Here is a 169656-nt window from a genome sequence, read left to right on the forward strand (position 1 = left end):
CCCCCCGGGAGGGGGGCGGGTTATTGCAGGGCCTGGGTGAACAGCACGTCGTTTTCCAGCTGGATGTGCTCCAGCAAGTCGTCGCGAAACTCCTGCAGGCCGCTGTACAGGGTGCGCCAGGTGTTGCAGGCGGCCTCTGGGGTGGTGATCTGCCCCGTCAGTTGCATCAACCGTTCCAGGGCTTCGCCGTGCTGGTCGTGCTCCAGGCGCATCACGTGGATCGGCGCGCCGGCCTGGCGGCCCATGCCCCGTTGCAGCATCGGGAACAGCACCTGTTCCTCCTTGAGCATGTGGCTTTCCAGTTCCTGTTGCATGTCCTGCAAGTGATCGGCCAGGCCTTCGGGGCAGTGGCTGTCGCCGGCATGCACCTGTTCCACCCGGCGGGCCAGGCGGATCAGTTCCGGCAGTTGCTCGCGGTGGCGGTCGTGAAAGCGCGACAGGATGTGCTCGATAAGTTCGCTTTGGGACAGTGTCTGGTTCATCAGGAGATTCCTGGGGGGTGTGGGTCTTGCCTGGTGATTGCATCGCCCATGCCAGCTTTGATTGCCCGGAATCAATGGCCGTTTACTGGACTATGGTGAAATCCACCGCGATTTCCCTGGGTAGATATGACCATAGAGGGTGAGGACCACCATGTTGCGAGAAAGCCTGGCCGCCGACCTGATCGTCGAGTTGCCCAATGCCGTGCGGTTGCAACGACTGGTGCAGACCCTGCGCGAATACTTTCGTTGCGGTGCGGTCGGCCTGTTGCGCCTGGAGGACGACAGCCTGCGGCCGCTGGCCACCGTCGGCCTGGTGCACGAGGCCCTCGGGCGGCGCTTCGTGATTGCCCAGCACCCGCGGCTGGCGGCGATCATGGCCTCGCGCGAGCCGACCTGGTTCGAGCCCGACAGCCGCTTGCCGGACCCTTACGACGGCCTGCTCGATACCGCCGTCAGCGAACCCTTGGCCGTGCACGACTGCATGGGCGTGAGCCTGTACATCGAAGGCCGGATCTGGGGCGCGATCACCCTCGATGCCTTGCAGGCCGGCACCTTCGACGATGACGCCCGGGACGAGCTCAAGCGCTGCACCTTGCAGATCGAGGCGGCCGTGCGCGTCACCCGCCTGGAGCAGGAGAACCGCAGCCTGCGCCTGTCCCGCAGCGAACCTGTGGATGTGCGGCGGCCCGTGGAGGAGGGCGAGATCCTCGGCCAGAGCGATGTGTTGCACCAGTTGCTCAATGAGCTGGACGTGCTGGCCGACTCCGAGCTGCCGGTGTTGCTGTTGGGCGAGACCGGGGTTGGCAAGGAGCTGTTCGCCCGGCGCCTGCATCGTCTGTCGCGGCGCAGCCACAAGCCTCTGGTGCAGGTCAACTGCGCGGCCTTGCCTGAATCCCTGGCCGAGAGCGAGCTGTTCGGCCATGTCAAAGGGGCGTTCTCCGGTGCCACCAGCGATCGCGCCGGGCGCTTCGACGCGGCCAACGGCGGCACGCTGTTCCTCGACGAGGTGGGCGAGTTGCCCCTGAGCGTCCAGGCCAAGCTGCTGCGCACCTTGCAAAATGGCGAGATCCAGCGGCTGGGGGCGGACAAGCCGCTGCACGTCAATGTGCGCATCATCGCCGCCACCAACCGGCACTTGCCCGACAGCATCCGCGATGGCCTGTTTCGCGCCGACCTCTATCATCGCTTGTCGGTGTACCCGGTGCCGATCCCGCCGCTGCGCGAGCGCGGCCACGATGTCCTGCTGATCGCCGGGCACTTTCTCGAACTCAACCGCACTCGCCTGGGCTTGCGCGGGCTGCGCCTGTCGGCGGCGGCCGAGCGGGCGCTGCTGGGCTACCGCTGGCCGGGCAACGTGCGCGAACTGGAACACGTGATCGGCCGGGCTGCGCTCAAGCAGCTCAGCCGCGACGGCAGCCGCAGCCTGATCATCACCCTGGAGCCCGAGGCCCTGGACCTGGACAGCACCCCGGCAGCGCCACCGGTGCCCGAGCAGCCGGCGGCCCCGGGTGTGCCCTTGACCTCCCTGGGGGATGCGGTGGATGCCTGCCAGCGCCAGTGCATCGTCCAGGCCTTGCGCCTGAGCGGCGACAACTGGGCCGCTGCGGCGCGGCTGCTGGCAGTGGACCCGAGCAACCTGCACAAGCTGGCCAGGCGCTTGCGGCTCAAGTAGCGCCAGCGGCGTTGATGGCGGTCAAGGTGCGCAGGTGGCGCTGCTTACAGACTGCGCGGCACTTACCAGGAGATCACCGCCATGCCGCTGTCCCTTGCCCAGATGCGCCGTAACTACACCCTAGGTGGCCTGCACGAAGAGCAGGCGCCGGACGATCCGCTGCTGCTGTTCGGCCAGTGGCTGGAGCAGGCGCGGGAAACCGAGAGCGCTCCCGTGGAGGCCAACAGCATGCATCTGGCGACGGTGGACAGCCAGGGCCGGCCCCATGGCCGGGTGTTGCTGCTCAAGGGGGTGAGCGCTGAAGGGTTCACCTTCTTCGGCAATTACCAGAGTGCCAAGGGCCTGGAGCTGGCGGCCAACCCCCAGGCCGCCATGACCTTCTTCTGGCCGGCCCTGGAGCGCCAGGTGCGGATCGAGGGCCCGGTGGCGCGCCTGGCGGATGAGCTGTCCGACGCCTATTTCGATTCCCGGCCCCTGGCCAGCCGCCTCGGCGCCTGGGCCTCGCCCCAGAGCCGGCCGCTGGCCGATCGCGATGAACTGCAGGCGCTGCTGGCCCAGACCATCCGCCGCTTCGTCGAAGAACCCCTGCGCCGGCCCGCGCACTGGGGTGGCTATTGCCTGCAACCCGAGCGCCTGGAGTTCTGGCAAGGGCGGGCCGACCGCCTGCACGACCGTCTCGACTATCGGCGCCAGGGCGGCCAGTGGCGGCGTCAGCGCCTGGCGCCCTGAGCCGCACCCCCCGGAGGTACCTCCAAGGAGGAATGGGCCCGCCGGGGCTTTGGGTCCAGGCTTGGGCCCAAAGCCGATTCCCCAGCTACAGGACACCCAGGCCATGGCCCATTTGTCGCAACGCACCTTTGTATCCTTGAACATCGCCGTGTTGACCATCAGCGATACCCGCACCTTCGAGACCGACAGTTCCGGACAGACCCTGGTCGACCTGTTGCAGGCCGCCGGCCATGCGCTGGTGGACCGCGAGCTGGTCCGGGACGATATCTACCAGATCCGCGCCACGCTCTCGCGCTGGATCGCCGACCCGGCGGTGCAGGTGGTGCTGACCACCGGCGGTACTGGCTTCACTGCGCGGGACAACACGCCCCAGGCGGTGCTGCCGCTACTGGACAAGCACGTGGAAGGCTTCGGCGAATTGTTCCGCCAGGTCTCCCTGGCGGAGATCGGCATGTCGACCCTGCAATCCCGCGCCCTGGCCGGAATGAGCAACGGCGTGCTGGTGTGCTGCGTACCGGGCTCGCCTGGGGCCTGCCGCACCGCCTGGACGCAGATCCTGTACAACCAGCTGGACAGCCGTACCGGCCCGTGCAACTTCGCCCCGCATCTGAAGCCGCAACCCGGCGCGGTCATCGCCGCCTGCGAGGCACGACCATGAGCGTCGGGCCTTGCGACAGCGGCACGCTGCTGCCGGTGGACCTGGCCATCGGCCATTTGCTCGAACGCGCGCCACGCCCGCCGCAACTGCATTGCCTGGCCCTGGAACAGGCCCTGGGCCGGGTCCTCGGGACCGATGTCCACGCCCCGCGTGCCTTGCCAGGCTGGGACAACAGCGCCATGGACGGCTATGCCTTGCGCGCTGCCGACCTGCCGGCCGCGGGTGGCTGCCTGGTCCTGGCCGGGCGGGTCGCTGCGGGCCAGGCGGCGACCACGGCGTTGCTGGCCGGGCAAGCGGTGCGGATCTTCACCGGCGCGCCGCTGCCGCCGGGCGCCGATACGGTGGTGCCCCAGGAGCTGTGCCGGGTCGAGGGCCAGCAACTGTGGTTGCCGGCGGTCAGCGTTGGCCAGCACGTGCGCAAGGCCGGCGAAGAGGTCCGTGAAGGGCATCTGCTGTTGCCCGCCGGCAAGCGCCTGCGGGCCCAGGAGCTGGGCCTGCTGGCGGCTTGCGGGGTCAGTTGGGTCGAGGTCTACCGGCCGCTGCGGGTTGGCCTGCTGAGCAGTGGCGACGAGCTGCGCGACCCCGGCCAGCCCCTGGCGCCGGGGCAGATCTACAACAGCAACCGCTATTGCCTGTCGGCGCTGCTGAAGGGGTGGGGCGTCGAAGTCCACGACTACGGCGCGATGGCCGATGAACTACAGGCCAGCAAGCAGACCCTGCACCTGGCCGCCCAGGAATGCGACCTGTTGCTCAGCTCCGGCGGGGTCTCGGTGGGCGAGGAGGATCACCTCAAGCAGGCGATCCGCGAACTGGGCCAGGTGGACTTCTGGCGCCTGGCCATCCAGCCGGGCAAGCCCCTGGCCTTTGGCACCGTGGCGGGCAAGCCCTGGCTCGGCCTGCCGGGCAACCCGGCGGCGGCGTTGATCACCGCGCTGGTGGTGTTGCGCCCGTTCCTGCTGCGCAGCCAGGGCCTGCGCGATGTCGTGCCGCAACCGGTGGCATTGCCGGCCGGCTTCGACTGGCTGCAAGCCAATCGCCGGCGCCAGTACCTGCGCGCCCGGCTGGTGCCGGGGGATAACGGCCAGTGCCGCGTGCAACTGCATCCCCAGCAGAGTTCGGCGATGCTCAGTGCCGCCTGCTGGGCCGATGGCCTGGCGCTGGTGGAGTGCCAGCAGCAACTGCGCCAGGACGATCCGGTGCAGTTCCTCTCGTTCGCCGAGCTGATGCAGTGAGCGCTCTTGATTATCGTCAAGGTCCTGGCGGGTGCGCTGGCTAGACTGGCAGCGCTTTTTTCCAGCGCTCCGGGCCTGCTGGCGGTCTGCACGAAAGGTGGGTGGAGCAGGTTCTTTGAAGAGGAATGCCCATGCAACTGGTCTGCCCGGCAGGCAACCTGCCTGCACTCAAGGCCGCGGTACGCCAAGGCGCCGACGCGGTCTACGTCGGTTTTCGCGATGACACCAATGCCCGCAGCTTCGCCGGGCTGAACATGGACGACAAGCAGTTCGACGCCGCCGTCGCCCATATCCGCCAACACCAGCGCCAGCTCTATGTGGCGGTCAACACCTACCCCCAGCCCCAGGGCTGGGAGCGCTGGCAACGGGCGGTGGACCGCGCCGCCGACCATGGCGTGGATGCCTTGATCGCCGCCGATCCCGGGGTCCTGGGCTATGCCACCGAGCGCCATCCGCACCTGAGCCTGCACCTGTCGGTGCAAGGCTCGGCCACCAACGCCAGTGCCCTGGCGTTCTACTCCCAGCACTACAACATCCGTCGCGCGGTGTTGCCCCGGGTGCTGTCCCTGGCCCAGGTGCGCCAGGTGGCGGTCAACAGCGCGGTGCCCATCGAGGTGTTCGCCTTCGGCAGCCTGTGCATCATGGCCGAGGGCCGTTGCCACCTGTCGTCCTACATCACCGGCGAATCGCCGAACCTGTGCGGGGTCTGCTCGCCGGCCAAGGCGGTGCGCTGGAGCGAGGATGCCGAGGGCTTGAGCGCCCGCCTGAGCGAAGTGCTAATCGACCGCTATGGGCCCGACGAGCCGGCCGGCTACCCGACCCTGTGCAAGGGTCGGTTCATGGTCGGCGGCAAGCGCTTCCATGCCCTGGAGGAGCCCACCAGCCTCGACACCCTCGACCTGCTGCCGGAGTTGGCGGCGATCGGCGTGCAGGCGGTGAAGATCGAAGGGCGCCAGCGCAGCCCGGCCTATGTCGAGCAAGTCACCCGGGTCTGGCGCGCGGCGCTGGATGCCCATCGCCTGGCGCCCGAGCGTTTTGCGGTCAAGGACCAGTGGCGGCATGTGCTGGCCGGGCTTTCCGAAGGCAGCCAGACCACGCTGGGCGCCTACCACCGTTCATGGCAATGAGGGATTACCGATGAAGCTCAGCCTGGGACCCGTCCTCTACTACTGGGACAAGGAGCGCTTGGCGCGATTCTACGAACAGATGGCCAGCCTGGCGCTGGATGTGATCTACCTGGGGGAAACCGTGTGCTCCAAGCGCCGGGTGTTCAACCTGGACCAGTGGCTGGGCCTGGGCCGCGAGCTGCAGCAGGCCGGTGCGGCGCAGATCGTGCTGTCGGGCCTGACCCTGATCGAGGCCGCCTCCGAGCTGTCGAGCCTGCGCCGGCTGTGTGACAACGGCCAGTTCCTGGTGGAGGCCAACGACATGGGCGCGGTGCAGTTCCTGGCCGAGCGCCAACTGCCGTTCGTGGCCGGCCCGGCGCTGAACCTGTACAACGGCCATGCCCTGGCCAAGCTGCAGGACTGCGGGATGATCCGCTGGGTGCCACCGGTGGAGTGCTCCGCGGCGCTGGTGCGCGCCGTGCTCGAGCAAGTTGCCGGGCTGGGCCGGGCCTTGCCCGAGGTCGAGGTGTTCGCCTACGGCCACCTGCCGCTGGCCTACTCGGCGCGTTGCTTCACCGCCCGTGCGGAAAACCGCCCCAAGGACGATTGCCAGTTCTGCTGCATCAACTACCCCGATGGGCTGGCCCTGAGCAGCCAGGAAGGCCAGGCGCTGTTCACCCTCAATGGCATCCAGACCATGTCGGCCGAGGTCACCAACCTGCTGGCCGATTACCCGGGGCTGGTGGCCTGTGGCGCCGACCTGTTGCGCCTGAGCCCCCGGGCAGAAGGCATGGTCCAGGTAGTGGAGGCCTTCGCCCGGGTCTGCCAGGGCGAGGCGCCACCGCTGTGTGTGGATGGCTGCAATGGTTACTGGCATGGCCAGGCGGGCATGTTGCGGGTCGAGGAGGCGGGACTGTGCTGAAACCTACGCAATGGCTGCTCAAGGGCGTCGCTAAAAACGTGGGCGAGGCCGCCAGCGCAAGGCAAAAACCGGCGAAAAAGCGCAGTTCACTTGAAGTGAATGAGCATTTTGAGCCGGTTTTTAACGCAGCGATGGCAACGCAGGTATTTTTTAGAGGTGCCCTCAAGAGCGCCGACCGGATTTTGCCGTTGCTGCGCCGGGTGCCGTTCGGCCTCCAGCGCCTGGCCCTGGAGCAGGCGCTCAACCGCTGCCTGGCCGAGCCCCTGGCCGATGGCGAGTTCGACCTGTTGCGCGGGCGCTGGTTGTGCCTGCGCATCAGCGACCTGGACCTGACCTGGTACCTGACGCGCCAGCGCGATGGCCTGCACATCGCCCGGCGGGCCCGGGCCGATGTCAGCATCCGCGGCAACTGGCGCGAGTTCCTGCTGCTGGCCAGCCGCCAGGAAGACCCGGATACCTTGTTCTTCCGCCGGCGCCTGGTGATCGAGGGCGATACCGAGCTGGGCCTGACCCTGAAGAACCTGATCGACAGCCTTGACCCGCAGGTGCTGCCGGGGTGGTTGTGGCGCAACCTGGAACGGGCCGGCCAGGGCCTGGCCGGCACCATTGGGCCCGGCGCTCAGCCGGGGTAGTCGGCCAGGCGGTCGAGGGCGAGGATCTGGATGCTGCGCCGCTGCATGCTGATCAAGCCCTCATCCACCAACCGGTGCAGGGTCCGCGAGAAGGTCTCCGGCTGGATGCCGAGCTTGGAGGCCACCAGGCGCTTGGAAACCTGCAACTCGACCCGGCCATCGCTGGGGTCGCATTCCTGGAGCAGGAAGTTGATCACCCGGCGGCTGGCATTGGGCAGGATCAGGGTGTCGATGTCCCGCAGGCGCTGGTGCAGGTGCTGGCTCATGCTGGCCATGACTGCCAGGCACACCTGCGGCTGGTCCTGCAGGGCGTGGCGATAGTGCGCGCCGTCGATGCTCACCAGCACGCAATCCTTGAGGGCACCGGCGCTCACCGGAAAGCTGTGGGCCTGGCTGAACTGCAAGGCCTCGGCGAAGGTCTGGCCGGGCTGGATGATCTCCACCAGGTGCTCCTGGCCCTCGACATTGAGCCGGTACAGCTTGATCTGGCCGCTGACCAGCAGGAAGAAGCGCTTGGCCGGTTCGCCCTGGCGCACCAGGATGTCGTGGCAGGCCAGGCGCTTGAGGGTGGCCAGGGCGCACACGTCCTCGAAGACCTGGCCCGGCAGCTTGGCGAACAGATAGTGGCGACGCAACAGCAGGACGGTGGATGGGTGATTGAGCATGGCGTACCTCCGCTGCCGCCCATGGTAGGGCGGCGGACGCCAGTGGCCCATGCCTCCACCGGCCTACCTCCAAGGGAGCAGTCAGGAGACCTGGCGCAGGTGCTCCATGGCCCACACGGCGGCTTCGACCCGCGAGCGCAGGCCCAGCTTGTGCAGCAGGTTCTTCACATGCACCTTGACCGTGCCCTCGGTGATACCCAGCTTGTGGCCGATGACCTTGTTGCTGTAGCCGCTGGCGATGCTGCGCAGGACCTGGCGCTCGCGCTCGGTGAGCTCGACCTCGTTCTGCCGTGGTGGCGAGCGCAGGGCCTGGGCCATGACCCGGGTCAGTCCCGGGCTGATCACCAGGACGCCGTCCATGGCGTCGCGGATGTACTGGATCAGCAGCTCCGGTTCCATGTCCTTGAGCAGGTAGCCATCGGCGTCCAGGCGCAGGGCATCGCGAATGTCGTCCTCGGCATCGGATACGGTGAACAGCAGGACCTTGCCGGCAAAATCCTGCGTGCGCAGGTGACGCAGGGTTTCCAGGCCGTTCATCTGCGGCATGTTGTTGTCCAGCAGGATCAGGTCCGGTTGCAGCGAGTCCAGCAGGGCCAGGGCCTCGGCACCGTGGTTGGCTTCGCCGACGATGATGAAGTCGTCTTCGAGCTCGAGCATCTGGCGGATGCCGCGACGCATCATCGGATGGTCGTCCACCAGCAGGATGCGGTGGCGCGGGGAGGGGTTCATGAGGGATTACCTTCTGTCAGGCGCCCGAGGAATTCCGGGCGAAACTCCATCTTGACCAGGGTGCCCTGGGGCTCCCGGGAAAAAATCTGCAATTGGCCGCGCAGGCTGCGGGCCCGCTCGTCCATGATGTTCAAGCCGTGGTGCTCGCGCAGGTCGTGGCTCCCGCTGAAGCCACGGCCATCGTCCTCGATCGACAGGCACAGCCGTTCGCCGTGCTGGCGCAGTTGCAGCCAGGCGTTTTGCGCGTGGGCATGGCGCAGGCAGTTGGACAGGGCCTCGCGGGTGATCTGCAGGATGTGGATCTGTTCGCTGGCCGACAGCTCGAAGGCCAGGCTGTCGATGTGCAGGTGGACCTGGAACTCGCCCCGGCGGGAAAACTCGCCGGCAGTGTCCTTGAGTTCCTGCACTAGCCCGGCGTCCTGGATCCGCAGGCGGAAGGTGGTCAGCAACTCGCGCAATTGGCGGTAGGCGGTGTTCAGGCCTTCACGCAGCTCGCTGGTGACGTTCTCCAGGGTCGCCACCGGCTCGCCCCGGCGCATCAGGGTCTGCATGCGGCTGACCTGCAGCTTCATGTAGGACAGTGCCTGGGCCAGGGAGTCGTGCAGTTCGCGGGCGATGATCGCGCGTTCCTCCAGCAGTACCAGGCGGTGATCCTGCTCGCGCTGGCGCTTGAGCTGCAACGAGGTGCCGATCAGGTTGGCCAGGGCCTGGATCAGTTCGATTTCCCAGGGCTGGGGTTCCAGGCCGTTGTGAAAGTGCGCCTTGAGTTCACCGAAGGCGCCGCCCTGGTGGCTGATGTCGAAGGCCAGGCTGTCGCTGCGCTGGCGGCAGCTGGCGCAGTCGCTGCTGGCGCAGATCTGCCGGTTGTCGCTGCCATGCAGGGCCAGCAATTGCTTGGCCTGGGCCTGGCCTTGCAGGCACAACGACAGGCGCAGGCCCGGCAGGCGTTCCTGGAAGCGCCGGATCAGCTCGTCCAGGCCTTCGGCATTGGCCTGGCGGGTGGCCAGGTTGCGACTGCTCTGGTACAGCAGCTCCAGCGCGGCGTTGGCCTGTTGCAGGTGCAGGGTCTTCTGCCGGACCTGGGTTTCCAGGGTGCGATGGGACTGCTCGATGGTCTCGGCCATGGCGTTGAAACTGGTGGCCAGCTGGCCCAGCTCGTCCTCGGACTGGTGGTTGACCCGGGCCCGGAAATCGCCGCAGCGAAAGCGCTGGGTGGCGTCCACCAGCTCCTTGAGCGGACTGATCACGTTGGATTGCAGTTCGTACAGGCCGAACAGCAGGACGATCATGGTGGTGAACAAGGCCGCGCCCTGGATCAGTTGCTGCCAGCCTTGCTTGTGCTCGTTCTCGTGCTGCAACAGGCTGACGAACTGGTTGAGCCGCTCGACGAAGGGCTGGGTGCTGGCCTGGAACAGCCTGGCATCGCCGCGTTGCAGCGCCGGTTGCAGGATCTGCTGCCAGTCGTCCTGCAACTGCCGGTAGCTGAGTTGCAGGTCGAGGTCGTTGCCGTCCTCCAGCACGGTCTTGAGCGCCGGGCTGTTGAGGCGTTGTTGCAGGCTCTGGCTGATGCGCTCGAGCTCGTCGGCCCCGGCGCCGGCGGCCAATTTCCAGCTCAGGTGGTAGGTCTCCATGCGCACCGAACCTGCGGTATTGATCGCCGCCGCGTCGCCCTGGCTGAACCAGGCGATCAGGCCGGCGCTGAGGGAGCTGGCCAGGGCCAGCACGCTGATCAGGATCACCGCCAGGCCGGCGCGGGCCGGTAGCGAACTGCGCAACCAGGCGATCATCGGCGATCACCGAAAGCGGGCAGCAGAGAAGGGGGCATGTAGCGCTCCGGGATGGCAAAAGGTTGTTTCGCAGCCTGTCCCTGGCGCTCTACCTCCAAAGAGTTGTTCAGCCAAGGTTGCCTCGCGCGGCTCCTGGGGAAACCGGCAAGACCCTGATAAACAAAGGGTTCAGAGGTTTTTCGGCGCTACCTCCTTGGAGGTAGGCGGCGCAAGCATAGACATGCAGGCGCCTGGGCTTCCTTGATCGGTGTCAAGTTTTATCGGGGTTGGCCTCCCTAGTCTGCAGCCATGGATCAATGGCTGGAGACTCCAAGATGACTCAACCACGATTACGCCAAGGCCTGGTGCTGGGCATGAGCACCCTGGCCTTCACCGTCTGCTTCATGGTCTGGATGATGTTTGCCGTGCTCGGCGTGCCGATCAAGGAGCTGTTGCAGCTCAACGAAACCCAGTTCGGCCTGCTGACCGCCACCCCGGTGCTGACCGGTTCCCTGGTGCGCCTGCCGCTGGGCATGCTCACCGACCGCTTCGGCGGACGCAGCGTGTTCTGCCTGCTGATGCTGGCCTGCGTGTTGCCGCTGTACCTGGTCAGCCATGCCACCACCTATTGGCAGTTCCTGGTGCTGGGCTTGTTCGTCGGCTTGGCCGGGGGCTCGTTCTCGGTGGGCATCGCCTATGTCGCCAAGTGGTTCGACCAGGACAACCAGGGCCTGGCCATGGGCATCTTCGGTGCGGGCAATGCAGGCTCGGCGGTCACCAAGTTCCTCGCCCCGGCGCTGATCGCCGCCGGCAGCTGGCAACTGGTACCCAAGGTGTTCAGCGCCATCCTGTTCCTCACCGCGCTGTTGTTCTGGTTCTTCAGCGCCGACAACAAGGCCCATCGCCGGGTGTCCACGGTCGGCTTGGGCGAACAGCTCAAGGCCCTGGCCGAGCCTGCCGTGTGGCGCTACTGCCAGTACTACTCGATCGTCTTCGGCGGGTATGTGGCCCTGGCCCTGTGGATGACCAAGTACTACGTGCAGGAGTACGGCTTCAGCCTGCAGAGCGCCGCGCTGTTGGCCGCCTGTTTCTCCCTGCCGGGCGGGGTGCTACGCGCCGTCGGCGGCTGGATGTCGGACCGCTGGGGCGCCCAGAGCGTGACCTGGTGGGTGCTGTGGGTGAGCTGGATCTGCCTGTTCCTGCTGTCCTACCCGCAGACCCAGTTGCAGGTGCAGACCGTCGACGGCCCGCTGGACTTCCATATCGGTCTGAACCCTGCGCTGTTCACCGTGCTGCTGTTCGTCATGGGCATCGCCTTCGCCTTCGGCAAGGCCTCGGTCTTCAAGTACATCGCCAACGACTACCCGCAGAACATGGGCGCGGTGTCCGGCATCGTCGGCCTGGCCGGCGGCCTGGGCGGGTTCATCCTGCCGATCCTGTTCGGCGCCCTGGTGGACCTCACCGGCGTGCGCTCTTCCTGCTTCATGTTGATGTACGGCGTGGTCTGGGTGTCGCTGATCTGGATGTACCTCAGCGAGATCCGCCGGCGCCCGCTACTGGGCAAGCACCCATCCGCCATCCAGGCACCGTTTTCGAGCATTTCCCAAGGAGAAGAACATGTCGGTTCTTAATACGCCCGGCACTGGCCCGGTGATCCACGACTGGCGCCCGGAGGACCCGGCCTTCTGGGGCCAGGGCGGCAAGCGCACGGCCACCCGCAACCTGTGGATCTCGATTCCCGCGCTGTTGCTGGCTTTCGCCGTGTGGATGGTCTGGAGCACGGTGATCGTGCGCCTCAACGCCATCGGCTTCAGCTTCAGCACCGACCAGCTGTTTTGGCTGGCGGCCCTGCCGGGACTCTCGGGAGCGGCGCTGCGAGTGTTCTACTCGTTCATGGTGCCGATCTTCGGTGGCCGGCGCTGGACCGCCCTGAGCACAGCCTCGCTGCTGGCGCCGTCGCTGTGGATGGGCTTTGCCGTGCAGGACCCGGCCACGCCCTACAGCGTGTTCGTGATGATCGCGCTGCTGTGCGGTTTTGGCGGCGGCAACTTCGCCTCGAGCATGGCCAACATCAGCTTCTTCTACCCCAAGTCGCAGCAGGGCACGGCCCTGGGCTTGAACGCCGGGCTGGGCAACCTCGGGGTGTCGGTGATGCAGTTCTGCGTACCGCTGGTGATCACCTTCGGCCTGTTCGGGGTGCTGGGCGGCCAACCCCAGGTGCTGGCCGACGGTGGCCGGTTGTGGTTGCAGAATGCCGGTTTCATCTGGGTGCCGTTCATCCTGCTGGTGACCCTGGCGGCCTGGTTCGGCATGAACGACCTGTCCAGCGCCAGGGCCTCGTTCAGCGAGCAGGCGGTGATCTTCAAGCGCAAGCACAACTGGCTGATGTGCTGGTTGTACCTGGCCACCTTCGGCTCGTTCATCGGCTTCTCGGCCGCGTTCCCGCTGCTGATCAAGACTGCCTTTCCCCAGGTCAACGCCCTGACGTTCGCCTTCCTCGGCCCGCTGGTGGGCGCCCTGGTCCGGCCACTGGGCGGCTGGCTGGCGGACAAGCTGGGCGGCGCGCGGGTGACCCTGTGGAACTTCGTACTGATGATCCTGATGGTCTTCGGCGTGCTGGCGTTCATTCCGCAGCCGGGGGAGAGCGGCAACTTCTACGGCTTCCTCGGCCTGTTCATGCTGCTGTTCATCACCACCGGCATCGGCAACGGTTCGACCTTCCGCATGATCCCGGTGATCTTTCGCACCCTGCATGAGTGCGCCGCCAGCGGCAAGGGCAGTGCCGCCCGCGAGCAGGCCCTCAAGGACGCCGGCAAGGAGTCGGCCGCGGTGCTGGGCTTCAGCTCGGCCATGGGGGCTTTCGGCGCCTTCTTCATTCCCAAGACCTTCGGCACCTCGATGAGCCTGACCGGCAGCCCGGCGCTGGCCTTCTACATGTTCGTGGTGTTCTACCTGAGCTGCATCGTCGTGACCTGGTGGTGGTACGCCCGCAAGGGCGCCCAGACCCCTTGCTGACATGCCCCCGTATCCAACCTTTGCCGAGTCGGGGCGCAGAACCCCGCAGCACGCCTGAGAGGACAGCATCATGAGTCACTTGCTGGATCAACTGCGGTTTTTCAACCGCAAGCAAGGCGAGTTTTCCGCCGGTCACGGGGAAACTCGCAAGGAATCGCGCGACTGGGAGAACGTCTACCGTTCGCGCTGGCAGTACGACAAGATCGTGCGCTCCACCCACGGGGTGAACTGCACCGGATCGTGTTCGTGGAAGATCTACGTGAAGAACGGCCTGATCACCTGGGAAACCCAGCAGACCGACTACCCGCGCACCCGCACCGACCTGCCCAACCACGAGCCCCGTGGTTGCCCCCGGGGCGCCAGCTACAGCTGGTACATCTACAGTGCCAACCGCCTGAAGTACCCCAAGGTACGCAAGGCGCTGCTCAAGCTGTGGCGCGAGGCGCGCCAGACCCTGCCACCCGTGGAGGCCTGGGCCAGCATCGTCGAGGACCGGGCCAAGGCCGACTCCTACAAGAGCAAGCGCGGCATGGGCGGCTTCATCCGTTCCAGCTGGGACGAGGTGACCCAGATCATCGCCGCCGCCAACGTCTACACCGTGAAGCAGTACGGCCCGGACCGGGTGGTGGGCTTCTCGCCGATCCCGGCCATGTCGATGATCAGCTACGCCGCCGGCGCCCGTTACCTGTCGCTGATCGGCGGCACCTGCCTGAGCTTCTACGACTGGTACTGCGACCTGCCTCCCGCCTCGCCGATGGTCTGGGGCGAGCAGACCGACGTGCCGGAGTCGGCCGACTGGTACAACTCCAACTACATCATCGCCTGGGGTTCCAACGTCCCGCAGACCCGTACCCCCGATGCGCACTTCTTCACCGAGGTGCGCTACAAGGGCACCAAGACCGTGGCCATCACCCCGGACTATTCGGAGGTGGCCAAGCTCACCGACCTGTGGCTCAACCCCAAGCAGGGCACCGACGCGGCCCTGGCCCAGGCCTTCAACCATGTGATCTTCAAGGAATTCCACCTGGAGCGGCCCAGCGCCTATTTCACCGAATACGCCAAGCGCTACACCGACCTGCCGGTGCTGGTGCTGCTCAAGCCGATGCTCGGCACCGCACCGGGCGCCGGCTACCAGCCAGACCGCTTCCTGCGCGCCTCGGACCTGGCCGACAACCTGGGCCAGGACAACAACCCCGAGTGGAAGACCATCGCCCTGGATGCCGATGACCAGCTGGTCTCGCCCCAAGGCTCGATCGGCTATCGCTGGGGCGAGCAGGGCAAGTGGAACATCCTGCCCCGCGAGGGCGCCGCCGGGCGCGAGATCGACCTGCGCCTGAGCCTGATCGGCGGCGACGTCGCCGAGGTGGCGTTCCCCTACTTCGCCGGTTCCGGCCACGAGCACTTCGAGCATGTGGCGGGCGATGCCGTGCAGTTTCGCCGGGTGCCGGTGCGCAGCCTGACCCTGGCCGACGGCAGCCAGGTCAAGGTGGCCACGGTGTTCGACCTGTCGGCGGCCAACCTGGCCATCGACCGCGGCCTGGGCGGCGCCAACGTCGCTCGCGACTACGACGACGCCAACATACCGGGGACCCCGGCCTGGCAGGAGCAGATCACCGGCGTCAGCCGCGAGAAGGCGATCCAGATCGCCCGGGAGTTCGCCGACAACGCCGACAAGACCCGTGGCCGCTCGATGATCATCCTCGGCGCGGCGCTCAACCACTGGTACCACATGGACATGAGCTACCGCGGGCTGATCAACATGCTCATGCTCTGCGGCTGCATCGGCCAGACCGGTGGCGGCTGGGCCCACTACGTCGGCCAGGAGAAACTGCGCCCGCAGTGCGGCTGGCTGCCCCTGACCTTCGGCCTGGACTGGAGCCGGCCACCCCGGCAGATGAACGGCACCAGTTTCTTCTATGCCCACAGCTCGCAGTGGCGCCACGAGAAGATGAACATGCACGACGTGCTCTCGCCCCTGGCCGACAAGAGCCAGTTCCCCGAGCACGCCCTGGACTACAACATCCGCGCCGAGCGCGCCGGCTGGCTGCCCAGCTCGCCGCAGTTCAGCAGCAACCCGCTGCACATCTGCCGCGACGCCGCCGCGGCCGGCATGGCGCCCAAGGACTACGTGGTCAAGGCCTGGCAGGACGGCAGCCTGCGCTTCGCCTGCGAGCAGCCGGACGATCCGGCCAACTTCCCGCGCAACATGTTCATCTGGCGTTCCAACCTGCTGGGCTCCTCCGGCAAGGGCCACGAGTACATGCTCAAGTACCTGCTGGGCACCCGCAACGGCGTGATGAACGAGGACATCGGCCAGTCCGGCGACTGCAAGCCGCAGGAAGCCGAATGGGTCGAGCAGGGCCCGACCGGCAAGCTGGACCTGGTCACCACCCTGGATTTCCGCATGTCCTCGACCTGCGTGTATTCCGACATCGTCCTGCCGACCGCGACCTGGTACGAGAAGGACGACATGAACACCTCGGACATGCACCCCTTCATCCACCCGCTGTCGGCGGCCATCGACCCGGCCTGGGAGTCGCGCACCGACTGGGAGATCTACAAGAGCATCGCCAAGGCCTTCTCCGAGATGAGCGCAGGGCACCTGGGGGTCGAGCAAGACCTGGTCACCGTGCCGCTGCTGCATGACAGCGTCGGCGAGCTGGCCCAACCCTTCGGCGGCAGCGACTGGAAGACCGCCGGAGTGGCGCCGCAGCCAGGCAAGAACGCGCCGAACCTGCAAGTGGTGGAGCGCAACTACCCGAACATCTACAAACAGTTCACTTCCCTGGGCCCGTTGCTGGAAAAACTCGGCAACGGCGGCAAGGGCATCAACTGGAATACCGAGGAGGAAGTCCAACTGCTCGGCGAGTTGAACTACCGCGAGCAGGAGGCGGGCATCAGCCAGGGCCGGCCGAAGATCGACACCGCCATCGACGCCGCCGAAGTGGTGCTGTCCCTGGCCCCGGAAACCAACGGTCGCGTGGCGCTCAAGGCCTGGGAAGCCCTGTCGCGGTTTACCGGTATCGACCACAGCCACCTGGCGCAATCCAAGGCCCATGAGGCGATCCGCTTCCGCGATATCCAGGCCCAGCCGCGCAAGATCATCTCCAGCCCGACCTGGTCCGGCCTGGAAGACGACCACGTGAGCTACAACGCCGGCTACACCAACGTCCACGAGAACATCCCGTGGCGCACCATCACCGGGCGCCAGCAGTTCTACCAGGACCACCCATGGATGCAGGCCTTCGGCGAGCAGTTGATGAACTACCGGCCACCGGTGGACACCCGGACCATCGAAGCGGTGAAGGGCAAGCGCGCCAACGGCAACCCGGAGATTGTCCTCAACTGGATCACCCCGCACCAGAAGTGGGGGATCCACAGCACCTACAGCGACAACCTGCTGATGCTCACCCTGAGCCGTGGCGGGCCGATCGTCTGGCTCTCGGAGATCGACGCCAAGCGCGCCGGTATCCAGGACAACGACTGGATCGAATGCTTCAACGCCAACGGCGCGGCGACCGCCCGGGCGGTGGTCAGCCAGCGGGTCAAGGAGGGCATGGTGATGATGTACCACGCCCAGGAACGGATCGTGAACGTGCCCGGTTCCGAGACCACCGGCACCCGTGGCGGCCACCACAACTCGGTGACCCGGGTGGTGCTCAAGCCCACCCACATGATCGGCGGCTATGCCCAGCAGGCCTACGGTTTCAACTATTACGGCACGGTCGGTTGCAACCGCGACGAGTTCGTCGTGGTGCGCAAGATGGCCGAGGTCGACTGGCTCGACGGTTCCCGTGGCGACGAGCTGCCACAGCCGTTGCCCACCGAGATGGAATGAGGAATGCAGTCATGAAGATCCGTTCGCAAATCGGCATGGTCCTGAACCTGGACAAATGCATTGGCTGCCACACCTGCTCGGTCACCTGCAAGAACGTCTGGACCAGCCGTGAGGGTATGGAATACGCCTGGTTCAACAACGTCGAGACCAAGCCCGGGATCGGCTACCCCAAGGAGTGGGAGAACCAGGACAAGTGGAAGGGCGGTTGGGTGCGCAACGCCAATGGCTCGATCAACCCGCGCATCGGCGGCAAGTTCCGGGTGTTGGCCAATATCTTCGCCAACCCCGAGCTGCCAGGCCTCGACGACTACTACGAGCCCTTCGACTTCGACTACCAGCACCTGCACACCGCGCCTTCGGGCAACCACCAGCCCACCGCGCGACCACGCTCGGTGGTGTCGGGCAAGCGCATGGAGAAGATCGAGTGGGGGCCCAACTGGGAGGAGATCCTGGGCAGTGAGTTCGCCAAGCGCCGCAAGGATCGCAACTTCGACCAGATCCAGGCGGACATCTACGGTGAGTACGAAAACACCTTCATGATGTACCTGCCGCGCCTGTGCGAGCACTGCTTGAACCCGGCCTGCGCGGCGTCCTGCCCGAGCGGGGCGATCTACAAGCGCGAGGAAGACGGCATCGTCCTGATCGACCAGGAGAAGTGCCGTGGCTGGCGCATGTGCATCAGCGGCTGCCCGTACAAGAAGATCTATTTCAACTGGAAGAGCGGCAAGTCCGAGAAGTGCATCTTCTGCTACCCACGGATCGAGGCCGGCATGCCCACCGTGTGCGCCGAGACCTGCGTCGGGCGCATTCGCTACCTCGGCGTGCTGCTCTACGATGCCGACCGCATCAGCGAGGTGGCCAGCACCGCCGACGAGCAGGACCTGTACCAGAAACAGCTGGAGATCTTCCTCGACCCCCACGATCCGGCGGTGATCCGCCAGGCCTTGGCCGATGGCGTGCCGCAGTCGGTGATCGACGCCGCGCAGCGCTCGCCGGTGTACAAGATGGCCGTGGACTGGCAACTGGCACTGCCGCTACACCCGGAATACCGGACCTTGCCGATGGTCTGGTACGTGCCGCCGCTGTCGCCGATCCAGAACGCCGCCGCGGCCGGCACTGTGGGCATGAGCGGGGTGATCCCGGATGTCGACAGCCTGCGTATCCCGTTGCGCTACCTGGCCAACCTGCTGACCGCCGGTGACGAGCAACCGGTCCGGCGCGCGCTCAAGCGCCTGCTGGCGATGCGCGCCTACAAACGCTCGGAACAGGTGGACGGTACGCCGGACCTGCAAGTCCTGGCTGACGTCGGCCTGAGCGTGGCCCAGGTCGAGGAGATGTACCGCTACCTGGCCATCGCCAACTACGAAGATCGCTACGTGGTGCCCAGCGCCCATCGCGAAGAGGCCATGAGCGATGCCTTCGCCGAGCGTTCGGGCTGCGGCTTCAGCTTCGGCAGCGGCTGCAGCGGCAGTTCCGACACCAATCTGTTCGGCGCGAAGAAGGCCAACCGCCGCGACATCATCAAGACCGTCCAGCTGTGGGAGGACTGACCATGCGCATTCTCAAGGTGATTTCACTGCTGCTCGACTACCCGACCCAGGAACTGGTCGCGGGCCGCGACGAACTGGAGCAGGCGATCATCCAGGCCCGGGAGATCAGCCCGCGCCAGCGCGGGGCGCTGTTCGAACTGCTGGAACTGATCTGCAACAACGACCTGATGGACCGCCAGGAACACTACGGGGCGCTGTTCGGCCGGGGCCGCTCGCTGTCGCTGCTGCTGTTCGAGCACGTGCACGGCGAGTCCCGCGATCGCGGCCAGGCCATGGTCGACCTGCTGGCCCAGTACGAGGCGGCGGGTTTCGCCCTGGGCGTCAAGGAGCTGCCGGACTACATCCCGCTGTACCTGGAGTACCTGTCGACTCGCGATGAGCTGGAGGCGCGCGAGGGCCTGGCCGATGTCGCGCACCTGCTGGCGCTGCTCGCCGCCCGCCTGGAGGAGCGCGAGAGCTTCTATGCCGGCTGCTTCCGCGCCTTGTTGCAGATCGCCGGGGCCGAGCCGCACCAGGCCGTGGCCGATGTGCGTGAGCAGGTGGCGGCGGAGCAGCGCGACGACTCCCTGGAGGCCCTGGACAAGATCTGGGAGGAGGAGGCGGTGGACTTCCTCCAGGCCCAGCAGCAGGACCGTTGCGCCGGACAGGCCAGTGCGCCGGGCAAGCCCCGGGAGGAAAGCGCGGTGCCGCTGCACTGGGTGGATTTTCAGGATCAAGGGCTGGCCCGCAAGCCGGCCGGGGAGGTGGGTAATGTCTAAGTGGAACCTGTTGTTGTTCGGGGTGTATCCCTATGTGGCCCTGGCGATCTGCCTGCTGGGCAGCTGGGCGCGGTTCGACCTGTCCCAGTACACCTGGAAGGCCGGCTCCAGCCAGATGCTCTCCAGCCGTGGCATGCGGCTGGCGAGCAACCTGTTTCACATTGGCGTGCTGTTCGTCCTGGCCGGGCATTTCGTCGGCTTGCTGACCCCGGCCTCGGTCTATCACCACGTGATCAGCACCGAGCACAAGCAACTGCTGGCCATGGTTTCCGGTGGCTTTTTCGGCCTCCTGTGCCTGCTGGGCCTGGTGCTGCTGATCAAGCGGCGCCTGACCGACCCTCGGGTACGGGCGACCTCCAGCACTTCGGACATCCTGATCCTGCTGGTGCTGCTGGCCCAGTTGCTGCTGGGCTTGCTGACCATCGTCGCCTCCACCGGGCACATGGACGGTTCGGTGATGGTGATGCTCGCCGACTGGGCGCAGTACACCGTGCTGTTGCGGCCGGTGGATGCGGCGGCGGCCATCGCTCCGGTGGCCCTGGTGTACAAGCTGCATGTGCTGCTGGGCCTGAGCCTGTTCGTGCTGTTTCCCTTTACCCGCCTGGTGCACATCGTCAGTGCCCCGGTGTGGTACCTGGGCCGGCGTTATCAAATCGTGCGGCACAAAGCCTGAGGAGGCGACCATGACCAGTGGATGCGGATGTGGCGGTAATGGGGGTGGCAATGGCGGCTGCTCCTCCTCGGCAGTGCACCCGCCCCAGGCGGTGGAACAGGGGCCGGAGCTGGCGGTGGAGGTAACGCCGCAGCTGATTGCCAGCAGTGAGCAGGAATGGCCGGTGGTCAGTGTCAACGGCACCCTGATCGAGCCCCAGGCCATGGCCCAGGAGCTGCAATACCATCCAGCGGCCGATCGCCAGGAGGCGGTGTTCCTGGCCGCCAGGGCGCTGGTGATCCGCGAGCTGTTGCAGCAACGGATCGCCGAGATGGGCCTTGCGGCCCGGCTAGGGGCCGGGGAGAACCAGGAGGAGGCGGCCACCCGCTTGCTCCTGGAACATGAGGTGCAGGTGCCCGAATGCGATGAGGCCAGCTGCCAGCGCTACTACGCCAGCAACCGCGGGCGCTTCCACAGCGCGCCGCTGCTGGCGGTGCGGCATATCCTGCTCGAGTGCGCCCCGGACGATGCCCAGGCGCGGGCCCAGGCCTTCACCCAGGCGCAGATTCTCTGCGAGCGGCTGGTGCAGTTCCCCGGGCAGTTCGCCGAGCTGGCGCGCAAGTACTCGGCCTGTCCGTCCAAGGAGCAGGGCGGCGAGTTGGGGCAGATCAGCAAGGGCCAGACCGTGCCGGAGCTGGAGCGCCAGTTGTTCACCCAGGGCCAGGGCCTGGTGGCCAAGCCTTTGGAGAGTCGTTATGGCTGGCACGTGCTGAGCGTCGACCAGCGGATCGAGGGCCAGCCCTTGCCCTACGAGGCGGTGGCCACGGCGATCCGTACCCAGCTGCAGCAGGGGGTATGGCAGAAGGCGGTGGTGCAATACCTGCAGACCCTGGTGGGCGCCGCGGACATCCGCGGGATCCGCCTGCAGGGTGCCGATTCGCCGCTGGTGCAATAGGAGCAGGAGCATGGGCAAGCTGATGCAGGATGGCTTCGGGCGGCAGATCGACTACCTGCGCCTGTCGGTGACCGATCGCTGCGATTTGCGTTGTGTCTATTGCATGGCCAGCGACATGACGTTCCTGCCGCGCCAGCAGGTGCTGACTCTGGAGGAATTGCTGCGCCTGGCCACGCTGTTCGTCGGCCAGGGCGTGCGCAAGATCCGCCTGACCGGCGGCGAACCGCTGGTGCGTCCAGGGATTGTCGAGCTGTGCCGGCAGATCGCGGCCTTGCCGGGCCTGCGGGAGTTGGTGATGACCACCAACGGCACGCAGTTGCAGCGCCTGGCCCGGCCCCTGGCCGACGCCGGGGTGCGCCGGCTGAACATCAGCCTGGACAGCCTGGACGGCCAGCGCTTCCGGGCCATCACCCGCAACGGTGACCTGGACCAGGTGCTGCGCGGTATCGAGGCCGCGCGGCAGGCCGGTTTCGAAGGCATCAAGCTCAACTGCGTGGTGATGCAGGGGCGCAATTTCGACGAGGTGCCGGCGCTGCTGCAATACGCTATCGACCAGGGCATCGATATCACCTTCATCGAGGAAATGCCCCTGGGGGAGGTGGGGCGCTCGCGGGGCGAGGCGTTCTGTGCCAGCGACCAGGTGCGGCGGCTGATCGCCAGCCGCCATGCCTTGCTCGACAGCGCCGAGAACAGCGGCGGCCCGGCGCGCTACATGCGCCTGGTGGAGCATCCGCGAACCCGCGTCGGTTTCATTTCACCCAACAGCCACAACTTCTGCGCCACCTGCAACCGGGTGCGCCTGACCGTCGAAGGCAAGCTGTTGCTGTGCCTGGGCCAGGAAGATTCCCTGGACTTGCGCGGCCTGCTGCGCCGCTATCCGCTGGACGATGCGCCGCTGATCGACGCCCTGCAACAGGCGTTGCGGCGCAAGCCGCTGCGCCATGACTTCGATCCCCAAGGCGCGGTGCAACTGGTGCGCTTCATGAACATGAGCGGGGGTTGACGCGCCACTTGCCGCCAACCCTTCCATCCCGCAGAACCTTGCGAAACGTGTTGCCTGCCCGGCGAGTCCTGCGGCCTCGTACGCAACCTCGCGCCGCTCGGCGGCGGTTACGGGCTTAGGCGTCGGGCATTCGCCGGGGAGCGGGAAAATACTTGATCACGATCAATGGCAATCAATCTCATGCTCCGTAATATCCCTGCATCTTGTGTTTTGAATCTTCAAAACACCTATATGTAGTGTCAGGAGGGTGAATGCACAGCACACTGATCGAAGCGGGGCACAACCGGCTGCACAAGCGCGATGGCAGCCTGGTGGCCTTTGACGCGGACAAGATCCGCCAGGCGCTGATCGCTGCCGGCAAGGCCACTGGCGAGTACGCCGAAGCCGAAAGCGAAGGCCTTTTGGCGGCGGTCCTGGCCCACCTGCAAGGGTGTCCGCAGCTGCATGTGGAGCAGATCCAGGATCGGGTCGAACGGGTGCTGATGGATGCCGGGCACTTCCTCTCGCTACGCGCCTACATCGTCTACCGCGAACAGCACGGGCGCCTGCGCCGCGACCGCAAGACCCTGGTGGAGGTGGCGGCCTCGATGAACGAGTACCTGGACCGCCAGGACTGGCGGGTCCAGGCCAACGCCAACCAGGGTTATTCCCTGGGCGGGCTGATCCTCAACGTATCCGGCAAGGTCACCGCCAACTACTGGCTCGACGAGGTCTACAGCGAAGCCATCGGCCGCGCCCACCGCGAGGCCGACCTGCACATCCACGATCTGGACATGCTCGCCGGCTATTGCGCCGGCTGGTCCCTGCGCACCCTGCTGCACGAGGGCCTCAACGGCGTGCCGGGGCGGGTCGAGGCAGCGCCGCCCAAGCACCTGGGCAGCGCCCTGGGGCAGATGGTCAACTTCCTTGGCACCTTGCAGAACGAATGGGCCGGGGCCCAGGCCTTCAGTTCCTTCGATACCTATCTTGCGCCCTATGTGCGCAAGGACCGGCTGGGTTTCGAAGAGGTGCTCCAGGCCATCCAGGAGTTCATCTACAACCTCAACGTACCGTCGCGCTGGGGAACCCAGACCCCCTTCACCAACCTGACCTTCGACTGGGTATGCCCGCAGGATCTGCGCGAGCAGATCCCGGTGATCGGCGGGGAGGAAATGCCTTTCGCCTATGGCGAGCTGCAAGAGGAAATGGACCTGATCAACCGCGCCTATATCGAGGTCATGCAGGCCGGCGACGCCAAGGGCCGGGTGTTCACCTTCCCGATTCCCACCTACAACATCACCCATGACTTTCCCTGGGACAGCGACAACGCCGAGCGGCTGTTCCAGATGACCGCCCGCTATGGCTTGCCGTACTTCCAGAACTTCCTCAACTCGGACATGCAACCAAACCAGGTGCGCTCCATGTGCTGCCGCCTGCAACTGGACGTGCGCGAACTGCTCAAGCGCGGCGGCGGGCTGTTCGGCTCGGCGGAGCAGACCGGCTCCCTGGGCGTGGTGACCCTCAACTGCGCGCGCCTGGGCTACCTGTACAAGGGCGATGCCAGCGGCTTGCTGCGGCGCCTGGACCTGCTGATGGAACTGGCCATGGAGAGCCTGGAGGTCAAGCGCAAGGTGATCCAGCACCACATGGACGCCGGCCTGTATCCCTACACCAAGCGCTACCTGGGCACCTTGCGCAATCACTTCTCCACCATCGGCGTCAACGGCCTGCACGAGATGCTGCGCAACTTCAGCGACGACCAGATGGGCCTGCATACCGCCCAGGGCCGGCGCTTCGCCCTGAACCTGCTGGACCATGTGCGCGCCACCCTGGTGCGCTTCCAGGAAGAGACCGGGCATTTGTACAACCTCGAAGCCACGCCGGCCGAGGGCACCACCTACCGTTTCGCCAAGGAGGATCGCAAGCGCTTCCCCGGCATCCTCCAGGCCGGCTGCCATGAGGCGCCGTACTACACCAACTCCTCGCAGCTGCCGGTGGGCTACACCGACGATCCGTTCGAGGCCCTGGAACTGCAGGACGAGCTGCAATGCAAGTACACCGGCGGCACGGTGCTGCACCTGTACATGGCCGAGCGGATTTCCTCGGCCCAGGCCTGCAAGCAACTGGTGCGCCGGGCGCTGGAGCGGTTCCGCCTGCCATACCTGACGATAACCCCGACCTTCTCCATCTGCCCGGTACACGGCTACCTGGATGGCGAACACGAGTTCTGCCCGAAATGCGACGAGGCCCTGTTGCTGGCGCAGCGCCAGGGCAGCCTGCACTGAGCCACTTTCCCTGAAGACCAAGGAGTTTCTCCCATGACTGCACAAGCCAACCTGCCTACCGCCCAACGCCAGCGCTGCGAAGTCTGGACCCGGGTGATGGGCTACCACCGCCCGGTCGCCGCGTTCAATCCCGGCAAACAGTCCGAGCATCGCGAGCGCCTGCACTTCAACGAACGCGCGGCCACGGCCGCTCACCCTTGAACCGAGCACTACGGGTCGGGGGCCTGGTGCCCCTGACCACCCTCGACTACCCGGGGCGGCTGGCCTGCGTGCTGTTCTGCCAGGGCTGCGCCTGGCGCTGCCGCTACTGCCACAACCCGCAACTGATCCCGCCCCGAGGCCTCGATGAGCGTCCCTGGGAGCAGGTCCTGGAGTTCCTCCGGCGCCGCCAGGGGCTGCTGGAAGCGGTGGTGTTCAGTGGTGGCGAACCGACCTTGCAGGAGGGGTTGCCGGACGCCATGGCCCAGGTCCGGGAGCTGGGCTTCGTCGTGGGCCTGCACAGCGCCGGGATCAAGCCCGAAGCCCTGGCCCGGGCCTTGCCATTGGCCGATTGGGTGGGTTTCGACGTCAAGTCCCTGGCCGAGGATTGCCAGGCCATCACCGGCGTGCGTGGCAGTGGTGCGGCCAACTGGCGCAGCCTGGAATACCTGCTGCAAAGTGGCGTGGACTACGAATGCCGGACCACGGTGCACTGGCACCTGGCGGACCCTGCGCGGTTGCTGGCGCTGGGGCGGCGCTTGCAGGCCTACGGCGTGCAACGCTTCGTGGTGCAACTGGTGCGCACGGCGCGCATGCTCGATGCCGACCTGCCTGCGGCAGCGCCCCAGCAGGGGTTGCCTGGATTGTGGCAGGAGCTGGGCGAACTCTTCGCCGATTTCCAACTGCGCAGCTGAGGGCCAGGCTGGCCGGCCGTGGCGGATCGACTAGGCTGCCAGGAGGCTCGCGGCGCAGAGTCAAAAAACTGTGGTGCAGGGTCAAGCAGGGACCGGGCGGCCTGCCCAGGATGGGCGCAGGCCGGCGGCGGACCTGCACGGCGAGCGCGGCCTATCGAACCTCCAACAAGAACAGGACATCGCGCAATGAATGCCTACCTGACCGCCTTGGCCCATGCCCAGGCCGATCCCGTCGACTTCTGGCACCAGCAGGCCCGCTTGCTGGACTGGATGCGCTTTCCCCGGCAGATCTTCCAGCAGCAGGATCCCCAGACCTACCAATGGTTCGCCGATGGGCAGCTCAATACCTGCCAACTGGCCCTGGACCGGCACGTCGAGGCCGGGCATGGCGAGCGCCTGGCATTGATCTACGACTCCCCGGTCACCGGCCAGCAACGACGCCTGAGCTACGCGCAGCTGCTGGAACAGGTGGCGCGCTGCGCCGGCATGCTGCGTGGGTTGGGGGTAGAGCAGGGCGACCGGGTGGTGCTGTACATGCCGATGATCCCCGAGGCGGTGATCGGCATGCTGGCCTGCGCCCGGCTGGGGGCGGTGCATTCGGTGGTGTTCGGCGGTTTCTCGGCGGCGGAGCTGGCGGTGCGCATCGACGATGCCCGGCCCAAGGTTCTGCTGACCGCCAGTTGCGGCATCGAGTACGAACGCGTGGTGCCCTACAAGCCGCTGGTGGACAAGGCCCTGGAACTGGTGGCACAGCCGCCGGAGCGGGTGGTGGTCGTGGCCCGGCCCCAGGCCGGCGCCGAACTGCGCCAAGGCCGGGATGTCGACTGGGCGGCGCTGATGACCGATGCCGAGGCAGTGCCGGCGGTGCCATTGCTGGCCGGCGAACCGTTGTACGTGCTGCATACCTCGGGCACCACGGGCAAGCCCAAGGGTGTGCTGCGCGACAATGGCGGCCATGCGGTGGCCCTGAACTACAGCATGCAGGCGGTCTACGACGCCCAGCCAGGCGAGGTGTTCTGGGCTGCCTCGGACATCGGTTGGGTGGTGGGGCATTCGTACATCGTCTATGGGCCCCTGATCCGTGGTTGCACCACCTTGCTCTACGAGGGCAAACCGGTGCGCACCCCCGATGCCGGGGCATTCTGGCGGGTGATCGCCGAGCACCGGGTGAATGTGTTCTTCACCGCGCCCACCGCCTTTCGTGCCATCAAGCGCGAGGACCCCCATGGCCGGCTACGCCAGGAACACGATCTGTCCTGCCTGAAGGCGGTGTACGTGGCCGGCGAGCGCCTGGACCCTGCCACCTACGACTGGCTGCGCGAGTCGTTGCCATGCCCGGTGATCGATCACTGGTGGCAGACCGAGACCGGCTGGCCGGTGGTCAGCACGCCGCGTGCAACCGGTGGTTACCCGGTCAAGGCCGGTTCGGCCGGGCTACCGGTGCCCGGCTACCAGCTGGCGGTGCTCGATGACCAGGGCGAGCCGGTGCCCTGTGGCGAACCGGGCAACATCGTGCTGCGCCTGCCTTTGCCGCCCGGGGTGCTCAATACCTTGTGGCAGGACCGCCAGCGTTTTCTCGACAGCTACCTGGGGACCTTTCCCGGCTACTACCTGAGCGGCGACGGTGGCTATGTGGATGCCCAGGGTTATGTGTTCGTCATGGGGCGCATCGACGATGTGATCAACGTGGCCGGCCATCGCCTGTCCAGCGGTAGCCTGGAACAGGCCCTGGGCGAGCACCCGGCGGTGGCCGAATGCGCCGTGGTGGCCCTGGACGATGCCCTCAAGGGCGAGGTGCCGGTGGGCTTCGTGGTGCTCAAGCAGGACGCCCGGGTGGACCCCGGGCAACTGGAGCAGGAACTGGTGCAACGGGTACGCGAGCAGGTCGGGGCCCTGGCTTCGCTGCGTCGGGTACTGGTGCTCAAGCGCCTGCCCAAGACCCGCTCGGGGAAGATCCTGCGCAAGACCATGCGCAGCCTGGCCCGGGGGCCGGAAGTGGCGGTGCCGGCGACCATCGAGGACGTCCAGGTGCTCGATGAGCTGCGCCAGCTGTTCGCCGAGCAGGGCTTTTATGGAGCAGGACCGGGCTAGGTTGTTTAAGGCGATTGTAGAAGCGAGCGGGCGGCGCTCCGGCTTGCCCGCGATGGACTTCGGAACGCTGGGTTGAGCCAGTCAAAACGCGCTGGCGTTAACGATTATCGCGAGCAAGCTTCGCTCCTGCAGGTTGACTGGCTGGCGGGTTTTTCAACGCGGGCCTGGCCCTTGCAGGGCGTCTCTAAAAACGTAGGCGAGGCAGCCAGCGCAAGGCAAAACCGGCAAAAAAGCGCAGTTTACAAGGGGTAAATGAGCATTTTGACCGGGCTGGCGCACCAGCCGGTTTTTAACGCAGCGATGGCAATGCAGGTAGTTTTTAGCGGTGCCCTTACAGGCGTCGCAGGACTCGCTCCAGGGCGTCGAGGAACTGCCCGGCCTGATCCTGGCTGAAGCACAGCGGCGGGCGGATCTTCAGGGTGCTGTTGGCCGCTCCGGCAACGCCGATCAACATGCCTTCGTCACGCAACTGGTTGACCAGGCGCCGGGCGGTCTCCGGGTCCAGCGTGCCGCTGTCCGGCTGGCGGATATCGACGCCCAGGAACAAACCGGCGCCACGCACCTCGGCCAGCACCGGATGATCCGCCGCCAGGCTCTGCAGGCCCTGCATGAGCAGGCCGCCCACTTGCAAGGCATTGGCTTGCAGGCCTTCTTCCTCGATCACCTGCAGCACCGCCAGGCCCACCGCGGCCGACACCGGGTTGCCGCCGAAGGTGTTGAAGTAGCTGGCGTGCTGGCCGAAGCGCTGGACGATATGCGGGCGTACCGCCAAGCCCGCCAGCGGGTGGCCGTTGCCCATCGGTTTGCCCATGGTCACCAGGTCCGGTACCAGGCCGTGGCGCTCGAAGCCCCACATGTGGCTGCCGGTGCGGGCGAACCCCGGTTGTACTTCGTCGGCGATGAACAGGCCGCCAGCCTCGCGGATGGCTTGCACCGCCGGGGCGAGGAAGCCCGGCGGGTCGGCGAACACCCCGTCGCTGGTGAACAGGGTGTCCACCAGCAACGCCGCCGGACGGATGCCATGGCGCTGCATATCGGCGATGGCCGCGCGCACCTGGTTGGCGAAGACCTGGCCCACCCGTTCCGGGTGCAGTGGGTCATGCAGGGGCGCATCGATCACCCGGCAGTCCCGGGACAGCGGCACGTAGTCGCCCACCGAGGGCGACAGCTCGGCAATCGCCAGGGTCATGCCGTGGTAGGCGTAGCGGGTGACGATCACCCCGGTGCCGCCGCTGTAGTCCCGGGCGATGCGCAGGGCCAGGTCGTTGGCCTCGCTACCGGTGCAGGTGAACATCGCCTGGCCCAGTTCCACGGGCAGGGTGGCCAGGAGTTTTTCGGCGTAGTCCAGCACGCCCTCGTGCAGGTAGCGGGTATGGGTATTGAGTTGTGCGGCTTGCCCGGCCAGGGCCTGGACCACCCGGGGATGGCAATGGCCGACCGAGGCGACGTTGTTGTACAGGTCCAGGTAGCGCCGCCCGGCGCGGTCCTGCAGCCAGGCGCCGCTGCCGCTGACCAGGTGCAGGGGTTGTTCGTAGAACAGCTGGTAGGCCGGTCCCAGCAAGCGTTGCCGGCGCTCGATCATGGCGCGCTGGGCGCTGTCCAGGGCCTCGGCGTGTTCGGCTTGGAAGGCGTTGACTTTCAACATGGCGAGGCTCCTCAGGGCTCTTGGCGCTCATCGTCCATGACGATGCTGCCGATGATGTGGTACTTGCGTCGGTCGAAATGCCGGAAGTACAGGGCGATGGCCGCACCCAGGGCGAAGCTGGCGGCGACGATCCAGGGGATCAGCTTGAACAGCAGCGATTGCGCGGCGCTGCCGGCGGCGAAGCTGAGATTGGCGAATAGCAGGTAGACCACGTACAGCATGCCCAGCCCGCCCAGCAAGGGTGCGAGGAAGGTCTTGAACCAATGGCGCTGGGCCACATGGCGGGTGCCCAGGTGGAAGTAGCAGACCACCGCGAAGGCACAGAGCGCCTGGACGATCAGGATGCCCATGGTGCCGAGGATCGCCAGCAACGCGTAGAGATCGGCGTAGGGGTCCTTGCCGGCAGCCAGGAAGGCCAGGACGATGGCCGTGGCGATCAGGCTCTGCACGGTGGAGGCCACATGGGGCGAGCCGTGGCGCGGGTGGGTGCGGCCGACGCTGCGGCCGAGGCAGTCGAACAGGTTCTCCCGGCCCAGGGCATAGATGTAGCGCGAGGCGCAGTTGTGGAAGGCCATGCCGCAGGCGAACGAGCCGGTCACCACCAGCAGCTTGAACAGGCTCACCGCCCACTCGCCCAGGTACAGCCGGGTAGGGCCGTAGAACACCTCGGCGGCCTGGGCCGGGTCCTGGGCCAGGCGGATGGCTTCGCTGGGGCCGGAGCCGGCGATGGCCATCCACGACACGAAGACGTAGAACACGCCGATACCGATCACCGCCAGCAGCGTGGCCAGGGGAATGATCTTCTTCGGATTGCGCGATTCCTCGCCATACATGGCCGAGGACTCGAAGCCGACCCAGGACCAGAAGGCGAAGAACAGGCCGATGCCGGCATTGGCGCCGATCACTCCCTGGGCCGGGGTGAAGGCCTTGAGCGGATTGATCGACTCTGGCGCCAGGCCCTGGGGGCCGCCACCGTGCCAGAGCACGGCGCCGGCCATCAGTGCCAGCATCAGGATCTCCAGCACCAGGCAGATGCCCAGCACCTTGGCGGTCAGGGAAATGTCGAAGTAGCTGAGGATGCCGTTGGCCGCCAGCATGGCCAGGGCGAACAGGATCCAGGGCGCCTGGAGCCCGCTGGCACTGGCCAGTAGGTCGACGCAGAAGAAGGCGAAGATGCCCACCAGGGCCGCTTCGAAGACGATGTAGGTCAGGGTCACGGCGATGCCGGCGGCCATGCCCACCACCCGCCCGAGCCCGTGGGAAATGAACCCGTAGAAGGCCCCCGTGGCGGTGATGTACTTGGCCATCTGCGCGTAGCCGATGGCGAACAGCGCCAGGATCACCGTCGCCACCAGGTAGCCGGCGGGCGCGTACTGGCCGTTGCCGCTGCCGATGGCGATCGGCACGTTGCCGAGCATGGCGGTGATCGGCGCCGCCGTGGCCACCGTCATGAACAGTACCCCCATCAAGCCCACGGCGTTCCTGCGCAAGCGCTGGACTTCCTGGGGCCGGGCCGGGTCATCGAGTTGCTGGGACAGCTTGTCCGTGTAGATCTCGCTCATGGGGGCACTCCGTCAGAGAGGTAAATCCTCTAGGCAAGGGCCTGGAGGGATTCGGGCAGGATCTGGCCGCCGTCGACGACCAGGCTCTGCCCGGTGATGTAGCCGGCTTCGCGGGAGGCGAAGAACAGCGCGGCGCTGGCGATGTCCTCGACGCTGCCCAGGCGCCGCAGCGGCACCGAGGCGGCCATGCTGTCCTGGTACTCCTGGCCCATGTCCTGCAGGCCTTCGGTGAGGATGTTGCCCGGCAGCACGGCGTTGATGGTGATGCCATCGCGGGCCAGCTCGATCGCCGCGGTACGCATGAAGCCCAGTTGCGCGGCCTTGCTGGCGCCGTAGTGGGCCCAGCCGGGGAAGCCGGTCACGGGGCCGGTGATCGACGAGGTGAGGATCACCCGCCCGTACTCGGCCTGGCGCAGGTAGGGCAGGGCCGCCTGGACACAGAGGAAGTTGCCCTTGGCGTTGGTGGCCAGCACCCCGTCCCAGTCGGCTTCGCTCATCTGTTCGAGGCTGGCCGAGGGGAACACCCCGGCATTGCAGCACAGCACGTCCAGCCCGCCGTGGCTGCCGGCGACGTCGGCCAGCAGTTGGCGGACCGCGGCGCCCTGGGCCACATCGGCCACGAACCCCTCGACCTGCAGGCCTTCGTCACGCATGCGCCGGGCAACGCCCTGGACCTTGTCGGCGTGGCGGGCGCTGATGGCGACCCGCGCGCCCTGGCGAGCGAAGCCATAGGCGATGCCCAGGCCGATGCCGCTGGTGGCGCCGGTGACCAGGACGCTTTTGCCTTGAAGTGAAGTGAGCATGGATAAGTCCTTTTGCGTGGATTGACCTGGATGGTGGAGCGCGGACGCTGGGTCGCACTTGACCGCGCGGCACAACTTTTACCCTGAAATATCAAATCTGTGGCGACGGCCGCGTGCCTTGTGTCCTGGAGTCAAGATTTCGCCCCGGGCGGTCAAGCGATGCGCGCCGGCCGCCTCGCATCCTGTGGTGGCCTATCTACCCTGGAGCGCGCTGATGATGACTGCCTCGAACCCCGCCAACGACCTGGATGCCGTTGCCCCCCTGGCCAGCCAGGCCATCCTGCGCTATGCCCCGGCGCTGCACGGTGAGCTGCGCCTGCTCAGCCATTCGGAGAACGCCACCTACTTGTTGCACAACAGCCGCCGGCGTTCGGTGATGCGGGTGCATCGCCAGGCCTATCACTCGTACCAGGAGATCGCCAGCGAGCTGGCCTGGCTGGCGGCGCTGCGCGAGGAGGGGCTGCAAGTGCCCGACGCCATCGCCGGCCTGGATGGCCAGTTGATCCAGCAAGTCGAGCTGGCCGGGCTGGGCAGCCGGTATGTGGTGCTGTTCGACTGGATCGAGGGCAGCGAGCCTTCGTCCCACGGCCTCGATGCTTCGTTTCGCCGCCTGGGGGCGATCAATGCGCGCCTGCACCAACAGGCCCGGCGCTGGCACCAGCCCCGGGACTTCACGCGCATGACCTGGAACCACGCGAGCATGCTCGGTCCCGAAGGGCATTGGGGCCCCTGGCAGCAGGCACCCTACCTGGACGAGGGGGCTCGGGCGCTGATCGGAGAGGTGGTCGGTGTCCTCGGCCAGCGCCTGGCCGACTATGGCCAGGGGCCCGAGCGTTTCGGCCTGATCCATGCCGACCTGCGCCTGGCCAACCTGCTGGTGCAGGGCGAGCACACGCGCATCATCGACTTCGACGATTGCGGGCTGGGCTGGTACCTGCACGACCTGGCCGCGGCCTTGAGTTTCTTCGAGCATCACCCTGAGCTGGCGCAATGGATCGACAATTGGCTGCAGGGCTACTGCAGCCAGCTGGCGCTTGCGGCCGAGGACCTGGCCATGCTGCCGACCCTGATCATGCAGCGGCGCCTGCAATTGCTGGCCTGGACCGGAACCCACCGGGGGACGGCGCAGGTCGAGTGCCTGGGGCGCGAGTGGGTGCAGCAGACCCTGGGGTTATGCCGGCGCTATCTGGATGACGGCTTGCGGGGTGTCCTGGCGCACGGGGGGTACTGAATCGATGTTACAAACCGCTACGCCCTGCACCGGTGCACTGTCGCCCGGCACCGAGCAACGCCTAGCGCCGACAGTGCCGGGCTTGAGACCACGGAGCCCGGCGCCGCGGGGCCAGGCGGGGATCTGGAATGGAACTTGCGTAGTCCAGCCCCCCGTCCATGGTGATTGCGCAAGGAGGTTCCCGGTGCCCCTCATCACCACGTCCACGAGCCGTCCCCATGAAAGCCAGGTCGGCGTCCTGGCCTCGGCCGCCAGCGGCCTGAGCGATTTCATCCAGATGCACGGCGGTAATCCCGAACGCATCCTGGGCATGGCCGGCATCGATCCCGAGCAACTGCTGCACCCGACCCTGAGTCTGGACCTGAACCAGTATTGCTCGGTGTTCGAGGAGGCGGCACGGCAGACCGGCAACCATAATTTCGGCCTGCGCTATGGCCAGCAGTTCCGTCCGGACTCCCTGGGCCTGCTGGGTTATGTGGGGATGTGCTCGGCGACCCTTGGCGAGGGCCTGCGCAACGTCGCCCGGGCCTTTCCGGCGCACCAGCAGGGCAGCCTGCTGCGATTGGTGGAGGACGGCGAGCTGTGTCGCTTCGACTACCAGGTGCAATACGGCGCCATCTTGCGCAAGCGCCAGGATGCCGAGCTGTCCCTGGGCATGTTCGCCAACCTGATACGCCATGCCCTGGGCCAGAACTGGGCGCCGGAGCGGGTGCATTTCGAGCATCCGCAGCCCGAGGCCTGGCATGAGCACTGCAAGGTGTTCGATGCCCCGGTACTGTTCGGCCAACCCTGCAACGCCCTGGTGTTTCGCCGCAGCGTGCTGCAGCGGCCGATGCCCGGGCACGACCCGAAACTGCTGGCGATCCTCCTGGAGAGCCTGCACAAGCTCGCGGTGGCCGGCGGCGACCAGGCCCGTCCGGACATGGTCGCCGAGGTGCGGGCCCAGGTGCGCGACCTGCTCGGCGAGGGTTACCCGTGCCTGGAGCAAGTGGCCCATAACCTGCGCATGCCCAGCTGGACCATCCAGCGCCGCCTGGGGGAAAGCGGCCTGACCTTCTCGAGCCTGGTGGACACCGTGCGCCAGGAACTGGCGCTGTACTACCTGCAGCAATCGACCCTGCCGATCTCCGAGCTGGCCCTGGCCCTGGGCTATTCGGAAATCAGCGCGTTTTCCCGGGCCTTTCGCCGCTGGTACGGCGTCAGCCCGATCCAGTGGCGCCAGGCCCATCGCGGCTTGGAACCAGGGTCGGCCTGAAGGCGAGCGGGGTCCTCAGGCCGGTCGGCGCCAGGCTTCGAAACCATCCAGCAGCAGGCCCAGGCCAGCCTCGAAGGTGGAGCCGCTGTTGACCTGGACAAAGTGGGTGCCGAGGAAGGCCGCTCCCGGATAGTCGCCGGCGGACCTGGCCAGGTAGCCGCTGATGAAGTCGCCGTGGGCTTGTGGCGCCTGGTGGTTTTCCTTTTCCGCGGCGATCACCGAGATGAACAGCAGCAACAGGTGATAGGCCATGGCGGCGAAGGGCTGGGGCAGGGCGGCCTGTTCGAGGATCCGGCCGATGTGATCGAAGTAGGCCAGGCCATAGTCGATCTCGCCCGGCTGCACGCGCTGGAACAGGCGGAACTTGTTCTCGGTGAGGATGTAGGTCGCCAGGCCCGGCCAGCGTTCGAGGATCGCCAGCGACGAGTGGGCGAAGGCCTCGATGTCCTGGCGCCAGTGGCCGGTGATCGGCGGCAGTTGCTGCAGGCGCTCCTTGAACGCGGCGTTGATCACCGCGCTGATCAGTTCGTCGCGGTTGCCCAGGTGATAGTGGACCATGCCGGCGGCGACCCCCAGTTCCTTGCCGATCCTGACCATGCTGACCTCCGCCAGGGATTCGCCCTGGGCGATGCCGATGGCGCAGTTGATCATGGCCTCGCGCGAGACGTCCTGGTCGCCTTTGGGACGACGTCCCGAACGTTTGCGAGGGGCGGCCTTGGCGGTGACGGGGGAGGCGGGTTTCTCAGACATCCAGATGTCCCATAGGCTAATTGACAGGCTCTCAGATTAGCATCTAGCTTTTGCCGGGTTCAAATTAAGGGCCTGTCAATTATGCCATCCACTTCCCTCGACCCCTGCCTGCTGCGCAGCCTGGACCTCAACGCCCTGGTGGCCTTCGTCGCGGTCTACCGCGAGCGCAACGTCTCCCATGCGGCGCACTGCCTGGGCCTGACCCAGCCCGCGGTGAGCAATGTGCTGGGCAAGTTGCGCCGGCGCTTCAACGATCCGCTGTTCCTGCGCACAGGCCGACAACTGGCGCCCACCCCCTTCGCCATCCGCCTGGCCGAGGACCTGCAACCGGCCCTCGGGGCGCTGGAGGTGGTGTTGGCCGGCTATCCACAAGCGCCTTCGGGCGAGGGCGGGAAATTTTTTCAGGACTATAATTGACACTATCTCAATTGTTGTTCTAGTCTGGCTTCAGGTTTAATTGAGTGCATCTCAATTATTGCTTGTAAGCGATCCTTCGGGATCTGGCAGGAGGGCCCGTCGTGGCTAATCCCAACAACAAGAAAGTCGCAGTGACCGCCGGTCTGCGTGGTGCATCCTGGAGTGCCCAGCGCATGCTCGAGCCGTATCGATCCACCCCGTACCCGTTGCTGACCGAAGACGGCCAAGGCGCCCTGGGCATGCTGTTTTCCCGGGGTGGCGAGCGCAAGGTGCTGTTCATCATGCATCCTCGCGAGCTGGTGCTGACCCACTACCTGGTGCCCGATGCCCTGGATGCGGGCTGGGCTTGCTGGGTCCAGGGCGCGCGCTCGATCGGCAACGACCTGCGCCTGGAGCACGAGTTCGCGCTTTACGATGTCGCCGCCGGCATGCGTCACCTGCGGGCGCAGGGTTTCGAGACCATCGTGCTGCTGGGCAATTCGGGGGGCGCCGGGCTGTTCGCCTTCTACAACCAGCAGGCCCTGTGCGCTCCCGAACAGCGCATCAGCCATACCCCCGCCGGGCGTCCCACCCGTTTCGCCAGTGCCGACCTGCCCGCGGCGGACGGCATCGCCCTGGTGTCGCCGCATCCGGGCCAGGGCATCTTGCTGATGAACGCCCTGGACCCCTCGGTCACCGATGAGCTGGACCCGTTCTCGGTGGATCCGCGGCTCGATCCGTTCAGCGCCGCCAATGGCTTTTGCGCACCGCCGGACAGCTCGCGCTACAGCGCCGAGTTCATCGAGCGTTATCGCGCCGCGCAGCGCCAGCGGGTCGCTCGCATCGATACCTTCGCCCGGCACCTGGTCGAACAACGCCAGGCCGCGCGCGAGCGCCTCAAGAGCGGTGGCTCGCGCCAGGACAAGGCCGTGGCCAGCCATGGCCCGATCTTCCAGGTGTGGCGCACCGATGCCGACCTGCGCTGCTGGGACACCAGCCTCGACCCGTCCGACCGCTATGTCGGCTCCCTGTGGGGCAGCGACCCGTTCATTTCCAACCTGGGCAGCGTCAGCTTCGCCCGCACGGTAACCCCGGAGTCGTGGCTGTCGACCTGGTCCGGGTTGTCCTCGAACGCCTCCCTGGCCAAGTGCGCCGGGGCCATGGAGCAGCCCCTGCTGCTGATCGAGTACAGCGGCGACAACTGCGTATTCCCCGGTGACGCCGACGCCATCTACGACGCCATTCCAGCATCCAGCAAGGAGCGCCAGCGGGTGCGCGGCAACCATCACGGCCAGGCCCTGGAGGAGGGCGAGACCAGCGGCCAGATTCTCGCCGGCAGGCATTTGCAACGGTGGCTCCAAGACCACTTCTAGACGACCAAGAGCCTGAACGGCCAAGCATCCTAACGATCAAGAGCGTGCAGTCATGACAATTACAACAACTCAAGCCTCTTCCGCCACTGCCTCGGATACCCGCGGCGAACCCCTGCGCCACGTCGCCGCGCCGATTCCCGGGGTGGTCTATCCGCCCCAGGGCGAGCTCGAGCGCTACCTGCGTGAAGGGGTGCTCGGTTTCCAGACCCTGGTCGATGGTTTTGCCGCCATCGTCCGCCAGTACCCGGACAACGTCGCGCTGCTCGGCCCCGGGCTGCGCATCACCTATCGCGAGCTGGACCAGCGCTCCACCCGCCTGGCGGGGGCCTTCCTGCAGCAGGGCCTGCAACCGCTGGACCCGGTGGTGTTCCAGCTGCGCGACAGCGAGCAACTGGTGATCGCCTTCCTCGCCTGCCTCAAGGCCGGGTTGATCCCGATCTGCACCCTGGCGGCGCACCGCGAGCGCGAGATCGGCTACCTGGCCAACCTGGCCGAGGCCAGGCTGCATATCGTCCAGGGCGATGACGCCAAGTTCGACAGCATCGGTTTCGCCCGCAAGATGCGCGAAGCCACGCCGTCGTTGCAGTTGATCATGCAGGTCCGGGGCCCGGCCCAGGACGGCGTGCTGCACCAGGATGCGCTGGTGGACGGCATCGACCTGGCCAGTGCCGAAGCGCTGTTGCAAGGCGTGCGCCTGGACCCGTTCCAGGTGGCGGTCTACCAGCTGTCCGGCGGCACCACCGGGGTGCCGAAGATCATCCCGCGCTTTCACAACGAGTACCTGTACAACATGCGCGCCGTGGCCCAGTGGCTCGATTACCGGGCTGACGACGTGCTGTTCATGCCGCAACCGATGGTGCACAACCTCAACATGGGTTGCTGCTTCGGACCATTCCTGATGACCGGCGGCACCATCACCGTGACCCCCGACCTGCAGCCGGAAACCCTGATTGCGCTGATCGCCTCGACCAGGCCGACCTGGCTGATGCTTGGTGGACCGATCATCGCCCGCCTGGAATCGGCGATCCAGGATGGCCGGGTCGACCTGGGCAATGCCCGGGGCGTGCTGGTGGCCAACAGCGCCGCCAAGTTGCAGAAGCTGCTGGGGGTGCGGACCCACAATGTGTTCGGCATCACCGAAGGCGTGATCATGTTCGGCCACCGCGAAGACGGGGCCGAGGCCCACGACACTACCAATGGCCGGCCAGTCTCGGCCTTCGACGACATCCGCATCCTGGTGCCCGGCACCGAGCAGGACGCCCAGCCCGGCGAGATCGGCGAACCGGCGTTCAAGGGGCCGTACACCATCCACGGCTATTTCCGTGCCGAGGAGCGCAACCGCGAAACCTTCACCCGCGACGGTTACTACCGCTCCGGCGACCTGATGTACACCAAGGTCCTGGACGGCAAGACCTACTTCGTGTTCTGCGGCCGCCTGAAGGACCTGGTCAGCCGCGGTGGCGAAAAGATCAATTGCGAGGAAGTCGAACTGGCGGTCGCCGGGCATCCGGCCGTCGCCGCGGTGGCGGCCGTGGGTTACCCATGCCCGGTATTCGATGAGCGCCTGTGCGCCGCCCTGGTGCTGCGCGACGGTTTTGCGGCGCCCACGGTCGCCGAGCTGGGCGCCTTCCTCGAGGACTACGGCCTGGCCAAGTTCAAGTGGCCGGAGCGCATCGAAGTGCTGGAGGCCTTCCCGCTGACCGCCTCCGGCAAGCTCAGCAAGGAAAAACTGCGCGAGCAGGTCAAGGCCAACGTGCTGCATGAAAAGGCCAAGCAAGCGAACTGACAGACCGTTCAAAGGAGTACCGAAAATGGCAAACCAGCCCGTTCTCAAAGGCGTCCACCACAGTGCCAGGCCCACCTGGAAACTGCGTGAGACCGTGGAGTTCTACCGCGACAAATTGGGGCTGCCGCTGGTTCATGCGATCTCGGCCCGTGGTTGGGGACCGTCCAACCACCCCGATTTCCTGCACTTTTTCTTCGACAGCGGCCAGCACAGCACCATCGCGTTCTTCTACTACATCAACACCGAGCAGCCGGACTACACCCAGCCTGTGGCGGACTACCGCTACGAGGCCACCCACACCGCCTGGCGCGTCGACAGCCGCGAGGAGTTGCTGGCCTGGCGCGAGCGCCTGGAGAGCCAGGGCATCGCGTTGATCTTCCAGATCCGCCACGAGCTGATCGAGTCGATCTACTTCAACGACCCGAACGGCTACTACCTGGAGATCACCATCCAGGAGCGGCCGATGGACGCCCTGGACGCCGAGGATGCCACCCGCACCCTGGAAGCGGCCATGGCCCTGGAAGACGGCCTGCAGGCCGGTGACGACGCATTCACCAGCATCGACCAGGTATGGCGGGCCAAGGCCAGGGCCATCGATCCCGGGGCCGACGACGAGCTGGCCTTGTACGTGCTCGATGCGCCGGAGTTCTCGCCGTTGGTGCAAGCGGCGCAGCAAGCCAGCGGCGTGCACCTGGAAAAGCTCGGCAACGGCTACTGGAAGATCACCACCGAAGACGCCCTGGTGTTCGAGCGCAAGCAGCTGGGCTTCGTGCCGGCCTTGTGGAACGCCGCGTTGACCGGTGGTTTCGTCGGCCAGGTGAGTGAATTCGACCGTTATCGGTTGCAGATCAGCCGGGGAGAGCAGTGATGAAGATCGCGATTGTCGGTGGCGGCCCTTCGGGGCTTTACCTGGGCTTGCTGCTCAAGCGCGGCGCGCCGGACTGGCAAGTGGAAGTGGTGGAGCAGAACGCGGCGGACGCGACCTTCGGTTTTGGCGTGGTGCTGGCCGACAGCGGGCTGCAGCAACTGCGCGAGGCTGACGAGGCGTCCTATGACGCCCTGTGTGCCGCCACCAAGCAGCACGAGCACCAGGTGATCGTGCAGGCGGAAACCGCCATCGATATCCGCCTGCCGGTCAAGGGCGGGGCCATTCCACGCCTGACCCTGTTGCAGATCCTCGAGCAGCAAGCCGAAGCCGCGGGAGTGCGAGTGCATTACCGCGAACGCCTGGAAAGCCTCGCCGACCTGGCCCGCCTGGGGCTGGACGACGCCGATGTGGTGGTGGGCGCCGACGGTATCAACTCGGTGGTGCGCCGGGCCTTCGAAGACGGTTTCGGCACCACCGGCAGCACCCTTGGCAACCACTTCGCCTGGTACGGCACGCCCAAGGTGTTCGACGCCTCGGCGCTGGTGTTCCGCAAGTATGGCGGCGGGCATTTCGTGGCCCATTACTACGCCTACAGCGACACCATGAGCACCTTCGTCGCCGAGTGCGACGACGCTACCTGGCAGCGCCTGGACCTGGGCAGCCTCAGCGACGGCCAGCGCCAGGCGCTGATGGAAAAGATCTTCGCCCCCGAGTTGCAAGGCGCGCCGTTGCTCGACGGTGGCGCCCGGGTGGTCTGGCGCCAGTTCCCGGTGATCCGCAATGCCCACTGGACCCATGGCCGCCACGTGCTGGTGGGCGATGCCCTGGCCAGCGCGCATTTCTCCATCGGTTCGGGCACGCGCATCGCCATGAACGACTCCATTGCCCTGGCCCGGGCGCTGCTTCATTGCAACGGCGATGCCCTGGCTGGCCTCGCGGCCTACGAGCAGGGCCACAAGCCCAGCAAGCAGAAGCTGATCCGCGCCTCGGAGCGCTCCTACCTGTGGTACGAGGACATGGCGCGCTGGATGGACGACTACAGCGCCGAGCAATTCGTCTACCAGTTCATGACCCGCACCGGCCGCGTGGATGACCAGCGCCTGCGCCGCGAATACCCGGAACTGATGGCGCGCCTGGGTCGTGTCGGGAGCCCGGCATGAACGAGAGTGTCGAGATGGTCGTCGACCATCAGCCGTTCACGGTGCGGCGCACGGTGCGCTGGATCGATTGCGACCCGGCGGGAGTGGCCTTCACGGGGCGTTTCAGCGAGTACCTGATCGGTGCCGTCATGCACTTCTACCGGCATATCGGCTGGGGCCCGGGGGCCAAGGGCGAGGCCAATGTCGGCCTGCCTTGCAAGCACATGGCGCTGACCTTCCACGTGAGCCTGCCGCCGGAAACCACGGTGGACATCATGATCCGGGTCGGGGCGATTCGCGAGCGCAGCTTCGACCTCTTGGCCCATGCCTGGCTGGCGGACGGGCACCTGGCTTTCGAAGGCGTGTTCGCGCCGATCTGCATCGAGCCACGGGAGCGCCGTGGGGTGCCGATCCCGCCTGCCCTGCGAGACATCCTGCAGTTCCACCACATCACTGATGAAGGGGGCCGCCCATGAATGCGACCTATCGAATTGGCCAGATCGTGCCCAGCTCCAACACCACGATGGAAACCGAGATCCCGGCCATGCTCCATGCCCGGCACCTGATCCGTCCGCAACGTTTCACCTTCCACTCCAGCCGCATGCGCATGCACAAGGTGACCCGCGAGGAGCTGGAGGCGATGAACCGCGAAGCCCTGCGTTGCGCGGCCGAGCTGGCGGACGCCCGGGTCGACGTGATGAGCACTGCCTGCCTGGTGGCGATCATGGCCATGGGCAACGGCTACCACCGCAAGGTCCAGGAGGAGCTGACGGCCATCGCCCGGGCCAACCAGTGCCAGGCGCCGGTGATGACTTCGGCCGGGGCCTTGGTCGAAGGCCTGAAGATCATGGGTGCCAAGCGCATCTCCTTGCTGGCGCCGTACATGCGCAGCTTGTGCGATCGGGTGGTGGAATACATCGAGAGCGAAGGCATCGAGGTGGTCGATTCGATCGCCTTCGAGATCCCCGACAACCTCGAGGTGGGCAAGCGTGATCCGGCGTTGTTGCTCGAGGATGTGCGGCGCCTGGATACCCGGGGCGTGGACGTGGTGGTGCTGTCGGCCTGCGTGCAGATGCAGTCGCTGCCGTCGATCCAGGCGGCCGAGGATGCCCTGGGCATTCCGGTGACTTCCACTGCGGTGTGCACGGTACGCCGCATGCTCGACCACCTGGGCCTGGAGCCTGTGGTGCCCGGTGCCGGCGCGTTGCTCTCGGGGCGGTATCCGATGGTGAAGGAGGGGGCCAATGCGTGAGGCACTGATCGTCTCCACCGCGCGCACGCCGATCGGCAAGGCCGGGCGTGGCGCGCTGAACCACATCAAGTCACCGACGCTGATGGGCCATGCCCTGCGCCATGCCGTCGAGCGCGCGGGGGTCGAGCCCGGGGCCATCGACGATGTGGTCATCGGCACGGTGCTGGCCGCCGGGACTGCTGGCTCCAACCTGGGGCGCAATGCGGTGTTCGCCGCCGGGTTGCCGGTCTCGGTGAGCGCGCAGACCCTGGATCGCCAGTGTTCCTCGGGGTTGATGGCGATCGCCACGGCGGCCAAGCAGATCATCGTCGATGGCATGGACGTGGTGGCCGCGGGCGGCCAGGACAATATCTCCGCGGTGCAGCAGCGCTATTTTCAGTGGGTCGCCGACGAGCAGGATGACGCGGTGATCCAGGCGGTGCCCCATGCCTACATGCCGATGCTGCAAACGGCGGAGGTGGTGGCGCGCAAGTACGGCATCAGCCGCGAACAGCAGGATGAGTTCGCCTATGTCTCGCAGTTGCGTACCGCCCGGGCCCAGGCCCAGGGACTGTTTGCCGATGAGATCGTGCCTATCGAGGTCCGGCAGCAGATCGTCGACAAGCTCACCGGGGTTTCCCGCTTGCAGGCGCTGACCCTGCACCAGGATGAGGGCAACCGGCCCGAGACCACGCTGGATGGCCTGGCGCGCCTGGCGCCGGTGCTCGATGGCGGAAGCATCACCGCCGGCAATGCCAGCCAGCTGTCCGACGGCGCCAGTGCCTGCGTGCTGGTGGACCGGCGCCTGGCCGAGCGGCGGGGCTACAGCGCGCTGGGCCTGTATCGCGGCATGGCGGTGGCTGGGCTGGCGCCGCAGGAGATGGGGCTCGGTCCGCTGCTGGCCATTCCCAAGCTGCTCAAGCAGCACGGCCTGCTGGTCCGGGACATCGACCTGTGGGAGCTCAACGAGGCGTTCGCCTGCCAGGCCCTGTATTGCCAGCGCCAGCTGGATATCGACCCCGAATGCTGCAACGTCAACGGTGGCGCCATCGCCATCGGCCACCCCTACGGCATGACCGGCGCACGCCAGGTGGGGCACGCGCTGCTCGAAGGCAAGCGGCGCAAGGCGCGCTACGTGGTGGTGTCGATGTGCGTCGGCGGCGGCATGGGCGCAGCGGGGTTGTTCGAGATCGCTTGACGGTGGCGGCCCGCGCCATGGCCCTGCCTGGGGCCGGGGCCGCCACCCACCAGACAACAAACCAGAGGTAGTACGCAAAATGACCGTAGAACAAGAACAATATGCACTGAACGAACTGACCCGCGGCCTGTACTTCGGTGAAAGCCCGCGCTGGCGTGACGGCACCCTGTATGTCTCGGACATGCTGGGCAAGAAGGTCTATGCCATCGATGCCGCCGGCAATCGCCGGGTCATCGCCGAAATGCCCCACAAGCCCAACGGCATGGGGTTCTTGCCCAATGGCGAGCTGATCCTCAGCTCCATGCACGAAGCCCGGCTGTACCGCTGGACCCCCCAGGGCCCGGAACTCTATGCCGACCTGTCCGCTGTGTTCACCGGTTATGTCGGCGACATGGTGATCGACCAGCAGGGCCGGATCTATGTCGACGATGTCGGGGCCCGGGTCTTCGAGGGTGAACCGCTCAAGCCGGGGCGCATCGTGATCGTCGAGCCCAACGGCGAGATCTCGGTGGGGGTGGAGGACTGCAACTTCCCCAACGGCATCGTCATCACCCCGGACCAGAAGACCCTGGTATTCGTCGAGACCTTCGCCGAGCGCCTCAGCGCGGTGGACATCGTCGACGGCCAGCTGGTCAACCGCCGCGTGCTGCTGGACCTGGCGCTGCTGTTCCCTTCGCCAGAAGACCGTGCCCGCAAGCGTGGTTGCGTCGATGGGATCTCCATCGATGCCGAAGGCGGCATCTGGCTGAGCATGCTGCGCGCCGAGCAGTTCATGCGCATCAGCCCCCAGGGCGAAGTCACCCACCGCATCCCGATGCCGGGCTACGAATGCGTGGCCAGCACCTTTGGCGGCGAGGACGGCAAGACCCTGTTCCTGGTGGCGACCAAGGTCGAGGGCGACAACATCTTCGAGGCCATGGTCAACCTGCGCACCGAAACCACGATCTTCACCACCCGCGTTGCCATCGGCAAAGGTGCGGGCCGCCCCTAGCCCCCGGGGCTGAGTGACAGCGGGCGCCTGGGCGCCCGCGCTTGCCTTGTGTACCTATCGACGGTGCCTGCCCGCCAGCAAGCGCCCCGGGCGACGCTGTGCCCGGCGCAGGACCGCCAACCATTGACCTGATCACAACAACTACAAGGAACCAGGGTCATGAACAGATTTTCCCGATTGCTGCTCGCCAGTCCGCTGCTGGTCGCGACCACCGCGGGCGCTTCCAACGGACCGCAGTACGCCGGCTACGGTGCCCAGGCCATGGGCATGGGCGGCGCCGCCATCGCCAACCCCACCGACGCGGTGGCGGCGGTCAACAACCCCGCCGGCATGGGCCTGGTCGGCACCCGGATCGATGGCAGCCTGACCGCCACCACCGGGCAGTTGCGCTCGAACGTGCAGGGCGCGAAGAACAGCGATGACGTGCTGGTGTTCGTACCGGGGTTCGGCGCCAACTACCAGTACCGTCCGGACATCACTGTCGGCGTCGCGGTATCCGGCTATGGCGCCGGTATCGGCTACGGCAAGTCGGTGCCGGCCTTCGGCTCCTCGAAGGTCAAGTCCGAGCTGGCGCAGATGCTGGTGGCGCCCACGGCCACCTACGAGTTCCAGCCGGGGCACTACCTCGGCCTGTCGCTCAAGCTGGGATACGAGACCTTGATGCTCCACGGACTGGAGAACTTCGGCGCGAGCAACGACCGTGACCATGCCCTGGGCGCGGGCCTGGGCATCGGCTACCTGGGGACCATCGCCCCCGGGCTGCGCCTGGGTCTGACCTACTCGAGCCCGGTGTGGTTCCAGAAACTCGATGCCCACGAGGACATCATCCCCAATGGCCGCCTGAACATGCCGCAGCAGGCGGGCCTCGGCCTGGCCTATGACTCGGGGCCCTGGACCTTCGCCTTCGACTACCTGTGGATCGACTGGAGCAGCGAGAAGGCCCTGGCCAATTCACTGACCCAGGGCGGGCCACCGGGAGCCGGCAACGGGACGGGGTTCGGCTGGCGCGACCAGCAGGTGTTCCGCTTCGGGGTCAACTACCACTACAGCGAGCGCCTGCAGTTGCGTACCGGTGTGTCCCTGGCCAATCACCAGGTGCCGGATCGCGAGGCCACGCTGGTCTCCATCGCCCCCTGCAACCAGCCCAAGAGCCTGCACCTGGGGCTGACCTACCAGGTCTCGGACCAGTTGGAGGTGACGGGCGCCTACATGTACGACTTGCGGCACATCACCAAGGGCGAGGGCGCCAGCGAAGGTGTCGAGGCCGGTGGCGAGCTGCACATGCTGACGGTGGGCCTGGGCTACCGCTTCTAGTCCTCAAGGGTTCCAGGCAGGGAAGCCTGGGCAGGGCCGGCGCTCCCCAGGCCGGTCGCTGTCCGTCCGCCAGGAGGGCATGGTGCGGCCCGGTGCCCACGATCACCGGGCCGTGCCGCTTTCAAATCACGTTCTTGCGCACCCTGAACTGCGCCCCCGGTCTTCAAAAAGGCCAGGGTGATGGGCTTGTGGTGAGTGACGCCGCAGGCCTCAGGCGGGCCAGGCGCGAGGGCAGGGCATTGCCCTGGTTGATCGGTATGTGTTCGGCCGGTGCGAGCCGGGATGGGGCGGGCAATAAAAAAGACCAGCCATGCAGTGGGGAACTGCATGAACTGGCCAAGCGGGAAGAAACCCGTGGTGTCACCTGGTCCTGGGTGTTCAGCCGAGTGGGGCGTGGCCGCTCGCCTGAACGCCCGCTCAACTACGGGTTGCCGCCTGAGCCTTGGGTGGCCAGGGCCAGGGGCTCGTGGCCGTCCCAGCCACCGCCCAGGGCCTTGAACAGCTTCACTTCGCTGCTGAGCTGGTTCAGCCGATCGCGGATCAGCTGTTGTTGCGCGCCGAACAGTTCACGCTGGGCGTCGAGTACCGCCAGGTAGCTGTCGACGCCTTCGTCGTAACGCTGGTTGGCCAGTGCGTAGTACGCCTGGTCGTTGCTCACCAGGTCGCGCTGGGCCTGTAGCTGCTCGCCGAAGGTACCCCGGGCCGCGAGGCCGTCGGCCACTTCGCGAAACGCGGTCTGGATGCTTTGCTCGTAGGCCGCGACGTTGACGTCCTTGAGCACCTTGCGGTAGTCGAGGTTGCCGCGCAGGCGCCCGGCCGTGAAGATCGGCAGGTTGATCTGCGGTGCGAAGCTCCACAGTCCCGACCCTCCCTCGAACAGGCCATCCAGCTCGCGGCTGGTGGTGCCGGCCGCGGCGGTCAGGCTGATGCTCGGGAAGAACGCCGCGCGCGCCGCGCCGATGTCGGCATTGGCGGCCAGCAGGCGATGCTCGGCGGCGCGGATATCCGGGCGCCGTAGCAGCAGGTCGGCCGGCAGGCCCGGGGTTGGCGCGGCCAGCGGTTGCTCGAAGGCCGTGGTCCGCGACAAGCCGGCGGGCAACGCGGTGCCGAGCAGCAACTGCAAGGCATTGACGTCCTGGGCGACCTGGCGCGTGTACAGCGCTTGCTGCACTCGCGCGGTTTCCACCAGGCTGCGGGCCTGGCGCACATCGAGCGCCGACGCGGTGCCGACTTCGTGACTCGACTGGATCAGCTCCAGGCTCTGCCGGTAGCTGGCCAGGGTCGAGCGTGCCAGTTCCAGTTGTTCCTGGTCGCTGCGCCAGGTCAGGTAGGCGATGGTCACATCGCCCACCAGGGCGATCTGCACGCCACGCTGCGCCTCGGCACTGGCCAGGTATTGCTCCAGCGCCGCCCGTTCCAGGCTGCGCAAGCGACCGAACAGGTCGACTTCATAGGACAACCCCAGGGCCACGCTGTACTGGCTCTGGATTCCGGCTTTGCCGCTGGGCGACAGGTCGGCGGGCTGGCGTTGGCGGCTGCCGCCGGCGCTGGCATCGACGTTGGGGAACAGCGCCGAACGCTCGATCCGGTGCAGGGCACGGTAGGCCTCGACATTCAAGGCGGCCTGGCGCAGGTCGCGGTTGTTGTCCAGGGCCGTGGCCACCAGCGTGCGCAGCGACGGATCGCGCAAGAACAGCCGCCAGTCCAGGACCGTATCGCCGGTCTCGGGCTGGGCCTGGTTGGCGGTGGTCGCCTGGTCATAGGCCGCGCCCTGGGGCCAGGCCGCTTGCACGGGGGCAGTGGGGCGCTGGTACTCGGGGATCAGGCTGCAACCGCCCAGGGCTAGCGCCAGGGCGATCGAGAGGCCGGTGCGCTTCATGCCGTTTCTCCTTCAGCGGCTACCGCTGGCTTGTTGCGTTCGAACACTTTCACCACCACTACGTAGAACAGGGGCACGAAGAACACCGCAAGCACCGTGGCGGTGATCATCCCGCCGACCACGCCGGTGGCGATGGAGTGCTGGCTGCCGGCGCCGGCACCCGAGGCGATGGCCATGGGCAGCACGCCGAAGGTGAAGGCCAGGGAGGTCATGATGATCGGGCGCAAGCGCAGCTTGGCGGCCTCGATGGCGGCCTTGGCCAGGGGCAGGCCTTCCTTCTCGTAGAGTTCCTTGGCGAACTCGATGATCAGGATCGCGTTCTTCGCCGACAGGCCGACCGTGGTCATCAGGCCGATCTGGAAGTACACATCGGCCTCCAGCCCGCGCCACAGGGTGGCCAGCACCGCACCGAGAATACCCAGCGGCACCACCAGCATCACCGACACCGGCACCGACCAGCTCTCGTACAGCGCCGCCAGGCACAGGAACACGATCAGCACGGTCAGGGCGTAGAGCATGGGCGCCTGGTCGCCGGTCTGGATCTCCTCGTAGGACAGGCCGTTGTAGCTCAGGCCGATGCCCGCCGGCAGCTGCTGCATGATCTGGGCGATGGCCAGCATCGCGTCGCCGGTGCTGTAGCCGGGCGCCGGTTCACCGAGGATCTGCACCGCGGGAATGCCACCGTAGCGTTCCAGCTTGGGCGAGCCGTAGATCCACTCGCCGGTGGCGAACGCGGAAAACGGCACCATCTGCCCCAGGCTGTTGCGCACGTACCATTTGTCGAAGTCTTCCGGGGATATCCGCGAGCTGTCCACGCCTTGCAGGTAGACCCGCTTGACCCGGCCCAGGTCGATGAAATCGTTGACGTACATCGAGCCCCAGGCCGCGCTCATGGTTTCGTTGATCGCCGCGATGCTGACCTGCAGGGCGCGGGCCTTCTCGTCGTCGATGCGCACCTGGAACTGCGGTTCGTCGTCCTTGCCGTTGGGGCGTACCGAGCGCAGCTTGGGGTTCTGCGCCGCCAGGGCGAGGAACTGGTTGCGCGCGGCCATCAGCGCCTCGTGCCCGAGGCCGGAGTTGTCCTGCAGGAAAAGGTCGAACCCCATGGCGTTGCCCATCTCCAGGATCGCCGGCGGCACGAAGGCCATCACCGTGGCGTCCTTGATCTTGGCGAAGCGCTGGTTGGCGCGGCGGGCGACGCTGAACACGTCCTCACCTGCGGCCTTGCGCACGGCCCAGTCCTTGAGTACCACCAGCACCAGCCCGGAGTTCTGCCCGCGGCCGGCGAAGTTGAAGCCGTTGACGGTCATGACGTGCTCGACGCGCTCGCCTTCCTCGTTGACCAGGTAGTCCTTGACCTCCTGGAGTACCGCTTCGGTGCGTTCGGCCGTGGCGTTGAGCGGCATGCGCACCTCGGCCATCATCAGGCCCTGGTCTTCGTTGGGCAGGAACGCCTTGGGAATCTGGGTGAACAGGAAACCCGTGCCGCCGGTGATCAGCACGAAGGCCAGCAGGTAGCGCCCACGATGCTTGAGCATGCCGCCCACGCCGCGCTCGAAGCGCTGGGTGCTGCGGTCGAAGGTGCGATTGAACCAGCCGAAGAAGCCTTTCTTCTCGTGGTGCGCATCGCCCTTGGGGGCCTTGAGGATGGTGGCGCACAGGGCCGGGGTGAAGATCAGCGCCACCAGCACCGACAGGCCCATGCAGACCACGATGGTCACCGCGAACTGCTTGTAGATGATGCCGGCCGAGCCGCCGAAGAAGGCCATGGGCACGAATACCGCCGACAGCACCATGCCGATGCCCATCAGCGCACCGGAGATCTGCTGCATCGACTTGCGTGTCGCCTCCAGCGGCGACAGGCCCTCCTCATGCATCAAGCGTTCGACGTTCTCCACCACCACGATGGCATCGTCCACCAGCAGGCCGATCGCCAGGACCATGGCGTACATGGTCAGCACGTTGATGCTCAGGCCGAACAGGGGCAGCAGGGCGAAGGCCGCCAGCAGCACCACCGGCACCGCCAGGGTCGGGATCAGGGTGGCGCGGATGCTCTGCAAGAACAGCAGCATCACCAGGAACACCAGGGCCACGGCTTCGAAGATGGTGTGGATCACCGAATGGATCGACGCTTGCACCACTGGGGTGGTGTCGTAGGGGTAGATGACCTCCACGCCCTCGGGCAGGTAGGCCTTCTGCTTCTCCAGCACCGCCTTGACCGCCTTGACCGTCTCCAGCAGGTTGCCGCCGCTGGCCAGGCGCAGGGCCAGGCCGGCCGATTCCTTGCCCTTGTACTTGGAGGAGATCGCGAAGTTGTCCGAGGACAGGCTGACGTTGCCCAGGTCCTTGACCCGCACTTGCGAGCCGTCGGCCTTGACCTTGACCAGGATCTCCTCGAAATCGGCGACGCTGGTCATGCGCGTCTTGCCCAGCACGGTGGCGTTGAGCTGCACGCCGGAACGGGTCGGCAGGCCGCCGAGCTGGCCGGCGGAGACCTGCACGTTCTGCTCGCGAATGGCCTGGGCCACGTCGCCCGGGGTCAGCTGGTAGCTGTTGAGCTTGCCGGGGTCGAGCCAGATGCGCATGGCATAGGGCGAGCCGAACAGCTGGAAGTCGCCAACGCCGTTGATCCGCGAGATCGGGTCTTGCAACTGCGAGGCGATCAGGTTGCCGAGGTCGAAGTTGTCCAGCTTGCCGGTGTTGTCCACCAGGCCGACGATGAGGAAGAAGTTCATCTGGTACTTCACCACGCGCAGGCCCTGGCGCTGGACCTCCTCGGGCAGGCGCGGGGTGGCCAGTTGCAGCTTGTTCTGCACCTGGACCTGGGCGATGTCGGGGTTGGTGCCCTGCTCGAAGGTGACGATGATGTTCATGCTGCCATCGGCGTTGCTTTCGGCGGACATGTAGCGAAAGCCGTCAAGCCCGGCCAGTTGCTGTTCGATGACCTGGACCACGGTGTCTTGCACGGTCTTGGCCGAGGCGCCGGGGTAGCTGACCTGGATCGAGACCGCGGGTGCGGCGATGTTGGGGTACTGGCTGACGGGCATCTTCAGCAGCGACAGGGCGCCGGCGAGCATCGCGACGATGGCCAGCACCCAGGCGAAGATCGGCCGGTCGATGAAGAAACGGGACATGGATCAGTGACTCCTCAATGGGCCTGGGGGCCAGCGGCGGCACCGAACTCGGCCACCAGCTTGACGTTGCCGGCCGCCACCGGCTTGACGGTCAGGCCACTGCGCACGCGCTGCACGCCTTCGGTGACCACCCGCTCGCCGTCGGCGATGCCGGCGCCGATCAGCCAGGCGTTGCCCACGGTGCGCAGGGTCTGCAGTTCACGTTGCTCGACGGTGTCGTCGGCCTTGACCACCCAGGCGGTGGGTACGCCGCGGGCATCCCGGCCGACCGCTTGTTGCGGGATCAGGATGGCGGCCTGTTGCTCGCCTTCCTTGAGCTGGGCATGGACGAACATGCCCGGCAGCAGCTTGCGGTCGGGGTTGGGGAACTCGGCGCGCAGGGTCACCGAACCGGTGGTGGGATCGACGCTGACCTCGGAGAACTTCAAGGTGCCCTTGAGCGGGTAGGGGGTGCCGTCGTCCAGGGTCAGGCTGACTTGCGCCTGGTCCGGGCCGCTGGCCTGCAAACGCCCGGACTCCAGGGCCTGCTTGAGGCCCAGCAGCTTGGTGATGGGCTGGTTGACGTCGACATAGATCGGATCGAGCTGGGTCACGGTGGCCAGGGCCTGTTCCTGGCCGTTGGTCACCAGTGCGCCCTCGGTGACGGCCGAACGCCCGATACGTCCGGAAATCGGTGCCAGGACCTTGGTGTATTGCACGTCGATACGGGCCATCTGTGCGTCCGCCTGGGCTTGTTTCCAGGTGGCCAGGGCATCGTCGTACTGCTGCTGGCTGACGGCGTTGGTCTTGAGCAGGCGCTCGTAGCGCTGGGCCAGGTTCTGCGCGGTGAGCAGGCTGGCCTCGGCCCGGGCCAGGCGGGCCTGGTAGGTGCGCGGATCGATCTGGTACAGCTGCTGGCCGTCCTTGACCTCGGCGCCTTCGGCGAACAGCCGGCGCTGGAGGATCCCGGACACCTGGGGCCGGACTTCCGAGACGCGATAGGCCGAGGTCCGGCCCGGCAGGTCGGTGGTCAGGGTCAGTGCCTGGGCCTTGGCGATATAGACGCCGACCTCCGGCGCGGGGGCGGCAGCCATTTCCGTCTCCTTGGCGCCGCAACCGGCCAGTAGGCACAAGGCCGCCAGGGGAATGAAAGGCCGCGCACACAAAGCTTGCTTGAGTCTCACGCTCGTCTCCTGTTGTGGGGCTGAATAGTCAAAAATTACGACTTGTGGTCCGTATTGCGATACAGTGTACCACCATGAGATTCAGCGAATGCAAGCTCGGATTTGCTCGGCTGGCCTGATCGGCCGCTTGCCACTAGAGTGGCGGCCAATCCACAGAACCCGGCACGACGGCCTCGCGGCCAGCCCCAAGGAGTCGTATGAATGATTCGGAAGAAAGCAGCGCCAAGCACGGCGGGATACAGGTCATCGCGCGGGCCGCGTCGGTCATGCGGGCCTTGGGCAGCAACCCCCAGGGCTTGAGCCTGGGGGCCATCGCCCAGGTGGTGGAACTGCCGCGCTCGACGGTGCAGCGCATCATCAATGCCCTGTGCGTGGAGCATCTGGTCGAGACCCTGGGCCCGGCTGGTGGCTTTCGCCTGGGCCCGGCCTTCGGCCAACTGGTGACCCAGGCCCAGGTCGATATCATTTCCCTGGTCAGGCCGTACCTGAGCGCCCTGTCCGAGGAAGTGCAGGAATCGACCTGCCTGGCGTCGCTGTCTGGCGACAAGGTCTATGTGCTGGATCGCATCGTCGCCGAGCGTGAGTTGCGCGTGGTGTTCCCCATCGGCATCCATGTGCCGGCCACGGCCACTTCTGGCGGCAAGGTGCTACTGGCGCAGTTGTCGAGCGAAGCCCAGCAGGCGCTGCTGCCCGATCCGTTGCCCGTGTGCACCCCCAAGAGCCTGGGGCGTGCGGCCCTGCTGGAACAGTTGCGGGCCATCAAGGACCGTGGCGCGGCCAATGACCAGGATGAGTACATCGAGGGCCTGTGTTCCTACGCAGTGCTGCTGGACACCTACCTTGGCCATTACTCGATCTCCATCGTCGCCCCCAATTCACGGGCGGCGGCCAGGGGCGAGGCGTTCCAGCAGGCCTTGCAGGCGTGCAAGCAGACGATCGAGGAGATGATCGGCCGGACTCCCCGCGTGGTCCAGGACTAGCCCCGGCCATGGCCAGGAAGACCGCAGCCGAGGCCGCGCGCACCCGTCGCCGGATCCTGGAGGCAGCCAGCGAATTGTTCTCCCGGGAAGGGGTGTCCAGCACCACCCTGGAACAGATCGCCCGGCAGGCCGGGGTCACTCGGGGGGCGATCTACTGGCATTTCAAGGGCAAGCAGCACCTGCTCGATGCGCTGTTCAGCGAACAGACCCTGCCCCTGGAGAACGACCGGCCGCAAGCCGTGGATTTCCACCGCGGCTGGCAACGGCTGCACGACGACCTGGTGGCCACCGTCAGTGGCGAGGGGCCGCGCCGTCTTTCGGAAATCATGTTGTACCAGGGCGCCTGCGGCAGCGACCCCAGCACCCATCAGCGGCGGTTGGACTGGGTCAGGGGGCTGCTCCAGCATCACCTGCGGCGGCTGCTGGAAAGCGCCGTGTCGCGCCAGGAACTGCCGCCCAGCCTCGATGTGCCGGGGGTGCTGGAGTTCTGTTGCATCGCCATTACCGGCCTGTTGTATGAATGCCTGCATGACAACCCGCACCCGCAGGAGGCGATCTCCGCGACCCTGGCGGTGCTGCAGCATGTGGCCAAGGCCCCGCCCCGGCACCTGTTGCTGGAGGGTTAGGGGCCGTGCCGGGAGGCGGGAAACCCCGGGACGTGGCGCAAGCGCTGCTGGACGCTAGGCTCAAAGCGTCCGCTGCTGGAGGTTCGCCGCTTCTCGTTCCTCGTCCATGACCGTGGCTTCCTTGAGCGGCACCTCACCCACCCCCAAAGCGCGTTCGATCAGCAGTTCGCCGCCGCTGTCCTTGAGCAGCGCTTGCAGGCGCTGGAATTCGTTGCACCAGATCGTCTCGATATCCCGATCGCGCCCCTTGTCCCGCTGTGGGTCGAGGGCCACCGCGCGCACCTGCAGGCGGCCGTTGTCGGCCTTGCCACCGACTTCGACGCCGTAACCTGGGGTGGCGCTCTTGCGCAGTACCACCTTGCCGGACTCGGCCCAGGCGGTGGCCATGCCTTCGCGAACCTCGTAGCCGAGCCGCGCCAGCCCCTCGAGCATGGCCTGGCGCCGGGCCAGCGCAGCCTGGGCCTGTAGCACAGCGGTGAGCGCGGCCTCGCATTCGGACTTCAGCGCTTGCAGCAGCGCCAGGTCGCTGTGCTCGTGGCACTCGGCGACCTGGCGCAGCAGGGCCGCGTGATCGATCGTGGCATGGGTATGGAGTTCGCTGGCCAGGTCCTGAACCTGGCCAAGCAGCTCGCGGCGCTGCTGGAAGTCGCGCGTGGCCTCGGCCAGTTCGATCACCAGGCTGTCGAGCAACAGGTTGCGCTGCTGCGCCTGCTCCTGGGCTTCGGCCCGGGCCAGCCGTTGCAGGAACGGGGTCGCGGCTGGCGCGCCCTGGAGCAGTTGCAGTTCGGCGATATGCCGGTCGATGCGTTGCAGGCGCGGATCACGCTCGGCTGGCTGTTGCGCGGCGATCCACTGTTCGAGGCTGGCTTGGGGTGTCTCTTCGCGCAGTTGCCGGGCCAGTTCGCGTTGGCGCTCGCTCAAGCTGTCCGTCTCGTCGACCCTGGCCAGCTGGCTGAAGCCCTGGGCCAGGACCTGCTGCGCATGGGCGAGGTCGGTGCCTTCGGCCAGGCGCGCCACGTCTTGCAACAGCTCGGGCGCAACCGCTGCCTGTGCGGCGCGCAGGGCGCCGAGCAGGGTCGCGGCATTTTCTTGCTGGCGGCGCTGGCGCTGGCGTTGTTCGGTCGCACGCAGCACCGCGCGTTCCTCGCGTTCTGTCTGGTCGCGGCGCAGGTACTCGATCTCGATCGGCACGGCTCTCTGCAATCGGGCGAACTGTTCCTGGCCGAGCAGGGCGCGCAGGCGCTCAGCGCGGGCGCGGGTGGCATTGCGTTGTTCCTCGTTCAATTCGCCAAGCCTGGCGGCCTGGGCTTCCCAGCGGGCCATGGCCTGTTCCAGGCGCTGCAGGTGCCCCTCGCACAGGGCGATGATTTCTTCGCGGGTGACGATCCGCACAACCTTGGGACCACTCATGGGCAGATCTCCGTATCGCTGGAAGGGGCCGTGACCGGACCTGGCTGGGCGGACGGCAGTGCCCGTTCGATGGCCTCGCGCAGACGGGCGCGTTCGTTGTCGCCGTCGTGGTACCAGGCCTGGGACGACACCCGGTGGATATGCGGGATCGCCCGGCGCAGGACCGACGGGCGCCAGATCTCCCGTGCGCGGGCGCGTTCCAGCAGGGCGTGGCTGGGGGCGTCGCATTCGATGCCGATGGCGTAGGTGCCGGTACCGGGGTTTTCGATGGCGAAGTCCAGGCCGAAGGCGTCGCCCTCGCTGGCCGGCGCGGCCTGCCAGCCCTGGGCCTGGAGGTATTGGCCGACGATCCTGGCGAAGCCGTCGCGATCCTGGCCCTGGTCGCGTTGCAGGTCGCTGCGGTCGGTCTGCAGCCGGTCGAGCAGCTTGCCGGTGTAGGCGAACTCCCCGGCGCACAGCGCCCGGGCGTATTCCAGGTAGCCTTGCAGGTAGTCCCTGGGGCTGGCCGGCGCACGGTGGGTATTGAGCATGTCGGAGATGTCGCCGATGGGCATCGAGGTGATCATCACCACCTTGTGCCGTGCGCGGGTGACCGCCACGTTCAGGCGCCGTTCGCCGCCGGTCTGGCCAAGTACGCCGAAGCTGCGGCGGAAGGTGCCCTGGCTGTTGCGGCCGAAGGTCGAGGAGAAGACGATCACGTCGCGCTCGTCACCCTGGACGTTCTCCACGTTCTTGACGAATACCGACATGTCCTCGCCGTCCTCGCTGCGTTCGCGCTCCTGGGCGTAGGCGCTGCGGAACATCTCGTCCTGGGCGGCGTGGGCCTCCAGATGTTCCTCGATCAGCTCGGCCTGCTTGCGGTTGAAGGTCACCACGCCGACCGAGGGGCGCTCTTCGTAGGGTTGGCGCCACAGCTCGGCCAGGTACTGCACGACACGCTCGGCTTCCTGGGCGTTGCTCTGGTTCTGGTACAGGCCTTCGACCTGGATCAGCTCCAGCGGCTTGACCCGCTCGATGCTGGCTTGTGGATGGCGCACGGGCACATTCAGGCGGTTGCCATAGAACGAGGCATTGGAGAAGCCGATCAGCTCGCGGTAGGCGGAGCGATAGTGGATCTGCAACGTGGTGCTGGGCAGGGCATTGCGCGCCAGTTGCAGCAGGTCGGGGCAGTCCTTGATCTCCCGGCGGTTCCAGTTGTCTTCGAAGGCCTCGCGTTGCTCCTGGTCGGCTTCTGCGTCGGGTTCGTCGCCGTCGAACAGTTCGGCTTCGTCGCTTTCCACCCGGCTGGAGAAGAACGCCGTCGGCGGCATCTGCTTCTCGTCGCCGCTGACCACCGTGACCTGCCCGCGAAACAGGGTCGGCAGGGCGAACTCCACCGGCATCTGCGAGGCTTCGTCGTAGATCACGGTATCGAACAGGCCGGCCTTGAGCGGCAGCACGCGACTGGCCACGTCCGGGTTCATCAGCCACACCGGGCGCAGGTTCATCAGCCCCAGCGGAGCACCCAGCTCGATGAATTCGCGCAGGCGCCGCGAGCGCTTGCCGGTGAGCCGGGTCACGTCTTCCCATTGCTTGCGATTGCCCAGGCGTGAGGGGTCGATGCCTTTGGCCAGCAGCTCGCGGTTGAGTTCGCGCATGCGGGTATCGGCCTGGGCCAGGCTGGCGACCTTGGCCTGGGTTTCGTCCTGGCCGTACAGCAACTCGGGGTTGGCTTGCTCGATGCGGTGCTTCCAGCCCAGCCGCGCCTCGCGGTTCAGCAGGCGGCGCACGGCGGCTTCCAGTTGCTCGGGCGCCAGGGCGTCCAATTGCGCCTGGCGTTGGCGTAGCAGGGCCAGCAGCTCCAGCTCCTCTGGGCCCAGCAGGCTGGCTCGGCCACGGAACGCCTGGTAGGCGCCGAGGCAGGGCAGGGCTTGTTGCAGGCGGGCCAGGGGCAACTCGTTGCTCTGGTTGTGCTCGATAGCCTGTTGCAGTTGCCCAAGCAGTTCGGCGCCCAGCCAGTGGCCGAGCAGCTTGAGCTGGTCGAGGCTGGTCTGGCGTACGCCCTGGCGAATCAGCGAGGCGTCCAGGTCACCGAGCAACGCTTCGAAATCGCGCTTGTCGCCGCTGAGCACCGCAGCGTCGGCCTGGCGGGCGCGGGGCGATTGGGCCAGGGCCTGGGCCAGGACCTGGATCTCCAGCAGCTGGCGGATGTCGTGGGTGACTGTCGCGCTCAGCTCCAGGCCGGCTTCGGGGGCCGGGGCGTCCAGTCCCAGCTCCCGTTGCAGGGCCGTGAGTTCGGCGCGCAGCGGGCGCCATTGGCGCTCCAGGTCGATGGCCGCGTGCAGTGCGGGCAGGACTTCCTCGACCCGGTTTTCACCCCGTTCCTGCAGGAACTCGCGCAGCCGGCCACGGCGCAGCAGGTGCAAGGGGTTGATCCGCGACCACCAGGAACGGGCGGCCATGACCTTGGCGCAATCCTGGCCCAGGCTGCCGAGGCGCTTGTGGTCGATCAGCCCCAGGGCGGGCGACAGCGCCGCCTGGTAGCGATCTTCCGGCAACTGGCGCAGTTGCTGCTGCAATTGCCGCAGCTCGTCGAGGATCGCCTCGCCACGGGGCAGCGGTTCATGCTCGCGCAGGCGGAACAGCGGTAGCCAGCGGGCCAGGCGCAGCCGCTGCTGCGGCTCCAGGGCGAGCAAGGTGGCGACGTGTGCCGCCATCCATGCGCGGTAGGGCGCGGGGTCGTCGATCTCGAAACTGGCCGGATGCGCTTGCAGCGTGGCCTGGCGATCGGCCTCGGCCTGGGCGAAGTCCCGCAGGTTGTCGTCGAAGGCTTGCAGGGTCGGGCGATCGGCGGCGAAGGCTTGCAGCTGCGCCAGGGGGCTGCCTTCGTAGCGTGCCGGCAACCACAGGCGAACCAGCGGCGCGCAGCGCTCTTCCAGGCGGGTCAGGCTGGCGGGGTCCAGGGGCGCCAGGTGCTGGCGCAGGGCCGGGAACTCCAGGGGCGCGGGGCCATCTTCCAGTTCGATCAGCTCGCCCAACAGGCGGCGATAGCTCAGGCCGCTGGCCGGGTCCGGGTGATGCAGGCTCTGGTGGTAGCGATCGAGCTCGCCCTCGAGGGCCTCGATGCGCGCCGCTGTCTGTTCACGCTGGCGCAACCAGCCCTGGCTGTCGCCGCCAGCGACGAACAGGGCCTCCAGCTGCTCGCGGATACTGCGGATGATCGGCTCGCGGTCGCGGTTGACGTCGTTGAGCATGACGATGCGCTGGCCAAGCCCTTCGGCCACCAGGCGTTTATGCACCACCTCCAGCGCCGCATGTTTCTGGCAGACGATGAGCAGGCTGCGCTGGCGGCCGATGGCGTCGGCCACCATGTTGACGATGGTCTGGCTCTTGCCCGTGCCGGGAGGCCCCTCCACCAGCAGGCCGGGGCCTTGCCGGGCCTGGAGCACCGCCGCTTCCTGGGACGGGTCGCTGGCCACGGTGAAATAGCGCTGCAGCTCCCCGGGATCGGCCGGTGGCTGTTCGTCCTCGCCATTCCTGAGGCGCAAGGCGGTCTCGAGGCCCGTGCCGTTGGGTGACAGCGACTTGAGCTGGCGCAGGTCCTCGCCAATGGCCTGGCCCATGAAGGTGACGTGGAACAGCACCGCCGCGCAGGCCAGTTCGTCCTGGTAGGGCGCGACCTCCACCGTGCCGGCCGGTAGGCTGGCGAAGGTGCGCGAGCGTACGCCGGCGAGCATGCCGAAGGCATCCATCACGTCGCTGGTGCGGATGGACGAACGGCCGAGCAATTCATCGGCGGTCTTGCGCCAGAGTTTGCAGGTCTCGGCGCCGAGCACGCTGTCCAGCGCGGGGTTCAGGCGCACCTCTTCGCGTTCGCCGTCGAAGGCCAGCCGCGCGTTGCCGCGCTGGCCCAGCTCCAGCAGCAGTTTCACCGGCCACAGCAGCAACGGGATGATCCGCGGGCGGGCGTTGCCGCGCGGATCGCGGCTGAGCAAGAAGGGGAAGCCCAGGTAGAGACCGTCGATGCCGGTATCGCGCTTGTACAACGCGCTCTGGCGGTACAGCGCATGCAGTCGGGCCTCGATCCGCGGATCGGCCTGGAAGCATTCCGGGTCGAGGTTCACCGCGCGCTCGTTGCGTTGCAGCAGGTGGTCGAGCAGGGCGGCGGCGGGGCGGCGTTCGCTGTGCAATTCGGCCAGGTCGACGCGGGCGGTGGTCTTGCCGATGTTCATGCGCACCAGCGGGCCGCGCATCACCGCGGTGACCACCTTCTTTTCGAAGAAGTCGAGGATCTGCGATACGTAGTGCTGCTTTTGCGGCTCCAGCCACTGGCTCTCGGGAATGGCCAGCAGCACCAGGACCTTGGCCAGGGGCATGCGCCGTTCCAGGCGAAACTGCTCGGCCCACTCATCCACCGCCGGCACGCCACTGCGGGCAAAACCACGGATGCGTTCGTCGACGCTGCGGTACAGTTCCTGGCGCGGGTGCTCAAGCAGTGCGCTTGCTTGCTCGCTGTCGAACCAGCCGACCTCGGTGCGCTGGGCCAGCTCGGTGGCTTCCTGGATGATCGAGTCGGCCGAGCGGAATTGCTCGATGGCGGCGCTGAGCAGCACGATCAGGTCTTCTTCGGCGATCACTCGCCGTTCCGACAGGTAGGCCAGGCCAGGATGCTCGGTATCCGGCAGCAGGCGCTGGCGCTCCTGCCACTGGGTGGCGAGCCTGGCGCGAGAGGTCGACAGCAGGTAGATGCGCAGGGTCTCTTCCACCAGTTCGACCTGCTGGTGCAGGGCGCGCTGGCGCACCTGCTCGGCGCGCAGCTTGAGGCGTGACAGCCAGTTGTCGGTCTGCAGCTGCTCCAGCAGATCGGGAACCGAACCGCTGATCAGCCGGTAGCCTTCCAACGGGTGTTCGAGCAACCAGCCTGGGGTGACGATGTCGCCGCGATGGATCAGCGGCACTTGCGGATTGAGCAGCTTGAGCGCCAGCATCAGGCGCAAGTCGTCTTCCAGGCCGTCATGCTGGACCACCTGGCGCAGGCCGGCGAGCAGCGAGGAGGGCAGGCCGAGCTGTTCGGCCCAGGTCACGATCACCCCGCGCAGCAGGTGGTCCAGGGCCTGGGCCCAGTGTTCGGCCTGGGCCGCGGCCAGGGCGAACACCCGGGGTTTGTGGTAGTGGCGCTGGCCCAACTGCAAGGTGGCGCCTTCGCCGTCGTCGCGCTCCTGGAACGACGAGGCCGGCGCCGCGACCGGATGGCCATCGAGCCAGGCCTCGACCTCGGGCCACTGCCAGCGCTGGTGCCGGTCCCGGGCCAGCAGCCCGCGCAGCAACAGGTCGAGCCCCGGGTCCAGGTCATCGGGGATCGGCACCCCGTTGGCCAGTACATGAATAAGGAAGGCATTGGCATGGATGCCTTCGAAACAGGCGCCCTGGGTCAACTGCTCGAGCAGGATCATCCCCAGGCTCCACCAGTCCGAGGCCGCGGCTACCCCGCCGGCGATGGCTTCCGGGGCCATGTAGCGGCTGGTTTCCAGGGGCGACACGATATCCAGGTCGAACTCCGACAGGCGCGCCGAGCCGAAGCCGCTGATCACCAGGTCCAGCGGCTCGCGGGCGCGTACCAGCAGGCTGGCCGGGCGCAGGTCGCGATGGCGCAGCCCGGCTTCGTTGAAGGCATGCAGCGCCTGGCCCAGTTCCCGGACCACATGGCGCACGCTGTCGGCGTCGCGAATGATGCTGCCCAGGTCCGCCAGGGTGCCGCCGCTGAGCTCTTCGATGACCTCGTAGGCCCGGCCGTCCCAGCGTCCGGTGGCGATGATCTCGGGCACATGCGCACGGGGCAGGCGGCGGATCACGTCGTAGATCGCCGGGTCGGGTTCGGCGCCGGGGCGGTAGAGCGTCAACACCGCCTGGAGTAGCGTTGCCTGGTGGCTGGCCAGGTAGCGTTCGCGCACGCCGTCGGTGCTGCTGATCTGGCGGATCAACGCCCAGCCGTCGATCAGGGTCTGGCTGGGGCTGGCCGGGTCGACCTCGGCATCAGGAAGTGCCGGCCCAGGCGTCGCGTTGCCAGGGACCTGGTCCAGGGCCTGGTCCTGGGCCGGGGACGCGTCGCACTCCAGGCACATCAAGTCGCCTGGTTCCATGGCATGGCCGTTGCTGCAAACCAGGCCTGGCGCGGTGGTCTCGGGCTGGGCCGGGGCATCTGGCGGCGGGCTGTCCTGGCCTGGACTACCCTGGCCTGGGCCGTGCCGGTGCATGGGATCTTGGGGCAGGGCGTCTTGAGTGACGATGAGCTGGGGCCGCCAGCCGTCGGCGCGCAGCGGTTCGCCGGCCAGGTCCCAGTTGCAAGGGTGCTGGTCGACGGTGCCTTCGCAGAACAGCTCCTGGAGCGGGCGTTCGGTCTGGCAATTGGGGCAGAAGCGAATCATCGGGAGAATTCCATTCAGTGGCGGTGCGCACTGGTCTGTATTTGGTGGCCTTGCTCCTGCAGCAGGTCGCGCAGGTGCAGCAGGTCGTCACGTCGGGGGATGCCGGCCATCCAGACACTGCCATTGGCGTCGAACATCAGGTCCAGGGCCTTGTCGGCGGCTTCCAGTGGACGCTCGTAGGACGCCAGGCGCGCATGGCCGAGGGGCGTGAGCAGGGTCAGGCGCTGGTTGTCGCTGCCGCGCAGCGCCAGGGATTGTTCGAGGCGTTCCTCGTAGGGGTCGCTGATCAGCCCGTCGATCAGGCCCTGGGCCTTGCGTAGCTGGGGTTGCAGGCGCTCCAGCGGATAGCCGCTGTAGACCAGGATGTCCACCGGACTTTGGCGGCGCAGCCCTTGGAGTAAAAGCAGCAGGGCCTCGAACTGATCGAAGGGCTCGCCGCCGGACAGGGTGATGCCGTCGGCTTCGCGCAGCCAGGGCACCAGTTGCGTGAGCAGCTGGTCGATGTCCAGGCGCCGCTGGCCCGGTCCCCAGGTATCGGCGGAAATGCACCCGGGGCAGCGGATGCTGCAACCCTGGAACCAGATGCCCAGGCGCCGCCCGGGGCCCAGGGTGGTGACCGGGAAATGCACCCGCGACAGGCTCAGTTGCATCTTCAGCGGCGTTCCATGAGCAGCCCGCCGACGTCCAGCGCGGTGATCGAGAAACGCTCGCCCGGCTGCGCATCCTGGTCGAACAGGGCCCGGGACAATGGATTGAGCAGGCGCGCCTCGAGCTGGTTGCGAATGCCCCGGCCGCCATTGGACAGGTCATGCAGGCACAGCGTGCGCAGGCCTTGGCGGGCCTGGGGGCTCAATTCGATGAACAACGCCTGTTGCTGTTGCAGGTCCTTGAAGGTGGTGTCGACCATCTGCTCGAAGATCTGGATCGCCACATCCTCGCGGATGAAGTCGAAGACGATGATGTTCTCGCCAATGCGGTTGAGGATCTCCGGGCGGTTCAGCACCAGCTTGAAGTAGCGGTCGATCTCGTTGTGGACCTTCTCCTGCATCTGTTCGAAGGGTTCGCCGGGCAGCACATTGGCAACGCGCTCGCCGTTGTCGCCCTGGCGATAGATGCCCAGGTTGGAGGTGAACACGATCAGCGCCTCGGAGAAATACACCCGGTCGCCGCGCCCGGAGGTGAGCACGCCGTCGTCGAGGATCTGCAGGAATTTATCGAGGATGCGCGGGTGGGCCTTCTCGATTTCGTCGAACAGCACGACGCTGAAGGGTTTTTCACGGATGGCGTTGGTCAGCTCGCCGCCCACGTCGTAGCCGACATAACCGGGCGGCGCGCCGATCAGGCGCTGGTCGGCGTGCTCGGCACTGAACTCCGACATGTCGAAGCGGATATAGGCGCTTTCATCGCCGAACAGCAAGCTGGTGATGGTCTTGGCCAGTTCGGTCTTGCCCACGCCCGTGGGACCGGCGAGGAAGGCCACGCCCCGGGGCCGGTTGCCCTTGCGGCTGGCGCCGACCCCGGTCATCGCCCGCTTGACGATGTCCAGCATGTGGGTCACCGCATGATCCTGGCCCTTGACCCGCTGGTGCACTCGTTCATCGGCCTGGCGGATCTGCTGGCGGTCGATGCGCAGCCAGGGATCTTCGGTGACCCCGATCTTGTAGCGGCGCACGGCATCGGCGATCTGCTCCATGGCCACGCCCTCGACCCGTGCCAGTTGGGCGATGGCGCTCAGATCGAGCAGCAGCAGGCCTTCGGTATTCTGCACGAAGGCATCCACCGCCTCGCGCGTGCTGTCCTCGCTGGCTTCCTGGCTGCCGGCCAGGCTCTTGAGCAGGGCCGGGGCCAGGGCGCGGCGGGTCAGCTGGTCGGGCCGGGATACCGGAATGTGCCGCAGCCGCGGGTTGTCCACCAGCAGCCAGTCGGGCAGGTCGCCTTCCTTTTCCACCAGCCACAGCAGGGTATTGAAGAAGGGTTTGCGCAGCTCCGGCAGCGGCCGGCTGCGGGCCTGGTGGGAGTGCACCAGGGCCTGGGTGAACAGCTGGTGTTCGGCGGCGCTGAGGGAATCGTTGCGCACCACCAGGCGCGAAGCGAAGTCGATGACCAGGGCAATCGGCGGGCCGGCGCGATTCACCAGGCGCTGCACGGTGGCGGCCAAGAGATCGGGGCCTGCCGGGGCGGCGCCATCCACCGGGGTCAGGCCCAGCTCCTTGAGCAGGGTCTGGCCCGCCGCCGGATCGCTGTCCGGCTTGCCGATGGCGCGCATGCCGGTCACCGGGTCCCACGTCAGTACATGGGCGTAGCCGGCCGCGAGCAGGGTGTCGCAAAGGGTCTGGTTGAAGCTCAGGGCCGTGACCGTGCCGGGGGCCACCTCGCTGGCCTGCAAGTCGCGGATATTGCCGGACAGGACAAACTGGCTCTTGAGTGGCAGGAAGCGGACCAGGTCACGCATCCAACGTGGGCTTTCAAACGGTGTATTCCCTGACATGTTTCAGCTCGTAACCTTGGGCGGTGGTGGCAGGGTATTGCCCCATGCTCAGGTTTTCCAGCTTCGGGTTAGGAAATTTCCTGCTTATTGATGGTGCCGGTCGATACTGGCGGGGATCTGGTCAGCGAGCCTGCAGATCGATGGAAAGTCCCGGGCGTGGCCTTAGAGGCTGTCAGGGGCGCCACAGAGCATTTGTACATGGCTCTATTACGGGTTTTTTGGTTAGCAGAAGTAGAAATGTACCCCCAGAAATACCCATCGATACCCCCAGCAGGATGTGCGATCGAGCGATTTCTGACAGCTATCGAGGTGACGCACACTGGGTTTCCTTGTACCGCCATGGCCGTACGGCCGGGCGGACAAACTTGTTTAAGGATTGGAGTCGACTGCAACGGATTATCAAGGTGGCAAAGGGTTTTTCTGATATTTGCAAAAAAAACGGAGCGTGTGGGCTCCATTAAAGATCTGACTTGGAGTGCTGGCGCTCCGATATCATTTGAAATGGCATATGGCCATGCTTATCCTCCCGTCATCGCAATGTGGAGAAGATCAGCATGGACAGTCATCTACCCGCCGCCCCTACCAAGACTTTGGGGCATTACTTCAGCGAAAACCTCAACGCAGTGCTCGCCGTCGGCGGGAAGCAACGCGAGAGCGGAAGACCCGGTCCGATAACAGCCAGCTGCATTCAACGTCAAACTGGTATCGCACGCAGCACACTGCGAGCGTTGAAATCGCCACAGGATCATGTCGCTCCCAATCCGGACCTTCACACTTTGGCCCGTATCGCCAAAGTCTTGGGTGTGCCACCGGCCTTCCTACTCATGCGCCCGCAGGACTGGCTGGCCCTGGGACAGGCCGTAGGGGGTAGCAGTGACTATTTGGCTGCTGCGGTGAAACTTCAGAGCGAAGACAAGTTAGCCCTGAGCAATCCGATAGAAAAAATATTGCGCGAATGCAAGGTTCATCCTGATGTTCGTCCTATTGGCGTAGGCGCTTCGCCTGAGGTCGGCCGCGTCAACGCTCGTGATGAGTGGCGCCGGCGCAATTGCCTGAAGCTAGACGCACTGATGCTGCGTCAAGTGCGTGCTGCTCAGCCCAGGGCCTGGCTCGCGGCCATCGCCGGTGCGTTGGTTAGCGATAGCACCCCGCATACCCCGACCAATATCGACTGAACAACAGAGGAAGTACCCCATGTCCATGATCCAGGACCCTGATCTGGTAGACGTTCTGACCCATGCGAGCAGCGACGATATCGGATTGCTGATCGACGTCATCACCGACAGCGGCAAAGGGCGCATTTCGTTGTCGTCTTCAACATGTCGGCAACTGAGTGCAGCCAAGGATCGCGAGATTACCGAGTACGAGCGCGGTCTGGTTGCCGAGGAACTCACCCGCTTTGGTGGTAACTCGCTGATGAACGTCTTCCGTGGCGGCAATGGCGTGCCCTACAAGGAATTGTTAAATGACGTGGCTTCGCATGTTGGGGTAGCCAAGAGCGGCCTGGGCAACTGTGAAATTATGGAAATGTCCATTATTTCCAAAGTGGTCGAGCAGTCGGTTGGGCGTATGAGCGAGGCTGACAAGGTGACTTTCTTTGAGTCGATCGGGTCGAGCTATCGCCCAGGTATGGGCCCAGGTGCTTTGGCTGCACTGCTCACCAGCCTGAGCGCCTCAAACGCCTACAGCATGGCAGCGGTGGTTGCCAGTGCAACCATGAGCAGCTTGGTTGGGCGTGGCGTGGTGATGGCCGGTAGCGCGGGTTTGGGCCGGGGGCTGGCTGTGCTCGCCGGCCCGGTCGGCTGGGCCATCACTGGCCTGTGGACTGCTTTCGATCTGGCCAGCCCAGCATACCGAGTGACCGTGCCATGCGTCATTCAGATCGGTCATATGCGCCAGAAGATGCTGCTGGCCAAGGTGTGTCCAGCCTGTGCGAAACCGGTCGATGCCGTTAGCCGCTTTTGCGGCAATTGCGGCGTACGCCTGGAGCAGAGGAGCCTGACATGAACACAACGATTTCTCCGCTGGAGTTTCTGTTAACCAACGCCATTTGTTTTGCCGCCGGTGCCGCCGCAGTTGTGGCGTTGCAGTGGGCAGGTCGCGCGGCTTTTCGCGCAGGGCAGCGGAACGCTAACAGCGATGCCTAAGCATCGCCTTTGACTGAAAGGACTGATCATGTACAGCAATGAGCACGCGGCTCGCCTCGCCGCACTGACCCAGAAGGCCGGCTCGATCAACCAGGATATCCAAAGGCTCCAGGGCGATACGCAGTGGTATGGCTCATTTGATTGCGAGCAGGCCAGTAGCCAACTGGCCCACCGCAAACGGATCACCACTGAGATCAAGCAGCGGCTTGGCAAGCTCACCTCGACCATCGAGTCGACTCGCCAGCTCAAATTGACCCATGAGGGCATGGCGGGAGGTTGGCTGGCAATGCTGTGGCGATCCCCTGAGCAAAAGGTTGCCCTTCATCAAGCCACTGAACTGGAAAAACGACTCGCACTGCTGTCTCAATCGCGCAGCGAGGCCCATGCCGAACTGGCCCGCCATGAACCTGAAGAGCAGCGTCTGGCTGCCGACCTCAGGCGCTTTCGTAGCTTCGATCCACTGGAAACCAGTGCCACCATTACAGGCCTGAACGAGGAGCTGATGCACCTGCGCCAGTTGATGGAGGTTACCCGCAGTGCCAGCGAAAAATGGGAAGCTATGGCGGGAGAGGTGGCGCGCGAATGGCAACGCCTCCAGCGGCAATTGGAACAGATTGATAATGACATCGCCAAGGCACGCGGCTTCGAATGGGAACTGTCGAATGCTGACAGCGCAAAGGCGCGGGCAATGGTCCACCAGGCCTGTGAAAGCTTCTTTGAAAACAGCAAACCCAAAGCGGTGCTCAGTGAGCTGAACGTCAAGCGGCGTAAGCTCGAGCGTCACGTGGAGAAGTTGCAGGAGCGCTTGCAGGACATCATGCGACTGCTGGAAAAGCACATCGAGACGCTGGTGATCGATGGCAACAACCTGTGCTACCTACCTTCGGAAAACGGCAAAGGGACTTTCATCGGGCTTAAAGCGCTGACTGCGTTGGTGCCGCACCTCTGCGAGAGCTACAAGGTGAGGCTGATATTCGACCCTGGCATCTGTGCCCGTTTGTCTACCGACGAAGCCCAGCTTCGGGCGCTGTTCCCTCAGGCCAATGTCATGGTGATGGGCAACGATGCCAAGGCGGACGAAGGCCTGCTCGCCGCAGCCGCTTACGATCAGGGCGCCTACATCGTCAGCAATGACCGCTTTGCGGACTATCCAGAGCAGCCGGCGATCAAGCAGCGCCGTTTGTTGACCCACATCATCCATCCCCACTCAGTACAGATCCAGCAGTTGCAGGTCAACATCCCTTACTGAACACACGGCGGCAGCCCACTACAGCTAGCAAGCGTGGCTGCGGCAACCCGCGCCCGTTAGAAACCACTTTGCTTCGACTCAGAGTCAAGCTCATAGGACATTGGACATGGAACTTCAAGGCCATTTGCTGTACATCGACATCACTCAGATCTGTGGCATTGGCTGCGCATTCTGTATGTACGCTGACAAGCATAAGGCGGGCATGAGCATGGAACTGTCAACACTGGCGCGGGAGAACCTCTCAGTGTTGATCAACGAACCTTCGGTCAAGCGCATCTCCATCAGCGGCGAAGGCGAGCCGCTTAACAATGCAAAGGTGTTCCACGAAATACTTGGTCTCTCGAATGGAGGCAAGCGCTTCGAGTTCATCACCAGCGGGTTCTTCCCACACGCCAGGATGGCAGAGTTCTACGATGAGACCGATCGCATCGTGACTGCCAATGGCGACACCTGCAACATCCGCCTCAGTGCCGATAGCCACCACATCGAGAAAGTCAAATGGCGTGCTCATGGATTCAGTCTTGACTACCTAAACCAGCGTCAGCCGTCGGGGCTGAGCTTCTCGTTCCGCTCCATCGATACCGACAGGAACTTCACGCGTCAGTATCTCGTCCAGGAACTGCAGCATTGGGGGCTCGAGGCGGACTTCATCGAGGTCGGGCCGCTGGAGGACGTGCTTGTGGTAGGACAGCAGCGTTTTGGCATCGATTACAAAAACTTGGTGCATCCTGCCGCAGGTACATCCAAGGGCTATCTCAATATGCATAGCTACATTGCTGCCATCGAAGCCAAGGTCAACAAGCACTTCACCTTCGGCAGCCTGAATCAGGCGCCCCAGGCCAACGGAATGGATGTGACCATCAAGCCCAATGGCGATGTGTACCTGTACGGTATCGAAACCCAACGCCTGGGCAACATGCATTTCGACGATTTGGATTGGCCAAGGTTGGAGGCCCGCCTGTTGCACAACCCGCTGGCCCGAGCACTCTACACCCAGCCACTGACGGAGCTGCTGAGACAGCTGGAGCAGCCCGACCTTGTGAGCTCGATCATCGCCCGGGTGAACAATCCTTACTGGCTGGTCAAAGAGCTGGCTAACCACGACGGCTTGCTCCAGGCATGGGAGGCAGCATGATTGACTCTCACAGCCACACTGTTTACTCCAAGCATGCCACTGGTTCCGTCGATGAGCTGGTGCGTGCCTCCATCGCAGCTGGTGTGCGCACCCTCACCATCACTGATCATGCGCCGTTCCCGGTGGATACGAACAACCGACTCTTGGCGAGCGAGCTTGATCGCTATTTTGCCGACATCGAGCGAACGCGGACGGCGTACCAGGGACAGATTACGCTCCTGCAGGGGCTGGAGTTCGACTATATGCCAGGGACCGAAGCTTTCACCCGTGATCTAATGGCGCGCTACCCGCTGGACTTCGCGATCGGCTCGGTGCACTACGTGGATGTGCCGGGAGAAGCTATGGTCAAAGTCTGGGAGTTGCCACGGCTGGCCGCTGAGGCTTTTCTCGATCGCTATTTCGACTACCTTGAAGGCCTTGTGGTTTGCGGCTTGTTCGACGCTATTGGGCATGCCGACACCCTGCTGCGCGGTTTGCCAGAGGACGTCTTCTTGCGTCGCTTCGAGCGCTTGTTGAAGCCGCTAGCGCGCAGCGCAATGGCATTCGAGCTGAATGCCTCCGGGTTACGCAAGTCGAGCTTGTCTCCACTGACAAGGCAGGAAGTGCAGGGGCTATGGTCGTACCCATCGCAACGTCTATTGCCCCAACTCATCGCCCACGATGTGCCGTTCACCATCGGGTCTGACACCCATGCGCCTGAGGACGCAGGCGCGGGCGTGGCTGAACTGATGTCCGCGCTGAGGCCGCTAGGGCTATCGCGCATCAGTTATTACAAGGATCGCAGGAGAGTCGATGTCGACATCGATACTCTGCTGGCTGTGGGCACGACCGTTACATTGAACCAAGGGGCTGCACGGACATGACTCTGCTTTCCTCCATTGCTGCGCGTTCGTGGTCCGAAGTTCTGCAGGCGCCGGACGAAGTTCAAATTTCCCTGTTCCATCAGGCGTTAGCGCATCCTTGCGGCGATGATGTAAAGAATGGATTCAGGGCATTTGCTGCCGATATGCTCAGGCGTGGTCTGATCGAGATGGGCGAGTACGTCACGATCCTAGGCGGCACTGCACTGTACTGCCTGGAGCCGGGCCCACAGGGCCATTTTTATGACATGCGTACCGGTCAGGAAGCCAGTGAACTTGCAGCGATCTACAGTCGGGCGAAATATGGTGGGGTTGACGACATTAGTTACCTAGCTCGCAGGTTGGTCGATTACCTGTATGCCGAACTGGATGACCCATGCTCGCAATGGACAGCAATGTTTCGTGATGCCAAAGCCAGTGGTGACTGCGTGGTGATGATGACCACGGGATGGCGCAACGTACCGTCCACGGCCAACGTTCTCTATGACATGGTGGTCGAGGCAGTGAACCTCAAGCTGGCACATCTGGCTTTACCCACCATCATCAATGTCAAACTGCCCAGATTGGCGCCACCCTGTGAGAACTATGCAAGCCTGAGTCTGGAGGAACGTGAGCAGGTAAACCGCGTGCAGGATCATGTCATTCCTGCCGAAAACTTCTACCGCTGGAGCGGAGTGCATGTGATCTTTGGCGATGACGTACTTGTCACTGGCTCTACTGCTGACAAGGTGTTGTACGAGTCCCTGTGCAATGGTGCAAAGTCATTCAGAGCGCTTTATCCGGTAGCGATTGATCCGAGGGTGGCGTTGACCGATGCCATGATTGAGGACCGTTTGAATGGTGTGGCAATCGCTCAGCGGTTGGATGATCCCCTGGCACAATTACTGTCAGCTCCGGGCTACCGGCCTATCCTGCGCACGCTACGTCTGGTGTTTGGAGAGGGCAACCAGAATGCGCTCGAGGCATTTCTGCCAAAGGTACCGGCGCTCACATGGCTTGACCTGTACAAATCCGCTCTGGGCAACGAGTTTTTGGCCCAAGCCCAATGCATGCCGTCGCTGCTATTGCTCCGGTCTTACCTGACCAACCTCGGTTTGCTTGATGGTGTCGGCAGGGCGGACCTGTGATGAGGGATGTCAACGTTCCGTACGTCACATACTGGGAGCATGCGCCAGGGCAACCCATACCGTCCTATGTCGCATTGGCCCTGGTATCGATGCGCAGGGCGCTGGGAGATCGACTGCTGCTGCTCACCCCGCGCACGGTCGAGAATTACCTTGGACCGGACATACTCGAAAGACACTGGGCCTTCGAGCCGTTGGCGTTCAGCTTGGCCGCAGGAGTCGAGGACATCATTGCTAAGAGTGACTTCATCCGCATGGCCTTCGTACACCGTTATGGTGGTGCCTGGGTGGATGCCGATACCCTGTTTCTACGCGACCCGAGCAAGGTGGTTTTTCCTCAGGGCATAAGCGCCAAACTGCACTGGTACAGCGAGTGTCTTTTCGCGTCACAACCAGGCAACCCCTTGCTCGCACAGGCGTTACAACAAGGCTTGAGTGCCCGTGCACATACTTGGGGCAACCCGGGCCGAATCAAGGATATCGTCGCCTGCAGAGACGATGGCCTTGTGATTATCCCGGACGAGGTCGTCGACCCTGGCTACCATCCGCGCTACAACTTCGCCAATTGCGAAGTCATGCGACGTCGGGATGTCGGCGTCGCCGATTTTTTGCAGCGGGATGTGGCTCTGCTCAAGCTCTATAACACGTACTTCAGGCGTACCTCTGTACGTTCTGAGACGGTTGCAGAGTTCCTGGCTGGCGGAACGCTGCTGGCCAACCTGTTCCTGCATTTGGAGACGAATCTCGACTACTGGCTGGCGCAAGTTGAGGAGCTGATGGCCGAGATTGGCTGATCGGTGGTTGGCAGTGTCACTGCATCCGCGCGTATGTGCAGTCGGCAGCGACGTATGTCAGTCAGATCCAGGGTGGGAGCGATTAGCTCATGCACCGTCGGCGTATCGCGGTGCGGTGAGCCATGCGCGACATACAACCAAGCCGGGATACGGGCTGGGGATGAGCCCAGCTCAAGTTCTACACGCAGCAGGTCGAACACTTCAGTGGTTCTTCCGCTGGGTGTCCAAGTCAGGGGGGCCGTACGATGGTCTGGCTTTGTCAGTAGCAAAGGTCGATCGAGCGTGACGTTGATAGTCCCTGGGTGACAGGCCGCAACTTCAGGGAAGTGCTCACTGATAAGTGGCAACTGACGAGCCAGAGTTCCCCTAGCCACGCCTAGGCCTGCCACGATTTTGGCTTCCAGTTGCAGGACGTCCGATGCTGACAGCAGGTACTCGAGCGCATTGATTACCATGTGGTTCGGAAATGCGTTCATGTTTCTGCCGGTGCGTCCCGTCGACTGTTGGCTGTAGATCACGCGGGTTCTTGCGCTAGGCGGGGGCAGCCAAGGGTTGAATGCTTCTTCTAGTGCAGGATAGATGGCCACCAGGGCGGTGCCAAGGCCAACCGCCATATGCACGATCGCTGTGTCGACGCTGACGATGACCTGCGCGTGGGAAAGGTAGCCGGCGACATCCCTTGGCGATGCCAACCCGTCCACCACTTTGACGTTAGCACGTGCCACCTTGGCTTCCAACTGTTGGGCATCGGCCAGGGTGGCGGGGCTGCTGAGAATACCGATGGTGCGTGACGCAAAGGTCTCGGCGACTGCCTGCAATAAGGTAGTCGAGCGCTCAGCGGCCAGGCTCTTTTCGGCACGGCTCGCGTAGGGATTGAAAAGAATGTGGGGCGCCACTTCAGGGGCGGGCAACTGCGCAGGCAACGGTACGATGTACTCGCCTCGTACCTGTGCAGCACCCAAGTCTACGAGTACCTGGCGATACCGAGCAGCCGTGTCCAGTCCCCAGGATGCTGCGCCGAACTTGCGATTGACGCAGCGCAGGCTGTCATCGAGCGAGTAGATCAGGGCAGGGTTGAGCAATCGAAGGAATACGATTTCAGCAGGCTGGATTGTACCGACCAGGTGTACCACGGCATCGACTCTGTTCAGCTTCCGAGCCAGCCGCCAAAGTTCGAGAGGGCCGGGCGCTGCATGCGTGATCATCACCTCATCCGCTGCAAAGTCCAAGGCATGCAACTCGGCGAGTTCGGCAACGGTGATCACGGTGACCCGGACGTTAAGCTTGCGGGCTTCGCGGTAAAAGAAGGACGACACGATGGCGTCGCCCAGCTTTGCATCCCAGCGCAACACCACGATATGAGGATTAACATTAGCAGCAGTTGCTTTCAGCGATCGGTCGGCCAGCAGGCGGGCCAACCGACGTGCACAACTTTTCAAGCATGAGTTCCAACGAGTCATAGATATGTAGTGCATGAGCGTTTAAAAAATCACCTAGGGTCATCGGCTCAAAGTCTACTTTCATTGAGTCAAAGCTGTCGTTGGCGCTTTCTGAGTCGCGGACGAAAAGCTTTAGAAGATTTTGAGACCTGACTATCCGAGCAGGGCGTCGCACAGGGCCTGGTTGAAACTCTGGGCCGTGATTGTGCCTGGGGCGACCTCGTAGGCCTGGAGGTCGCGGATATTGCCTGACAGGACGAATTGGCTTTTCAGTGGCAGGAAGCGGACGAGGTCACGCATCCAGCGCGGGGTCTGAAACGAAGCAATCCCTGACAGATCAACTTGTCTAGGGTGTATCCTTGGCAGGGTATTGTTCCTTGCGCGTATTTTCCAGTATTGCTGTCTGAAAGTTCAGCGAGTTGGATGGTGGCCTTTCAGGGGGCCTCGATGCTTTCCGCCTACCTGGTAAATTAAGCACGCGAATGACGCATCAGCCGAAGGGAGCCAGGTCCTACCATGGAAGCCGCGGTTGTCCAAAGAAGTTTGGTGAGGCAGGCATGTTGAATGCGGCGATTCTTTAAAGGGTTTTAACGGTCTCCGCCATGAGGGCGCGTATCCACCGGAGGCCTGGCATCCGCACTCGGAGGGGCGATTACATGTGCAGGATATTTTTGACCAGCTAACAAGCATGCGCGAAGCCTCTAAAGACTGTCAGGGTCGCCGAAGAACATTTGGATATGGCTCTAGACCGCTACTTACGACTCAAAAATACAGAAATATACCCGCAAAAATACCCTCGATACCCTTGGATGGATGTGCGATATAGAACGGCGATTTCTGAAGGCTGCCGAGTTGGAGCCAGATGGAACTCAGTGTACCTCCGTGGTGAGGGCGGTGGTACCGAGATAACCAGTTCGCATTGGATCGCAGGCGAAGGGCAACTCAACGCAGGCAATTATCCATAGCAACGTTTTCACTGCGGGGGAAGTTGCTCAGATGGGGAAGTGTTTGTGGGGCCCTGTGCCGGCTGATCCGCACGCCGTCCTCCAGTGCTGCAGCGAGCGGTTCTAGCGTTTCCCGAATCCGAGCAGATCACAGCGATGGCTGAGAAGCTGTGTGACTTTTCGCGACTTATCATTGTTCAGTGATGCTTTCCCAGGCTTCAGTCTTGCTCCAGCCATTCAGCAAGTTTCTCCACCTCATCGATCGCGGCATCAAGCGCATCGCGGGTTACATGAACAGTTGGCGCCATCATCCAGCTGCCGCCTCTGCTAGCCAAAAGACTCTTCTCGTAGCTACTGACAAATAGAGGGCTTAGGTGCTTCCGAAGGGCTCTTTCATTGTGGATTGCCCGCGTGGACGTTATAGACGTTGCATGCTGACTAGCATTCCTAGCGAGCACCACCTGCTCCAGAATGGAGAAGTCCACAGGGCACTGGTTCCAGTCAACGCCATGCTTAGCGAAACAGGTTCGATAGCCTTTGATAAACCCTTTGCTGAAAATTTTTTCTCCGCACGATTTTTCGCAGTCCAAGCCAACAATTTTTTCATGGGTGACGAAAAAAATTTTCAAGGATTCTGAGAGCATAGACACGCAGGTCTGCCCCACAACCTGAAGTCCGGTCTGCGCGCGCAGCCACTCCTCCTGGAAAGCAGGCTCTGCTGGCATGGTTTCAGGATCGAAGTATGGCGGTTCAAACGGTGGCTCTTCCGCGTCGATCTTGCGCATGGTTTCGATGAAGGGGGCTGAAGCCTCATCAAAGTAGTGTTTGATGAATGCAGTGCGCTCCTTGAGGAAAAAATCTACGTCCAATGTGCCTACCTCATCAAAAGTCCGGAGGGGCTGATGGCCCTCGCTGAAGGAACCCAGTTATTGACCCGTGCAGTCCTGCGCCTCGAACGCATGAGGGGTGTATTTCGGGTAGATGATTTCCCGCCAGCTAACAGGAGCAGCAGGATCAAACTGCAGCTTGCGCAGAGTGGCAAGCTGGGGGGAATTCCTCCTTGACTGAGATCAACGCTGCGTGTGACGGGCATAACGCTGGAGGTGGAGAGGTGGGAGTAGCCCATCGGCTGACTCCCTCAGGCAGCTAGCGATGTTGCGTACCAGGCGCTGTTCAATGCTGTCCAAGGTGTGCGGGCCATTTCGCCAGATCGCTGCCCAGCGTGCGATACGCCACTGCAAGGGGTTCCTCATGTGCATACCGACCCTTACCAGAAGGCTGCGCAAGGCCTGGAGCGGATGCGTGAGCTGACGGCGCTGCAGCAGAGATATCACACAGCTGTAGGGCAACGTAGAGCCGCATCGGATGCACTGAGCGCTTACATGGCACACTTCGCTCAGCGTGCAACCCCAAGGACGGAGCGCGAAAGCACGGTATCACGCTACCTGGCGGCCCCAGGTGTGGTCGTAGACACCGCATGGTGGAAGCTCGGCTACAGCCAAATTGAGGGCGCTCCATCAGTTGCACAGCAAGCGGTGGATTGGGCTGGAGCATTGGAGCAGGAAGATGCCGTCACTCAGCAGAATCTTGCACACAGGCAGAATCAGGTTGCTGAGCGAGATCGACTGAACGGCGTTCGAATTGCACTGGCCGAACATGCTGCTAGAAGACAGCAAGTCCAGGTGCTTGTCGATGCTGCAAGACAACGCATCGGTGAGTTCGAGGTGCAGAACGCCGATCTAATAGCACAGGCTGCTGCTGAGCGCGACCTGATTGCCGCCGAGACGCGAATCCAAGTGGCTTATGCTGAGTTTTTGGCCCTGTTGCGAAGGCATCGATCCGAGTTACCCGGCACGCTGATGGCTGGCTTGAATGCGCCGGCGTTGGCACTCTACAACGAGTTCAATGTGCGAGATGCAGAGGAAGACAAGCTCGCCGAGCTGCACTTGCCATTAACCGGTGAAGGCCGAATCGAACTGTGCTTCTGTGGTGCACCAGGACGTCGCGTCGATGCCCTCCAGGTGCTCAGTGAGGGCCATGTCCGATGCCTGGGGCTTGCAATCCTGCTGGCCAAGGCATCGAGCATCCAGGCACCTGCTGTGATCTTTGACGATGCCATCAATGCGATCGACCACGAGCATCGGCAAGGGATCCGTGAGGCTCTATTCGAGAGCGAACGCTTCGCGAATACCCAGATCATCGTCACGTGCCACAGCAACGAATTCATCAAGGACATTCAGAATCACGTCGATCAGAATCAATGGTTGGCCTATGCCTTCATGCACCACCAGGGGAATTATCACCCGAGGGTGATCCGCAACGTCCCACCACAGGCCTACCTTTTGTTGGCCAGGGCTGCAGTGAATCGTGGCGATCATCGAGCCGCACTCCAGTTCTCCCGGCAGGCATTGGAAATGCTCACGCTGAAAATCTGGAAGTGGTTGGGAAGATGCAGTCAGGGGGTCTTAACCGTCCAGCTTGCTCGAGATGGAGATCAACCTGGCCTGAGTAACCTCTGCGGCTCGATTTGTTCAAAGCTGCGAGGAGCCAACACGTTTGAGCACGCAGATAAGCAGCCGTTAATCGATGCACTGGTTCGGATCCTCGGTATTGGCGAGCAGACATTGGTCTGGAGATACCTGAACAAAGGCACCCATGAAGAAGCTGACCGAGAGGATTTTGATGCGGGTGTGGTTGAGGACGTCGTGCAGTTGCTGGAGACCATGAATGCCTTGCGACTGCGAGCACCGTAGTCGAGGCTAGGTCGAGTAGGCTCTGGCTGGAACTTCCAGCCAGTCCTACGTTGTCCGATACTCCTTCAGCAGGGGATCGTTGATGTCCAGATGCCGGATCAGCATTCCATGGCTCATGATTGCCCATGATGTAAAGCGCTTTGGTCGTAGGACTCTGGAAATTCTGGCAGTATCCATTGGGCTCAATTGAGGATCTTCAGGAAAGGCTGCTTGTTGATGATCGCGGCATGAGACTTTGTCTTCAAAAAGTCCACCAGATCACCTTGGCGCTGCAGGAGCATGACGATCTCCTCCAGTGAACACAGGAACGTCGTTCTGTGGTTCAGAAAGTCCGCGCATTGCGTGATGGCCGGTTGGGTGAATTCACTATTGGAAATGAAGATGCCTGAGGCATCTGCTCGACCCATCACTCTCACAAGATGGGGCCCGAAGTCCGACACCCCCACAGGATCCTTCAGCCACTTCATCTCCACCAAATGGATCTTGCCACCCAATTCGATCACTCCGTCGATCTGTTCCAGTACGGTGGCACCATCCAGCGGCTTGCGAACGAAGTTTTCTCTGACGTGGATGCCATAGGCTCGGAAAAGATCATTGAGGACGCTCTCAAGGAGCTTTCCACGCTCCTGCGGTTTGTCACTCATCGAAAACAGGCCAAATAGCCGGGACTTGATGTCCTCAATTTCGTTGCGTTTTTTTACCGCCTGCTGCTGCTCCTCACGATGGCGTGCTTGAGTCTGTTCACGTTCGAAATCCCGCTCCTGTCTCATCCGGGTGAAAGCGTCTTTTGCATTGACCGCCTCACGGACGCTTGCCACCAACCCTTTGGCTTTGAGCCTTTCGTTCTCCCAGCAGGATTCAAAACTCTCGAACTGGGTCACTCGCTTGATGATTTCGCGCCGAGCCGCAAGTCCGCTGTCACCTCGCCGGTTTAAGCGGGTCAGCACGTCACGGGCAATCTCAAATTTGTTGATGGACTGAGGGGCTCTGGAGAGCGTGGTGCGGGCGTCACGGAAGTCTGCTTCATCTACGCCTGCACCTTCGAAAAACAGGATGACGTCCTTCTTGGATTTGACTAGGCGAGGAATGGTCTCCACCAGGAGCTCTAAGATGTCGTGAGGGTAGTGGAACTGCTCAGCCATGATATATCCCCTTATCCGTAACCTCTGAGAGCTTGCCAGTAGCTCTTTGGGATCATCATGACGGGGGGGGCATGGCAAGGTAAATCCCCATGAAAGGATGTCTTCAGCATGTCCGCTGAAGGGAGAGGAGTGGCTTGCGTTAATTAAGTTCGCTTGCTAGATTTGCGTTGCGCTGGGTAGGCGCATCTCACCCGTCATGAAAGCTGGAAACGGTACTACCTGTTGTTTTTTTTTGCTGAAGGCCCCTTTTTCGAGGCCCCAATGCAGCGTAGGCGGGTGGCGTTGCGGTAGGGCGGAGAAAAAAACATGAGCACTACCCTCGACGTACGCGCGTCCACCCTTCCTGGGATCAAGCGTAAGGCCAAATCCCTTGGCCGCGATCATAACCTTCCTCACCGTGCGGCCCTGGATGCTTCTGCCAGGCTGTCTGGCTTCGATAGCTTCCAACATGCTCAGAAAGTGCTTCAGCGCGATCAACGTGCGCATCGGATGCACAGCATCTTCCTGTCTGCTTACTGGCGTGATTCAACTGCAAGGCCGTCATCGGGCCTCGAAATTCTTGAACTGAAGTTGCCCAGGCCGTTGGCAGAATTCCTGAGCAGGTATCAGTGTGGGTTTGCGCAGAATCTGCAGGGTTTCTTCTTCGAATATTCCGACCACGTTGAAATGCGTAGTAATGCTGACAGCCAGGCGCGGGCGAAAGATTTGCTGACTCGCGCGGCATTGGCGTTGCAGTTCTTGGAAGCAGCTCGGATTCGGCCAGCCACGACAAAGTCCCAACGCAAAGCTATGGAACACGCCGAGCAACTTCCTGATTGCGATCATGTGTCGCGGTGGATCTGCGAGGGGAGTGGGGATTGGCTCATGCTGGACGAGCCCTACGATCATGTGGCGAGGCAGAGCGAAACTCAGGTGCGTGATGCATGGGTGCGCTCCTGCGGCCTGCATTGGGCCAAGCCGGAATGGGATGGGTTGTATTACCCGGGCCATGCGGTACCGTACTTTGTGGCCAAAGACTCGGAGCTGCTCCGCAGAATAGTTGCGACCGTTGAGCGGCTGGCAGAGCAAAATCGTGCCGGCATCGCTGTTTGGGCCTTCAGTTCCCAGCCCTACAACGGCCAATTCGTCAGTCCTGCTCGCGAGCGGGATGGCAAAAAACGTAAGCCGCGCCCAGGTACTACATACGGCTTCAGCAAAAACGCTGTTGAGTACAGTTGGCAGGAAGGGTATGCATCGCGTTGGCGCCCAGCGCAGCAAATGAGTATGCAGAACCACCTGGAGATGGGGCTCACGCTCAAGCGCCTCTATGCCTCAAACACTCCGCTTCAGGCCCATACCAAGCTCCAGGAGATACAGTCTGAGCTTGAGAACTGGATGTTCGCCGAGTACCGGTTGGAGGATCGTGACGATGTCGACGTTGATGTCTACTACGGAGGCCACGACCTTAAGAGTTATTCGGGCGTAGAGGCCATGGTCTCAGCGGTTGACCATCTGCGTTCAATCTTGACAGGAACGTATCTGGACTCGAAGCCGTTGAGGGATTACCTCAAGAGGCTCGACTCGGCTCGGCAGTTGATCCTGGCGGCAGCTGGCTGAAAACTCAATAGCCGGTGCGGTAGCGCGCCGGCTTTCTTTGAGGTCATCTGAGAGATCAGGGTCGGCGTTGAGGCATCGTTTCCATCATTGGCTGGTTCTTCGCTATGGATGGAGCGGCCTACCAATGGAGTGAGAGGGCAACCCCTCACTCCCTGATCGGTGCGGAGCGATGTACGCCTCAATCCGTCAGTGCGTCACCTCCCCCTTGAGTGGCCAACCCTCAGGTACCAATGCTGGAGGTTTGCTCCAGGGCGCCTCTACCAGAGATTTCTGGAACCAGTCATCCCGGAGATTGGCATGCTCGGTGATGATGATCTGGAACCCTGGCACGTCCTCGACTGTGAACTGGTACAACAGATTGAACAGCTTGCGTACCGAGTCCATGTCGGCATCGGATTGCTCGGTGTTCGAAACCGTGCCGTCGACCGCTTTATAGGACTCCTCTGAGGGGAAATACACTTGGGTCGGCTGATCGATCACCAAGAACTGCGGCATGGGCCGATTGCTCTTGACGCAGTACCAATGCAGGGCGAGCAGAGCAGAGAGGTGGTACGCCAGGTAGTTTTCGCCACCACCTGTCCGAGCCATGGGCACAGAGCGCTCTGGGCGATCGAAAATGATGGTCAGCTTCTTAAGGTCGAATCGAGCCGGGTAGGCACTGAATTCAGACTCGAAGCGCTTGTTGTACAGATTGAACTGTGCCGAGATGCTGTTCAGGATCGACGCCAAACGTTCGTCGACATCGACATCGGCCAGTGCCTTTTCAAGCTCCTGGACGCGCATTTCTCGACGACGATAGTCTGCCTCTTGCTGTTTCAGCGAATTGTCGGGGACGAAGCCTTCAAGGAAAAAGCTGATGCGCCCCACGACATGCTTGGCAGCGTCGCTTTGCTTTTGTGCGTTGGCCAGCACCGTATTGGCGGCGATTGCGGCTGTTAGCTCAGCCTCTTTCTCGGTAATCGACTTGCTCGTGTCCTGAAGGCGTTGGTTTTCCTCTGCCAGGTAGCCCTGAATCTGCGGACGTTGGCCCATCACCGTCTGCATCTCTGCTTCCAGGGAAGCCAGTTCGCCGATGAGCGCTTGGGCTATGGGAGTTTCCATGGCCAAGTTCTTTTCGGCGAAGGGCCACTGCCATTCACCTGTTGTTGCATTCTTCGGAAGCGACTTGATGGATAAGAGGCGGTCGATGTGCTCCGAAGCCTCGCTTTGGAAGCCGCCGGCACGCCGTTCGAAGATTTGGCCCGCCTCAATTTTGGATTTGATTTCGCGCTTAGTTTTTCTCAGCCTAGCCAGCTCAGCCTCCAACTTGGGTACCTTGTCCTCAGGCTGGGCATGCGGTTTAGCGGGCGTCCACTGCGCTGCTGATTTGAGGGCAGCAATGATTTCTTCGACCTCCCCGATGGAGGACTCTTGAGGGAGAATTCCTACCGCCTTGGCTTCAGTCAGCAGGGCGATGGCCTGGTTTCTATTGTTGCCCACCGCCTGCTTTGCTTGCTCCAGCAGTTTTGCCTGGGCTCTCAAATCTCGCTGAGCTGTCCGAAGCTTGGTCTGCAGCTCGTATCGCTCGTTAGTGGAGGCACCCAGCAGAATGGGAAGCGTATCTTTGATCGCCTGAGGCTGGAACGGCTCGTTCTGGCGATAGAAAAGCTGATCCTTGTTGGTGACCAGGCCCTGCCGTTGGAACAGGTAGTAATACGAATGCTTGATGGAGGCTTCGTAGCTATTACGCGTATGCTCCTCCGCCACCTCTGTGCGGTTTTCCGGAATGCCCAGTTGACGTGACAGCAAAGAGGTGACGGCGATGTCGTCCGTGTTGACCACAAGCTCGGAAAACTCTGGAGGCTGCACGAATTCCCCGGTGCGCGTCATGGCCAGGCTGCAGCTCGCGCCGCCTGAGCGTGGGGCTGGTTTCGCGACCATGACCTGCACGTCCGGAAATTGAAAGATCACTGCGAACCAGGACACTTTGTCCTGGATAACGCCATCCGAAACGTTGAAGTTGGATTGGCCCATGCAGTATTCGATGATGTCCGAAAGGGCGGATTTACCCGTCGACGAGCGTCCCGTGATGATGTTGAGTCCATCGACTTCGAAGTTGACGTCGCGGCGCTGGCCGTCGTGGCTGTATACATGGATGGAGCTGATTTTCATGGTCGAATTCCAAAAGCGGTGTACACCGTAACCCTGTCTGCAATTTTGGCGAACTCTCTCCCCAGCAGAGCCGCTGCGCGTTGGCATGCCACTGATTCTTCGGTGCCCTCAACGTCTGGTTTGACCCTCCTGGCTTTCGGAAGGAGTCGTCCCTGCGGGGTGACTTCGAAGCAATCGGTGTAGTGCGCCAACGCAAATGCCTCGAACGTGAACGGCAGCATCTCGGTTACCCGCTCGGACAGCCCGATTTGCATCTGGGGGTATGTTTCCACCGTCTTGAGCAGATAGCCCTTGTAGTGCTTGAGCAGTGCACTGCGAGACTCGTGATGGAGGCTCAGCGGCAATATCAGCAGTGACATCGAAAAGGGCATGCCCTTGGGGTCTACCACCAAATAGGCCTTGAGCGCACGCATCAGGACTACTGCGCAGAAGGCAGGGTTGAACAGATTTTTGGTCTCAAACGGACGCTCATCCCAGCGAATCATTCAGTTTCTCCAGCAGCCTTGGATAGGCGATCCAGAAGCTGCGGATGCCAGTAAACGGTAGGGTAGGGGCGTTTGTTGGCGAGAATCTGGTAGCTGCCGCGAAGTACGTAAGGCTCAGTCACGCGTGCCCGGATTTTCAGGTGAGCAAGCTTCTGTGCTTCCGTCTCGGCCCAGGTATAGAGCTTCTTTCCGACGGCAACCAGTTCCGGATCAGAGCAGCCCTCGATCGGCGCATCGAGCTCGTCATCGATCAGGACGTCCTTGGTGCGCTCCCATTCATCCGTCAGCCGCCTTTCATAGCGGATGATCTCTTCGGAGCCCACCAGGCGCTGCCTTGCCCAGGCAGAGCGCTGCTCAAATGCCCTGTAGTAGTCCAGAATCGCATTGCGGATGCGGCTGGGGCTCAGTTTCAAATCACGCAATTGACTCACGAACAGCCGGGTATCGGTACTCGCATCGATGGGAGCTGTAGGCGTCGCGTCCTCAAAGGTGATGGGAAGATTGTCATCCTTATACTCCTCACTTAAGGTGAACAGCTTCTCCGAAACGTCTCGGCCATAAACGGGCTCGCTCTGAGGGTCACAAAGCATCTGGATGATAAGGTCATTCCACCATCCCTCTAGCCGCTCAAAGACTGCATCCCGATGCTCGGGGCGTATGGGCCTCATTTTCTGGGCCTTGATAAGCGCGGGGAGGTCGCCGATCCGAGGAGTGCTATCAATAATCGTGATTCTCGATACGAAATCCTCTTTCTCCAGCGCTGTGAGCTTCGAGAGCAAGTCCTTGACCTTGGTGAACGATTTCGACGTACTGGTGGAGAGCGTGCTCTCTGTCAGTTCCCACAGGCTTGGCTTTGCCTGGCTTACATCGGCGCCGTACAGGAAGAAGTTCAAGAATGAACCTGGTGTAACGGACGATGTTGTGAACAGAAAAAACTGGTAGTCGGACTCAACCCGCCCGTTGTCATGGTAACGGGTTAGCCAAATATTGACCGATTTCCAGAAGTCGACAGACAGGTCATTCAGACGTTCCCCCGCCGCTTTGTGCTTGAGTGAGGCCAGCGTCTTCTTACCGGAGGACTCCAGGAAATCCAGGTCATCCTCCATTTCGATGAGAATCGCGGTGTCCTCAGGAAGCTCTAATGCCTGATACAGCGCAAAGCGGGGCTGGAAGATGTAGCCCAACCCCTGTTCTCTGGCGCTATAGGGATCGTTGTCTTTCTTTTTGCCTGCGGAGTCATTGGTTGCTACAGCACTCATAATTCAGCCCATGGTCCAAGGTCGTTCATTCGAGGCTTTCTGGGCCCGGAATGGGGGCGAGCCGAGTAGCTCGACGCCTTCTGCTGCGGTTTCGCATGCCGCAAGCAACGCCTGATGTGTGGTGGTTGATTACTGTCTGAGTGGCGGTGGGCATTGAAGCGAGAGATTGCCCACGAAGCCACCACGTCTTGCGAGTGAAAAGCTGGATGGTGCCCGGTGAGCGCGTTGAAACGACGCCGGCACAGGAGGAGGTCTGGGTAGGATCCGAGATCGCCCAACAGTCAGGGCAGCGGCCCCGCACGGATAACATGTTCTGGCTATCGGTACTTTTTGGCAGAGCGATCACCCCCGTGCAGGGTGAGGCAAGCTTCGGTGCCTGATCCACAACGGACACGCGTTGGGTCTGGATCTTCCCAGCGCATAAGGCACGTAATGGCATCCTTTCTATGATCGACATGACCTGACCAAATCTCCTTTTGGCGTATTCTGATTTGGATGATGGCATATGGCAATCATTGGCGAGTCTCTGGTTTAGCACTCTGCAGAGATTCATCCAGTCAGAATCGCGATGGCCACGTACCTACCAGGCCTGCTGATCGTCGCTGAGTCGCTGTTCTGTCACAATCAGAGGTCTGTCGTTTTCAACCAGGTGACCTAAGTTCTGTACGAAATCCCGAGAAATCCAATCGGCCCTTCAGAAGTTGAGATTCTGTACGATTCCCGGCCTTCTACGGAAAGGAATTTTGTGATGGCAAAGCGTTACGCAATCTCTGATGAGGCCTGGGGTGTGGTCGCCGATCTCTTCATCGAACTCATGGTCGAGGGCGACCGCGCCTGAGCGATGGTCTTATGCTCGATAGCGTGCTCTGGGTACTCTGCTCGGGGGCTGCATGGGAGATATGCCGGAGCGCTTCGGCCCAATGGTCAATGGTGTATCAACGGTTTCGCGGCTGGCGAAATCAGGGGGCATTCGATCAGATGTTCAAACGCTTGCACCTGAGTCTGAGTGAGCAAGGCCTAATCGGTCTGCAAACCTGGATGATCGACTCAACTGCTGTACGCGCAACCCGAGCTGCTTCTGGCGCTCGGAAAAAAGGGGGCTGAAGAGCCTGCCTATCACGCTCTAGGGCGAGTTCGCGGTGGCCTGATAACCGAAATCCGCATGCTCTGCGATACCGGCGGGACACCGTTGCGCTTCCTCCTCTCTGGTGCTCAAGGCAGTGACATCAGCTATGCCCAGCCATTGCTGAACGACTTCAGCATTCCATTAAGCCAACGTGGCCGCGCGCGGAAACGCTGCAAATGGTTGTTTGCTGACAAGGGCTACGACGCTGAAGCGCTACACCGCTACTGCGACCAATATCGAATTAGACTGGGGGCATCCTTTTCAAACCATCCAAAACATGCCCTCAAATATGCCCACAATGTAGCAACTAGCTGGAAGTAAATGGCTATTCGAGACTAGAAAAACGCAGAAATGATCAGCTAACAAGCATGCGCGAAGCCCCTAAAGACTATCAGGGTCGCCAAAAAACATCTGGATCCGCGAGCGCAGCCAGCGCTCTCCGGGGTCGTTGTCCTGGGAGCCGCGCCAGGCCATGTGCATTTCGAAGCTGCGCACCGGCAGGGGCGGGTCTTCGGCACGTACGCCACCGGCGGCGGTGAGGGCTTCGGCGGTGTAGTCGGGGACGGTGGCGAGGATATCGGTGCCGGCCAGCAGGGTGCTCAGGCCGTTGAATTGCGGCACCGCCAGCACGACATGGCGCTTGCGCCCGAGCTTTTCCAGTTCTTCATCGATGAAGCCGCTCAGGTCGCCGGCGAACGACACCAGGGCGTGGGGGCGGGCGCAAAAGTCGTCCAGGCCCAGGGGACCGGGCACGGTGTCGGCGCGCAGCAGCTTGGGCATGCTGCGGCGCAGAACCTTGCGCTTGGCGTTGGCCGGCAGGTCGGTGGTGTAGCTGACGCCGATGGAGATTTCCCCGGAAGCCAGCAGCGAAGGCATCAGCAGGTAGTTGGTCCGGCGCACCACTAGCACGATGCCTGGGGCTTCGGCGCGCAGGCGCTTGAGCAGCATCGGCAGCAGTGCGAACTCGACGTCGTCGGACAGGCCGATGCGAAATACCGCATTGCTGGTGGCCGGGTCGAACTCGGCAGCGCGGCTCACGGCGGTGGAGATCGAGTCCAGGGCCGGGGACAGCAGGGCAAAGATCTCCGTCGCCCGGGCGGTAGGCTCCATGCTACGGCCGGTACGCACGAACAGCGGGTCGTCGAACAGGTTGCGCAGGCGCGACAAGGCCGCGCTGATGGCGGGCTGGCCAAGGAACAGTTTCTCGGCGGCGCGGGTCACACTGCGTTCGTGCATCAATGTTTCGAACACGATCAACAGATTCAGGTCGACACGACGCAGGTCATTACGATTCATCTGGAGTCCTGGCAGATTCAGCGAGCTTGACTGGAGCGGCCATATCGAAACAATGGCCGGCGTGAATCTTACGGGTAAAGGCTGCTACTCTGCACCGGCTAATTGCCTGGCAGGCGGCTCGCAGCCCGCCCAGCCCCGATTTTCAAGGGCACGGAATCGATGACAGACATGTCGACTATTAATAGGCACTGATAGTCTTGCTTTCAAAGCCCGGATAAAGTCCGCGGCATTAGAGGTTATTTTTTGACGAGGTTTGCGATGTCCCGCACGATTCGTTTTCACAAGTTTGGAGCGGCCGAGGTGCTCAAATGCGAAGAGCATGCGGCCTCGTTGCCTGCGCCAGGCGAAGTGCAGGTACGAGTCGAAGCCATCGGTATCAGCTGGTATGACGTGCTCTGGCGGCAGAACCTGGCTTCCTCCCATGCCCGCCTGCCTTCCGGCCTGGGCCATGAGATGGCCGGTGTGGTCACCGCCGTGGGCGAGGGGATCGAGGACCTGGCGGTCGGCGACAAGGTCGCCAGCTTCCCCGCCGAGAGCCCCAACGACTACCCGGTGTATGGCGAGCAGATCGTCTTGCCGCGCTCGGCCCTGACCCGTTATCCGGAGGTCTTGAGCCCGATCGAGGCGGCGGTGCACTACACGCCGTTGCTGATCGCCTACTTCGCCTACGCCGACCTGGCCCGGGTCAAGCCCGGGCAGTTCGCCCTGGTCACCGATGCCAGCCACTGCGCCGGACCGGCCTTCGTGCAGCTGGGCAAGGCCTTGGGCGTAAGGGTGATCGCGGTCACCAAGAATGCCGACGAGCGTGAATACCTGCTGTCCCTGGGGGCGGAAAAAGTCATAGTCACCGAGGAGCAGGACCTGCTGATGCAGGTCAACAAGCTCACCGACAGCCGTGGGGTCGACGTGGTCTTCGATGGCCTCGGCGGGCCGCAGATGTCGATGCTCGGCGATGTCCTGGCGCCCCGTGGCAGCCTGGTGCTGTACGGCTTGCAGGGTGGCAACCAGACACCGTTCCCGGCTTGCGCGGCGTTCCAGAAGAACATCCAGTTCTTCGTGCACTGCATCGGCAACTTCACCGGCAAGCCCGAGCTGGGCATCAGCCAGGACCAGGTGGCGCTGCAGCGCGCCCTGCGCGACATCAACCAGTTGACCGCCGACCGGGTATTGCTGCCGCTCAAGACCCGGGTGTTCCCGTTCAACGAGTTCGTCCAGGCGCACCGCTACATGGACGAATGCCCATGCCGCGAACGAGTCGCCTTGCAGGTCGAGCCGGCCTGACCCGATCCCAGGCCCCCAGTCGCGGGGCCTGGTGCTTTTTCCTTCCTTCCTTCTTTCCTTCCTTGCTCCCTGCTACCGCCCATGGCCGGTATTGCGGGCGTATATCCGTCGATAAATCTTGCTGTCGATTCCGGGATAGATTCCGTCGCGCGATGGTCGAACTGCCAGTAAACTGCGCGGCATTTCCGAACCATCCTTTTTTTGAGGTTTTGCATGACTCTCAGTCCTTTTGCGGGCAAACCGGCACCAACGCAGTTGTTGGTCGACATCCCGCGACTGGTTACGGCGTACTACACCGGTCAGCCTGATGCATCGGTTCCTACCCAGCGCGTGGCCTTCGGTACCTCCGGGCACCGTGGCAGCTCGTTCGACCTGAGTTTCAATGAATGGCACGTCCTGGCCATCAGCCAGGCCATCTGCCTGTACCGCGAAGCCCAGGGCATCGATGGCCCGCTGTTCCTCGGTATCGATACCCACGCCCTGTCCACCCCGGCCGGGGCCAGCGCCCTGGAAGTGCTGGCCGCCAACGGCGTGACCGTGATGATCGCCGAAGGCGACGAGTACACGCCGACGCCGGCGGTGTCCCACGCCATCCTCTGCTACAACCGCGGTCGTACCTCGGGCCTGGCGGACGGCATCGTCATCACGCCGTCGCACAACCCGCCACAAAGCGGTGGCTTCAAGTACAACCCCACCAACGGCGGCCCGGCCGATACCCATATCACCAAGTGGATCGAGGCCAAGGCCAACGAACTGCTGGCGGCCCGGCTCGCCGGGGTCAAGCGCATCAGCCATGAACAGGCGCTGAAGGCCGACACTACCCATCGCCACGACTACCTCAATAGCTATGTCGCCGACCTGATCAACGTCATCGACCTGGATGCCATCCGCAACGCCAAGCTGCGTCTGGGTGTGGATCCGCTGGGCGGAGCAGGGGTGCGCTACTGGTCGGCGATCGCCGAGCACTACAAGCTGGACCTGGACGTGGTGAACCGTGAAGTCGATGCGACTTTCCGCTTCATGTCGGTGGACTGGGACGGGCAGATCCGCATGGACCCATCCTCCAGCCACGCCATGCAGGGCCTGATCGGCCTGAAGGAGCGCTTCGACGTGGCCTTCGCCTGCGACCCGGATCACGACCGCCACGGCATCGTCACCCCCAGCGGTGGCCTGCTGGCACCGAACAACTACCTGGCGGTGTCCATCGACTACCTGTTCCAGAACCGTCCGCACTGGCGTGCCGATGCCGCGGTAGGCAAGACCGTGGTCAGCAGCGGTTTGATCGACCGCGTGGCGGCCCGCCTGGGCCGGCGCTTGTATGAAGTGCCGGTGGGCTTCAAGTGGTTTGCCGACGGCTTGTTCGATGGCTCCCTGGGCTTTGGCGGCGAAGAAAGTGCGGGTGCTTCGTTCCTGCGTCGGGATGGCGGTGTGTGGTGCACCGACAAGGACGGCCTGATCCCGGCGTTGCTGGCGGCGGAAATGACCGCCCGTACGGGGCGCGATCCGAGCCAGGCCTATCGTGCATTGTGCGATGAGCTGGGCGAGCCATTCTCGGTACGGGTCGATGCCAAGGCCAACCCGCAACAGAAGGCGTTGCTCAGCAAGCTGTCGCCACAGCAGGTGACCTCCACTGAGCTGGCTGGCGAGCCGATCCAGCAGATCCTCAGCCACGCTCCGGGCAACGACCAGGCCATTGGCGGCTTGAAGGTGATGACCGAGAACGGCTGGTTCGCCGCTCGGCCGTCGGGCACCGAGGACATCTACAAGATCTACGCCGAAAGCTTCATCGGCGACGATCACCTCAAGCAATTGGTAGAGCAAGCCCAGGCCCTGGTGGATGGCGCCATCAGCGGTAACTGATCAGGCGATTGCCGGCAATGAAAAAGGGGCGACCATCTCGGTCGCCCCTTTTTTATTTGCCGCTGTATCGCGCCTAGTCTCAGGCCAGGTCCACCAGGACGATCTCGCTGTCCTGTACGGCGGTTACCCGCAGCACCTGTTCATCCTGCACGGCGACGCCGTCTCGAGCTTCGGCGCGCAAGCCATTGATCTCGATGATCCCGGTGGCCGGCACCAGGTAGGCCCGGCGCCCGGCGTCCAGGCGATACTCGGCGCTTTCACCGGCCTTGAGGTTGGCTGCCACCAACCGCGCATCGGCACGGATGCGCAGGCTCTGTGCGTCGCCATCCTTGCCGCTGGCCAGGGTCACGAAGCCTTCACGTTGCCCCTTGGGAAACGGTTTGGCACCCCAGGAAGGTGCAGAGCCGGCCTGGTTGGGGATGATCCAGATCTGGAAGATCTTGGTTGGCGTGTCTTCAAGGTTGTACTCGCTGTGGGCGATGCCGGTACCGGCACTCATCACCTGCACGTCGCCAGCCTCGGTACGCCCCTTGTTGCCCAGGTTGTCCTGGTGGCTGATGGCGCCTTCGCGCACATAGGTGATGATCTCCATATCCCGGTGCGGATGCTGCGGGAAGCCGGTGCCAGGGGCGATCACATCGTCGTTCCAGACCCGCAGGTTGCCCCAGTGCATGCGCTCGGGATCGTAGTACTCGGCAAAGGAAAAGTGGTGATGGGCATCCAGCCAGCCGTGGTTGGCGCCGCCCAGGGAACTGAAGGGTCTGAGTTCAAGCATGATCGTCTCCTGATCAAGGCTCGTCATGGCATGTTGCACCTGGCCAAGGACGATAGCCGTGGGTTGATGGCGTGCATCTTCTATCAGTCATTGATCGATAAAAAGCGCAAAAAATGCCTTTATCCAATCGATAAATTAGATGCTTTATCGGGCCGAAAGCTGGTGTCAAACCTTCGCTTCATCGCTTAAGTTGATGACCTGCAAGCAATTCGCTGGATGCTCCGAGAAAATCCAGCGACCATTACCGCTCAAGCACCACACCCTGGAGTCCGCGTGTCGCAACACACCCCCGATCTGCCCCCCGAGCTCATGCCCCTGGCCCAGATGTCGTTGTTCAAGCGCCTGGCGGCGCGTTTCTTCGGCCACGGCCTGACCCGCCTGCGAGCCCAGCATCGGGCTTCCTGGCTGCACGGCCAGGCCGATGGCTTTCGCAGTGGCCATACCGCGGGCGTGGAGTACGGCTACCGCGAGGGGCGACTCGAAGGCTTGGAGGAAGGCCGCCAGGTGTTGCTGATCCGCGACAGCCGCGATACCGAGCACAGGCCCCCTGGCGTGGATGACCGGTTGTTCGACGATTGGCGCCTGCCCCTGGACGCCGAGCTGAAGAAGCGCTTCAAGGCCGATGTCGCGCGCCTATTGGCGCCCGAGGCCCAGCCCAGCGCCGCGCAATGGAAAATGATCTTCAGCGACACTCCAGCCACCGCGGTGATCGCTGGCGCCGGGGCCGGCAAGTCGACCTCGCTGGTGCTGCGTCTGCTGTTGCTCCATCACTACCTGGGGTTCGAGCTGGACTCCATGACCGTGGTGACCTTCACCCGGGAGTCGCGCAAGGATTTCATCGCCAAGCTGATCCAGGTGTTCGCCCTGTGGGGCCGGCAACTGGATGCCCGGCAGGCCCGGGACCTGGTGCGCACCTTCCATTCACGGATCCTGCCCATGGTCCGCAGCCTGCCGGGGTTCGAACGGCTGCAGGCGTTCGAGAACCTCAACGAGCGGCAGCCGGGCCTCGACGCCGAGGTGGACAGCAACCCCTTCGACCTGCGCATCAACGATGCCCAGCGCCAGCACCTCAACGCCTGCTACCAGGGGCTGTATAACAGCGACGAGCGCTTTCGCCTGGCCTTGAAACCGCTGTTGCGCCATGCCCTGCAGCTCAAGGAGCTGGAGCGTGATCATCCGGATGTGCAAAAGCGCATGGCCGTCACCGAGCTGGCGGCCAAGCGCGACGAGGAACTGTGCGACGCGGTGGAGGACATGTGGTTCAGGGCCGGGGCCTGGCCGATCAAGGGCATCGAACCCACGCGTCAACGCTTCGAGATCAACGGCGCACCGTTCCACTGCCATGGCTACTGCGCCGAACTCGATGCCTGGGTGGTGCTGGGCTTCGACCCGCGGGAAAACCCGCAGATCACCCGGCCCGGGGCCAAGCTGAGTGTCCGTGCGGAGTGGGCGGTAAAGCGCACCCTGTTTCAAGCTTTCTGTCGTAAACCATTGATTTGGCTTGATAGTTACGAAGATTCAAAGCGCGCGCTCGGCGCTTTTTCGGCCCAGGCCAGCGCCGGCCCTGGCTTCGATTACCGGGTCAAGGGCGAGCTGGCTTCGGCGCCGTTGCTGGACTGTTTCGTCGCCGCCGCCGGGTTCATCGAGAACCTGGGGCTGGAGGTGGGCGACGCCGTGGGCCGCATGAGCTTTGCCCAGGACGACCCGGATCGGTACTTCTTCGAGGCACTGAGCCTGTTCTGGCGCGCCCTGGAGGACCATCTGCTGGACCAGTCGCCACCGATCATGACCTACAACCGCATGTTCGCCCTGTTCAGCGAGCGTTCGCCGGAGAACTTCAAGCTGTTGGCCGACGCCTGCCTGAGGCCGATGTCGCACCTGATGATCGACGAGTTCCAGGATGTCTCACCGCAGATCGTCTCCTGGATCAAGGCCAGCCTCGGCGAGATCCGCCGCCGTGGCGCAGCCCTGCACCTGGGGCGGGGGGCACAGCATTCCTCGCTGTTGTGCGTGGGTGACGACTGGCAGTCGATCTATGGCTGGCGTGGTAGCTCACCGCGCTACTTCATCGAGTTCAACAAGGAGTTCGTTTCGCCGAGCACCACCCGGGTCATGCTCAGCGAGAACTACCGCAGTCATCAGCATGTGATCGATGCCGCCGAGCACATTGTCCGTGCGGCCCCGACGATTGCCGGCAAGAAAGCCAAGGCCAGCGGCGAGGCCCGCGAGCCATGGCCGGTGCAAGTGCTGGATCGGGACGACGAGGGCTTGGCCCAGCGTTTGACGGAGCACTATCGGCAGGGCGATTCGATCTTGATGTTGTTTCGAAAAATAAGCGATAAGTTATTGATTGAAAACGAAATATCACAAATAGTTAATGTTGATTCTAGCTTGCCGCCAGCGGCCAGGCGACTCAAGCAGTTGACCTTTCACAGCGCCAAGGGCTTACAGGCGGACGTGGTGTTCCTGCTGGGCGATTGCCAGCACCTGAGCAGCTCACCCTACAAGAACCAGGTGTATCGCATGGCCAGGCTGGGCAAGGACGGCGACGCCACGCCCTACGACAGCGCCCAGAAAGACGAGATCCTGCGCCTGGCCTATGTGGGTATCACCCGTGCGGTCAAGCATTGCTACTGGTATGTCGAGCGCCGGGACTCCAGTGCGGGCAATGCTCCGAGGGCCTCGGACCGGGTGCCGAAGGACAAGCCGTACTTCCAGGATCTGCGACAACGGCCATGAAAAAGCCCGCCGGTTGGGCGGGCCTGGGTGAAGGGGGATCAGGCCTTGAGGGCCAGGGAGGGCGAGAAGGCTTCCAGCTCATCCTCCACCGCCTCGATTATTCGTTCGACGTCTGCGGCGCTCATCACCGTTGCGCAGGGAATACCGGCGATGGCGATCATGGTTTCGCCGCTGGCGCGGTCGAAGAGCCGGGCGATCATGCTGCCAGGCGCATCCATGCTGGCTTCGAAACCCATGGGATGAAAATGCCAGCGCATCAGCTGGCAGGCGTTGGGAAAGGTGACTTTGCTGGCCCAGACTGTGTTCATCGATGGCCCACCTTGATTCATTGAGCGCTTCCTTGTGCTCGCGGTAGGAACGAGGGCTCGTCGCTGAGCCGCTCGGTTGAGGCTCTAAAAATAGCACCGGGTCATGGGCGCTTGCAGTTTTTTTGGCCACCGTCCGGCGGTTCGTTCATGAAAGTTTGATGCCAGTCACGCCTGCATTGGATGACCGAGCGTGTTGTTTGTCCCGGTTATCGGGGTAGTGATTGCCGCTTGTCGGCAAGTTCGGCAAGCTGCACTTTTTTCTTCTCGGAAAATCTATGGCTGCCGCTGATGATGGGCCCCTGCAAGCCGCCATCACCGGCGATACGGTGATGCGCTACCACCTGTGCTGGAAACTGCGCGATCTCGAAGGGGTGATGGCGCTGTATCACCCGCAGATCCAATACAACGACTTCTTCCAGAACCGCACGCTGGCCCTGGCCGAGCTGCGCGAATACGTGCAGGCCAGCATGCCGCGGGCCCCGGACGAGACCCTGGAGCACTGCGATCGCATCCGCCTGGATGGCGACACGGCCTTCATCCAGTACCAGGTGACCCTGAGGGGCGGCCAGGGGCTGGTGTCGTTCCGGGCCAGCGAAGCGATCACCGTACGCGACGGCCTGATCTGGCGGGTCAACGAATATGCGGCCCTGGTGCGCGAAGGGTCTTCGGCCCAGCCTGCCGGCGGCCCGCGTCCGGCAGCCAGCCGTCTGGGGTTGTCGCCGCGCCAGCTGGGACGCATGGCCGACGACCTGGAGCAGTATTTCCAGCGTCAGCAACCCTATCTGGACCCGGAGCTGGACCTGCAACGGGTGGCCGGCGAATCCGGCTACAGCCGCAACCAGATTTCCTACCTGCTCAACCAGGTGTTGGGCCAGAGCTTCTACCGCTACGTGAACCAGGCGCGCCTGCAACATGTGCTGGCGGCTCTGGAGCAGGCTGTGCCGCCGCTGCGGATCGATGAGCTGGCCTTCGCCGCGGGCTTCAATTCACTGTCGGCGTTCTACAACTGCTTTCGCCAGCACACCGGCCAGACCCCCAAGGCCTATGCCCGGGAAATTTCCTTGCGTGCACGGGCACAAGACAGCGCCTGAAGCCGGGCACTAGCATCGGCCCATCGAAAGTTCGGTTGGCGGAGTGTTGGCATGCCTGCTTGGCGCAATATCAGTTTGTGGATGGATCAGCTCGACGAGCCGCTGCCCCCCCGGCCAGCCCTGGAACGGGACCTGGACCTGGACGTGGCGATCATCGGCGCCGGCTACACCGGCCTGTGGACCGCCTATTACCTCAAGCGCCTGGAGCCGGGGTTGAAGATCGCCGTATTCGAGGCGCAGATCGCCGGTTTCGGTGCCTCCGGGCGCAATGGCGGCTGGCTGATGGGCAACCTGCTGGGCGAGGACCGCCTGCTGGCGCCGCTACCGGTCGAGCAGCGCCGGGCCTCCTATGAACTGCTGCATGGCATACCCGATGAGGTGGCCAACGTCATCGAACGTGAAGGCATCGACTGCGACTACCGCAAGGGCGGCGTGCTGTATTGCGCGGCCCGTTATCCGGAGCAGCACGCCAGCCTGCGCCAGTACCTGGCGCATCTGCATGACCAGGGCCTGGGCGAGGCCGACTACCGGTGGCTGACTCCTGAGCAACTGGCTGGGCAACTGCGCGTGGCCAATGCCTATGGGGCGATCCAGGCTGCCCATTGCGCCACCATCCAGCCGGCCAAGCTGGTGCGCGGTCTGGCCCGGGCGGTGGAGCGCCTGGGGGTGGCGCTCTACGAGAACAGCCTGGTGACCCATTGGCAGTCCGGCAGCCTGCAGACTCCACGGGCGGCGGTGCGCAGCCGCTGGATAGTACCGGCGGTGGAGGGCTATTCGGTGACCCTGGCACCCCTGGGGCGCTACCAACTGCCGGTGCAGAGCCTGCTGGTGGCCACCGAGCCGCTGCCCCAGTCCACCTGGGACGAGATCGGCCTGAGCCAGGGCCAGGCCTTCAGCGAGGGCAGTCGCCAGGTCACCTACGGCCAGCGCACCCTGGACGACCGCCTGGTGTTCGGCGCCCGGGGTGGCTATCAGTTCGCCGGCAAGCTGCGCCACGACTTCAACCTGAGCGAGGACGAAGTGCAATTGCGCCGCTACCTGTTCGGCGAGTTGTTTCCACAACTCAAGAACGTGCGCATCACCCATGCCTGGGGCGGCAACCTGGGCATGTCGCGCCAGTTCCATCCGCACATGCTCTGCGACCGCCGCAAGGGCATCGCCCTGGCCGGTGGCTACGGTGGTGAAGGAGTGGGGGCCAGCAACCTGGGCGGCCGGACGCTGGCCGAGCTGATTCTGCAGCGTGACAGCCCCTTGGTACGCCAGCCCTGGGTCCTGCCCGAAGGCGGCCTGGAGCGACTGCGGGCCTGGGAGCCCGAGCCGTGCCGCTGGCTGGGCTACAACGCGATCATTCAAAGCTTCGTTCACGAAGACCAGACTCTGGCCAATCCGGCCACGGCTCCCTGGCGGCGCAGGATGGCCAGCCGGATCGCCGGGTTCATGGAAGGCTTCATGCACTGACCCGGCTTCACCTGCCGGGCGCTATGCGCTCGGCGCTTCCGCCTGAGGTAGCACCATGAGCATCACGCAATTGAAGAACACCGCCACGGCCATCCTCGAGCAATCGGCTCCGGTCGCCGTACCCCTGGGAGAGCCGTTGGCCGTGACCTCGGTCACCGCCGTGGAGCGCAGCGACGGGGTCGAGACCGGCATCTGGGAGTGCACGCCAGGACGCTGGCGACGGCAGATCGTCGCCCAGGAGTTCTGCCACTTCATCCAGGGCCGCTGCACCTTCACCCCCGACAACGGCGCAACCGTGCACATCCAGGCCGGCGATGCCTTGATGTTGCCGGCCAACAGCACCGGGACCTGGGACATCCTCGAGACTGTGCGCAAGACCTACGTCCTGATCTTCTGATCGCCAACTGCCTGCCAATAACAAAACCAACCACAGGTATCGCTCCATGACCCGCAAGACTCGCGCTTTGCTGCTGAGCCCGTTGTGCCTGGCCGCCGCCCTGGCCCAGGCCGCCGATACGGTGAAGATCTACAACTGGTCCGACTACATTGCACCGGACACCAACCGCCAGTTCCAGAAGGCAACCGGGATCGGTTTCACCTACGACGTCTATGACAGCAACGAAACCCTGGACGGAAAGTTGATGACCGGAAAATCCGGTTACGACGTGGTCTTTCCTTCCAACCACTTCATGGCCCGGCAGATCCAGAGCGGGGCCCTGAAGAAGCTCGACAAGACCCAATTACCCAACTGGCAGAACCTCAACCCGGTGCTGCTCAAGGCCCTTGAGGTCAATGACCCGGGCAACCAGTACGGCTTCCCCTACCTCTGGGGCACCACGGGCATCGGCTACAACGTGGCCAAGGTCAAGGCAGTGCTCGGGGACGATGCACCATTGGATTCCTGGGACCTGATCTTCAAGCCCGAGTACATGCAGAAGTTGCAGAAGTGCGGGGTGGCGATCCTGGATAACGGCCCGGAACTGATACCGGCGGCCCTGAACTACCTGGGGTTGGCGCACCACAGCAAGAATCCGGCGGACTACAAAAAGGCCGAAGCCTTGCTGATGAAGGTCCGGCCTTATGTGAGCTATTTCCATTCCTCGAAGTACACCAGCGACCTGGCCAACGGCAACATCTGCGTGGCAGTGGGCTTTTCCGGAGACATCCTGCAGGCCGAAAGCCGCGCCAAGGAGGCCGGCAACGGTATCCAGATCGGTTACTCGATTCCCCGGGAGGGCTCGCCGCTGTGGTTCGACATGGTGGCCATGCCGGTGGATGCCCCGGATGAGAAGGCCGGCTACGCCTACATGGACTACCTGCTGCGTCCCGAGGTGATGGCCGAAGTCAGCAACCACGTGCATTACGCCAATGGCAACCAGCAAGCCGACAGCCGGGTGGATCCGGCGATCAAGGGCGACCCCAAGATCTACCCGAGCCCGGCGATGATGGACAAGCTGTTCGCCTTGCAGGCCATGCCGCTGGATATCGACCGGCTCCGCACCCGTTTGTGGAACAAGATCCGCAGCGGCAACTGACAGCCCAAGCCGCTAACAGGCCGTTGAAAAAACTAGGCGAGGCAGCCAGCGCAAGGCAAAAACAGGCGAAAAAGCGCAGTTTACGCGTGCTGAATGAGCATTTTGACCGGGCTGGCGCACCAGCTTGTTTTAACGCCGCGATGGCAACGCAGGTAGTTTTCAACGTCCTGTTAGATCTGGGTGTTCTCCGGAAGCAAGGCGCCGCCATCCACCACCAGGGTCTGCCCGGTGATGTAACCAGCCTGCCGGGAGGCCAGGAAGGCCATGGCCCAGGCGATGTCCTGGGGCACGCCCAGGCGTTTGAGCGGAATGTGCCCGGCCAGGGCACCGGCATCCCCCAGGTTGTCGGTGGCCTGGGTGGCGATCAACCCCGGCTCGACGCCATTGACCGTGATCCCGTATTCCGCTAGCTCCAGCGCCGCAGCGCGGATGAACCCGTTGACCCCGGCCTTGGACGCCGCGTAGTGGGCCAGCCCGGGTATCGCCGTGCGCGGCCCGGTGACCGAGGAGGTCACGACGATCCGCGGGTCCTGGGCTCGGCGCAGCGCCGGCAGGGCGGCCCGGGCCAGCCAGAAGCAGCTCTTGAGATTGACCGCCAGGGTGCTGTCCAGGGTCGCGTCCTCCAGTTCGGCGAGCCGCTGCATGGGGAAGATCCCTGCGTTGTGCAGCAGCAGGTCGAGGCCGCCGAAGGCCTGTTCGGTAGCGGCCACGGCCTGCTCGGCGGCGGCCCGGGTACCCAGGTCGATGGCCAGCAGCTCGGCGCAGCCGCCGGCCTCGCGGATCAGGCGCAGGGTCTCGGCGCCGGCGGCGGCGCTGCGGGTGGCCAGCATCACCTTGGCACCCTGGGCGGCGAACAGCTGGGCGATGGCCCGGCCGATGCCCTGGCCGGAGCCGGTGACCAGGGCGATGCGTCCTGCCTGTGCGCCGCTCATGAAGCTGCTCCCGGCAGCACCTGGGCCAGGCACTGATCCAGCAGGCGGTTGTGCAGGTCCACCTGCTCCTCGCTGGCGCTGGGGCACAGCAGGGCCATGTTGTGGAACGGCGTCAGCAGCACCCCGCGATTGAGCAGGTACAGGTGCAGGTAGGCCTCGATCAGCCCGTGCCGCGCATGGTGGGCTTCGCCGCCGTTGCGCGGGGCATGGGGCATGAACAGGTACTCGACCCGGGCGCCGATGCGGGTCACGTGCCAGGGCAGGCGGTGGCGCTGGATGATCGCCTCGACCCCGGCCCGCAGGCGTTCGGCCAGCTGGAACATACGTTGGTAGTTGGCCTCGTTCATCACCTCGCTGAAGGTGGCGCGCATGGCGGCCATCTGCAGGGCGTTGCCGGCCAGGGTGCCGCCGAAGCCGAAATGGTTGATCGCCTGGCCCGGCGTAAAGTGCGGCAGGACCTGCCAGATCCGCTCGGCCATGGCTTGGCTGGCGCCCCAGACCGCGGTGGGAATGCCCCCGGCGATGCACTTGCCGAGGACGAAGAAGTCCGGTTCCAGGCCATGCTCGCCGCAGTAGCCGCCAGGGCCACAGGACAGGGTATGGGTTTCGTCGATGATCAGCGGCACGTCGTAGCGCCGGGTCAGTTGCCGCAGGCCATCATGGAATCCCGGCGCCGGCGGCACCATGCCGACGTTGGTCATGAAGGGTTCGGTCAGTACCGCGGCCACGTCGCCATGGGCCAGGGCCGCTTCCAGGGCCGGCAGGTCGTTGAACTCCACCAGGCGGGTGGTGGCCTGGTGATGCAGGCCGTTGGCATGCACGCCTTCGCGGGGAATCATCTGGCCGCCGGCGTCGAACTCCACCTGGGACTCGTCGACGCTGCCGTGGTAGTTGCAATTGAACACCAGCACTTTCTGCCGGCCGGTGATCATCCGGCACAGGCGCAAGACGAAGCGATTGGCATCGGTGGCCGAGGTGGTGACCTGCCAATAGGGCAGCTTGAAGCGCCGGCTCAGCTCCTGGCCGACCCACAGGCTGTCGGCGGTGGGCAGCATCAGGGTCGAGCCATGCCGCGCTTGCTCGGCGATGGCTGCTGCCACCACCGGTTGGGCGTGGCCGAACATGGCCCCGGTGTCGCCCAGGGCGAAGTCGACGTACTGCCGGCCATCGCAGTCGGTCAGGGTCGCACCCTGGGCATCGGCCACCATGATCGGGTATGAGCCGGGCCACTGCTGCATCCAGTGCAGCGGGGCACCGTAGAGCCAATGCTCGAGGTTCTGGCGGTAGAAGGCGCCGGAGCGTGGATGGCGCTCGGCAAACAGTTGCAGTTCGCTCTGGTAGCAGTCGGCGACGCGTTGCAGGTCGAGTCCCAGGGTCATGGCAAGGTCCTGTGAAAAATGTGCGGTGGCAAAGGCTCAGGAATGGCTGGTGCGATTGAGCACCCGGGCCAGGGCGCCCACCGGGAAGTTGGCGAAACTTTCGAAGTCCGCGCCCTGGTAGCCGAAGATCTTGCCGTCGCTGCGCCCGGCTGCGAGGTCGATCAGCACCAGGCCCAGGGTCGGGACGATCTTTTCCCGCCAGACGAACAGGTACAGCTGCTCGGCGACCTTGTAGTAGTGGCAGCGGTCGGTGTCCGCCAACCCTTGCTCGACGCCCTTGAGGCACTGCCAGCTGTAGAAGTCGGCATTGAGGTAGACGTGTTCGTAGGCTTCGCTGGCGCTGTAGACGTACTGGTTGCGCAGGCCGATCAGTTCCTCTGTGGGGGCGTGCCGTGGCGTGTCGGCGGTGCATGGCCGGTCGATGGCACCGTGCAGGAACTGCGCCTTGACGCTGGTCAGCTCGCCGCCGGCCAGGGCCCGACTGAACAGATCGGTCCGGGTTTCGTCACGGCTGGGCATCTGCCCGAGGACGGCGGTGAAGCACTGGCGCTCCAGGTCCAGGACCAGGCTCACCGAATGGGTGGCGCCCTGGTCCTGCTTGAGAAAATCCACCAGGTACAGGCCGGGGCGCAGCGAGGTGGCGCGGTAGGCCAAATCCTCGCCGGCGCTTTCGCCAATGTTGTTCCAGCTCAGGGTGGCGGCGCCGAAGCGATGCTCGATCTGCCAGCCGTTGTCGAAGTGCAGGGTCAGGTGGCGCCCGGCCAAGTCGTCGCGGGCGGGGAGGATGTGGTTGTCGCCGGCAAACCCGTCGGCCAGGGCGCCGACGGTGATCCATTCAGGTTGCTGGTTCATGGCAAGGCTCTTGTGCGTTGTCGTAGAGCTGCATGTTCGGGCCTGGTGCGGCGCCTGCCCATCAACCGGATGGTTGAGTCCTGAGGAACAGCGTGCTTACCAGTTCGGTGCGGTTGCCCGCGCCGACCTTGCGGAACAGGTTGATCAGGTGGGTCTTGACCGTGGGCAGGCCCAGGTCCAGGCGCCGAGCGATGGTCTTGTTGTCCGCGCCGTCGCGCAGCAGCCAGGCGATTTCCCGTTCACGGGGCGTCAGCCCGGCCAAGCGCGGGTCGGCCTCGGGGCACGGGGCCCGGGCGGCGATTTCCAGCAGCCCCTGCAAGGCTTGCAGGGTGGTCAGCTCATCGTTGCTGAAGCGCCCGAGGCTGGCGTCGCGTAGCAGCGAAAGCCCGGCGATGGGGCGCTGTTTGTCGCAGGCCAGGATCTCCACCACATCCAGCACTCCGTGGCGCTGCAGGAAGCCCTGGTACACCAGGGTGTCGTGACGATCCTGGCGGGCCATGCCCATGTGCAGCGACAGCACCGGGCGCCCGGCGGCCGCGCACAGCTGTGGTTGCAGCGGGTCGTAGCGCCGATAGCGTTGCAGGTAGGCCTGGTGCATTTGCTCGGGCATGCGGTACAGCGCGAAGTCTTGGGCTTGCAGCTGTGGGTCGATGCGGTAGAAGGCGCAGAGGCTGGCGGGTACTACCTGGGTGAAGGCGGCGATGCAGCGTTGGCCCAGTTCATGGGGCATGGCGACTGCGTGCATGGAAGACTCCTGGCTGCCCGCTGGGCAGGGGCTCGGGGCTGGCGCAGGTAGCGGGCCGCGCGATGGCGGCCGGCCATTGGAGAGTGCCGGGGGGGGGGCGGGTAGGGCCGGTGGGCCGGTCAGCGCCGGGCCTGGCTCAGGCCCTGGGCGAGGGCGTCGACGATGACATCCACCTGCGCCGGCTGGATCACCAGAGGCGGCGAGAGAATGATCTTGGTGCCCACCGGGCGCACCATGACCCCGTGTTCCCGGGCGATCTGCGCCACTTGGTTGGCGTAGCCGCTGGTGGGGTCGATGGGCTCGCGGGTGCTCTTGTCGGCCACCAGGTCCAGGGCCACCATCAGGCCCTGGCCACGCACTTCGCCAACGCTGTCGAAGCGCTCGACGAACGGCTGCAGCTTGGCCAGCAGGTAGTCGCCCATCTTCGCCGCGTTGGCCGGCAGGTCTTCCTTGACCACGATGTCCAGGCAGGCCAGGGCCGCGGCGCAGGCCACCGGATGCCCGGCGTAGGTGTAGCCGTGCATGATGGCGCCGGTGAAGTTGCCGTTCTTCTCGAAAGCTTCCTCGATCCGCCGGTTGACCACGGTGGCGCCCAGGGGGATGTAGCCCGAGGTGATGCCCTTGGCCAGGCACATGATGTCCGGCTTGACCCCCCACAGGCGGCTGCCGAACATCGAGCCGCTGCGGCCGAAGCCGGTGACCACTTCGTCGGCGATCAACAGCACGCCGTACTTGTCGCAAACCTCGCGGATCAATGGCCAGTAGTTGGCCGGCGGCACGATGACCCCGCCCGCGCCCTGGATCGGTTCGGCGATGAAGGCCGCCACGGTGTCCGGGCTCTGGAACTGGATTTCCCGCTCCAGCAGGTCGGCGCAGATCTTGCCCAGCTCCTCCGGGTCCTGGCTGTAGGGGTTGCGGTACAGCCACGGGGTGTCGATGTGGTAGCAACCGGGCAGCAGCGGCTCGTAGTTGCGCCGGAACACCGTGTTGCCGTTGACCGAGGCGCCACCGAAGTGGGTGCCATGGTAGCCCTGGCGCAGGGAAATGAACTTGGTGCGATCGGCCTGGCCCTCGAGCTTCCAGTACTGGCGAGCCAGCTTCAGGGCGCTTTCGATAGCGTCCGAGCCGCCCGAGCTGAAGGCTACGCGGCGCATGTCTTCAGGCTCCAGCAGGTTCATCAAGACCCGCGACAGCTCCTCGGCGCGGGGATGGCTGACCCCGTCGAACAGCTGGAAGTACTCCAGCTCATCGAGCTGGGCGGTGATGGCCGCCTTCACTTCCTTGCGGTTGTGGCCAACGTTGACGTTCCACAACCCGGCCACGCCATCCACCAGTTGACGGCCCTGGTCGTCGTACACATAGCAGCCATCGCCGCGCACGATGCGGATCGGCTCGCGTTGCTTCATCTCGTTGGGGTGCAGCATGGGATGCCAGAAATGGCTTGTTTGGCTCACGTTGGATCTCCTGATAGGGCTCGAACAGCTTGGGGCCATTAGGGCGCGATTGGCCGACGTGTTGCTTGCCTCTGTGTGCCAGGGCATTTGATCCAGGCTGCCAGGTGTTTGTCGAGCCTGTCGGGCTTGGCAGCCAGCGCCAAGTTTTGCGGCAGCCAGGATCAAGACGGCATCGGGCTTTGGGCTCAGAGTCTCGGTCAACAGGTACAACCAAGAGGATTGACGATGAGCGTTGCCATCGACCCACGTGTCGCCGCATTCATAGACAGCCAGCACGGCCTGCTGATCGACGGCCATAGCCGCCCGGCGCTCTCCGGGGCGCGGATGCCGGTCCATAACCCGGCCACCGGCGAGCAATTGACCGAAGTGGCCATGGCCGCCCAGGCCGACATCGACCTGGCGGTGGGCGCTGCCCGGCGCGCCTTCGAAGGTAGCTGGAAAGCCCAGCGCCCGGCCGATCGCGAACGCCTGTTGCTGAAACTGGCGGATTTGCTCGAGGCCAATGGCGAGGAGCTGGCGCAACTGGAAACCCTCAACAACGGCCAGTCGATCCACCTGGCCCGGGCCCTGGAAGTGGGCGCGGCGGCGGAGTTCACCCGCTACATGGCCGGCTGGGCGACCAAGATCGAGGGCAAGAGCCTGGATGTGTCCATCGCCGCAGTGCCCGGCGCGCAGTACCGGGCCTACACGGTGCCGGAGCCGGTGGGCGTGGTGGGGGCCATCGTGCCGTGGAACTTCCCGCTGCTGATGGCCATCTGGAAGATCGTTCCGGCCCTGGCCTGCGGTTGCACCGTGGTGCTCAAGCCGGCGGACGAGACCCCGCTCACCGCGCTGCGCCTGGGCCAGTTGTGCCTGGAGGCGGGCATCGCCCCTGGGGTGGTCAACGTGGTGACCGGCACTGGTGCAGGGGCCGGGGCGGCGCTGGCGGCCCATCCGGGCATCGACAAGCTGGCCTTCACCGGCTCGACCCAGGTGGGCAAGCTGATCGGCCATGCGGCGGTGGACAACATGACTCGATTTTCCCTGGAACTGGGTGGCAAATCGCCGGTGATCGTGCTCGATGACTGCGATCCGGACACCGCTGCCGCTGGCGCCAGTGCGGCGATCTTCTTCAACCAGGGCCAGGTTTGTACCGCTGGTTCGCGGCTGTACATCCAGCGCGGCATCTATCAGCAGGTGCTCGACCGGTTGGTGGCCATTGCCGGCTCGCTGAGCATCGGCCCGGGCCTGGACGAACAGGCGCAGATCAACCCGCTGATCTCGGCCAAGCAGCAGCGCCGGGTACTGCAGATGGTCGAGCGCGGAGTCGAGGAGGGCGCGCGGGTGCTGTGTGGTGGTACGCCCTTTGGCGAGCGCGGCTTCTATGTCAGGCCCACGGTGGTGGCCGATGTGCAGGCCGGGCAGCAGCTGGTGCGCGAGGAAATCTTCGGCCCGGTGGTGGTCGCCATGCCTTTCGACACCCTGGAAGAGGTCGTGGCGCTGGCCAACGACAACCAGTACGGCCTGGGCGCGAGCATCTGGTCCAACGACCTGGGGCAGGTCATGGGACTGATCCCGCAGATCAAGGCTGGTACGGTCTGGGTCAACACCCACAACATGCTCGACCCCTCGATGCCCTTCGGTGGCTACAAGCAGTCCGGTATCGGTCGCGAGATGGGCCATGCGGCCATCGAGGCCTATACCGAGAACAAGTCGGTGTGCATCGCCTATCAGGCCGTTGAAAAACTACCTGTGTTGCCATCGCTGCGTTGAAAACAGGCTCAAAATGCTCATTTACCACTCGTAAACTGCGCTTTTTCGCCTGTTTTCGCCTTGCGCTGGTTGCCTCGCCTACGTTTTTCAACGGCCTGCTATTGAGCCAGACCTCGCAGGCCAGCCCTGCGGGACGACTCCAGGCTGCGCCAGACAGCCGAGCATGGCGGCCGCGCGTGCCCTTGAAATGCCTAGAACAATAATCATCAACCCATGCTTTCGAGGTTTACCAGCATGTCGCTCAACGACAGACTCAACCGGCACCTGCACCAGGGTGTCGTCGGTTTTCCCACGGCCCTGGCCAGTGCCGTGGGCCTGATCATGGCCAGCCCGGTGATCCTCACCGCCACCACCGGTTTCGGCATCGGCGGCGGGGCCTTCGCCGCGGCCATGGTGATCGCCCTGCTGATGATGCTGGCGCAGTCCACCACCTTCGCCGAAGCGGCCTGCCTGTTGCCCACCAACGGTTCGGTCTATGACTACCTGGCCTGCGGCCTGGGGCGTTTCTTCGCCATCACCGGCACCCTGTCGGCCTACCTGATCGTCCACGTGTTCGCCGGCACCGCGGAAACCATCCTCAGCGGGGTCATGGCCCTGGTCAATTTCGAGTCCCTCAATACCCTGCTGGAGCAGAGCGGCAGCGCCTGGCTGGTGGGGGTGGGGCTGGTGTTGTTCTTCGGCCTGCTCAACGCGGTGGGGATCACGGCCTTCAGCCGCGCCGAGGTGATCCTGACATTCGGCATGTGGAGCACCCTGATCATCTTCGGCGTGATGGGCGTCCTCAAGGCCCCGGCGGTGCAGCTCGATGGCTGGTTCGGCGCTTCCACGGTGGGCACCGACCTGCCCACCATCCTGTCCCTGGTAGGCATGGCGATGTTCATGTTCGTCGGCTGCGAGTTCGTCACGCCCCTGACCCCGGACGTACGCAAGGCCGCGCGGACCATTCCCCGGGCCATGGCCCTGGGATTGGTGGGGGTGGCGGTGTGCATGTTCATCTATGGCGCGGCGATGAAGCGCCAGGTGGCCAACGTCGCCCTGAGCGAGGACGGCAGCGTGCACCTGCTGGAGACACCCATGGCCATCCCGCATTTCGCCGAGCAGATCATGGGGCCGTTCGGGCGTATCTGGCTGGGGATCGGCCTGCTGTTCGCCGGTGCCGCTACCATCAATACGCTGATGGCCGGGTTGCCGCGCATCCTCTATGGCATGGCCCAGGACGGCGCCTTGCCGAAGGTATTCACCTACCTGCATCCGCGCTTCAAGACGCCATTGCTGTGCATCGCCGTGGCGGTGCTGATTCCTTGCCTGCACGCCTGGTGGCTGGGCGGCAGCACCGACAGCATCATGCACCTGGTGCTGGCGGCGGTTTGTGCCTGGAGCACGGCGTATCTGCTGGTCACGCTGTCGGTGGTGATGCTGCGCATTCGCCGGCCGGACCTGCCACGGCCCTACAAGTCGCCGTGGTTCCCACTGCCGCAGATCCTTTCTTCGGTGGGCATCCTGCTGGGCATGTGGTTCATCACTCCACCGGGGATGAACCCGAGGGACATCTACTTGCCGTTCGGCAGCATGCTGGGCCTGACCGCGGCGTATGCGCTGCTCTGGACCCTGGTGGTGCAGAAGGTCAATCCGTTTCGCCCGGTACCGGTGGAAGAGGTGCTGGAACAGGCCCTGGGCCTGGCCCCGGAAGATCTCCCGAACCCTCGGCAGGAGGTGGCCGATGAACCTTTCAAGCTGGCGACAAAACCTCTTTGAACTGTGGCACCGGCCACCCTCGGGTTATCGCCCGGGGCTGACCCTGGGCCAGTTGCGCCGGGATTTGGCGGGGCTCGACTATGTTAGCCAGGGCGCAGCCCAGGGGCGCTTTCGTTGCCCTCGGCGCGGCCTGGAGTTCGAAGTGGCGGAGTGCCCCCAGGCGCAGTTCCTGATGCATATCGTGGTGTGCCAATGGCAGATGCGGGTGCCCGCTGCCGGCCCGGGTCGGGCGCGCATCAGCTTGCGCCATACCGGGGCAATTCGCCGCCAGGGGCTTGCCGCTCGCGTGCGTGACGGCGAGCAGGCCGGCTGGGCGCCCCTTCTCCAGCGCCTGTGCCAGGACCCACAGCTGCTGGCCGAGTTGCTGCCCCTGGATTTCAAGCGCCTGGAGCTGCACCGCGATGACCAGGGTTGGCAGGTGCGCCTGGAGCACTTCGGCGCCAGCGAGGTGGTCAATCGCCTGCCAGGCATGCGCCGCTATATCCGTTTGAATGCTGTGCAACGAGAGGCGCTGCTGGGCAGCCTCGGTCACCTGCAGCGCTTGCTGGCGGATTACTGAAGCGTCCATTGGCACGACCCCTGCTTGAGCCGTGACAGGTTATTCCTGCTGCCGGGCGCCTTGCCTGGCAAATAGATAACATGTTAATGATATCGCCATAAAAACAATGGCGGCCCGAACCGGCTCCTGGAGGTGCACAGTGCTTGCTTCCCAAAGTTTCAGTTCCTGGCTGGGCGCCCTGCAGGGCGTCTGCGGTCGTTTCGATGCCCGCCCGGCGCACAACCCCGCGCTGTTCATCGGCGAAGTGGGCTTGCAGGACTATGCCGGGCTGGAGGTGGCGCAGATCCGCACCAATGCCGGGCTGATTTCCCGGCAAGGCACCCGGGCCGACCAGGCCGACGATCGGCACTGTTTCCTGATCGTCCAGCGCAGCGGCCATGCGCGCCTGAGCCAGGATGGCGAGAGCGTGGAACTGGCGCCTGGCGACATGGCCTTGCTGGATTCCGCCGGCGCTTGCGAAATCGTGCCCCATGGCTTGATCGAGCATGCCTCGTTCCATTTGTGCCGGGAGGAGGTCTACCGGCACCTGCCGGCCCAACAACGCAAGTTCGGCAAGTTGTCGCAGAATTGCGCCAGTGGCCGGCTGATGCGCCTGCTGGTGGAGCAGATCTGCGCCGGCGACCTGCATGGCTGTGCGGCGCAACAGGAGGGCCAGGCCTTGCAGGAGGCGCTGATCGCCTTGCTCGGCCCGACCCTGCGCCAGACCGCCGACAGCCTTGCCGGTCACGATGAAACCCTGCATGGCCAGTGCCTGCGCGAGCAGGCCCGGCAACTGATCCAGCAATCGCTCAACGAGCCGGGGCTGACCCCGGTGGCCCTGGCCGGCCAGCTGAACATCTCGGTGCGCCAGTTGTACCGACTGTTCGAGGAGCAGGGCGACAGTGTCTGTCGCTTCATCCAGCGTTCGCGGCTCAAGCGCAGTGCGGCGGACCTGAGCAATCCGCACCTGCGCAACGAATCGATCACCGATATAGCCTTCAAGTGGGGCTTCACCGATTCGGCGCATTTCAGCCGCACCTTCAAGAAACACTTCGAGCAGTCGCCCCGGGACTATCGCGCGCGTTCATTGAATGCCTGAGGGCGTTTTGCCGCCGGCGTCCGTGGGACGAGGCGATCCCCAGAAGGCCCTGTGGGCCTTGTCGCAGCTTCGCAGGCTCAGCAGCGGCTACAGTTCGTGCTGCGTGTAGCCGCTGCCGCAGGCTGCGCACGGGTGCGCAGCGGCCGCGGGCTCAGGGGTTTTCCAGGTCGTGGCCCAGGGACTGGATGAACAACGAGAACAGCTCCGGTTGGCTGGAGATGTCCAGCTTGGCGTAGAGGTGCCGGCGGTGGACCTTGACGGTGTCCGGGGAGATCTTCAAGCGTTCGGCCATGGCCTTGGAGGAAAAACCGCGCAGGATCAGCCGGGCGATCTCCAGTTCCCGCTCCGACAGCACGCCACTGCCGAAATGGCTCAGGGCATCGCGGATCTGGCTGGCCATTTCCTCGGCGGCCGGCAGTTGCGGGCGGGCCTGGCTGTGCTGCCAGTGCTGTTCCATGAGGGGCAACACCCAGGCGGCGAAGGTGGTGAGCTGGCCGATGGCTTCGCTGCTGAACAACCGCTGGCTGCCCAGTGACAGCGACAGGGTGCCGGCCCCAGGCAGTTGCAGGATGAACTGCACTTCGTCCTCCAGCACGTTGTCGTGAAAGTAGTTGAGAAAGTACTCGCTCTGGCGAAAGTGGTCCGGCGCCACCTCTTCGAGACGGTACAGGCCGCTGGGGTAGCCCTCGCGACAGGCCTGGAAAAACGGATCCAGCAGATACAGGCCATTGAGGTAGGTGAGCATCGACGCCGGCTTGCTGCTGGGTTCGGCGTCGTACTCCTCCAGCGCCCGGGGCGGGCCGTCCACCGGGTAGAAGATCGCCAGGGCGTTGTCGAACGGCGTGGCCTGGTGCAACAGCAGGATCAACTGCTTCCACAGGCGTGGGTGGCCGATCAGCGAGAGGGTACGCCCCAGGCTGGCGTGCAGGCCGACTTCCCTGAACAGGTTACTCAAAGGTTTTACTCCAAGGTCTATTGCAAGTGTCCTGGCAGGGTTTCGTCGATTTGCCGGATGCCGTCAAGGGGGAGTACTCCAATAGGGGAATTTCTCGCCATCGCGCCACTGCCTAGAGTAGCTGCGGTCAAGTGCGACCCAGAGCGCACCCGCCCGATGAATCTCGTTCCTGCCTCAGACCAACAATAAGCACGAGGATAACGATATGAGCTCTCCCTCCGCGCCCGATGGCGCGCTGAAACCCACCTTGAGCGTGTTCGATGTGGTGGCCATCACCGTGTCTGGCGTGACCCCCGCCAGCTCGGTGTTCGTGATCGCCCCCTTCGCCATCCACCAAGCCGGCAGCGGGGTGTTCCTGGCCTTCGTCATGGCCGGGTTGCTGGCGCTGATGTTCGCCTTCTGCTACGCCGAGCTGGGCCGGGCCCACAACAGCGCCGGCGGCGAGTATGTGTATGCCAAGCGGGTGTTCGGCGGACTGGCCGGCTACGCGACCTTCCTCACGGTGCTGGTGATGTTGCTGTTCATCCCGCCGGTACTGGCCACGGGTGCCGCCACTTACCTGAACAATGCCCTGGGCACCCAGTACGATTCCCAGACCGTGGCGCTGGTGATCGTCACCTGCAGCTACCTGCTGGGGATTCTCAACATCAAGCTCAATGCCTGGATCACCGGCACCTGCCTGTTGCTGGAAGTGGCGGCGTTGCTGGTGATCGTCTGGCTGGGGTTCGGCAACGCCAGCCAGCCGGTGAGCATCCTGCTGCAGCCGCAGATCGTCGACCATGGGGTGCTGCAACTGGCGCCCTGGGCCCTGGTGATCGGCGCGGTGGGTATCGGCCTGTTCTCCTATAACGGCTACGGTCCGGCGGTGTTGCTGGCCGAAGACATGAAGTGCGGCGGGCGCGGGGTGCACAAGGCGGTGCTCTGGTCCCTGGTATTGGTGGTGATCATCGAGCTGGTGCCGCTCACCGCGCTGTTCATCGGCGCGCCTTCGCTGAGCCAGATGCTCGCCAGCCCCGATCCCATCGGCTACCTGCTCACCAGCCACGGCAACGAAACCCTGGCCCGGGTGGTCAGCGCCGGGATCTTCCTCTCGGTGTTCAACGCCATCGTCGCCATCGTCATCCAGATCGGCCGGGTGGTGTTCAGCAGCGGTCGCGATGCCCTGTGGACGCCAGGCATCAATCGCCTGTTCACCCGCATCCATCCGCGCTGGGATTCGCCCTGGCTGGCCACGCTGTTCCTGGCGATTCCCTCGGCGGTGCTCAGCTTCAGCTCGAACCTGGCGGACCTGACGTCCTTCAGCGTGCTGTTGATCATGCTGGTGTACCTGGTGGTGGCCCTCAGTGCATTGATGAGCCGGGTCCTGCTACGCGATCGCGAGCATCCCTATCGCATGCCGCTGTGGCCGTTGCCGGCCCTGCTGGCGGTGATCGGTGCCGGGTACCTGCTGGTCAACCTGTTTCTCGATGCGTCCCTGCGCGACATCATGGTGATCATCGGCCTGCTGGCGCTGTCGGTGATCCTCTATGGCACCAATGGCCGGTACAGCCCGGCGTTCCAGAAACTGTAAGGAGTGGTTATGCGAGCACGTCAAGCGGGCATCAGCCTGGGGCTGGGAACACCTGGCCCGTTCAATGCGATCACCGATGTTCCGGGGGTGCGGGTCGGCCACAGCACCCTCAAGACCGAGATCGACGGCAAGCAGGTGCGCACCGGCGTCACGCTGATCCAGCCGCGCGCCGGGCATGCGCGCCTGCAGCCGTGTTTCGCCGGTTGCCATGTACTCAATGGCAATGGTGATGCCACGGGCCTGGAATGGATCCGCGAGGCGGGCACCCTGACCACGCCGATCGCCATCACCAACACCCATAGCGTGGGCGTGGTGCGCGATGCGCTGATCGCCCTGGAGCGCGAGGAACTGGCCGATCCTTCGGTGTACTGGTGCATGCCGGTGGTGATGGAAACCTTCGACGGCCTGCTGAACGATATCTGGGGCCAGCATGTGGGGCCGCAGCAGGTGCGCGAAGCGTCGGCCCTGGCCGAATCCGGGCCGGTGGACGAGGGTGCGGTGGGCGGTGGCACGGGGATGATCTGCCATGAGTTCAAGGGCGGGATCGGCACCGCGTCCCGGCGCCTGGCGCCGGAGCAGGGCGGCTACACCGTCGGCGCGCTGGTCCAGGCCAACCATGGCAAGCGCGAGGAGCTGCGGGTCGATGGTTATCCAGTAGGGCGCCAACTGCGCGATATCGTCTCGCCCTTCGCCGAGCGCGGAACCCCGGGCATGGGCTCGATCGTGGTGATCCTGGCCACCGATGCGCCGCTGTTGCCGCACCAGTGCCAACGGCTGGCCCAGAGAGCGTCCGTCGGTATCGCACGTACCGGCGGCGGTACCGAGGATTCCAGCGGCGATATCTTCCTGGCCTTTGCCACGGGAAACCGGGACCTGCCGGCGGCGGACTATGCGCGCAAGGATCTGGGCTTCACTTCACCGCTGGCAATGCTCAACAACGACCATATTTCGCCGCTGTTCAGCGCTGCCGCCGAAGCGGTGGAAGAGGCGATCATCAATGCCTTGCTGGCCGGCGAGCCGATGACCAGCGAGGACGGCGTGCAAGTACCGGCCCTGACCCCACAAATATTGAGGAATGCACTGCAACTCCGTGGTTGGAACAATAAGCAAGTACCAGAAAATTGAGACACAGTCGGCATAATTCAACAGGAGCGATATTTAATAATTAAATTGTAGATTGTCAGACAATGAGTGCTGTCCAGCAATTGAAAAGGGAATATTTTGACTGGGCAGTCATTGTTTGCTGGAGTTTTGCGGAACAGTGGAATTTGACGTCAAAAAAGTAGTGGACGCCCGATTTCAAATTGTGTCAGTTTCCTTGCGCCTACTTAGGGCGAGTGATAGGACGATCTCGCCAGGGATTGTCGCTATCGGACAAAAACTGTTCCATTGATTACAAGGAAGTGTGTTTATGTCGAAAGTAAAAGTGAATGACGCTATTGATGCAGCTGAACAACAACTGGTGCCACTGGCAGCAGCAAGTTCGGCTTATAACCAGGTCAATAGCTTCAGCCACCAGTACGATCGTGGCGGCAATCTCACGGTCAATGGCAAACCTTCGTTCTCGGTCGACCAGGCTGCCACGCAGATCCTGCGTGATGGTGCTTCCTACAAGGACCTGAACGGCAATGGCAAGATCGATCTGACCTATACCTTCCTGACCTCGGCGACCCAGGCCACCATGAACAAGCATGGTATCTCCGGGTTCAGCCAGTTCAACGCCCAGCAGAAAGCCCAGGCCGTGCTGGCCATGCAATCCTGGGCCGATGTGGCCAACGTTGTCTTCACCGAGAAGGCCTCCGGTGGTGACGGCCACATGACCTTCGGCAACTACAGCGGCGGCCAGGATGGCGCAGCGGCATTTGCCTACCTGCCGGGCACTGGCGCGGGTTATGACGGTACTTCGTGGTACCTGATCAACAGCAGCTATACCCCGAACAAGACCCCGGACCTGAACAACTATGGCCGTCAGACCCTGACCCACGAGATCGGCCACACCCTGGGCCTGGCCCACCCTGGCGACTACAACGCCGGGAACGGCAACCCGACCTACAAGGATGCGACCTACGGGCAGGACACCCGCGGCTACAGCATCATGAGCTACTGGAGTGAAAGCAATACCAGCCAGAACTTCAGCAAGGGCGGGGTAGAAGCCTATGCATCCGGTCCGCTGATCGATGACATCGCGGCGATCCAGAAGCTCTACGGAGCCAACTACGCCACCCGTGCCGGTGACACCACCTACGGCTTCAACTCCAACACCGGGCGCGATTTCTACAGCGCGAGCTCGTCGGCCGACAAGCTGGTGTTCTCGGTGTGGGACGGTGGTGGCAATGACACCCTGGATTTCTCCGGTTTTACCCAGAATCAGAAAATCAACCTCAATGAGACTTCGTTCTCCGACGTTGGTGGCCTGATCGGCAACGTTTCCATTGCCAAGGGTGTGACCGTGGAGAACGCCATCGGTGGTTCGGGCAACGACCTGCTGATCGGTAACAACGTCGCCAACGAACTCAAGGGTGGTGCCGGCAACGACATCATCTACGGTGGCGGCGGTGCCGATAAGCTGTGGGGCGGTTCCGGTTCGGACACCTTCGTGTTCGGTGCCAGCACCGACTCCAAGCCGGGTGCGGCCGACCAGATCATGGATTTCGTCAGTGGCCAGGACAAGATCGATCTGACCGGTATCACCAAGGGCGCCGGCCTGCACTTCGTCAACGCCTTCACCGGCGCGGCGGGTGATGCCATCCTCACCACCTCCGGTGGTGTCAGCACCCTGTCGGTGGACTTCTCCGGGCACGGCGTGGCGGACTTCCTGGTCACCACCGTCGGCCAGGCAGCAGTCAGCGACATCGTCGCCTGAGTGAAGTAGGCGGAAGGCGACGCACATGCGTCGCCTTCCTTTGTTGTATCGGCCCTGGGGCTGAGCGATTCTACTGCGCTGACGGAGTACCCTATGACCCCACACACCTTGAGTTGCAAGGCGGCCTTGCGGCTGCTGGCGACGCTGACGATGTTTTATGGAGCGATGACCATGGCAAGCAGCCTGCGTTTGGCGGACCCCTCGGAGCTGGTTGGACACTGGCAATTGCAGCAGGCGGCCCAGCCGGGCGAGTCCTGCACGCTGGACTTGCTGCAGGGCTCGGCCCTGGGCGATGGCGCTGAATGCCTGTCCAGATGGATCGGTGAAGCCGCCGTGGGCTGGTTCCCCGAACCCGACGGCATCTCCATCACCGGGCGCGAAGGTTCCAGGGTGATCTTTTTCAGTCGCCAGCAGGAAGGCCTGTACGAGGCGCGCCTGAAAAGTGACGGTCTGATAGTCCTGCAGCGCGCCGCTAATTAACGGCTGGTGATGTTCGTCTAGTATTCGACGGCCACTAGATTGTCTTTCGCTTGACCGACAGGAGTATGTTCGGGCTGCTGTTGCAAACAGCTGTCCGAATTGTCTGTGTCCGCAGGCTTTATGAACTAAGAAGAGCACTTTGTTAGTTATGTACTACATTGTCTCCTCGCAATCGAACGCGGATTAACAGCTCAGGGATATGGTTAAAAAATGGTGAAGAACACTCATCCCGCACCACTGTTCAAGGCACTGGGCGAATATAAAGGCATCCTGATCAGCGTTGGCTGTTTTACCGCGCTGATAAACTTGCTTATGCTGGTTCCTTCTATCTATATGCTGCAAGTCTATGACCGGGTGCTGTCTTCGCAGAACGAGACCACCCTGGCGATGCTGTCGCTGATGGTGGTGGGCTTCTTCGTCTTCATCGGCCTGCTGGAAGTGCTGCGCAGCTTCATCGTCATCCGCATCGGCAGCCAACTGGAGCGGCGCTTCAACCTGCGGGTCTACCAGGCCGCGTTCGAACGCAACCTCGCCCGCGGCGAGGGGTATGCCGGACAGTCCCTGGGCGACTTGACCCAGATCCGCCAGTTCCTCACCGGGCCGGCGCTGTTCGCATTCTTCGACGCTCCCTGGTTCCCCATCTACCTGCTGGTGATCTTCGCCTTCAACGTCTGGCTCGGAGTCATGGCCACCGCGGGCGCAGCCCTGCTGATCGCCCTGGCATTCCTCAACGAGGCCATGACCAAGAAGCCCTTGAGCGAGGCCAGCGGGTATTCGCAGCAGTCCACGCAATTGGCCACCAGCCACTTGCACAACGCCGAGACCATCCAGGCCATGGGCATGCTCGGCTCCTTGCGCAAGCGCTGGTTCGGCGTGCACTCGCGGTTTCTCGGCCTGCAGAACCAGGCCAGCGACACTGGCGCGGTCATCAGTTCCCTGAGCAAGACCTTGCGCCTGTGCCTGCAATCCCTGGTGCTGGGGCTGGGCGCCTGGCTGGTGATCAAGGGCGACATGACCGCCGGGATGATGATCGCCGGCTCGATCCTCATGGGCCGGGCCCTGAGTCCCATCGACCAGCTGATCGCGGTGTGGAAACAGTGGAGCGCCGCCAAGCTGGCCTACAACCGGCTGGATTCACTGCTGCGCGAGTTTCCTCCGGGTGACAGCGCCATGTCGCTGCCCGCGCCCAAGGGCCAGGTGAGCTTCGAACAGGTCAGCGCCGGCCCGCCCGGGCGGCGCATGGCGACCCTGCAGCAGGTGAACTTCAGCATCAATGCCGGTGAAGTACTGGGGGTGCTGGGTGCTTCCGGCTCCGGCAAGTCGACCCTGGCCCGAGTGCTGGTGGGCGTGTGGCCGACCCTGGCCGGTACGGTGCGCCTGGATGGCGCCGATATCCACCGCTGGAACCGCGATGAACTGGGCCCCTACATCGGCTACTTGCCCCAGGACATCGAACTGTTCACCGGCAGCGTCGCCGAGAACATCGCGCGGTTTCGCCAGGCCGATCCGGAGCAGGTGGTCCAGGCCGCGCAGATGGCCGGGGTGCATGAGCTGATCCTGCGTCTGCCCCAGGGGTACGACACGATCCTGGGCGATGACGGCAGCGGCCTGTCCGGCGGCCAGAAGCAGCGGGTGGCCCTGGCCCGGGCGCTGTATGGCAGCCCGAGCCTGGTGGTGCTCGACGAACCCAACTCCAACCTCGACACCGTGGGCGAAAGCGCCCTGGCGGCGGCGATCGCCCAGCTCAAGGCCCGGGGTACCAGCGTGGTGCTGGTGACCCACAGGTCTTCGGTGCTGGCCCTGGCCGACAAGCTGCTGGTGCTCAATGAAGGACGCCTGCAAGCCTTCGGCCCCAGCCAGGAAGTGCTCAAGGCCCTGGCCGGCGCACAGCAAGCCCAGGCCCCGGAAGCACCTCGGGAGCGACCTGCCGCAGCGGCTCCCGGCGGCTTGAGCATGAGCCGCCAGTACCAGGCCCCGACGCGGAATCAAGGCGCATGAGCAAGGACAGCAACATGATGATCGAACAGGACTACGTGCCCGAACGGGTCGAACGCGACGCCGGTTTCTTCGCCCGCCTGGGCTGGTTCCTGGCGCTGGCCGGCGCCGGCAGCTTCTTCCTCTGGGCCGCCCTGGCTCCCCTGGACCAGGGGATCCCGGTGCAGGGCACGGTGGTGGTGTCCGGCAAGCGCAAGGCCGTGCAATCCATGAGCAGCGGTGTGGTCAGCCGGATCCTGGTGCGTGAAGGCGAAAGCGTGAAGCAGGGCCAACCGCTGTTCCGCCTGGACCAGACCCAGGTGGCGGCGGACGTGCAGTCGTTGCAGGCCCAGTACCGCATGGCCATGGCCAGCCTGGCGCGCTGGCGCAGCGAACGCGACAACCTCAAGCAGGTGGACTTCCCGGCACAACTGACCAGCAGCGACGACCCACGCCTGGCCCTGGTGCTCGAGGGCCAGCGGCAGCTGTTCAGCAGTCGACGCGAGGCCTTCATGCGTGAACAGGCGGGGATCCGCGCCAATATCGAAGGCGCCACCGCGCAACTGGCGGGCATGCGTCGGGCCCGCAACGACCTGGGCAACCAGGCCGATTCTCTGCGCCAGCAGCTGGCTAACCTGCAACCCTTGGCCGACAACGGCTATATACCGCGCAACCGCTTGCTGGAGTATCAGCGCCAGTTGTCCCAGGTCCAGCAGGAGCTGGCGCAGAACACCGGGGAAAGTGGCCGGGTGGAGCAGGGCATCCTCGAGTCCCGGCTCAAGCTGCAGCAGCACGGCGAGGAGTACCAGAAGGAGGTGCGCAGCCAGTTGGCCGAGGCCCAGCTCAAGACCCAGACCCTGGAGCAGCAGCTGACATCCGCCGGGTTCGACCTGCAGCACAGCGAGATCATCGCCACCGCCGACGGCATCGCGGTCAACCTTGGGGTGCATACCGAGGGCGCGGTGGTACGCCAGGGCGACACCTTGCTGGAAATCGTGCCCCAGGGCACCCACCTGGAAGTGGAAGGGCGGCTGCCGGTGAACCTGGTGGACAAGGTCGGCACCCAGCTGCCGGTGGACATCCTGTTCACGGCCTTCAACCAGAGCCGCACCCCCCGGGTCTCCGGCGAGGTCAGCCTGGTCTCGGCCGACCAGATGATCGATGAGCGCACCGGCATGCCGTACTACGTGCTGCGCAGCAGTGTCAGCGACCAGGCCATGGAAAAACTCGACGGCCTGGTGATCAAGCCCGGGATGCCGGCCGAGATGTTCGTGCGTACCGGCGAGCGCTCGCTGCTCAACTACCTGTTCAAGCCCCTGATCGACCGGGCTGGTTCCGCCCTGACCGAAGAATAAGGATGTCGCGTCGCATGAGTAAGTTTTCCATCCTCGCTGCAACCTTGTCCTTGCTGGTGTGCCAGGGAGCCCAGGCCATGGGGCCGTTCCAGGTCTACGAACTGGCGCTGCGCAACGACCCGGTGTTCCTTGGCGCCATCAAGGAACGCGACGCCGGCCTCGAGAACCGCATCATCGGTCGGGCCGGGTTGCTGCCCAAGTTGAGCTACAGCTACAACAAGGGCCACAACAATTCCAAGGCCACCTATCCGGACCCCCGGGGCGGTAGCCAGACCGATAAACGCAACTACGACAGCTATGGCTCGTCCCTGACCCTGCAGCAACCCTTGCTGGACTACGAGGCCTACGCCAACTACCGCAAGGGCGTGGCCCAGGCGCTGTTCGCCGACGAGAACTTTCGCAGCAAGAGCCAGGAACTGCTGGTGCGGGTCCTGGATTACTACACCAAGGCCTTGTTCGCCCAGGACCAGATCGACATCGCCCTGGCCAAGAAGAAGGCCTTCGACCAGCAATTCCAGCAGAACCGCCATCTGTTCGAGCAGGGCGAGGGCACCCGTACCGACATCCTCGAGGCCGAGTCGCGCTACGAGCTGGCCACCGCCGAGGAGATCCAGGCCCGGGACGAGCAAGACGCGGCCCTGCGCGAGCTGGCGGCGCTGATTGGCGAACCGGCCATCGACGTGCGTGACCTGGATCCGCTGCAGGAGGGCTTCCAGTCGTTCGCCTTGAGCCCGGCCAACTACGACAGCTGGCACGAAATGGCCCTGAGCAACAACCCGATGCTGGCTTCCCAGCGCCAGCGGGTGGAGGTGGCCCGCTACGAAGTGGAACGCAACCGCGCCGGACACCTGCCCAGGCTCAGCGCCTACGCGATGTCGCGCAAGAACGAATCGGAGAGCGGCAACACCTATAACCAGCGCTACGACACCAACACCATCGGTATCGAGATCAGCATGCCCTTGTATGCCGGTGGCGGCGTCTCGGCCTCGACGCGCCAGGCCAGTCGCAACATGGAGCAGGCCGAGTACGAGCTGGACGGCAGGACCCGGGAAACCCTGATTGAACTGCGCCGGCAATTCAGTGCCTGTCTATCAGGGGTGAACAAGCTGCGTGCCTATCAGAAGGCCCTGACCTCGGCCGAGGCGCTGGTGGTCTCCACCAAGCAGAGCATCCAGGGGGGCGAGCGGGTCAACCTCGACGCGCTGAACGCCGAGCAGCAGCTGTACACCACCCGACGCGACCTGGCCCAGGCCCGCTACGACTACCTGATGGCCTGGACCAAATTGCACTACTACGCAGGAACCCTGCGTGAAGCTGACCTGGCCCGGGTCGACGAGGCCTTCGGTCAACGCGCGGTGCCCTAGGCCTTTGCCGAAGGACGCGGGCACAGGGATGAAAAAGGAGAAAGCAGATGAGCATCTTCGATTACAAGAACGCCCTTGGCAGTGCCGGTAAAGCCCAGTACAGCGACGCCATCAACCTGGCCCTGTACGCCTCGTCCCCCACGGGGCAGCCCTTGCCGGGCACTTCCTGGCGGCCGATCAGCGCGACACAGCTGGGCTATGAGGGCAACGTCAGCGCCCAGGGCACCATTTGCGGCGAGCAAGCCTCGGTCAGCGATGCCCAGGTGGAGATCCTCGGCAAGTACGACGCCAGTGGGCAGTTGCTGTCCATCGGCATCAGCTTTCGCGGCACCGACAGCCTGGCCGATGCGGTGAACGACCTGCAGGCGGCGTTTTCCCCGGGCTTTGCCGACAACTACAGCCGCCTGGCCTTCGACAACCTGCTGGGCAAGGTCGCTGCCTTCGCCGCTGCCCAGGGCCTGGCCGGCAAGGACGTGCTGGTCACCGGGCATAGCTTGGGCGGGCTGGGGGTCAACAGCCTGGCGGCCATGAGCGGCGAGCACTGGGGCGGTTTTTTCAAGGATGCCAACTATGTGGCCTTCGCCTCGCCGACCCAGAGCGCCGACAGTCATCAGGTGCTGAACATCGGTTATGAGAACGATCCGGTATTCCGGGTGTTGGACGGTACCCATTTCAACGGCTCATCCCTGGGCACCCATGACCGGCCCCAGGAGTCGGCGACCAACAACATCGTCAGCTTCACCGATCACTATTCGTCGCTGCTGGGCAAGCTGGTGCCCCAGAGCATCCTCAACCCCGCGTCCTGGTCGGCCCATAGTGCGGTGGACTACGCCGCGGGCCTGAATCGCCTGATCGCCTCGGATTTCTATGACCTGACCAGTCGCGATTCCACGGTGGTGATCTCCAACCTGTCCGAGGGCAAGCGCGACCAGGTCTGGGTCAAGGACCTCAACCTCTACTCTGAGCAGCACAGCGGCAGCACCTTCATCATCGGCACCGAAGGCAACGACCTGCTGCGCGGCGGCAAGGGCAACGACTACCTGGATGGCGGCGCCGGCGATGATCGGTTCCGCGATGACGGCGGCTACAACATCATCCACGGTGGCCAGGGCCATAACGTGCTGGAGCTGCGCCAACCCTTGCAGAACTTCTCCATCGCCAACGACGGCGACGGCACCTTGTACATCCGCGATGCCTACGGCGGTATCAGCATGACCCGCGATATCGGCGCGCTGGTCAGCCACGAGCAGGGCAGCTTCTGGCAGTGGAGCGGTCGGGACGTCACCTACAGCCTCAGCGCCGACGGCATGTTCGACGGCCATGCGTGGTACGCCTACAACCATTCCCTCAATGGCGATGGCTATGGCAACACCCTGCTGGCCGGGGTCGATGGCGACTGGTTGTTCGGCCATGATGGCAACGACTTCCTGGGTAGCGACAGACCCAACGTGACCTTCGTCGGTGGCAGCGGTAACGACGTGATGCAGTCCGGCGGTGGCGGAGTGAACACCTTTTTGTTCAGCGGCAACTTCGGCGATGACCTGATCCACGGTTACCAGGCCAGCGACAAGCTGGTGTTCATGGGAGTGCCGGGGGTCGATGGCCATTTCGACTACAGCCAGCACCTGTCCCAGAGCGGTGGCGACACCTTGCTCAAGGTGGGCGACTACTCGGTGACGCTGCTGGGTGTCGGCATGGAGGGAGTCAACGGCTCGAGCTTCGTTTTCGCCTGAAGTCCAAGTAACAGGCCAGGGGCGGGCGACCGCCTCCGGCTCGATAGGGCCGCGGGCTTGCGGCCAGGCAATGCAGCGACACACTGATCGACCCGGAATGGGCGGTCCGACAACAAAAACAAGAGAAGTCATCGACATGGATGTGAGATGTGATCAGCTCAAGACGCTGACAGGCACCCTGTGCCTGGCGTTCGCCACCGGGTTGCCGCTGTCGGCTGCGGCGGCCTATCAAGAGTCCGGCCGCCTGGGCGACCCCGCCAGTTGGCGTTCGGCCGAATACCAGCAGGATTGGGGCCTGGAGCGCATGCAGGCGAACCAGGCCTACGCCGCCGGGATCACCGGCGCCGGGGTCAGCATCGGTGCCCTGGACTCGGGGTTCGATGCCGCCCACCCCGAGGCCAGTCCCGGACGTTTTCACTCGGTTACCGCCACCGGCCAGTTCCTGGACGGCACCCCGTTCAGCGTGTCCGGGATACTCAATGGCGCCAACGACAGCCATGGCACCCACGTCACCGGCACCATGGGCGCGGCCCGGGATGGCGTGGGCATGCATGGCGTGGCCTTCAATGCCCAGGTGTATGTGGGCAACACCAACAAGAACGACAAGTTGCTATTCGGCACCGACCCCGATCCGCGCTATTTCAAGGCGGTCTACGGCGCCCTGGTGGATGCCGGGGTGCGGGCCATCAACAACAGCTGGGGCAGCCAGCCCAAGGACGTCAGCTACCAGACCCTGGGTGATTTGCGCGCGGCCTATGCCCAGCATTTCCAGCAGGACACCTGGCTCGACGCCGCCGGCGACGTGGCGCGCCGCGGTGTGATCAACGTGTTCAGCGCCGGCAACAGTGGTTATGCCAATGCCAGTGTGCGTTCGGCGCTGCCGTACTTCCAGCCGGAGCTGGAAGGCCACTGGCTGGCGGTGTCGGGCCTGGACAAGAACAACCAGCAGAAATACAACCAGTGCGGCATCGCCAAGTACTGGTGCCTGGCCACCCCGGGCGCGGCGATCACCAGTACCGTGCCGGGTGGCGGTTATGCCACCTACAACGGCACCTCGATGGCCGCACCCCATGCCACCGGGGCCCTGGCCCTGGTGATGGAGCGTTATCCCTACCTGAACAACCAGCAGGCCCTGCAAGTGCTGCTGACCACCTCGCGCCAGCTCGATGGCTCGCCGACCCAGGGGCCAAGCAACCTGGTGGGCTGGGGTGTGCCGGACCTGGATCGGGCGTTGCACGGCCCCGGGCAGTTGCTGGGGGAATTCGATGTCAACCTGGGACGTGGGCAGGGCGATATCTGGAGCAACGGGATCTCCGACCAGGCCCTGGTGCAGCGCCAAGCCGAGGATGCCGCGGAACGCCAAGCCTGGCAGCAGACCCTCAAGGACCGCGGTTGGGAAAATGGCCTGGCAGCGGGAGCCAGCCAGCAGGATCGCACTGACTACGCCCTGGGCATGGCCCGGGACGCGGCCGCCGCGCAACGGGTCTACCAGGGCAGCCTGGTCAAGTCCGGCGCCGGTTGGCTGGTGCTTGCGGGGGACAGCAGCTACCGCGGCCCGACCCGGGTCGATGGCGGGTTGCTGGCGGTCAATGGCAACCTTCAGTCGGCGGTGACGGTCAACGCCGGCGGCACCCTGGGCGGCAACGGCCGGATCGCTGCCCTGACTGCCAGCGCCGGGGGCGTGGTGGCCCCGGGTAATTCCATCGGTACCTTGAATGTCGCCGGCAACCTGGATTTGCAGCCGGGCTCGACCTATCGGGTGGAGTTGTCGCCCACGGCCAGCGACCGGCTTGTGGTTGGCGGCCAGGCCAGTATCGCTGGCGCCAATCTCAGCCTGGCGCCCGAGGCCCAGCAGAACCTGCTGGCCGGCGGCCCGGTGGCCAGCCTGGTGGGGCGCCAGTTCGACATCCTGCAGGCCGCGGGCGGAGTCAACGGGCGCTTCGCCCAGGTCCAGCCCGGCTACCTGTTCCTCGGGACCTTGCTCGACTATTCGGCCAACGGCGTGCAGCTGGACGTGACCCGCAGCGCCGCGACCTTCGACAGTGTCGGGGCCACGGCCAACCAGCGCGCCAGCGGCGGCGCCGTGGAGCGGTTGGGACCGGGCAACCCCGTGTATGAAAGCCTGTTGCTCTCGACCTCGGCGGACCAGGCCCGGGATGGCCTGCGGCAGTTGGCCGGGGAGATCTACCCGGCGCTGGACTCGATGCTGCTCAGCCAGGGCGCGGTGGTACGCGATGCGCTGGGCGAGCGTGCGCAAGGTGGGGCCCCGCAGACCAACGCCACTGGCACCACATCGGGCGAGCCGGGTGCCCAGCTCTGGCTCAAGAGCCTGGGCAGCTGGGGGCGGATCGAGGGCGTGCAGGGCAGCGAATCCTACAGCAGTTCCCTGGGCGGCCTGCTGCTGGGCCTGGACCGTGACTTCGACGAGCAGACCCGGGCCGGCCTTGCCGCCGGCTACAGCGACAGCTCCCTGGGCATGGGCGGCAGCCACTCCCGGGCCACGGTCGACAGCTACCACCTTGGCGCCTATGCCCGTCACGACCTGGACCAGTGGCGCTTGAGCCTGGGCGGCAGCTACAGCTGGCACCGCGCCGAGGTCCGGCGTGACCTGGACTATGGCCAGGTGTCCGGCCGCCAGCGCGCACGGCTCGATGCCCGCAGCCAGCAGCTGTTCACCGAGGCGGCCTATCGCCTGGCGTTGTCGGCGGTGCAGTTGGAACCCTTCGCCAACCTGACCTACCAGCACCTGGATCGCGATGCCTTCCACGAGAAGGGCGACGCTGCGGCATTGCATGCCGGTGACGAGCAGCGTGATGCCTGGCTCAGCACCCTGGGCTTGCGTGGGCGCCAGCAATGGCAACTGGGCCCGCAACAGGACCTGCAACTGGCGGCGAGCCTGGGCTGGCAGCACCGCCTGAGCGGGACCCAGGATCGCGAGCACCTGGCCTTTGCCGGTAGCGACTTGCCGTTCCGGGTGCAAGCCGCGCCGGCCTTGCGCGACGCCGCGCTGGTGGGCCTGCAGGCCCGGGTCGGGCTGACCCGTGACCTGGATCTGAGCCTGGACTACCAGGGACGCCTGGCCAGTCGTGAGCAACAGCATGGAGCAGGGCTCAACCTGCAGTGGCGTTTCTGAAGCGCCGTGGCACTGGCGAGCCCATGGGCTTGCCAGCCAGGCGTCGCAATACGGAGTTTGACCAACGCAGTTTTTCATCAATGCAGCTAAGGAAGGTCGTAGTGAAGCAAGTCAGAAAGGATGACCGCGCGCTCGGGCAGGGCTGGTCCCTGGCCCCACTGGGGCGAGTGCTGGTGGGTTGGGCAGCGTTAGTGGGCACGGCCCAGGCCGCGCCCTACGTCGAGACTGGAAGGCTGGGCGATGCCAGCAGCTGGCGCAGCAGTGAATTCAAGGCCGACTGGGGGTTGGGGGCGATCAACGCCGACAGCGCCTATGCCGCCGGCTACAGCGGCAAGGACGTCAAGCTGGGGATCTTCGACCAACCGGTGTATGCCAAGCACCCGGAGTTCGCCGGCAAGGACAAGATCGTGACCCTCATCACCAGTGGCACCCGCCAGTACACCGACCCCTACATCCCGGTGAAGGCCGGCGATGCCTTCCGCTATGACGGCAGCCCGTCGGTGGGTTCGGACGGCAAGCTGGGTTCCCACGGCACCCACGTCGGCGGCATCGCCGCTGGCAACCGTGATGGCGTAGAGATGCATGGCGTAGCCTATGACGCGCAGATCATCAGCGCCGACAACGGCGACCCCGGCCCCGAGGACGGCATCGTCCTGGGCAACGATGGCGCGGTGTACAAGGCCGGCTGGGACAGCCTGGTGGCCAGTGGCGCACGGATCATCAACAACAGCTGGGGCATCGGCATCACCGATCGCTTCGCCAAGGGTGGGCGCAATCCGGACTTCCCGCATTTCACCGTGGACGACGCCCGTGCGCAGTTCGCGCAGATCCAGCCGTTGCTGGGCACCTTGCCCGGCGGAGCCTATGACGGCGCCATCGCTGCGGCCCGTAGCGGAGTCCTGACCATCTTCGCCGCCGGCAACGACTACAACCTGAACAACCCCGATGCGATTGCCGGACTGGGCTATTTCGTCCCGCAAATCGCTCCCAACTGGATGACCGTGGCGGCATTGCAGCAGAACCCCGACACCAGCAGCGCCAATCCGTACGTGATCAGTACGTTCTCGTCCCGCTGCGGCTATACCGCGAGCTTCTGCGTATCGGCCCCAGGTACCCGGATCTACAGCGCGGTGATTGGCGGTACCAGCCTGGAAGACCTGACCCTGGGCTACGCCAACAAGAACGGCACGTCCATGGCCGCGCCCCATGCCGCAGGAGCGGCGGCGGTGCTGATGGAGCGCTTCCCCTACATGAGCGGCGCGCAGATCGCCAGCGTGCTGCGTACCACTGCCACCGACCTGGGCGCGCCGGGCATCGATGCCCTGTACGGCTGGGGCATGATCAACCTGGACAAGGGCATCCGTGGCCCGGGCATGTTGGTTACCGAGCAGGATATTCCCGAGGAGTTCCGCATCGCCGGCGGCTACGGCCCGAGCCAGTTCGTGGTCGACCTGCCGGGAGTCGGCGCCCTGGTGGATGCCGGCAAGCCGACCCAGCGGCGTTGCAACGACCTGAGCTGCATGCTGGACCTGTGGAGCAACGATATCTCCGGCCACGGCGGCCTGACCAAGCAGGGCATCGGCACCCTGGTGCTTACCGGCAACAACAGCTATTCCGGACCGACCCTGGTCAACCAGGGACGCCTGGCGGTCAATGGTTCGCTGCAATCGACGGTGACGGTCAACGACGGCGGCGTGCTGGGCGGCAATGGCCGGATCGGCGCGCTGGTGGCCAATGCCGGCGGCGTGGTGGCCCCGGGCAATTCCATCGGCACCCTGCACGTCAGTTCCGACGTGACCTTCCAGCCGGGCTCGACCTATGCCGTGGAGGTGGACGCCGCAGGCAGCGACCGCCTGGCCAGCGATGGCAAGGTCAGCCTGGGCGGTGCCAACCTCGCCCTGGATCTGCAGAACCCCGGGGTTTCGTTGCAGTCCCGGCAAGCCACGAGCCTGGTGGGACGGCAATTCGACATCCTGGATGCCGCAGGTGGGGTACAGGGTGGTTTCGCCAATGTGCAGTCCAATTCGCTGTTTCTCGGGGGTGGCCTGGCCTATACCGGCAGCGGGGTCCAACTGGCCGTGCAGCGCAACGCCACGTCCTTCGCCAGTGTCGGCTTGACCGCCAACCAGCGTTCGGTGGCCGCGGCTGCCGATCAGCTTGGCGCGGGCAATCCGGTCTACGAGAGCCTGCTGTTGTCGGCCAATGCCAGCAGCGCGCAGCAGGCTTTCGATCAACTGTCCGGGGAAATCCACCCGGCGGTGGGTAACCTGCTGCTCAACGACAGCCGCCAACTGCGCGATGCCGTGGGCGAGCGTACCCGTCAGCAGGACATCGCCGCCGCTCCGGCAGCGCAAGGCCAGGGCAACGGCCTGTGGGTCAAGGCCCTGGGAGCCTGGGGCAAGGCCGACGGTGACTCCGGACATGCGCGCTATAGCAGTTCGATTGGCGGCATGTTGCTGGGTATCGACGGGCAGATGAGCGAGGACACCCGCGTCGGGGTCTTCACCGGCTACAGCGACAGCTCGCTGAGCATGGGCGATGACCGTCACTCTTCGGCCAGTGTCGACAGCTACCATCTGGGCGCCTATGCCGGCAAGGAGCTGGAGCAGGTGCGCCTGAGCCTGGGCGGCAGCCACAGCTGGCACCGCATCGAGACCAAGCGCGAGCTGCAGTACAACGAGGTCTCCGATCGCCAGAAGAGCAAGCGCGATGCCCAGAGCACCCAGGTGTTCGGCGAGGCCGCGTGGAAGGTCGCGCTGCCGAGCATGGCGCTGGAGCCGTTCGCCAACCTGGCCTATGTGCATATCGCCAGCGACAGCTTCAAGGAACATGGCGGCGCCGCCGCGCTCAAGGGAGGGCAGGACAATCGCGATGCCTGGCTCTCGACCCTGGGCATGCGTGCCGGCAAGCAACTGCAGTTGTCCGGCGGCCAGGCGCTGGAGTTGTCCGCCACCCTGGGCTGGCAGCACAACCTGAGTTCCACCGGGTCCGACCAGCACCTGGCCTTCGCTGGCCAGGGCGATACCTACAAGGTCCAGGCGCTGTCCCTGGATCGCGATGCGGCCGTGGTCGGCGCACGGGCGGGAATCGCCCTGGGCCGCCAGGCCCGGGTCAACCTGGACTACAACGCACTGCTGGGTAGTCGCGACAAGAGCCACGGGGTCGGCCTGACCCTGGATTGGGCGTTCTGAGGCCCCGGCAACGGATATGCAAGGTGTTGTACCAGCCCCGCGAACCTGGCAACGGGTTCGCGGGGCACGAGCTATCTCTGAAAACTCCAACAAAAGAGAGGCAATACCATGGGTGTCTATGACTACAAAAACCTCAGTACGGCTGAATCCAAGGCGCTGTTCACCGATGCCATGGCCATCACGCTGTATTCCTACCACAACCTCGACAACGGCTTTGCCGTGGGCTACCAGCACAATGGCTTCGGCCTCGGCCTGCCGGCGACCCTGATCACCGCGCTGATCGGCAGTAGCGATTCGCAGGGGGTGATCCCCGGCATCCCCTGGAACCCGGATTCGGAAAAGGCCGCCAAGGAGGCGCTGAACAAGGCGGGCTGGTCCACCATCAGCGCCCAGCAACTGGGCTATACCGGCAAGGTCGATGCCCGGGGGACTTTCTTCGGGGAAAAGAACGGCTATGAGACGGCCCAGGTGGAGATCCTCGGCAAGTACGATGCACAAGGGCACCTGAGTTCCATCGGCATCGCCTTTCGCGGTACCAGTGGGCCGCGGGAGTCGTTGATCAGCGACTCTATCGGCGACCTGATCAGCGACCTGCTGGCAGCGCTGGGGCCCAAGGACTACGCCAAGAACTACGCCGGCGAGGCCTTCGGCAAGCTGCTGGGGGATGTCGCGGCCTTCGCCCAGGCCAATGGCCTGTCCGGCAAGGACATCCTGGTCAGTGGCCACAGCCTCGGCGGCCTGGCGGTCAACAGCCTGGCGGACCTGAGTGGTGGACGCTGGTCGGGCTTCTTCAAGGACGCCAACTACATCGCCTATGCCTCGCCGACCCAGAGTGCCAGCGACAAGGTGCTGAACATCGGTTATGAGAACGACCCGGTGTTCCGCGCCCTCGACGGCTCGAGCTTCAACCTGGCCTCGGTGGGCATCCACGATACCCATCAGGCGTCGGCCACCAACAACATCGTCAACTTCAACGACCACTACGCCTCGACCCTATGGAACGTGGTGCCGTTCTCGATCCTCAAGATCTCCACCTGGATCTCCCACCTGCCCACCGGCTATGGCGATGGCCTGACCCGGGTGCTGGATTCGAAGTTCTATGAGTACACCAGCAAGGACTCCACCATCGTGGTGGCCAACCTGTCGGACCCGGCCCGGGCCAGCACCTGGGTCCAGGACCTGAACCGCAATGCCGAGACCCACAAGGGCAGCACCTTCATCATCGGCACCGACGGCAACGACCTGATCCAGGGTGGCAGCGGCAACGATTACCTGGAGGGTCGCGATGGCAACGATACCTTCCGTGACGCCGGCGGCTACAACATCATCCTCGGCGGCAAGGGCAGCAACGTCCTCGACCTGCAGCACTCGGTGAGCGACTACAGCTTCGCCAGCGACGGTGCCGGCACCCTGTATGTACGCGACGCCAACGGCGGGATCAGCATCACCCGCGACATTGGCGCGATCCAGAGCAAGGAGCCGGGGTTCCTCTGGGGCTTGCTCAAGGACGACGTGGTGCACCAGGTCACCGACCAGGGCCTGAAGGTTGGTGGCGAACTGACCCGCTACGCCTCGTCGGTGCGGGGCGATGCCGGCGACAACGTGCTCAAGGCCCATGCCGGCGGCGACTGGCTGTTCGGCCTGGATGGCAACGACCACCTGATCGGTGGCCAGGGCAACGATGTATTCGTCGGCGGGGCCGGCAACGACCTGATGGAGTCGGGGGGCGGCAACAATACCTTCCTGTTCACCGGCCACTTCGGCCAGGACCGTATCGTCGGTTACCAAGGCGGCGACAAGCTGGTGTTCATGGGCGTCAGCGGAGTCCTGCCGGAACAGGACTACCGGGCCCATGCCAGCAGTAGCGGCAACGATACGGTACTGACCTTCGGCCAGGACTCGGTGACGCTGGTGGGCGTCAGCCTCACGCAGCTCAACGGTTCCGGCATCACCATCGCCTGACAGGCGAGCAGCGCGACTTCGACAGGACTCGCGCTGTTTTTAGGCAATCAAGTGACCATATGGTCAGCCAGTGACTCCAATATTCTTAAAGTGTCGTGGCGCCGATGCGTTACTTCAGGCACATGACGCGCGGTGCAATCGATTCAAGGTATTGGAGAGTTTTGACAGTGAGTAGCAGCAAGAGGTATGCGAGCGGCCTGGTGCTGGCCCTGTGGGCCACGTTGGCATCGGCCGGGGAGCTGCCTCCCAGTTCGATCCTGAAACGCTACGGGATCAGCCCGGACCAACTGCCGGCGGGACAGCCGGTACCAGCAGACAGCCAACCGACCACCAGTAGCCGCTTCCGGCTGGAGCCCGAGCAGCCAGTGGTGAACCTGCGCCTGGGCGACAACAAGGCACCGGACGCTACCGGCAATATCAGCATCGACAATGCCAACGCCCGGGAGCGTCAGCGCTGCCGACAGGTAAGGGATGAACTGGTCAAGCGTGGCAAGGCTGCCGGGGTGTTCTGTGAACCGGGGCAGGGCGGTTTGCCCTGGTCACCCTGGTCGCCCTGAGCCGGGCGGGTCATTTTTCCTTGCGGACGGTGGCGACATCGTCGGCCTTGACCCGGATGGTCTTGCCGGAGATGTCCTGGAACTCATAGAAACCGTCGGCGGTCTTGGTCTTGGGTTGGTCGCGGGTCAGGTACTGGGTACCGTTCTGCAGGGTTACCACGGTGGGGGTGGAGCAGCCTGCCAGGGCCAGGGTGGCGAGGATGGCCAGGGGCAGGCCCAGGTTCTTCAGGTTCATACAGACCTCGATATCGATGGGGTATCCGCATTGCGCGGGCACTATAAGTCCTGGCCCTTGGTGTAGTGAAGACGACGAAAGTTCGCTGGTCCATGGAAAAAAACTTCTCTCCACCATTTATCCAATAACGTTTGCCAGGCAGGGGCAGCGGCTGTTATCTGTACGCATAACCAGTATAGACCTGCCGTGGCGCCTTTCTCCCGTGACTTCCAACCCCCTCGAGAACCCTCTTTACTACCTGCATAACTTCCAGCAAGTGCTGGGCTGGCTGGAGCAACGCTATACCGATGTGCTGAGCGGCGAAGAGCAGCGCTTCATCGCCGATTTCGCCTCGCTTGGACAGCCGGCACAGGCACTGCTGGTGCGCATGGTGATGCGCAAGGGGCGGCATTTTCGCCTGGCCCGGCTGAGCTATCCGGAGATCGGCGATACGGCCCGGGCCCTGGCGCCATTGCTCGACCTGGGCTGGATCGACGACCAGGCGCCACTGCCCCTGGAAGAACTGTTCGGCCTGCTGGCCAAGCCCGAGATCCAGTTGTGCTTCAAGGACCAGGACTTGCCGGCCAAGGCCAGGAAGGAGCAGTGGCTGCAAGTGCTGCAGGAGGCCTATCCCCAGGCCCGGGCATTCGGCCAGTGGTGCCCGCAGCTGGAGGATCGGTTGCTGAGCCTGACGGTCATGGACCTGTGCGATCGCCTGCGCCTGATGTTCTTCGGCAACCTCTACCAGGACTGGTCGGAGTTCGTCCTGGCGGATCTTGGGGTCTACAGCTACGAGACCGTGCAGATCAGCGCCGATGCCCGGGGCTTGCGCAGCCGTGCCGATGTGGATGGCTTCATCTACCTGCATCAGTGCCAGGAAGCGTTCGAGGCCGGCGCACAGCTGCCTGGGCTGCTGGCTCGCATCAGCGCCTTCGACAGCGCCAACCCCTGGCTGCACAAGCGCCGCGACAAGCTGCTGTTCATGCTGGGCCAGCACTGCGAGCGCCTGGCGGATTGGGAGCAGGCGAGGCTGATCTACCAGCGCTGCCCCTATCCCGGGGCCCGTTTGCGCCTGATCCGGGTCCTGGAGCGCAGCGCCGACTATCCTGGCGCCCTGGCACTGGCCGAGCAGGCCGCTTCGGCGCCGCAAAGCGCTGCCGAGGCCCAGCAGTTGCTGCGCATGCTGCCGCGCCTGCGACGCAAGCTGGGTGGGCCGCCGGTGGCCCGGGTGGCGAGCCGTGAGGTATCGCGCCTGGAGCTGTGCCTGCCGCGCGATGGCGAGGGCCTGGCGGTGGAGCAGGTGGTCCAGGCTCACCTGCACCAACCCCTGGCCCCGGTGCACTATGTGGAGAACAGCCTGGTCAATTCATTGTTCGGATTGCTCTGCTGGCCGGCGATCTTCGCACCGTTGCCAGGCGCGTTCTTCCACCCGTTCCAGCGCGGTCCGGTGGATTTGCTGAGCGAGGACTTCCATGAGCGCCGCCGCGAGCTGTTCCAGGCCTGCCTGGAAGAGTTGGACGATGGTCGTTACCGCGACAGCATCCGCCAGCGTTTCGTGGCCAAGTGGGGCCTGCAATCGCCCTTCGTCTTCTGGGGAGCCTTGAGCGAGGAACTGCTGGAGTTGGCCCTGGACTGCCTGCCGGCTGCGCACCTCAAGCACTGGTTCGAACGCCTGCTGCTGGATATCAAGGCCAACCGCGCCGGCATGCCGGACCTGATCCAGTTCTGGCCCGAGGACAAGAGCTACCGCATGATCGAGGTCAAGGGCCCGGGCGACCGCTTGCAGGACAACCAGTTGCGCTGGCTGGACTTCTGCCAGGAGCACGGCATGCCGGTGGCGGTGTGCTACGTGCAATGGCAGGACGCCCCGGCGTGAGTTATCGCATCGCGGTGCGTGCCTTGTGCGAGTTCAGCGCCAAGCACGGGGACCTGGACCTGCGCTTCACTCCATCGCCCACCGCCCAGGAGGGTATGCAGGGGCATCGCACGGTGGCCGCCCGGCGCAATCCCGAGTACCAGAGCGAAGTATCCCTGGAGGGCCAGCATGGCCCGTTGCTGGTCAAGGGCCGGGCCGATGGCTACGACCCCCGGCAGAACCTGCTGGAGGAGATCAAGACCTTTCGCGGCGACTTGTCGCGCATGCCCGACAACCATCGGCAACTGCACTGGGCCCAAGCCAAGGTCTATGGCTGGCTGCTGTGCCAGAGCCGGCAGTTGCCGGGCATCCGCGTGGCACTGGTGTATTTCGACATCCATAGCGAAAAGGAAACCGCCCTGGTACAGGAGTACAGCGCCGGGCAGTTGCAGGCGTTCTTCGAGCAGCAATGCGCGATCTTCCTGGATTGGGCGCAACAGCAGTTGCAGCACCGCGCAGAGCGGGACCGGGCCTGTCGCGAGCTGGCTTTCCCCCATGGGCAGTTCCGCCCCGGCCAGCGCCACTTGGCCGAGTCGGTGTACAAGGCGGTCAGTACCGGTCGCTGCTTGTTGGCCCAGGCTCCCACCGGTATCGGCAAGACCCTGGGCACGTTGTTCCCCATGCTCAAGGCCATGGCCCCGCAGCAACTGGACAAGGTACTGTTCCTCACCGCCAAGACCCCGGGCCGACAATTGGCCCTGGATGCCGCCAGGGTGCTGTTCGCCGAGCATGCCGGGTTGCCGCTGCGGGTTCTGGAGCTGGTGGCCCGGGACAAGGCCTGCGAGTACCCGGACAACGCCTGTCATGGCGAGTCCTGCCCATTGGCCAAGGGTTTCTACCAGCGTCTGCCGGCGGCCCGCCAGGCAGCCAGCCAGGTGCCATTGCTGGATCGCCAGGCGTTGCGCCAGCTGGCCCTGGAACATCAGGTCTGCCCCTATTACCTGAGCCAGGAAATGGCCCGCTGGAGCGACCTGGTGGTGGCCGACTACAACTACTACTTCGATTTCACGGCCTTGTTGTTCGGCCTGGCCCAGGCCGACCAGTGGCGACTGGCGGTGTTGGTGGACGAAGCCCACAACCTGGTGGAGCGCGGTCGCGGCATGTACAGCGCCAGCCTCGACCAGCAGCAACTGGCCCAGGTGCGCAAGAATGCGCCGCAGGCCCTGAAGAGCCCCTTGCAGCGCCTGAATCGCGAGTGGAATGCCCTGCACAAGGACCAGGTTGCGCCGTACCAGGCCCATGGGTGCTTGCCCGGCGCCTGGCTCAAGGCCCTGGGGTTGTGCGTGGCGGCCATCGGCGACTACTTCAATGAACACCCCCAGGGCCTGGACGCGGCTGTGCAGGGGTTGTATTTCGAGCTACTGCAGTTTGCCCGTGTGGCGGAGCTGTTCGACGAGCAGCCCTTCATCTTCGATGTCAGCAAACGCACCTTGAACGCCCGGCGCAGCCTGTCGCGCCTGAGCCTGCGCAACGTGGTGCCGGCGGCGCTGCTGCGCCCGCGCCTGGAGGCGGCCCGCAGCGTGGTGCTGTTTTCCGCGACGCTCGAACCCCAGCATTACTATCGCGACCTGTTGGGTGTACCCGATAGTGCCGTGTGGCTGGATGTCGAATCGCCGTTCGCGGCCACGCAACTGGATGTGCACATCGTCAGCCAGATCTCGACCCGTTATGCCCGGCGCCAGGCCTCGCTGGTGCCCATCGTCGAGTTGATGGCCGGCCAGTTCGCGGCTCGTCCTGGCAACTACCTGGCGTTCTTCAGCAGTTTCGAATACTTGCAGCAGGTGGCCGAGCTTTTGGCCCGCAAGCATCCGGAAATTCCCATCTGGCTGCAGTCGCGAGGCATGGACGAAAGCTTGCGGGAGGAGTTTCTGCAGCGGTTCCAGGCCGAGGGGCGGGGCATAGGTTTCGCCGTACTCGGCGGTGCGTTCGGCGAAGGCATCGACTTGCCGGGTTCGCGCTTGATCGGGGCTTTTGTCGCCACCCTGGGCTTGCCCCAGCTCAATGCCTTGAACGAGCAGATGAAGCAGCGCATGGGCGCGTTGTTCGGGGCAGGTTATGACTACACCTACCTCTACCCCGGCTTGCAGAAGGTGGTGCAGGCGGCAGGGCGAGTGATCCGCAGCCAGGCCGATCGAGGGGTGCTGATGCTGATCGACGATCGTTTTGCCGAGCCACGGGTGCGTCGGTTGTTGCCGCGCTGGTGGGCTATCGCCGAAGAGGAAACGGCGCAGGACTGCCAGTAGCAGTTGCTGCGCCGTCGATGGGGCGTGCAGGGTTTTGGACTTCAGCGGCCCTGACGAACCCTGGCGAAGCGCCGCAGGGTTTGCCCGGGACCGGTGTGGAAGCGGGTAGGCCGGGGTTGGCCGCTATCGGCGGCGATGAAGACGAACTCGTCGTCCGTCAGCTCGTAGCTGGCCGGCAATGGCTGGCCGGCATCGGCGCCGATCGAGTCGACCCAGGTAATGGACTTGGGCGTGGTGCTGCTATCGAGGGTGAAGCTGCCGGCCAGCAGCAACTGGCCATCCACGGTCACCACGCGAAAGCGTTCGCCCTCGATCCAGGTCAGGGCGCCCGGGGCGCTGTGCTCGTCGGGCGGGTTGACGATGCCGCTGTCCTCCATCCCGGTCTGTTCCCAGGCGCCTTGCAGGCGTTCCAGGTCCAGCAGGCTGGTGTCACGTTCCGTTGACGGGTTCATGGTCGGGGCGATTCCTTTTGCGGGTGGGTTTCAACTGAAGAGATTGCGGCCAATGCAATAGGTCAGGAGGTCCAGGTCGCTCTGCACCTCCAGTTTGCGCATGGCGGAGATCTTCTGGGCGCTGATGGTCTTGGAGCTGCGATTCTGGCTACGAGCGATATCGCTGACGCTCTTGCCGGATATGAACAGGCGCAATATCTCATATTCCTTGGGTGACAAGGTCGCGATCCGCTCGTTGAGCGCTATGTTCGACTCCACCACCGACTGGCTACAGAGCGCTTGGCTACGGTAGATACCCTTCTGCGCGAAGGCCTTGAGAGCCAGCTGGATTTCCTCGTGCAGCTGGTTCTTCTGGATGATTCCCATCACTCCCAGTTCATGCAGGCGGCTGAGGATCAGCGGGTTGGAGATCATGGTCAGAACCAGAATCTGCACGCGTTGGAAGTTACGGGTGATGAACTCCACCAGCTTCAGGCCATCGCCGTAGGGCGAATCCCCGGGCATGTTGTAGTCGGTGATGACCAGGTCTGCGTGCCGGCTCTCCAGCAGCCGTACCAGCTCCCCCGAGCACATGGCCTCGCCGACGATCTCGAAGCGTTCGTCGCGTTCCATCAGTTCGCGGATGCCGAGCAGTACGATGGGGTGATCATCGGCAATGATTACTTTGAGTTTTTCCATGACAGAGACAATCCGTGTAGTACGCCAATCGGCTGGGTGAACGTAGGGCGGGCGGCATATGCAATCACCGCCACTGGTTATTCAAGAAACGCCAGCAGTTCGGACAACCGCTGCATCAGTTGCCGGACCTGCTGCTCCAGGGATGAGCTCCATGGCTCGTCCTGCAGGCGGCATTCCATCTCGGCACAGGCCCTGGCCAGGGCCGGGGCCTGAACTGCGCCCAGGGCTCCGGCGATGCTGTGCAGGCGTTCGGCGGCACTTTGCAGGTCGGTGCTTGCGAGCGTGTGATCCAGGCGTTGCAGGTCGTGATTCATGGTCTGGACGAACAACGGGCGCATCCTCGCAGAGAGCTGGGGGAAATGTGGGTGCTCGGGTTCGCTGGGAGCGGACGGTTGTGACGCAGGCGCAAGCGTGCCGGCCGTGGGCGGGCAGAGCTGTGACAGTTGCCGCCACAGGTGCTGCAGGTCCATGGGCTTGACGATCCAGGCGTTCATCCCGGCGGCGAGACAACGACTGCGCTCCTCACGCAGGGCATTGGCGGTGATGCCGATGATCGGTAGTCGAGGGTCGCGCTGGCGCAGTTGCCTGGTCAGCTCGTAACCGTCCATGAGCGGCATGTCCAGGTCCGCCAGCACCACGTCGAACAGCTGTGGTTGCCAGTGCTGCAGGGCTTGTTCGCCATCGGCCGCCAGGGTCGTGCGGCAGCCCAGGGCCTGTAGCTGCTCCTGGATGATGGCCTGGTTGAGGGGGTTATCCTCGGCCACCAGTACGTGCAGGCGCAGCGGGCTCCTGGTGCCATCGGCCGGTGGCGCCACGGCAGACTGTCGCCCTTGACGGGCCTGGGAGGCCGCCTCGGCGATGGCCCGGATATCGTAGGCGCTGACTATCCATTCCTGGTCCTGGGGTTGTTGCTCCGGGGATGGTGCGCATAGCGCGCTGACCCGTGGTCCTGGCCAGGAGCACAGGGTGTTTTTGGGTAGCAAGTCGACCAGTACCCGTTGCTGGGGCTGCTGGCTCCAGTCGGCAGGTGCCGGCGAGGCCTGGATGCCCAGGCGGTTGAGCCAGTCGCAGGTGTTTTTCAGCAGCTCCGGTACCGGTGCCCGGACGTGCACGGGTGGCCCTTCCGCAAGAGGCCTCAGTCTTGGCGAGGAACCGGGAAGGCGCGGCAACTCCAGGCGCAGGGAAAAACTGCTGCCCAAGCCAGGTTCGCTGGTGACCTGCAATCGTCCACCCATCAGGGTGCAGAGCTGCTGGCAGAGGGGCAGGCCCAAGCCGGCACGATTGGAAGTATCGCCCAACTGCTGATGCAGATCGAACAACCGTGCCTGATCCGCGGGGGGGATGCCGATGCCGGTATCGGAGACCTGCCATTCGATGCAGGCTCGCTGTCCAACCGATTCCAGTAGCCGGAGGCGCAACACCACCCGGCCGCTGTCGGTGAACTTGATGGCATTGCCCAGCAGGTTGTCGAGTACCTGGCGGATCCGCCGACCGTCCCCCCGCAGCAGATCCGGCAGTTTGGGGTCGATGGAGGCGTAGAGCAGCAGGCCCCGCTGCTGGGCGGCGGCCGCGAACTCTTGCAGGGCTGCCTCTGCCATGTCCAGCGGACAGAACTCCACCGCAGCGATGCTGATATGCCCGGCCTCGATCCGGGAGACGTCGAGGATATTACTGATCAATTGGAGCAGGGCATTCGAGCAACGCTGGCTGGTGCGCAGGTAGTCAGTCTGGCGTGGGTCCAATGGGGTCAGGCCGAGCAGCTCGAGGGTCCCCAGTGCTGCATACAGCGGCGTTCGCAGCCGGTGGCTCATGACCGCCAGGAAGCGGGCCCTGGCTTCGCGGGCCAGTTCCGCTGCACGCCTGGCCTGCTTCAGCGCACGACTGTTTTCAACCTGGCGGGTGATGTCGTTGAAGGCGCAGAGCACCGCCTCCTGGTCCTGGTAGCGGGTCGCGACGAACTTCACTTGCAAGTGGCGCCCGCCAACGGCCAGGCAAGACTCGCCGTTGTCGATACGGTGCGGGTCTTGCTCCAGTATCGATAGCATGTCGCTGCTGCCTGCTCCTTGTCGGGCGTGGGGATTTTCCAGCAGGAGCTTGAAGTCTTCACGACGCAGCACGCATAGGCCCGTGGCGGCGGTCTCGATGATGGTGCGGCTGAAGGCCTCGCTTTCCACTACCTGCTCGTGTGGCGTGTGCATCGCGACCGGCTTGCGGTTGCGTTGCCAGCGGCTGGCCCCCCAACCCCAGGTGGCCGCTGCCAGTATCAACCCCAGCAGGCTGGCCGTGACCCATGGTGCCTGCCCGTAGAGCTTGCGGTAGCTGATGCCGTAGAGCCCGGTCCAGAGGGGCGGGGTGTGACTGGTGAGCTTCAGGGTGATGCCCTGGTGGCCGAAGTTCAGGCCGTCGTGCAGGGCCGTTGCCGATCCTCGGGAGCCGGTCAATAGGGTGCCGGCCGGATCGATCAGGGTGAAGTCGTCATAGACTGGCGCAGCCAGAAGGCCTTCCTGCTTGCCGGTTTCGTCCAGTGCCAGCAGCGAGACCATCTTCATCCAGCCGTCGGCTCCAACCACTTGTAGCTGTGTCGGAGCCAAGCGCAGAGTGGTATAGGCCAGCAGTTGAGCACCGCTGCCGTTCGAGCCGGATTGTGAATAGGGTTGCCAGTTAACCTGCTGCGAGGCGAGGTGTTGCTGCTTCAGTAGCGCCAGGCGTAGCTCTGGTAGCGACGGACCGACGGCATCATCACGTGATTCAGGCTTGCCGGATCGGGTGCGGGGCGCGAGGCTCGCCAGGTCGAGACCGCTGCAGGCATTGAGCAGCAGCACCTTGGGTGAACTGTGGCGAGAGTCCGACCAGAAGCTGCGATAGAACGTCGACAGATGCATGCCCACCATGAGCAGTCGCGGCAGGTCATTGGCGATCAGGGGGCGATCCAGGACCAGGGAGCCCGGTAGTTGCCGGTCATTGCAATTGTCATGGGCCAGGGACCCGGAGGCAGGATGCAACGGCAGTGGGTAGCGGGTGTTGCCCAGATGCGAGCTGGCTGGGGCCAGACTAGCTGCATGTTTGAGGAACAGTTCCTGTTCCTGGATATTTTCCATCAATCGAGTGAAGTGCACCCGCAGGTGGTCGGACTGTCGCTCCGCCAGGTGCATCGCTACCCAGCCCAGGCTGCTGCATAGCACGGCCAGACCCAGCAGGATCAACAGGCCCAGGTTCAGTCGCGCCTGGTAGCGAACCAGGTACTCCAGGAAGAGGGGGGTGTACTTCATCACTGATATACCGAGCACATGGCTAAGACCCGATGACGGGGCTGTTTCTTTGAATACGGTTCTACGTCCCGCAGAGGGCCGGGACAGTGGGCGGGGGGATCGATGTCGGATGGCCCGGCCCGCTGGCCGAGCCCCTGCGAATCAGCCGGCGCCCGGTCGCGGGGCTAGCGTTCGGCTCAAGGTCGGCCTGGTGCGTCGGGGCTCGTCCCCGGGTGGTGGGGCACCAGAGTGTCGCGGCCCGGTAATCGTGGGCTTTCGGCGATCGAAATGCTTGGGGGCTTCATGGATGGTTTTTTCATACAACGCCAGGTAGTTGAATAGCGCCCTCAAGGCGAAGGGTTTGACCAGGCAATGATTCATCCCGGCGTCAAGGCACAGTTGTTCTTCTCCGCGCATGGCATTGGCCGTCGCCCCGATGATGGGTATCGAGCAACCGCGGCGACGCAGCTCCCTGGCCAACTGGTAGCCGTTGAGCCTGGGCATGTTCACATCGGTCAGCACCATGTCGAAGTATCCGTTCTCCCAGATGCCCAGCGCTTCTTCGCCATTGGCTGCCTGCTCTACGCTGCAGCCCAGTTCTTCCAGCTGGTCCTTGAGGATCAGTTGGTTGATCAGGTTGTCCTCGACCACCAGTACATGCAGGCTGAGCTTCTTCAGCTCACGACTCTCATGGTGTTCTTCATCGTGATTCGTCCAGGTTCCCAAGGCCTGGCTGACGGCCTGATGGACCGCCCGCAGGTTGTTGCTGTTGACCTGCCAGGCACCTTCGTGGGTGCGTGTTGCGTGGTGCCCGTCACCGCTGGCCAGTACCAATGGTCCGGTCCAGCCGGGTTCCAGTCGCTGCTCCATGGTGCCGGGGTGCACTTCGATCAGCACGCTGTCGCTGTCATGGCTACTGCGGCCCGACAGGCCGACCTGGGCCCGCGCGCCCCAGCGACGTAGCCAGCCGGTCACCGATTCGGCCAGTTCGCGTATCGGCGATACCACGTGGATCATCCGCGCAGGCGATGGGCCGGCGAGCACGAGCCGTGGCGTGGTGCTGCCAGCTTCCAGTGGCAGGGTGAGGCTGAAGCTACTGCCCAGCCCCGGTTCACTCACCATGCGCAAGGTGCCACCCATCAGCAGGGTCAGGCGCTGGCAGATAGGCAGGCCCAGGCCGGTACCGGCGATGACGTTGGTGTTGCCTTCGGTTTGGTAGAAGGGCTCGAAGATCAGCGCCTGATCGTCTCGGGAGATGCCCCGGCCGGTGTCGGACACTTGCCAGGCGAAGTAGTGGTGCTGGCCGTCGTGGAGGCCGCCCCTGACCCGCAGGACGATACGTCCCGAATCGGTGAACTTGACCGCGTTGTTCAACAGGTTGCTGAGGATCTGGCGGATCCGCGTGACATCGCCCAGGAGCATCTCCGGCAATTGCGGGTCGACACAGGCATAGAGTTGCAGGCCCTTGGCCTGGGCGGCTGCGGCATAGCTCTGGATGAGCTCGTGCACCAGTTCCAGGGTATTGAACTCGCTGAGTTCCAGGGCCAGTTGCCCGGCCTCGATCTTGGATACGTCGAGCACGTCGCAGATCAGTTGCAGCAGGGTACCGGAGGAGCCTTCGATGGCTCGCAGGTAGTCCTGTTGTTGCTCGTCAAGGTGGGTGCGCGCCAGCAGCTCCAGGGTCCCGAGGACTCCATACAGGGGCGTGCGGATCTCGTGGCTCATGGTGGCCAGGAACAGGGTCTTGGCTTCGTTGGCGGTATCGGCCAGGCGCTTGGCTTCTTCCAGGGTGGCCTCGATCTGCTTGCGCGCCGTGATGTCACTGAAAGCGCAGAACAGCACGTCTTCGCCCTTGTAGCGGGTGGGCGCAGAACTGATATAGAGGTGACGGCCACCGGCGGTCTCGAAATAGTCCGAGCCATCGGAGCGATTGGCATCGAACGCCCGGCCGATCCAGCCGGCGCATAATCGCTCGCGTTCGCTGCCGTTGCCCAGCCACTGCTGGGACAGGGCATTCTCCAGCACTACCTGGCCATCGCTGCGGCGCAATACACACAGGGCCACGGGGGCGATCTGGATCACGTCGCGGCTGAACGCCTCGCTTTCGATCAGGGCCTGGAGCCGATGCATGGCTGGGGCTATCAGACGTATCTCGATCCAGTGGGCCAGCAAGCCGATCAGGGCCATGCCGAGGAGGCTGATCAGCGACGCGGCGAGCAGTTGTGGCAACAGGGTCTTGAGCAGGGTGTACAGGTCGAAGGAGTACACCAACTGCCAATCGGAAGTGCCGAGTTGCTTGCGGATCACTACGTGGTCGGGCCACCAGCGGCCGCCCAGGAAACCGAAGAAGCTTTCACCCTTGACCCGCTGCACCGCTTCGACCAACTGGCGGTTGGGAGTGCTGCTCAGGAGTAGCCCGCCCAGGGAGCTGAACATTATGAAGTCACCGGCGTCCTGGTTCTGCAGGGCTTCGGAAACGCTCCCTCCGTCCATCTCCAGGCCCAGCCAGCCGGAGTCGGCGAAGCGTTCGTCGAGGCGGGTGAAGATGTATAGCCGGGCAGCCCCGGAAGAATGATCCGTCAGCCACAGCTCATCGCCCATGGGCACCTCGTCGGGCGTCAGGCTGGACAACCTGGCGAGCAGGGGGCGGGGCAGATCGGCGCTTTCGTGATGGGGGCTGAACAATTGCTGGACTTCAGGCTGTGGCCCTGCCTGGACGTACAACAGCGTCAGTTGCTTGTGCTTGAGATGGTCGCGCATGCGCTGGGTGAGCCAGAGACCCCACTCTTGTTCGCCATGGGAGCCCAGGCGCAGGTGGATCTCTTCGGAGGAATCGTTGCTTGGCGTGAGATCGTCGGTGATCGGCAGGGGTTGGTACACGGTGGCCAGGCTGAGGCTTTCCAGCAGGGCTTCACGGGTGGTGAAGAATGCCTGGGCTTCGGTGATGGCACTACTCATGTAACTGCGTCGCTGAGACAGCTCGTTGTTGAGGGTCGAGCGCAGGAAGTTGTAGACGGCGCCCAGCAGGACGATCAGGAAAATCAGCGCAACGACACGAAGCAGCCGGCGGGCTGCTTCGGGAGAGGAAAAGAGAGGATTGATCTGATGTAGATAGCTTTTTAATCTCATGCGCCAACTGTAATTGTGGGCATGACAGGCCGGGATCAGACAATTCTTAAATCATCGGCGGCAAATTAGATTTTTCCGAGTACAACGCCATAGCCCACCTGGGGTCATGGCGGGCGTCGGGCATTCACCTGGAACCTTGTCCGGGTTCAGGTACGGACATGCCTCAGACCATTCCCAGGCGCTGCTTGCGAGCGGGGGGCGCAAACACCCGGTCCAGCTCCTGCAGATCCTGGGGTTGCAGCTGCAGCTCGCCAGCCTCGGCATTGAGGCGTACATGTTCAGGGCGTACGGCCTTGGGAATGGCCAGTACGCCGTCCTGGCACAACAGCCAGGCCAGAGCCACCTGGGCCGGTGTAACGCCGTGGCGCCGTGCCACCTGTTGCAGCACCGGTTCGGCCAGCAAGGCGCCGCCCTGGCCGATCGGACAGTAGGCCATGAGCGGCATTTCCAGTCGCTGGCAGGTTGGCAACAGGTCGAACTCGATCCCTCGGGACTCCAGGTTGTACAGCACCTGGTTGGTGGCGCAGGCCGGCGTATCGAGCTCGTCCAGGTCCGCCACATCGAAGTTGGAGACGCCCCAGCGGCGGATCTTGCCGTCCTGGCGCAAGCGCTCGAAGGCCGCGACCGTTTCCTCCAGCGGATACTGGCCACGCCAGTGCAGCAGATACAGGTCGATGACCTCGGTACCCAGGCGTTTCAAGCTGCGCTCGCAGGCTTGGGGCAGGCTCTTGCGGCCGGCGTTGTGGGGATAGGCCTTGCTGACCAGGAAGACCTCGTCGCGCCGTCCGGCAATGGCTCGGCCGACCACTTCCTCGGCGCCGCCTTCGCCGTACATTTCGGCGGTGTCGATCAAGCTCAGCCCGAGGTCGAGGCCGCAGCGCAATGCCGCGACTTCGCGCTCTCGTTGCCGAGGATCCTCACCCATTCGCCAGGTGCCTTGGCCAATGACTGGAACCTGCATACCCGCGAGCTGCAACCTGCGCATGACTATCTCCTGGCATCTGTGGATCGATGAGGGAAGGGCACAGGGAAACAAAGCGTCCAGTGCCGGTCAAGCACCGAAGGCTTGGGAATGAGGGTAGGAAGGTGGCACCTGGCATATCTCTGAAAAGAATAAAGTTCTAATTATTTATTCCTTTTAAGGCTTTGATCGAAGGTGCATGTTAATCGCCAGCCGCTCAACTCCTGAGTCCGGTACCAACAGAGGATGTGCCCGCATGACCATTCAAGCGATCAACGTACGCAATCAGTTCAAGGGCGTGATCAAGGAGATCCACCAGGGCCAGGTGGTTTCGGAAATCGATGTGCAGACCGCTTCGGGCATCGTCACTTCGGTGATCACCACGCGTTCGGTGCGTGACCTGGAGCTCAAGGTCGGCAGCGAAGTGATCGCCTTCGTCAAGTCCACCGAGGTTTCCCTCGCCAAGCTCTGAGCCATCGCTTTTCGGAGATGGTCATTCACAGGAGAGTGAAACATGTCGCATTCGCTGGATATCACTGCATTACCTGTCCTGGATCTGGCCCAGCTGGACGCCGCGCCCGAACCGCGCCAGGCCTTTCTCGACGGCCTGCGCCAGGCGGCGCGGGATGTCGGCTTTTTCTACCTCAGCGGGCATGGCATCGATGGCCAGCTGTTGCGTCGGGTGCAGGACCAGGCCAGGGCCTTCTTCGCCTTGCCCGAGGCCGACAAGGCTGCGGTAGACATGATCCACTCGCCGCACTTTCGTGGCTACACCCGCGCGGCGTCGGAAATCACCCGTGGCCAGCCGGACCTGCGCGAACAGTTCGACCTGGGAGCCGAGCGCCCGGCCCTGGACCTTGAACCCTACAGTCCAGCCTGGGCCCGCCTGCAAGGACCCAACCAGTGGCCTGGGCCGTTGCCTGAATTCAAGCCGCTGCTGCTTCAGTGGCAGCAGGCGATGACCGGCATGTCCCTGCGCCTGCTGCGCGCCTTCGCCCAGGCGTTGTCGTTACCGGAGGCGGCGTTCGATGAGTTGTACGGGGAGCGTCCCAACGAACATATCAAGCTGATCCGCTATCCGGGCCAGGTGCCCGGGCAGAGCAACCAGGGCGTCGGGGCGCACAAGGACTCGGGGTTCCTCAGCTTCCTGTTGCAGGACCAGCAGGCAGGCTTGCAAGTGCAAGTGCAGGAGGACCGCTGGATCGATGCCCCGCCACGGGAAGGTACCCTGGTGGTGAACATCGGCGAGCTGCTGGAGCTGGCCACCCATGGCTACCTGCGGGCTACCGTGCACCGGGTCCTGTCGCCACCGGCGGGGCGCGAGCGGCTGTCCCTGGCGTTTTTCCTCGGCGCCCAGCTGGATGCCCGAGTGCCGCTGTATCCATTGCCCGCAGCGCTGCGAGACGAGGCCCGCGGCCCGGCCAGCGACCCGCACAACCCGCTGTTTCGAGAAGTTGGCTGGAACTACCTCAAGGGCCGCCTGCGTTCGCATCCGGATGTGGCCCGGCGCTTCTATGCCGATGCCCTGGTGCCCAAGGCCGTGAGTGCCTGACCCTATCGTCGATCAAGGACATTGCCCATGCAGAAGACCTATCTGTCCGCCCTGGCGTTGCTGATCGGGCTCGGCCCCTTGGGCGCCGCCGCGCAACCGTTGCGAGTCGCCGCCGACCCGGTGCCCCACGCCCAGATCCTCGCCTATGTGCAAAAGCTCGACCCACAGTTGGAGCTCAAGGTGATCGAGATTCCCAATGGTGTGAATTCCAATGAGCTGCTGGCCCATGGCGACGTGGACGCCAACTACTTCCAGCACCTGCCATACCTCAAGTCCCAGGAGCAGGCCCTCGGGCAGCCGTTCGCCGTGGCGGCCAGCGTACATATCGAACCCTTGGGCATCTATTCCCGGCGGCACCAGGCTTTCGACCAAGTGCCCCAGGGCGGTACGGTGGCGGTGCCCAACAACGTCACCAACCTCAGTCGCGCCCTGTACCTGTTGCAGGACCATGGGTTGATCCGCCTCAAGTCCGGCTTCAGTGATCCGGCCCGCGACCAGGCGACTCCCAAGGACATTGCCGAGAACCCCCGGCGCCTGAAGATCCTCGAGATCGAGTCGCCGCAGATTCCCCGGGCCCTGGAGGACGTGGACCTGGCGGTGATCAACGGCAACTATGCCCTGGAGGCCGGGCTGGTGCCGGCCAAGGATGCCCTGGGCCTGGAGCAGGCCGAGCACAACCCCTATGCCAACATCCTGGTGACCACGCCCGAACTCAAGGACGATCCCCGTATTCGCCAACTGGCCAAGGACCTGGCGTCGCCCGAAGTGGCCGGCTTCATCACCCGGACCTTCGCTGGCTCGGTACTCCCGGTCGCGGGCCAGCAGCCATGATCCAGGTCCAGCAACTGGGCAAGAGCTACGGTGACGGCCAGCCGGCGGCCTTGCAGCAGGTATCGCTGGAGATTCCCGACGGAGCGATCTACGGCATCCTCGGCCGCAGCGGCGCGGGCAAGTCCACCCTGTTGCGCTGCCTGAACCTGCTGGAGCGCCCCAGCAGCGGGCGGGTACTGGTGGATGGCCAGGACCTGGGCTGCCTGTCCGGGGCCGAGTTGCGTCGCCAGCTCCGGCGCATCGGCATGATCTTCCAGGGCTTCAACCTGCTGCATTCGCGCACGGTGCTGGATAACGTCGCGGTACCGCTGGAGATCGCCGGCCTGGCCAAGGCGCAACGCCGCGCCCGGGTCCTGGAACTGCTGGAACTGGTGGGGCTGGGCGACAAGGCCCTGGCGTTTCCCGGGCAGTTGTCCGGTGGCCAGAAGCAACGGGTAGGCATCGCCCGCGCCCTGGCGGCCGGTCCGCGCTACCTGCTCTCGGACGAGGCTACCAGTGCCCTGGACCCGGAAACCACGGCCTCGATCCTGCAGCTGTTGCAACGGATCAACCGTGAGCTGGGGCTGACCATAGTGCTGATCACCCATGAGCTGGAGGTCGTGCGCTCGATCTGCAGCCACGCGGCCTCGCTGGCTGGCGGGCAGTTGCTCGAGTGCGGGCCGATCGAGCGCCTGCTGGCGGACCCGCAGTCCGCGCTCGGGCGGGCACTGCTGCCGGGCTACAACCTGCCCGTGGCAGGCGAGCAACTGCAGGCCGAATTGACCTTTTTCGATAACCAGCGCGCCGCGCCGCTACTGGAACAATTGAGCCAACAGCAGGCGCTGAAGCTGCAGGTCCTGGCCGCCGGAGTGGAGACCGTGGCTGGCCAGCGGGTAGGGCGCTTGCGCATCGCTGCCGGCGCTGCGGACCCAGGCCGCTTCGAGCAGCTGTTGGGCGCCTTGGCCCAGCGCGGCGTGCGGAGTGAGCGGCTATGAGCCTGGCACTGGATGGGACCGAACTGGCGCAACTGCTGCTCAACGCCACCGGCGAAACCCTGTACATGGTGCTGCTGGCCGCGCTGTTCACTGTGCTGATCGGCTTGCCCCTGGGTATCTTGCTGTTCGTCAGTCGCCAGGACGGGCTGCTCCCCATGGTGCGACTCAATCGCTTGTTGGGGATGTTGGTCAACCTGGGGCGCTCATTGCCCTTCGTGGTGCTGCTGATCGCCCTGATCCCCCTGACCCGACTGGTGGTGGGGACCACCTTGGGCAGCACCGCCGCCGTAGTGCCGATCACCATCGGTGCCTTCCCGTTCTTTGCCCGGATCGTCGAGAACGCCCTGGACGAGGTGGACAAGGGCCGGATCGAGGCGGTGCTGGCCATGGGCGGACATGTCGGCCATGTGATTGGCAAGGTGCTGCTGCCCGAGGCCCTGCCGGCGCTGCTGGCCGGGTTGACCCTGACCCTGGTGCTGCTGATCGGTTTTTCTTCCATGGCCGGGGTCATTGGTGGCGGGGGCCTGGGGGACCTGGCGATCCGCTACGGTTACCAACGCTTCAACAACCAGGTCATGGTGGCCACGGTGGTGATCCTGGTGCTGCTGGTCCAGGGGGTGCAGAGTGCCGGCGATCGCCTGGTCAGGTCCTTGGCTCATCGACGCTGAACTGACGCTCAGCGCAAGTCTTCCAACTGCTGCCAGCATTGCTCCAGCCAATCGCACAGGGCGCTGATGCGCTGGGGCACGAAACGGCTGTGCAGGCGCACCAGGTGTACCGGCAGGGCGGGTAGCTGCCAGTCGGGCAGGAGCTTCACCAATTCTCCACGGCGTGCCGACGGCGCCAGCAGCCAGTCCGGCCCGGCGTGCAGTCCGGCACCGGCCAGCAGGGCGCTGTGGATGGCGCCGAGGCTGTTGAGCAAGAAGCTGGCCTTGAGCTCGACTTTCGCCACCTCGCCGGCTTGGCTGAGCAGCAGCTGGCTCGGGTTCTGCTCGGTCATCCAGGAGTAGACCAGCGCCCGATGTTCGCCCAGATCCGCTGGCTGGAGTGGGGCGCCATGGACTCGCAGATAGTCAGGGCTGGCGTACAGACCATGGGACAACTGCCCCAGGGGCCGGGCCACCAGGGACGAGGCCCGCAGGTGGCCCACCCGCAGCGCGACATCGATACCTTCGGCCATCAGGTCCAGCGCCCGGTCGGACAGCACCAGGTCCAGGACCACGGCCGGATGCTGGCGCTGGAAACCGGCGAGCCAGATGCTGACATGACGTTCGCCCAGGGCCACCGGGGCGCTGACCCGCAGGCGTCCAGAGAGCTCGGGAGTGCCCTGGTCGAGGCTGGCCAGCAAGGCGTCCATCTCCTCCAGCAGCGGGCGCATCTGTTCATAGGCCCGGGTGCCGGCCGGCGTCAGGCTGACCTTGCGGGTGCTGCGATTGAGCAACTGGGTATTGAGCCGGTGCTCCAGGGCGGTGAGCTGACGGCTGACCGAGGAGGGCTCCAGGGCCAGGTCCTCGGCGGCCAGGGTCAGGCTGCCGCGCTCCACTACCCGGAAAAATACCCGCCATGCGGTGTTGTCTGGATTCTTGCGCATGACGCAATTTGATTTTGATATCGCAGTCATGTCAATGCGCAAGGCGCAGCAATAGCATCACAGGCTCACTGGATTTCGAGCCCGGCCCCCATGTCTTCTTCCACTGCTACCGATCGTTACTGGATCTTGTTCGCCGTCTGCGCCGCTGGCCTGATCCTGCCCCTGGAGTACACCGGCCCGGCCATGGCCTTGCCCGCCATCGAGCATGCCCTGGGCGGCGGCCCGGTGGCCCTGGCCTGGGTGATCAACGCCTTCGCCCTGAGCTTCGGCAGTTCGGTGATGCTGGCCGGAACCCTGGCCGATCGCTACGGGCGCAAGCGCATCTTCGTCCTGGGCATGGCCGGTTTCACCGCGCTGTCGCTGCTGATCGGCTTCTGCCGCGAGGTCTGGCTGCTGGATCTGTTGCGGGGCTTGCAAGGATTCGCGGCGGCCCTGGCCATGGCCGCCGGCGCTGCGGCCCTGGCCCAGGCGTTCGAAGGTCGGGCCCGGACCCGGGCCTTCAGCCTGCTGGGCAGCGCCTTCGGCCTGGGCCTGGCCTCCGGGCCGGTGATCGCCGGGGCCCTGGTACAGCTAGCGGGCTGGCAATCGATCTTCCTGCTGGGTGCGGTGATAGGGGGCGCGGTGCTGATCTTCGGCGCACCGCGTATGCAAGAGAGCCGCGACCCCGGGGCCCAGGCACTGGACAAGCCAGGCATCCTCACCTTCAGCGCTTTCCTGGTATTGCTCACGTTCGCCATCATGCAGATCCCCCAGGATGGCCTCGGTAGCCTGCGGGTCCTGGGCCTGCTGGTGGGCGCGGCGCTGAGCCTGGGGTTGTTCATCCACATCGAGTTGCGGCACCGGCGGCCAATGCTGGACCTGAGCCTGTTCGGTTACCGAAGGTTCATCGGGATCCAGCTGTTGCCGGTGGCGACCGCTGTCTGCTTCATCGTCCTGCTGATTCTCCTGCCATTGCGCCTGATCGGCATCGAAGGCCTGGGCCCCTGGCGTGCCGGGGCGATGATGATCGCCTTGTCGGCGCCGATGGCGGTGGTGCCGTTCGTGGCGGGCCTGCTGGTTCGCTGGTGCAGCGCGGCCAGCCTGTCGTGCCTGGGGCTGGTGATCGCTGCCGGCGGCCTGCTCTGGTTGAGCCAAGTGCCGGTGGGACAGCCGGCCATGGCGCTGCTCTGGCCGATGCTGGTGATCGGCATCGGCACCGGCCTGCCCTGGGGGCTGATGGATGATCTGTCGGTCAGTGTGGTGCCGGTGGAGCGGGCCGGAATGGCTACGGGCATCTTCACCACCATGCGCGCCTGCGCAGAAGCGATCTGCGTGGCGGCCGGCCTGGCCTTGCTCAAGGACCTGCTCGCTGGTGGGTTGGCCAGCGGCTTGCCGGGATATGGCCCAAGTGCCGTGGCGGCTGCGGCCACTGCCTTGGCCATGGGCGATGGGGCCGTGCTGCCGACGTTGGCCGATGCGCTGTCGCAGCCTTTGCTGTGGCAGCTCTATAGCCAGGCTTTCGCCCAGTTGCTGCAGGTAATGGCCGCCATCACCCTGGTCGCGGCTTGCTGTTGCGCCCTGGCCTTGCGCCAGCCACGGTCGCTGGGGTGCCCGAGCCGCTCCTGAGGCTCAGCGTCCCTCATGCTGCTTGCGATAGGCCCCCGGTTGCAGGCCCACGGCCTTGGTGAAGGCTCGGGTGAAGGCGGCGATGGACTGGTAACCGACGGCGGCGCCGGCTTGTTCAACGGTCTGGTTGGCCTTGAGCAACTGGCAGGCATGGCGCATGCGCAAGGCCAGCAGTACCTGTCCCGGTGACTGCCCGGCCAGCTCGTTGAAGCGCTTGAAGAACGCCGAGCGCGAGAGGCCGGTGAGGGCCGCCATGCTTTCCAGGGGCCAGGGCTGGCCGGGATGCTGGATCAACTGCTCGAGCAACGACGCGAAGGCCGGGTGCCGGGCCAGCGCCACCAGGCCACCCAGGTCCTGGCGATCATTGACTTGCTGGCGCAGCACATACAGGAACAGCAAGTGGCTCAGGCGCTCCAGCAGGGCGGCGGATGGTGCGGGGTCGCGCCGGCATTCCTCGAGAATCAGCTGGAACAGGGCCCGGGCCGCGGCGAGCGATGGATCGCCGGCGCGCAGCACGATCCAGCCGGGCAAGCCTTCGATGATCAGCGACGACAGCCCGGACTTGAAGTGGAAGAAACCGCACACCAGCCCGACCCCATCCTGGGCCCCCAGGTCCAGGGCGGCCATGGGCATGCGTGGCAATTGCTGCGCTTGGGAGGCCTGCTGCGAGCTGGACAACCGGTAGTCCAGGTCCTGCAACAGGAACACCGCATCACCAGCTTCCAGGCGCTCTGCCTGGGACAGCCCGTCGATATGCAGCCAGCAGTGCCCCTGCACGATCAGGTGGAAACTGGCCCGGGCCAGGCCCTGGGTACTGGCATGCCAGCCGCCGCAGTAGCGTCCGACGTGGAACAGGCTGGCGTCCAGCTCCAGGCCTTCTAATAACCAATCAACCATTGGGTTCGACGAAATCATCTAAGGGAAATACTCAGGAGCAAGTAATCGCTACTTTAGAATATGGATCGGAATTCTTATAACCAACAGACTTGACGCACACCTACACAGCAGGAGTCCACTCCATGTCCCGCGTCACTCTACACACCTTGTCCAGCGCTCCAGAAGCGGCCCGGCCATTCCTGGAAAACGCCCAGAAGAACTCAGGCTACATTCCCAACCTGCTGGGCATCCTGGCCAATGCCCCGGCTGCCCTGGAAACCTATGTCACGGTCTCGGGACTCAACGCCAAGTCCGAACTGAGCCTGGCCGAGCGTGAAGTGGTGCAATTGATTGCCGCGACCACCCATGGTTGCGATTTTTGTGTCGCAGGTCATACCGCCGTGGCCCTGAACAAGGCCAAACTCGCCGATCCGGTGGTCAGCGCCCTGCGTGAGCAGAGCACCTTGCCCGAGGCCCGGCTGGAGGCCCTGGCGGCCTTCGCCCGGGAAGTCATCGCCACCCGGGGCAAGGTCAGCGACCAGCGTTATGCCGAATTCAAGGCCGCAGGATACAGCGAAGGCAATGCCCTGGAGGTGATCCTGGGCATCAGCCTGGCGACCCTGTGCAACTTCGCCAACGTGTTCGCCGGTACTGAACTGAACCCCGAGCTGGCCAAGTATCGCTGGTCCGCGCAAGGTCAATGAGCCAGGGCGCCGGCAGGTTGGCGGCGCCTTTTTCAAGGAGAAATCACATGCTCGATACGCAATTGAGTCAATGGCTGGATGCCCAGGCCCAGGCACTGGACCTGGGGCAATGCGACCCGCAGTCGGTGCTCGCCCAGCTGGCGGCCGGTGGCGTGCTACGGATCGGCATCGACCAGGACCTGGGGGGAAGCGGCGGCGACCTGACCGATACCCTGGAGGCCATGGCCGAAGTGGCCAGTCATTCCCTGGCGGCAGCGTTCGTCTGCTGGGGCCAGCGGGCCTTCATCGAGTACTTGCTGCACAGCCCCAACCAGGCCCTGCGCGAGCGCCTGTTGCCAGCGCTGCTCAGTGGCGAGCTGGCCGGTGCCACCGGGCTGTCCAACGCCATGAAGTTCCTCTCCGGAATCGAGGCCCTGCAGGTCCGCGCCCGGGACCAGGAATACGGCTGGAGCCTGAACGGGCGCCTGCACTGGGTCACCAACCTGCGCAGGAGCGGGTTCGTGGTGGCCGCGGCGGTGGAACGCGAGGAGGGCGGTGCGCCCTTGATCCTGGCGATCCCCGATGCCTTGCCGGGCCTGCAGCGTTCCGACGACCTGCAACTGATGGGCCTGCAATCGAGCAACACCGCGGCCCTGGACCTGGAACAGGTGCAGCTCACTCGCGACTGGCTGCTGCACGACGACGCCCGGGTGTTCCTGCCGGCGGTGCGCCCTGGGTTCCTCGGCTTGCAATGCGCCTTGTCCATTGGCCTGGCGCGCCGGGCCCTGGCCGAAGTCGAGAGCCACCTGGGGGAGCGCTCGATACTCCAGGAGCCTCTGCAGCAGCAGCGCCAGGCGCTGGAGCAGAGCGTCACGGAGCTCAAGGCCGGCCTGCTCGATGGACGCTTCCTCAGCCAGCCAGCGGCGCTGTTCCGGGTGCGCATCGCCTTGGCCGAGGCCACTGCCAGTGCCGTGCAACTGGAACTGCAGGCCAGTGGCGGCAAGGCCTACCTGTGCGAGCACGGCAGTGGTTTCGCCCGGCGCTGGCGTGAGTCGGCGTTCGTGCCCATCGTCACCCCGAGCCTGGTGCAACTGCGCGCCGAGCTGCAACGCCAGGCGCGGAACGCTGCATGAGCGGCCTGTTGAACGCCCGGCAGGTGAGCCTGGGATACCACGGGCCAGATGGCTGGCACTCGGTACTGCAAGACTTCGACCTGCAGTTGCAAGCCGGGGAACTGGTCTCGGTACTGGGGCCCAGCGGCGTCGGCAAATCCAGCCTGCTGCGGGTCCTGGCCGGTTTGCAGGCACCGCACAAGGGCCAGGTGAGCCTGGCCGGCGAGGTGCTGGAAGGCCCCCATCCACGGGTTGCGGTGGCTTTCCAGGACCCGAGCCTGCTGCCCTGGCTGAACCTTGAACACAACGTCGCCTTTGGCCTGGACTTCGCTCGCCAGCCGCACCTGAGTGCCCGCCAGCGCAAGGAGCGCATCGACCAGGCCATCGCCGATGTCGGCCTGGAACATGCGCGCCAGCGCTACCCGGCGCAGTTGTCGGGCGGCATGGCCCAGCGTACCGCGCTGGCCCGCTGCCTGGCCCGCCAACCCCAGGTGCTGTTGCTGGACGAGCCCTTCGGCGCCCTGGACGAGGTGACCCGGGCCGACATGCAGCAACTGCTGCTCCAGGTGATCGGCCAGCACCGCACTGCGGCGCTGCTGATCACCCACGATATCGACGAGGCCCTGCTGCTGTCCGACCGGGTGCTGCTACTGGGTAACAGCCCGGCGCACATCCTCGGCCAGTGGCGCATCGACCTGCCGGCTCCGCGCACCGAACGGATCGAGGAACTGGGCGCCTTGCGCATCGAGATTCTCAAGACCCTTCGGCGGGCGAGCCGCAACCCCCTCACTTCCCCTTTGCCTGCACCGTCGGAGATTGACCATGTGCCTGGACGACTTCACCCACACGCGTCGTGACTTCCTCAAACTCAGCGCGCTACTGACCGCCGGTGGCGCCTTGCCGCTGCTCAATAGCCTGCAGGCTCGCGCGGCCCTGGAGCCGGATGCGCCGGTACGCATCGGCTACCTGCCGATCACCGATGCCACGCCATTGTTGGTCGCCCACAACAACGGTCTGTTCGAGGCCGAGGGAATCAAGGCCGAGCGTCCGGTGCTGTTACGCAGTTGGGCCCAAGTGATCGAGGCCTTCATCTCCGGACAGGTCAACGTCATCCACCTGCTGTCGCCGATGACCGTCTGGGCCCGCTACGGCAGCAAGGTGCCGGCCAAGGTGGTGGCCTGGAACCATGTCGGCGGTTCCGGCCTGACCGTGGCTCCCGGCATCACCGAGGTCCGGCAGTTGGCGGGACAGTCCCTGGCGATTCCGTTCTGGTACTCGATCCACAACGTGGTGCTGCAGCAGCTGCTGCGCGACAACGGCCTGGTGCCGGTGAGCAAGGCCGCAGGCAGCGCCCTGGGTGCCAACGAGGTCAACCTGGTAGTGCTGCCGCCGTCGGACATGCCGCCGGCCCTGGCCAGCAGGCGCATTGCCGGCTACATCGTCGCCGAGCCCTTCAATGCCCTGGCCGAGGAACTCAAGGTCGGCCGGGTACAACGCTTCACCGGTGATGTCTGGCGTAACCATGCCTGCTGCGTGGTGTTCATGCACGAGCAGGACTTGAACAACCGTCCCGAGTGGTCGCAGAAGGTGGTCAACGCCATCGTCAAGGCCCAGCTCTGGACCCGCGAGCACCGCGCCGAAGCCGCCCGGTTGCTGTCCAAGGACGGCAGCAACCGCTACACCCCCCACGCGCCCCAGGTGCTGGACCGGGTGTTGGCGCCAGCCGCCACGGACCGCGAGGCTTACCTGGCCAGTGGAGCGATCCGCAACGGGCAATGGGACGAGCAGCGCATCGACTTCCAGCCGTATCCGTTCCCCAGCTACACCGAGGAACTGGTCAAGCGCCTGAAGGACACCTTGATCGAAGGCGACAAGGCTTTCCTTGCCGCTCTCGACCCCCAGCACACCGCCCGGGACCTGGTCGACGATCGCTTCGTGCGCAACGCCATCGCCAGCGTCGGCGGGCTCAAGGCTTTCGGCCTGGCCGATAGCTTCGAACGCAGTGAGGAGTTCGCCCCTTGATGGACAAGCGACCTTCCTCCCTGGGGCATTGGGGCCTGGGGCTGGCCGGGTTGGCGAGCCTGTTGCTGGGCTGGTGGCTGGGCGTGCACCTGGCGGGTGACGATGGACTGGCGGCACGCTTCTCTCCCGAGGCGACGTTCGCCAGCCTGTTCGAGCTGCTTGGGCAACCCCAGGTGTACGAACATGCCTGGGTGAGCCTCAAGCGGATCCTGGTGGGGCTGCTGCTGGCCCTGTTGATCGGCGTGCCCCTGGGCTTGCTGGTGGGCAGCTATCGGCATCTGGAGGCGGCCACCACCCCGGCGTTCCAGTTCCTGCGGATGATCTCGCCGCTGTCCTGGATGCCGGTGGTGGTGATGCTGATGGGCGTGGGCGACCAGCCGATCTATTTCCTGCTCGCCTTCGCCGCCCTGTGGCCGATCCTGCTCAACACCGCAGCCGGGGTGCGGCAACTGGACCCGCGCTGGCTGCAACTGAGCCGCAGCCTGAGTGCCACGCGCTGGGAAACCCTGCGCAAGGTGATCCTGCCGGGGGTGCTGGGGCATGTACTGACCGGCGTGCGCCTGGCCATCGGCATCCTGTGGATCGTGCTGGTGCCGTGCGAGATGCTCGGGGTCAGTGCCGGCCTGGGGTATTTCATCCTCGATACCCGCGATCGCCTGGCCTACTCGGAACTGATGGCCATGGTGCTGCTGATCGGCGTCCTCGGTTTTGTCCTCGATGCCCTGGCCCGGGACCTGCATCGGCGCTGGGTCCACGCTTGAAACCAGCTCGCCGCCCTGGAGCCTTCTCCGGGGCGGTTGACGAACAGCGCTTGTACCTCTAAATTGTGGAACGTTCATTCCAGAAAAGGTACTTGCCGTGCGTCCCAAGGAGTTCGACCCAGACCAGATCGCCGATGCGGCCATGCAGGTGTTCTGGCAGCGCGGGTATGCCGCCACCTCGATCCAGGACCTGGTGGAGGGCACTGGCCTGAGTCGCAGCAGCCTGTACAACGCCTTCGACAGCAAGCACGGCCTGTACACCTGCGCGCTCAAGCGCTACCAGCAATTGACCACGGCCAACGTCGAGCTGCTGGCCGAAGACGCCCCGGCCCCGGAGCTGGTCCGGCGCCTGTTGATGAAGATCGTCGACAACGAACTGCAAGACGACCAGCGCCTGGGCTGCCTGGCGGCCAATGCCGCGCTCGAGGTCGCCGGGCAGGATCCGCTGGTAGCGCAACTGGTGGCGCAGAACTTCCAGCGTATCGAGGCCGCCCTGGAGCGGCTGTTGCGCCGCGGCCAGGAGCAGGGGCAGGTCGCCGCGCACAAGGATCCCCGGGCCCTGGCCAGCTTCGTGGTATGCACCGTCCAGGGCCTGCGGGTGCTGGGCAAGGGCAGTTTGCCGCAGGAGCGCCGTCGGCGGCTGCTGGATGTGGTGGAGGTAGCCTTGGCCAGCCTGGCCTAGTTCCCCAGGCTGCGAACCATGGGCAAGACTGATTGCCGATCGGCCATCCGGTGGAATGGCCGGTTTTTTTACCCTGTATTGGAATGATCATTCCATTAATTTGCTGAAACCGGAGAAATCGAAGATGACCAAGCAATTGCGTTCCGTGGCTGTACTGGGTATCGGCATCATGGGCGCCGCGGTGGCGCGCAACCTGCAACGCCAGGGGTTCGCCGTGCGGGCCTGGAACCGCACGCCGCACAAGGCCCAGGCACTGGCAGCCGATGGGGTCCGGTTTTGCACGCAGGCGAGCGAAGCCGTAGGCGGGGCCGAGGTGATCATCACCCTGCACAAGGACGGGCCAGCGGTGCTGGCAGCCATGGAGCAGGCCGCCAGTGCCTTGCAACCGGGCACGCTGTGGCTGCAGATGGCCACGGTGGGCGTCCAGGCCTGCGCCGAGCTGGAGGCGTTTGCCCGGGCCCGGGAGCTGGTGTTCTACGACGCTCCGGTACTGGGTACCCGGCAACCGGCGGAGCAGGGACAACTGCTGGTGCTGGGGGCCGGGCCCGAGGCGCACCGGGCCGAGTTGCAGCCACTGTTCGATGCCATTGCCAAGCGGGTGCTGTGGGCCAGTGAGCAGCCCGGCGGCGCCAGCCGCTTGAAGTTGGCCCTCAACAGCTGGGTCCTGGCCCTGACCCACGGTGCGGCGGAAAGCCTGGCCCTGGCCAAGGGGCTGGGGGTGGATCCGGCGCTGGTGGTGGAGCTGGTGACGGGTGGTCCGCTGGACAGCGGTTATTTCCAGGCCAAGACCGCCGCCATGCTCAATGACGACTACCGCCCGAGCTTCACCCTGGCCAACGCCCTGAAGGACGCCCAATTGATGGTGGCCGCGGCGCAGCAGGCTGGGGTCAGGGTGGACCTGGCCGAAGCCGGCATCCAGCGTTTCCAGCGTGCACTGGACCTGGGCCACGGCGACAAGGACATGGCCGCCTCCTACCTGGCCTGAGCCTGCTGCTCCAATCGATCCTGGGCGTGTACAGGCGCGGTCCGACCGTGCCTGGCGGCGCTTTGTTCTCTTCTTGCGTGAGTACCTTGCGGATGACTATCCACCCACCTGTACCGGCCGTTGCCAGCCGGCTGCCGGTCTGGCGCCTGCTGGCCCTGACCCTGGCCGGCTTCATCGCCATCGTTACCGAGACCCTGCCTGCCGGGCTGCTGCCCCAGATCAGCACTGGCCTGGCCATCGACCCGGCCATGGCCGGGCAGTTGATCAGCGTCTATGCCCTGGGCTCGGTGGTGGCGGCCATTCCGTTGATCGCCGCGACCCGCAGCTGGCGGCGCCGACCATTGCTACTGCTGGCCATCGGCGGCTTGCTGTTGTGCAACAGCCTCACGGCGCTTTCGACTCATTACGGCTTGACCCTGGCCGTGCGGTTCGCCGCCGGCATGGCCGCAGGGCTGATCTGGGGTTTGTTGGCCGGCTACGCTCGGCGCCTGGTGGTCCCGGCGTTGCAGGGGCGGGCCCTGGCAGTGGTCGGGGTGGGCCAGCCGCTGGCCCTGTGCCTGGGCGTGCCCCTGGGCACCTGGCTGGGCAGCTGGATGGACTGGCAACTGGTGTTCTGGGGCTTGTCGCTGTTGGCCCTGGGACTGTGGATCTGGGTACGCCTGGCGGTGCCCGATCATCCCGGCCAGCAGGCCGAACGACGCCAACCGGTGCTGGAGATTTTCCTGGCCCCGGGGATTGTCCAGGCGCTGCTGGTGATCTTCGCCTGGATCCTGGCCCACAACATTCTCTACACCTACATCGCCCCATTCCTCGAATCCCTGGGGCTGGCCGGCGCCCTGGACCGGGCTTTGCTGCTGTTCGGCCTGGCCTCGCTGCTGGGCATCTGGGGCACCGGGCTGCTGGTGGACCGCTGGTTGCGTGGGCTGACCCTGTGCAGCCTGGCCGGCTTCGCCCTGGCGTCATTGCTCCTGGGGATCGGTGCCGAACAGCCGTGGTTGGTGTGGCCGGCCATCGTCGCCTGGGGCTTGAGCTTCGGGGGCGCGCCGACCTTGCTGCAGACGGCGGTGGCGGATGCTGCCGGGGAGGGCGCCGAGGTCGCCCAGTCGATGCTGGTGACCATCTTCAACCTGGGGATCGCCGGCGGCGGTGTGGTGGGCGGCCTGCTGCTGCAACGCCATGGTACGGGGTCGTTCCCCTGGGCGATGGCGGCGCTGGCCGTGGTGGGGCTGGTGCTGGTCTGGAGTGCCCATCGGCATGCCTTCAAGCCCGGTCAGCGGCTGGCCGGATGAGTGCCGGCAGCCATGGGCGCTGCCGGCGGATTGTCGATCGAGGGTGGTTGGCCCACGTCACTTGGTCGCTGCGGCGCGAGTCTGCTGGATGTCCTGCACCAGGCCATCGATACGTTGCAGCTGGTGGCGGTTGTCATGGTCCCAGGGGTGAAAGCCCGGCTTGAAGTACTGCAGCCAGGGCAGAGCGATCCGTGGGAACACCCCCTTGGGGCCGTACAGGTACTTGATCACCTGCCACATTCCGCGCCAGTGGCCGCCGCGCTTGCGATCGGCGATCAACATGCGCACGTGGAAATCGAACACCACCAGCCAGAAGGTCAGGGTGGTGAACAGCATGGTGCCGGTACGGATCAGGTAGCGCTTGGGCCCTGGCTTGAGCACGGTGTTCCACACGTCATAGGCCACCGCCTTGTGCTCGGTTTCCTCCAGGGCGTGCCATTGCCACATCTGCCGGTAGCCTTCGACCGAAGCGCCGAAACGGCTGGGGTCGCGCAGCAGCAGGTCGGCGAGGATCGCCGTGTAGTGCTCCAGGGCGATGGTCAGGGCCAGGTTGAACGCCGGTGCGAAGTGCTTCTTCTGGAAGTCGAGGATCATCCGCAACCTTCGGTCCAGCAGGCGGGCCGGCAAGCCGGCGTCCTGCAGCAGGTCGTTGTAGTGCTGGTGTTCGCGGCTGTGCATGGCCTCCTGGCCGATGAAACCCTGGATCTGGCGCTTGAGTTCGGGGTCGTGGATGCGCTCGCGGTAGTGGCGCACGCTGTCCATGAAGAACAGCTCGCCGGAAGGAAACAGCAGGGACAGGGCATTGAAGAAATGGGTCACGTGGCTGCCTTGTTCATGCCAGTCGCAGATGCGCTGGGCAGGCAGTTCGACCTTGATGTCGCGGCGGATGGGCAGCATGGCTGTCGCTCCTCTAGACATGGCAAGGGCGGCCTAGAGGCCGCGCTCGTCCTGGGGTTCGTAGACTGGTGCGTGCTGTTTGCCAGGCTTGGGCGCCATGCGCCGGCTGGCCCACACCACCAGGGCCTGGTAGGCGCTGGGCAGCAAGCGGATGAACAGGTCGAGAAAATGCGCATCGCGGCCGATCAGCACCCGGCGCTTGTTCTTGCGCACGCCCAGCAGGATCACCTTGGCCGCGGTTTCTGCCGAGGTGATGAACAGTTTCTCGAAGTCGTCGCGGGCCTGTTGTTCGTTGTCGATCAAGAACCCCTTGACGTTGTCGCTGATGCGGCTGGTGCGTGCGATCTCGGTACGGATGCCGCCTGGATGCACGCAGGTGGCCGAGACCCCGTTGCCTTGCAGGTCCAGTTCCTGGCGCAGGGACTCGGTAAAGCCGCGCACGGCGAACTTGGTGGCGTTGTAGCCGCTCATGCCCGGTTGCGAGAACAACCCGAACACGCTGGAGGTGTTGATGATGTGACCTTCGCCCGCCTGCTTGAGGTAGGGCAGGAAGGCCTGGGTGCCGTGCACCACGCCCCAGAAGTTGACGTCGACGATCCACTCCAGGTCCGCCAGGCTCGAGCCTTCGACGGTGCTCGACAGGGCCACGCCGGCGTTGTTGAAGATCAGGTTGATCTGGCCATGCTCGGCGGCGCTGGCGGCAGCCCAGGCGAACATCGCGTCACGGTCGCCGACGTCCAGTTCCTGGCTGCTGATGCGCAACGGCAACAAGGTGGCGGCGCGGGCCTGGGCCACGGTCTGGGCCAGGCCCTGGGGGTTCTTGTCGGCCAGGGCCAGGTGGCAGCCTTCCCGGGCCAGGGCTATGGCCAGGGCGCGGCCCATGCCTGAGGCGGCGCCGGTGATGGCGGCGACTTTACCGTTAAAGTTCTTCATGGGGGGCGGCCTCTTGCAGGTTCAGTGGGCGCGCGACGACCGGCGCGCTGGCGACAGCGGCAGCCGGCAGGCGGCTGGCCAGGTAGTCCTGCAGCTCAAAGTGCTGCACGGCCTTGCGAAAGCTCAAGGTGGAGCCGGGCCAGAGCGTGGTGTTCTGCCCGCTGCGCGGGTCCAGGTACCAGCTGCGGCAACCGCCGGTGGACCAGATCGCCCCGGCCAGGCGTTGCTGCAGGCGCTGGTTGTACTGGCGCTCGACGTCGGCCTTGACCTCAAGGGTGGCGATGCCTTCCTGGCGCATCCGCTCCAGGGCCTTGAGGATGTAGTCCACCTGGGCCTCGATCATCAGGATCATCGAGTTATGCCCCAGCCCGGTGTTGGGGCCGATGATCATGAACAGGTTGGGGAAGCCCGGCAGGCAGGTGCCCAGGTAGGCATGGGCCCCGCGGGACCAGTAGTCCATCAGGTCCTGGCCACGACGGCCGAAGAGCAGGCCATGGGGCAGCGGGTCGGTGGCCTGGAAGCCGGTGCCGAAGATGATGCAGTCCACCGGATGGCGATTGCCGTCGGCGGTGACCACGGCATCGGCCTCGATTCGCTGGATGGCATCGCTGACCACGCCGACGTTGCCCCGGGACAGCGCCGGGTAGTAGTCGTTGGAAATCAGGATGCGCTTGCAGCCGATGGTGTAGTCGGGAGTCAGGCGCTGGCGCAGCAATGGGTCGGGTACTTGCTTGCGCAAGTGGCGCAGGGCTACGCGTTGCACCACCTTCATCAGTCTGGGCCGTCGGGCGAAGGCGATTACCCGGCTTTCCAGGGCCCAGTACAGCGCTGAACGCGCCAGGCGCTGGGTGAAGGGCAGGTGCTTGAAGGCCCAGCGCTCCAGGGCGCCGAGCTTGCGGTCGGGCTTGGGCATGATCCACGGCGGGGTGCGCTGGAACAGCTTGAGCTGGGCCACCCGCGGGGCGATCTTGGGTACGAACTGGATCGCGCTGGCCCCGGTGCCGATCACGGCCACCCGCTTGCCTTGCAGAGAATAGCGATGGTCCCACTGCTGGGAGTGGAAGCGCTTGCCGGTGAAGTCCTCCAGCCCAGGGATGTCCGGGATCGCCGGTCGCGACAGGCCGCCCATGCCGGACACCAGGACCCGTGCGCTGACCCGGCGGCCATCGCTGAAGCGCAGTTGCCAACGCTCGCGATCCTCATCGAAGACTGCCTGCTCAAGGGCCATGTTGAAGCGCAGGTAGGGCGCCAGGGCGAAATCCCGGGCGCAGTTCTCCAGGTATTCGTGGATTTCCGGCTGCGGGGCGAATTGCCGGGTCCAGTTCGGATTGGGGGCGAAGGAGAAGGAATAGACATGGGATTGCACGTCACAGGCGCAGCCGGGGTAGTGGTTGTCGCGCCAGGTGCCCCCCAGGGAGGATGCCTGTTCGGCGACGAAGAAATCCGTGATTGCGGCTTGCTTGAGCTTGATCGCCATGCACAGTCCGGCGAAGCCGGCGCCGATGATGGCGATATCGACGACCTCGGGGCCGTCGGGTGGCGAGTACGCATTCATTGTGTGTACCTCGATTGTATTGACGCTTGGGGTGACTTTCGTCCGTGGATGAAAACTCAGGATTGCACAATTTAAAATAATGTTTTAAAAATTAATTTAAATAAATCACCTGCAAATGTCACCTGCGCTCGTCGCCTGTGGATTTACGGGGCTCTTCCGCAAGCGGAACGAAGCGCCACAGGCGGCACCAGGCCGGGTTGGCAAGCCAGCCGGATCATTCCGATCCGGTCATGGTGCGGGGCAGCTCGAGGGGGCGAGTCATGGAATGGCTGATAGCGGCGGCGATATTCCTGGTAGTCAGCGTGATGCTCTGGGTGGTGAGTTTTCGCATCGACCGCCGGATCGAAAGCCAAGTGCCGATCAATGGGCGTTTCCTCGAAGTCGGTGGCGAGCGCCTGCACTACACCGATGAGGGCAGGGGGCCCGCCTTGCTGATGATCCACGGCCTGTCCGGCTGTGGACGCAACCTGACTCATTCCCTGGCGCCGCAGCTGCGTGACCGCTACCGGGTGATCACCCTGGATCGGCCAGGTTCCGGTTATTCCACCCGTAGTCGCGGGGCGCCGGCGGACCTGCCGGCCCAAGCCAGCCTGGTCGCCAAGTTCATTCGCGCCCTGGATTTGAACCAGCCCCTGGTGCTCGGGCACTCACTGGGCGGTGCCATCGCCTTGTCCCTGGCGTTGAACCATCCGCAGTCGGTGTCCGGACTGGTCCTGGTCGCGCCGCTGACCCACCCCCAACGCATGCTGCCCCTGGTGTTCCTGTCCCTGGGGGTGCGCCCGGCGCTGCTGCGCCGCTGGATGTCGCTGACGCTGGCGGCCCCCATGGCCATGCTCGGTCGGCACAAGCTGGTCAAGGCGGTATTCGCGCCGGACTCGGTGCCCGAGGATTTCGATGTGCGCGGCGGCGGCCTGCTGGGCATGCGCTCGAACAATTTCTACAACGCTTCCAGCGAGATCGCCGTGGTCAATCGGGATTTGCCCGACATGGTCAAGCATTACCCGAGCCTGAAGCTGCCGGTGGGCTTGATCTACGGCTCCAGGGACCCGGTGCTCAGCTATCGCCGGCATGGTGAAGCCATGGTCGGCAAGGTGCCGGGATTGATGCTGGAAATCGTTCAGGGGCGTGGGCACATGCTGCCCATCAGCGCCGTGGAGCACGTGGTGGCGATGGTCCATCACGTAGCTTCCCAGGCCGCGCCACAACGCAGCGCCACGGTGCTGCATCCGCCGTTCGCGGCTTCACGGGCAGGCTAGGGGCGTGATGCGGAGGTGCTTTCGGTACCTGGCGACGACTCTGGCAGCAGCTGTAACTGCTTTACGGGCGACATTCAAAACAGACTGAAAAAATAGTTGACGAGCTATCGAAACCGCGCTATTTATTTTAAAAAAATGTTTTGAATGTTTTTTTTGAAAGTGCAATTGAGTGGTTAAAATAATGAAAATACCGCCATTTCACGCTTCATCTTCATTCATTCACGCTTCGGACAGCGCTGATGCGCTTTCCTTTATAGCATCCTTGTCGACTGCCATCCTGCGGAGGCTGCCATGAATATTTCAGTGGCGGCACCTCAAGTCTGGACCGATGGCAAGCGTCACCTGTGGTGGCTGGGCACCTTGCCCATGATCACCCCCTTGTTGTCCGGAGTGTTCGCGCTCCTCACCGGCGTCCAGCTCTCCTGGTGGATTGGTGTACTGGTGATTTTCGGCCTGATTCCCCTGATCGACGGGCTGATCGGCGAAGACACCAGCAACCCGCCTGAGTCCGCCGTTCCGGACCTGGAAAAACAACCCTACTACCGTTTCATCGTCTACAGCTGCGCCGTGCTCTCGGTGCTGTCCCTGGTCGTCACCGCCTGGATGGCGGTCCACGGGGTGGACTGGGTCATGGCCGGCGGCCTGGTCCAGTTGAGTGAGCAACTGCACCTGCAGGGCGGCCTGGCGAACTTCGCGGCATTCGTCACCGAGCGTTCGCAGCTGCACGGCAGCGTGACCTGGTTCACCTATATAGGCATGGCCATGTCCACTGGCGCGGCCACCGGCATCGCCATCAACATCGCCCATGAGCTGGGGCACAAGAACCTGCCGATGGCCAAGTTCCTGGCCAAGCTGGCGCTGGCTTCGACCTTCTATGGACACTTCTTCGTCGAACACAACCGCGGGCACCACGTTCGCGTAGCAACGCCGGAAGATCCCGCCAGCTCACGCCTGGGTGAATCGTTCTGGAGCTTCCTGCCGCGCACCGTATGGTTCAGCCTGCGCTCGGCCTGGCACCTGGAGAGTGAGCGGCTGCGCAAGCAGGGCCTGCCGACCTTGCACTGGAAAAACACCGTACTCAGTTCCTGGGCTTACAGCGCGGTGCTGTGGGGCGTGTTGATCGCCTGGCTCGGTGTCGCGGTGATTCCCTTTCTGGTGATCCAGGGCATCTACGGTTTCTCCCTGCTGGAGGTGGTGAACTACGTGGAGCACTACGGCCTGCTGCGCCAGAAACAGGCCAACGGTCGCTACGAGCGCTGCTCGCCACGTCACTCCTGGAACAGCAACCGGATCGTCACCAATATCTTCCTGTTCCAACTGCAGCGGCACTCGGACCACCATGCCAACCCGACCCGTGCGTACCAGGCCCTGCGCCACTTCGACGAGTCCCCCCAACTGCCCTACGGCTACGCCACCATGATCGTCTGGGCCTACGTGCCGTTCCTCTGGCGTCGGCTGATGGATCACCGGGTACTGGCCCATTACTCGGGTGACGTGCGACTGGCCAACATCCACCCGGCCAAGCGCGCCGAGATTCTCAAGCGTTACGGCTTCAACGCAACCGATTGAGATATCGCTCTTTAGCTTTACTGCTCACCGCCTCAAGTGCTCGTGAATAGGTTGTGTTCGCCTTTGATTCGGCCCCTTGAGCAGTGAGCAAAGCAAGACAGAAGTCCTTAAACACGTTGACCGACAACAACAATAAGCAACTGTAAGGAAGTCACCGATGTCCATCTCACCGCTATTCGCAGCCCGGCTGTTCGTTGTCCTGGTGGGTGTGTCGCTGATGAACGCGGCCGAGGCCGCGCGCATTGAGCCAGCCAATACGCCGTTCACCGCCAAGGGCCCAATCAGTTTCGCCAAGAGCATCATCAACGCCGACTGCACCATCCAGGTCAGCGGCAAGGTCAGCGCCGACGGTAGCTATGCCAGTGTCGAGCAAGTGGATTTCAGCGGCGGGCTCAAGTGTGGCCAGGTCGAGGCCACGCACTTGCCCTGGAAGCTGGTCGCCAAGGATGAAACCAGCGGCGCCATGTCAGGTATCCGAGTCACGGTGCACGCACCCCTGGTGGGGGGCGAGTGCGGGCCGAGCACCGCCGAAGGTAGCTGGAACAACAGCACCGGCAAGCTCGAGGCGACCCAGGTCAGCCTCGACGGCGGTTGCACCATCAAGACCGTATCGATCCAGATGCCACCCACGTTCCGGGTCGCGCCCTGAGTCGACGGTGTACCTAGAAAACGAATTGAAGATTTGGCTGGAAAGGGAAGCTCGGTCGTTGTTCTCCGCGTCATCTCGTTCAGGGCCATTAACCCCCGGCGAATAAATCGCCATACATGTGAGGAAAAACAACAATGAAAGGCATCAAAACTCTCGTGTCCGCTACTGCTCTCTTCACCTGCCTGGGCGCTGCCTCCATGGCGAACGCTGCCAGCATCGTTTTCGATAGCGGAGCTACGAGCGGCAACTTCACCACCCCGGGCGGCAGCCTCACCGTACGTTCGCCTTCGTCGTTTGGTGCAGCTGTAACCTGCGATATCAACTTCAGCGGCACCATCAACAACGGCGTGGCCAGCATCACGGGGGCGACTGTCAGTGGCAGCAATGCACTGTGCAACCTGCCCAAGATCACCGGCTTGCCATGGCTCCTGAGCGCCTCCTCTACTACCGCCGGTACTGTGACCAACGTGGGCTACAGCATTTCGTTCTTCCCAGCCACCAACTGCGGTCCGACCACTATCAACGTGGCCTGGAGCAATGCTACCAACTCCATCAGCCTGAGCTCGCCTCAGTCTCTGGCCGGTGGTTGCACCGTTGATGTCCTGAACGCCAAGCCATCGCCAAAAGCGAAAGTGATTTAAGCATTCTCTGGAACCAAGGGCTGATCACCCGCTGAAGGACACCGCCTCGCAAGAGGCGGTGATCTGCAGACAAGGGCCGCCCTGCAGCGTCGGTTGCTATCGATAATAATAAGGAGTGGGGCATGGATAATAAGAAACAACAGCTGCGGGCCGCAGTAGCACTGGCCATATTGGGGAGTTTTGGCGCTATCGACATCGTGCAGGCAGGCGGCTTCTCCACGCCCACCTATGGTGCTCCTGGATGGGGCCGGGCTTTTGGTGGTGGCTCGCTGTTCAAGAATGACCCTAGTGCGGCGTTCAACAACCCGGCGGCCATGGCGTTTATCGATCAGAACGTGGCCCAGATGACGGTCGACTATGCCCGCATCAAGATGAAATACAAGGGCGATGCCTACGACTACCAGGGAAATCCGGCTACGATCATGCCGGTTGACGCCAACGGCGTACCAGGTGCTCCGGTGCCCTTGGAGGGCAACGGTGGGCAGGGCGGCTTCACTGCCTGGCTCCCAACAGGTTTTATGGTGATGCCGATCAATGATCGGTTCGCCTTCGGTCTCAGCCAAGTGGTGCCCATGGGTATGCGCAGCACTTGGGACCAGAATGATTCCAAGATTCGTGACTTCGCAGTCGACACCAAGATCGAGACCGTGGGGGTGACCGGCTCGCTGTCTTTCAAGGTTCGCGACGATTTCTCCCTGGGTGCCGGTGTAATCGTCCAGCACAGCAAGGGCTTCGTCAGCCAGAACCTCAACCTTACCGGCGCAGCCGCAGTTTCCCCAGGACTCGGAGGAGTTCCCTTGCCGTCAGGAGTCGGGTCGAACCTGATGCGCGTCAAGGTGGATAACACCTCGGTCGGCTGGTTCACTGGCGTCGTCTGGAAACCCACGGACCGCGATACCTTGGGTTTGAACTACCACGCCAAGATCAAGAACAAGATGGAGGGTAAGTACAACGTCTATGCCGATGCCGTGGGAATGCAGTACATGACCCAGCCGGCCGGTCCGAATGGGGAGACCCTGGTGGAGTTGGCTTATCCAGGCTTGAAGCTCAACCCTGGAGGGGCCGACGCTAGCGCCCAGTTGGATATCCCAGCAACTGTCGGCCTGGATTGGGTGCATGTATTCGATGACCGATTGACTCTGGGCGCCAGCATGCTCTGGACTCAGTGGTCGTCGTTCAAGGACCTGACTCTTAAGTCCGACGGCAATACCCTGATCGCCATTCCCTACAAATACCAAGACACCATGATGTATTCGCTGGGTGGCGACTATCGGTTCACCGATCAGCTGACTCTGCGTGCCGGTGTGGCTTATGACCAGACGCCTACCCGTAACTCGACCCGCGATCCGCGGATTCCGGACAACGATCGCTGGTTCACGTCACTGGGTTTTGGCTATGACATCAAGGCCATTCCCGGCCTGACCATCGATGGCGCCTATTCACGGCAGTTCGTCAAGGAAGCCAAGATCAAGACCCAGAACTTGGACCGTCTCGGTGCCTCGCGATTGGACGGCAAGGTCAACGCCAAGGGTGAGGTGGTCAGCCTGTCCGCGACCTATCACTTCTAAGGGCTGACCCCGCAAGACACAACGGCAGCGCCAAGGGATTGCGCTGCTGCCGTTGGCTGAACGGGCCGCTCCAGGGCCCGTTTTCATTCATTTTCCGACCCCAGGCTGACTTCGTTCGGCCATTTTGCTTTGCTGAAATTCGTTAAATAAAAATTTCAAAATAAAATTTGAAACGCGCTTGGTTCCTTTGTAGTGTGGTTTCCGAGGGGCCGGCATAACGCCCGGGCTCCAAGGAGCTGTCTCGTTAGAACAAGAGAGGTATTCCATGATTGTCTGGTTATTGGTGGGAGTTGCCGCGGCGCTGGCCCTGGCGTATCGACAGGCGAGCGCGGCCCTGTGGCTGGGCGCCGGCCTGGTGTGGCTGGCGGCTGGTCATCTGCTGAGCCTGGTGGGCACCCTGGGCCTGGTCCTGGGCGTGTTGCTGGTGGTGCTGCCGGCGGCCCTGATGACGGTCAAGCCCCTGCGCCGTGTCTTGCTCACCAGCAAGGCCCTGGCGATGTTTCGCAAGATCATGCCGGCCATGTCCGATACCGAACGCGCAGCCATCGAGTCCGGCACCGTGTGGTGGGATGCCGAGCTGTTCAGTGGCAAGCCCGACTGGAAACGCCTGCTGGGCGCTGCACCGGCCAGCCTCAGCGCCGAGGAACAGGCGTTCATGGACAACGAAGTGGAAACCCTGTGCGACATGGCCAACGACTGGGAGACCACCCAGGTCTGGCAGGACCTGTCGCCCAAGGCCTGGCAGTACACCAAGGAGGCCGGCTTCCTGGGGATGATCATTCCCAAGCAGTACGGCGGCAAAGGTTTCTCCCACTATGCCCATTCCCAGGTGGTGATGAAGCTTTCCACCCGCTGCTCGGCGGCGGCGATCTCGGTCATGGTGCCCAACTCACTTGGCCCGGCCGAGCTGCTGCTGCACTACGGCACCGAGGCCCAGCGCCAGCACTACCTGCCGCGCCTGGCCCGCGGCGAAGACATTCCATGCTTTGCCCTGACCAGCCCCTATGCCGGTTCCGACGCAGGGGCCATCCCCGATACCGGCGTGGTCTGCAAAGGCCAGTTCGAAGGCCAGGAAGTGCTGGGCTTTCGTGTCACCTGGGACAAGCGCTACATCACCCTGGGGCCGATCGCCACCGTGCTGGGCCTGGCCTTTCGTGCCGAAGACCCGGACGGCCTGCTGGGCAAGAAGGGCAGCCTGGGCATCACCTGCGCACTGATTCCTACCACCCATCCGGGGGTGAACACCGGGCGCCGGCATTGGCCGCTCAACGCGGTATTCCAGAACGGCCCGACCACCGGCAAGGATGTGTTCATTCCCCTGGAGTGGGTGATTGGCGGCGCGGCCCAGGTAGGCAACGGCTGGCGCATGCTGATGGAGTGCCTGGCCGCCGGGCGGGCGATTTCCCTGCCGTCGTCCAACGTCGGCCTGGGCAAGGTTGCGGTCCGCGGCACCACCGCCTATGCGGCGATGCGCAAGCAGTTCGGCTTGCCCATCGGCAAGTTCGAGGGTGTCCAGGCGCCCCTGGCGCGCATGTCCGGGCACCTGTATGCCTGTGATTCGGTGCGCCGGGTATCGGTGGCGTCCCTGGATGCCGGGGAGAAACCCTCGGTGATCTCGGCCATCGCCAAATACCATGTCACCGAGCGCGCGCGGATCATCGTCAACGACGGTATGGATATCGTCGCCGGCAAGGGTATCTGCATGGGGCCCAACAACTTCCTGGCCCGCGCCTACCAGCAGAGCCCGATCGCCATCACCGTGGAAGGCGCGAACATCATGACCCGCTGCCTGATCATCTACGGCCAGGGGCTGATCCGTTGCCATCCTTACGTCTTTCGCGAGATGGAGGCGGCCCGCGATACCGGGCGCAAGGGCCTGGAAGCGTTCGACAGCGCCATGTTCGGCCATATCAGCTTCGTCTTCGCCAACACCGTGCGTGCTGCCGTGCATGCGGTTACCGGCGGGCGCCTGATCAAGGCCCCGGGCAACACCGACAAGGCCCTGGCGCCTTACTACCGCCAGGTCGAGCGCCTGTCGGTGGTGCTGGCTCTGGCCTCGGACATCTCCATGGGTGTGCTGGGCGGCGCGCTCAAGCGCAAGGAAAGCATCACCGGGCGCTTGGGCGACATCCTCTCCCAGCTGTACATCCTGTCCTGCGTGTTCAAGCGCTTCGAGGACGATGGCCGGCCCCAGGCCGATCTGCCCCTGGTGCACTGGGCTGTCCAGGACGCGCTGCTGCGAGCTCATGAGGCCCTGGCCGAAGTGTTGGAAAACTACCCGTCCAGGGCGGCGGCGCGGATCATTCGCGGCCTGAGCTTCCCGTTCGGCATTCCCCAGCACAAACCCAGCGACCGCCTGCTGGCGGAAGTCGCCGAACTGGTACAGACCCCGGGCGCGACCCGCGATCGCCTGCTGGCCGATTCCTATATTCCGCAACCAGATATCGACAAGCTGGCCTACGGCGAACTGGCGTTCCGCCTGCAACCGCAGGTCGAGCTGATCGAGGCGCGACTCAAGCCGGCGATCAAGCAGGGCACCCTGGGGCCGTTGCCGATTTCCCGCACGGCTTTCGACGCTTGGCGGGCACAGGCCCTGGAGCTGCAGTTGATCAGCCAGGACGAGGACGAATTGCTCGACCGCTACGTGGAGTACGGCGACCACGCGATCCAGGTGGACGACTTCCCGCAGGACTTCGGTTTGCTGGAGGCCTTGCAGCAGCGCCAGGCGCACTTCGAGCAGGGCGCCAAGCCAGCGTCGCGCAAACGCAGCGCCAGCAGCGAAGACGCGGTGGCGGCCAGCGATTCGGCCTATTGACCCTCTACTGGTTTTGTTCGGGATCCTTATATGTCTGACGGTTATCTTTCGTTCGTCAATTCCGGTTGGGGCCGCTGGCTGGCCCAGCGCACCGGCCTGCCACAACCGGTGCCGCTGCAGCGCAACCGCGAGGGGCAGGGCGGCAACCTGATCAACCCGGTGATCCTCGCGGCGGCGCCCGAGGGGCGGTTGCTGGGCGAGCTGCAACGGATTTTCGCCGCCACCGACATCGTGGCGGCGCAGGCCGCAAGCATCAACGCACCCTCGACCGTGAAGGTCCAGGGCGTGGTATTCGACGCCACCGGGCTGGGCGATGTGGCCCAGCTCGACGAGCTGTACCGCTTCTTCCATGCCAACGTCCGGCGGCTGACCGCCCATGGCCGAGTGCTGATCCTGGGAACCCCGCCGGAGCATTGCACCGGACTGGAGCAGGCCGTGGCCCAGCGCGCCCTGGAAGGGTTCGTGCGCTCCCTGGGCAAGGAGCTGCGTCGGGCCATCACCGTACAGCTGCTGTATGTCGAGCCCGGTGCCGAAGCCGAGCTGGAAAGCAGCCTGCGCTTCTTCCTGTCCCGGCGTTCGGCCTATGTCTCGGGCCAGGTGGTGCGTATCGGCGAACCGGTGGATGTGCCTCGCCAGTTGGATTGGCAGCGTCCGCTGGACGGGCGCCGGGCCCTGGTTACCGGGGCTTGTCGCGGTATTGGCCTGGCCATCGCCAAGGTCCTGGCCCGCGAAGGCGCCCAGGTGGTGTGCCTGGACATCCCACAGAGTGAGGCCGAGCTGCAACAGGCCGCCGACAGCCTGGGCGGCAGCGCCCTGGCCCTGGACATCACCGCGGCCGATGCCGGCCAGCGCTTGCTGGCGTTCGTCGCCGAGCAGGGCGCCTTCGATATCGTGGTGCACAACGCCGGCATCACCCTGGACAAGACCCTGGCGAAGATGACCGAGGCCGCCTGGCGCAAGGTCATGGCCGTCAATCTGCAAGCGCCGTTGCTGCTCAGCCAGGCGCTGCTGGAGGGGCAGGGGCTCAATCCAGGCGGGCGGATTGTCTGCGTGTCGTCGATTTCCGGTATCGCCGGCAACCTCGGCCAGAGCAACTACGCCACATCCAAGGCCGGGGTCATCGGCCTGGTCCAGGCCCTGGCGCCGTTGGCGGCTCGCCAGCAGATCACGGTCAACGGCGTGGCTCCGGGATTCATCGAAACCCAGATGACCGCGAAGATCCCGTTGATGATCCGCGAGGCGGGACGGCGGATGAACTCCATGTCCCAGGGCGGGCAGGCGGTGGATGTGGCCGAGACCATCGCCTGGCTGGCCCATCCAGCCTCCGGCGGGATTAATGGGCAGGTGGTCCGCGTTTGCGGGCAAAGCCTGCTGGGAGCCTGAGCCATGAGCGCCGATTCCGCGATTCGCATCATCGAGCCGCCACCGTCCCGTGGCCAGTTGCTCTACGACGGCCTGCGCGGTTTGCGCAAGCCCAAGCTGGAGACTGCACCGCAGCTTCCCACCGAGCGCCTGGTGCGCCCGGCGGTGGAGCTGCAGGCGACGCAGGTCGCCCGTTATGCCCAGGCCTGCGGGTTCCGCCGCGAGCATGGGGTGCCGCTGTCGTTCCCTCATACCCTGGCGTTCCCCCTGCATCTATTGCTGCTCACCAGCCGGACCTTTCCCTATCCGGCCAGCGGCATGGTCCACCTGGCCAACCGCATTCGCCAGCATCAGCGCCTGGAGGAGGGCCAGGCCCTGCGCCTGGAAGTCTTTGCCGAGCGCTGGGTGGCTCATCCCAAGGGCCAGGCCCTGTCCATCGCCACTCGTGCCTTCAGTGGCGGCGGCTTGGTCTGGGAGGGCGATAGCCTGTACCTGCGCCGCGGCGTCTCCGGTCCTGTGGGCGAACCCTGGGCGGGCGCGCTGGAGGTGGACGAACAGGCCCTGGTACGTACCCAACGCTGGAGCCTGGCCGGGGACCTGGGCCGGCGTTTCGCCAAGGTCAGCGGCGACTTCAATCCGATCCACACCTCCTGGCTGGGGGCGCGGCTGTTCGGTTTCCGCCGGCCCATCGCCCACGGCATGTGGACCCTGGGCCGGGCCCTGGCGGCACAACAACCACCGCATCCACTGGCTGCGGCGCAGCTGGATTGCGAGTTCAAGCTGCCGATCTTCCTGCCGGCCTCGGTGAGCCTCTGGAGTCGCGTGCCCGACGGCCCGCGCCATGAATTCGAAGTGCGCAACAACGCGGGCGACAAGCCCCACATGCGCGGCCTACTGACCTGGGGAGCTCGGTAATGACTGAGTACAGTTTCAATCCGGCGCCGGTACGCCGGGTAGCGATCATCGGTGGCAACCGGATTCCGTTCGCCCGCTCAAACACGGTGTACGCCAACGACAGTAACCAGGACCTGCTGGTGGCGGCCCTGCAGGGCCTGGTGGACAGGTACGGTCTTGCCGGACAACGCCTGGGGGAGTTCGCCGCGGGGGCGGTGATCAAGCACTCGCGGGATTTCAACCTGGCCCGCGAGTGCGTGATGTCCACTACATTGTCGCCGCAGAC

At 64.4% G+C, this 169656-nt stretch carries 132 protein-coding genes and 3 pseudogenes; 93 read left to right on the forward strand and 42 right to left on the reverse strand.

Going from position 1 to position 169656, the window contains the following annotated elements:
- Positions 1–20: 20 nt before the first annotated feature.
- Positions 21–455 (reverse strand): annotated as a pseudogene (locus AC3WK8_RS15635) (hemerythrin domain-containing protein); the annotation flags it as partial.
- A 178-nt stretch (positions 456–633) separates the two neighbouring features.
- Between AC3WK8_RS15635 and norR the strand changes: the two are divergent.
- The 7 genes from norR (at position 634) to ubiT (ending at position 7433) form a co-directional block, all read left to right on the forward strand.
- Positions 634–2154 (forward strand): nitric oxide reductase transcriptional regulator NorR, encoded by a 1521-nt coding sequence (norR, locus tag AC3WK8_RS15640; protein WP_053129291.1) that lies wholly within the window; start codon positions 634–636, stop codon positions 2152–2154.
- 81 nt (positions 2155–2235) lie between these two features.
- A complete protein-coding gene (gene pdxH / locus AC3WK8_RS15645) occupies positions 2236–2883 on the forward strand; it encodes a pyridoxamine 5'-phosphate oxidase (RefSeq protein WP_103325050.1) in 648 nt (215 codons plus the stop codon).
- Between the two features lie 103 nt (positions 2884–2986).
- Complete coding sequence (moaB, locus tag AC3WK8_RS15650) at positions 2987–3541, forward strand: molybdenum cofactor biosynthesis protein B (protein WP_103325136.1); 555 nt, start codon at positions 2987–2989, stop codon at positions 3539–3541.
- A complete protein-coding gene (locus tag AC3WK8_RS15655) occupies positions 3538–4773 on the forward strand; it encodes a molybdopterin molybdotransferase MoeA (RefSeq protein ID WP_103325051.1) in 1236 nt (411 codons plus the stop codon). The genes moaB and AC3WK8_RS15655 overlap by 4 nt, the downstream gene beginning before the upstream one ends.
- A gap of 131 nt (positions 4774–4904) precedes the next feature.
- A complete protein-coding gene (gene ubiU, locus AC3WK8_RS15660) occupies positions 4905–5900 on the forward strand; it encodes a ubiquinone anaerobic biosynthesis protein UbiU (protein ID WP_053129300.1) in 996 nt (331 codons plus the stop codon).
- A gap of 10 nt (positions 5901–5910) precedes the next feature.
- Complete coding sequence (locus AC3WK8_RS15665; protein WP_053129303.1) at positions 5911–6801, forward strand: U32 family peptidase; 891 nt, start codon at positions 5911–5913, stop codon at positions 6799–6801.
- Between the two features lie 131 nt (positions 6802–6932).
- On the forward strand, positions 6933–7433 hold the full coding sequence (ubiT, locus tag AC3WK8_RS15670; RefSeq protein WP_103325052.1) for a ubiquinone anaerobic biosynthesis accessory factor UbiT: 501 nt from the start codon (positions 6933–6935) through the stop codon (positions 7431–7433).
- Here ubiT and AC3WK8_RS15675 read toward each other — a convergent pair.
- The 3 genes from AC3WK8_RS15675 to AC3WK8_RS15685 form a co-directional block, all read right to left on the reverse strand.
- Positions 7421–8098, reverse strand: coding sequence for a Crp/Fnr family transcriptional regulator (locus AC3WK8_RS15675; protein WP_053129307.1), 678 nt, complete (start codon positions 8096–8098; stop codon positions 7421–7423). The genes ubiT and AC3WK8_RS15675 overlap by 13 nt on opposite strands.
- Positions 8099–8179: 81 nt before the next feature.
- Positions 8180–8827: a two-component system response regulator NarL gene (gene narL, locus AC3WK8_RS15680; RefSeq protein WP_103325053.1), complete on the reverse strand. Its 648-nt coding sequence runs from the start codon at positions 8825–8827 to the stop codon at positions 8180–8182.
- Positions 8824–10614: a HAMP domain-containing protein gene (locus AC3WK8_RS15685; protein WP_103325054.1), complete on the reverse strand. Its 1791-nt coding sequence runs from the start codon at positions 10612–10614 to the stop codon at positions 8824–8826. The genes narL and AC3WK8_RS15685 overlap by 4 nt, the downstream gene beginning before the upstream one ends.
- Before the next feature lie 314 nt (positions 10615–10928).
- Here AC3WK8_RS15685 and AC3WK8_RS15690 point away from each other — a divergent pair, with 314 nt between their 5' ends.
- The 12 genes from AC3WK8_RS15690 (at position 10929) to AC3WK8_RS15745 (ending at position 27612) form a co-directional block, all read left to right on the forward strand.
- Positions 10929–12224, forward strand: a complete 1296-nt coding sequence (locus AC3WK8_RS15690) for an MFS transporter (protein ID WP_103325055.1) — start codon at positions 10929–10931, stop codon at positions 12222–12224.
- Positions 12211–13608, forward strand: a complete 1398-nt coding sequence (locus tag AC3WK8_RS15695; protein WP_103325056.1) for a NarK family nitrate/nitrite MFS transporter — start codon at positions 12211–12213, stop codon at positions 13606–13608. Before AC3WK8_RS15690 ends, AC3WK8_RS15695 begins: the two co-directional genes overlap by 14 nt.
- A gap of 70 nt (positions 13609–13678) precedes the next feature.
- Positions 13679–17446 (forward strand): nitrate reductase subunit alpha, encoded by a 3768-nt coding sequence (locus tag AC3WK8_RS15700; protein WP_103325057.1) that lies wholly within the window; start codon positions 13679–13681, stop codon positions 17444–17446.
- Positions 17447–17457: 11 nt separating this feature from the next.
- Positions 17458–18996, forward strand: coding sequence for a nitrate reductase subunit beta (gene narH / locus AC3WK8_RS15705; protein ID WP_068583302.1), 1539 nt, complete (start codon positions 17458–17460; stop codon positions 18994–18996).
- 2 nt (positions 18997–18998) lie between these two features.
- On the forward strand, positions 18999–19754 hold the full coding sequence (gene narJ / locus AC3WK8_RS15710; RefSeq protein WP_068583304.1) for a nitrate reductase molybdenum cofactor assembly chaperone: 756 nt from the start codon (positions 18999–19001) through the stop codon (positions 19752–19754).
- Positions 19747–20427: a respiratory nitrate reductase subunit gamma gene (narI, locus tag AC3WK8_RS15715; protein ID WP_053129333.1), complete on the forward strand. Its 681-nt coding sequence runs from the start codon at positions 19747–19749 to the stop codon at positions 20425–20427. The genes narJ and narI overlap by 8 nt, the downstream gene beginning before the upstream one ends.
- Before the next feature lie 10 nt (positions 20428–20437).
- Positions 20438–21361: a peptidylprolyl isomerase gene (locus AC3WK8_RS15720; RefSeq protein WP_103325059.1), complete on the forward strand. Its 924-nt coding sequence runs from the start codon at positions 20438–20440 to the stop codon at positions 21359–21361.
- Positions 21362–21371: 10 nt separating this feature from the next.
- Positions 21372–22364, forward strand: coding sequence for a GTP 3',8-cyclase MoaA (gene moaA, locus AC3WK8_RS15725; RefSeq protein ID WP_068583314.1), 993 nt, complete (start codon positions 21372–21374; stop codon positions 22362–22364).
- Positions 22365–22615: 251 nt separating this feature from the next.
- On the forward strand, positions 22616–24628 hold the full coding sequence (locus tag AC3WK8_RS15730) for a ribonucleoside triphosphate reductase (protein WP_103325060.1): 2013 nt from the start codon (positions 22616–22618) through the stop codon (positions 24626–24628).
- A gap of 33 nt (positions 24629–24661) precedes the next feature.
- On the forward strand, positions 24662–24829 hold the full coding sequence (gene nrdD / locus AC3WK8_RS15735; RefSeq protein WP_053129344.1) for an anaerobic ribonucleoside-triphosphate reductase: 168 nt from the start codon (positions 24662–24664) through the stop codon (positions 24827–24829).
- Positions 24826–25521 (forward strand): anaerobic ribonucleoside-triphosphate reductase activating protein, encoded by a 696-nt coding sequence (locus AC3WK8_RS15740; RefSeq protein WP_103325061.1) that lies wholly within the window; start codon positions 24826–24828, stop codon positions 25519–25521. The genes nrdD and AC3WK8_RS15740 overlap by 4 nt, the downstream gene beginning before the upstream one ends.
- A 186-nt stretch (positions 25522–25707) precedes the next feature.
- Positions 25708–27612 carry an acetate--CoA ligase gene (locus AC3WK8_RS15745; RefSeq protein ID WP_103325062.1) on the forward strand — a complete coding sequence of 635 codons (1905 nt, stop codon included), beginning with the start codon at positions 25708–25710 and terminating at the stop codon, positions 27610–27612.
- Between the two features lie 331 nt (positions 27613–27943).
- On the opposite strand, the gene AC3WK8_RS15750 is transcribed toward AC3WK8_RS15745, so the two are convergent.
- The 3 genes from AC3WK8_RS15750 to fabG are packed head-to-tail and all read right to left on the reverse strand — an operon-like array spanning position 27944 to position 31622.
- Positions 27944–29257 carry an aspartate aminotransferase family protein gene (locus AC3WK8_RS15750; RefSeq protein WP_103325063.1) on the reverse strand — a complete coding sequence of 438 codons (1314 nt, stop codon included), beginning with the start codon at positions 29255–29257 and terminating at the stop codon, positions 27944–27946.
- Between the two features lie 11 nt (positions 29258–29268).
- Positions 29269–30819 carry an APC family permease gene (locus AC3WK8_RS15755; protein WP_103325064.1) on the reverse strand — a complete coding sequence of 517 codons (1551 nt, stop codon included), beginning with the start codon at positions 30817–30819 and terminating at the stop codon, positions 29269–29271.
- Positions 30820–30848: 29 nt separating this feature from the next.
- Positions 30849–31622, reverse strand: a complete 774-nt coding sequence (gene fabG, locus AC3WK8_RS15760) for a 3-oxoacyl-ACP reductase FabG (RefSeq protein ID WP_053129362.1) — start codon at positions 31620–31622, stop codon at positions 30849–30851.
- 214 nt (positions 31623–31836) lie between these two features.
- On the opposite strand from fabG, the gene AC3WK8_RS15765 reads away from it, so the two are divergent.
- Entirely contained in the window at positions 31837–32853 is a 1017-nt protein-coding gene (locus tag AC3WK8_RS15765; RefSeq protein ID WP_103325065.1) for a phosphotransferase enzyme family protein, read from the forward strand.
- A gap of 184 nt (positions 32854–33037) precedes the next feature.
- Complete coding sequence (gene qhpR, locus AC3WK8_RS15770) at positions 33038–34108, forward strand: AraC-like transcriptional regulator QhpR (protein WP_053129365.1); 1071 nt, start codon at positions 33038–33040, stop codon at positions 34106–34108.
- A gap of 15 nt (positions 34109–34123) precedes the next feature.
- Here qhpR and AC3WK8_RS15775 read toward each other — a convergent pair whose 3' ends face one another.
- Complete coding sequence (locus tag AC3WK8_RS15775; RefSeq protein ID WP_053129367.1) at positions 34124–34858, reverse strand: TetR/AcrR family transcriptional regulator; 735 nt, start codon at positions 34856–34858, stop codon at positions 34124–34126.
- 81 nt (positions 34859–34939) lie between these two features.
- Between AC3WK8_RS15775 and AC3WK8_RS15780 the strand changes: the two genes are divergently transcribed.
- The 10 genes from AC3WK8_RS15780 to AC3WK8_RS15825 all read left to right on the forward strand — a co-directional run bounded on the left by AC3WK8_RS15780 (position 34940) and on the right by AC3WK8_RS15825 (position 45154).
- A complete protein-coding gene (locus tag AC3WK8_RS15780) occupies positions 34940–35275 on the forward strand; it encodes a LysR family transcriptional regulator (protein ID WP_053129370.1) in 336 nt (111 codons plus the stop codon).
- A gap of 101 nt (positions 35276–35376) precedes the next feature.
- Entirely contained in the window at positions 35377–36627 is a 1251-nt protein-coding gene (locus AC3WK8_RS15785; protein ID WP_207244988.1) for an alpha/beta hydrolase, read from the forward strand.
- Positions 36628–36679: 52 nt separating this feature from the next.
- Positions 36680–38413 carry an AMP-binding protein gene (locus AC3WK8_RS15790; protein ID WP_103325066.1) on the forward strand — a complete coding sequence of 578 codons (1734 nt, stop codon included), beginning with the start codon at positions 36680–36682 and terminating at the stop codon, positions 38411–38413.
- 25 nt (positions 38414–38438) lie between these two features.
- Entirely contained in the window at positions 38439–39281 is an 843-nt protein-coding gene (locus AC3WK8_RS15795) for a VOC family protein (protein ID WP_103325067.1), read from the forward strand.
- Positions 39281–40441, forward strand: coding sequence for an FAD-dependent monooxygenase (locus AC3WK8_RS15800; protein ID WP_103325068.1), 1161 nt, complete (start codon positions 39281–39283; stop codon positions 40439–40441). The genes AC3WK8_RS15795 and AC3WK8_RS15800 overlap by 1 nt, the downstream gene beginning before the upstream one ends.
- Positions 40438–40896, forward strand: a complete 459-nt coding sequence (locus tag AC3WK8_RS15805; protein ID WP_103325069.1) for an acyl-CoA thioesterase — start codon at positions 40438–40440, stop codon at positions 40894–40896. The genes AC3WK8_RS15800 and AC3WK8_RS15805 overlap by 4 nt, the downstream gene beginning before the upstream one ends.
- The gene (locus AC3WK8_RS15810) at positions 40893–41672 is read left to right on the forward strand and encodes a maleate cis-trans isomerase family protein (protein ID WP_103325070.1); all 780 of its coding nucleotides are present in this window, start codon (positions 40893–40895) and stop codon (positions 41670–41672) included. Before AC3WK8_RS15805 ends, AC3WK8_RS15810 begins: the two co-directional genes overlap by 4 nt.
- Positions 41665–42849: an acetyl-CoA C-acyltransferase gene (locus AC3WK8_RS15815; protein ID WP_103325071.1), complete on the forward strand. Its 1185-nt coding sequence runs from the start codon at positions 41665–41667 to the stop codon at positions 42847–42849. The genes AC3WK8_RS15810 and AC3WK8_RS15815 overlap by 8 nt, the downstream gene beginning before the upstream one ends.
- 79 nt (positions 42850–42928) lie before the next feature.
- Complete coding sequence (locus tag AC3WK8_RS15820; protein WP_103325072.1) at positions 42929–43840, forward strand: SMP-30/gluconolactonase/LRE family protein; 912 nt, start codon at positions 42929–42931, stop codon at positions 43838–43840.
- A 159-nt stretch (positions 43841–43999) separates the two neighbouring features.
- A complete protein-coding gene (locus AC3WK8_RS15825; protein WP_103325073.1) occupies positions 44000–45154 on the forward strand; it encodes an OmpP1/FadL family transporter in 1155 nt (384 codons plus the stop codon).
- A 421-nt stretch (positions 45155–45575) separates the two neighbouring features.
- Here AC3WK8_RS15825 and AC3WK8_RS15830 read toward each other — a convergent pair whose 3' ends face one another.
- Genes AC3WK8_RS15830 through AC3WK8_RS15840 form a run of 3 tightly spaced genes read right to left on the reverse strand, consistent with a single transcriptional unit; the run spans position 45576 to position 51330 of the window.
- On the reverse strand, positions 45576–47033 hold the full coding sequence (locus tag AC3WK8_RS15830) for an efflux transporter outer membrane subunit (RefSeq protein WP_103325074.1): 1458 nt from the start codon (positions 47031–47033) through the stop codon (positions 45576–45578).
- Complete coding sequence (locus tag AC3WK8_RS15835; RefSeq protein WP_103325075.1) at positions 47030–50167, reverse strand: efflux RND transporter permease subunit; 3138 nt, start codon at positions 50165–50167, stop codon at positions 47030–47032. The genes AC3WK8_RS15830 and AC3WK8_RS15835 overlap by 4 nt, the downstream gene beginning before the upstream one ends.
- Positions 50168–50181: 14 nt before the next feature.
- On the reverse strand, positions 50182–51330 hold the full coding sequence (locus AC3WK8_RS15840) for an efflux RND transporter periplasmic adaptor subunit (protein ID WP_146043260.1): 1149 nt from the start codon (positions 51328–51330) through the stop codon (positions 50182–50184).
- A gap of 197 nt (positions 51331–51527) precedes the next feature.
- On the opposite strand from AC3WK8_RS15840, the gene AC3WK8_RS15845 reads away from it, so the two are divergent.
- Entirely contained in the window at positions 51528–52310 is a 783-nt protein-coding gene (locus AC3WK8_RS15845) for an IclR family transcriptional regulator (RefSeq protein ID WP_103325077.1), read from the forward strand.
- Between the two features lie 8 nt (positions 52311–52318).
- On the forward strand, positions 52319–52936 hold the full coding sequence (locus tag AC3WK8_RS15850; RefSeq protein WP_103325078.1) for a TetR family transcriptional regulator: 618 nt from the start codon (positions 52319–52321) through the stop codon (positions 52934–52936).
- Between the two features lie 60 nt (positions 52937–52996).
- Here the strand turns inward: AC3WK8_RS15850 and AC3WK8_RS15855 are convergent, their stop codons facing one another.
- The 4 genes and pseudogenes from AC3WK8_RS15855 to AC3WK8_RS15870 form a co-directional block, all read right to left on the reverse strand.
- Entirely contained in the window at positions 52997–54346 is a 1350-nt protein-coding gene (locus AC3WK8_RS15855) for a coiled-coil domain-containing protein (RefSeq protein ID WP_103325079.1), read from the reverse strand.
- Positions 54343–60750: an AAA domain-containing protein gene (locus AC3WK8_RS15860; RefSeq protein WP_103325080.1), complete on the reverse strand. Its 6408-nt coding sequence runs from the start codon at positions 60748–60750 to the stop codon at positions 54343–54345. Before AC3WK8_RS15860 ends, AC3WK8_RS15855 begins: the two co-directional genes overlap by 4 nt.
- A gap of 14 nt (positions 60751–60764) precedes the next feature.
- The gene (locus tag AC3WK8_RS15865; protein WP_085597831.1) at positions 60765–61400 is read right to left on the reverse strand and encodes a 4Fe-4S cluster-binding domain-containing protein; all 636 of its coding nucleotides are present in this window, start codon (positions 61398–61400) and stop codon (positions 60765–60767) included.
- Between the two features lie 2 nt (positions 61401–61402).
- A pseudogene (locus AC3WK8_RS15870) lies at positions 61403–63276 on the reverse strand (AAA family ATPase).
- Between the two features lie 516 nt (positions 63277–63792).
- Between AC3WK8_RS15870 and AC3WK8_RS15875 the strand changes: the two are divergent.
- From AC3WK8_RS15875 to AC3WK8_RS15910, 8 genes are all read left to right on the forward strand, one after another.
- Positions 63793–64413 (forward strand): helix-turn-helix domain-containing protein, encoded by a 621-nt coding sequence (locus AC3WK8_RS15875; protein ID WP_085597829.1) that lies wholly within the window; start codon positions 63793–63795, stop codon positions 64411–64413.
- Positions 64414–64432: 19 nt separating this feature from the next.
- The gene (locus AC3WK8_RS15880) at positions 64433–65245 is read left to right on the forward strand and encodes a ubiquinol-cytochrome C chaperone family protein (protein WP_085597828.1); all 813 of its coding nucleotides are present in this window, start codon (positions 64433–64435) and stop codon (positions 65243–65245) included.
- Positions 65242–65385, forward strand: coding sequence for a hypothetical protein (locus tag AC3WK8_RS15885; protein WP_165605147.1), 144 nt, complete (start codon positions 65242–65244; stop codon positions 65383–65385). Before AC3WK8_RS15880 ends, AC3WK8_RS15885 begins: the two co-directional genes overlap by 4 nt.
- 28 nt (positions 65386–65413) lie before the next feature.
- Entirely contained in the window at positions 65414–66634 is a 1221-nt protein-coding gene (locus AC3WK8_RS15890; RefSeq protein WP_103325082.1) for a coiled-coil domain-containing protein, read from the forward strand.
- Between the two features lie 106 nt (positions 66635–66740).
- Complete coding sequence (locus AC3WK8_RS15895; protein ID WP_103325083.1) at positions 66741–67769, forward strand: radical SAM family protein; 1029 nt, start codon at positions 66741–66743, stop codon at positions 67767–67769.
- Positions 67766–68632 carry a histidinol-phosphatase gene (locus tag AC3WK8_RS15900; RefSeq protein ID WP_103325138.1) on the forward strand — a complete coding sequence of 289 codons (867 nt, stop codon included), beginning with the start codon at positions 67766–67768 and terminating at the stop codon, positions 68630–68632. Before AC3WK8_RS15895 ends, AC3WK8_RS15900 begins: the two co-directional genes overlap by 4 nt.
- Positions 68629–69756, forward strand: a complete 1128-nt coding sequence (locus AC3WK8_RS15905) for a hypothetical protein (protein WP_103325084.1) — start codon at positions 68629–68631, stop codon at positions 69754–69756. Before AC3WK8_RS15900 ends, AC3WK8_RS15905 begins: the two co-directional genes overlap by 4 nt.
- Positions 69756–70547 carry a capsular polysaccharide synthesis protein gene (locus tag AC3WK8_RS15910; RefSeq protein ID WP_103325085.1) on the forward strand — a complete coding sequence of 264 codons (792 nt, stop codon included), beginning with the start codon at positions 69756–69758 and terminating at the stop codon, positions 70545–70547. Before AC3WK8_RS15905 ends, AC3WK8_RS15910 begins: the two co-directional genes overlap by 1 nt.
- Here AC3WK8_RS15910 and AC3WK8_RS15915 read toward each other — a convergent pair.
- From AC3WK8_RS15915 to AC3WK8_RS15925, 3 genes and pseudogenes are all read right to left on the reverse strand, one after another.
- Complete coding sequence (locus AC3WK8_RS15915; protein WP_397429011.1) at positions 70502–71965, reverse strand: glycosyltransferase family 9 protein; 1464 nt, start codon at positions 71963–71965, stop codon at positions 70502–70504. The genes AC3WK8_RS15910 and AC3WK8_RS15915 overlap by 46 nt on opposite strands.
- A gap of 180 nt (positions 71966–72145) precedes the next feature.
- Positions 72146–72373 (reverse strand): annotated as a pseudogene (locus AC3WK8_RS15920) (hypothetical protein); the annotation flags it as partial.
- 775 nt (positions 72374–73148) lie between these two features.
- A complete protein-coding gene (locus tag AC3WK8_RS15925; protein WP_103325086.1) occupies positions 73149–73799 on the reverse strand; it encodes a hypothetical protein in 651 nt (216 codons plus the stop codon).
- A 429-nt stretch (positions 73800–74228) separates the two neighbouring features.
- On the opposite strand from AC3WK8_RS15925, the gene AC3WK8_RS15930 reads away from it, so the two are divergent.
- Positions 74229–75683 (forward strand): ATP-binding protein, encoded by a 1455-nt coding sequence (locus tag AC3WK8_RS15930; RefSeq protein ID WP_178088018.1) that lies wholly within the window; start codon positions 74229–74231, stop codon positions 75681–75683.
- Positions 75684–75865: 182 nt separating this feature from the next.
- On the opposite strand, the gene AC3WK8_RS15935 is transcribed toward AC3WK8_RS15930, so the two are convergent.
- Positions 75866–76825: a restriction endonuclease gene (locus tag AC3WK8_RS15935; protein WP_103325087.1), complete on the reverse strand. Its 960-nt coding sequence runs from the start codon at positions 76823–76825 to the stop codon at positions 75866–75868.
- A 306-nt stretch (positions 76826–77131) separates the two neighbouring features.
- On the opposite strand from AC3WK8_RS15935, the gene AC3WK8_RS15940 reads away from it, so the two are divergent.
- A complete protein-coding gene (locus AC3WK8_RS15940) occupies positions 77132–78421 on the forward strand; it encodes a DUF5623 domain-containing protein (protein WP_103325088.1) in 1290 nt (429 codons plus the stop codon).
- A 186-nt stretch (positions 78422–78607) separates the two neighbouring features.
- Here AC3WK8_RS15940 and AC3WK8_RS15945 read toward each other — a convergent pair whose 3' ends face one another.
- The 3 genes from AC3WK8_RS15945 to AC3WK8_RS15955 are packed head-to-tail and all read right to left on the reverse strand — an operon-like array spanning position 78608 to position 82316.
- The gene (locus tag AC3WK8_RS15945; RefSeq protein WP_103325089.1) at positions 78608–80572 is read right to left on the reverse strand and encodes a DUF3732 domain-containing protein; all 1965 of its coding nucleotides are present in this window, start codon (positions 80570–80572) and stop codon (positions 78608–78610) included.
- A complete protein-coding gene (locus AC3WK8_RS15950; protein ID WP_103325090.1) occupies positions 80569–81057 on the reverse strand; it encodes a three component ABC system middle component in 489 nt (162 codons plus the stop codon). The genes AC3WK8_RS15945 and AC3WK8_RS15950 overlap by 4 nt, the downstream gene beginning before the upstream one ends.
- Positions 81054–82316, reverse strand: coding sequence for an ABC-three component system protein (locus AC3WK8_RS15955; protein WP_103325091.1), 1263 nt, complete (start codon positions 82314–82316; stop codon positions 81054–81056). Before AC3WK8_RS15955 ends, AC3WK8_RS15950 begins: the two co-directional genes overlap by 4 nt.
- An 849-nt stretch (positions 82317–83165) precedes the next feature.
- Between AC3WK8_RS15955 and AC3WK8_RS15960 the strand changes: the two genes are divergently transcribed.
- Together AC3WK8_RS15960 and AC3WK8_RS15965 are read left to right on the forward strand one after the other, a co-directional pair.
- Entirely contained in the window at positions 83166–83420 is a 255-nt protein-coding gene (locus AC3WK8_RS15960; protein ID WP_103325092.1) for a transposase, read from the forward strand.
- A gap of 58 nt (positions 83421–83478) precedes the next feature.
- Positions 83479–83763 carry a transposase gene (locus tag AC3WK8_RS15965; RefSeq protein WP_146043261.1) on the forward strand — a complete coding sequence of 95 codons (285 nt, stop codon included), beginning with the start codon at positions 83479–83481 and terminating at the stop codon, positions 83761–83763.
- A gap of 60 nt (positions 83764–83823) precedes the next feature.
- Here AC3WK8_RS15965 and AC3WK8_RS15970 read toward each other — a convergent pair whose 3' ends face one another.
- A complete protein-coding gene (locus AC3WK8_RS15970; RefSeq protein ID WP_022639902.1) occupies positions 83824–84738 on the reverse strand; it encodes a LysR family transcriptional regulator in 915 nt (304 codons plus the stop codon).
- Positions 84739–84996: 258 nt separating this feature from the next.
- On the opposite strand from AC3WK8_RS15970, the gene AC3WK8_RS15975 reads away from it, so the two are divergent.
- Complete coding sequence (locus AC3WK8_RS15975; RefSeq protein ID WP_022639901.1) at positions 84997–86019, forward strand: zinc-dependent alcohol dehydrogenase family protein; 1023 nt, start codon at positions 84997–84999, stop codon at positions 86017–86019.
- Between the two features lie 213 nt (positions 86020–86232).
- Positions 86233–87879, forward strand: a complete 1647-nt coding sequence (gene pgm / locus AC3WK8_RS15980) for a phosphoglucomutase (alpha-D-glucose-1,6-bisphosphate-dependent) (RefSeq protein ID WP_103325093.1) — start codon at positions 86233–86235, stop codon at positions 87877–87879.
- A 79-nt stretch (positions 87880–87958) separates the two neighbouring features.
- On the opposite strand, the gene AC3WK8_RS15985 is transcribed toward pgm, so the two are convergent.
- Positions 87959–88654, reverse strand: a complete 696-nt coding sequence (locus tag AC3WK8_RS15985) for a pirin family protein (RefSeq protein WP_085597822.1) — start codon at positions 88652–88654, stop codon at positions 87959–87961.
- Between the two features lie 273 nt (positions 88655–88927).
- Here AC3WK8_RS15985 and AC3WK8_RS15990 point away from each other — a divergent pair, with 273 nt between their 5' ends.
- Entirely contained in the window at positions 88928–91393 is a 2466-nt protein-coding gene (locus AC3WK8_RS15990; protein ID WP_103325094.1) for a UvrD-helicase domain-containing protein, read from the forward strand.
- A 38-nt stretch (positions 91394–91431) separates the two neighbouring features.
- Here AC3WK8_RS15990 and AC3WK8_RS15995 read toward each other — a convergent pair whose 3' ends face one another.
- Complete coding sequence (locus AC3WK8_RS15995) at positions 91432–91701, reverse strand: DUF1652 domain-containing protein (protein WP_053129414.1); 270 nt, start codon at positions 91699–91701, stop codon at positions 91432–91434.
- 275 nt (positions 91702–91976) lie between these two features.
- Between AC3WK8_RS15995 and AC3WK8_RS16000 the strand changes: the two genes are divergently transcribed.
- From AC3WK8_RS16000 to AC3WK8_RS16015, 4 genes are read left to right on the forward strand one after another with little or no spacing between them, the layout of a single operon-like run.
- The gene (locus tag AC3WK8_RS16000; protein WP_103325095.1) at positions 91977–92792 is read left to right on the forward strand and encodes a helix-turn-helix transcriptional regulator; all 816 of its coding nucleotides are present in this window, start codon (positions 91977–91979) and stop codon (positions 92790–92792) included.
- 51 nt (positions 92793–92843) lie between these two features.
- Entirely contained in the window at positions 92844–94250 is a 1407-nt protein-coding gene (locus tag AC3WK8_RS16005) for an NAD(P)/FAD-dependent oxidoreductase (RefSeq protein ID WP_103325096.1), read from the forward strand.
- A gap of 55 nt (positions 94251–94305) precedes the next feature.
- Positions 94306–94647, forward strand: coding sequence for a cupin domain-containing protein (locus AC3WK8_RS16010; protein WP_022639895.1), 342 nt, complete (start codon positions 94306–94308; stop codon positions 94645–94647).
- Positions 94648–94693: 46 nt separating this feature from the next.
- Positions 94694–95785, forward strand: a complete 1092-nt coding sequence (locus AC3WK8_RS16015; protein WP_103325097.1) for a polyamine ABC transporter substrate-binding protein — start codon at positions 94694–94696, stop codon at positions 95783–95785.
- 170 nt (positions 95786–95955) lie between these two features.
- On the opposite strand, the gene AC3WK8_RS16020 is transcribed toward AC3WK8_RS16015, so the two are convergent.
- The 5 genes from AC3WK8_RS16020 to AC3WK8_RS16040 all read right to left on the reverse strand — a co-directional run bounded on the left by AC3WK8_RS16020 (position 95956) and on the right by AC3WK8_RS16040 (position 101147).
- Positions 95956–96717, reverse strand: coding sequence for an SDR family oxidoreductase (locus tag AC3WK8_RS16020; protein ID WP_103325098.1), 762 nt, complete (start codon positions 96715–96717; stop codon positions 95956–95958).
- On the reverse strand, positions 96714–98096 hold the full coding sequence (locus AC3WK8_RS16025) for an aspartate aminotransferase family protein (protein ID WP_103325099.1): 1383 nt from the start codon (positions 98094–98096) through the stop codon (positions 96714–96716). The genes AC3WK8_RS16020 and AC3WK8_RS16025 overlap by 4 nt, the downstream gene beginning before the upstream one ends.
- A 36-nt stretch (positions 98097–98132) precedes the next feature.
- Entirely contained in the window at positions 98133–98948 is an 816-nt protein-coding gene (locus AC3WK8_RS16030; protein WP_103325100.1) for a molybdenum cofactor biosynthesis F family protein, read from the reverse strand.
- Between the two features lie 61 nt (positions 98949–99009).
- Positions 99010–99693, reverse strand: a complete 684-nt coding sequence (locus AC3WK8_RS16035) for a helix-turn-helix transcriptional regulator (RefSeq protein WP_103325101.1) — start codon at positions 99691–99693, stop codon at positions 99010–99012.
- Positions 99694–99812: 119 nt separating this feature from the next.
- Positions 99813–101147 carry an aspartate aminotransferase family protein gene (locus AC3WK8_RS16040; RefSeq protein WP_083456826.1) on the reverse strand — a complete coding sequence of 445 codons (1335 nt, stop codon included), beginning with the start codon at positions 101145–101147 and terminating at the stop codon, positions 99813–99815.
- 225 nt (positions 101148–101372) lie between these two features.
- Between AC3WK8_RS16040 and AC3WK8_RS16045 the strand changes: the two genes are divergently transcribed.
- The 4 genes from AC3WK8_RS16045 to feaR all read left to right on the forward strand — a co-directional run bounded on the left by AC3WK8_RS16045 (position 101373) and on the right by feaR (position 106291).
- Positions 101373–102899, forward strand: coding sequence for an aldehyde dehydrogenase family protein (locus AC3WK8_RS16045; protein WP_103325102.1), 1527 nt, complete (start codon positions 101373–101375; stop codon positions 102897–102899).
- Positions 102900–103133: 234 nt separating this feature from the next.
- The gene (locus AC3WK8_RS16050; protein ID WP_103325103.1) at positions 103134–104654 is read left to right on the forward strand and encodes an APC family permease; all 1521 of its coding nucleotides are present in this window, start codon (positions 103134–103136) and stop codon (positions 104652–104654) included.
- Complete coding sequence (locus AC3WK8_RS16055; RefSeq protein ID WP_103325104.1) at positions 104620–105213, forward strand: DUF3156 family protein; 594 nt, start codon at positions 104620–104622, stop codon at positions 105211–105213. Before AC3WK8_RS16050 ends, AC3WK8_RS16055 begins: the two co-directional genes overlap by 35 nt.
- A 139-nt stretch (positions 105214–105352) precedes the next feature.
- Positions 105353–106291: a transcriptional regulator FeaR gene (feaR, locus tag AC3WK8_RS16060; protein ID WP_085597808.1), complete on the forward strand. Its 939-nt coding sequence runs from the start codon at positions 105353–105355 to the stop codon at positions 106289–106291.
- A 151-nt stretch (positions 106292–106442) separates the two neighbouring features.
- On the opposite strand, the gene AC3WK8_RS16065 is transcribed toward feaR, so the two are convergent.
- The gene (locus tag AC3WK8_RS16065; RefSeq protein ID WP_022638930.1) at positions 106443–107246 is read right to left on the reverse strand and encodes a helix-turn-helix transcriptional regulator; all 804 of its coding nucleotides are present in this window, start codon (positions 107244–107246) and stop codon (positions 106443–106445) included.
- Positions 107247–107451: 205 nt separating this feature from the next.
- On the opposite strand from AC3WK8_RS16065, the gene AC3WK8_RS16070 reads away from it, so the two are divergent.
- The 12 genes from AC3WK8_RS16070 to AC3WK8_RS16125 all read left to right on the forward strand — a co-directional run bounded on the left by AC3WK8_RS16070 (position 107452) and on the right by AC3WK8_RS16125 (position 127428).
- The gene (locus tag AC3WK8_RS16070; RefSeq protein ID WP_103325105.1) at positions 107452–108816 is read left to right on the forward strand and encodes an APC family permease; all 1365 of its coding nucleotides are present in this window, start codon (positions 107452–107454) and stop codon (positions 108814–108816) included.
- Between the two features lie 9 nt (positions 108817–108825).
- Entirely contained in the window at positions 108826–109941 is a 1116-nt protein-coding gene (locus AC3WK8_RS16075) for a DmpA family aminopeptidase (protein WP_103325106.1), read from the forward strand.
- Between the two features lie 286 nt (positions 109942–110227).
- A complete protein-coding gene (locus tag AC3WK8_RS16080; RefSeq protein ID WP_103325107.1) occupies positions 110228–111679 on the forward strand; it encodes a serralysin family metalloprotease in 1452 nt (483 codons plus the stop codon).
- Between the two features lie 93 nt (positions 111680–111772).
- Positions 111773–112159, forward strand: coding sequence for an AprI/Inh family metalloprotease inhibitor (locus tag AC3WK8_RS16085; protein ID WP_053129450.1), 387 nt, complete (start codon positions 111773–111775; stop codon positions 112157–112159).
- A 210-nt stretch (positions 112160–112369) separates the two neighbouring features.
- Entirely contained in the window at positions 112370–114157 is a 1788-nt protein-coding gene (locus tag AC3WK8_RS16090) for a type I secretion system permease/ATPase (RefSeq protein ID WP_022638925.1), read from the forward strand.
- Positions 114158–114171: 14 nt separating this feature from the next.
- The gene (locus tag AC3WK8_RS16095) at positions 114172–115488 is read left to right on the forward strand and encodes an HlyD family type I secretion periplasmic adaptor subunit (protein ID WP_371263416.1); all 1317 of its coding nucleotides are present in this window, start codon (positions 114172–114174) and stop codon (positions 115486–115488) included.
- Between the two features lie 14 nt (positions 115489–115502).
- Complete coding sequence (locus tag AC3WK8_RS16100) at positions 115503–116852, forward strand: TolC family outer membrane protein (protein WP_492574072.1); 1350 nt, start codon at positions 115503–115505, stop codon at positions 116850–116852.
- A 47-nt stretch (positions 116853–116899) separates the two neighbouring features.
- Positions 116900–118585: a polyurethane esterase gene (locus AC3WK8_RS16105; RefSeq protein ID WP_103325109.1), complete on the forward strand. Its 1686-nt coding sequence runs from the start codon at positions 116900–116902 to the stop codon at positions 118583–118585.
- A 136-nt stretch (positions 118586–118721) separates the two neighbouring features.
- Entirely contained in the window at positions 118722–121718 is a 2997-nt protein-coding gene (gene eprS / locus AC3WK8_RS16110; protein ID WP_103325110.1) for an autotransporter serine peptidase EprS, read from the forward strand.
- An 80-nt stretch (positions 121719–121798) separates the two neighbouring features.
- Entirely contained in the window at positions 121799–124909 is a 3111-nt protein-coding gene (locus AC3WK8_RS16115; RefSeq protein ID WP_259331860.1) for an autotransporter outer membrane beta-barrel domain-containing protein, read from the forward strand.
- A gap of 108 nt (positions 124910–125017) precedes the next feature.
- Positions 125018–126871, forward strand: coding sequence for a polyurethane esterase (locus tag AC3WK8_RS16120; RefSeq protein ID WP_103325112.1), 1854 nt, complete (start codon positions 125018–125020; stop codon positions 126869–126871).
- A 167-nt stretch (positions 126872–127038) separates the two neighbouring features.
- Positions 127039–127428 (forward strand): hypothetical protein, encoded by a 390-nt coding sequence (locus AC3WK8_RS16125; protein WP_103325113.1) that lies wholly within the window; start codon positions 127039–127041, stop codon positions 127426–127428.
- Between the two features lie 10 nt (positions 127429–127438).
- On the opposite strand, the gene AC3WK8_RS16130 is transcribed toward AC3WK8_RS16125, so the two are convergent.
- Positions 127439–127663, reverse strand: coding sequence for a YgdI/YgdR family lipoprotein (locus AC3WK8_RS16130; RefSeq protein ID WP_103325114.1), 225 nt, complete (start codon positions 127661–127663; stop codon positions 127439–127441).
- Between the two features lie 202 nt (positions 127664–127865).
- Between AC3WK8_RS16130 and AC3WK8_RS16135 the strand changes: the two genes are divergently transcribed.
- Together AC3WK8_RS16135 and AC3WK8_RS16140 are read left to right on the forward strand one after the other, a co-directional pair.
- The gene (locus tag AC3WK8_RS16135) at positions 127866–129518 is read left to right on the forward strand and encodes a VRR-NUC domain-containing protein (protein WP_103325115.1); all 1653 of its coding nucleotides are present in this window, start codon (positions 127866–127868) and stop codon (positions 129516–129518) included.
- Positions 129515–131800: an ATP-dependent DNA helicase gene (locus tag AC3WK8_RS16140; protein ID WP_103325140.1), complete on the forward strand. Its 2286-nt coding sequence runs from the start codon at positions 129515–129517 to the stop codon at positions 131798–131800. Before AC3WK8_RS16135 ends, AC3WK8_RS16140 begins: the two co-directional genes overlap by 4 nt.
- Positions 131801–131841: 41 nt before the next feature.
- Here AC3WK8_RS16140 and AC3WK8_RS16145 read toward each other — a convergent pair whose 3' ends face one another.
- From AC3WK8_RS16145 to AC3WK8_RS16165, 5 genes are all read right to left on the reverse strand, one after another.
- Positions 131842–132252, reverse strand: a complete 411-nt coding sequence (locus AC3WK8_RS16145; protein WP_085597795.1) for a TIGR03067 domain-containing protein — start codon at positions 132250–132252, stop codon at positions 131842–131844.
- A 30-nt stretch (positions 132253–132282) separates the two neighbouring features.
- Positions 132283–132930, reverse strand: coding sequence for a response regulator (locus AC3WK8_RS16150; RefSeq protein ID WP_103325116.1), 648 nt, complete (start codon positions 132928–132930; stop codon positions 132283–132285).
- Between the two features lie 77 nt (positions 132931–133007).
- Positions 133008–136199: a hybrid sensor histidine kinase/response regulator gene (locus tag AC3WK8_RS16155; protein ID WP_103325117.1), complete on the reverse strand. Its 3192-nt coding sequence runs from the start codon at positions 136197–136199 to the stop codon at positions 133008–133010.
- Between the two features lie 141 nt (positions 136200–136340).
- Positions 136341–139307 carry an ATP-binding protein gene (locus AC3WK8_RS16160; protein WP_103325118.1) on the reverse strand — a complete coding sequence of 989 codons (2967 nt, stop codon included), beginning with the start codon at positions 139305–139307 and terminating at the stop codon, positions 136341–136343.
- A gap of 163 nt (positions 139308–139470) precedes the next feature.
- On the reverse strand, positions 139471–140292 hold the full coding sequence (locus tag AC3WK8_RS16165; protein WP_103325119.1) for an aldo/keto reductase: 822 nt from the start codon (positions 140290–140292) through the stop codon (positions 139471–139473).
- 232 nt (positions 140293–140524) lie between these two features.
- On the opposite strand from AC3WK8_RS16165, the gene AC3WK8_RS16170 reads away from it, so the two are divergent.
- Genes AC3WK8_RS16170 through AC3WK8_RS16190 form a run of 5 tightly spaced genes read left to right on the forward strand, consistent with a single transcriptional unit; the run spans position 140525 to position 144293 of the window.
- Complete coding sequence (locus tag AC3WK8_RS16170; protein ID WP_022638908.1) at positions 140525–140740, forward strand: TOBE domain-containing protein; 216 nt, start codon at positions 140525–140527, stop codon at positions 140738–140740.
- Between the two features lie 42 nt (positions 140741–140782).
- Positions 140783–141820, forward strand: coding sequence for an isopenicillin N synthase family dioxygenase (locus AC3WK8_RS16175; protein WP_053129474.1), 1038 nt, complete (start codon positions 140783–140785; stop codon positions 141818–141820).
- A gap of 27 nt (positions 141821–141847) precedes the next feature.
- Positions 141848–142651 (forward strand): MetQ/NlpA family ABC transporter substrate-binding protein, encoded by an 804-nt coding sequence (locus AC3WK8_RS16180; protein WP_103325120.1) that lies wholly within the window; start codon positions 141848–141850, stop codon positions 142649–142651.
- Positions 142648–143625 (forward strand): methionine ABC transporter ATP-binding protein, encoded by a 978-nt coding sequence (locus tag AC3WK8_RS16185; protein WP_103325121.1) that lies wholly within the window; start codon positions 142648–142650, stop codon positions 143623–143625. The genes AC3WK8_RS16180 and AC3WK8_RS16185 overlap by 4 nt, the downstream gene beginning before the upstream one ends.
- Positions 143622–144293 carry a methionine ABC transporter permease gene (locus AC3WK8_RS16190; RefSeq protein WP_053129481.1) on the forward strand — a complete coding sequence of 224 codons (672 nt, stop codon included), beginning with the start codon at positions 143622–143624 and terminating at the stop codon, positions 144291–144293. Before AC3WK8_RS16185 ends, AC3WK8_RS16190 begins: the two co-directional genes overlap by 4 nt.
- 8 nt (positions 144294–144301) lie before the next feature.
- Here the strand turns inward: AC3WK8_RS16190 and AC3WK8_RS16195 are convergent, their stop codons facing one another.
- Positions 144302–145216: a LysR family transcriptional regulator gene (locus AC3WK8_RS16195; protein ID WP_103325122.1), complete on the reverse strand. Its 915-nt coding sequence runs from the start codon at positions 145214–145216 to the stop codon at positions 144302–144304.
- Between the two features lie 90 nt (positions 145217–145306).
- Here AC3WK8_RS16195 and AC3WK8_RS16200 point away from each other — a divergent pair, with 90 nt between their 5' ends.
- Complete coding sequence (locus AC3WK8_RS16200; protein WP_103325123.1) at positions 145307–146821, forward strand: MFS transporter; 1515 nt, start codon at positions 145307–145309, stop codon at positions 146819–146821.
- Positions 146822–146824: 3 nt separating this feature from the next.
- On the opposite strand, the gene AC3WK8_RS16205 is transcribed toward AC3WK8_RS16200, so the two are convergent.
- Positions 146825–147736: an AraC family transcriptional regulator gene (locus AC3WK8_RS16205; protein WP_103325124.1), complete on the reverse strand. Its 912-nt coding sequence runs from the start codon at positions 147734–147736 to the stop codon at positions 146825–146827.
- Between the two features lie 104 nt (positions 147737–147840).
- Here AC3WK8_RS16205 and AC3WK8_RS16210 point away from each other — a divergent pair, with 104 nt between their 5' ends.
- From AC3WK8_RS16210 to AC3WK8_RS16245, 8 genes are all read left to right on the forward strand, one after another.
- Positions 147841–148401: a carboxymuconolactone decarboxylase family protein gene (locus AC3WK8_RS16210; RefSeq protein WP_022644311.1), complete on the forward strand. Its 561-nt coding sequence runs from the start codon at positions 147841–147843 to the stop codon at positions 148399–148401.
- A gap of 47 nt (positions 148402–148448) precedes the next feature.
- Complete coding sequence (locus AC3WK8_RS16215) at positions 148449–149513, forward strand: acyl-CoA dehydrogenase family protein (protein ID WP_103325125.1); 1065 nt, start codon at positions 148449–148451, stop codon at positions 149511–149513.
- Positions 149510–150349 carry an ABC transporter ATP-binding protein gene (locus AC3WK8_RS16220; protein ID WP_103325126.1) on the forward strand — a complete coding sequence of 280 codons (840 nt, stop codon included), beginning with the start codon at positions 149510–149512 and terminating at the stop codon, positions 150347–150349. Before AC3WK8_RS16215 ends, AC3WK8_RS16220 begins: the two co-directional genes overlap by 4 nt.
- Positions 150315–151514, forward strand: coding sequence for an ABC transporter substrate-binding protein (locus tag AC3WK8_RS16225; RefSeq protein ID WP_103325127.1), 1200 nt, complete (start codon positions 150315–150317; stop codon positions 151512–151514). The genes AC3WK8_RS16220 and AC3WK8_RS16225 overlap by 35 nt, the downstream gene beginning before the upstream one ends.
- Positions 151514–152275: an ABC transporter permease gene (locus AC3WK8_RS16230; protein WP_085597782.1), complete on the forward strand. Its 762-nt coding sequence runs from the start codon at positions 151514–151516 to the stop codon at positions 152273–152275. Before AC3WK8_RS16225 ends, AC3WK8_RS16230 begins: the two co-directional genes overlap by 1 nt.
- 97 nt (positions 152276–152372) lie before the next feature.
- The gene (locus AC3WK8_RS16235; protein WP_085597781.1) at positions 152373–152957 is read left to right on the forward strand and encodes a TetR/AcrR family transcriptional regulator; all 585 of its coding nucleotides are present in this window, start codon (positions 152373–152375) and stop codon (positions 152955–152957) included.
- Positions 152958–153081: 124 nt separating this feature from the next.
- The gene (locus AC3WK8_RS16240) at positions 153082–153942 is read left to right on the forward strand and encodes an NAD(P)-dependent oxidoreductase (RefSeq protein ID WP_053129507.1); all 861 of its coding nucleotides are present in this window, start codon (positions 153082–153084) and stop codon (positions 153940–153942) included.
- A 92-nt stretch (positions 153943–154034) separates the two neighbouring features.
- The gene (locus AC3WK8_RS16245) at positions 154035–155231 is read left to right on the forward strand and encodes an MFS transporter (protein ID WP_103325128.1); all 1197 of its coding nucleotides are present in this window, start codon (positions 154035–154037) and stop codon (positions 155229–155231) included.
- Positions 155232–155288: 57 nt separating this feature from the next.
- Here the strand turns inward: AC3WK8_RS16245 and AC3WK8_RS16250 are convergent, their stop codons facing one another.
- Genes AC3WK8_RS16250 through AC3WK8_RS16260 form a run of 3 tightly spaced genes read right to left on the reverse strand, consistent with a single transcriptional unit; the run spans position 155289 to position 158616 of the window.
- A complete protein-coding gene (locus tag AC3WK8_RS16250; RefSeq protein WP_103325129.1) occupies positions 155289–156128 on the reverse strand; it encodes a metal-dependent hydrolase in 840 nt (279 codons plus the stop codon).
- A 33-nt stretch (positions 156129–156161) separates the two neighbouring features.
- Complete coding sequence (locus tag AC3WK8_RS16255; RefSeq protein ID WP_022644322.1) at positions 156162–157061, reverse strand: SDR family NAD(P)-dependent oxidoreductase; 900 nt, start codon at positions 157059–157061, stop codon at positions 156162–156164.
- Positions 157048–158616 carry a flavin-containing monooxygenase gene (locus AC3WK8_RS16260; protein ID WP_103325130.1) on the reverse strand — a complete coding sequence of 523 codons (1569 nt, stop codon included), beginning with the start codon at positions 158614–158616 and terminating at the stop codon, positions 157048–157050. The genes AC3WK8_RS16255 and AC3WK8_RS16260 overlap by 14 nt, the downstream gene beginning before the upstream one ends.
- 260 nt (positions 158617–158876) lie before the next feature.
- On the opposite strand from AC3WK8_RS16260, the gene AC3WK8_RS16265 reads away from it, so the two are divergent.
- From AC3WK8_RS16265 to AC3WK8_RS16305, 9 genes are all read left to right on the forward strand, one after another.
- The gene (locus AC3WK8_RS16265; protein WP_103325131.1) at positions 158877–159872 is read left to right on the forward strand and encodes an alpha/beta fold hydrolase; all 996 of its coding nucleotides are present in this window, start codon (positions 158877–158879) and stop codon (positions 159870–159872) included.
- Positions 159873–160163: 291 nt separating this feature from the next.
- Positions 160164–161441, forward strand: a complete 1278-nt coding sequence (locus AC3WK8_RS16270; protein ID WP_085597775.1) for an alkane 1-monooxygenase — start codon at positions 160164–160166, stop codon at positions 161439–161441.
- 157 nt (positions 161442–161598) lie between these two features.
- Positions 161599–162090, forward strand: a complete 492-nt coding sequence (gene praA / locus AC3WK8_RS16275) for an alkane oxidation protein activator PraA (RefSeq protein WP_085597774.1) — start codon at positions 161599–161601, stop codon at positions 162088–162090.
- Between the two features lie 134 nt (positions 162091–162224).
- Entirely contained in the window at positions 162225–162731 is a 507-nt protein-coding gene (gene praB / locus AC3WK8_RS16280; RefSeq protein WP_103325132.1) for an alkane oxidation protein activator PraB, read from the forward strand.
- 122 nt (positions 162732–162853) lie between these two features.
- Positions 162854–164299: an outer membrane protein transport protein gene (locus tag AC3WK8_RS16285; RefSeq protein ID WP_103325133.1), complete on the forward strand. Its 1446-nt coding sequence runs from the start codon at positions 162854–162856 to the stop codon at positions 164297–164299.
- 265 nt (positions 164300–164564) lie between these two features.
- Entirely contained in the window at positions 164565–167114 is a 2550-nt protein-coding gene (locus AC3WK8_RS16290) for an acyl-CoA dehydrogenase (protein WP_103325134.1), read from the forward strand.
- 30 nt (positions 167115–167144) lie between these two features.
- Positions 167145–168497: a 3-oxoacyl-ACP reductase gene (locus tag AC3WK8_RS16295; RefSeq protein ID WP_103325135.1), complete on the forward strand. Its 1353-nt coding sequence runs from the start codon at positions 167145–167147 to the stop codon at positions 168495–168497.
- Positions 168498–168500: 3 nt separating this feature from the next.
- Entirely contained in the window at positions 168501–169391 is an 891-nt protein-coding gene (locus AC3WK8_RS16300) for a MaoC family dehydratase (protein ID WP_085597769.1), read from the forward strand.
- On the forward strand, positions 169391–169656 hold a 266-nt coding region (locus tag AC3WK8_RS16305), incomplete at its 3' end, for a thiolase family protein (protein ID WP_492574073.1). The genes AC3WK8_RS16300 and AC3WK8_RS16305, both read left to right, overlap by 1 nt.

Source organism: Pseudomonas sp. FW507-12TSA (genome assembly GCF_058781435.1).

What these genes read in the sequence shown, in the direction of transcription:
- norR (WP_053129291.1), top strand. Translation starts at nt 634, where the DNA reads ATGTTGCGAGAAAGCCTGGCCGCCGACCTGATCGTCGAGTTGCCCAAT.
- pdxH (WP_103325050.1), top strand. Translation starts at nt 2,236, where the DNA reads ATGCCGCTGTCCCTTGCCCAGATGCGCCGTAACTACACCCTAGGTGGC.
- moaB (WP_103325136.1), top strand. Translation starts at nt 2,987, where the DNA reads ATGGCCCATTTGTCGCAACGCACCTTTGTATCCTTGAACATCGCCGTG.
- AC3WK8_RS15655 (WP_103325051.1), top strand. Translation starts at nt 3,538, where the DNA reads ATGAGCGTCGGGCCTTGCGACAGCGGCACGCTGCTGCCGGTGGACCTG.
- ubiU (WP_053129300.1), top strand. Translation starts at nt 4,905, where the DNA reads ATGCAACTGGTCTGCCCGGCAGGCAACCTGCCTGCACTCAAGGCCGCG.
- AC3WK8_RS15665 (WP_053129303.1), top strand. Translation starts at nt 5,911, where the DNA reads ATGAAGCTCAGCCTGGGACCCGTCCTCTACTACTGGGACAAGGAGCGC.
- ubiT (WP_103325052.1), top strand. Translation starts at nt 6,933, where the DNA reads ATGGCAACGCAGGTATTTTTTAGAGGTGCCCTCAAGAGCGCCGACCGG.
- AC3WK8_RS15675 (WP_053129307.1), bottom strand. Translation starts at nt 8,098, where the DNA reads ATGCTCAATCACCCATCCACCGTCCTGCTGTTGCGTCGCCACTATCTG.
- narL (WP_103325053.1), bottom strand. Translation starts at nt 8,827, where the DNA reads ATGAACCCCTCCCCGCGCCACCGCATCCTGCTGGTGGACGACCATCCG.
- AC3WK8_RS15685 (WP_103325054.1), bottom strand. Translation starts at nt 10,614, where the DNA reads ATGATCGCCTGGTTGCGCAGTTCGCTACCGGCCCGCGCCGGCCTGGCG.
- AC3WK8_RS15690 (WP_103325055.1), top strand. Translation starts at nt 10,929, where the DNA reads ATGACTCAACCACGATTACGCCAAGGCCTGGTGCTGGGCATGAGCACC.
- AC3WK8_RS15695 (WP_103325056.1), top strand. Translation starts at nt 12,211, where the DNA reads ATGTCGGTTCTTAATACGCCCGGCACTGGCCCGGTGATCCACGACTGG.
- AC3WK8_RS15700 (WP_103325057.1), top strand. Translation starts at nt 13,679, where the DNA reads ATGAGTCACTTGCTGGATCAACTGCGGTTTTTCAACCGCAAGCAAGGC.
- narH (WP_068583302.1), top strand. Translation starts at nt 17,458, where the DNA reads ATGAAGATCCGTTCGCAAATCGGCATGGTCCTGAACCTGGACAAATGC.
- narJ (WP_068583304.1), top strand. Translation starts at nt 18,999, where the DNA reads ATGCGCATTCTCAAGGTGATTTCACTGCTGCTCGACTACCCGACCCAG.
- narI (WP_053129333.1), top strand. Translation starts at nt 19,747, where the DNA reads ATGTCTAAGTGGAACCTGTTGTTGTTCGGGGTGTATCCCTATGTGGCC.
- AC3WK8_RS15720 (WP_103325059.1), top strand. Translation starts at nt 20,438, where the DNA reads ATGACCAGTGGATGCGGATGTGGCGGTAATGGGGGTGGCAATGGCGGC.
- moaA (WP_068583314.1), top strand. Translation starts at nt 21,372, where the DNA reads ATGGGCAAGCTGATGCAGGATGGCTTCGGGCGGCAGATCGACTACCTG.
- AC3WK8_RS15730 (WP_103325060.1), top strand. Translation starts at nt 22,616, where the DNA reads ATGCACAGCACACTGATCGAAGCGGGGCACAACCGGCTGCACAAGCGC.
- nrdD (WP_053129344.1), top strand. Translation starts at nt 24,662, where the DNA reads ATGACTGCACAAGCCAACCTGCCTACCGCCCAACGCCAGCGCTGCGAA.
- AC3WK8_RS15745 (WP_103325062.1), top strand. Translation starts at nt 25,708, where the DNA reads ATGAATGCCTACCTGACCGCCTTGGCCCATGCCCAGGCCGATCCCGTC.
- AC3WK8_RS15750 (WP_103325063.1), bottom strand. Translation starts at nt 29,257, where the DNA reads ATGTTGAAAGTCAACGCCTTCCAAGCCGAACACGCCGAGGCCCTGGAC.
- AC3WK8_RS15755 (WP_103325064.1), bottom strand. Translation starts at nt 30,819, where the DNA reads ATGAGCGAGATCTACACGGACAAGCTGTCCCAGCAACTCGATGACCCG.
- fabG (WP_053129362.1), bottom strand. Translation starts at nt 31,622, where the DNA reads ATGCTCACTTCACTTCAAGGCAAAAGCGTCCTGGTCACCGGCGCCACC.
- AC3WK8_RS15765 (WP_103325065.1), top strand. Translation starts at nt 31,837, where the DNA reads ATGATGACTGCCTCGAACCCCGCCAACGACCTGGATGCCGTTGCCCCC.
- AC3WK8_RS15775 (WP_053129367.1), bottom strand. Translation starts at nt 34,858, where the DNA reads ATGTCTGAGAAACCCGCCTCCCCCGTCACCGCCAAGGCCGCCCCTCGC.
- AC3WK8_RS15780 (WP_053129370.1), top strand. Translation starts at nt 34,940, where the DNA reads ATGCCATCCACTTCCCTCGACCCCTGCCTGCTGCGCAGCCTGGACCTC.
- AC3WK8_RS15790 (WP_103325066.1), top strand. Translation starts at nt 36,680, where the DNA reads ATGACAATTACAACAACTCAAGCCTCTTCCGCCACTGCCTCGGATACC.
- AC3WK8_RS15795 (WP_103325067.1), top strand. Translation starts at nt 38,439, where the DNA reads ATGGCAAACCAGCCCGTTCTCAAAGGCGTCCACCACAGTGCCAGGCCC.
- AC3WK8_RS15800 (WP_103325068.1), top strand. Translation starts at nt 39,281, where the DNA reads ATGAAGATCGCGATTGTCGGTGGCGGCCCTTCGGGGCTTTACCTGGGC.
- AC3WK8_RS15805 (WP_103325069.1), top strand. Translation starts at nt 40,438, where the DNA reads ATGAACGAGAGTGTCGAGATGGTCGTCGACCATCAGCCGTTCACGGTG.
- AC3WK8_RS15810 (WP_103325070.1), top strand. Translation starts at nt 40,893, where the DNA reads ATGAATGCGACCTATCGAATTGGCCAGATCGTGCCCAGCTCCAACACC.
- AC3WK8_RS15815 (WP_103325071.1), top strand. Translation starts at nt 41,665, where the DNA reads ATGCGTGAGGCACTGATCGTCTCCACCGCGCGCACGCCGATCGGCAAG.
- AC3WK8_RS15820 (WP_103325072.1), top strand. Translation starts at nt 42,929, where the DNA reads ATGACCGTAGAACAAGAACAATATGCACTGAACGAACTGACCCGCGGC.
- AC3WK8_RS15825 (WP_103325073.1), top strand. Translation starts at nt 44,000, where the DNA reads ATGAACAGATTTTCCCGATTGCTGCTCGCCAGTCCGCTGCTGGTCGCG.
- AC3WK8_RS15830 (WP_103325074.1), bottom strand. Translation starts at nt 47,033, where the DNA reads ATGAAGCGCACCGGCCTCTCGATCGCCCTGGCGCTAGCCCTGGGCGGT.
- AC3WK8_RS15835 (WP_103325075.1), bottom strand. Translation starts at nt 50,167, where the DNA reads ATGTCCCGTTTCTTCATCGACCGGCCGATCTTCGCCTGGGTGCTGGCC.
- AC3WK8_RS15845 (WP_103325077.1), top strand. Translation starts at nt 51,528, where the DNA reads ATGAATGATTCGGAAGAAAGCAGCGCCAAGCACGGCGGGATACAGGTC.
- AC3WK8_RS15850 (WP_103325078.1), top strand. Translation starts at nt 52,319, where the DNA reads ATGGCCAGGAAGACCGCAGCCGAGGCCGCGCGCACCCGTCGCCGGATC.
- AC3WK8_RS15855 (WP_103325079.1), bottom strand. Translation starts at nt 54,346, where the DNA reads ATGAGTGGTCCCAAGGTTGTGCGGATCGTCACCCGCGAAGAAATCATC.
- AC3WK8_RS15860 (WP_103325080.1), bottom strand. Translation starts at nt 60,750, where the DNA reads ATGATTCGCTTCTGCCCCAATTGCCAGACCGAACGCCCGCTCCAGGAG.
- AC3WK8_RS15865 (WP_085597831.1), bottom strand. Translation starts at nt 61,400, where the DNA reads ATGCAACTGAGCCTGTCGCGGGTGCATTTCCCGGTCACCACCCTGGGC.
- AC3WK8_RS15875 (WP_085597829.1), top strand. Translation starts at nt 63,793, where the DNA reads ATGGACAGTCATCTACCCGCCGCCCCTACCAAGACTTTGGGGCATTAC.
- AC3WK8_RS15880 (WP_085597828.1), top strand. Translation starts at nt 64,433, where the DNA reads ATGTCCATGATCCAGGACCCTGATCTGGTAGACGTTCTGACCCATGCG.
- AC3WK8_RS15885 (WP_165605147.1), top strand. Translation starts at nt 65,242, where the DNA reads ATGAACACAACGATTTCTCCGCTGGAGTTTCTGTTAACCAACGCCATT.
- AC3WK8_RS15890 (WP_103325082.1), top strand. Translation starts at nt 65,414, where the DNA reads ATGTACAGCAATGAGCACGCGGCTCGCCTCGCCGCACTGACCCAGAAG.
- AC3WK8_RS15895 (WP_103325083.1), top strand. Translation starts at nt 66,741, where the DNA reads ATGGAACTTCAAGGCCATTTGCTGTACATCGACATCACTCAGATCTGT.
- AC3WK8_RS15900 (WP_103325138.1), top strand. Translation starts at nt 67,766, where the DNA reads ATGATTGACTCTCACAGCCACACTGTTTACTCCAAGCATGCCACTGGT.
- AC3WK8_RS15905 (WP_103325084.1), top strand. Translation starts at nt 68,629, where the DNA reads ATGACTCTGCTTTCCTCCATTGCTGCGCGTTCGTGGTCCGAAGTTCTG.
- AC3WK8_RS15910 (WP_103325085.1), top strand. Translation starts at nt 69,756, where the DNA reads ATGAGGGATGTCAACGTTCCGTACGTCACATACTGGGAGCATGCGCCA.
- AC3WK8_RS15930 (WP_178088018.1), top strand. Translation starts at nt 74,229, where the DNA reads ATGCGTGAGCTGACGGCGCTGCAGCAGAGATATCACACAGCTGTAGGG.
- AC3WK8_RS15935 (WP_103325087.1), bottom strand. Translation starts at nt 76,825, where the DNA reads ATGGCTGAGCAGTTCCACTACCCTCACGACATCTTAGAGCTCCTGGTG.
- AC3WK8_RS15940 (WP_103325088.1), top strand. Translation starts at nt 77,132, where the DNA reads ATGAGCACTACCCTCGACGTACGCGCGTCCACCCTTCCTGGGATCAAG.
- AC3WK8_RS15945 (WP_103325089.1), bottom strand. Translation starts at nt 80,572, where the DNA reads ATGAAAATCAGCTCCATCCATGTATACAGCCACGACGGCCAGCGCCGC.
- AC3WK8_RS15950 (WP_103325090.1), bottom strand. Translation starts at nt 81,057, where the DNA reads ATGATTCGCTGGGATGAGCGTCCGTTTGAGACCAAAAATCTGTTCAAC.
- AC3WK8_RS15955 (WP_103325091.1), bottom strand. Translation starts at nt 82,316, where the DNA reads ATGAGTGCTGTAGCAACCAATGACTCCGCAGGCAAAAAGAAAGACAAC.
- AC3WK8_RS15960 (WP_103325092.1), top strand. Translation starts at nt 83,166, where the DNA reads ATGCTCGATAGCGTGCTCTGGGTACTCTGCTCGGGGGCTGCATGGGAG.
- AC3WK8_RS15965 (WP_146043261.1), top strand. Translation starts at nt 83,479, where the DNA reads ATGCTCTGCGATACCGGCGGGACACCGTTGCGCTTCCTCCTCTCTGGT.
- AC3WK8_RS15970 (WP_022639902.1), bottom strand. Translation starts at nt 84,738, where the DNA reads ATGAATCGTAATGACCTGCGTCGTGTCGACCTGAATCTGTTGATCGTG.
- AC3WK8_RS15975 (WP_022639901.1), top strand. Translation starts at nt 84,997, where the DNA reads ATGTCCCGCACGATTCGTTTTCACAAGTTTGGAGCGGCCGAGGTGCTC.
- pgm (WP_103325093.1), top strand. Translation starts at nt 86,233, where the DNA reads ATGACTCTCAGTCCTTTTGCGGGCAAACCGGCACCAACGCAGTTGTTG.
- AC3WK8_RS15985 (WP_085597822.1), bottom strand. Translation starts at nt 88,654, where the DNA reads ATGCTTGAACTCAGACCCTTCAGTTCCCTGGGCGGCGCCAACCACGGC.
- AC3WK8_RS15995 (WP_053129414.1), bottom strand. Translation starts at nt 91,701, where the DNA reads ATGAACACAGTCTGGGCCAGCAAAGTCACCTTTCCCAACGCCTGCCAG.
- AC3WK8_RS16000 (WP_103325095.1), top strand. Translation starts at nt 91,977, where the DNA reads ATGGCTGCCGCTGATGATGGGCCCCTGCAAGCCGCCATCACCGGCGAT.
- AC3WK8_RS16005 (WP_103325096.1), top strand. Translation starts at nt 92,844, where the DNA reads ATGCCTGCTTGGCGCAATATCAGTTTGTGGATGGATCAGCTCGACGAG.
- AC3WK8_RS16010 (WP_022639895.1), top strand. Translation starts at nt 94,306, where the DNA reads ATGAGCATCACGCAATTGAAGAACACCGCCACGGCCATCCTCGAGCAA.
- AC3WK8_RS16015 (WP_103325097.1), top strand. Translation starts at nt 94,694, where the DNA reads ATGACCCGCAAGACTCGCGCTTTGCTGCTGAGCCCGTTGTGCCTGGCC.
- AC3WK8_RS16020 (WP_103325098.1), bottom strand. Translation starts at nt 96,717, where the DNA reads ATGAGCGGCGCACAGGCAGGACGCATCGCCCTGGTCACCGGCTCCGGC.
- AC3WK8_RS16025 (WP_103325099.1), bottom strand. Translation starts at nt 98,096, where the DNA reads ATGACCCTGGGACTCGACCTGCAACGCGTCGCCGACTGCTACCAGAGC.
- AC3WK8_RS16030 (WP_103325100.1), bottom strand. Translation starts at nt 98,948, where the DNA reads ATGAACCAGCAACCTGAATGGATCACCGTCGGCGCCCTGGCCGACGGG.
- AC3WK8_RS16035 (WP_103325101.1), bottom strand. Translation starts at nt 99,693, where the DNA reads ATGCACGCAGTCGCCATGCCCCATGAACTGGGCCAACGCTGCATCGCC.
- AC3WK8_RS16045 (WP_103325102.1), top strand. Translation starts at nt 101,373, where the DNA reads ATGAGCGTTGCCATCGACCCACGTGTCGCCGCATTCATAGACAGCCAG.
- AC3WK8_RS16050 (WP_103325103.1), top strand. Translation starts at nt 103,134, where the DNA reads ATGTCGCTCAACGACAGACTCAACCGGCACCTGCACCAGGGTGTCGTC.
- AC3WK8_RS16055 (WP_103325104.1), top strand. Translation starts at nt 104,620, where the DNA reads ATGAACCTTTCAAGCTGGCGACAAAACCTCTTTGAACTGTGGCACCGG.
- AC3WK8_RS16070 (WP_103325105.1), top strand. Translation starts at nt 107,452, where the DNA reads ATGAGCTCTCCCTCCGCGCCCGATGGCGCGCTGAAACCCACCTTGAGC.
- AC3WK8_RS16075 (WP_103325106.1), top strand. Translation starts at nt 108,826, where the DNA reads ATGCGAGCACGTCAAGCGGGCATCAGCCTGGGGCTGGGAACACCTGGC.
- AC3WK8_RS16080 (WP_103325107.1), top strand. Translation starts at nt 110,228, where the DNA reads ATGTCGAAAGTAAAAGTGAATGACGCTATTGATGCAGCTGAACAACAA.
- AC3WK8_RS16085 (WP_053129450.1), top strand. Translation starts at nt 111,773, where the DNA reads ATGACCCCACACACCTTGAGTTGCAAGGCGGCCTTGCGGCTGCTGGCG.
- AC3WK8_RS16090 (WP_022638925.1), top strand. Translation starts at nt 112,370, where the DNA reads ATGGTGAAGAACACTCATCCCGCACCACTGTTCAAGGCACTGGGCGAA.
- AC3WK8_RS16095 (WP_371263416.1), top strand. Translation starts at nt 114,172, where the DNA reads ATGATGATCGAACAGGACTACGTGCCCGAACGGGTCGAACGCGACGCC.
- AC3WK8_RS16100 (WP_492574072.1), top strand. Translation starts at nt 115,503, where the DNA reads ATGAGTAAGTTTTCCATCCTCGCTGCAACCTTGTCCTTGCTGGTGTGC.
- AC3WK8_RS16105 (WP_103325109.1), top strand. Translation starts at nt 116,900, where the DNA reads ATGAGCATCTTCGATTACAAGAACGCCCTTGGCAGTGCCGGTAAAGCC.
- eprS (WP_103325110.1), top strand. Translation starts at nt 118,722, where the DNA reads ATGGATGTGAGATGTGATCAGCTCAAGACGCTGACAGGCACCCTGTGC.
- AC3WK8_RS16115 (WP_259331860.1), top strand. Translation starts at nt 121,799, where the DNA reads ATGCAGCTAAGGAAGGTCGTAGTGAAGCAAGTCAGAAAGGATGACCGC.
- AC3WK8_RS16120 (WP_103325112.1), top strand. Translation starts at nt 125,018, where the DNA reads ATGGGTGTCTATGACTACAAAAACCTCAGTACGGCTGAATCCAAGGCG.
- AC3WK8_RS16130 (WP_103325114.1), bottom strand. Translation starts at nt 127,663, where the DNA reads ATGAACCTGAAGAACCTGGGCCTGCCCCTGGCCATCCTCGCCACCCTG.
- AC3WK8_RS16145 (WP_085597795.1), bottom strand. Translation starts at nt 132,252, where the DNA reads ATGAACCCGTCAACGGAACGTGACACCAGCCTGCTGGACCTGGAACGC.
- AC3WK8_RS16150 (WP_103325116.1), bottom strand. Translation starts at nt 132,930, where the DNA reads ATGGAAAAACTCAAAGTAATCATTGCCGATGATCACCCCATCGTACTG.
- AC3WK8_RS16155 (WP_103325117.1), bottom strand. Translation starts at nt 136,199, where the DNA reads ATGAAGTACACCCCCCTCTTCCTGGAGTACCTGGTTCGCTACCAGGCG.
- AC3WK8_RS16160 (WP_103325118.1), bottom strand. Translation starts at nt 139,307, where the DNA reads ATGAGATTAAAAAGCTATCTACATCAGATCAATCCTCTCTTTTCCTCT.
- AC3WK8_RS16165 (WP_103325119.1), bottom strand. Translation starts at nt 140,292, where the DNA reads ATGCGCAGGTTGCAGCTCGCGGGTATGCAGGTTCCAGTCATTGGCCAA.
- AC3WK8_RS16170 (WP_022638908.1), top strand. Translation starts at nt 140,525, where the DNA reads ATGACCATTCAAGCGATCAACGTACGCAATCAGTTCAAGGGCGTGATC.
- AC3WK8_RS16175 (WP_053129474.1), top strand. Translation starts at nt 140,783, where the DNA reads ATGTCGCATTCGCTGGATATCACTGCATTACCTGTCCTGGATCTGGCC.
- AC3WK8_RS16180 (WP_103325120.1), top strand. Translation starts at nt 141,848, where the DNA reads ATGCAGAAGACCTATCTGTCCGCCCTGGCGTTGCTGATCGGGCTCGGC.
- AC3WK8_RS16185 (WP_103325121.1), top strand. Translation starts at nt 142,648, where the DNA reads ATGATCCAGGTCCAGCAACTGGGCAAGAGCTACGGTGACGGCCAGCCG.
- AC3WK8_RS16190 (WP_053129481.1), top strand. Translation starts at nt 143,622, where the DNA reads ATGAGCCTGGCACTGGATGGGACCGAACTGGCGCAACTGCTGCTCAAC.
- AC3WK8_RS16195 (WP_103325122.1), bottom strand. Translation starts at nt 145,216, where the DNA reads ATGCGCAAGAATCCAGACAACACCGCATGGCGGGTATTTTTCCGGGTA.
- AC3WK8_RS16200 (WP_103325123.1), top strand. Translation starts at nt 145,307, where the DNA reads ATGTCTTCTTCCACTGCTACCGATCGTTACTGGATCTTGTTCGCCGTC.
- AC3WK8_RS16205 (WP_103325124.1), bottom strand. Translation starts at nt 147,736, where the DNA reads ATGATTTCGTCGAACCCAATGGTTGATTGGTTATTAGAAGGCCTGGAG.
- AC3WK8_RS16210 (WP_022644311.1), top strand. Translation starts at nt 147,841, where the DNA reads ATGTCCCGCGTCACTCTACACACCTTGTCCAGCGCTCCAGAAGCGGCC.
- AC3WK8_RS16215 (WP_103325125.1), top strand. Translation starts at nt 148,449, where the DNA reads ATGCTCGATACGCAATTGAGTCAATGGCTGGATGCCCAGGCCCAGGCA.
- AC3WK8_RS16220 (WP_103325126.1), top strand. Translation starts at nt 149,510, where the DNA reads ATGAGCGGCCTGTTGAACGCCCGGCAGGTGAGCCTGGGATACCACGGG.
- AC3WK8_RS16225 (WP_103325127.1), top strand. Translation starts at nt 150,315, where the DNA reads ATGTGCCTGGACGACTTCACCCACACGCGTCGTGACTTCCTCAAACTC.
- AC3WK8_RS16230 (WP_085597782.1), top strand. Translation starts at nt 151,514, where the DNA reads ATGGACAAGCGACCTTCCTCCCTGGGGCATTGGGGCCTGGGGCTGGCC.
- AC3WK8_RS16240 (WP_053129507.1), top strand. Translation starts at nt 153,082, where the DNA reads ATGACCAAGCAATTGCGTTCCGTGGCTGTACTGGGTATCGGCATCATG.
- AC3WK8_RS16245 (WP_103325128.1), top strand. Translation starts at nt 154,035, where the DNA reads ATGACTATCCACCCACCTGTACCGGCCGTTGCCAGCCGGCTGCCGGTC.
- AC3WK8_RS16250 (WP_103325129.1), bottom strand. Translation starts at nt 156,128, where the DNA reads ATGCTGCCCATCCGCCGCGACATCAAGGTCGAACTGCCTGCCCAGCGC.
- AC3WK8_RS16255 (WP_022644322.1), bottom strand. Translation starts at nt 157,061, where the DNA reads ATGAAGAACTTTAACGGTAAAGTCGCCGCCATCACCGGCGCCGCCTCA.
- AC3WK8_RS16260 (WP_103325130.1), bottom strand. Translation starts at nt 158,616, where the DNA reads ATGAATGCGTACTCGCCACCCGACGGCCCCGAGGTCGTCGATATCGCC.
- AC3WK8_RS16265 (WP_103325131.1), top strand. Translation starts at nt 158,877, where the DNA reads ATGGAATGGCTGATAGCGGCGGCGATATTCCTGGTAGTCAGCGTGATG.
- AC3WK8_RS16270 (WP_085597775.1), top strand. Translation starts at nt 160,164, where the DNA reads ATGAATATTTCAGTGGCGGCACCTCAAGTCTGGACCGATGGCAAGCGT.
- praA (WP_085597774.1), top strand. Translation starts at nt 161,599, where the DNA reads ATGTCCATCTCACCGCTATTCGCAGCCCGGCTGTTCGTTGTCCTGGTG.
- praB (WP_103325132.1), top strand. Translation starts at nt 162,225, where the DNA reads ATGAAAGGCATCAAAACTCTCGTGTCCGCTACTGCTCTCTTCACCTGC.
- AC3WK8_RS16285 (WP_103325133.1), top strand. Translation starts at nt 162,854, where the DNA reads ATGGATAATAAGAAACAACAGCTGCGGGCCGCAGTAGCACTGGCCATA.
- AC3WK8_RS16290 (WP_103325134.1), top strand. Translation starts at nt 164,565, where the DNA reads ATGATTGTCTGGTTATTGGTGGGAGTTGCCGCGGCGCTGGCCCTGGCG.
- AC3WK8_RS16295 (WP_103325135.1), top strand. Translation starts at nt 167,145, where the DNA reads ATGTCTGACGGTTATCTTTCGTTCGTCAATTCCGGTTGGGGCCGCTGG.
- AC3WK8_RS16300 (WP_085597769.1), top strand. Translation starts at nt 168,501, where the DNA reads ATGAGCGCCGATTCCGCGATTCGCATCATCGAGCCGCCACCGTCCCGT.